We start from the raw sequence: 226,457 nt of genomic DNA, 5'->3' as shown, positions 1-226,457 counted from the left end.
GCGGCCGATCTTCCTGCTGGCCGTGGCGCTGGTGTTCGTGACGACGGCGGTGGTGGCGGCGGTCGCGCACGCGCTCGTGCCCGGCCTGCCGCTGGCCGCCGCCGTGGCGCTCGGGGCGCTGGTCGCGCCGCCCGACCCGGTGGCCGCGACGGCGGTGGCCGGGCGGCTCGGGCTGCCGCGGCGCATGGTGGCGCTGCTGGAGGGCGAGGGCCTGTTCAACGACGTGACCGCCATCGTGCTCTACCACGTGGCGATCGCGGCCGCGGTGACCGGCACCTTCTCCTGGCCTGGGGCGCTGGCCGAGTTCGCGCTGTCGGCGGTGGTGGCCGTGCTGGTGGGGCTCGGGCTCGGCTGGCTGAGCGCGAAGCTGATGGACCTGCTCGGCGACGCCACGCTGCAGGTGGGGCTGTCGCTGCTGGTGCCGTTCGTCAGCTACGCGGTGGCCGACGAGCTGCACGGATCCGGCGTGCTGGCCGTGCTGACCTGCGCCTTCTACCTCGCCGACCGGACCCTCGACGCCGACGACGTGATGGGCAGGTTCGCCGCCCGCACGTTCTGGCAGGTCGTGGAGACGCTGGTGACGGGCGTGGCGTTCGGGCTGATCGGGCTGGAGCTGCACGCCGTGCTCGGCGTCGAGGCGGACCGGGTCGGCCCGCTGCTGGGCTGGAGCGCCGCCGTCGTGGCGGCCGTGGTGCTGGTCCGGCTGCTGTGGCTGCTGCCGGCGGCCTGGGTGGCGAAGAAGACGGAAGGGCGGCGGCACGAGGACAGCGAGATCCCGCTGAGCTGGCGCGAGACCGTCGTCATGTGGTGGGCGGGCATGCGCGGGGTGGCGTCGGTGGCGCTCGCGCTGGCCATCCCGCTGACGCTGGCCGACGGCTCGCCGTTCCCCGAGCGGACGGCGATCGTGTTCATCGCGTTCGCGGTCATCCTGGTGACGCTCGTCGTGCAGGGGCTGACGCTGCCGTGGCTGGTGTCGCGGCTGGGCGTCCAGGCCGACACCGCGGCCGAGCGGGAGCTGGAGAAACGGCTGGCGCACGCCGCGGCCAAGGCCGCCAAGCGGCGGCTGCGGGAGATCGACGAGGCCGAGGACCTCCCGGAGGAGGTGCTGGAGCAGCTCAACCGGCGCATGCTGGGGCTCGGGCCGCGGCTCAGCCCGGAGGCGGGCGAGGAGGAGCGGCGGGAGGCGTACGAGGCGCGGGCGCGGCGCGCGGCGCTCGTCCGGCGGGTGCAGGGCGAGATGTTGTCGGCCGCCCGCCAGGAGGTGCTGGAGGCCCGCCGCGACCCGCGCGCCGACCCTGCCGTGGTGTCGCGGGTGCTGCGCAGGCTCGACGCCTGGAGCCTGCGCTAGCGAGTCACCGAGTGTCACCGGCGGTTCCGCAGGGTAGTCATCCCTCATGCTGCGCATCGGCACATGGAGGTCGGCCGGCACGGCCGACCTCGTCGCCTGCGGGTGGCGCGACAGCAGCCCGGGCCCGTCGGAGCCGGGCATCAAGCTCATCTTCTCGGTCGGCGGCCAGGTGCCGCACTTCCCGGGGCTGCGCGCCGGCAGCCGGGTGGCCCGGGGCGCCGAGGAGATCGCCGGGCAGCTCTTCCGCGGCATGGACGTCGTGCTCATCGAGCCCGGCTCCTGCCCGGCGGCGCCGGTGATGGCGGCCGGGATGTGGCACTACGGCTGGACCGGCGACGACGTCGGCGCCCTCGCCGGGGCGGCGGTGGCGGGGCTGGCGCTGGCCGCGCAGCCGGGCCCGTGCGCGGTCGAGATCGGCCGCGACGGCCGCGGCTCGCTCGACGGCCACGTGACGGCGGCGGCGGTGCGGGCCGCGCTCGCCGACCGCTTCGCCGGCGGCCGCTACCGCACGCCGCAGGTGACGGTGCCGCTCGACGCGGTCCGGCTCAGCCAGGAGGCCCCGCGCCGGGTCCGCATCGCGCCCATGGCGTAACGTCGCCCCTGCAAGCCCAGGTGGGCGGGTCCGCGCGGGAAGGGGCGGCTGCGGGTGTTCGAGGTCAGGGAGCTGCGGGAGATCGCGGAGTTCGAGCGGGTCGACGCGCTGTTCGAGACCATCTGGCGGTTCGGGCCCGCGGCTCCGCCGGTCACTGTGGAGCTGATGCGGGCGCTGACGCACGCCGGCGGGTACGCCGCCGGCGCGTTCGACGGCGACCGGCTGGTGGGCGCGTCGGTGGGGTTCCTCGCGGCGGGGGCCGCGCTGCACTCGCACGTCACCGGCACGATCGCGCCCGGCGCCGGGCACGCGCTCAAGCTGCACCAGCGGCGCTGGGCCGGGGAGCACGGGCTGGAGCGCGTCACCTGGACCTACGACCCGCTCGTGCGCCGCAACGCGCACTTCAACCTGGCCAAGCTGGGGGCGCGGCCGGTCGCGTACCTGCCCGACTTCTACGGCGTCATGGCCGACGCGATCAACCGCGGCGACGAGTCCGACCGGCTGCTGACCGAGTGGCCGGTCGGCGGGTCCCCCGCCCCGGCGCCGGAGCGGGCGGACGCCGTGGTGGCGCTGGCCGACGAGGGCGGGCGGCCCGTCCCCGGGCCCGTGGACGCCGATACGGTGCTGGTGGCGGTGCCGGCCGACATCGAGCGGCTGCGCGGCGCCGACCCGGGCGCCGCCAAGTCCTGGCGGCACGCGGTGCGCGACGTGCTCGGCGGGCTCATGGCCGAGGGCCGCGCCGTGACCGGGTTCCGCGGCAGGACCTACTACGTTGTGGAGAGAGCGTGAAGATCACTGGAGTCGAGCTGCGGCGCATCGCGATGCCGCTCGTGGCGCCGTTCCGTACCTCGTTCGGCACCGAGACCTCCCGCGACGTCCTGCTCGTGCGGGTCGTGACGCCCGAGGCCGAGGGCTGGGGCGAGTGCGTGGCCATGTCCGAGCCGCTCTACTCCCCCGAGTACGTCGACGGCGCCGCCGACGTGATCCGCCGCTTCCTGCTGCCCGCCCTGCCGGCGACCCTGGACGCCAACGCCGTCGGCCGCGCCCTGCAGCCGGTCAAGGGGCACCGCATGGCCAAGGCGGCCCTGGAGACCGCCGTGCTCGACGCGCAGCTCAGGGCGGCCGGCGAGTCGTTCGCCGGGTTCCTCGGCGCCGCCCGCACGCGGGTGCCGTGCGGGGTGTCGGTCGGCATCATGGACACGATCCCGCGGCTCCTCGACGCCGTCGCGGGCTACCTCGACGAGGGGTACGTCAGGATCAAGCTGAAGATCGAGCCGGGCTGGGACGTCGAGCCGGTGCGCGCGGTGCGCGAGCGCTTCGGCGACGACGTGCTGCTCCAGGTCGACGCCAACGCCGCCTACACCCTGGCCGACGCGCCCCGCCTGGCCCGGCTGGACGCCTTCGACCTGCTGCTCATCGAGCAGCCCCTCGCCAACGACGACCTGGTGCAGCACGCCCGGCTGGCCCGCCGGCTGCGCACGCCGATCTGCCTGGACGAGTCGATCGAGTCGGCCGAGCACGCCGCCGCCGCGATCGAGCTCGGCTCGTGCTCGATCGTCAACATCAAGCCCGGCCGGCTCGGCGGCTACCTGGAGGCGCGGCGGGTGCACGATCTGTGCCGGGCGCACGGGATCGCGGTGTGGTGCGGCGGCATGCTGGAGACCGGCCTCGGCCGGGCGGCGAACGTGGCGCTCGCCGCGCTGCCGGGCTTCACGCTGCCGGGCGACACCTCCGGGTCGCGGCGCTACTACGCGACCGACGTGACCGAGCCGTTCGAGCTGGCGGACGGGCACCTGGAGGTGCCTTCCGGGCCGGGGCTCGGCGTCGAGCCGCTGCCGGAGGTGCTGAAGGAGGTCACCACCTCCACCGAGTGGATCGCCCTCTGAGCGCTCAGGCAGTCCTGGGGGTGGCGCGGGCGCCGAGATGCACGTACGGGGAGCCGTCCGGCAGCTCGTAGAAGACGGCGGAGGTCCAGGCGGGGCCGCCGCGCGGCCGGCCGGCGAAGGTGACCTCGTCCACCGCCACCAGGTCGTACTCGTCGGGCTCCGCCAGGTCGGCCAGCGGGCCCGTGTTCTCGGTGCGCAGCCGCAGGCCGCCGTCGCGTACGGTGACCGTCAGGCGGGCGCCGGTCCGCTCGTACACGCCGGCGTGGCGGGCGGCGTCGACCTCGACCGGCGTGGCGGGCGGTTCGAGCGCGGGCGGCACGGTGAGGCCGTCGAGCGCCGCGAACAGCTCCGTCGCCACGGCCCGGGTGAAGGCGCCGGAGTGGCCGCCGTTGGCGGTGACGCACACGACGGTGCCGGTGGCGGGGACGGCCCAGAGCATGGCGTGCTGGCCGATCGTGTTGCCGCCGTGGGAGATCACCCGGTGGCCGTCCCACTCGTCGAGGGTCCAGCCGATCCCCCACTGGGGGCCCAGCGTGTGGGGGTTGGGGAGGTCCACCTGCGGCTCCCACATCGCGGCCGGGTCGGCGAGCAGGCCGCCCTCCAGGTGGGCGCGGGCGAAGGCGACGACGTCGGCGGGGCGGGCGCAGATGAGCCCCGCCGGGCCCATCGCCCGCATGAGGCCCCAGACCGGGGCGGGCGCGCCGCCGTCGAGGTGGCCGGTCGCGGCGCGGAAGCGGAGCACGTCCTCGGGCAGCGTCCAGGTGTGGGTGAGGCCGAGCGGGCCGGCGATCTCCTCCCTGACCAGGTCGTCCCAGCGTTTGCCCGCCAGCCGCTCCAGCATCAGGCCGGCGATCACGAACCCGGAGTTGCAGTAGGAGTGGGTGGCGCCGAGCGGGTGGTTCTGGGCGAGGCCGGCGCAGGCGGCGACGTACTTCTCCACGCAGTCGTCGCCGCGGCCGGTGTCGAGGAACAGGTCGCCGTCGATGCCGCTGGTGTGGGTGAGCAGGTGGCGGACGGTGACCGCCCGGCTGACCTCCTCGTCGGCGACCCGGAAGCCCGGCAGCACCTCGCGCACCGGCGTGTCCAGGGTGAGCCGGCCGCGCTCGGCCTGCTGCATGAGCAGGGTCGCGGTCCACACCTTGGTGATCGAGCCGATCTGGAAGAGCGAGTCGGGGGTCGCCTCGACGCCGGTGGCGGCGTTGAGGGTGCCGGCCGCCAGCTCGGTCAGCTCGCCGCGGTGCAGGCAGGCGAGCGCCGACCCGGGCACCTCGTACGCGGCGATGAGCTCGGCGAGTCTCCTGCGGTCCATGACGTCGGCCACGCGGGGTCCTCTCCTCGGGGGAATAATGCGTTGCGGTCTCGCGCTGATCACCGCACCATGGTCCTCATGTTCCCGCACGCTCGCCTCACGACGCCCGCACTGCCGGGCGCCTTCGAGCGTGCCCGCGGCGGCCTGGAGCGCTGACCTCTTCCCGTGAGTCCGAGGTGACCCGGCGGGGGGAGGTCGAGCCCCTGAGACGGGTCACACACCACACCGGGCAGCCGAGGAAGGAACCATGGCCAAGCAGGCCTACACCCGCAACAAGCCGCATCTCAACATCGGCACGATGGGACACGTCGACCACGGCAAGACCACGCTGACCGCGGCCATCACGAAGGTGCTGGCCGGGCGCGGGCAGGCGACGTACACGCCGTTCGACCGGATCGACCGCACCCCGGAGGAGGCCGCCAGGGGCATCACGATCAACATCTCGCACGTCGAGTACGAGACCGACACCCGCCACTACGCCCACGTGGACATGCCGGGCCACGCCGACTACGTGAAGAACATGATCACGGGGGCGGCGCAGCTCGACGGCGCGATCCTCGTCGTGTCCGCGCACGACGGCATCATGCCGCAGACCCGCGAGCACGTGCTGCTGGCCCGGCGGGTCGGCGTCGAGCACCTGGTCGTGGCCGTCAACAAGGCCGACGGCGCCGACCCGGAGCTGACCGACCTGGTCGAGCTGGAGCTGCAGGACCTGCTGGCCGCGCACGGCTACCGTGACGTGCCGATGGTCCGCGTGTCCGGGCTGCGGGCGCTGGAGGGCGACCCGGTCTGGACCGCGTCCGTGGAGGCGCTGCTGCGGGCCGTGGACGAGCACATCCCCGTGCCCGTCCGCTACGTGGACGCGCCGTTCCTCATGCCGGTCGAGAACGTGCTGACGGTCACCGGCCGCGGCACGGTCGTCACCGGCGCGATCGAGCGCGGCTCGGTACGGGTCGGCGACCAGGTCGAGGCCGTCGGGTTCGGCGCCGGGTTCACGGCGGTCGTGACCGGCGTCGAGACGTTCGGCAAGACGATGGAGCGGGGCGAGGCCGGCGACAACGCGGCCGTGCTGCTGCGCGGGGTCCGCCGCGAGCAGGTGCGGCGCGGCATGGTGCTGGCCGAGCCCGGCAGCCAGGGCGAGCGGACGTCGTTCCGCGCCCGCGTCTACCTCCTGACGCCGGAGGAGGGCGGGCGGCGGCGGCCGATCGCCTCCGGCTACCGGCCGCAGTTCTACCTGCGGACCACGGACGTGCCCGGCGAGCTGCTCCTGGACGGGCCCGCCGCGCCGGGCGAGACCGTCGAGGTCGCGGTCGAGCTGGGCCGGCCGGTCGCGCTGGAGCCGGGGCTCGGGTTCGCCGTCCGCGAGGGCGGGCTGACGGTCGGCGCGGGCACGATCCTCGCCGTCTGACTCCGGCCGGTCCCGGGGCCGGGTCCCGCCGTCATGGCGGGGCCCGGCCCTTTCCCTTCGCGGGCTCAGGACGGGGTGAAGCGGAGCGTGAACGTCGCGGGGCGGGCGTACAGGTCGTAGCGCGGCAGCGGGCCAGGGCCGCAGGTGGCCGTGCCGATGCCCTGGTGGGCGAGGTCCAGGTGCAGGTGGACGCGGTCGCCCGGCGTGAGGTCGGGGCGGTGCCTGGCGGCGGCCAGCTCGGCGGCGCTCCAGCGGCGGGCGGTCAGCCCGAAGACCGGCTCGCCGGAGACGCGGAACGGGCCGAGGCCGGCCCAGCGGACCTCGGCGCGGTGGCCGTTCTCCTGCGGGCGGACGTACGGGGTCTGCAGCTCCTCGACCGTGGCGCTCCAGCGGCCGACGCGGGCGGCGAGCCCGGTGTCGGGGTACGCCTCGCCGGGGCCGCGGCCGAACCAGGTGACCCGGTCCACGGCGTCGCCGGGCAGGGTCATGGTGAGGCCGAGACGCGGGATCGGGTCGCTCCAGTCGCCCTCGGGCTCGACGTCCACGCGCAGCAGCAGCCCGCCGTCTTCGGCTGCGGTCCACCGGTACGTCGCCCGCATCCCGAGGTCGGTGGCGGCGGGGGCGACGCGGGTGCGTACGGTGAGGGACGCGCCGTCCCGCTCGACGGCGTCCGTGCGATGGGTGAGGCGGTGCAGGCCGAGGGCGCGCCAGCGGGCTTCGAGACCGCTGTAGCGGTCGTTGTCGGTGGGCGCCCGCCACAGGTCGAGCCGCGGCCCCTCCACCTCCAGCCCGAACAGCCGCGTCAACCGCCCGCTCCGCCCCTCGAACTCGGCTCCGGAGAGGAGGGAAGCGCCGGAGAGGGCCGGCGGGGCGGAGCGGAGGGGTGGGTGGGGCGGGGTCGTGGGGAGGCGGGTCTGGGACCAGGCGACCTCGTGGCCCGCGGGGGCCCAGGGGTGGCCGTCGGCGAGCAGGGCGCGGACGGTCAGCCACCGCTCCCCCGCCCCCGCCGCGCCGGCGCCGGGCAGCCGCACCTCGCCGCCGTCCGGCGGCACCTCCAGCGGGTGCTCGGCGACGGTCTCCCCGTGCGCCTCCACGGTGGCGGTGAACCGCAGGTGGGACAGGTCGCGGAAACCGTGCCCGTTGACGATCCGCGCCACGTCGCCCGCCTCCGGGAAGGTGATCCTGACCGGCTCGAACACCTTCTTCAGGTCGAGCAGCCCCGGCGAGGGCGTCCGGTCGGGGAAGACGAGCCCGTCGATGACGAAGTTGCCGTCGTGCAGCGGCTCGCCGAAGTCGCCGCCGTAGGCGTACTCGTGGGCGGGATGCGCGATCCCGTGGTCGATCCACTCCCAGACGAACCCGCCCGCGAGGCGCGGGTAGCGCTCGAACAGCTCCTGGTACTCGGCCAGGCCGCCGGGCCCGTTGCCCATGGCGTGGGCGTACTCGCACTGCAGGAACGGCATCGCGCGCCGCCGCGCGTCGAGCTCAGGGTCGTCGAGGGGCTCCTCCTCGCGCCGGCCGATGGCCTCGACCTCGGCGTGGGTGGCGTACATGCGGGAGTACACGTCGGTGTGGGCGCACGAGCGGTCGCCCTCGTAGTGGAGGGGGCGGGACGGGTCGCGCTCGCGCGCCCAGCCGGCCATGACGGCGAGGTTGCGGCCGACGCCGGCCTCGTTGCCGAGCGACCACATGATGACGCTCGGGTGGTTCTTGTCCCGTTCGACCATGCGGCGCATGCGGTCGAGGAGGGCGGCCTCGTAGCGGGGGTCGTCGGTGGGGTTGCCGCGCCAGCCGACGCGTTCGAAGCCGTGCGTCTCCAGGTCGCACTCGTCGACGACCCACAGGCCCAGCTCGTCGCACAGGTCGAGGAAGGCGGGGTGGGGCGGGTAGTGGCTGGTGCGGACGGCGTTGACGTTGTGCCGCTTCATCAGCAGCACGTCCTCGCGCATGGTCTCCACCGTGACCGCGCGGCCCCGCACGGGGTCGAACTCGTGCCGGTTGACGCCCTTGAGCAGCAGCGGGCGGCCGTTGGCGAGGAGCACGCCGTCCTCGACGGAGACGGTGCGGAAGCCGACGCGCAGCCGTACGGTCTCCTCGGGGAAGGTGACGGTCGCGTCGTACAGGCGCGGGGTCTCGGCCGTCCACGGCTCGGCCGCGACCCGGACCTCGGCGCCCGGCTCCAGCCCGGCGACGCCGAGCTCGGGCAGGTCGAGCCGGCCGCCGGGGCCGTCGAAGCTCAGCCGGCCGTCGTGCGCGGCGTGCACGAACACGTCGGCCGCCGAGCGGGTGAGCGTGACGTCGCGGAAGATGCCGGGCAGCCACCACATGTCCTGGTCCTCCAGGTAGCCGGCGGCCGACCACTGGTGCACCCGCACGGCCAGCACGTTGCGGCCGGGACGCAGCCAGGGGCCCGCGTCGAACTCGGCGGGCAGCCGGCTGCCCGTCCAGAAGCCCAGCTCGTGCCCGTTGAGCCAGACCCGGGCGAAGGAGTCGGCCCCTTCGAACCGCAGCCGCCCGCCGCTCCAGCCCTCGGGCAGGTCGAAGACGCGGCGGTGGTCGCCGGTCGGGTTCTCGTCCGGCACGTACGGCGGATCGACGGGAAACGGGTAGACGACGTTGGTGTAGGCGGGGGCGCCGTGGCCGTGGAGCGGCCAGTGCGACGGCACCGGCAGCTCGGCCCAGCCGGAGTCGTCGTAGCCGGGGTCGGCGAAGTCCTCGGGGACGCCGGCCGCGGGCGACAGGCGGAAGCGCCAGGTGCCGTTGAGGTCGAGGGAGGGGGCGTCGGAGCGGAGGGCCGCGCGGGGGGCGAGCAGCCCGGAGCCGGGGGCGAAAGTCACGAGTTCCATCGCCGCGAGCCTAGAACGTCACGGACGTTCCTGGCAGTCGCCGATCTCCGGCGCGATCACGGGTCGAGCCCTCCACCGGCGGGGCGGAGGGCTCGACCGGAAGGTGCGGCGCGTCAGGCGGCGGCCCTGGCGGTGAGGGACACCTCGGCCTGGCGGGTGACGCCGTTGACGGTGACGGCGACCGTCACCTGCCCCTTGCGCAGCGCGGTCAGCGTCCCCGTGGCCGGGTCGAGGACGGCGACGTGCCACGGCTTGGCCGCGTTGCGCGCCCCGACGTGCAGGTTCGGCGAGCCGGACCACGACGCCGACGCCGGGTAGGCGGCGGGCACGGTCCGCGTCCCCTGCTCGACCACGGCGCTCACCCGCGCGGGCGTGCCGACCGCGACACTGGCGGGCGCGGTGAGGACGAGCTCGTCCACGTGCGGCCGGACCTGCGTGCCGATCCAGTCGGGCGCGTCGGCGAACCAGTTGCGCCGCACGTGCTCGGCCTCGGCCCCGGTGACCGGGTCCACGCCCCACAGCGACCAGCCGGTGAACCCGCCGTCGTCGGCGGAGGTGGCGGGGTTCTTGCCGGAGTTGCCGTTGATGAAGTACGGGACCGCATCCACGCGCGAGGCGTGGAAGGTGCCCACGTGCCCCCCGATGTAGGCGGCGCCCTTGCCGGTCTCGCGCTGGAAGTCGGCGAGCCAGCCCTCGACCAGCGCGGCCTCCTTGCGGTCGCCGAGCTGGCTGCCCTTGCCGGGCGTGGGGTCGCGCGGCGGCACGTGGAACAGCACCGCGACCGAGCCGATCGAGCCGTCCTCGGCGGCCTGGTCCAGCTCGGCGCGCAGCGCCGCCACCTGGTCGTAGCCGCCGCCCCGCAGGTTGAGCCGGGAGGTGTCCAGCGTGATGAACCGGGTGCCCTTGTGGTCGAACGTCCGGTACGTCGCCCCGAACGCGGTCCTGAAGTTGGCGATGTCGCCGCCCATGACCTCGTGGTTGCCGGGGACGTAGTAGTAGGGCAGCTCGCCGCCCAGCTCCTCGTCCAGCACCCGCTTGGCCAGCGCGAAGTCCGCCGGGGACGCCTCGTCAACCAGGTCGCCGTTGATGACGAGGAAGTCCGGCCGGGCGGCCTTGATCTCGCGCAGCGTGCGGCGGGCGTTCCTGACGATGTCGCTGTCGGGGTCCCTGGCGACGAACTGCGCGTCGGACATGACCGCGAAACGCCAGGGCATCTCCGCCACGGAAGCCTTGACCACGGGGTCGGCGACCTTGGGCGCGGCCGGCGCGGTCACCGCGGGAGGCACCTTGGCGACGAGCCCGTCGATGAGGATCTCGTTGCTGTACTTCGCGTCGGCCCTGGTCTCGGCGACGTAGAAGCGCCGCAGCTTGAGGGGGTAGTTGACGCCGGCGGGCACGGCGAACTCGACGTACTGCCAGCCGGTCCACGTCAGGTACGGCCCGCGCAGGATCTGCGACTGCCCGAGCGCGTCGTAGAACTCGAGGCTCGGCCACTCGCCCTTGCCGGTGGAGTGGATCCACATGCCGAACGCCTGCGGCTGCCCGTCCACCACGAGCTGCTGCGGCGGGCCGGCGTACGCGGCGCGGGTGGCGGTGGAGGTGGTGAAGTCGTAGGACAGCTTCAGCCCGCCCCCGCTCCGCCCCGGGGCGGCCGACAGCGAGCCGGTGGCGCGGGCCGCGGCGAACGTCCACGTGGCGGCGTCCTCGAAGTCGGCGACCGGCTTCTCCTCGAACCCGACGGTCACCGGCACGGCGGCGCCGATCTTGCCGGCCTTGGCGGTGATCAGGCCGGAGCCGGTGGCCTTCTTCGCCTTGACGGTGAAGAAGCCGTGCTCGGCCGGGGTGACCTCGAGCAGGGCGCGGTCGTAGTCGAGGGTGAGGTCGGCGGGCTCGACGGGGGCGGAGTTGCCGTTGCGGTCGTAGCCGACGACGCCGAACGTGGCGGTGCCGTCGGCGCCGGAGATGCCGAGCCGGTCGGCGGTGACGCCGAGCCGCCGCAGCGGCTGGAGCACGGTCAGCTCGATCGTGCCCTTGGCGGCGCCGCGCGAGGCGGTGACGGTGGTCCGGCCGGGCACGAGGGCGTGGAACCTGCCGTCGCGGACGACGCCGTGCACGGCCGGCTCGGCCCGCCAGGTCGGCGTGCCGGCGGCGGGGCCGTAGGTCTCGTCGTAGCCGGCGGCGGTGAGCTTCCTGGTGAGGCCGGGGAAGACGCGGTCGGGGCGGCCGCCGGCGACGGGGCCGACGCCGGGCGCCCTGGCCGGGTCGCTCGCGGTCTCCAGCCAGAAGCCCTTGAGCGTGCCGCTGCCCTCGGGCGCGTAGAGGGCCAGGCCGTTCGGCACGTGCCGCTCGCCGCCGTCGGAGGGGCTGTTCTCGACCTGCACCCCGGCGGCGCCGGGCTCGCGGGCGAGCAGGGTCGAGGAGCCGCCGCCGTCGAGGTTGAGCGCGTTCGCCGCGCCGAGGTCGGCCATCAGGGCGGCCAGCTCGTTGAGCGTGACGCCGCGGCTGTCGGCCTGGCGGCCGTCCACGGTGAGCAGGTGCATCGTGCGGCCGTCGGCGGAGAAGCCGACGGCGGTGCGCGGGTGGGCGGCCGGGTCGGTGGAGTTCTGCACGACGCCGTCCTTGACCAGCACCCAGTTGCCGCCGACGGCGGCCTGGACGGCGCCGCCGTCGTCCGGATTGGGGCGGTAGGTGACGTCCACGCGGTCGCCGGCCTTCAGCGCGGCCACGGCGGCGGCCCCGGCGTCGCGGCCGAGCAGGACGGTGGTGCCGGCGGGGATCGGCCCGGTGCCGGCGGCGTCGCGCACCTCGGTGACGACGCCGTCCACCAGGACGGCCTCGGCGACGGCGGTGGCGCCCTCGACGGCGCGGGCCCGCGTGTAGGAGCCCCACAGCGGCGTGAACAGCCCGACCCCGTCGCGCTGCACGAGCTGGTTGAACTGGGTGAGCTTGATCGGCGAGCCGCCCGCCGGGGTCGCGCTGCCCTCGAAGTACATCTTGAGCACGCGGCCGACGCCGTCGCCGGTGATCGCGACCGCGTTCTCGTGCCCGGCGACGGGCGACTGGACGAGCGTGCCGTTCTGGACGCCGATGCCCTGGGCGGCGCCGGAGTTGTTGATGTCGAAGAAGTCGCCGTTGACGGCGGCGACGGCGTGGGTCCGGTCGGCGGGGCCGGACAGCGGCTCGGTCTTGCTCACCTCGCCGGAGAAGACGTAGTCGGCCCGGTTGCCGCCGCTGCCGCCGAGTTCGGCGGTGAGGGCGTCGGCGCGCAGCCAGCCGAGCTCGTCGTAGGTGTCGAACGAGGTGAGCGAGATCCCGGGCGCGACCGGCCGGGTGCGCTTGGCGGTCTCCAGCCGCCGCTGCCCGGCGGCGGCCTTGGACAGCAGCGTGGACGGCGGCGGGTAGGACGACGCCTGGAGGGCGTCCTCTGCGGGTGGTGCGGGTTCGGCCTGCGCGGGCGCGGCGGTGAGGGCCAGGGGGCCTAACACGAGCGCGGCGGCGGCCAGCATTCGGAGGGTCTGCACGACCGAACTCAATCGCTCGCGGATATAACTTTCAAGACCGAAGGGTGAACTAAAAGAAAATTTCAGATCTTGGGAGGCCCGGTCAGGCGGGCGTCTTGACCCGGACCAGCCGGTCGAAGGCCACGTCGTAGGAGGGTTCGAGCCAGTAGTCGGAGTGCCAGCGGGCCTCGGGCAGCGGCTCGCCGAGCGCGGGCCGGCGCGGGTCCCAGCAGTAACGGTCCACCGGGTCGTCGCTCACCGGGCCGTGGCCGGCGGCGGCGAACGGGTCGAGCCGCCGGAAGACCGGCCCGCCGATCGGGTCGCTCAGCCGGTAGAGGTTGTGCCAGGGCACCGCGGCCCGCACCGCCGCCAGCCCTTCCGCGCCGAACCAGGCGGGGAAGAAGGCGGCGTACAGGCGGCGCAGCGGCGAGCCGTGCGTGAGCAGCGCGACCCGCCGCCGCAGCTCGGGCTTGAGCTGCAGCACCAGCGCGGCGGCGATGACGCTGCCCTGGCTGTGGCCGGAGACGATCACCTGGTCCTGGTCGGTGCGGGCCAGCCGGCCCACCCGCGCCACCAGCTCGGGGACGACCCGCTCGGCGTAGCAGGGCGGGCCGAGGGGATGGACGGCGCGCGGCCAGAACGTCGCGACGTCCCACAGGATGCCGACCGTCCTGCGCAGCCGGCTGTCGCGGTAGGTGCGCCGCCCGATCAGCACCAGCCCCAGCCCGACGGCGACCAGCGCCCAGCTCCCGGCCGACGACAGCGCGCCGGCGAGGCCGTTCACCGGCGGGAACAACCCGAGGTGGCCGGCCGCGGTCACCGCCGCGTACCCGGCCACGCCGACACCGGTCAGCACGCCCAGCACGAGCCCGGCGCGGTCGGTGAGCGCGGCGAAGCCCCAGACGGCGGCCACCGCCTGGGCGTTGCGCTCGCCGTAGTAGTGGGCCACGCGCGGCGCCAGCCGGGCGCTCTCGGCGCGGCGGGCCCGCCACAGGACGGCGGCGACGGCGAGCGCGCCGAGCGCGACCAGCGGCACCAGGGCGGCCGTCCACCAGATCGTGTCGTCGAGGAAGAGCGTGACCGGCAGCGGGCCGGGCGAGGCGGGCGCGCCGGGCTCGCCGAGGTAGCCGGCGGTCCAGAACAGCAGGCCGAGCGCCAGCACGTTGGCGGTGCCGGCGGCGAGCATGAGGGCGGCCCAGGCGGACAGCCCGCCGAGCGCGCGCCGCTCGACGGGGTCGTGGCCGCGCGGCCGGTCCATGACGGCGAGCGCGCCGACGGCGGCCAGCAGGAACAGGCCGAGCCCGAGGGTGAGCGCGTGCTGGAACGCGCCCGCGCCGATGCCGGGGAGCTGCCGCCCGGCCGCGCCGGGCCCGAGCCCGGCCAGGGCCGCGCAGCCGGTCGCGGCCAGCGCCAGCGCGGCCGCCGCCCGCAGCCCCTGGCACGACCAGGTGAGCCAGGCCGGCGCGGCGGCGCCGGTGTGCGGGTCGAGGCGGCGGGCGATCGGCGGCAGCACGACCAGCAGCGCGGCGGCGGCCTGGACGGCGGCGTTGGCGACGGTCAGCGCGAACCCGGCCCGGGTGGCGGCGAACGGCCCGCTCACCGCGAGCCCGACCGAGGCGGCCGCGAAGGAGACGTGCACCGCGCGCAGCCGCCACACCGGCGCGCCACCGTGCCACAGGCGCGGCCGGGCCAGGGGGACCCGGGCGTGCGGCCCGCCGCCCGGCGGGACGACGGTCTGCTCGTCGCGCCGCCAGGTGCGCCGTCCGAGCCACCACAGCAGCCCGACGACCAGCAGCGGCGCGAGCGCGGCGACGGCCAGCCGCCGCGACGGCTCCGCGGCCTGCGTCTCGGCCAGCCAGCGCGCGAAGGCGGGCGCGCCGTCGAGGGTGCAGGCGCGGCCCGGCGCGGTGCACTGCCAGCCGAACAGGTCGACGCTCGCCCGGGTGACCGCGCCGACCATCGTGCCGGTCAGCAGCAGCGCGAACAGCCGCAGCGCGGCCTCGGCCAGGCGGCGCAGCCACCTGCCGCGCGGCGGCCGGGGCAGCATGAAATAGGCCAGGTTGACCAGCGAGAACGGCAGCAGCGGCAGCCACAGCGCGAGCGCGCGGCCGCCGGAGGTGAGCCCGCCCCAGGCGTAGGCCTCCCGGCGGCGCGCGCCGGGCACGTCGGCGTCGCCGCCGGCCGGGCGGCCCTCGGGCCACCACCGGCGGTAGAAGCCCGTGACGGCGTCGCCGGCCACACGCCAGGGGTGGGGGTGGTGCAGGGTGGTCTGCGGCGGCGTGCCGGACACGCCGTGCACGCGCAGCTCGGTGAGTCCACCGCAGGTGTCGTCGAGGAAGCCGTCCATGGCACCAGCATCCTGTACTGGTGCTTTCACGTACAGCGACTATTCCATGACGTTATGCAAGGGGAGCCCTACGCCTTCGTGGCGCCGGCCGTGAGGCCGGTGACGAGGTGCCGCTGCACCAGCAGGAAGACCGCGCCGGCCGGGATGGCGATGAGCACCGCCGAGGCGGTCATCAGCCCCCAGTCCGACCAGTGCTGGCCGACGAACTGCTGCAGGCCCACGCCGAGCGTGCGCTTGTCCTCCTGCGACATGAACACCGTGGCGTAGCCGACCTCGCCCCAGGCGGTCATGAAGCAGTAGAAAGCGGTCACCGCGATGCCGGGCCTGGCCAGCGGCAGCACCACCCGGCGGAACACCCCGAACGGCGTCAGCCCGTCCACGAGCCCCGCCTGGTCGATCTCGATCGGCACGGTGTCGAAGTAGCTCTTCATCATCCAGGCGCAGAACGGCACCGCGATCGTCATGTACGCGATGACCAGCCCCGGGATCTGGTTGAGCAGCCCGAGCCCGGCCATCAGGTTGTACAGCGGGACGATGAGGATGGCGACGGGGAACATCTGGGTGACCAGCAGCAGCCACATCACGCCCCGGTGGCCGGGGAAGCGGAAGCGGCTGACCGCGTACCCGGTGGTGGCGGCCAGCAGGACGCCGGCCACCATGGTGAGGCCGGCGGTCAGCACGCTGTTGAGCAGCCAGCGCGGGAACTCGGTCGCGGTCAGCACGCGGGCGTAGTTGTCCAGCGAGGAGTCGTCGAACAGGCGCAGCTCGCTCGACAGCCAGCCGTCGCGCGGCTTGAGCGAGGTCAGCACCAGCCACACGACGGGGAACAGGCTGATCGCCACCGCGAGCAGCAGGCCCGCGTGCAGGCCGATCGAGGCGAGGGCGCCGCGCTCGCCGCGCGGCCGGCCCCCGGATCCGTACGTGGTCACCAGGGATCTCCTTGCGAGCGCAGCGTCCTTCTGTAGCCGACGGCGAGCACGACCAGCATGAGCAGGATGATCACGCCCCAGGCGGCCGAGCCGGAGTAGTCGCGGATCCCGGTGAACGCCTCGCGGAAGGCGTAGGTGACGAGGATCTCCGTCTCGCTGCCGGGACCGCCTCGGGTGACGAGGAAGATGATGGGGAACATGTTGAACGTCCAGATGGTCCCGAGCAGGATCACCGTGGACGACACCTGGCGCAGGCCGGGCAGCGTGATCGCGCGGAAGCGCTGCCAGGGCCCGGCGCCGTCCACCTCGGCGGCCTCGTACAGCTCCGCCGGGATCGACTGCAGGCCGCCGAGCAGGGCCACCATCATGAACGGCACGCCGATCCACACGTTCACGGCGATCACCGCGGCCTTCGCCGTGACCGGGTCGTCGAGCCAGCCGACCGGGCCGAGCCCGGCCAGCTTCAGCATGCCGTTGATCACGCCGTAGTCGCTGTTGTAGAGGTAGCGCCAGACGAAGGCGGCCACGAACGCCGGCACCGCCCACGGCAGGATCAGCAGCACCCGGTAGACGGACCGGAAGCGCAGCTTCCTGTTGAGCATGACGGCGAGGGCGAGGCCGACGCCGTAGTGCAGGGCGACGCAGGCGACCGTCCAGATCACCGTCCAGAGGAGCTTGTCCCAGAACAGCTCGCTGGTGAGGATCCGCAGGTAGTTGTCCAGGCCGACGAACTCGTACGTGGAGGGGATGACGTTGACGCCGATGGTGCGGCCGATGTTGGCCTCGGTGGCGTCGGTCAGCGACAGGTACACCCCGCGCGCCAGCGGCCAGCCGATCAGCACCAGCATCACGGCCAGCACCGGCGCGACCATCGCCCAGGCGTACCAGTGGGCGCCGAAGGAGCGCCGCAGCCGGCCGGGCCCGGCACGGCGGCGGCCGCGGGCGTCCGCGGCCGCCGCGTTCCTGGTGGAGACCGCCACGGGTCAGCTCCAGTCCTTCATGATCCCGTGGTACTGCTCGCTCACCTTCTTGAGCATGTCCGCGGGGGCCGACTTGCCGCCGACGAGGTCCTGGTAGCCCTCCAGCAGCGGCTGGAAGAGCTGGCCGCCCTCAGGGATCCACGGCCGCGGCATCGCGGTGTCCATGATCGGCTTGAACACCGCGACGTCCTGGTTGCCCTGGACGTCCGGGTCGGCGTAGGCCGAGGTACGGGTCGGCAGCAGGCTGATCTCCTTGGCGATCTTCGCCTGGGCCTTCGCCGTCGTCATGAAGCGGACGAACTCGTAGGCCGCCGGGATGTTCTTCGAGCCCGCGTAGATCGCCAGGTTCCAGCCGCCCGTGGGGGCCCCGGCCTTGACCGAGCCGGCCGGCACGGGGGCGATGCCGAGGTTGGCCTTGTCCTGGAACTCCTTGCCCTGGTAGATCTCCGACAGCGCCCACGGGCCGTTGTAGATCATCGCGGCCTTGCCCTCCTTCAGGGCGGTCATCGCGTTGGCGTAGCTCTCCGTGGTCGCGGGCTTGGGGGCGGCGCCCGAGCTGATGAGGTCGGCGACGGTCTCCATGGCCTTCACGTTCGCCGGGGAGTCGACGACGATCTTCTTGTTCTGGACGTCGAGCAGGTCGCCGCCCTCGCCGTACATGAAGGGGAGCAGGAAGTAGGAGTCGACGTTGAGGGCGAGCCCTTCCGCGCCCGTCTTGGCCTTGACGTCGAGCGCGGTCTGCTTCAGCTCGGCGACGGTCTTCGGCGGCTCCTCGTGGCCGGCCTCCTTGAGCAGCCGCTTGTTGTAGAGGAGCGCGAGGGTGTCGGTCACCTGGGGGACGGCATAGGTCTTGCCGTTGTACTTGGTGCTGCTCGACGGGCCCGGCAGGAAGTCGCCCGGCTGGTCCACCGCCCGGCTGCCGTCCAGCGGCTGCAGGTAGCCGAGCGAGGCGAACTGTGAGGTCCAGGCCACCTCGGAGCGGATCACGTCGGGGGCGCCGCTGCCCGCCTGGGCGGCGGTCTGGAACTGGTTCTGCGCCTGGTCCGACGGCACGTTCACATATTTGACCTTGATGCCGGGGTAGGCGGCCTCGAACTCCTTGATCAGGGCCTGGAACGTGGGGCCCTCGCTGTCGGGCCGGGTCGTGTCCCACCAGGTCACCTCGCCGGTGATCTTCATGGGGTCGGCGACGGACGTGGCGGGCGCGGCCGGCTCGCCCCCGCCTCCGCCGCAGGCGGCGGCCGCCAGTGTCAAGCTCACAAGGACGGTCACTGGAGATAAGAGTCGTCGCATGTCCTTCTCCTCAAGGTCGGCCGCAGGTGGAGTCAGCCGGAGGCTACGCCGACGCGCCGCGCTCGGGTAGGGGCGTTCGACAGGATTCTGCAAGTTGTTACATCCACCGGGCCCTACATTTCTGAAATTTCCCGAAAGATTTGCAGAGGGGGGGGTGAGGCGCCTGGCCGCCGGACCGGAAATCGCGTAAGCAAGAGAAGGATGAAGGACCTCCTGGTGGTGCACTACCGGCGCGCCGAACCCGACGGCTGGGGACTGCACGTGTGGGGCGACGTGGCCGAGCCGGTCGCCTGGGACGCGCCGGTCCCCCTGGACGGCGAGGACGCCTACGGACGATTCGCCTGGATCCCGCTGCGGGCGGGCGCCCGCCGGGTCGGCGTCCTCCCCCATCGCGGCGACACCGCCGACGGCGGCGGGCACCTGGTCGACCCGGCGTGGGCCCCCGAGATCTGGCTGGACGAGGGCCGGGACGAGGTGTTCCGCTCGCGGGCCGCCGCCGACGGGCACGCCGTGATCCACTACCGGCGGCCGGACGGCTCGTACGCCGGGTGGGGCCTGCACCTGTGGGGCGAGGCGGTCGCCGAAGCCGCGCTCACCGACTGGGCGGAGCCCCGGCCACCGGACGGCGTGGACTCCTTCGGGGCGTGGTGGCGGGTGCCACTGCGGGACCCGGCCGCCGCCCTGCACTTCGTCGTGCACGCCGGCCCCGTCAAGGATCCCGGGCCCGACCAGCGGATCGTCCCCGCGGAGCAGCCGGAGGCGTACGTGAACGCGGGCTCGCTCCTCCTCCACCCGACCCGGGCCGCCGCGGACGGCACGGTCGTGCTCCACTACCGCGGCCCCGACGACGACCACGCGGACCTGACCTTGCGCCCCGCGGACGGCACCCCCGTACCCACCTCCGGCCGCGACTCCTTCGGCGCCGTCTTCCACATCCCCCTCCCACCCCCCACCCGGACCCTCCGCTACACCCTCCACCCCTCTCCCGGTGAGGCCGCCCCAGGCGGCGGGGACGGGCCGGACGGTGGCCGGCGCCCTGCTGACCAGGGTGAGTGGCGGACCGTGGAGACGGGGCTGGTCGGGTATGAGGTGTGGCGGGTGGCGGGGGCCGTGGGGCATGTTCTGCCGCGGCCTCCCGAGCCGGACGCCGACCTGCGGCACTGCCGCGCGCACTGGATCGACCGTCACACCGTCCTCTGGCAGACGCCCGGCTCGCTCCGCCACGCCCTGGTGTTCAGTCCCGGCGCCACCCTCGGCTTCGACGGCCCCGGCGACCACGCCGGCGAGGCGGGGGTCCTGCGGCTCTCGCCGGGCGAGCTGACCGGTGAGCAGCGCCGCGCCTGGCCGCACCTGGCCGGGTACACCGCGCTCAAGGTGGACCCGCGCGACACGGCCCTGATCCCGGAGGCCCTGCGCGGCCAGGTCGCGGCGGTGTCCAGGGACGAGGAGGGCAGGCTGGTCGCGGCGACGGGCGTGCAGCTCCCCGGCGTCCTCGACGACGTGTACGCCGCGGCCGCCACCGCACCGCTCGGCCCTTCCGGCCGCCTGCGCCCGCGCCTGGCGCTGTGGGCCCCCACCGCCAGGAGGGTCGAGCTGGCCCTGTACGGCAGGGGCGGGCGCACCGTCCACCGCATGCGCCGCGACGACGCGACCGGCGTGTGGTCCGCGCACGGCCGGCCGTCGTGGATGGGCCGCGACTACACGTTCCTCGTCACCGCCTACTCCCCCGCCGCCGGCCGGATGGTGACCAGCGAGGTCACCGACCCGTACAGTCTGGCCACGGCGCCGGACGGCGTGCGGAGCCGCCTCGTCCGGCTCGACGCCGCCGCCTGCAAGCCGCCCGGCTGGGACGGCCTGGCCAAGCCCGCCCCCGTGCCGCCGCACCGGGCCGTGATCTACGAGCTGCACGTGCGCGACTTCTCCGCCTCCGACGCCACCGTCCCCGAGGAACTGCGCGGCACGTACGCGGCTTTCACCCGCGACTCGGACGGGACGCGGGAGCTGCGGGCCCTCGCCGCCGACGGCGTCACCCACGTGCACCTGCTGCCGGTCTTCGACCTGGCCACGGTGCCCGAACGCCGCGAGGACCGCGTCGAGCCGTCCGGCGACCTGGCGGCCATGCCGCCCGACTCGGAGCGGCAGCAGGAGTGCGTGGCCCGCACCGCGGCCACCGACTCCTTCAACTGGGGCTACGACCCGCTGCACTACACGGTGCCCGAGGGCTCGTACGCGACCGACCCCGACGACCGGATCCGGCAGTTCCGCGCCATGGTCGCCGCACTCAACCGGGCCGGGCTGCGCGTGGTCATGGACGTGGTCTACAACCACACGCACACGGAGTCGGTGCTCGGCCCGATCGTCCCCGGCTACTACCACCGCCTGCTCGCCGACGGCACGGTGGCCACCTCCACCTGCTGCGCCAACACCGCCCCCGAGCACCGGATGATGGGCCGGCTCGTGGTGGACTCCGTCGTCACCTGGGCGAGGCAGTACAAGATCGACGGGTTCCGCTTCGACCTCATGGGCCACCACCCGAAGGACAACATCCTGGCCGTGCGCCGCGCGCTCGACGCGCTGACGCCCGAGGCCGACGGCGTGGACGGCCGTTCGATCATCCTGTACGGCGAGGGCTGGAACTTCGGCGAGGTCGCCGACGGCGCCCGCTTCCCGCAGGCCACGAAGGAGGGCATGGCCGGCACCGGCGTCGCCACGTTCGCCGACGCCCCGCGGGACGCGGTGCGGGGCGGCGGGCCGTTCGACGCCGACCCGCGCGCTCAGGGCTTCGGCTCCGGGCTGGCCGGCGCGCCCAACGGCAGCGCCGCGGGCGGCGGCCCCGAGCAGCAGCGGGAGCGGCTCGCCCACTACACCGACCTCATCAGGATCGGCCTGACGGGCAGCCTGCGCGACTACGTGCTGCCCTCCGGCCGGACCGGCGGGGAGGTCCGCCACAACGGCGCCCCCGCCGGGTACGCCCGCGACCCCGGCGAGAGCGTCGTGTACGTGGACGCGCATGACAACGAGACGTTGTTCGACGCGCTCGCGTACAAGCTGGCGCCGGGGACGTCCATGGCGGACCGGGTGCGCATGCAGGTGCTGTCGCTGGCCGTGCCGCTGCTGTCGCAGGGGGCGGCGTTCGTGCACGCGGGCAGCGAACGGCTGCGTTCGAAGTCGTTCGACCGCAACTCCTACGACTCGGGCGACTGGTTCAACCGGCTGCTGTGGGACTGCTCGCTGGGCAACGGGTTCGGCGGCGGCCTGCCGCCGCGGGCCGACAACGAGGTCCGCTGGCCGTACGCCCGGCCGCTGCTGGCCGATCCGGCGCTGCGGCCGGGCTGCGAGGCGATCGGCGCGGCCCGCGGCCGGGTCGGGGAGCTGCTGCGGGTCCGCGCCTCGACGCCGGCGTTCGCGCTCGGGTCGGGAGAGGAGGTGCGGCGGCGGCTGTCGTTCCCCGCCGCGCCGGACGGCGTCATCGTCATGCACGTGGACACCGCCGGGATCGATCCGCGCTGGAGCGCGGTGACGGCGGTGCTCAACGCGACCCCGTACGAGCTCGCGCTGCCGGTGACGGCGCCGGCCGGGCAGGAGCCGGCGCTGCATCCGGTGCTGGCGGCCTCGGCGGACCCGGTGGTCCGCGGGTCGGTGTTCGACCGGGCGGGCGGGACGCTCATCGTGCCGGGACGCACGGTGGCCGTCTTCGTCACGCCGTGAGGACGTTTCGCCGTTCCGGCTCCGGGCAGCGGGCGCATGAACGGACGAAAGGTACACGTCCCGTACAGATCGCTGGAAATGCCGGGACTCACGGCGCAGACTGGATAGACGGCGATCGCGTGGAGCAGTGGAGCACCCGTGGACAATCACCTTGAGCACCTGCCGATCCTGTCCCGAGGCAGACATCGCAACCCGAAACGCGGTGCCTGCTTCATGGAACTGGCCTCCTACCTTGCCGGGGAACGCTGGAGCGACCATCCGGCCTGCACGCACCCGCTGCTGGCCGCACTCGCCCGCCTGGTCAACGACAACGTCGACGACGAGAACCGGGCCGCGCTGGTCCCCCTCGTCCCCTCGATCATCGGGCTGACCGGCGACGACCTGCGCGTGGACGCGCGGATCGCGCTGCGCTGCGCCACGACGGCGCTGCCGGTGGCCGCGGCCGAACGCCAGCTCGCGCTGGCCGTGTCGGTGCTGGCGGCCGAGGAGATGCTCGCCAGGCTGGACGGCGCGCCGCCCGGCCGGCTGAGCGAGGCGAGCCGGCGGGCCCTGGACGAGGTCCCGCACGCGAGGGAGCAGGCCAGGCGCTTCAGCCGGGCCGCCAAGATCACCGAGAAGGGCTTCCGCAGGTACGCCGCCCCGAACGCGGTCCAGCTCGCGGTCGTGGGCATCGTGCAGGCGTGCGTCAACGACCCGGACGCGCTGCTGCGGCGGCTGCTGGAGGAGACGATCGCGGACTGCGCGGCCATGCTGCGCGGCACCCCGCCGACCGGCGACACCCTCGCCGACCTGCCCACGGGGCCCGCAGGGGCCGCGGTCACTCCGGAGGCACCGGTTCGCGCCTGACCGGCCACCCGGTCCGATCGGCCACCGCGCCCGGTCGGCCGCCGAACCCTTCGATCACCATCCCTGCGGTCGCGCGCCGCAGGGATCTTCATGCATCCGCCCGGTCACCCGGCGTGACGGACCCCTGGCAGAACGGTTTTTTCGCAGGTCAGGCTAGCCTTTCCTTCGTTGCGGATCTTGTCGCAAAACCGTAGATTTTTGGACAAGAGCATCCGTAAGTGGAGGATTTCCATGACCATCGAGCTCGCCGAGCCACGCTCCCCCGAGCAGCACCACACGCACCGCGACGTGACCGGTGGCTGGCTGCGTCCGGCGGTGTTCGGAGCGATGGACGGGCTCGTGTCCAACTTCGCGCTGATCGCCGGCGTCGTGGGCGCGGCGGGCACCGGCGGGAAGGCCGCGGTGCTGGCCGGGTTCGCCGGGCTGGCCGCCGGGGCGTTCTCCATGGCGGCCGGGGAGTACACCTCCGTGAAGTCGCAGACCGAGCTCATGCGGGCGGAGATCGCCGTCGAGCGGCGCGAGCTGGCCCGCAACCCCGAGGGCGAGCGCGCCGAGCTGGCCGCGCTGTACGAGTCGCGCGGCCTGGACCCTGACCTCGCCCGCCAGGTGGCCGACAGGCTGTCGGCCGACCCCGAGCAGGCCCTGCGCGTGCACGTGCGCGAGGAGCTGGGCGTGGACCCCGACGACCTGCCCTCGCCGTACCTGGCGGCGGCCTCGTCGTTCCTCGCCTTCGCCCTGGGGGCGCTGGTGCCGCTGGCGCCGTTCCTGTTCGGGGCCTCGGGGCTGGCGGTGGCCGTGGTGCTGAGCGTGCTCGGGTTGTTCGGGTTCGGCTCGGCGGTGGCCGCCATGACGGCGCGGCCCTGGTGGCAGGGCGGCCTGCGGCAGCTCGCGCTCGGCGTGGGCGCGGCCACCGTGACCTTCGGCCTCGGCCACCTGCTGGGCGTCACCCTGGCCTGAACCCCGGCCGCCCTGAACGGCCCGAGGCCCGCCCTGAACCCGGGCCTGAACCCCGTCGTCCTGAACCCTGGCCTGAACCCCCGAGCCGTCACGCCGCTCGGCGCGGGGGTCAGCGCCGCCGGCGGCGGCGGAGGGGTTTGAGGATCGCGCGCACCGTCAGCAGCAGCACGACGGCCACGAACTGGCCGCCGAGGACGATCCGGTTGACGTCCACGGCGGGATGCCACTTCACCTCGCCGTCCTTGATGACGTAGACCCCGGCGGGCGCGGCCCCGTGGCCGAAGCCGAGGCCGCTCCCGCCGCCCTCCTCCTTGTCGTTCCTGCCCTGCCCCTGGCCGGCCCCGCCGCCCTGGACGACCCTGGCCACGGGGATGACGACGATGTCGCCGTGCTGGATCGGCTCACCGAAGACGCGCCCGACGGTGGCGGTGTCCTTGGTGCGTTCGACCAACTCCTTGATGTCCATGGGGACATCCTCGCCCAGAAGCCGCCGGCCGACTACGCGCGCCGGCCGCGCAGCTCGCGGTAGCGGCGGACCAGCCGCTCGGTCGAGGGGTCGGGGAAGGTGGTGGGCGGCTCGTCGGAAGTGAGGGCGGGGGCGAGGTCGGAGGCCATTTTCTTGCCCAGCTCGACACCCCACTGGTCGAAGGAGTCGATGCCCCAGACGGTGCCCTCGACGAACACGATGTGCTCGTAGAGGGCGACGAGCTGCCCCAGCGTGGACGGGGTGAGCTTCGGCGCGAGGATCGTGGAGGTGGGCCGGTTGCCGGGCATGACCTTGTGGGCGACGATGCCGGCCGGAGTGCCCTCGGCCGCGATCTCCTCGGCCGTCCTGCCGAACGCCAGCGCCGAGGTCTGCGCCAGCAGGTTGGCGGTGAGCTGGTCGTGCATGCCCTCGCGGTCCTCGTGCGGCTCGGCGAAGCCGATGAAGTCGGCGGGCACGAGCCGGGTGCCCTGGTGGAGGAGCTGGTAGAAGGCGTGCTGGCCGTTGGTGCCCGGCTCGCCCCAGAAGATCTCGCCGGTCTGCGCGGTGACCGGGGTGCCGTCGGCCTTCACCGACTTGCCGTTGGACTCCATGGTGAGCTGCTGGAGGTAGGCGGGGAAGCGGTGCAGGCGCTGGCTGTAGGGCAGGACGGCGCGGGTCTCGGCGTCGAAGAAGTCGGTGTACCAGATGCCGAGCATGCCCATGATCACCGGCATGTTCCGCTCGAACGGCGTGGTGCGGAAGTGCTCGTCCATGGCGCGGAACCCGGCGAGCATCTCGCGGAAGCGCCCGGGCCCGATCGCGATCATGAGCGACAGCCCGATGGCCCCGTCGTAGGAGTAGCGGCCGCCCACCCAGTCCCAGAAGCCGAACATGTTGGCGGTGTCGATGCCGAACTCGGCGACCTTGGCGGCGTTGGTGGAGACGGCGACGAAGTGCCTGGCGACCGCGTCGTCGCCGAGCGCGCCGGTCAGCCAGCTCCGGGCGACGCGGGCGTTGGTGAGGGTCTCCAGGGTGGTGAAGGTCTTGGAGCTGACCACGAACAGCGTGGTCTCGGGGTCGAGGTCGCGCAGGTTGCCGAGGATGTCGGCGGGGTCGATGTTGGAGACGAAGCGGGCGGTGACGCCGGCGTCGGCGTAGTCGCGCAGCGCCTCGTAGGCCATCGCGGGGCCGAGGTCGGAGCCGCCGATGCCGATGTTGACGACGGTCTCGATGGGCTTGCCGGTGGCGCCCCGCCACTCCTTGCCCCGCACCCGGTCGGCGAAGGCGCTCATCCTGTCGAGCACGGCGTGCACGTCGGCGGGCACGTCCTGGCCGTCGACCACCAGCTCGGCCTCGCGCGGCATCCGCAGCGCGACGTGCAGCACGGCGCGGTCCTCGCTGACGTTGATGTGCTCGCCGCCGAACATGGCCTCGACGCGGTCGCGCAGGCCCGCCCGCTCGGCCAGGGCCACCAGCAGCTCGACGGTCTCCTCGGTGGCGCGGTGCTTGGAGTAGTCGAGGTAGAGGTCGCCGGCGGTCACCGTCATACGCCCGGCCCGGCCGGGATCCTGCGCGAACAGCTCACGCAGATGCCTGCCGGCCAGCTCCTCCTGGTGCTTGCCCAGCGCCGCCCACTCCTGGCTCTGGGTGATGTCGCCGTCCACGTGTCTCCTCCTCGCACCGCAAAGCGCGTGCCACATCGATCAGATCCTGGTCCATCGTTCCGTAACCCCGTACCCGTCGAGGATGATTCCGCGCACGGCGGAGTCGTGTCTTTGCGTCCCCGGTGGGATCCACGGGCCCACTGAATGTCGAATTCGCCCCCTTCTGGGGGGTTCAGCACCGCTCTCAGAGGAATGGGCATGGGCATGAGGCATATCGACGCGTACTGGCGCGCGGCCAACTACCTGTCGGTCGGGCAGATCTACCTGCTGGACAACCCGCTGCTGACCGAGCCGCTGCGGCCGGAGCACATCAAGCCCCGCCTGCTCGGCCACTGGGGCACCACCCCCGGGCTGAACTTCTGCTTCGCCCACCTCAACCGGGTGATCAAGGAGCGGGACCAGGACATGATCTACATCGCGGGGCCGGGGCACGGCGGCCCCGCCGCGGTGGCCCACGCCTGGCTGGAGGGGACGTACACCGAGCGCTACCCCGACATCACCCAGGACGCGCAGGGGATGCGGGCGCTGTTCCGGCAGTTCTCCTTCCCCGGCGGCGTCCCCAGCCACGTGGCGCCCGAGACGCCGGGCTCGATCCACGAGGGCGGCGAGCTGGGTTACGCGCTGGCCCACGCCTACGGGGCCGCGTTCGACAACCCGGATCTGGTGGTGGCGTGCGTCATCGGCGACGGCGAGGCCGAGACCGGCCCCCTCGCCGCGAGCTGGCACTCCAACAAGTTCCTGGACCGCCGCCGCGACGGCGTCGTCCTGCCGATCCTGCACCTCAACGGCTACAAGATCGCCAACCCCACGGTGCTCGCCAGGATCCCCGAGACGGAGCTGCTGAAGCTCATGGAGGGCTACGGCTACCGCCCGCACATCGTCGGCCCCGACCACGAGCAGATGGCGGCCACGCTGGACGTCTGCTGGGAGCAGATGGCCGCCTACAAGGCCGGCGACGCCCCGCGGCTGCCGATGATCATCCTGCGCACGCCGAAGGGCTGGACCGGGCCGAAGGAGGTGGACGGCAAGCCCGTCGAGGGCACGTGGCGGGCCCACCAGGTGCCGCTCGCCAAGGTGCGCGACAACCCGGCGCACCTGGCGCTGCTGGAGGAGTGGATGCGCTCCTACCGGCCCGAGGAACTGTTCGACGCCGACGGCCGGCCGGTCCCGGAGGTCGTCGAGCTGGTCCCGGCCGGTCCGCTGCGGATGAGCGCCAACCCGCACGCCAACGGCGGGGAGCTGCTGCAGCCCCTGCGGCTGCCCGACTTCCGCCGGCACGCGGTCGAGGTCAAGTCGCCCGCCGCCCAGCAGAGCGAGCCCACCCGCGTGCTCGGCGGGCTGCTGCGCGACGTGATCGCCGCGAACCCGACCACGTTCCGGCTGATGGGCCCGGACGAGACCGCCTCCAACCGGCTGCAGGCCGTCTTCGAGGTCACCGACCGGGCCTGGGACGCCGAGCTGCTGCCCACCGACGAGGACCTGGGCGCCGGCGGCCGGGTCATGGAGGTGCTGTCGGAGCACCTGTGCCAGGGCTGGCTGGAGGGCTACCTGCTGACCGGCAGACACGGACTGTTCAACTGCTACGAGGCGTTCATCCACATCGTGGACGCGATGTTCAACCAGCACGCCAAGTGGCTGGAGACCGCGCACAAGATCCCGTGGCGGCGGCCGGTGGCGTCGCTGACGTATCTGCTGTCGTCGCACGTGTGGCGGCAGGACCACAACGGCTTCAGCCACCAGGACCCCGGCTTCCTCGACGTCGTCGTCAACAAGAAGGCGTCCGTGGTGCGGGTCTACCTGCCGCCGGACGCCAACACCCTGCTCTCCGTCGCCGACCACTGCCTGCGCTCGCGCGACTACGTCAACGTCATCGTGGCCGGCAAACAACCCGTGCTCGACCTGTTCACCATGGACGAGGCCATCGTCCACAACACCCGCGGCCTCGGCATCCTGCCCTGGGCCTCCACCGACGAGGGAACCGAGCCCGACGTGGTGCTCGCCTGCGCCGGCGACGTCCCCACCCTGGAGACCCTGGCCGCCGCCGCCCTGCTGCGCGAGCACCTGCCCCAGCTCAAGGTCCGCGTCATCAACGTCGTCGACCTCATGCGGCTCCAGCCCAGGTCCGAACACCCGCACGGCATGCCCGACACCGAGTTCGACACCCTGTTCACCGTGGACAAACCGATCATCTTCAACTTCCACGGCTACCCCTCGCTGATCCACCAGCTCACCTACCGCCGCCACGGCCACGCCAACCTCCACGTCCGCGGCTACAAGGAGGAAGGCACCACCACCACGCCCTTCGACATGGCCATGCTCAACGACATCGACCGCCACCACCTGGTCATCGACGTCATCGACCGCGTCCCAGGACTCGGCTCCAAGGCCGCCCACCTGCGCCAGCGCATGAGCGACGCCCGGCTGTACGCCCGTGCCTACACCCGCGAGCACGGCGAGGACCCCGGCGAAATAAGCTCCTGGACATGGCCGGCCACATTCTCGTCCTGAACACGGGATCCTCATCGATCAAGTACGAACTGGTGGACGTCCGGACCCACGATCGCCCGGCCCGAGGGCTGATCGAGCGCATCGGCGAGCGGTCCGGACGGCTCACCCACCACGCCGGGGACGGGCCGCCGTACGTGCGGGAGCGGCCCTTCCCCGACCACGGCGACGGCCTGGACGCGATGATGGAGGCCTTCGCCGCGGCCGGCCCGGAGCTGGACCCGGTCGCGGTCGGGCACCGCGTCGTGCACGGCGGCGCGCGCTTCGGCGGGCCGGTGCTCGTGGACGACGAGGTGGTGGCCGTGATCGAGGAGCTGGCGCCGCTCGCGCCGCTGCACAACCCGGTCAACCTGGCCGGGATCCGGCTGGCGCGCAAGGCGTTCCCCTCGGTGCCGCAGGTGGCGGTGTTCGACACGGCCTTCCACCGGACGTTGCCGCCGGAGGCGTACACGTACGCGGTGCCGCGCGACTGGCGCGAGGAGCTGGGCGTGCGGCGCTTCGGCTTCCACGGCACCTCCTGCGCCTACGTCTCGCGCCGGGCCGCCGCCATGCTCGGCCGCGACCTCACCGAGCTCAACCTGATCGTGCTGCACCTCGGCAACGGGGCCAGCGCGACCGCGATCTCCGGGGGGCGCAGCGTCGACACCTCCATGGGCCTGACCCCGCTGGAGGGGCTGGTGATGGGCACCCGCTCCGGCGACGTGGACCCGGGGCTCGCCGGCTACCTCGCCCGTGTGTCCGGCGCCGACCCGCAGCAGGTGGAGCAGGACCTCAGCCGCCGGTCCGGCCTGCTCGCGCTGGCCGGCACCCTCGACATGCGGGAGGTGCGCGCCCGCGACGACGACGAGGCCCGCCTGGCGCTGCGGATCTACACCCGGCGCATCCGCAAGTACGTCGGCGCCTACTACGCGCTGCTCGGCCGGGTGGACGCCGTCGTCTTCACCGGCGGGGTGGGCGAGCACGACGCCGCCACCCGCGCGGAGGCGCTGGCCGGGCTCGACCGGCTCGGCCTCGCCGTGGACCCCGCGCTCAACGCGGCCGGGGACGGCGAGCGCGCCGTCTCCGCCCCTGGCGCGGAGGTGCCGGTGCTGGTGGTCCCGACGGACGAGGAGTGGGAGATCGCCCACCAGGCGCTCACCCTGATCTCCGGCGGCGCCGAGGGCTGACCGGCGGCTCGGGAGGCGGGCCCGCCGATCACGGAAGCGCCGGCGCGAGTGGACAGCTCCGGCGCGTTCGTGATCACAATTGGCGGTCCGAACCCCCTATTCCCGGAGCACCCCCATGCCGAAACGCCGTCTGACCGCGCCGGTCGCCCTGGCCGCGCTGTTCCTCGCCCTCACCGCCCCCGCGTCGGCGGCCGCGGAGGGCAGGACGACCGACCCGACGCTGCCGGGCCCGGTCTTCAAGACGGTCACCGACAAGAACGCGCTGCTGTCCCTCCAGACGTTCGGCCGCCCCGACGGCAAGGACATGGTGTTCAGGATCTCCGGCAGCGTCTATGCCAACGTCGAGGGCAACGCCCTGGAGCCGGGGCTGCGGCACGGCCAGAAGCTGTTCGGCATCGAGGGCTACAACATCCGCCGCCTCTACCGGGTGCCCGGCACCACCAAGCTCTACCAGCTCTCCCGTGAGATCGTCTTCTACACCGACCCCGCCGATCCGACGAAGATCCTGCGGGAGTGGAAGAACCCGGTCGACCTCAAGACCTATCCGGTCGTCCCCATCAACAACGACACGGTGAACTTCGGCCCGTTCGACGTCACCCCGTCCTACGCCGGCCCGCCCACGCGCAGGCTGCACGACGAGACCGTCTGGACCAGCGACATCCCCGTGCGCACCGACCTCGGCACCGCGCTCGGCGAGCGGTTCGGGCTGGTGGGCGGCGTGTACGCGGCCCAGGAGATGTTCGACTTCTTCGTCGACGACCGCGAGGTGGCGGCCCGCGCCCAGCCGGGCAAGGTGCCCTCGGGCGCGATGAAGACGAAGATCGCCTGGAGCCGGACGAGCCCGTGGGCGCCGTTCATGTGCCTGGCCGAGAGCGAGGTGCGCGGCCAGCTCACCTACCACGCCAGGAGCTGGTCGCTGAACGCGTACGCCGACGTCGAGCCGTGGATCCGCGCCGAGGTCGAGCAGAACCACCCGCTCTACCGGAGCGCCCCGAGCGCGCCGGGCGCCAGCGAGAACTCCTGGACCTCCTTCCACGCCAAGCAGCTCAACAAGGGCGCCACCACGTGGGCCGCCTGGTGCGCCGCGAACGCCGGCTGATCCTTCCCGCGCTCAGGGCAGGCGGGGCACGGCGGGGACCCAGAACTCGACCGTCGTGCCCGCGCCCGGCTCGCCCTTGATGTCCCACCAGCCGCCGGCCGTCTCGGCGCGCTCGCGCATCTCGATCAGCCCGAAGTGCCCGCTCTGCCCGCCGGGCCGGTCCAGGCCCACGCCGTCGTCGCGCACCCGTACGTGCACGCCCCGGTCGAGCGAGACCAGCGACACCGTGACGGAGGCCGCGCCGGCGTGCCTGGCCACGTTGGTCAGCGCCTCCTGGCAGATGCGGAAGACGGTGACGGCGGCCTCGGCCGGCGGCTCGGCGTCGAGGTCGTACGCCAGCTCGCACCGCACGCCGGTGCCCGCCATGACCGTCTCGATGTACGCGCCCAGGCTCGCGACCAGGCCCTCCTCGGGCGGGCGCAGCCGGAAGGCGAGCTCGCGCAGCCGGTCCGCGGCGGCGTCGACCGTCTCGTCGATGCCGTGCACCGCGTCGGCGTACTCGCCGGGCAGCGCCGAGTCCCGCAGGCGGGACTCCAGCAGGCGCAGCCGCATGCCGACGGCGACCATGGACTGGATGGTGTCGCCGTGCACGTCGTTGGCGATGCGGCGGCGCTCCCGTTCCTGGGCCTCGATGAGCCGGGCCAGCAGCAGGCCGCGCTCGTCCAGGGCGCGGGCCATGCTGCGCCGCTCGGTGAGGTCGCGGGTGACCTTGCCGAAGCCGCGCAGGCCGCCGTGCTCGTCGTGCAGGGCGGTGATGACGACGCCGGCCCAGAAGCGGGTGCCGTCCTTGCGGACGCGCCAGCCCTCCTCCTCCCACTGGCCGTCGGCGGCGGCGACCGCGAGCTCCGTGGCCGGCCGGCCCGCCGCGACGTCCCCGGAGGGGTAGAAGACCGAGAAGTGCCTGCCGATGATCTCCTCGGCGGCGTAGCCCTTGATGCGCCGGGCGCCGGCGTTCCAGCTCACGACGCGGCCCAGCGGGTCGAGCATGAAGATGGCGCAGTCGCGGATGCTCTGGACGAGCAGCCGCATGTCCTCGGCGGGGCGGTCGCGCTCGGGCATGAGGAGGCAGCCTCTCACGGCCGGTCGGGGCTCAGGGGTCAGGCGCCGGCGGGGCGGGCCTCGCGGCGGGACGACGCCCGCTCGCACCACCCGACCTTACCGCCCCCGGGGGCACCTGGGCATGACGGGGCTGGGCGGCAGCGTCAGTCCAGCAGCCCTTCGCGGCGGGCGACGGCGACCGCCTCCAGCTTGGAGCGGGCGCCCAGCTTCGCCAGCACGTGCTGGACGTGGTTGCGGGCGGTGTTCCTGGTCACGCCGAGGCGTTCGCTGATCTCGCCGGTGCTGACGCCCTCGGCGAGGAGCAGCAGCGTCTCGCGCTCGCGGGCGGTGAGCCGCGCCCCCGGGTGGCCGGCCCGCCCGGTGAGCCGGTCGAGCACGCCGGGCAGCAGGCCGGGCGGGAACACCACCCCGCCGGCGGCGACCTCGCGGACCGCGGACTCCAGCTCGCCCAGCCGGGAGGACTTCACCAGCAGGCCGGCGCCGCCGGACTGCACCACGCGGGCGGCCACGGAGGCGGTGGCCTCGCCGGTCAGCACGAGCACCCGGGCCCCCGGCGCGGCGGCGGCGAGGCGGCCGATGGCCGCGATGCCGTCGCCGTCGGGCAGCCGGCGGTCGAGCACCACCACGTCGGGCTGCGCGCGGGCCGTCTCGGTCAGGGCGGCGGCGATCGTCCCGGCGCGGGCGGCGACGGCGATGCCGGGGGCGCGGGCCAGGGCGAGTTCGATGGCCTCCGCGACCATGGCGTGGTCCTCGACCAGCACCAGCCGGATCAGGGGTGAGGCGGTCGGCATGGGCGTGTCGGTTTCCCTCGGTTCCGTCGGCTCGGCCCCGCGCGACGCGATCACGCTGTTCGGACGGGTCCCCCAAGCCTTCCATGCCGTCCCGGCCTCCTGCCACCGGCGGGTGTACGGAGGGCTGTCGCAGGTGGACGGTGTCAAAACGCGGTAAATGCCAGGTACCGTGCCACTGGTAATGTTGTCCGGAAATTTACGCATTCGAACGGGTGGGACAGGTGGAGGTCGAGCAAACAGCGCTGCCGGGGATCGGGCTCAGACACGACTTCACCACCCGGACCGGGCAGCGCGTGGGAGTCGTCTCCCACCGCACCGGGCGCCGGGACCTGGTGATCTACGACAAGGACGATCCCGACCGCGCCTGCCAGACGGTCAAGCTGAACGACGAGGAAGCCGACGCCCTCGCCGAACTGCTCGGCGCCCCGCGCATCGTGCAGCGGCTCAACGCCCTGCACGAGCAGGTGGAGGGCCTGGTCAGCGTCCAGCTCCCGATCCCGGAGGGCTCCCCGTACGCGGGCCGGCCCATGGGAGAAGCCCGGGTGCGCACCAGGACCAGCGCCTCCATCGTGGCCGTGGTCCGCGGCGGACGGGTGTTCGCCAGCCCCGGGCCGGACTTCGTGTTCGGCACGGGCGACGTCGTGGTGGTCGTGGGCAGCGAGGACAGCACCGCCGAGGTGGCCGACATCCTGGCCCGAGGGTAGGGGCGCGGGTTGCACGAAACCGCGATCCTCTTTCTCGAGTTCGGAGCGGTCCTTCTCGGTCTCGGCGTCCTCGGCGCGCTGGCCCTGCGCGTCGGCATCTCCCCCATCCCCCTCTACCTGATCGCCGGTGTGGCGTTCGGCACCGGCGGCGTGCTGCCCCTCGCGACCAGCGAGGAGTTCATCTCCGTCGGCGCCGAGCTCGGCGTGGTGCTCCTGCTGCTCACGCTCGGGCTGGAGTACAACGCCGACGAGCTCATGACCAGCCTCACCGGCAACGCCCGCGCCGGCATCGTGGACCTGGTGCTCAACGCGGCGCCGGGCGCGATCTGCGCGCTGCTGCTCGGCTGGGGGCCGGTCGCCGCGGTGGCGATGGCGGGCGTCACCTACGCCACCTCCTCGGGCATCACCGCGAAGGTGCTGTCGGACCTCGGCTGGATCGGCAACCGCGAGACACCCACGGTGCTGTCGCTGCTGGTCTTCGAGGACCTGACGATGGCGATCTACCTGCCGGTGCTCACCACCATGCTGGCCGGTCTCAGCCTGCTGAACGGCGCCATCGCGGTGGGCATCGCGTTGATCACGGTCAGCGTGGTGCTGATCGTGGCGCTGAAGTTCGGGCGGCTCATCGAGGCGTTCGTCTCCAGCCCGAACTCCGAGGTGCTGCTGCTGAAGGTGGTCGGGCTGGCGCTGCTGGTGGCCGGCCTGGCCCAGCAGCTCCAGGTGTCGGCGGCGGTGGGCGCGTTCCTCGTCGGGATCGCGCTGTCGGGCGAGCTGGCCGAGGACGCGCAGGCGCTGCTGGCGCCGCTGCGCGACCTGTTCGCCGCGGTGTTCTTCGTCTTCTTCGGACTCCAGACCGATCCGGCGAAGATCCTGCCGGTGGCGGGGCTGGCCGCGCTGCTGGCGCTGGTCAGCATGGTCACCAAGCTGCTCACGGGCATCTACGCGGCCCGCAGGGCGGGCATCGGCAAGGCCGGTCAGGCGCGGGCCGGCATCGCGCTCATCCCGCGCGGTGAGTTCAACATCGTCATCGCCGGCCTCGCGGTCGGCGCGGGCGCGCACCCCGACCTGGGGGCGCTGGCGGCGGCGTACGTGCTCATCCTGGCGGCGTTCGGCCCGCTGGCGGCCAAGCTGGTGCAGCCGTTCATCACGGCGATCGCGAAACGCGCCTGATCCGCTAGCTTTGTCGGCATGGGCACCAGACGAGCGACGTTCCCCATCGAACGCACGATCGGCGCGGACGACTGGGACGCGCTGGAGATCACGAAAGCTGATTTCCGGCGCGTCCTGTTCCAGGACGTGGACCTGACGGAGCTGATCGACCACGGCTCCTCCTTCGAGGAGTGCACGTTCGGCAACGTGCGCTTCAACGTCTCCGAGCACACCGACGCGCGCTTCCTCACCTGCCTGTTCGCCGGGTGCTCGTTCTTCGACGCGACGTTCACCGGCTGCAAGCTGACCGGCAGCGTCTTCGACGGCTGCACCTTCGGGCTGCTGAAGGTCAGCGGCGGCGACTGGTCGTACGTGCGGCTCCAGGGCGCCGACCTGCGCGGCAGCACCATCGACGGCGTACGGCTGCGCGAGGCCGACCTCGGCGGCGCCCGGCTGGAGGGCGCGGAGCTGCGGCGCTGCGACCTGTCGGGGGCGTGGCTGCGCGGGGCCGACCTCACCAGGTGCGACCTGCGCGGCAGCGACCTCGGCGGGCTCGACCCTGCCGACGTCACGCTCAAGGGCGCGATCATCGACCCGGTGCAGGCGACGGCCGTGGCCACGGCGCTGGGCCTGGTCGTCCGCCCCTGACGGGCCGCCCCCCGGCCGTCACGAGCGCGCCGGGTCCCGGATCAGGGAGACGGCGGTCCGCCGCAGGGCGGGCAGCGCGGCGAGGACACGGTCCGCGCGGCGGCGGCGCTCGCCGGGCGTGCCCGCGCCCAGGTCGTCGAGCAGCTCCAGCAGCCCGTCCTCGTATCCGCCCAGCCCGGCCATGGCCCGCTTGGCCAGGCAGCGGGCGTAGGTGGCGGCCAGCCAGAAGACCGCCTCGCGGTGCAGGCCGCGGGCGACGAGCTCCCGTCCGCCGTCGACGGCCACCGGCCGGGCGGCGGGCGTGAGGTCGGAGGCGTACGGGTAGCCGGGGGCGTCGGCCTCCGTGGCCGCGTCGAAGACGGCCTCCAGCGCGGTCAGGTGCCGCGACACCCTCCCGGGGCTCATCTCGCCGCAGCCCAGCAGGTCCAGCAGCTCCTCGTGCCGGTCGAGGCGGCCGTGCGCGGCGAGCAGGTCGCGCACGGCGGCGTACCGCTTGCGGACGGTGGGGTTGCGCAGCGCGGCCACCAGCGGCACGTGCGCGGTCACCCCGGTGCCGAACAGCCACGCCATGACCTGGGCGGGCAGCGGCGCGGCGGCGTCGAGTGCGCCCAGCCGGTCGCGGATCCGGCCCAGGGCGTCCTCGCAGCGGGCGAGGATCCACCGGCGCTCGGCGAAGCCGCGGGCGACCAGCCGCTGCAGCCGTTCCAGCCGCCCGGTGGGGTCGGCCAGGACGCCGGGCAGGTGCAGGCTGCCGGCCAGGTGGTAGTCGCCGAGCACCTCGCGGGGGCCGCCGATCGCGGGGATGGCGGAGACCTCCAGCAGGACGCCCTCGTAGCGGAACTTGCCGATCCTGACGGGCGGATCGGCGATCACCATGACGTCCACGTCGGAGGTGGCGGGCAGCTCGTCGGACGGGTCCGCCCACAGCGCGGAGCCCGTCAGGAACGCGCCGCCGAACCCCGGCAGCGCGGCCCCCTCCTCGCGCACCCACCGGCGCGCCAGCCGCCTGGCCTCTTCGACCCGCATCCCCGTCCCCTCTCTCCGTCCCCGCCGGTCTCCCCCGATGATGACGGGGGAGCCACAACCCGCATTCTCGCGCGGGACACTCGCCTGTCCGCGCGTTCGCGGCCGGGCGGAGGGGGCAGCGCTTGCACATGGACGACGCCTCGAAGGCGGGCCCGGACCTGGAGCTCGTGGTCCGCCGGGAGCTGACGGAGGCTGGTTTCACCGTCGAGCCGTCCCTGCTGTCGGCGGACGGCGGGCTCGGCGTGTGGCACGATCCGGCGCGCGGGGTGATCGTGACGTGGGGCACCGCCGCCGACCGCCTGGTGAAGTACGCGACGGTGCGCTCGGCGGTCCGGCTCGCGCTGCGTACCGTCCTGGTGCGCGCCGGGCACGAGGTGCGCGAGGACTTCGACGGCACCGAGCTGGTCATCACCTCCTGACCCGGGACGGCGGCGGGCGTGACGACGCCCCCGCCGCCTGGGGTGATCGGGCTGCCCCGCGGAGGGACGGCCTTCATCGGTTGTGGGAATGGCGGACGGCGGGGGCGCGGCTCCGGACGTCAGATGAGCTGGAGCGCGGGCTCGGCGGCCTCGCCCCGGGTGTGCAGGTCCTCCCGGAAGGCGGCGAGATAGGCGTCGCGGTCGTGGAAGGTGGCGGCGAGGGCGTCGCCGTAGTCGATGAGCCGGCGGTGGGCGTTCCCGCGCGGCTCGTAGCGTTCGTGCATCAGCCGGTCCAGCAGGACGGGGTCGCCGCCGGCCGCGCAGATGACGTCGGCCAGGATCTCCGCGTCGCGCAGCGTGTAGCTCATCCCCATCCCCGTCATGGGGTGGCAGGCGAACGCGGCCGAGCCCAGCAGGGCGGCGTTGCCGCGGTGGTAGGCGGCGACCCGCATGGCCGAGACCTTGATCCGCTGCCACGCGGCGGTCTGGAGGCTGTCGAAGGCGTCGGAGCTCTCGGAGACGAACTTCTTCAGCTCGTCCACGAGGGCGGGGATGCCGTCCTGGAAGATCTCCTCGTCGCGCTCGGGCGGCAGGCCGACGAACACCCTGGTCTGCTCGGCGCCGAGCGGGTAGAAGTAGGCGAGCCAGCCGTCGGAGCTGAAGTAGAGCCGGTTGAGCCGGGCGGCGCTCTCGGTCAGCGGCACCGTGGCCACGCGCATGATCAGCCGCTCGTACGGCAGCGTGACCTGCTCGATGCCGAGCGCCTGGCGCACCAGGGATCTGGTGCCGTCCGCGCCCACGACGGCCCCGGCCCGCAGCCGGCGGCCGTCGGCGAGCGTCAGCTCCTCCACTCCTCCCTCGCCGACGGCGATGTCGCCGATCTCGGCGCCGAACCAGAACTCCACGCCCTCCACCGCGCAGCACGTGTAGATGAGCTCGACCAGCTCCCTGTAGGGGCGGATGAGGAAGCCGCCGTCGGGGAAGCGGCAGTCCTGGATCGGGTCGCCGTCGTGGTAGTAGCGGATGTGGTCGCGCCTGAGGCCATGGCGCCCGACGAGGTCCGCCAGCCCGTGCCGGGCCAGCACCCGCAGTCCGGGGGGCTTGAGGAAGTCCGCGCCCGCGCTGGGGATCGACGGTCCCTGTTCGATGACGACGACGTTCTGCCCGCGGCGGCGGAGGAGCATGGCGAGGAAACAGCCGCCGAGCCCGGCGCCGACGATGGCTACGTCGCACGATGTGGTTGCCATGACGAGGAGCCCTTTCGGTGGTTCTGGATCTAGTTCGGATTCCCGCGGCTGCTCGCGAACGGGCCTGAGTCGGCCGCGCGGGGCCGCGGGACGGCGTGGACGGGCGGGTTGGCGGGCGGGGTGGCGGGCGACCCGACGGGCGTGCCGACGGGCTGGTCCATGGGCAGGGCGCGGGTCTCGGCGGGCAGCAGCGCGTCGGCCTCCGCCGCCACGGTGGCGAGGGTCATGCGCAGCTCCAGCAGCATCCGGCGCGGCACCTTCACCATGACGTCGCCGGGGTCGGTCCGCACCCGGGTGATCTTGGTGAGGGCGAGCGCGCCGATGAGCACCGAGATGGCCACGCACATCGCGATCGCGCCGGCCAGGCCGCCGAAGCCGCCGATCAGCGCCGGGTGGTCGATGACGAGCGAGACGACGGCGACGCCGACGGCCCCGCCGACCATGCGGGCCATGGTGGCCGCGCCGACGGCGGAGGCGTACTGGTGGGGGCGGGCGGCCAGGGTGGTGGCCACCGACGTGCCGGGCGCGAGCGCGCCCACGCCCATGCCCACTATCACGCTGGCGATCAGGCCCCACACGGTCGGCCCTGCCTGGGTCAGGACGAGTACGCACGCGCCGCCGCACAGCAGCGACCCGGCGTAGATGAGCCCGTACGGGCCGATGTGCTTGACGAGCTTTCCGGCCAGGTAGCTCGTCACGACGACGGCGACGGACGTGGGCGTCAGCCACATGGCCACCTCCAGCATGGGGTAGCCGAGGTGGAGCAGGTAGAGCGGCTGCACGGTCAGCAGCCCGTACGACAGCGCGCCGAACCCCCAGGTCGCCAGCCAGCCCCAGACGAACCTGGGCCGGCGCCACAGCGCGAGGTCGATGGCGGGCAGCCGGTGGTGGCGGGCCTGGGCGAGCGCCCCGCCGATCAGGAGGAGGGCGGCCAGCCCCAGCCACGCCACGTCCGTGCCCCAGGCCATGGCCTTGGAGATGGCGAGGACGACGACCGCGATGCCGGCGGCGAGCAGCCACGCGCCGAGCACGTCAGGCAGGCCGCGCGCGCCGGCCCGCTTGCCGGGGGGCAGCGCGAGGCAGGCGACGAGGAGCACGACGCCGATGACGACGTCGGGGACGAACAGCATCCGCCAGTCCACGGCGGCGGCCAGCCAGCCGCCGCCCGCCTGCATGAGCAGGCAGCCCAGCCCGGAGGCTGAGCTCCACAGCGCGATCGCGCCGCGCCGCTCGCTCTCCGGCAGTTCGCCGAGCAGCAGCCCGAGGCTGGCCGGGATCATCGCGGCGGCGCCCGCCCCTTGGACGGCCCGCGCCGCGAGGACGTACGACCAGGAGTCGGCGGCCACCGTGGCGACGCCGCCCAGCACGAACACCACCAGACCGACGGCCAGCACCCGGCGGCGGCCGAACAGGTCGGCCCAGCGGCCGGCCGTGGCCAGCAGCGCCGCGATCGGGATGAACGCCGCGCTGGTCAGCCAGACGAGGTCGCCGAGGGGCATGCCGGCGCCGGCCGGCGTGTAGCGGAGCACCCCGACGGCCAGGGTGGTGGCCGTGGTGTCGGCCATCACGGTCAGCATGACGCCCGCGCCGACCAGGCGCAGCATGACGCCCTGGCGGCGGCTCAGGACGGCCGTGCTCGTCCCCCGTGCCGGTGACGAACGCACGTGGTCACCTCCAACTCACTATCAGTGGTCCTCGCCGGCCGCGCGGGCCGGCGGGATGGGCTGTTCCGTGGTACGGGAAGTGCGCGGGTCCGCGCGGTTCAGGCGCCGTAGCGGCCGGGCGAGAGCAGGCCGTCGGGGTCGAGCGCCGTCTTGAGCCGGTGGAGCATGCCGAGGCTGGCGGTGCTGGTCTCGGACCAGACGTCGGCCGCGGCGTGGTCGATGTCGGAGCGGTAGATGGCGCAGCCGTTGCCGCGCAGGACGCAGTTGCCGTCGTTGCGGAGCTGGTGGGCGCGGTGGGCGCCGTCCGGCCGGGAGCGGTCGAAGAAGATCTGGATGACGCCGTTGGCCATGTGCCGGCCGACGACGTTCCACTCGGCCATGAGGGCGGTGGAGTGGGCGTCCACGGCGCTCTGCAGGGCGTCCACGATGTACGCGGTCCTGCGGGCGTCGGTGGGCATCAGCGGCATCAGGGCGAGGAAGCCGAGCCCGGTGGCGTCGACCTGCTCGCAGGAGGCGACGCCGAGCGCCTTGCGCACGCCCGCGCACGTCGGGATGCCCTGCGACATGAGGGCCCGGGCGTAGAGCGGGTCGTCCGGCTTGACCTCGGTCGGGTCCACCACGAGCAGTTCCTCGGAGCCCTCGACCTCGGCGAGCGCCTTGCGCAGCAGCTCCTCGGCCAGCTCGACCGCGGCGGCGGTGCCGAGCAGCGGCCCCATGACGGCGAAGCGGTCCAGGTCGACGCCCGCGGGCAGCGTCCAGTCGCCGTGGGACGGGGTGAGCGCCAGCTCGCGCACGCGGAGCATGCCGTCGGCGGGGTTGCCGCGGCGGACGAACCCGGCGACCGCCTCCAGAGCGACCGCGGCCTGGTGGCGCGGCAGCCGGCCGTACACCATGCCGATGGACTCGGGGCGGGGCACCAGGGCGATCGCCATGGCGGTGACGATGCCGAGGTTGTGCTGGACGAACGCGGCGGTGAGGTCGGGCCCGGCAACCCTGCCGTGGTAGCGGCCGGCCGGGTCGAGCCCGCCGGTGGTGACGACGCTGCCGTCGGCGAGCACGGCTTCGAGGCCGGCCACGTCGTGGACGCGGGAGCGGAAGGTGCCGTCGCCGCGGTCGAGTGCGTTGCCCACCACGGAGGTGTCGGCACAGGAGTTGGTGACGTTCAGCATCCACGGGGTGTCGCGCAGCGCCTCGGCGAGCTGCCGCTGCGTCACGCCGGGCTCGATGACCGCGAAGCCGGTCTCGAGGTCGATGCCGCGGATGCGGTTCATGCCGCTGAGGTCGACGACGACGTTGTCGTCGGTGACCGGCATGGCCGAGCCCATGCCCCAGTTGCGGCCGGTGCTGATCGGGTACAGGCGGTGCCGGGTGGCGCCGGCGGCGCGGACGAGGGCGCGGACCTGGTCGAGGGTGCGCGGGGACTCGGTGCCGGTGATGGAGCGTGGCTGGTGACCTCCGACGTCACGCGGCATCAGCTCGACTCGCGTTAGCTCCTGCATGGTCGTCCTTCCGTTCCTCTCAGGCGGTGTGCTGGAGCAGGTCGTCGATGGAGCCGATGGCCTGGTGGGACATGTCCCTGATCTCGAGCAGGCGCTGCTCGGCGAACAGGTCGGGCGCGGGGATCATCTCGGGCTGCGGGGACTGCACGGGGAACTCGCGCAGCGCGTACGGGTGACGCCGGGGTCGCGGCGGGCTGTGACGGAGAGCGTCGCGGGAGTCGTCGCGGGTGTCGGGCCTGGCGGGTCCGGGCAGGTGCGGGGGGGTTCGCATGACGGGGCCTTTCCTACCGGATGTGGGGCGGGGTTTCTTCCGGGGTGGCCGCTCGCCCTTGAGCGGCGTCTGGGTCAGCCTGCGCCCTCCTCGTGGCCGGCGTATCCGGCCAGGGGAGCGGCGGCGACGGCCGCGGGGGTGGCCCGCGGGGCGCCGTGGTCGATGACGCTGTCGATGACGCTGTGGTTGATGACGCTCGCGGCGATGCGGCGTTCGGCGAGCCCCATGTGGGGGCGGCCGGCGGCGGGGGTGCCCGGACGGGCGGCCGAGCCGCGGATCATGGAGCTGGCGTGCACCCAGCGGCGGTTCTCGCCCAGCACGTCACGCTGGGCGCGGCGCAGGTCGCCGTGGCGGGAGTGGTGCTCGCACACCGCGCGGGCGAGCACCCGCGCCATGACGAGGTGCTCCTCGCAGGCGGCGGCGACCTTGGCCTCCAGGCCGATGACCTGGGCGAGCAGGAGCTGCAGGTGGGACAGGCCGGAGCTGCGCTCGTAGCCGTCGAGCTCGGCCAGCCGCTCCGGCCAGCGCAGCCGGCGTTCGATGGAGGCGCAGGTGGCGGCGACGATCTCGGCGGCGGGCGCGTCGCCGGGGTCCTGGCCTTCGAGCTGGACGGCCCGCTGGGCGGTCTGCTCGAAGCCGGTCAGGCGGCGCAGGCCGCTCTGCAGCAGGCGTACCCGGTTGTGCAGGCAGGCGGCGCTCCAGCCGAGCACCAGCAGCCGGTCCTGGTCGGCGTCGCAGTGCCAGCCGACCAGCGACACCTCGCGGGCCAGGCGGTGGTGCAGCACCCACGCCTCCTGCGGGGCGGGCGGCACGGGGGTGTCGATCCACACCTGCAGGCCGCCGGGTGGCAGTTCGCCGACGCCGATCTCCACGCCCTCGGGGGCGACCCGGGCGCAGATGCGGTGGACGACGCGTTGCTGGGCCGCCGTCTCGGGCGCCACCGGCGTCGCCGTGCCGTCCCAGAGAGGCGGCATTCGCTGTGGGGCCACTTCCGCCCTTGGCTCGACGCTCATCTGAGGCCACCTCCTGACCCGCGGGCCGAATCGGAGCTCTGTAAATTCACACTTAATAGTGCCGCTCTGATCGTGGGCATGACGAGCTTTTCTGTCAACTGGCACTTTACGCATCCAGTATGTTTGCGGCGGCGCAGACGCGGAAAGCGCGGCGCGACGGCGACTTCCCGCAGGTGAATCCCGGGTTGCCGGGGGTGAGTGATCTAGAGTCCGAACCGTCGGCCACGCGAGGACGACAGGACGAGGAGCGGAACGGTGCCGGTGCCCAGAGCCGTGGTCGCGGCCGTGGTCGCCGCCTCGGCGTTGCCCGCCGCGGCGGGCTCGCCGCAGGCGGGAGGCGGCTACTGCCTGCTGCCGGACCAGTCCCAGCTGCCCGTCCCTAACCTGATCGCCACTGCTTCCTCACTCGACTGGATTCATCCGCATCCGCCGCCCGCCGAGCGGGAGCCGGCCGACCTGGAGCGGCTGGACTTCGCGGGTTTCCCGAACGTGTCCGTCCTCGACGTCGCCGGGCGGGACGGCCGGCCCGAGCAGAAGGTGATCACCACGTTCACCACGAACGTCGACAAGGTCGTCACCCTCACCAGCGAGGCCGCCGTGTCCACCGACGGCGGCGTCACGTTCGGCCCGCCGGCGGCCACGCCGCTGCGCGAGTCGCCGGTCGAGCTGCTGGACGGGCGCTACTTCGCGACCGAGTACTACCCGGAGCGGACCGGGCCGCACACGGCGAGCCTGGGGGTGCTGACCTCGGACGTCGCCGACGACGGCGAGGACTGGCTGCGCTCGGTGGCGACCCTGGGCACGCCGGACGAGCTGCTGCCCGGCGGGGCCGCGCACGGCACGCCGGTGCAGCTCGCCGACGGGACGATCCTGATCACGGTCTACGCCCGCTACCTGGACACGGGGGCGTACCAGGCCGAGGTCTACGCCAGCTCCGACGGCGGCCGGACCTTCGAGCGGCGCGGCGTGATCGCCCGCCCGGAGGAGGCCGGGTACGGCTACACCGAGGCCGCGCTGGCGCAGGTCATGGACGGCACCCTGCTGGCGGTGATCCGCCGCGACGGCGGCGGGTACGCGACGCTGAGCCAGGCCCGCTCGGCCGACGGCGGCCGGACCTGGACGCGGCCGGCCGGGCTGCGCTTCGCCGGCATGGACTGCGTGGTGCGGGGCGTCGCGCCGCGCCTGCTGCTCATGCCGGACGGGATGCTCGTGCTGAGCGCGGGCCGCCCCGACAACTGGCTGGCCGTCTCCCGCAACGGCCTGGGCTACGAGTGGGGAGAGCCGCGCGTGACCTACCACAACCGGGACGGCGTGTGGGACACCCACGGCTCGTCCGGCTACACCGGCGTCGCGGCGGTCGGGCCGCACCGGCTGATCCAGGTGGTGGACAACTGCAAGCTGGCCGGGGTGCGGCCGGACCACTCGCTCGACGAGACGGCCTGCCCCGCGCACGGCCGTTTCGAGCAGGGCGGCCGGTACGCGATCAAGCGCCGCCTGTACGACCTCGCCCCGCCCGCGCCCGGCCGCCTGGACCTGGGCGCGATGCTCCGGCGCGGCGACCTGACGGTGTCCACGACCATGCGCTGGACCGGCCGCGGCCGGCCGCGCACCCGCCCGGCGGCCGCCCTGGACGGCAGCACCCGCTACTGGTCGAGCGCGGTCGCCGCGGGCGGTCCCGGCTCGTACGTGCTGCACCTGGACCGGCGGTACCGGTTCACCCTGGCCGGGCTGAGCCTGCGCCCGGGGCATCCGGCCGGGGCCCGCGTGTACGTCTCGCGTGACGGGCGCTCGTGGGGCGAGCCGGTGCTCACCATTGCCGGCCGCACGGATTACGCGCTGCGTTATGAGCCGATATCGGCGGACGGCCGGCACGTGAAAATCGTGGTCGAGCCTTCCGGCGATTGCGACGAGGAAATCGGCGCGTCGTGCGCGATGCTCAACGAGGTCGAGCTCTACGCCTCACCGTGACGTTTTCCGCCTGTCGGACATGGCTGTCAGGTGTCCAGGTCGAGCCGGTCGTGGCCGCCCGTTCGCGGCGCCGGGACGGCCGAGCCGATTCCGTAATGGCGATTGAGCCGAATTTCCTCCGCGACGGTCAGCAGGCCGTCCACGGCGACGTGCGGCGCGTCCCTGACTTTCTCCCCGTCGAAGGCGACGGTGATTTCTTCGCCTGTGCGGTGGCTGCCGGCGAGCGGCACGAAGGTCTGCCGCATACCGAGGAATCCGCCGCACACGGTCACCCATTCCGCGCGGCCGGTGTGGTCGTTGAGATAGACCTGTCCCACCCTGCCGAGCGGCTCGCCGTCGCAGCCGACGACGTGGCATTCCAGCAGCGTGCGGATCTCCGTCTGCGTGGCCACGAGCTACCCCCTGATGCGGTGACCCTTTGCGTCAAACTGGACAAGTACCCCAAATACCCACAAAACCACACCTCGTGGGGAGGAGTTTTCGTCCGGTACCGCACCGCCGCGGGCCGGGCGCGGCGCGCCCGGCCCGCGGCCCCGCCAGGAGCGCGGGCGGATCAGCCGCCGTGCGCCTTGCGCAGGGCCGCCAGGTGCTCCTTGAGCTGCGGCTCGGCCTCCTTCGCCAGCGCCACCACCTCCTGCGAGGTGCCCTTGTCGATCTGCTGCTTGGTGGCCCTGATCGCGGCGGTGTGAGCCTTCGTCATCCCGGCCACGAAGTCCTGGTCGAAGTCGGCGCCCGTGTCCTCGCGCAGCTTGGTCGACAGCTCCTTCTGGTCGGCGGTGGGCGAGGTCGGCAGGTCCACGCCGAGCCGGCCGGCGAGCTGGGTGACCTTCACGTCCAGCGCGGTGTGGTCGTCGACCAGCATCTTGCCGATCGACTTCACCTGCTTGGTGGTGCCCTTGGCCTCCGCCAGGCGGCCGGCCTGGACCTCGGCCATGTTGCCCTGGTGGATGGTACGCAGCCAGGTCTTGTCCAGGTCGGACGGCGGCGCGGTGGTCTGCGGAGCCACCCCCGCGGTGTTCGTCGGTACGGTCCCGCACCCCACGAGGGCGGCGGCGGCCAGCAAAAGGGTCAGGCGGCGAGTACGCATGAGCATTCCTATGACGATGGCGACACTGATCCACTACGCACAGTAACCGTCCTCGCCGTCACGTCCCCGCATTGCGCCGCCCGGCGCGTCCCCGCCCGGGGTCAGGCCCTCGGCAGGTCCCTGACGTACACGAGCCCGTCGATCAGGTCCAGATGGGCCGGGTCCAGCGGGAAGTAGCCGAAGTACGGCGACTCCCGGACCGCGGGCGGCGCGCCGCCGAGGACGGCGGCCAGGCCGCGCGCGTCCACCAGGAAGTGGTCCTCCGGCAGGGCGTGCAGCAGCCCCTCGACCGTGACCGCCGGCGGGGTGTCCACGCCGCGGTGGCGGATCGTGCCGACGGCGGTGGCGAGGAAGGCGTAGTCGGCGCCGAGGCGGGCCTCGACGAGCCCGCCGGCGCTCCACCACCGCACCGGGCCCGTGTCCATCCGCATCGTGCCCGGCGCCCGCGTGAGGTGCAGGTTGTGGGAGTAGACGAAGGTGGGGCGGCGCTCGGCGAAGGCGAGGAGGTTGGCGGCCATCATGGCGTCCCGCTGGGCCACCAGCCCCGTCATCCTGGCCGGGCCGGTGCCGGCCATGCGGGCGTGGTAGCGCAGCAGGCCGACGGCGGCCCGGCCGTACAGGCGGGCCCGGTCCCAGTCGTCCGGCGTGGTCGCGGCGAGCAGGTGCGGCGTCTGCGCGTCGAGCAGCGCCACCAGGTCGTCGGCGAGCAGCCGCAGCTCCGCGGCCTCGGCCGAGTGGCCCACGGACCGCGACGGGTCCCGCATCGCGGCCTGCTCGGTCCAGCGCTCGTCGGCGCCGATCAGCCGGTCGAGGGCATCGGCGGCGCACGGGAGCAGGGCGGCCTCCACGTGGGACGCGAGGTAGCCGTGCAGCCCCATGAGCGCCTGCCGGGGGCTCGCCGCGTGGGTGATCTCCGTCGGGCTGTCGAAGGCGGTGAAGCGCACCTGCTCGGCCGCCGGCCGGCCGGCGTTGTGCTCGCGCATCCAGCGGACGAGCGCGCGGTTGCCCTCCAGGGCGCCCCACTCGTGGCTGAAGCCGCGCTCCATGACCTCGTCGAGGGTGCCCACGCCCGAGGTGACGTAGTCGTCCACGACCAGGCCCATCAGGCAGTCGCTCTCCAGCGCGATCGCGCGGTAGCCCTCCTGCTCGACGAGCTGCCTGAACAGCTCGTTGCGCACGTCGAGGAGGGTGTCCTCCAGGTGGGTGGGCTCTCCGACGGCGAGCACGCGGGGGCGGCGTCCCAGCAGGGCCATGACGGAGGCCGCGTCGAGCGGACGGGTGACGTCCTTGATGCCAGTTGTCATGTCTTCAACGGTATCGTTGAACCTCTGGTTGAAACTTTGACCCGCTTTTCCCGCTTCGGCGGCGTTCCACCTTCAATCGGGAGGAACCACGCGGGGGTGTCACTTGACTCGCCTGGCTCGCGGCCCGCCGTCCGCGCCGCCGCACCGGGTTCCGGGTAAAGACGCGGGTCGCGAGGGTTGAGCCCCGATCGAGGGGGAAGGGTGGCTGACTCCTGAACGTCGACCGTGAGGAGGAGCCGTAGTGCTCACCCTGACAGCCAACGCAGCCCAGGCGATCCGCGATCTCACCGCGACCGCGCCGGAGCCCGCACAGAGCGGGATCCGCATCTCGTCGGAGGGTGAGGGCGCCAGCGCGCTCACCCTGTCCCTGGCCACCGCGCCGGAACCGGCGGACGCGGTCGTCGAGTCCGACGGCGCCCGCGTCTACCTCGATCCGGTGGCCGCGACCGTGCTGGACGACAAATCTCTCGACGCCGGAGCGGACGACCAGGGGAGCGTGTCCTTCCTGGTCACCGAACAGGGCATGTGAGGCGGGCCCCCGCCGGGCTCCTTGAGCCGCGGCCCGGCGGGGGGCGGCCCCACGCGCCGGCTCAGCCGGTGGTGAGCAGCTTGTGGAGGTAGCGCACCTGCTCCTCGCTCTGGTACCCGCCGCCGCCCTCGTGGTTGTTCCAGGGCCACACGACGATCTCCTTCGGCCCCTGCCAGTGGTTGTAGGCGGCGAACACCGTGGACGGCGGGCACACGTCGTCCATCAGCGCCACCGAGTAGAGCGCGGGCACCCGGCCCCGCGCGGCGAAGTTCATCCCGTCGAAGTACGCCAGCGTCCGGAAGACCTGCTCGGCGCTGTCCCTGCGGGTCGCCATGAAGCGGACCAGCTCCTGGTACGGATCCCGCCCGGTGATCTCGACCGCCCGCCGGAAGTGTGTCAGGAACGGCACGTCGACCAGCGCCGCCTTGACCGCCGGATGCAGCGCGGCCGTCGCCTGCGCGATGCCGCCGCCCTGGCTGCCGCCGGAGACGACGATCCTGCTCCCGTCCACCGCCGGGTGCTCCAGCACCGCGTCCACGGCCCGGACGGCGTCGGTGAACACGCGGCGGTAGTAGTAGTCCTCGGGGTCGAGGATGCCCCGGGTCATCATGCCGGGAGCCTGTGGGTTCGCGCCGCCGTGGGGGTCGGGCGTGGTGCCGGGGCTGCCGACGTTCGCACCGCCGTGGCCGCGGGTCTCCATGACGAACACCGCGTACCCGGCCGAGGGCCACAGCAGGTGGTCCTTGGGGAAGCCGCGACCGCCGCTGTAGCCGATGTAGTGCATGACGCACGGCACCGGGCCGTCGGCGCCGCGCGGCAGCAGGAACCAGCCGTTGATGCGGTGGCCGCCCCAGCCCGCGAACGACGCCTCGTACACCTCGACGGCGGCGAGGGGCAGGTCGTAGGGCGTGTAGGCGGCCGCCAGGTCGTGCTCCCTGGCCTCGGCCAGCGTGCGGGCCCAGAAGTCGTCGAAGTCGGCGGGCTCGTCGCGGTCGGGGCGGTAGGCGCGAAGCTCGTCGAGCGGCAGGTCGAACAGTGGCACGGATGCTCCCATAGCTGGTGGAACGATGGTGATATTTCACCCCATAAGCCAGGAAAGCGGTATCCCGCCACCGGTGACTGAGGCGTCTCGCCCCGGCCTGCCGGGGTAGTGGCTCTCCTCGTGAGCGAATACGCCAGCCAGTACGTCATCACGGTCCCCCACTCCCACCTGTCCCCCGGCCTCGTCCTGGACGCCCCCGCCGGCACCGACGACTTCCTCGTCGTCTTCGGCGGCGACACCGAGTCGCGGGCGCAGCTCCTGCACTGCACGGGGCGCGTGGGCGGCTACTTGACATCCTCCCCCTCCTGGAGGAGGGGGATTCCCACGGTCACCCGTGAGGGTTCCTGTTTCGCAGCCGGTCGCCCGCCCGAGAGGACTCTCGTTGAGGTCTTACACCAGCTCCACAGGCGTTTCAGCTCTCCGCCAGCCCGGCGGCGAGCACGTTCTTGGCCGCGTTCACGTCCCGGTCGTGGACCGCGCCGCAGGCGCACGTCCATGCGCGGATGTTCAGCGGCAACTTGTCTTGCAAGGCCCCGCACGCCGAGCACAGCTTGGAGGAGGGGAACCAGCGGTCCACCGCCACCAGCGTCCGCCCGTACCAGGCGGCCTTGTACTTCAGCATGGAGAGGAGTTCCCGCCAGGACGCGTCCGAGATGGCGCGGGCCAGGCTGTGGTTGCGGACCATGTTGCGGACGGTCAGGTCTTCCACGGCGATCGTTTGGTTCTCGCGAACAAGCCGTGTCGTGACCTTGTGCAGGTGATCTCTCCTGCGGTCGGTGATCCGGGCGTGGACCTTGGCGACCTTCAGCCTGGCCTTGGCCCGGTTGTTGCTGCCCTTCTCCTTACGGGCGAGAACCCGCTGAGCCTTGGCCATCCTGCGCCGGTCGCGGCGCTCGTGACGCGGGTTGACGACCTTCTCCCCGGTCGAGAGCGTGGCCAGAGCGGTGATGCCCGCGTCCACGCCCACGTTCTGCCTCACCGGCGGGAGAGGACTGATCTTCTCCTCCACCAGCAGGGACACGAACCAGCGGCCCGCCGAGTCCTTCGACACCGTCACCGTGGACGGCTCGGCACCCTCGGGAAGGGAGCGCGACCACACGATGTCCAGCGGCGCGCCCATCTTCGCCAGCGTCAAGGTTCCGTCCCGCCAGCGGAACGCCGAGCGGGTGTACTCCGCCGACAGGCGCGACTTCTTCTTGCTCTTGAACGTCGGGTACTCGGCGCGCTTGGCGAAGAAGTTCGCGAACCCGGCCTGAAGGTGGCGAAGCGCCTGCTGAAGAGGGACCGACGACACCTCGGACAGGAAGTCGTAGTCGCCGCTGCGCTTCCACGCTGTGAGCATCGCCGACGACTCCGCGTAGGAGATGCGACGCCCTTCCAGGGTGTAGGCGCGGGTCCGCTCCTCCAGAGCCTTGTTGTAGACGAGGCGGATGCAGCCGAACGTCCGGGCAAGCTCGCCGGCCTGCTCGGGGGTCGGGTAGAAGCGGTACTTGTAGGCCCGCTTCACGATCTGCGCCACATCTCACATTCTGCCGCGATCAGCTGAGCATCGTGTGCGTGTTCGAGACACCGGTTCGCCTTGTGGCGAATCAGCTGCCCCTGTCCTGCTCCGCAGGGGTCCGATTCCTCCCCCGCCTGAAGGCGGGGGTTTCCTCGGAGTTTTCCGATGACGGCCCAGGGAACGGTCGTCGACGAGCAGCTGTGGAGCGTGAGCGAGGCCGCCCGCCACGGCGACCGGCTCCGCCTCCGCATCGGCCGCTCCCTCCCCTGAGCGCGGGCCGCGGGGTTGGCGAGCTTCTGTAAGGAACCTTACGATTCACCGGTGATCAACATGGATGACCGGTGATCGAGATGGAGCGGCCCTCCTACGAGGAGCTCGTGGCCCGGCTCGGCACACCCGTCGCCGTCGAGGACGCGCGCGCCCGCTGGGGCGCGCTCGTCGACGCCGCCAGGAACGGCCGGGTCAGCCTGATCACCCGCGAACGCTGGGAGTGGGCGGCGCTGGTGCCGCTGTCGCGGGTGGCCGGAGTGCTGACCGGGCTGCCGGTCGTGTCGCTGTCCACGGCCCGCTCGAAGCTCGGCGACCTCGTCCGCCAGGTCGCCGGACCGTACGACGACGAGCCCGTGCTCCTCACCCGCCACCGCACCCCCGTCGCGGCGCTGATCGCGGCCCGCCTGCTGCTGGAGCCGCCCGCCGTGCCGCGCCGCCCGGACGCCGACGCGCTGCTCGCCGACGGCCACACGGTCACGCTGGGCCGCGACCCGGTGGGCGGGCTGATCGTCGCCATCGCCCGCGACCCCGGCGGCACCCAGGTCGCGGCCGGGTCGGGGCGCGACGCCGCGCAGGCGCTGCGTTCCCTCGCCGAGCCGCCGCCGGGTCAGCCGGACGGCTCCCCCGGCAGGACCACCGCGTCGGGGCCCGGGTAGACGAACTGCGTGTGGCCGTCGCCGAAGCGGACCACGTAGGGCGGCGCTCCGTCGGCGCCGCGTACCTCCACGATCACGGCCTTGCGGTCGGCCTGGCCGACGACGTTGCCGTGGACGAGCAAGATGTCACCGACGTTCGCCTGCATGAGCGGTTCCTTCCGGACGGGCTCGGACGAGTGCTGGTGCCTGCTCCCACAGTGCACCAGCCCGGCCGTCCAGGAAAGCCGGGCGACGCGGAGCACGCCCGGCGCGAAAAACCGGTCGAGAACGGGACACACAGGCGGCTACCGTGTGCCCGGTGGACGCTCCTCTGGAAACCGCGCGGCTGATCCTGCGCCCCTTCACCACCGCCGACGCCGACCACCTGGTCGCCCTGCACAACGACGCCGAGGTCATGCGCCACCTCAACGGCGGCAAGCCGGTGCCGCGCGAGCGGATCGTCGGGGAGACCCTGCCGCGGTTCGTCCGCGGCGACTTCCACGCGGCCGTCGAGAAGGCGTCGGGCGACTTCCTCGGCTGGTTCCACCTGCGCCCCGCCGAGGGCGGGCCGGCCGACGAGCTGGAGCTGGGCTACCGGCTGCACCGGGCGGCCTGGGGGAAGGGGTACGCGACGGAGGGCTCGCTGGCGCTCATCGACAGGGCGTTCGGGGAGCTGGGGGCGCGCCGGGTCTTCGCCCAGACGATGGCGGTCAACCTGCGGTCGCGGCGGGTCATGGAGAAGTGCGGCATGCGGCTCGTGCGCACCTTCCACGAGGACTGGCCCGACCCGATCGAGGGCTCGGACCAGGGCGAGGTCGAATACGAACTCCTCCCCAACCACCCACGCCCCGGCCACCCACACCCCGTCCCCGCCTGACCCCGCCCCGTCCCCCCTTGACCGCGTCTCCCCTTGACCGCGTCTCCCCTTGACCGCGTCTCCCCTTGAGCCGTCTCCTCTTGAGCCGTCTCCTCTTGACCCCGTGTCCGCCTGACCCGTCTCCCCCGGAACCGCCTCTCCTGGGCTCCGCCTTTTCCGGCGGCGGGGCCGCCTACGTCGGTGCTCTGGTCGCTGTCACGGCGTAGCGTTCGTCGGTGATCTCCTTGCCCCACAGGAGGGGGTCGGTGAGGGGGTCGACCTGGAGGTCCGTCAGCGGGACGGGGAGCCGGCGCAGCGCGGCCACCAGCTCGGTCGCGGTGACCCCGCCGTCCCAGGGCGTGCCCTCGCGGCGGGGGACATTGCTCCAGCGGCCCTCGACGAGGACGAGCCGGCCGCCGGAGCGCAGCAGCCCCGCCCAGCGGGCCAGCGCCTCCTCCGGCCGGGGCAGGGCCCAGACGAGATGGCGGGACAGCACCACGTCGAAGCGCCGCTCCCCCACCGGAGGCGCGGCGGCGTCGCCCACCGTCACGACGGCGCCGGTGCCGGCGAGCTTGGCCCGCGCCCGCTCCACCATGCGCGGCGCGAGATCGACCCCCGTCACCCGATGACCCGCCTCGGCCAGCAGCAGCGACAGCGAGCCCGTGCCGCAGCCGAGGTCGAGCGTGTCGAGCCGCCCGTCCCCGGGCGGCAGCCACGCGGCCAGGCGCGCGGCCCAGGCGGCGCGGACACGGGGGTCGCGCAGGCCGTGATCCGCCTCCTCGTCGAACGTGCCGGCGGCGGCGTCCCAGAAGGCCGCCGTGCCGGGGTGCGTGCCGGAGTGTGTCATGGCGTCATCCTTCCGGACGGCACCGACAGTTCCCGGCGGCGGCGGCATTCGGCCGCCGCGCAACCTGGTGCACTGGTCTGACCAGTCGCTAGGGTGCCCTCATGGGATATGACGGGCTGTTCCGCCTGGACGGGCGGCGTGCCGTGGTGATCGGGGCGGGCAGCGGCATCGGCAGGGAGGCGGCGCTGGCGCTGGCCGCGCACGGCGCGTCCGTCGTGTGCGCGGACCGGAACCTGGAGGCGGCCCAGGAGAGCGCCGACGCCTGCGGGGGCGCCGCGCGGCTGCTGGACGTGCTGGACCCCGACGCCGTACGGACGGCCGCCGCCGAGGAGCCGGCCGACGTGCTGGTGTTCACCGCCGCGACGAACGTGCGCAAGCGGCTGCTCGACTACACCGGCGAGGAGTTCGACCGGGTGGTGCGGCTCAACCTGCGGGCGTCGTTCGACGTCGTACGGGCGTTCGGCGCCGGCATGGTGGAACGGCGGCGCGGCTCGATCATCGGGTTCGCGTCCATCCGGGCGTCGGTGACGGAGCCGGGGCAGAGCGCGTACGCGGCCACGAAGGCGGGCCTGGTGCAGCTGCTGCGCACGGCCGCCGCCGAGTTCGGCCCGTACGGCGTGCGCGTCAACGCCGTCGCCCCCGGCGTCGTCGAGACGCCGCTGACCCGCCAGATCAAGGAGCATCCCGACTGGTACGCCGCCTACGCCGCCAAGTCCGCGCTCGGCCGGTGGGCGTCGGCGGAGGAGATGGCGGGCGCCGTGGTCTACCTGGCCGGCGACGCGGCCAGCTTCGTCACCGGCTCGGTGCTGTACGTGGACGGCGGCTGGACCGCCGTGGACGGCCGCTTCGACCCGCCCAACTGAGCCGCCCCGGGCGTCAGGGGCGGATGATCGCCATCCGGGTGACGGTCAGCTCCTCGATGGCGAAGCGCGGCCCCTCCCGTCCGGTCCCGGAGTCCTTGACGCCGCCGTACGGCATGTTGTCCGCCCGGAACCCCGGCACGTCGTTGACCACGACACCCCCGGCCTCGATCCGGTCGACGGCCGCGAACGCCGTCGCCAGCGACCGGGTGAACACCGCCGCGTGCAGGCCGTACCGGGAGCGGTTGACGGCGGCGAAGGCGGCCTCCAGGTCGGGCACCGGGCGTACGCACACCACCGGCCCGAAGATCTCCTCGTCCCACGCGGCGGCCCCGTCGGGGACGTCCGCGAGGACGGTGGGGACGATGGCCCGCCCGTCGCGGCGCCCGCCGGCCACGACGCGCGCGCCCGACGCGGCGATCCACTCCAGGACGCGCTCGGTGGCCGCCTCGCCGATGAGCGGGGCGACCCGCGTGCCGGGCAGGCGGGGGTCGCCGACGGCGACGTCCTCGACCCGCGCGGCCAGCAGGGACAGGAACTCCCCCGCGACCGGCTCCTCGACCAGCACCCGCTGCACCGAGATGCACGCCTGCCCCGAGGCGTAGTAGCCGCCGCGCACGACGGCGTCGGCGGCGGCCTCCAGGTCGGCGTCGGCGGCGACGAGCAGCGCCGCGTTCGAGCCGAGCTCCAGGAGGACCTTCGTGGGGGCGGCGGCGCGGGCGATGGCGTGCCCGGCGGCGGCCGAGCCGGTGAACGACACCGCGCCGATCCGCCGGTCCTCGACCAGCCGCCGGCCCACCTCGACGTCGCCGGTCACGAGCTGGACGGCGGCGGCGGGCAGCGCGCCGGTGGAGCGCAGCAGGTGGACCAGCCAGAGCGTGGCGAGCGGGGTGGCCGGGGCGGGCTTGACGATCACCGGGCAGCCCGCCGCCACGGCGGGCGCGATCTTGTGGGCGGCCAGCAGCAGCGGATAGTTGAAGCCGGTGATGCCGACGACGACGCCGATCGGCCGCCGCGTCCAGAACCCGATCAGTCCCTCGCCGGAGGGCAGCAGGTCGAGCGGGACGGTCTCGCCGTGCAGGCGGGCGACCTCCTCGGCGGCCGTCGTCAGGGTGACCAGCGTGCGCGCCACCTCGACCCTGCAGTCGGCGAGCGGCTTGCCGGTCTCCAGGACGAGCAGGCGCTCGAACTCCTCGCGGCGTTCCTCGACGGCGGCGCACGCCCCGGTGAGCGCGGCGCGGCGGGCGTGGGACGGGAGCGCCGCCATGGCGGGGGCCACGGCCAGTGCCTCGTCGAGGGCGCGGGCGGCGTGCTCGGGGGTGCCGAGGGGGGCGTCGGCGACGAGGCTGCCGTCGTACGGGAACGTGACGGGCGCGGTCGCGCCGGCGCCGGTCCAGCCGTCGCCGATGGGCAGCCCGCCGGGCCAGGCCGGGTCAAAGGTCATGGGGTCCCCCTGGTGATGGCGCTCGGAAACACGTCGAGGTAGGCGGGCGCGTCCTCGCGGCCGGTCGCGGCGAGCACGGCGTGCGCGACGGCGCGGGCGAAGGCGTCCGCGGCGGCGGCCAGGATCTCCTGGAACTCGTCGTGGCCGGGGGCGGGGCCGGCGCAGGTCGCCAGGGCGAAGATGGTGTCGCCGTCCGTCATGGTGTGGGCGGGGCGGATCGCCCGGGCCAGGCCGTCGTGGGCCACGGCGGCCAGCTTGCCGCACTGGGCCTTGGTGAGGGCGCGGTCGGTGGCGACGACGCCGATCGTGGTGTTGAACGAGGGCCGGTTCGGGGGCCGCCAGGCGGCGGCCTCGGCGCGGGCCGGGGGGTGGAGGTGGCCGAACTCGCCGGGCAGGCCGTAGCGGGCGCCGGCGAGGGTGCCGTCCACGGGGTCGAGCACGGATCCTGACGGGTTGGCCACGGTCAGGGCGGCCACGGTGGCGCCGCCGGGCAGGACGGCGCTCGCCGTGCCGACCCCGCCGGCCAGCCCGCCCGCCACCGCCCCGGCTCCCGCCCCGACGGACCCGCTGGCCGCCGGATGCGCACCACCGAACACCTCCGCCCCGCCGCCGTTCCCGGTCCCCCACGGGGCGCCGTACGGGCGAGGTGCCGGCGGGCCGTGCGGGTGGAGGGCGGCGGCGTGGGCGGCGGTGCCGAAGGTGGCGTCGGGGGTGGCGCGGAAGGTGCCGCCCCGGCCCAGGTCGAAGATGACGGCGGCGGGCACGATGGGCACGACGCCGCCCTCCACCGGGTATCCGATCCCGGCCTCCGCCAGCCGGTCCATCACGCCGCAGGCCGCGCTCAGCCCGTACGCGCTGCCGCCCGTGAGCACCACGGCGTGCACCCGCTCGACGAGGTTGCGCGGGTCGAGCAGCTCGGTCTCCCGGGTGCCGGGCGCGGCCCCGCGCACGTCCACGCCGGCGACCGCGCCGCCGGGCGGGGCGAGGACGACGGTGGTGCCGGTGCGGTAGCCGCCGCCGACGCGGTGGGCGTGCCCGACGCGCAGTCCGGCCACGTCCACCAGCGAGTTCGTGGCGCCTGGCCGCATCAGTGGCCGCCCGTGAGGAACCGGCGTGCCGCCTCGGCGAAGACGCGGGTACAGCGGACGATGTCGTCGATCTCCACGTACTCGTCGGCCTGGTGGGCGATCCACTTGCCGCCCGGCCCGTACACGACGGACGGGACGCCGCCCCAGTGCGTGAGCACGGTGCCGTCGGTCGAGCCGGGCACCCCGCCGTACACGGGCTCCTCCCCGGTGACCGCCCGGTGGGCGGCGGCCAGCGCGGCCACCACCGGGTCGGTCACGGGCACGTCCACGGGCGGCCGGTCCACCAGCACCGACACCTCGGCGGCGATCCCGTCGCGGGCGGCGCGGGAGGCGAGGGCGGACACCCGGTCGGCGACGTCCTTGTGCTCGACGCCGGGCACCGTCCGCACGTCCACGAAGACGGAGGCGGTGGCGGGGATGACGTTGACCTGCGCCGTCGAACCGGCTCGCAGCACGGTCGGCGTGACGTAGACCTCGCCGAGGTGCTCGTGGGCCGGATGCCGCCGCTGCAGCTCCTCCTGCAGCTCGGCGAGCCCCACGAGCAGCGGCCCCGCGGCGGCGATCGGGTTGCGGCCGTGCTGCGGCATGGCGCCGTGCGCCATCTTGCCGGTGAGGTCCACGCGCAGCCGCAGCGCGCCCTTGGCGACGGCGCAGATCTCGCCGGCCTCGGGCTCGGCGACGATGGCGCCGTCCACGTCGGCGGCGAGCCCTTCGGCGACGAAGTGGTGGGCGCCGATCATGAGCCCTTCCTCGTCGGCCAGGGCGCACACCTTGATCCGGCCGGGGAACGGGCCGGCGAGCTGCAGGGCGCGGGTGGCGTACAGGGTGGCGGCGAGGCCGGACTTCATGTCGGCGCTGCCCCTCCCCCACAGCCGGCCGTCGCGGATCTCGCCGCCGAACGGGTCGACGGTCCACTCCGCCAGGTCGCCCTCGGTGACGACGTCGGTGTGGCCCTCGAACATGAGCGTCGGCCCGTCGCCGCCGCCGCCCTCGACCACGGCGACCACGTTGGGCCGGTCGGGCTCCACCTCGTACCAGGCGGGCTCCCAGCCCCACGCGCGCATCCTGGCCGCCACGAGCTCGGCGGCGGCCCGTTCGCGCCGTCCGGGGTCGTTGGTGCTGGGGACGCGCACCAGCTCCCTCGTGAACTCCACCACTCCGGCGGCGTCGACCTCGATCACGTCCATTCCTCCAGCGTCGGTACGGCCTCCAGCAGCGCCCGGGTGTAGGGGTGTGCCGGGGCGGCCCACACCTCGTCCACCGGCCCGCTCTCGACGATCTCGCCTTGGTGCATGACGGCGACCGTCTCGCACACGTGCCGCACCACGGACAGGTCGTGCGAGACGAACACGAGCGTCAGCCCGAGCTCGTCGACGAGGTCGGCCAGCAGGTTGAGTATCTGCCCGCGTACGGAGACGTCCAGCGCGCTGACGGGCTCGTCGGCGACCAGCGCCTTCGGGCGGGGCGCGAGGGCGCGGGCGATGGCGATGCGCTGGCGCTGGCCGCCGGAGAACTGGTGCGGGTAGCGGTCGGCGGCCCCGGCGGGCAGGCCGACCGCGTCCAGCAGCTCGGCGACCCGCCCGCCGACGGGCAGGCCGAGGGCGACGAGCGGCTCGGCGACGAGGTCGCGCACCCGCATGCGGGGGTCGAGCGAGCTCATCGGGTCCTGGAAGACGATCTGCAGGTTCTCCCGCAGGAAGCGCAGGCTCCGCTCGGGCCGGCCGGTGACCGGCCGCCCGTCGAAGGCGATGGTGCCGGCGGTGGGCCGGTCGAGGGCGCACAGCAGGCGCAGCAGGGTGGACTTGCCGGAGCCCGACTCGCCGACGATGCCGTACCGCTCGCCCCTGCCGACCGTCAGCGAGACGTCGCGCAGCGCGTGGACGGCGGCGCCCGGCCGCAGCAGGGAGGTACGGGGGCGGCGGTAGACGCGGCTCAGCCCGCGCGCCTCGATGAGGGGCTCGGGCTCCGGGCGGTCAGCCGGCGGGGTGCCGGCACGCGTGGGCATGGCCTTCTCCTGTCAGCGCGGGGGCCGTCTCGCACTGCGCGTCGGCGTGCGGGCAGCGGTTCCTGAAGACGCAGCCGTCCGGGAAGTGCCCGGCCGCGGGGACGCCGCCGCTGATGGTGGGCAGGCGGGTGCCGCGCGGGGTGAGCCGGGAGGCGGCCAGCAGCCCTTCGGTGTAGCGGTGGCGGGGCCGGGTGAACACCTCGCGGATGGGGCCGGACTCGACGACGCGGCCGCCGTACATGACGAGGACCCGTTCGCAGACGGCGGCGACCACGGCGAGGTCGTGGGTGATGAACAGCAGCGCGGGCGCGACCTCGGCGATGAGGTCGAGCATCCGCTTCTGCACGGTGACGTCGAGCGCCGTGGTGGGCTCGTCGCAGATGAGCAGCTCGGGCTCGTTGGCGAGGGCGATGGCGAGCATGACGCGCTGGCGCTGGCCGCCGGAGAGCTGGTGGGGGTAGGCGCGGGCGAGGTGCTCGGGCTCGGGCAGCCGTACCCGTCCGAGCAGTTCGACGGCGCGGGCGCGGGCCTCGCGGCGGCCCCGGCCGTGCAGGGTCATGACCTCGGCGACCTGGGCGCCGATCCGCATGAGCGGGTTGAGCGCGGTCATGGGCTCCTGGAAGACCATCGACAGGTCCCGGCCGCGCAGCCGCTTGAGCCGCCTCTCGGGCACGCCGAGCAGGTCGCGGCCGGCGAGCGTGGCGCGCCCGGTGGCGGTGACGCCCTCGGGCAGCAGGCCCATGAGCGACAGCGCGGTCAGCGACTTGCCGGAGCCTGACTCGCCGATCAGCCCGACCCGCTCGCCCGGCCCGATCGCGAACGACACCTCGCGCACCAGCTCGGTGGAGCCGGCCCGGACGCCGAGCCCGTCAACCGTCAGCACGGATCCTCCTCAGCTTGGGGTCGAGGAAGTCGCGCAGGCCGTCGCCGAGCAGGTTGAAGCCGAGCACGGCGAGCGCGATGGCCAGGCCCGGCCACAGCGCGAGGCGCGGGGTGGAGAACAGCAGCTCCTGCGACTCCTGGAGCATCCGTCCCCAGGAGGGGGTGGGCGGGCGGGTGCCGAAGCCGAGGAACGACAGCGCCGCCTCGGCCAGGATGGCGATGGCGAACGACACCGACGCCTGGACGATGAGCACGGAGGAGATGTTCGGCAGCACGTGCCGCAGCGCGACGGCGCCGCCGCGGCGGCCGGCGGCGCGGGCGGCGAGGACGTAGTCGGTGACCATGACCTGGAGCGTGGCGGCGCGGGCCACCCGGGCGAAGGCGGGCACCGTGGCCACCCCGATGGCGATCATCGCGGTGAGCGTCCCCGCCCCGTAGACCGCGCCGAGCATGACGGCCAGCAGCAGCGCGGGGAAGGCGAAGACGAGGTCGTTGACCCGCATGACCAGCTCCGACAGCCAGCCGTGCGGCGTCATCCCGGCGAGCACGCCGAGCGGCGTGCCGAGCAGCGCGGCGATGCCGACGGCGACGATGCCGACGTAGAGGGTGGTGCGGGCGCCGACCATGAGCTGGCTGAGCGTGTCGCGGCCGAACTTGTCGGCGCCGAGCAGGTGGCCGCCGCCGGGCTCGTGGAGCTTGGCGGCGGCGTCGACGAGGGTGGGGTCGTACGGCGTCCACACGAACGACACCAGCGCGGCCAGCACCACGACGGCGACGAGCGCGCCGCCGGCGACGAGCCCCGCGTTGAGCCGGCCTCTCATCGCAGCCCTCTCATCGCAGCCTCGGGTCGAGCAGGCGGTAGGCGACGTCCACCACGAAGTTGATCAGCAGCACGGCCGCCACCAGCACCATCACCACGCCCTGGACGAGCAGCAGGTCGCGCCCGGCGACGCCGTTGAGCAGCAGGTCGCCGAGCCCGGGGATGACGAAGACCCGCTCGACCACGACCGCGCCGATGAGCAGCGTGGCCAGTTGCAGCCCGAGCACGGTGACGACGGGGATGGAGGCGTTGCGCAGGCCGTGCCGCCACAGCGCGCCGGTGCGGCCCCGGCCCTTGGCGCGGGCGGTGCGCAGGTAGTCCTCGCGCATGACGTCGAGGACGGCGCTGCGCACGTAGCGGGTCAGGACGGCGCCCTGCACGAGGCCGAGCGACAGCCACGGCAGCAGCAGGCTCCGCAGCCACTCGACCGGGTCCTCGGCGAGCGGGACGTAGCCGCCCGAGGGCAGCGCCTGGGCCCGTACGGCGAAGACGAACACCAGCAGGATGCCCGCGAGGAACGCGGGGACGGCGATGCCGACCTGGCTGAGGGCGCTGATGGCGGCGCCGAGCGGGTCGCGGTGGTGGACGGCCGCGTAGGTGCCGAGCGGGACGGCGACGGCCAGCGCGACGGCCATGCCGCCGAGCACGAGCACGGCGGTGACGCCGAGCCGGTCGGAGATCTGCGGGCCGATGGGGGCGCTGGAGACGTAGGAGGTGCCGAAGTCTCCCTGGGCGAGGCCGCCGAACCAGTCGAGGAACTGCGCGGCCGGGGGCCGGTCGGTGCCGAACCTGGCGCGCAGCTCGGCGACGGCCTCGGGGGTGGCGTTGACGCCGAGGGCGATCTCGGCCGGGTCGCCCGGCAGCAGCGCCATGAAGGCGAAGACGACGACCCCCGCCACGGCGGTGCTCGCCACCAGCACCGCCAGGCGTCTGACCAGGTAGAGGGTCATGCGGGGGTCACTGCTTGGCGAGCGCGGTGAAGTCGAAGGACTCGGCGATGGCGTTCTGCGGCAGGCCGGTGACGCCCTTCTTGGCCACGATCAGGTTGGGGAACAGGAAGAGCCAGTCGGCGGCGGCGTCGTCGGACAGCAGCTTGGCGGCCTGCTTGAGGTCGTCGGTCTGCTCCTGCTCGGTGCCCTCGTCGGCGGCGGCGAGGAGCTTGCCGAACTCGGGGTTGTCGTAGCGGAAGTAGTAGGACTTGTCGGCGAAGATGCCCATGTCGCGGGGCTCGACGTGGTTGATGATGGACAAGTCGTAGTCGCCCTTGGTGAACACCTGGTCGAGCCAGCGGGCGGGGAACTCCAGCGGCTCGATGTCGGCCGTGACGCCCACCTGCGCGAGCTGCGACTTGACGACCTGGGCGCTCGCCACCGCGTACGGCAGGTTGGGGATGCGCATCTTGACGGTGTAGGTCTTGCCGCCGAGCAGTTCCTTGGCCTTGGCCGGGTCGTAGGGGTAGTCGCCGGTGCGGTCCTCGTACCAGGGGTCGGTGGGGGGCGTCATCGAGCCGATGAGCTGGCCGCGCCCGGCCCAGGCGGTGTCGAGCAGCGCCTTGTGGTCGATCGCGTGCCGGACGGCCTGGCGCACGCTCTTGTCACTGAACGGCGGGCGGCCGTTGTTCATGGACAGCACGACCTCGCCGTTGGTGGTGCCCTCGATGACCTGGAAGCGGCCGGGGTCGGCGAACTGCTGCAGCGACTCGGGGGCCTGGACGCTGGAGATGACGTCGATGCCGCCGGTGAGCAGCGCGTTGTTCATCGCCGTGGCGTCCTTGAAGTACTTCAGCGTGACCGACGACAGGGCCGGCTTCGTCCCCCAGTAGGAGGGGTTGGCGTCGAGCCGGAGCGAGTCGCCGCGCCGCCACTCGCCGAGCACGTACGGGCCGGTGCCGACGGGCTTGTTGGGCAGGTCGGCGACGCCGGTGCGGCTGAACATCGCGCCGAGCCTGGTCGCCATCGCGTACAGGAAGCCGTTGCTGGGGCGCTTGAGGGTGACGACGACGGTCGCGTCGTCCTTCTTCTCTACCTTGTCGACGACGTCGAGCTGGGTCTTGATCTTGAGCTTCCAGTCGGTCCTGACCCGGTCGAGGGAGAAGACGACGTCGTCGGCGGTGAACGGGGCGCCGCTGCTGAACGTCACTCCGGGGCGGAGGGTGAAGGTGTAGGTCCTGCGGTCGGCGGAGACGTCCCACTTCTCGGCCAGCAGGGGGACGATCTTGCCGTCCTGGTCGAGCTTGACCAGGCCCTCGTAGACGTTGACGAGCAGCGCCTGCGGGATCGCGGCGCCCTCGGTGGAGGTGAAGTCCAGGTTCGCGGGCTCGGCGACGAAACCGACCGACAGCGACTGGGCCTTGGGCGTGCCCCCGGTGCCCGAGCCGCCTCCGGAGCCGCCGCCGCACGCGGCGGTGCTCAGCAGGAGACCGCCCACGGCGATCCAGATCCCGATGCGCCTCATGTCTTGCAGCCTCCTGGCTAGTGCACTGGTCTGACCAGTAGGCTACGCACACTGCCAGTGTGCGGCGGTTCGGGTCAAGGGGGCGTCTCCATGGGTGGTCCGCGGTTCGAGCCGGTGCGCACCGTGCGGGCGTACGAGCGGGTGGTGGAGCAGATCGAGGAGGCCGTGGAGAGCGGGGCGCTGACCCCGGGCGAGCGGCTGCCGAGCGAGCGGGAGCTGATGGTGCAGTTCTCGGTCAGCCGCTCCACGGTGCGCGAGGCGCTGCGGGTGCTGCAGGCGCGCGGCCTGGTCCGCTCGCGGCCCGGCGACCCCAACGGCGCGGAGGTGCTGCCGTTCTCCCCCGTCGCGCTGAAGAAGTCGATGACCACGCTGGCCCGGGTGTCGGAGCTGTCGCTGGGCGAGCTGGTGCAGTTCCGGATGGTGATGGACGCGGCGGCGGTGCTGCTCGCCGCGCACCGGCGCACCGAGGAGCACCTGGCGGAGATGGCGGCGGCCGTGGAGGCCATGAAGGCGGCCGACGGCGCCGGTTTCGGCGCGGCCGACGTGGCCTTCCACGACGCGGTGGCGCGGGCCGGCGGCAACAAGCTCGTCGAGGTCTGCACGGACGTGGTCCGCGCGGTCGTGGTCGGCCTCATCGAGGACAAGCTCGCGCAGACGCCGGACCAGGAGGCGCTGATGCGCAGGAGCGTCGCCCACCACGAGGACGTCATCGCCGCCCTGCGCGCCGGCGACGGCCCGCTGGCCGCCCGGCTGACCCGGCAGTCGATGTACGACTACTACGCGGGGCATCTTCCCGCAGAGGAACGCGCCGCCCTAAGGGCGCTTCTGGAGTGATTTGCCCCACAGGGTGTTATGTTTCCCCCGTGGCGCGCGTGGATGGGGACGGGCTGATCGAGGCGTTTCTGCGCGAGCCGCGCCGATACACCAGCCACCAGGTCGCCGAGATGGCGGGGGTCCCGGTCTATCGCGCGCGGCGGTTCTGGCGCGCCCTCGGCTTCGCGAACGTGGCCGACGACGCCGTGGAGTTCACCGACTCCGACGTCGAGGCGCTGAAGACCATGATCGGCATGGTCAGCTCCGGCCTCTACGACGAGGAGCACGTGCTGCTGCTGGCCCGCTCGCTCGGCCGGGCCACGGCGCGGCTCGCCGAGTCGCAGGCCGAGCTGGGCGTGGAGGAGCTGGACCAGGCCGGGGTGCCGCTCGCCGACCGGCCGAGGGCCTGGCGGCGGCGGGCCGGCAAGGTGGTGCCGGACCTGGCGCGGCTGCTGGTCTACGCCTGGCAGCGGCAGCTCGCCGCGGCCGCGGGCCGCATCGCCGAGCAGGACATGAGCGCCGTGCGGCTGTCGGTGGGCTTCGCCGACCTGGTGGCCTTCACCCGGCTGAGCAGGCAGATCACCGGCAGCGAGCTGGCCCGGCTGATCGACAGGTTCGAGGGCCGCTCGGCCGACATCGTCACCTCCAGCGGCGGCCGGGTGGTCAAGACGCTCGGCGACTCGGTGCTGTTCGTGGCCGACAAGGCGCACGTGGCGGCCGAGATCGCGCTGCGACTGGTGGAGCACCCGCGCTCGAAGGGCATGCCGGAGCTGCGGGTGGGGCTCGCCACCGGACCGGTGACCTGGCGGATGGGCGACGTGTTCGGCACCACGGTCAACCTGGCCAGCCGGCTGACCGCGCTGGCGCTCCCTGGAACGATCCTGGCCGGTCCGGAGATGGCCGAGGAGCTGGAGGGCGACGGGGCCTTCCGGCTGCGCGAGGTCAACCGGCTGTCGGTGCGGGGGCTGGGCGAGCTCGCGCCGTTCACCGTGACGCGGGGTTAGGATCACCGAACATCGTTCTGCTCTTTTGAGGGGTGCCCCTTGACCACTCGCCGGCATGCCATCGGTGACCTGCTGCGGCGCTCGGCCGCCCGTCACCCCGCCAAGACCGCCCTCGTCCACGGCGACCGGCGGCACAGCTACGCCGACCTCGACCGCGCCGTGAACCGGGTGGCCAACGCCCTGGCCGCGCGGGGCGTCGGCAAGGGCGACAGGTTCGCCGTGCTCAGCCACAACAACGACGCGTTCGTGATCGCGTACTTCGCGCTGGCCCGGCTGGGGGCCGTCTCCGTGCCGATCAACTTCATGCTGAAGTCCGACGAGGTCGGCTACATCCTGGAGCACTCCGGCGCGATCGGGCTGCTCGTGGAGGAGGCGCTGGCCCCGGTGGCCGCGGCGGCGGCCGGCGAGCGGGTGCGGGTGCGCGGGGTGATCGGCTCGTACGCGGGGTGGGAGCCCTTCGCCGCGTGGGAGGCGCACGACGACGACGGCGAGCCGTCCGCCGACATCGCCGACGACGACCCGATCCAGCTCATGTACACCAGCGGCACCGAGTCGCGGCCCAAGGGCGCGACGCTGTCCAGCCGCGGCCTCATCGCCCAGTACGTGACCTGCGTCGTGGACGGCGAGATGCGCCACGACGACGTCGAGGTGCACGCCCTGCCGCTCTACCACTGCGCCCAGCTCCACTGCTTCCTGACGCCCGGCATCTACCTCGGGGCGACCAACATCGTGCTGCCCGGCGCCGACCCCGGCGCGATCCTCGCCGCCGTGGAGGCCGAGCGGGCGACCAAGCTGTTCTGCCCGCCGACGGTCTGGATCGGCCTGCTGCGCCACCCCGACTTCGACCGGCGCGACCTGTCGTCGCTGCGCAAGGGCTACTACGGCGCCTCCATCATGCCGGTGGAGGTGCTGAAGGAGATCGCGGCGCGGCTGCCGCAGGTGCGGCTGTTCAACTTCTACGGCCAGACCGAGATGGCGCCCGTCGCCACCATCCTCGGGCCCGACGAGCAGCTCATCCGGCTCGGCTCGGCGGGCCGGCCCGCCCTGAACGTCGAGACGAGGATCGTCGACGACGAGGACCGGCCGGTGCCGCCCGGCGTGGTGGGCGAGATCGTGCACCGCAGCCCGCACGCCATGCTCGGCTACTGGAACGACCCCGAGAAGACCGCCGAGGCGTTCCGCGGCGGCTGGTTCCACAGCGGCGACCTCGGCGTCATGGACGCCGACGGCTACCTGTCCGTGGTCGACCGCAAGAAGGACATGATCAAGACCGGCGGCGAGAACGTGGCGAGCCGGGAGGTCGAGGAGGCCATCTACCAGCATCCGGCGGTGGCGGAGGCGGCCGTGTTCGGGGTGCCGGACGAGCGGTGGATCGAGGCGGTGACCGCCGCCGTGGTGGTGCGCGAGGGGGCCTCGCTCACCGAGGAGGAGCTGGTCGCGTTCCTGCGGGAGCGCCTGGCGCCGTTCAAGGCGCCGAAGCGGGTGGCGTTCGTGGCGGCCCTGCCGAAGAACGCCTCGGGGAAGGTGCTGAAGCGGGAGCTGCGCGACGGGTTCTGACGCCCGCCCCCGTCAGGGGCGGCGGTCGAGGGCCTGGGCCCACTTCACGGCGACGGCCGCGACCTGGACCAGCTCGGCCCGCAGCCGGGCGGGGTCGGTCTCGGCGAACGCCTCCAGCACCTCCTCGGCCAGGATGTGCCGCCAGGTGAGCGTGCCGGCGCGGCCGGGTCCCCGTCCTGCGAGCCCTGGGTGATGGCCGGGGTGTCGTCCGTCATGGGGTCAGTCTGCCGTGCCCTGGACGGTGGGCGGGCGGAACCCCGGGCCGAGGTCCAGGGTCGCGGCGCGGGCGTGGTCGCGGAAGGCTCGGGCGGCGGGCGTCAGGCGCTCGCCGGCCACCCAGCACACCCCGATCGTCCGGAACAGCGGCGGCGACAGGGGGACGTCCACGACCCCGGAGCCGCCCTGGCCGGGGTCGGTGCGCGGGAGGACGGCCACGCCGAGGCCGGCCGCCACCAGGCCGCGGACGGTCTCCGACTCCTGGCCCTCGAAGGCGATCCGCGGCTCGAACCCGGCCGCCGCGCACAGGTCGTCGGTGATCTGCCGGAGCCCGTACCCGTGTTCCATCGTCACCAGCTCCTCCCCCTCCAGCTCCGCGGCCCGCACCCGTGCCCGCCCGGCGAGGCGGTGCCCCGGCGGCACGGACAGCACCAGCTCCTGCTCGGCGAGCGGCCGCCCCGCGAGGTCAGGGTCGCCGGACGGCATGGGGGCGACGAAGACCAGGTCGATGTCCCCCTCCCGGAGGGCGCGCAGCATGTCCTGGCGGGAGCCCTGGGCCAGGCTGAAGCGCACACCGGGGTTGCGCTCGCGGAACCGCCGGATGAGCGACGGCACGAGCGTGCGGCCGAGCAGGTGCAGGAAGCCGAGGACGACGCGCCCGCTGGCCGGGTCGATCTCCTCCCGCACCTCGCGGGCGGCCGTGGCGACCGCGCCGAGCGCGCGGCCCGACGCGGCGGCCAGCGTGCGGCCCGCCCTGGTGAGCCGGATGCCGCGGCCGGACGGGAGCACCAGCGGCGCGCCGACCAGGTCGGACAGGGCGGCGAGGCGGCGGCTCGCGGTGGGCTGCGGGATGCCGAGCTGCTCGGCGGCGCGGGTCACGTGGCCGGTCTCGCCGACGGCGGCGAGGAGGGCGAGGGCGGGCGCCAGGCGGGCGGCCAGCCGGTCGTCGGCGGCCTCGGCCGATTCATACGTCACGGTATGAATTATCGCTTATCGCGGTATTGGACGCATTTATTAGCTTTGCTTAGCGTTGACGGCATGGTCCTCCATGCACGGCAGCAGGTTCGTGACGACGCGCAGGACGCCGGCGGAACCCGGCGGGTCAGCGCGGCCGTCGCGGCCGGCGGGCTGTCGTCGTTCGCGCTGCTCTACGCGCCTCAGCCGGTGCTGCCGCAGCTCGCCGAGGGGTTCCGGCTGGACCCCGGGAGCGCGTCCCTGGCCGTCGGCGTGGCCACCGGGGCGCTCGCCGTCGCCGTGCTGCCGGTCGCGGCGCTGGCCGAGCGGGCGGGGCGGCGGCGGGTGATCGTCTGGTCGGTGCTCGTGTCGGCGGTCATCGGGCTGCTGCTGCCGCTCGCGCCGACCTTCCCGGCGCTGCTCGGCATGCGGGCCGTGCAGGGGGTGGCGATCGCCGGGTTCGCGGGGGTGGCGGCGGCGTACCTGGCGGACGCGCTGGGGACGAAGCGGCTCGCGGCGGCGGTCGGCGCGATGATCGCCGGGAACTCGGTGGGCGGCATGCTGGGCCGGCTCGGCGCCGGTTTCGCCGCCGCGCCCCTGGGCTGGCACGGGTCCCTGGCGGTGGTGGCCGCGCTCGCGCTGGCGTGCGCCCTGTTCGCGGCCCTGACCCTCCCGAGGACGGGCACGACGGGCACAGCCCCGACAGGCACAGGCGCGACGGGGACACCCGCCACCCCGCCGGACCGGGTGGCGGGCGGGCGGCGGGAGCGGCTCCGGGCCGGGGTGTGGGTGCCGTGCGCGGTGGGGGCGCTCGCCATGGGGGCGTTCGTGGCGCTGTACAACGCGGCCGGGTTCCGGCTGGCGGCGCCGCCGCTGTCGCTCGCCCCCGCCGCGGCGTCCCTCGTGTTCCTGTCGTACGCCATGGGCACGATGTCGTCGGCGGCGGCCGGACGGCTGGCGGGGCGCCTCGGGCGGACGGCGGCGCTGGTGGCCGCGCTGCTCGTCACCGTCGCCGGGTCGGCCCTCACCCTGCACCCGGCGCTGCCGGTGGTCGCCGTGGGGTTCGCCGTGCTGACGGCCGGGTTCTTCGCGGCGCACGCCATCGCCAACGCCTGGGTGACCGCGCAGGCGTCACCCCGTACGCGGGGGCGGGCCGCCGGGCTCTACACCCTCTGCTACTACCTGGGCAGCGGCGCGGGCGGCACCGTGGGCAGCGTGGTGTACGGGCAGGCGGGGTGGCCCTGGCTCATCGCGTTGACCACGGCCTGGCTCCTGCTCGCCGCCCTCGCCGTCGTCCTCACGACCGGCCGGGCCCGCGCCACGGCCCTCGCGGACGGCGGCGGCCGGCTCTCCGCGGCGGCAGCACGCCGGTGACGGTCGTGCCCTCGCCCGGCACCGCGTGCACCGAGAGCGTGCCGCCCGCCGCGGCGAAGGCGGCCCGCATCGCCGTGACCTCAGGGCCGCTCCCGTCCACGGGCAGGCCCGCGCCGTTGTCGCTGACCGTCATGCGCAGGCCGCCGTCGCCGCCGGTCACCGCGACCGACACGAGCGAGACGGCCGCCCGCCCCCGCCCGGCGAGCGTCAGCGCCTCGCGGAGCGCGGCAAGCACGGCGTGCGCGGCCCGCGACGGGACCTCGCCGGCCGGCAGGGCCCACGTCTCGACGGCGATCCCCGCGCGCCGCGACCACTCCTCCAGGCAGCGCCGCACCCGCTCGGCGAGCCCGTCAGCGGGCCCGTCGGCCGGCGCGCCGGTGGTCCCGTCGGTGGGCCCGTCAGTGGGCCCGTCAGGGCGCCGGTCGCCGGGCCGGTCGGCCGGTTCGTCCGCGAGCGTGCCCCCGCGGGCGCTCGCCGGTCCGTTCGCGATCCTGCCGGTCATGGTGGCCTCCTCGACGCCGCTCCCCCGCTCCCGGCGGGGCTGGGGACAGCATGCGGGAACGGCGTTGAGCGGGTGTTGAGGCGCTGTTGAGGTGGCGCGCGGCTCAGACGGTCGCGAGCCGGGTGAGGGTGACCCTGACCTCCTGGCGGCTGCCGGCGGGACCCCGGTGGACGCCCTTGAGCGGCGGCACGTCGGAGTAGTCGCGGCCACGGGCGACCACGACGTGCGCCTCGCCGACGGAGGTGCGGCCGGCCGGGTCGAGCGGCAGCCACTCCCCCGCCCAGTACTCCACCCAGGCGTGGCTCCGCCCCTCCACGGGCTCGCCGACCTCGGCGGTGGGCCGCGGGTGCAGGTAGCCGGAGACGTAGCGGGCGGGCAGCCCGGCGGCGCGCAGCAGGCCCGCCGTGAGGTGCGCCATGTCCTGGCAGGCGCCCTTGCCGAGGTCCCACGCCTCCTGCGCGGAGGTCCGCACGCCCGGCGGGTCCGGCAGGCACGCCACCCGCGCGGCCACCATCTCGCAGATCGCCCCGGCCGTCTCGTGCGGGTCGCGTCCCAGCGTCTGGATCCTGGCCAGCTCCGCCAGCTCGGGGCCGACCGCGGTCATCGGGGTCCCGCGCAGCAGCTCCTGGTGCGACGGGTCCGGCCCGGTCGCGGCGCGGCGGGGCCGGGCGGGGCCGCTCGTCTCGACCCTGCTCACGGCCTCGACCGTCAGCGACGTGTGCGGCTCCATCACGTCGAACGAGGTCACCGTCGTCCCCCAGTAGTCCTCGAAGGTGAAGACGGGGACGGACGGGGTCACGGTGACCCGGCTGGAGAGCACGTTGTGCGCCGGAGTCATCCTGACCTCGTTGTAGGAGGAGTGCGCCTCGCCGTCGTACTCCACGTGCGTCACGTGGGAGACCTTCAAGCGCCAGCCCATGCCATCGCCTCTCTGTGCTTCCACCGCGCATGCGAAGATGCCTGCCTTGCGGCGGAATGTAGGAGAGGTATGTTTCGCCGGGCCGCACAGGATGTTACAACCGCGGCCTCCGGCCCGGCGGCGCGCTCCTCAGCCACCGAGGTAGCGCAGGACGGCGAGCACCCGGCGGCTGTATCCGGGGTCGCGGGGCAGGTCGAGCTTGTCCATGACGGCGTTGACGTGCTTCTCGACGGTGCTGAGCGAGACGTGCAGGCGCTCGGCGACGGCGGCGTTGGTGAGGCCCTGGGCGAGGTGGCGCAGCACCTCGGCCTCGCGCGGGCTGAGCCGGCTCAGCGGGTCGGCGCGGGTGGCGCGGGCCAGGAGGCTGCGGACGACCTCCGGGTCGAGGGCCGTGCCGCCCGCCCGGACCCGTTCCAGCGCGTCGAGGAACTCGGCCACCTCGGAGACCCGGTCCTTCAGCAGGTAGCCCAGCCCTTCCGCGGAGCCGGCGAGGAGCCGGGCGGCGTAGTGCTGCTCGACGTACTGGGACAGGACCAGCACGGCGATCTCCGGGCGGCGCTCGCGGATCTCCAGGGCGGCCCGCAGCCCTTCGTCGCGGTGGGTGGGCGGCATGCGCACGTCGATCACGGCCACGTCGGGACGGTGCCGTTCGACGGCGTCGAGCAGCGCGGGCGCGTCGGCGACGGCGGCGACCACCTCGTGGCCGGCCTCGTCGAGCAGCCGGGTCAGCCCTTCGCGCAGCAGCACGGAGTCGTCGGCGAGGATCACCCGCATGCGGGCGCCTTCGGCAGGGTGGCGGTGATCCTGGTGGGGCCGCCGGGCGGGCTGTGCACGGTCAGCTCGCCGTCGAGGGCCCGCACCCGCCGGGCCAGGCCGGACAGCCCGCCGCCCGCCGGGTCGGCGCCGCCCCTGCCGTCGTCCGAGATGGCCACGCTCACCGTCCGCTCGTCCTCGCTCAGCACCACCAGGATGTCATGGGCGGCCGCGTGCTTGACCGCGTTGGTGATCGCCTCACGGGCCACGAAGTACAGCGCGGTCTCGACCTCGGAGGCCGGCCGCCCGGCCAGCCCGTAGTGGACGGTGACCGGCACGCCGGCCCGCTCGGCGGCACCGTCGAGCGCGGCCCGCAGCCCCAGCTCGTCCAGCGCGGTCGGGTAGATGCGCCAGGCCACGCCGCGCAGCTCGTCGAGGAGCCGGCGCGACTCGGTGTAGGCCTGGTCGATCAGCTCGGCGGCGCGGGCCCGGCCGGCCTCGCCGGAGGCGGCCCCGTCCGAGGCGATCTGGTGGCGGGCGCGGCCGAGGAGCATGGCGAGGGCGACGCCGCGCTGCTGGACGCCGTCGTGCAGGTCCCGCTCGATGCGGCGGCGCTCGTCGTCCACCGCCCTGACGATGCCGGTCCGGGACGCGGTCAGCTCGGCGACGCGCCGGCGCAGCCGTTCCTGGCGGCCGGGGCCGAGGAAGCGGGCCGCGACGGCCCGGTCGAGCGCGGCGGCGGCCACGAACAGCAGGGCGGTCAGGGTCAGCGCGGCCAGCCCGGCGGTCAGGCCGAGCGCTCCGCTGCTGGTCACGACGCGGACGCCGGGCAGCGTGACCGGCACCGGCTCCGAGCCGCCCCGCACGAGGTCCCACAGCCCGCCGAGCAGCAGCAGGACGGCGAGGAACAGCGCGTTGAAGCAGGCGTACCCGGCGAGCGCGCCCACCGCGGCCCGCGCGGCGACGAATCCGAGCCCGCCCTCCCCTGTGCTCTCGTGGCCGTACCAGCGGGCGAGCCTGGCCCGTTCCAGCGCCGCCAGCCGGGCGACCGTCCGCCCGGCGGCGGGACGGGCCGCGGGGACGAGGAGCGCGGGCCAGCCCACGCAGATCAGCGCCAGCCCGGCGACGCCCGTGACCGTGCCGAGCAGCACCCCGAAGGGCGCCCGCACGGCGGAAGGGCGTCCGGTGGCGGTGCTCGCACCCCAGCTCACCTGCTCACTCCCTCACCGCGCGATCCAGCGTCGCAGTCTAGGCGTCGCGGCGGCGCAGGACCGCGTGACCGGCGGCGAGGACCACCGCCGTCCAGGCCACGAGCCAGGCCAGGCCCTCCCCCGCCGAATACGGGATCGGCCCCCCGGTCATGTTGTCCGTGCTGCCCATGAACGCCAGCCCCGCGAACAGCGGCATCCGCAGCGACAACGCCACCGCCGGCCCGCTGCCGGTCATCAGCAGCAGCAGCGGCAGCCCCATCAGCAGCATGAACACGACGGTCAGCGTCCCGGCGGCGCTGCGCAGCGCCGCCCCGGCCCCGAGGGTGAGCACCGCGATCAGCGCGAAGTACACCCCGATGCCGGCCAGGTCACGTACGACCTCGCCCACCGGCAGGACGACCAGGCCGCCGAACACGTCGATCGACAGCAGCGCGTACACGGCCCCGGTCGCCGCCGCGCCCGCCAGCACCCCCGTCGCGGCCATCACGGGCGCGAGCACCAGCGCCTTGGCGGCCAGCATCACCCCGCGCACGGGGACGGCCTGGAGGGTGACCCTGATCGAGCCCGAGGCGTACTCGGCGGTGATCGTCAGCATGGCGAGCGCGACCAGCGCGAACTGGGCGAACGACGTCGCCGACACGGCCGCCTCGCTCGCCACCACGGGCGCGGCGGACGGCCCGGCCGCGCGCAGGGCCTCGGTGGCGGACGCGCCGCCGAGGGTCACGGCGGCGAGCACCATGAGGACGAACGCCGCCGCCAGGCACCACCAGGTGGACCGCACCGACCACAGCTTCGCCCATTCGGCCCCGGCCGCCCGCCACAGGACGCGCCCGCCCCCCGCGTCCCGTCCCGCCGTCGCGCTCACGCGCCTCTCCTTCCCGCGCCGTACTCGACGTCGCCCTCGGTCAGCTCGTGGTAGGCCTGCTCCAGTGACGCCTCCCTGACCCGCAGCCCGTGCAGCCTGACGCCGGCCTCGTGCGCCAGGTCGCCGACACGTTCGACGGGCGCGCCGGTCGTGACCAGCTCGTTCTCGCCCGACCTGGTCACCGCGACGCCGGCGGCGCGCAGCCGGGCGGCCAGCTCCCTGGCGTGCGGGGTGCGGACGACCACGGCCGTCAGCGAGCTGCCCGCGATGACCTCCGCGAGCGGCGCGTCGGCGATGAGCCGGCCCCTGCCGATCACCACCAGGTGGTCGGCGGTGAGCTGCATCTCGCTCATGAGGTGGCTGGAGACGAACACCGTCCGGCCCTCGGCGGCGAGCGAGCGCATGAGCCCGCGCACCCACCGCACCCCGTCCGGGTCGAGCCCGTTGACGGGCTCGTCGAACAGCAGCACGGCGGGGTCGCCGAGCAGTGCCGCCGCGATGCCGAGCCGCTGGCTCATGCCCAGCGACAGCGCCCCGGCCCTGCGGTGGGCCGCGCCCGCCAGGCCGACGGCCTCCAGCACCTCGCCGACCCGCCTGCGCGGGATGCCGTTGCTGCGGGCCAGCGCCACCAGGTGGGCGTGACCGGTGCGGCCCGGATGCAGCGCCCGCGCGTCCAGCAGCGCGCCGACCGTGCGCAGAGGGTTCTTGATCCGCCGGTACGGGACGCCGCCGACGAGCGCGGTGCCCGCCGTGGGCCGGTCGAGGCCCAGGATCAGCCGCATGGTGGTCGACTTGCCCGCGCCGTTCGGCCCGAGGAAGCCGGTCACCGCGCCGGGCCGTACGTCGAGGGTCAGGTCGTCGAGGGCGAGGCGGTCGCCGTACCGTTTGCTCAGTCCCGTCAGTCTGATCACGCCGCACCACGCTAGGCGGGCGGGCGGACCGCGACCATGGTGGCGGACCGCCGACTTCGATGGCGGTAAACCCCCAGGGTGGGGATGCCGGGGAGCGGCGGCAGGCCCTACGATGCGCGGCAGCCGGAATTCTTCATCCCCTGAGTGAGGTCTTGTGTTCGGAATTCTCCGCCCGTGCGCCGCGCACGGCTGCCCGTCGTTGATGCAGGCGTGGCGGGCGCACCTGTGCGGGTTGTGCCTGACGTTGCGTGACGGGGAGGGGCACGGGGCGCGGCTGGCCACCAACTACGACACGCTGGTCGTGTCCGTGCTGACCGAGGCCCAGCTCCCGCCGGGCACGGGGCCGCGCCGGACGGCGGGGCCGTGCGCGTTGCGCGGGTTCCGCCCGGCGGAGGTGGTGGACGCGCAGGCGGGCGGCGCCCGGCTGGCGGCGGCGGTCTCGCTGGTGCTGGCGGCGGGGAAGCTGCGCGACCACGTGGCCGACGGCGAGGCCGCGTTCGGGACGGTCGCGGCCCGGCGGAGGCTGGCGGCCCGGTGGCAGGAGGGCGGGGCCAGGCTCGCGGCCGGGGTGGGCTTCGACGCAGCCGCGCTGGCCGCCACGGTGGACCGCCAGCTCGACGTGGAACGCTCCGCCGGGCCGGGAACGGGCATCCTCACGCTCACCGCGCCCACGGAGGAGGCGGTGGCGGCGGCGTTCGCGTACACCGCGGAGCTGGCCGGGCGGCCGGGCAACGCGGCCGCGCTGGCCGAGGCGGGCCGGTTCTTCGGCCGCCTCGCGCACCTGCTGGACGCGGTCGAGGACCGCGCGGACGACGAGGCGCGCGGCGCGTTCAACCCGCTGACCGTCACCGCCACCCCGGCGCGGGAGGCGCGGCGGCTGTGCGAGGACTCGGCCCACGGGCTGGAGCTGGCGCTGCGCGAGGCCGCGTTCGAGGACCGGCACCTGGTGGACGCGCTGCTGGTCACCGAGGTGCGGCGGGCCGTGGACCGCGCCTTCGCCGAGACCGCGTCCTACGAGCGGCCGGGCTGGATCAGGAAGTCGGCGGCGGGGGTCGCGACGTTCTTCACCTGCGGGCTGTGGCGTCCGCGCTGGAGCAGGCGCTCCGGCCGCCCCTGCGAGGACCGCTGCTACTTCCGCGACGGGAGCTGCTGCGAGGTGGGCAACTGCTGCAACTGCTGCAGTTGCTGCGACTGACGCCCGCTCAGCCGGGCATCCACTGGGGCGTCTCCTTGAGGAGCTCGTCCAGCTCCTCGACGGCCTCCCGTTCGACGGCCCCGGCCCGGGCCAGGTCCTCGACCCGCCGGCACAGCTCGGCCTCCCGGGTGGCGCCCACGGTCGCGCAGCTCCCCTTGAGCCGGTGCGCCAGTGCCTCCAGCCGCGCGTGGTCGCCGGCGTCGGCGGCGGCGCGCAGGTCCTCGAAGGTGCGCCGCGCCGTCGCCAGGTACGCCTGCGCCACCTCCGCGACCGCCTCCGGCGACAGCCCGGCCAGCTCGGGCGGCAGGCTGCCGTAGGAGGCCCACTCGGGGATCCTGGCCAGCACCCGGGGCCAGTCCACCGGCTTGGCCAGGTGGTCGTCCATGCCGGCCTCCAGGCAGCGGACGCGGTCGTCCGGCATGGCGGCGGCGGTCATCGCGATGATGGGGGTGCGGGTCTCCTCGCGCCGCCGGATCTCGGCCGTGGCGGCGAGGCCGTCGAGCACGGGGAGCTGGCAGTCCATGAACACCAGGTCGTACCCGCCGGTCAGGACGGCTCTGACGGCCTGCGCGCCGTCGTCCACGGTGTCCACCTCGTGCCCGGCCTGGCTGAGGACGAGCATCGCCACCTGGCGGCTGACCTCGTCGTCCTCGGCGACCAGGACGCGCACGCCGCCGGGCTCCCCCTCGGGGTCCTGGACGAGCTCGCGCGGCTCGCCCGGGTGGCCCTCGGCGACGCCGAGGGCGTTCTCGACGGCGGCGAGCAGGCGCCGGCGGCTGAGCGGCCGGGTGATCGACTGCACGGCCCGCTCGCCGGCGGCGGCCGGCCAGGCGAAGCGTGCCCGGCCGGGCGTGACGACCACGACCACGCTGGTGCCCTGGAGCAGCGGGTCGCTGAGGATGGCGTGCGCGAGCGAGCCGCTCCCGTCGGCGCCGAGGTCGAGGGCGACGACCGCCAGCTCGTACGGGCTGCCGCCGGCCGCCGCCGTGCGCAGCAGCACCAGCGCCGAGCGGGCGTCCCTGGTCTCCTCGACGGCGAGCCCGGCCTCGGACAGGTAGCGCCCGGCGAGCGCCCGGTCCTCGGGGCGGGCGTCGGCGACGAGGGCCCGCCGCCCCTGCAGCGCCCCGGCTCCCGGCTCGGACCAGGTGAGCACGTCCATCGGCAGCCGCACCCAGAACCGGCTGCCGACGCCCTCCACGCTGTCGAGCCCGATCTCGCCGCCCATCAGCTCGGTGAGCTGCCTGGCGATGGCGAGGCCGAGGCCGCTGCCGCCGGTGCGGCGGGTGATGGGCGAGTCGACCTGGCGGAAGACGCCGAAGACGCGCTCGCGGTCGTCGGGCGGGACGCCGACGCCGGTGTCGGAGACGGCGAAGCGCAGTGTCACCCGCGGCTCGCCCGGCCCGCCCTCCTCCAGGGAGACGTGCAGGTCGACGCCGCCCTGGACGGTGAACTTCAGCGCGTTGCCGACCAGGTTCACCAGGATCTGCCGCAGCCGCGCGGGGTCGCCGGCGACCTGGCGGGGCACGTTCTCGTCGAGGCGGAGCGTCAGCCAGAGGCCCTGCTCGTAGGCGAGGGGCGCGAGCGGCGCGACCACCTCGTCGCACAGGCGCGGCAGGTCGAAGGGGGCGTCCTCCACCTGGAGGTGTCCTGCCTCGATCCTGGACAGGTCGAGGAAGTCGTCGAGCAGGCGCAGCACGTTCTGCGCGGACTCCTGGGCGGTGCTGGCGTAGTGGCGCTGCTCCTCGTCCAGGCGGGTGCCCATGAGCAGGGAGTTCATGCCGAGCACGCCGTTGATCGGGGTGCGGATCTCGTGGCTGATCTTGGCGAGGAACTCGGACTTGGCGCTGGAGGCGCTGACCGCCTCGTCCCTGGCGGCGGCGAGCTCGGCGGCGTAGCGGGCGAGCGTGGCCTGGGCGCGGCGGCGGCCGCGGGTGGAGTGGATCTGGATGCCGAGTCCGATGAGGATGAGCAGGGCGAGCAGGCCGGCGACGGTGACGACGGTGCCGCGCAGCTGGTCGGCGGAGGCGAGCGCCTCGGACGCCGACACCTCGGCGGTCACCGTCCAGCCGATGCTGGGGATGGGCTCGGAGGCCGAAAGGACGGTGCCGTCGATGCCGCGGAAGCTGCCGTTCCAGGTGCGGCCGGCGAGCGCGGCGTCCACCCGCGGGTCCTCGCGCAGCGAGGTGAGGGCGTACAGCTTCCTGCCGGGGTCGGCGACGAGCACGCCGGCCCGGTCGGTGATGAGCAGCCGGATGTTCTGGGCCTCGGCGGCCTCCTCGGCGAAGCGCTGGATGGCGTCCAGGCTGTAGACGACGGTGAGGATGCCGAGCATGCGCTCGCCGTCGGCGCTGGGGATGGGCGCGGCGACGGCGACGGCGCGGGAGACGTCCCGCATGGTCGGCGTGTACGCCTGCGAGACGTGCGCCTGCCTGCGGTCGCGTACCGCGCGGTACCAGTCGGAGTTGCCGATGTCCTGGGGCAGCGCGCTCGGCGGCTCGGCGCCCAGCATCTCGCCCTCGGGCGAGGTGAGGATGAGGCCGCTGACGCCGTCGTCGCGGGTGCGCTTGAGCTCGGCGAGGTAGCCGCGCAGCGTCTCGGCGCCGGCGTGCTTGACCGCCTCGCGGACGCGGGGCTGCTCGGCGAAGGCGACGACGAGCTGCTTGAGCGAGCCCATCTGCTGCTCGACGACGACCCGGCTCACCGAGGCGGTGGTCTTGACCCGGTCGCTGACCTCGCTGCTCATCGCCTGCTCGGACAGGCTGATGCTGGAGGAGGTCAGCAGCGCCAAGGGCAGCAGCCCGAGCAGTGTCCACAGGGCCGTCACCGCGAGCAGCCATCTCACCGGCGTCCGTCTCCTCCCCTTACCCGGCTCCAGACTAGGAGGGATCACCCGCCGGTGGGAGGATCGACGTGAGCAGAATGCGCTAAAGTCGATCTTATCGAGCAAAAGCCACCTAAGCTGCACTGAACCTCTGTCAGATGGAGCGAGGAGCGTGCGGTGCCTCAGTCCAGGGACATCACCGTACTCATCGTGGACGACGACCCGGTCGTGACGGCCGCTTTGCAGGCGCAGGTCAACCGGGTGCTCGGGTTCAGAGTGGTGGGCATCGCCCACAGCGGCCACGCGGCGCTCGCCGCCGCCGCCCGGTTCGCGCCACGCCTGGTCCTGCTCGACCTGCACCTGCCGGACCTGCCGGGGCTGGAGGTGGCGCACCGGCTGAGACGCCCGGAGCAGCCGCCGGCCGACGTCATCGTGATCTCCGGCCGCAAGGAGTCGGCGACCGTGCGCGCCGCCATCCAGCGTGGCGCCCTGTACTACCTGGTCAAGCCCACCCGCACCGGCATCCTGGAGCAGACGCTGCTGCGCTACGCGGCCACCGCCGAGCAACTGGAGGCGAGCGGGCGCTTCGCCGAGCAGCAGGAGATCGACCGGATCTTCCGCTCCCTCCACACCGACCAGCCGTTCCGCCCGAAGAGCATCTCCGCGGCCACCGAGCAGGCGGTGCTGGACGCGCTGGCCGACGTCGCGGAGGACGTCTCGGCGCACGAGCTGGCCGCCAGCATCGGCGTCAGCCGCGCCACCGCCCGCCGCTACCTGGAGCACCTGGTCGACCGGGGGCTGGTGGAGACCCGGCCGAGGTACGGTCCCACCGGCCGGCCCCAGCACCGTTACCGAGCCAGATGACCGGTTCGAGGAATGCGCTCGCCGCGCTGCTGTGTCTCGTGCTGTGCCTGGTGCCGGCGGGCTGCGGCCAGGCCGGCCCGTTCCCCGAGGGCTCGACCATGGCCCGCATCAGGGACCGGGGCGTCCTGGTGGTGGGGATCAAGTTCGACCAGCCCATGTTCGGCTACAAGGACCCCGCCACCGGGCGGATCATCGGCTTCGACGCCGAGATCGCCCGGCTGGTGGCCCGCGACCTCACCGGCAGCGAACGCAACATCCGCTTCGTCGAGACCGTCACCCGCGAGCGGGAGAACTTCATCTCCCAGGGCATCGTGGACCTGGTCATCGCCACCTACTCGATCACCCCGGCCCGCGCCCGCCTGGTGACCTTCACCGACCCGTACTACTACGCGGGCCAGGACCTGCTCATCCGGGCGGGCGACACCCGCATCCGCGGCGTGGCGGACCTCGACGGCAGGACCGTCTGCACGGCGATCGGCTCCACCTCCGCGGACCGGCTGCGCGCCGAGGTGTCCGGGGCCCGCCTGGAGATCGTGGACACCTACAGCGTGTGCGTGCCGGCCCTGCTGTCCGGCCGCGTGGACGCGCTCAGCACCGACGACACGATCCTGCTCGGCCTCCAGGCGCAGCATCCCGACGCGCTGCGGCTGGTCGGCAAGCCGTTCGGGCGCGAGCCGTACGGGATCGGCGTCCGCAAGGACGACCTGGTCTTCCGCGACCACCTCAACGGCCTGATCGCCCGCTGGCTGGCCGGCGGCGAGTGGGAGCGCGCCTACCGGGACACGATCGGCGTGTCCGGGGCGACGTCGGAGAGCTCCAAGCCGTCGGCCCGCTGAGCGCGATCCGGCCCGATTCCTGAGCAGAAAGATCACAAGCCCTTCCTGGGAACACGCGGCTCCTACGGTTACGCCATCGCGGACCGAGACAAGGAGCGTGACGCATGACACAGGAGGCCCTGATCGTCCTGGACCGGGTCAACAAACGCTTCGGCGACCACCACGTGCTCAGGGACGTCGACCTGACCGTCTCCAAGGGCGAGGTCGTGGTGATCATCGGCCCGTCCGGGGCGGGCAAGTCCACCCTGTGCCGTGCCATCAACCGGCTGGAGACCATCGACTCGGGCACGATCAGCGTGGACGGCACGCCGCTGCCCGCCGAGGGCAAGGCCCTGGCCCGGCTGCGGGCCGAGGTCGGCATGGTCTTCCAGTCCTTCAACCTCTTCGCGCACAAGTCCGTCCTGGACAACGTCGTCCTGGGCCAGGTGCACGTGCTGAAGAGGCCGAAGGACGCCGCCGAGCGCAAGGCCCGCGAACTGCTCGACCGGGTGGGGATCGGCGGCCAGGCGGCCAAGTACCCCGCCCAGCTCTCCGGCGGCCAGCAGCAGCGGGTGGCGATCGCCCGCGCCCTGGCCATGGACCCGAAGGTGATCCTCTTCGACGAGCCCACCTCGGCGCTCGACCCCGAGATGGTCAACGAGGTCCTGGAGGTCATGACGGCGCTGGCCCGCGACGGCATGACCATGGTCGTCGTCACCCACGAGATGGGCTTCGCCCGGCGGGCCGCCGACCGGGTCGTCTTCATGGCCGACGGCGAGATCGTCGAGCAGGACAGCCCTGACGGATTCTTCACGGCGCCCGGCAGCGAGCGCGCCCAGTCCTTCCTCGCCAAGATCCTCACGCACTAAAGGAGCGCACGTCATGTTCGGAAGGTCCCTCTACGCGGTGTTCGCCGTCATGGTCCTCGCCACCGCCTGCGGCGGCGGCCAGGACAGCTACGACTCCGTGGTGGACAAGGCCAAGAACGAGAAGAAGCTGGTCATCGGGGTCAAGGCGGACCAGCCCGGGCTGGGGCTGCGCACTCCGGACGGCGCGTTCACCGGCTTCGACGTCGAGGTCGCCAAGTACGTCGCCAAGCAGCTCGGCGTCGAGCCCGACGGCATCACCTTCAAGGAGACGGTGTCGGCCAACCGGGAGGCGTTCATCGAGCAGGGCCAGGTGGACCTGGTCGTGGCCACGTACTCGATCACCGACGCCCGCAAGCAGAAGGTGTCCTTCGCCGGGCCGTACTTCGTGGCCGGGCAGGACCTGCTGGTCCGGGCCGACGACTCCTCGCTGACCGGGCCGGAGACATTGAACGGCAAGAAGCTGTGCTCGGTCGCCGGCTCCACCCCCGCCCAGAAGGTCAAGTCGGAGTACGCCAAGGAGGTGCAGCTCCAGGAGGAGCGGACGTACTCGGCGTGCGTGGACCGGGTGCTCGGCGGCCAGCTCGACGCCATCACCACCGACAACGTGATCCTGGCCGGCTACGCCGCGCAGCACAACGGCAAGCTCAAGGTGGTCGGCAAGCCGTTCAGCACCGAGAAGTACGGCATCGGCATGAAGAAGGACGACACGGCCGGCCGCAAGGCCGTCAACGACGCGCTGGAGAAGATGTTCGCCGACGGGAGCTGGACCAAGGCGCTGCAGGCCAGCGTCGGCGCCTCCGGCTTCGCCGTCCCGCAGGCGCCGCAGCTGGAGCGGTACTGACCGGCATGGAAGCCCTGCTGACCGAACGCGAGACGATCCTCGCCGCGTTCTGGATGACGATCAGGCTGACGGCGGTCAGCGCGCTCGGCTCCCTGCTGCTGGGGACGCTGCTGACCGCCCTGCGGGTCGCGCCGCTCGCCTCGCTGCGGGCGGCGGCGAGCACGTACGTGTCGGTGGCCCGCAACACCCCGCTCACGCTGGTGCTGCTGTTCACCGGCCTCGGCGTCGGCGCCAACCTGGGCGTGGAGCTGTCCGACGACATCGCGACCAACAACTTCTGGCTCGCCTGCATCGGGCTGACCGCCTACACCTCGGCGTTCGTGTGCGAGGCGCTGCGCTCCGGGCTGAACACCGTGCCCGTCGGGCAGGCCGAGGCGGCCCGCTCGCTCGGGCTCGGCTTCGTCCAGACGCTCCGGCTGGTCACGCTGCCGCAGGCGTTCCGCGCGGTGGTGGCGCCGCTCGGCAGCATCCTCATCGCGCTGACCAAGAACACCACCATCGCCCTGGTGGTGGGCGTGAGCGAGGCGTCGGTGCGGATGCGGGAGATGATCGAGACGTACGGGGACCAGGTCATCGAGATCTTCCTCGGCTTCGCCGCCGGGTTCGTGCTGCTGTGCCTGCCGATGGGCCTGCTGTTCGGCTGGCTGTCGCGGCGGACGGCGGTGGCCCGATGAGCTACGCCAACCTCTACGAGCCGCCCGGCCCGCGCGGCGTGCGCCGCAACCGGGCGCTGGCCGGGGCGGTCACGCTCGTCCTGCTCGCCCTCGCCTACGTCGTGTACGTGCGCTTCGACGAGAAGGACCAGTGGGCCGCCGACAAGTGGCTGCCGCTGCTGCGCGGCGACGTCTGGGCCACCTTCATCCTGCCCGGCCTGGCCGGGACGCTCGGCGCGGCCGTGGCCGGCGTGCTGCTGGCCGGGCTGTTCGGGCTGGTCTTCGCGGTGGCCAGGATGTCGGAGCACGCCTGGATCCGGGTGCCGGCGGCCGCCGTGGTGGAGTTCTTCCGGTCGGTGCCGCTGCTGCTGCTGATCTTCTTCGCGTTCTTCGGCTCGTACATGCTCATCGGGGTGAACATCTCGGCCTTCGCCGCGGTGGTCTTCGGGCTCACGCTCTACAACGGGTCGGTGATCGCGGAGATCGTCCGGGCCGGGGTGCTGAGCCTGCCGAAGGGGCAGCGCGAGGCGGCGTACGCGGTCGGCATGCGCAAGAACCAGGTCATGCGCCTGGTGCTGCTGCCGCAGGGGGTGCGGGTGATGCTGCCCGCGCTGGTCAGCCAGTTCATCGTGCTGCTGAAGGACTCGGCGCTCGGGCTCATCGTCGGCTACGACGAGCTGGTGGACCGCGGGCTGAACGGCATCGCCGCGAACTTCTCCAACGTCATCCCGGCCGCGATCCTCATCGCGGCGATCTTCATCGCCATCAACACCTCGCTGGACCGCCTCGCCCACCGGCTGGGCGCCTGACCTGGTCGTACGACAATGGCACCATGACGATCCCCTCTCCCGGCCCCTTCACCGGCCGCACCCTCGACGGCCTGGGGCGCGACCTGCGCTCCGGGCGCACCACCTCGGCCGAGCTGACCGCCCTCGCGCTCGACGCGATCGCCGGCGGCGCGGAGCTCAACGCCTTCGTCACCGTGGACGCCGCCGGGGCCGCGGAGGCGGCGCGGCGGGCCGACGAGGAGCTGGCCGCCGGGATCGACCGGGGGCCGCTGCACGGCATCCCGGCGGGCGTGAAGGACCTCATCATGATCGCCGGGATGCGGGTGACGATGGGGTCGCGGCACTTCGCCGGCCACGTGGCGGACGCCGACGCGGCCTGCGTGGCCCGGCTGCGGCGGGCCGGGGCGGTCGTCGTGGGCACGACCACCACCCACGAGTTCGCGTACGGGCCGACCGGCGACCGCTCCGCCGGCGGAGCCGCCCGCAACCCGTGGGACCCGTCCCGCATGACGGGCGGCTCCAGCGCGGGCAGCGGCGCGGCCGTGGGGGCGGGCCTGGTGCCGCTGGCGCTCGGCACCGACACCGGCGGCTCGGTCCGCATCCCGGCCGCCCTGTGCGGGGCGGCCGGCTTCAAGCCCGCCTACGGCGCCATCCCGGCGGACGGCGTCTTCCCGCTCTCCCGGACCCTCGACCACGTCGGCGTCCTCGCCGCCACCGCGTCCTGCTGCCTGCTCGCCTACCAGGCCCTGACCGGCGCCCGCCTCCCCGAGGACCCGGTGGGCGAGGTCCGGGTGGGGTGGCTGGAGCCGGGCAGCCTCTTCCCGGCGGACCCGCGGGTCGCCGCGGCCGCGCGGGCCGCCGCCGGGCAGGTCGAAGGCGAGACGCGGATGGCGCCGGAGGTCCTGGAGCTGTTCAGGGAGACGTACCTGGCCATCCAGAGCGGCGAGACGGCGGCCGTGCACGCCGGGCGGCTGGCGGCGGCCCCTGACCTGTTCGACCCGGAGGTGCTCGACCGTCTCCGCCAGGCCGCCGAACTGCCCGCCTGGCGCTACGTCCGGGCCCTGGACGCCCGGCGGGAGCTGGAGGAGCACGCCGAGGCCCTGTTCGGCCCGTACGACGTGCTGGCGACGCCGACCGTCCCGATCCTCGCCCCGCCGATCGGCGCGCGGGAGGCCGAGGCGGGCGGCGAGCGGATCCAGGTGCGCGCCGCGCTGCTGGGCATGACCAGCCCGTGGAACGTGCTCGGCCGTCCCGCGCTGACCGTCCCCGCCGGGCTCGTGGACGGCCTGCCGGTCGGCCTGCAGCTCGTGGCCCGCCCCGGCGGCGAGGCCCGCCTGTTCGCGGCGGCCCGGCGGACGGAGGCCGGGGGGCAGGGCTGAGGGCGTAGACCACGCCGGCGCAGGCCGGGGGTCAAGGCCGGGGGGCGGGGCTGAGGGCGTAGACGACGCCGGCGTCGAGACTCGTCAGGGAGCCGGCCCGGTAGGCGGCGCGGTAGGCGTCCTCGCCGGCGGCGGCCCGCGCCTGCCGCTCGGCGGCGTCCCTGGCGGCCACCCACGCGGAGATGCCGAGCTGCGCCTGCCCGATCTCGCGCCAGAGCCGCTGCCCCATGCCGAGCAGGCGGGCGGCGTGCTCGCCCTGCCCGGAGGCGGCGGCGGCGCGCGAGAGCACGTCGAGGGCGAGCGCGACGCCGAGGTTGTCGTGCAGCCGGTGCTTGACGCCGAGCGCGGCCCGCGCGTGCTCCTGGGCCCGGCCGGCGTGGCCGAGCTCCAGCTCCGCCATGCCGCGGAACAGGTCGGCGTAGGCGCGCATCCAGCGCTCGCCGTGCCGGTCGCACTCGGCGGACATCTCCTCCAGCGTCTTCAGCGCCTCCTCGGGCCGGCCGGCGGCGGTGTGGACGTGGCTCAGGGTCAGCCAGGCCAGCAGGGCGGGCAGCGTCAGGCCCTCCTCGGGCCGGTGGACCGCCAGCAGGGCATCGGCCAGCGCGGTCGCCAGCGCCAGGTCGCCGCGCAGGACGGCGGCGGCCATGATCATGGCGCGGGCGGCGACGGCGGCCTCGCCGTCGCCGAGCTGCCCGGCGGCCTCGTCGCACCGGGTGGCCCAGTCCACGCCGCCGGCCGCGTCGCCCTGGACGACGCGGGTCAGGGCGCACACCCACAGGGCGCGGTTGCGCACCCGGCCCGGCGTGCCGTCGAGGGCGAGGGCGCGCTCCAGGTACTGCTGGCCCTCCTTGAGGAAGCCGCAGGGGTACCAGAAGAACCAGAGCGCGGCGGCCAGCTCGACCGCGACGTGGTCGCCGGGGACGGCGAGGCTGTGCTCCAGCGCGGCGCGGAGGTTGTCGTGCTCGGCGGTGGTGCGGTCGTTCCAGGAGATCTGGTCGGGGCCGAACCAGGCGGCGTCGCCGCGGCGGGCGAGGGCGAGGTAGAAGTCGCGGTGGCGGGCGCGCACGTGGTCCTGCTCGCCGAGGTCGCGCAGCCAGAGGGCGCCGTACTCGCGGATGGTGTCGAGCATGCGGTAGCGCTCGCCGCCGCCGGTCGGGGCCCAGGTGAGCACGGACTTGGCGACCAGCGCGTCCAGCAGGGCGGGGACGTCCCCGGCGGGCAGCCGCTCGTCGGCGCAGACCCTGACGGCGGCCTCGTCGTCGAAGCTGCCGGAGAAGACCGAGGCGCGCGCCCACAGCAGCCGCTCGCCGGGCGCGCAGAGCTGGTGGCTCCAGCCGATCGCGGTCCGCAGCGCCCCATGCCACGGCGGCGCCCCGCCGGCTCCCGGCCCGGGCGGCTCGACGGTGTCCAGGGCGGTGAAGCGGTCGTCCAGGAGGTCGTGCAGCTCGGCCGCCGACAGCTCGCGCAGCCGGGCGGCGGCCAGCTCGATGGCCAGCGGCAGGCCCTCCAGCCTGCGGCACAGGCGGGCGACGTCGGCCCGGTTGCCGTCCGTGACGGCGAACCCGGGCACGACGGCGGCGGTGCGCTCGGCCAGCAGCAGCACGGCGTCCTGCGGGCCGCCGCCGCCGGGCTCGGGCACCGGCAGCGGCTCGACGACCAGCACCTGCTCCTCGGGCAGGCCGAGCGGGCGGCGGCTGGTGGCCAGCACGGTCAGCCCGGGGGCGGCGTCCAGCAGGGTCCTGACGACGGCGGCGCAGGAGTCGGCCAGGTGCTCGCAGGTGTCGAGCACGAGCAGCAGCCGCCGCCCGGCGAGGTACTCGGCCAGCACCTCGGCCATGGCCCGCGTGCTGCGGTCGGCGACCGGCAGCGCCTCGGCGATGGTGTGCGGCAGCAGGATCCCCTGGTCGAGCGCGGCCAGCTCGACGAACCAGGCGCCGTCGGCGAGGTCCGGCCGCAGCTCGGCGGCGGCCCGCAGGGCGAGCCTGGTCTTGCCGACCCCGCCGACGCCGGTCAGGGTGACCAGCCGGGAGCGCGCGCACTCCCTCCGGATGCTCGTCAGCTCGGCACGGCGCCCGACAAGGCTGGTCAGCTCCGGCGGCAGGTTGCCCACCTGCCTCAGCTTGCCGTACCCGAGACGCATCCGCCACGAAAAGTAAGAAACTGACTACTCAGGCGAAGAGCCGGGCGAGCTCAGCGGCTCCGGGAGGGGCCGTCACTTCTTGTCGGAGAACCGCGCACCCGTGTTTGCTGGGCAGGTGATCTCCCCCTACACCGGCTGGACCAGGGAGCACTGGGCCGCCCTCGCCGACCGCCTGGTCCTCGCCGCCCGCGCCCACGCCTCCCCGTCGCACGCGCGCATCGCCTTCCCCGGGCCGCCCGGCGGGTACGGCCCCGACGTCGACGCCCTGGAGGCTTCGCCCGCACGTTCCTCGCGGCCGGGTTCCGCGTCGCCGGCGAGGACGGGCGCGACCCGCTCGGCCTCATGGAGTGGTACGCCGAGGGCCTGGCCGCCGGCGTGGACCCGGCCTCGCCCGAGCGGTGGCCCCGGCTGGACGAGCACGACCAGGCCAAGGTGGAGGCCGCCTCCGTCGCGCTGGTGCTGCACCTGACCAGGCCGTGGCTGTGGGACCGGCTGCCGCCCCGGGTCCGGGAGCAGGTGGTGGACTGGCTGGCGCCCGCGGTCGGCGCCGCCTACCCGCCGATCAACTGGGTCTGGTTCCAGCTCGTCACCGAGCAGTTCCTGGCCTCCGTGGGCGGGCCGTACGCGGAGGAGGACATCGAGGCGGGGCTCGCCCTGGCCCGCACGTTCGAGCGCGACGGCGGCTGGTACGCCGACGGCGCCGAGCGCTCCTACGACCACTACAACGGCTGGGCGCTGCACCTGTACCCGCTGCTGTGGAGCGAGATGGCCGGCCGCGCCCCCGATCCCGCGTACCTGGCCCGGCTGGAGCGCTTCCTCGACGACGCCGTGCACCTGGTGGGGGCCGACGGCTCGCCGCTCGTCCAGGGGCGCGGCCTGACCTACCGGTTCGCCGCGGCGGCGCCGTTCTGGGCGGGGGCGCGGGCCGGGGTCGGCTCCCCCGGGCTGCTGCGCAGGGCCGCCTCGGGCATCGTGCGGCACTTCGCCGAGCGCGGCGCTCCTGACCGCGACGGGGTGCTCACCCTCGGCTGGCACGGGCCGTGGCGCGGGATCGCGCAGGACTACTCGGGGCCCGGCCCGCCGTACTGGGCGGCCAAGGGCCTGCTGGGGCTGTCGCTGCCGGCGGGTCATCCGGTGTGGACGGCCGTCGAGGAGCCGCTGCCGGTCGAGACCGGGGACTTCACGCGGGTGGTGCGCGCCCCCGGCTGGCTGGTCAGCGGGACGCGGGCGGACGGGATCGTCCGGGTCGTCAACCACGGCACCGACCACGCGCGGCCGGGCGCGCGCCTCGCCGACGCGCCGCTCTACGCCCGCCTCGGCTACTCGACGGCCACCTTCCCGCTGCTGTCCGGCGATCCGCTCGACCAGTCGGTGGCGGTGCTGGACGAGGACGGGCGGGCCTCCCACCGGACGGGCTTCACGGCGGGGCCGGTGTCGGCGCTGCCGTCAGGGACGCTGGTCGGCTCGTCGCGGTGGCGGGCCCGCTGGGGCGAGCAGGGCCCCGGCCCCGACCACGGGCACAGCAGGCCCGGCGGCGACCTGCGCGACGGGCCCGAGGTGGAGGTCGTGTCGGCGGTGCGCGGCGCATGGGAGCTCCGCTTCGCCCGCCTCCCCGTGGAGGCGGGCGGCACGCCCGTGGAGGCGGGCGGCCTGCGCTCCGAGCCGGACGCCCTGGGCCCGCCGCCGGCCGGGCGGCTGCGGCTCGGGGGGTGGCCCGCGCCGGAGGGCGGGCCCGTGACCCGGGTGGTGGGCGGCCCGGGGCTGACGGAGCGGGGCGTCGCGGTGGCGGCCACGCCGCTCGCCGCGCGCACCCTGGTCCCGTGGTGCGCGACCCCGGGCCCGGCCGAGCCCGGCCGCTGGTACACCGCCGCGATCCTGCTCGGCGAGGGCGGCGACCCCCCGGCGGTGAACGGGAACGCGATCACCTGGCCGGACGGCGCCGCCGACGAGATCCCCCTGCCCGGGCCCGCCGCCGGTCAGCGCGGGTAGGCGCCGCCGTCCACGCTCAGCACCTGACTGGTGACGTAGCCGTTGCGCAGCACCGCCAGCGCCAGGTCCGCGACCTCCTCCGGCCGCCCGAACCGCCGCACCGGCACGAGGCCGGGCCGGGCCGCGCCGGGCAGCATCGCGGTGCCCTCGATCAGCGCGGGCGCGACGGCGTTCACCGTCACGCCCCGCTCGGCCACCCGGGCCGCCAGGAAGTGCACCAGCCCGTGCAGCCCGGCCTTGGAGGCCGCGTAGTGCGGCCCCACGATCCCCCCGGTGAACCCCGCCACCGACGACGTGAACAGCACCCGCCCGAACCCCCGCCCCGCCATGCCGGGCAGCGCCCGCTGCGCGAGCAGGAACGGCGCCCGCAGGTTGACCGCCATCGTCCGGTCCCACGTCGCCGCGTCCACCTCGGCGCGCGAGCGGTAGGTGAAGGCCGTGCGCACCCCGGCGGCGATGAGCAGCCGCCCGACGGCCTGCCCGATGCCGCCGGACGCGCCCGTGAGCAGGGCCACGCGCCCGCGCAGATCGTCCATGACGTCGTTCCTGCCCCCGCGCGCCCGTCTTCCACCGGGCGGGCCGCGCGTCGCCCCTGGTCGTCACGTGGCGGTACGGTCGCCCTCGTGACCCAGACACCGCCCGCCGCGGCCGGACGCCGCGGCCACGAGCCCGTCGTGATCGGCCACCGGGGCGCGAGCGCCCACCGGCCCGAGCACACCCTCCTGTCGTACGAGACCGCCATCGCCCTCGGCGCCGACTACATCGAGCCCGACCTGGTCGCCACGAAGGACCACGTGCTGGTGGCCAGGCACGAGAACGAGATCTCCGGCACGACGGACGTGGCCGAGCGGCCCGAGTTCGCCGCCCGCCGCGTCACCAAGACCATCGACGGCCGGCCGGTCACCGGCTGGTTCACCGAGGACTTCACGCTGGCGGAGCTGCGGACGCTGCGCGCCAGGGAGCGGGTGCCGGGCCTGCGCCCGGGGAACACGGCGTTCGACGGGCTGGCGGAGATCCCGACGTTCGAGGAGGTCGTGCGGCTCGCGCTGCGGGCGGGCGTCGGTGTGTATCCGGAGACCAAGCATCCGACGTACTTCGCCTCGATCGGGCTGCCGCTGGAGGAGCCGCTGCTGGAGGTGCTCGGGCGGCACCGGGTGCGCGCGGCGTACATCCAGTCGTTCGAGACGGCGAACCTGCGCGAGCTGCGCGCCAGGACGGATCTGCCGCTGATCCAGCTCGTGCCGTACGGCGGCGCGCCCTACGACTGGACCGCCGCCGGCGACCCCCGCTCCTACGGCGACCTGGTGACGCCGGACGGCCTGCGCGAGGTCGCCGGGTACGCCGACGGCATCGGCGTCGACACCCGGCACGTGCTGCCGTGGGACGCCGACGGCCGGACGCTGCCGGCCACGGCGCTCGTCGGCGACGCCCACGGCCACGGCCTCGACGTGCACGTGTGGACCGTGCGCAACGAGAACTCCCAGCTCCCGGCCGACCACCGGGCGGGCGACCCGGCGAGCCCGGCTCACCCGCGGGCGACCGGCGACGTGACGGGCTGGCTGGCCAAGCTGCTGGACGCGGGGATCGACGGCGCGTTCTGCGACGACCCCGGCATGGCCCGCGCGGTGCTCGCCGGGCGGGCCCGCCGCCGGCCGGCCGGGGGCTGACCGGCTCACGTACGGCGCCAGCGGGCCTCGCCGAAGCAGTACGCGGCGAACAGCAGCAGCCCCAGCGCCACCACCACGAGCAGCCACGGCCCGGCGGGCGTGCCGGCGAACTCGCGCAGCGCCGCGTCGATGCCGCCCGCCTCGTCCGGGTCGAACGTGACCGCCGCCTTGCAGACGAGGATCCCGGCCAGCGCGGCGACCGCGCCCCGGGCGACGAACCCGCCGAGGCCGAGGTGGTCCATCACGGCGCGGGCGGGCTCGGGCATGCGCGCCCGGTCCAGCTCCTTCCTGAACCCCTTGGTGAGGCCCTGGCGCACCCAGTAGCCGCCGAGCACGACCAGCCCGAGCCCGATCGCGCCCACGAGCACCGGCCCGCCGGGCAGCCCGAGCAGCGTCGCGGTGAGGTCACGGGACTTCTCGTCGTCGGACGACGCCTTCCCCTTCGTCAGCACGCTGATCAGGCTGGCCACGACCAGCGCGTACACCGCGACCCTGGCGACCGCCTCGGCCCGCTCGATCGGCTCCCCGCCGCCGAACAGCGCCTCCGAGATCTGCCACAGCGCCAGCGCCACGAACCCGATCATCATGATCCACAGCAGTCCCGCGCCGAAGGGCAGCTCGGCGACCGTCTCGATGGCGCCCGCCTTGTCGGCCTCCTTCGACCGCTCGCCCAGGCCGATCTGCACCGCCACCGCGCCGACCAGCGCGTACAGGACGCCGCGGCAGGCCAGGCCGATCCGCGTCGCCACGTCCATGACGGGGTGGCGGGCCGCTCTCCGCGCCGCGCCGCGCACCTCTTGTCCCGCCGTGCTCATCATGCCTCCAGGGGGTGTCGGGAGACTTACGAAGTTCCCGGGAAACGGCGTTCCAGACCTCGGGGACGGGCGGCGCCGCCGGTTACGATGATCAGGTGAGGACCGACCAGCACGGACTCGCCATGAGCGGGGCGAGCGCCGCCGCGGCCCGCCACTACGACCGCGCGATCGACGAGCTGCTGCACTTCCGGGCCGAGGTCGACGCCGAGGCGAACGCGGCCCTGGAGGAGTCGCCCGACTTCCCCATGGGCAACGTCCTCGCCGCCTATCTCGGGCTGCTGACCACCGACGCCGAGGACGCGCGGACGGCGCGGGCGCGCTTCGGCGCCTTCCGCCGCCGCGTCGACGAGACGTCCCTGCCGCCGCGCGAGCGGGCCCACGTCGCGGCCGTGCGGGCGCTGCTCGACGGCGACTTCCTGACCTGCGGGGCGCTGCTCGGCGAGATCACCGTCGAGCATCCGCGCGACGCGCTGGCGCTCATCGCCGGCCACCAGATCGACTTCTTCACCGGCGACGCCCGCTCGCTGCGCGACCGCGTCGGCGGCGCGCTCACCGCCTGGGGCCCCGGCGACCCGCACTACGGGCACCTGCTCGGCATGTACGCCTTCGGGCTGGAGGAGGCCGGGCACTACGACCGGTCGGAGGAGGTCGGGCTGCGGGCGGTCGAGCTCGACCGGCGCGACGTGTGGGCGATCCACGCGGTGACGCACACGTACGAGATGCGCGGCCGCTTCGGCGACGGGCTGCGCTACCTCGACGCGCGGGTGCCCGACTGGTCCACCGGGACGTTCCTCAACGTGCACGCCTGGTGGCACTACTGCCTGTTCGCGCTGGAGGCGGGCGACGTGCCCCGGGTGCTGGCGATCTACGACGCGGCGCTCGCCGACGGGCAGTCCTGCATGGAGCTGCTGGACGCCGCCGCCCTGCTGTGGCGGCTCCACCTGGAGGGGTCGGAGCAGCCCGCGCGGTGGCGGGCGCTGGCCGACGCCTGGCCCCCGCGGATGGCGGAGCCGTTCTACGCCTTCAACGACATGCACGCGGTCATGGCGTACGTGGGCGCGGGGCGGGTGGGCGAGGCGGAGAAGCTGATCGCCTCGCGGGAGGCGTACGTGGCCGCCGGGCCGCGTCCTGGTGTCACCAATGTCGGCATGACGCTGCGGGTGGGGCTGCCGGTGTGCCGGGCGCTCGTCGCGTTCGGGCGGGGCGACCACCGGGCGGCGCTCGACCTGCTGTACCCGATCCGGCACCGGGTCGACGAGTTCGGCGGCAGCCACGCCCAGCGCGACGTGGTGCAGCGGACGTTGCTGGAGGCGGCGCTGCGGGCCGGGGCGCGGGACGTCGCGCGGACGCTCGTGAGCGAGCGGATCGGGGTGCGGCCGTGCAGCCCGTACAACTGGCTGAAGCAGGCGGCGGTGGCCGAGGCGTTCGGCGACCGGGCCGCGGCGGCGTCCGCCCGCGCGCGGGCCGGCGAGCTGGCCCGCGCCCTCTGACCGGCGGGATCGACTGACTCATGACTCAGCGGCAAGGGCTGTGACCGCCGATTCCCAGGAGACCTGTGGGCTGTCGAGGTCTTCTTGAGGCGGCGTTCGTGAGAAGATCGAGATCATGATCGGTCTGCCAGGCTCGGGTCGTCGCACTCGCCGTGCCGCCGCGACGGCCACCCCCGTGAACCTCGTGCCGTGCCCATGGACGCCCGCCGTCGCCGACGCCCCACCCGGCCGCGCCCTCCGCGGACGGACCCGCCCGGTGCCGATCACATGCTGACCATGCGCGAAGGCGACCCCCGCACCGGCCCCTCCCCCGCTCCCGCCGGCGGCCAGGACGTCCCGGTCCGCAGGGAGAGCGGCCTGCCCAGGCGGGAGACCGTACGCGGCTCCGCCCGCACCCCTGGCACGCCCGTTCCGCCGGTCACGCCGTCGCCGGACGCGGGCCCCGCGACGCCCGGCCATCGCTTACCGGCCTCCGCCGCCCGCCCCGCCCGCGCCGAGGGCGACGGGCCGGGGGACGCCGAGCAGGGAAGCATCGGGGAGATCCCCGGGCTCCGGCCGCGCCGCCGTCCCCGCGACGGGGGCGAGGTGCCGGGCTCCGACGTGGACCTGGTGGACGCCCTCGACCCGCTCGCCCGCCGTACGGTGTCCGCCTGGCTGCGCGGCAAGCCGTCCGCCGCCGCCCGTCAGGTGGCGTTCCAGGTGATGGCGTCGTTCCTGCGCTGGCTGCAGGCGGCCGAGCCGGGCGTCGAGCTCCTGGCCGTCACCGGCGCCCATCTGGAGGCGTACTGCGAGGCCGCCCGCACCGGCGGCGTCCCCCGCAGCCCGGGAAGGCCGCTCACCAGCAAGACGGTGAGCCGCAAGCGGGCCGCCCTGCTGTCGTTCTACACCTACGCCTGGCGCTGCGGCGTCGTCCGGCACAACCAGGTCGCCGGCTCCTCGCCGGCCCGCTCCGGCAACGGCGCCGCGGTGACTCCCGAGGAGCGGCGGCTGCTCCGCCAGGGCGTCGCCCGCCTCGCGGCGGACGGCCGCACCACGGAGGCGGCGGCCGTCGCGCTCCTGGAGCTGACCGGCGCCGCCGTCGAGGCCCTCGCCGGGCTGACCCGGCAGGACGTGCGCACCGTGCCCGACGGCACCACCGGCCAGCCGGCCGTCGTCACCGTCAACCACGGCCGGGACGACGTCGCCGCCTTCCTGGTCACGCCGCTGGCCCGGCCGCTGCTGCGCGTCCTGTGCGCCAGCCGCCCGGCGGGCGAGCCGCTGATCCGCCGCCCGGACGGCCGCGCGCTCGACACCGCCTGGCTCGGCACCGCGCTCACGGCCGCGGCCCGCGCCGGCGGCGTCCCCGAACACCGCGCCCGCCGCCTCACCCCGGCCATGCTCCGCGCCACCAACCTCACCGACCTGCTGAACCCCCGCTGACCAGCCCGCCCCCGCCCGGCCCCCGTGCCCCCCATGCCCGGCCCCGTCCCCTCCTCGCCTCAGACCGGTCTGAGGCGAACGGGCGTGGTCGGGGGGCGGGGCGGGGGTTGGAAGGGAATGTCGGCGGGGCCGGGTAGGGTTTCGCCCCATGGATCGGGAACTCACGCTCATGGTCGTCCACGCCCACCCCGACGACGAATGCCTCAGCACCGGCGGCATCCTGGCCCGCTACACCGAGGAGGGCGTCCGCACCGTGCTGGTCACCTGCACCAACGGCGAGCAGGGCGACGGCGAGGGCGGCGTCAAACCGGGCGAGGACGGCCACGACGACGCGGCGGTGGCCGCCCGCCGCCTGGCCGAGCTACGCGAATCGGTCACCCACCTGGGCATCGACCATCTGGAGCTGCTCGGCTACCGCGACTCCGGCATGGACGGATGGGCGGGCAACGGGCATCCCGACGCGTTCGCCAACGTCCCGGTGGAGGAGGCGGCGGGCCGGCTGGCCGCCCTGATCGAGCGCTACCGGCCGCAGGTCGTGGTGACGTACGACGAGACGGGCGGCGGCGGCTACGGCCACCCCGACCACGTGCAGACGCACCGGATCACCGCGGCGGCCGTCGAGTCGACCGGCATCCCCGACAAGTTCTACTACACCGCGATGCCGCGTTCGGCGATGCGGCAGATGTTCGAGCTGATGCGCGACAGCGGCGTCGACGTGGGCGACTTCGAGCTCCCCGACGACTTCGGCACCCCTGACGAGCGGGTCACCACGATCGTCGACGTGGCCCCCTACACCGAGCGCAAGCTCAAGGCGCTGCGGGCGCACGAGAGCCAGGGCGAGAACATCTTCCTGCTGCGCATGCCGGAGGAGACGCAGCAGCGGGCGTTCTCGCACGAGGCGTTCGAGCGGGTGCTGTCCAAGGTGAAGACCCCCGCCCACGAGGAGGACCTGTTCACGGGCCTGCGCCACTGACCACGCAGCGCCGGCGCCGGCGCCCCGGCCACGGCCACGGAAAGGCGGCGCGATGATCGCTGTCCTGGGTGAGTGCGTCGCGGACGCCTTCGCCACCCGGCCCTCGGCTTCCCCTGACGGCGGCGGGCTGGGGCTGCGGGTGCTGCCGGGCGGCGGCCCCGCCAACACGGCCGTGGCGCTGGCCCGCCTCGGCACCCCGGCGCGCTTCCTCGGCCGCGTCTCCCGGGATGTCTTCGGCGGCCTGTTCCGCGGGCATCTGACGTCCTCGGGCGTGGACCTGTCGGGGTGCGTCGAGGCCGCCGAGCCGAGCACGCTCGCCGTCGCCGCCCTCGACGCGGACGGACGGGCCGGCTACACCTTCTACGCCGAGGGCGCCGCCGACTGGCAGTGGAGCCGGGACGAGCTGGCCCCGGCCCGCCTCGGCGCCGCCGCGTGCCTGCACACCGGCTCCCTCGCCCTGGTCAGGGCGCCGGGGCGGGCGGCGATCGAGGAGTTCGCGCGGGCCGCGTCCGCGCACGCCACGATCTCGGTCGATCCGAACGTCCGCCCCAGCCTCGCCGCCAAGGACGACTACCAGGTGGCGCGCTGGTGCGCGTGGGCCGACATCCTCAGGCTCAGCGACGACGACCTGGATGTCCTGCTGCCGGGGGTGCCGCCGGAACACGCCTGCGACACCTGGCACGAGGCGGGGGCCCGTCTCGTGGTCGTCACGCGGGGGGCCGCGGGCGCGCTGGTCTCCCTGGACGGCGAGCGCGCCACCGTGCCCGCCCCCGAGGTCGAGGTCGTGGACACGGTCGGCGCGGGCGACTCCTTCACGGCCGGCCTCCTGCACCGCCTGCACGCCGGCGGCCTGCTCGGCGGGCGGCTGGACGGCCTGGACCTGGGGACGGCGGTGGAGGCGGCGACGTTCGCGGCCCGCGTGGCGGCCCTGACCTGCACGGTTCTCGGCGCCGACCCACCCTGGGCCGCCCAACTGGCCACCGGCTCCGACGACCCGGGCTGACCGCGCCGCCAGGTGACGGCTAGCCGGGATCGGTGGGGGCGGTGCGGTGGCCGTTCCAGACGAAGCGGGCCGTCGTCACGGCGTCGTCGCCGTCGCCGGTGATGAGCTGGTGGATGGCGATCCCGTCGAGCTCGCGATAGTCGCACCACTCGTGATCGGAGGTCAGCACGAGGTCCAGCCCCAGGTCCACCAGCAGCTCGAAGACCTGGCCGCGGTTCGTCCGGTCCACGCCCACGAACACCTCGTCCAGCAGGATGAACCGGGGGCATCCCGGATCGGCCTGATAGTGCGCGGCCACGGCGGCGAACAGCGGCAGGTGCAGCGCGATCGCCTTCTCCCCGCCCGACAGCGCGCCGTGCAGCTTCCTGGTGAGGTCCTGCCAGCCCTGGCCGTCGCCGCGGTCGAGCCGGACCGTGAACCGGTGCCAGGAGGTGTAGTCGAGCACCGCCGCGAGCTGGTCCTCCCAGCTCGCCGGGGAGTCGTCGGCCCGCGCCTCCTCCACCCGGTCGCGGAAGAAGGCGTACAGGGCCTCGCGGGCCGTCTCGTCCAGGCCGGACGGGTCGCGCAGCAGCAGGTCACGGGCGTGCCTGGTGCCCGCGGGCTGGGCCGGGTCCACCTGCCAGGCCAGCCGGACCGCGAGGCGGGAGGCGGTGCGGACCCGTTCCAGGCGCCGGTTCATGTCCTCGACCAGGGCGGTCGCCTGCCTGACGCGGTCGGCCAGGTGACGGCGGGTGGCGCCGCCCAGCATGCGGTCGAACAGGTCCCGCTCCGCCTGCGTGCCGCCCGACGTGCGCGCGTCCCGCTCCGCGCGCAGCGCCTCGGCGAGCGCGGCCACCCCGGTGCGCGCGCCGCCGGTGCTCGCGGTGAGCACCTGGACGTCGTCGTCGTGCGCCAGCTCCAGGGTCGCCCGGTGGGCGAGCGCCTCCCTGGCGTGATGGACGGCGTCCCGGAGACGGGTCTCGGCCTCGCGGAGGTGACGCGGCTCGTACGGCACCGCGCCGAGGTGGTCGGCCAGGCGCCGGGCCGCCTCCACCGGGCCCGCCGGCGCCTCGGCCGCTCCGGGGGGCAGTGCGGCGTCGGACGGGAGGTGGCCGGCGGTGAGGCGGTGGAAGCGGGCGCGGGCCGCGTCGTACGCGCGTTCCGCCCCGGCGTGCTTCTCCTCGGAGGCGGCGAGCTCGCCCTGCAGCCGGCCGAGGCGGGCGTTGAGGCGGGCCAGGTCCTCGTTGAGCGACTTGACGAGGCGGCGGGAGGCGCGGTGCGCGGCCTGGGCATCGTGAAGCCCTTCGAGCACCCGGAGCCGGTCGGCGTCGTCGCCGGGCCCGGCAACGGGCCCGGCTGCGGGCCCGGCTGCGGGCTCCACCGCTGCGGGCCCCGCAGCCGAGCCTGTGGCCGGCCCCACGGCGGCTGGCCCCATGGCGGCCGGTCCCACGGCTGACCCCATGGCGGGCCCTATGGCGGGCCGTGCCGGGGGGTCGTTCCTGGGCCTGGTGGTGGATCTCGCGGCCGGGCCCACGGCTGACTCGACGGCGGCGAGGCGTTCGGCCAGGGTGATGGCCGACGCCGCCGCTTCCTCGGCTCGTTCGACGGCGCGTACCGCCAGGTCCTCGTACTCACGGGCGGTCTCGGCGGCGTAGGCGGCCAGTTCCCGGGCGGCGCGGGCGTCGGCTCGGCGCTCGTGCCGTACGGCGGCGGCGGTCTCGGCGGCGCGCAGCGCCTCCTCCAGCCCGTCCAGGGCGGGCAGGGCCGTCGGCAGGGCGTGCGCGGCGGCCTGTTCGGTGACCCGGCGCAGCGCCAGGACGACCTCCGCCTCGCGCCCGCGCAGCCGTTCCTCGCCCGCGCGCAGCCGGTCCTCCAGCAGCGCGACCTTCGCGACGGCCGCGTCCAGGGCGCGGGCGGCGGCGTCGTACGGTCCGCGATCGGGTCGGCGCCGCAGCTCGGCGGCCAGGGCGTCGCGGTCGCCGGCGAGAACGGTGAGGAGGTGCCCGCACTCGGCGATGAGTCCCGCCACGTCGCTCAGCCGTTCGTCCAGCTCGGCGATCCGGCGGCGGCGGGCCCGCTCGCGGGCGGCGGCGCCGACGTACGAGGGCTCGGGCTTGGCCCACCGGCCGGCCGCGGGGCCGAGCCGCCAGGTGCCGTCCGCGCCGATGACGGCCGGATGATCGACGCCCGTGGCGGTGGGCGCGTACGCGACCGCCGCCAGCACGGCCTCCACCGGGGCCGGGGAGCCCGGCTCGGCGAGCAGCACGTCGGCGAGGCTCGGGCCGGGCGCGGGACACGACAGCGCGGCCACGGCGAACGCGTCGTGCCCGTCCGCACCGAACCCGCCGTGCCCGTCCGCGCCGAGCGCGTCGTGCCAGTCCGCGGCGAACCCGCCGTCCGGCAGCAGCCACAGGTCGAGCAGGCCCGACGCCTCCAGGGCGGCCTCCACGGCGGCCTGGACGCCGTGATCGACGCCCGGCCGGAACCCGACCGCCCGCCACAGCGGCGTACCCGGACGTCCCTCGCGAGCGGCCGGGGCGCGGGTGTGGGGAACGCGCGGCGGAAGGACGGCCCGCTCGTCGAGGCTGAGGCGTTCCGCGGCCAGCTCGGCCCGTTCCTTCGCCAGGTTGTCGCGCACGGTGGTGAGCTGGTGCTCACGGGCCGCCATCCGGACGGCGGCACCGATCCTGGCCTCCGCCACCGCCTCGTCGGCCGCGCCTGGATCGCCGGCGAGGGCGGCCAGGCGGCCGGGGTCGAGACGCAGGTGGAGGCAGCCGGCCGCCCATTCGGCGAGGGCGGCGGCCAGGTCCTTGAGACGTTCGTCGCACAGGCGGCCGGCGCGTTCCCTGGTCTCGCGGGCGGCGTCGAGGGCGTCCCTGGCCTGGTCGCGGTCCCGCTCGGCGGAGGCACGGCGGCCGGCCGCCTCCTCGTGCGCGAGCGCCGCGACCCTGACCTCCCGGATCTGCGCGGCCCTGCTGCTCACCGCGGCCCGTACCAGCTCGCGCGCCGCCCACGCCCCCTCTCTGGTGCTCGGGCCGGGCGCGGCGGCGGCCTCTTCGGGAGTGTCCTCGGCGAAGAGGTCGTGGGCGCTGAGGAGACCGGCTCGCCGGGCGGCGTCGCGGGCCTCGGCGCGGGCCCGGTCGGCGAGCGCCGCCGCGGCGCGGGCGGCCGCGGCGGCGCGGAGCGAGAGGCGTTCCCTGGCCGCCGCCGCCCGCGCCGCCGCGCCCGCCTGGTCGCGCAGCGCCGCCGCCGCCTCGTGGGCGCGCCGCGCCTCCTCGCGCAGCCGGTGCAGGCCGTTCCCGCCCCGGTACGCCTCGCTCTCCTTCAGCCCGTCGATCCGCGCCGCCAGCGCCAGCTCCCGCGCCTCCTCCTCCCCCAGCCGCAGGGTCGCCGCCCGCAGCTCCTCCTCGGCCTCCCGCAGCGCCGCGCGCCGGGCCGCGCTCTCCTCGGCCCGCGCGTCCAGCTCGGCGCGGGTCTCCAGGACGGCGGCGGCCGCCGCCCGCAGGACCCGCCGGGCGTAGTCGCGCTGCCGGGCGGCGAGCCGGTCGGTCTCCGCCACGTCCCTGTCGAGCAGCCGCAGTTCCTCGCGCTGCCGCTCCAGGCGTTCGAACCCGTCGGCGAGGTCGCGGAGCTCGTCCTCGCCGAGCGGCGGCAGCGCGCTGGACAGCAGGTCGGACAGCAGGCCGGGGTCGAGGCGTTCGGACAGCTTGGGGGTGCGGAGCTGGCGCAACGCGGTCAGGAGCGCGTCGTAGCGCTGCTCGTTCAGCCGCGGGTAGAGGGTCCGGCGCACCACGGCCCGGTACGCCTCGGCGGACTCGTGCACCGTGCCCGCCTCCCCCAGCTCCTCGGCGAGCTGGGCGCGGGTGAGCGGGTGGCCGCCGTCGCCGGTCAGCCGGATCCCGCCGGGCACGCCGATCCTGGCCCCGGTGAGGGTGAAGTAGGAGGCGGTGACGTTCGTGGTGTGGACGGTGGCCTGGAGCCGGGCGCCGCAGGTGAACCAGCGGCCGTCGGCGTGCCGGAACTCCAGCCAGACGAAGCCCGCCCGGGTGACGCCGGCCGCGCCGTCGCCCATGAGGTTCCAGTGCATGGTGCGCTCGGCGCCGCCGAACGTGGACAGCCGGCTCGGCTTGAGGCTCGCGTCCAGCACGTACGGCAGCAGCAGCTCCAGCACCTTGGACTTGCCGCTGCCGTTGGGGCCGCGCAGCAGCAGCCGGCCCCGGTGGAACTCGAACACCTCGTCGTAGTAGCGCCAGACGTTGAGTATCCCGGCGCGCTCCGGCGTCCAGCGGGCCTCCCCGCCGCGCGCGGCCCGCGCCCTGGTCAGCTCGGTGACGGTCACGCGTCCTCCACGAGGTCGGCGAGGTCCGCAGGATCGGTGAGGTCAGCGGGGCCGGTGAGGTCAGCGGGGCCGGCGGGCGTGACGCGGTAACGGGCGGCGGCGGGGAGAGCGGCGACCCGGTCACCCGTGCGGCGGGCCAGCCCGAAGCGCGCGAGCACCTCCAGCGCGTCGGCGGCCAGGCGGAAGGCCCCGTCCTCCGACCGGTAGGACCTGGCCCACCGGGGGAAGCGGCGCAGCAGCCCGGCGGCCTCGTCCGCCAGCCGCCCGGTGGTCAGGGGGCCGGCGGTGATCAGCGGGTCGAGCAGGAGCAGGGCGGCGACCTTGGCGGGGCTGCCGTCGTCGGGGAAGCGGCTGTCGGTGGCGATGGCGTCGGGGTCCACGAGGAGGAAGCCCTCGGCGCGTTCCTCCAGGACGAAGCCGGCTTCCTCGGCGGCGCGCCGGATCATGCGGCGGCCGGCGGGTGAGGCGGCGTAGGCGGACTCGTCGGGTGTGAGATCGTCGAGGTGGACGACCGGCTCGTCGAGCAGGCGGCGGACGAGGGAGTGGCGGGCCCACAGGGTGCGCTGGGTCGCGGTCGGCTCGTCCCCGCCGTAGCGGGGCTCGGCGGTGAGCGCGGCGAGGTCGGGGGCCTGGAGGGTGGAGGGCGGGACGGGGGTGGTGAGCAGGCGGGTCACCAGGGTGGTGTCGGCGCGGTAGAGCACATCGGCGCCATGACCGGCCTCCTCGTCGCCGTCGCCGGAGCCGGTGCCGGGGGGTTCGTGAAGGGGTGTGAGGGCGCCGTACTGCCGCAGGAGCGCGACCGCGTCGGCGAACGCCGCCCGCTCCTCCCCCCGTACCGGGTCGAAGGGCGGCACGCCGGGTTCCGCGGCGGCGGCCCGCGCCACCCGCCGGGCCAGCAGGCCGACCGTGGTGACGGGCGCGGCGAGCAGCTCGGCCGCGCACAGGCACAGCAGCGTGTAGCGGCGGCGGTCGAACGGGATCGCGGAGCCGTGCGTACGCCGGGCCGGGCGGGTGGCGTCGGCGCGCGGGCGGACCTTGGCGAGCCGGGCGTACCCCTGACGGGGCTCGACGACGAGCCGCCATCCGCAGAAGTAGTCGAACCACTGGACGAGCGGGCGGCGTCGCTTCCTGACCAGCTCGAACGCGGCCGGGTCGGCGTGCCGGGACACCAGGGGGCGGCCGAGCAGCGTCCTGACGGCCCGTGCGATCTCCTCCTTCTCGGCCCGTACGAGCTGGTTGGCGCGGCCGTTCACGCCCCCACCGCCCGGCTGTGGGGGGCCGGGGTCGTCTCGCACCCGTGGCCGCCGGCGGCGTGCAGGTCGATGAGGTAGTCGGGGCCCAGGAAAGAGCCCTCCGGGGTACGCAGCTCCGCCACCGCGCCGTCCTCCGGGTCGCGCAGCACGATCTCGATCCGGCCGTCGGCGGTGGCCGCGCGGCGGAACCCGGCGGCGTCGGGGCGTTCGGCCAGGGCGCGTCCGATGAGGTCGAGCAGGCGGGCGAGCCCGGCGTGGTCGAGCTCGCCCAGCCGCGACAACCGCATCGCACCGGTCCCGGACGCCGCCGGCTCGCCGGGGCCTGCTGACGTACGCCCGCCGCCGTGGGCCGGAGTGGCGCCGCTGATGGTCGTGGCCAGGGAGGACCAGGCGGTCTCCAGCGCGGCGCGTTCCCTCGCGGCGCGGGCGCGGCGCTCGGCGCGCAGGGCCGTCACGTCGCGGACCTTGCCGGTACGGCCCACCCGCTCGGTACGCCCCCGCGACCGCAGCAGCGCCGACACCTCGACCGGCTCCGCCCGCGCCCACGGCACCCCGGCGGGGACGAGTTCGGCGTCGGCGTGCCCGAGGTGCGCGTGCCGGGCGGGGGCCAGCCCGAACGCGGCGTCCCACAGCCGGTGGGCGTCATCCTCGGTGGGGGCGGTGGCGAACCAGCGCGCCAGGGCGCGGAAGTCGGCGGCGGCGCCCGCCGGTCGCCGCCGCGCGTCGGCGATCCGGTCGAGCGACTCCAGCAGCGCGACGACGGCCTCCCGCGCGACGTCATGCAGCCGCCGCGCCCCGCCGTCCTCCGCGAACCACGCCCTCAGCGCCTCCCAGCGCACCGCCCGCTCCTCCAGCCACGCAGCCACCGGGTCCTGCCCGGGGAGAGAGGGGGAAGGGGCCAGGCCGCCACGGGACGAGGACACCTCGGCCCGGGACGGGGGCAGGTTGGCGCCGGCGAGGGCGCGGGTGTGCAGGACGTTCACGCCGTGCCGGGCGACGGACTCCAGGGCCTGCTTGATGGCGTCCCACCGCTGGTCCAGGCCGGTGGCGTACTCCTGGAGGTACGTCACGGTCTCCTGGAGGTACGTCACCGCGGCGCCGGCAGGCGGCCCGTCGGGGGCGGGCGTGCCGGGGCGGAGGAGGCGGCGCAGTTCGGCGGTGAAGCGGCCGGCATCGGCCCGCAGGCCGTCGAAGTGGCACTCCAGCTCGCGCAGGGCGGTGAAGACGCGCCGGTCGTGTCCGGGGTCGGCGTCGCGGAGCAGGTCGTCGAGCTCGCGCAGGCGGTCGGCGACGGCGTCGAGGACGGCGGTGTGCAGGGCTCCTGACGGCGACCCCGAGAACGACTCTGAGGACGCCCCCGAGGACATCTCTGCCGTTCCCCCTGACGACGCCCCTGACGACGCCCCTGACGACGCCCCTGAGGACGTCTCCGAAGACATCCCTGACGACCTCTCTGAGGACGGCAGGGCTGCCGTGGCGTGGCGGAGTGCGGCGAGTGCGGCTTCGCCGCGCCGGGTCAGGGCGTACTGGGGGCTCTCGCGCCGGTACGCCTCGGCGGTGCCGAAGCCGCCCGTGTGGTCGAAGACGACGTCGAGCAGCCCCCAGGCGGTGAGCCTGCGGAGTGCGGCGGCGACGTCCCGCTCACCGCCGGCCTCGGGAGGCAGGAGGGCGCGCAGCGCGGCCGGGGTGAGCGCGGTCTCCAGGCGGCCGGCGGCCTCGGCGAAGGCGTGGAGCACCGCGATGTGCAGGTCCGCCCGTTCCGTCGTGGCGAACCGGAAAAGCTCCGGCGGCACTCTCGGCGGCTCAGCCATCGCCCCGCTCCCCTCGCGCGATTTCCGGACCACGCAACGGTAGCGGGGAACCGCCGCCGGAAGGTCGCGGTTTGCGCGCGGATCACCCGGGTACGGCGGCAGATTGGAAACAACCGGGGAACGAATATCGGAGGGTCGAAATGGCAGAATTCGAGGCATCTCGGGGCATGCCGGCCGAGAGCACGATCGTGTTCGGTGTGGCCTCCGACGTCGCCGTGATGGACCGCTGGCTGCCGCGCGGCCTGCACGTCTCCGACGCCGGCCCCGACCGGGTGGAGGCCGAGGGCGACCTGGTGCCCGGCGAGGGGACCCACGAAGGGCTGTTCCGCGCCCAGGAGGACCAGCTCCGGGTCGAGTGGGGCGGCCGTGACCACCCCGACTACGCCGGCTGGCTCCAGGTGTCCGACTCCGCGAGCGGGACTAGCGAGGTCACGGTGCACATCTCGCTGCTGGACCAGCCCGAGGGCGGGGCGCGGGCGGAGGAGGTCAGTGAGCTGCTCGACCGCTCGCTCGACCGGCTGGCCGACGAGGTGAGCCGCCGTGTCGAGGGCTCTGGCTGAGCGACCGGCCAACGGGGGCGACTGTCGATGGGGGCGACCGGTCAGCGGGGGCGACCGGCCAACAGGGCTACCGGCGATCGCGGTCGGCTGATCGGACTGACGGGCCGATCGGCGAAATCCCCTTTTCTGGCACTACGTCGGATTTTTCCGATCACTGCTCTTATTCTTGCAAATGATCTAATACAGCGCGATTAAAGGGCATCGCAAGCTTTCACGTTCAGCGTTTGAGCATGCGACGCTCGATCCTTGTCATTTCCGCGGCCATCGCCGCTTTGCTCGCCATGACCGGCCTCGCCAGTGCCGCCGGCGCCCCCACCTCCTACGGCCAGCGCCCGGCCTGGACGTCGTGCGGCGGCGGTTTCCAGTGCGCCACGCTGCGGGTCCCGCTCGACTACGCGAAGCCGGGCGGCCGGCAGATCAAGATCAGTATGATCCGGCTGCCCGCCACCGGGAGGCGGATCGGCTCCGTGGTCCTGAACTTCGGCGGCCCGGGCGCGTCCGGCGTGGACCTGCTCCGGGCCGACAGGACGGTCCTGTCGGCCGCGCTGCGGCAGCGTTTCGACGTGGTGTCGTTCGACCCGCGCGGCGTGGGCCGGTCGGCCCCGGTGCGCTGCCTCGGCACGCTCGGCATGGACGCCTACCACGCCGCCGACGAGACCCCCGACGACCGGCGCGAGCGCGCCACGCTCAAGGCGTGGGGCAAGGCGCTCGCCAAGTCCTGCGCCGCCGGCTCGGGCAAGGAACTGCTGCGGCACGTCGGCACCTACGAGGCCGCCCGCGACCTGGACGTGATGCGCTCGGCGCTCGGCGACGCCCGCCTGACGTACCTGGGCTGGTCCTACGGCACCTACCTGGGCGCCAGGTACGCCGACCTGTACCCGAGGCGGATCCGCGCCATGGTGCTGGACGGCGCCGAGGACCCGCGGCAGACGGGGGCCGAGTTCCAGCGCTCGCAGGCGCAGGGGTTCCAGGTGGCGATGAACGCGTTCCTGCGCGACTGCTTCACACGCGCGGACTGCCCCTTCAGGAAGCACACCCTGTCCGCGGCCGGGAAGCGTCTGGACGCGCTGCTGCGGCGGGCCGACCGCGCCCCGCTGCGCAACACGATGGACGGGCGGCAGGTCACCGAGTCGATCGTGCGCACCGGCGTCATGGCGGCCCTCTACTCGGCCGACTCGTGGAAGTACCTGCGGGGCGCGCTGGCGATGGCGTTCAAGGGCGACGGCACGGCCCTGCTGGTCCTCGCCGACTTCTACAACGGCCGCCGCCAGGACGGCACGTACACGAACGAGTCCATGGCCCGCCTGGCCATCTCCTGCGCCGACCACCCGGAGACGCCGTGCCCGTACTGGCCGGTGAAGGGCCGGCCGTTCACCAAGAAGGTGACGGCACCCGGCTCGCCGCCGATCGTGGTGGTGGGCACGACCCGGGACCCGGCGACGCCGTACGCGCTGGCCAGGTCGCTGGCCGCGCAGCTCGCCAACGGCGTGCTGCTGACCAACGACGGCGACGGCCACACGGCCTACCACGGCGGCTCGTCGTGCGTGGAACGCCAGGTCGACCGTTACCTGATCACCGTCCGTGCCCCGGCCCGCGGAGCCTGCCACGCTTCTGCCAAGGCCTGATGCCGCCAGCCCCTGCCGCTGGTGAGGGACTGGTCAACCCCGGCCGCGCCTGCGCGGCCGGGGTCACGGCGTGGGCGAGATTGGGCGGACGAGACCGGTATGCCCGCCCCCGCCCGAGGAGCCCATGGAGTCGCTGCTGATCCTGCACGCGGTGGCGGCGGCGTGCGCCCCCTGGCTGGCCCGCTGGATCGGCGGCCGCCGCGCGCTGCCGGTGCTGGCGCTGGCTCCCGCGGCGGGGTTCGGGTACACGGTGTGGCTGGGGCTGGGCGGGCGGGCGCCGGCGGAGGAGGTCACCCGGTGGGCGCCGGCGATGGGGCTGGAGCTGGCCTTCCGCGCCGACGCGCTGGCGATGCTCATGATGGCCCTGGTCACCGGCGTCGGCGTGCTGGTGCTGGTCTACAGCGCCCGCTACTTCTCCGCCGGCGACGAGGGGCTCGGCCGCTACGGCGGCGTCATGGTGGCCTTCGCCGGGTCGATGCTGGGCCTGGTGACGGCCGACGACCTGCTCCTGCTGTACGTCTTCTGGGAGCTGACCACGGTCTTCTCGTACCTGCTGATCGGGCACGAGCCGGAGAGCCGGACGAGCCGGCAGGCGGCGATGAAGGCGCTGACGGTCACCACGTTCGGCGGTCTCGCCATGCTGGCCGGGTTCGTGCTGGTGGGGCTGGAGGCGGGCACGTACCGGGTCTCGGAGCTCGGCCCCGGCGACGTCGGGCCGGCCGCGATCGTGCTGATCCTGGCCGGCGCCCTGGCGAAGTCGGCGATCTTCCCGTTCAGCTCGTGGCTGCCCGCGGCCATGGCCGCGCCGACGCCGGTCTCGGCGTACCTGCACGCGGCGGCGATGGTGAAGGCGGGCGTGTACCTGGTGGCGCGGCTCGGTCCCGCGGCCGGGGACCTGACCTGGTGGCGGGCGCCCACGGTGGTGCTGGGCCTGCTCACGATGGCGCTGGGCGGCTGGCGGGCGCTGCGCGAGAGCGACCTCAAGCGGCTGCTCGCCTACGGCACGGTCAGCCAGCTCGGCTTCCTGGTCGCGCTGTTCGGGTACGGCACGCGCGGGGCGGCGCTCGCGGGCACCGGCATGCTGCTCGCGCACGCGCTGTTCAAGGCGGCGCTGTTCCTGCTTGTGGGCGTGATCGACCACGCGGCGGGCAGCCGGGACGTGCGCGAGCTGAGCGGTCTCGGCAGTTCGATGCCGTGGGTGTGCGCGGCGGCGGTGCTGGCCGGGGCGTCGATGGCGGGGGTGCCGCCGCTGGCGGGGTTCGTCGGCAAGGAGGCGGCGCTGGAGGCGCTGCGCGGCACCCCGTGGGCGCTCGCGGGCGTGGTGGCGGGGTCGGCGCTGACGGCGGCGTACACGCTGCGCTTCCTGTGGGGGGCCTTCGCCGTGAAGCCCGGGGTGGCGGAGCGGGAGGTGGAGCGGCCGGCCGCGGCGACGTTCGTGCCCGCGGCGCTGCTGGCGGCGCTGGGGCTCGCCCTGGTGCCGTTCTCCTCCTGGTACGGCCACGCGATGGAGACCGGCTACACGGTCTTCTTCCGCGCCCCCGGGCATCCCGCCCATCTGGCGGTGTGGAGCGGGTTCGGCCTGCCGCTGCTGCTGTCGGCGGCGGCGCTGGCGGGCGGGGTGGCGCTGTTCCTGGCCAGGGAGCCGGTCGCGCGGATGGGCGCGCGGCTGCACCTGGTGGACTCGGGGCAGGCGTACTGGTCGCTGATCCGCCGGCTCGACCGGCTCGCCATCCAGGTCACCGGCATGATCCAGCGCGGCTCGGTGCCGGACTACCTGCTGCTCACGCTGCTGGCCATGATCGGCGTCGGCGTGTTCTCGGTCGTCTACGGCGGCGCCCCCCGCCTGGAGTCGCCGGTCGTGTGGTGGGATCGGCCGGAGCAGCTCGTCGTCGCGGTGCTGACGGTGGCGGCGGCGGTGGTGGCGCTGTTCGCCCGCGCGTCCATCTTCCTGGCCGTCATCGTGGGCTTCACCGGTTACGGCACGGCGCTGCTGTTCCTCGTGCACGGCTCGCCCGACCTGGCGCTCACCCAGTTCCTGGCCGAGACGCTCAGCCTGGTGATCTTCGCGCTGGTGCTGCGGCGGCTGCCGATCGACCCGGTCAGGGGGCGGCTGGCGCTGCCGCTGCGCGCCACGCTCGGCGTGGCCGTGGCCGTGGTGGCGACCGGCGCCGGCATGGAGGCGATGAGCGCCCGCACCGCCGAGCCGGTGGGCGGGCTCCTGGAGGCCGCGGCGCGGGAGGCGGGCATCGCCAACATCGTCAGCGCCGTCATCCTCGACATCCGCGCCTGGGACACCCTGGGCGAGAGCTCGGTGGTGGTCGTGCTCACGCTGGGCGTGACGAGCCTCGTGTTCCTGCGGCGGCGGTCGTACGCGATCGAGCGGGGCGAGCCGCCGCCCCCCGAGCGCACCCACTGGCTGACCTCGACGCGGCCGGCCGGCAAGCGGGTGGTGGCGTTCGAGATCGCGGCCAGGCTGACCTTCCACACGGTGCTGCTGCTGTCGGTGTTCCTGCTGTTCATCGGGCACAGCGGGGTGGGCGGCGGGTTCGCGGGCGGCATCGTGGCCGGGCTGGCGATCACCGTGCGCTACCTGGCGGGCGGGCGCAACGAGCTGGCCGTGGCGGTGCCGGTGCACGCGGGCGTGCTGATGGGGGCCGGGCTGACCCTCTCCGCGGCGACGGCGCTGATCGGGCTGCTGGCCGGGCGGGCGGCGCTCGACATGCTGGCGGCCGACGTGACGGTGCCGGTGCTCGGGCACGTGCACCTGTCCACGGGCCTGCTGTTCGACATCGGCGTCTACCTGTCGGTCATCGGGATGGTGCAGGACGTGCTGCGCGGCCTCGGCGCGGAGCTCGACCGGCAGATCGACGCCGGGGAGGGCGCGGAGCCGGACGCGCGCGCGGGCGCCGGGGAGGAAGGATGAACGCGCCGCTGCTGCCCTTCGCCGCCTCCGGCGCGCTGATCGCGGCCGGGGTCACGCTGCTGATGGAACGGAGCCTCGTCAGGGTGCTGGCCGGCGTGATCATGCTGGGCAACGGGGTGAACCTGCTCATCGTCACGGCCGGCGGCAACGCGGGCGTGCCCCCGTTCGTCGGGGCGGCGGGCATGGCCGACCCGCTGCCGCAGGCCATGGTCCTCACCGCGATCGTCATCACGCTGGGCGTGACCGCGTTCGTGCTGGCCATGGTGCACCGCTCGTGGCAGCTCACCGGCAGCGACGAGGTCCAGGACGACACCGAGGACCGGCGGGTGCGGCTGCGCGCCCGGCGCGGCGCGATGAGCCAGGCGCTGCGCCGCCGCAACGACGCCTACCGGCGGCTGATCGCCGAGCAGCGGGCCGAGCTGGCCCGGCTGGAGGCCGAGCAGGCCGAGCGGGAGCGGCTGGAGGAGGCGGACCTGGAGCGGCGCATCGACCGCGTCCACGTCGAGCTGGAGGAGTGGGCGCGGCGGCTGCGCGAGCGGGGCGGCACCGAGGAGGAGCTGCAGAGCCGCCTGGAGGAGACGGCCTTCCGCGAGCCCGCCGTGGACAACGCGCTGCGCATCGAGGAGCTGCGGGAGGAGCACGAGCGCCGCCGCGACGCGCAGGGGGCCAGGGAGCGCGAGATGCGCAGGCAGCTCAAGGCGCGGCAGCGGGAGGCCCGCCGCGAGCTGCGGGCCGCCATCCGCCGCGAGCTGGAACGGCAGGCGCTCGCCCAGGACCCGGAGCTGGAGGGCGAGGACTCGTGATCCCTCTCGACCGGGGCGTGCTGGAGGGGCTGGTGTGCGTGCCGGTGCTGCTGCCCCTGCTGGCCGCCGGGGTGAAGCTGGCCATCGGCGGGCGGCTGCGGCGGCTGCAGTCGCTGCTCAGCGTCGGCACGATGAGCGTGTCGCTGGCGGTGTCGGCGCTGCTGCTGATGGCGGCCGACACCGGCGGGCCGCTGGTGACCGAGCTCGGCGGCTGGCCCGCGCCCGCCGGGATCTGCCTGGTCGCCGACCGGCTCTCCACGCTGGTGCTGCTGGTGTCGTCGGCGGTGACGCTGTGCGTCATGGTGTACTCGATCGCCAACGCCTACGACGAGCAGGAGCACGACGCGCCGATGGCGATCTTCCATCCGGCGTTCCTGGTGATGGTGGCGGGGGTGGCCGACGCGTTCCTGTCGGGCGACCTGTTCAACCTGTTCGTGGGCTTCGAGCTGCTGCTCAGCGGCTCGTACGTGCTGCTGACCTTCGGCGGGACGGAGGCGCGGATCCGGGCCGGGGCGACGTACACGCTGGTGGCGCTGGCCTCGTCGATGTTGTTCCTGATCGCGCTGGCGATCACGTACGCGGCCACCGGCACCCTGTCGCTGGCCCAGCTCGCCACGCGCTTCGCCACGCTGCCCGAGCAGGTGAAGCTGCTGCTGGAGCTGACGCTGCTGCTGGTGTTCGCGATCAAGGCGGCGCTGTTCCCGATGTCGGCCTGGCTGCCCGACTCCTACCCGACCGCGCCGGCCCCGGCGACGGCGGTCTTCGCCGGCCTGCTCACCAAGGTCGGCGTGTACGCGATCATCCGCCTGGAGGCGCTGCTGTTCCCCGGAGGCCCGGTCTCGACGCTGCTCATGTGGGTGGCGCTGGCCACGATGCTCACCGGCGTGCTCGGCGCGGTGGCGCAGACCGACATCAAACGGATGTTGTCCTTCACGCTGGTCAGCCACATCGGGTACATGGTGTTCGGGGTGGCGCTGTCCACGGTCGCGGGCATGGCGGGCGCGATCTTCTACGTGGTGCACCACATCACCGTGCAGACCAGCCTGTTCCTGGTGACGGGGCTCATCGAGCGGCGGACCGGGACGACGTCGGTGAACCGGCTGGGCGGGCTCATGAAGGCGGCGCCGCTGATCGCCGTACTGTTCTTCGTGCCCGCGATGAACCTGTCCGGCATCCCGCCGATGTCGGGCTTCCTCGGCAAGCTCATGCTGGTGCAGGCGGGGCTGACGCACGGCGGGCCGCTGCCGGTGGCGCTCGTGGCGGCCGGGCTGGTGACGAGCCTGCTCACCCTCTACGCCGTCGCCAAGACCTGGGCGAAGGCGTTCTGGCGGGCGCCGAGGGAGGCGCGGGCGGGCACGGTCGTGGAGAGCGAGGAGGACACCGGCGAGGAGCCCACGGTCACCACGACCTCGCTGCCGGCGGCGCTGGTGGGGCCGGTGGCCGCGCTGGTGACGCTCGGGCTGGCGTACACGGTGCTGGCCGGGCCGCTGTCGGAGCTGACCTGGCGGACGGCAGGAGAGCTGATGGAGCGCGAGCCGTACGTCTCCGCGGTGCTGGGAGACCGGCGGTGAACGGGCGGCCGCCGGCCCCGCGCGTGCTGGGCCGCCGGGTGCCGCTGCCGCTGGTGGCCTGGCTGGCGCTGGTGTGGGTGACGCTGTGGGGCGACGTGTCGCCGGGCAACGTGCTGGGCGGGATCGCGGCGGGCGCGGTGGTGTCGTGGCTGCTGCCGCTGCCCGCCCTCGACCCCGGCATCAGGCTCCGGCCCCTCCCGCTGGCGCGCTTCCTGCTGTGCTTCGGGTGGGACCTGGTGATCTCGACGGTGCGGGTGGTGTTCTACGTGTTCCGGCCGGGGCCGCCGCCCGCGCAGCTCGTCCGGGTGCGGCTGCGCACGTCGTCGGAGCCCCTGACGGTGCTCATCATGACGGCGCTGGCGAACGTGCCCGGCAGCCTCGTGGTGGAGGCCTACCTCGCCGAGCGATGCCTGATGCTGCACGTCCTCGGCATCCCCGGCGACGCGACCGAGAAGGTGCGCGAGGACGTGACGGCGCTGGAGTCGCGGGTGGTGGCCGCGTTCGGCACCCGCGCGGACCGGGAGGAGCTGGGAACGGCATGACGGTGGTGTACGCGCTGACGCTGGCGCTGCTCGGGGTGGCCGCCGCGCTGACCCTGTACCGGGCGGCGCGCGGCCCGTCGATGCTGGACCGGGCGGTGGCGCTGGACGTGATGACGTCGCTGGCCATGTGCGGCGCGGGCGCGTTCGCGGTGGCCAGGGACGACTACTCCGACCTGCCGATCCTGCTGGTGCTGTCGCTGCTGGGGTTCGTGGGGTCGGTCTCGCTGGCCAGGTTCTTCGCCGCCAGGTCCGGCAGGAGGGCGCGGTGAGCGCGCTCGACCCGCTGGCCGGGGCCTGTCTCCTGCTGGGCGCGGTGCTGGCGCTGTCGGCCGGGGCGGGCCTGGTGAAGTTCCGTCACACGCTGGAGCGCATGCACGCGGGCACCAAGCCCCAGGTGGGCGGGGTGCTGCTGGTGCTGCTCGCCATGTGGCTGCACCGGCCCACCTGGGCGAACGCCGGGCCGCTCGCGCTGGTCGGGCTCTCGCAGGTGATCACCGTGGCGGTGGCCGCGTACACGATGGCGCGGGCCGCCTACGCCCGCGACTCCTCACGGGAGGACGAGGACGACGGGACGTCGCTGCCGTCGGAGGAGCCGCCCGGCTCCTCGCCGGAGTCCTGATCGTCGCCGCCCGCCCGGTCGATCGCCGCCTGGCCGAACCACGTCCACAGGGCCAGCACGGCGATCGCGCCGGCGACGGGCCAGGCCAGCCGGGGCCCGAACAGGTAGTCGATCACCAGTCCGGTGGCCGCCGTCATCGACACGATCAGCGCCAGGGCGCCCAGGATGCCGTAGAGGTTGGAGCGCCGTACCAGCAGCTCCTTGCGGCCCTGCCGGAACAGCACCCGGTGCTGCGCGGTGGGCGCGATGTAGCAGATCGAGGCCACCGCCGCGCCGACCAGCGCCGCGAAGAACAGCCACCGGTCGGCCTGGCCCAGCCTGTCGAACTGCTGCGAGAACGGCACCGTCAGCAGGAACGCGAACAGCACCTGCACGCCCGTGACCGCCACGCGGGCCCCTTGCAGGAGCTCCACGAAGTTGCGGTCCGCCCGCTCCTTCTCCGATTCCCGACTCACGCGCCCTCCCGTGCCGTCGCCGCGGACGCGGCGTGAAGAGCGCTCTCCTTCCACCCAAAAAAAGGTCAAAACCTGGTCATGACCATCTTTGCGGGAGTTATCGGCAGCTCACGTACGCGGTGGCCGGTCGCGTGGTGGACGGCGTTGCCGATGGCGGCCGCGGTGCCGACGATGCCGATCTCGCCGATGCCCTTGCTGCCCATCGGGTTGAGCCGCTCGTCCTCCTCCTCCAGCCACACCGCCTCGACGTCCGGGACGTCGGCGCAGGCCGGGATGTGGTACTGCGCGAGGTCGCGGCGCAGGAAGCCGCCGAACTCCTCGTCGGTCAGCGTCTCCTCCATGAGCGCCATGCCGAGGCCCATCGTCATGCCGCCGACGAACTGTGAGCGGGCGAGCCGCGCGTCCACGATGCGGCCCGCGGCGAACACGCCGAGCAGCCGCGACACCCGGACCTCGCCGGTGACGGCGCTGACCCGCACCTCGGCGAACTGCGCGCCGAAGGCGTGCCTGGCCAGCTCGGAGTCCTGCCCGACCTCCTCGGTGGTGTCCGCGCGGCCCTCCCTGCCGTCCTTCTTCAGCTCCTCGCAGGCCCGTACGACGGCCGACCCCCAGGAGGCGGTGCCCATCGAGCCGCCGGCCACCGGCGCGGCCGGCAGGTCGCTGTCGCCCAGCTCGACGTGCACCCGGCCGGGGGCGACGCCCAGCGTCTCGGCGGCGATCCTGGTGAGCGCGGTGCGCGCGCCGGTGCCGATGTCGGCCGCGGCCACCTGGACGAGGAAGCCGCCGTCGCGGACGCGCGCCACGGCCTGGCACGGGCTCCGCCTCGCCGGGTAGGTGGACGCGGCCACGCCCGTGCCGATCAGCCACTCCCCGTCGCGCCGGACGCCGGGCTCCGGGTCGCGCCGCTCCCAGCCGAAGCGGCGGGCCCCCTCGCGCAGGCAGCCGGCCAGGTTGCGGGAGCTGAACGGCAGGCCGCTGTCCGGCTCGGTCTCGGGCTCGTTGCGCAGCCGCAGCTCGACCGGGTCGATGCCGGCGGCGCAGGCCAGCTCGTCCATGGCCGACTCCAGGGCGTACATGCCGGGGCACTCGCCGGGGGCGCGCATCCAGGACGGCGTGGCGACGTCCAGCCTGACCAGGCGGTGCGCGGTGCGCAGGGCCGGGGTGGCGTACATGACGCGGGCCGGGACGGCGGTCTGCTCGGCGAACTCCTTCAGCGTCGAGCTCTGCTCGTAGGCGACGTGCTCCAGCGCGGTCAGCCGGCCCTCGCCGTCCGCGCCGAGACGCAGCCGCTGGATGGTGGGCGTGCGGTAGCCGGTCACGTCGAACATCTGCTGCCGGGTCAGCGCCACCTTGACCGGCCGGTCGGTGACGCGCGCGGCGAGGGCGGCCAGCACGGCCTGCGGCCGGGTGGTGCCTTTGGAGCCGAAGCCGCCGCCGACGTGCCTGGCGACCACCCTGACCCGGCCGGGCGGCAGGCCCAGCGTCTTCGCGATCATGTCGCGGTCCGTGGTGGCGCCCTGCGTGGAGTCGTACACCAGCAGGATGCCCTCGGCGTCCCACACGGCGAGCGCCGCGTGCGGCTCCATCGGGTTGTTGTGCAGGACGGGCGTCGTGTAGGTCACGTCCACGACGGTGGCCGCCCCCGCCAGCCCGCCCTCGAGGTCGCCCTGCTCGGTGTCGGAGGGGAAGCCCGGGTTGACGACCTCCGGGCGGTAGAGGCCCGGATGGTCGGCGCGCAGGCTGACGTCGTGGTCGGCGGTCTCGTACTCGACCCGGACCGCGTCCGCGGCGGCGCGCGCCTCGTCGTAGGTGCCGGCCACGGCGGCGGCGACGATCTGGCCCCGGTAGGCGACCTCGGGCCGCTGGAACAGGGCCAGCTCGGCGTCGGCGTCCTCGGCCAGCTCGGGCGGGTCGGCGACGGACAGCACGGCGAGCACGCCGGGCATGGCGAGCGCGGCGGCGGCGTCCACCCGGGCGACCCGGCCCTTGGCGATGAGCGACTGGACGGGGTAGGCGTACGCGACCCCCTCGACCGGGTACTCGGCCGCGTACGTGGCCAGCCCGGTGACCTTGACGCGACCCTCGACGCGATTCACGGTGCCAGCTCCTCCAGCGTGTTGACGATCAGGTCGCGGGCCATCGGCACCTTGTAGGCGTTGCGCGGCAGCGGCCTGGCCTGCTCCAGCTCGGCCTCGGCGGCGTCCAGGAACGTCCCGCCGGTCGCCGGGCGGCCGATCAGCTCCCGCTCGGCGCGTTCGGCGCGCCACGGCGCGTGGGCGAGGCCGCCGAGCGCGATGCGGCACCCGGCGACGGTCCCGTCGGCGGCGACGTCGAGGACGGCCGCGACGGACACGAGGGCGAAGGCGAACGAGGCCCGCTCGCGCACCTTGCGGTAGAGGGACGCGCCGGGCGGCGGCGGGGGCAGCTCGACGGCGGTGACGAGGTCGCCGGGCTCCAGCACGGTGTCCCGTTCCGGGGTGTCGCCGGGCAGGCGGTGCAGGCCGGGCATGGGGACGATGCGGTCGCCTCCCGGGCCGGTGACGTGCACCTCCGCCTCCAGCGCGGCCAGCGCCACCGCCATGTCGGACGGGTGGGTGGCCACGCACGCGCCGGAGTGGCCGAGCACGGCGAGGTTGGAGTGGTCGCCCTCGATGGCGGGGCAGCCGGAGCCGGGCCGGCGTTTGTTGCACGGCCTGCTCACGTCCTGGAAGTAGGCGCAGCGGGTGCGCTGCAGCAGGTTGCCCGCCACGGTCGCCATGTTGCGGATCTGGCCGGAGGCGCCGGTGAGCACCGCGCGGGCCAGCATCGGGTAGCGGGCCCGAACCAGGGGGTGGGCGGCGAGGTCGGTGTTGCGCACCGCCGCCCCGACGCGCAGCCGGCCCCTGACCTCCTCGACGGCGTCCAGCGGCAGCCGGCTGACGTCCAGCAGGTGCTCGGGACGGGCCACGCCGAGGCGCATGAGGTCGACGAGGTTGGTGCCGCCGCCCAGGTACATGGTGCCGGGGCGGTAGCGGCGCACGGCGTCGGCGGGGCTGGAGGCGCGGGCGTAGTCGAACGGCCTCATCGGGCGACCTCGGAGATGGCGCTGACGATGTTGACGTACGCGCCGCAGCGGCACAGGTTGCCGCTCATGCGCTCCCTGATCTCGGCCGGGGTCAGCTCGGGGTCGTCCATCAGGTTCTCGGTGACGGCGCTCGGGCCCGGCTCGCCGAGCATGCCGGCCGCCGAGCAGAGCTGGCCGGGGGTGCAGTAGCCGCACTGGAAGGCGTCGTGCTCGATGAAGGCGGCCTGCAGCGGGTGCAGCCGCTCGCCGTCGGCGAGGCCCTCGACGGTGGTGACGGAGCGGCCGTCCATCGCGACCGCCAGCGCCAGGCAGGAGTTGGCCCGCCTCCCCTCGACGAGGACGGTGCAGGCGCCGCACTGCCCGTGGTCGCACCCCTTCTTCGAGCCGATCAGCCCCAGCCGCTCGCGCAGCAGGTCGAGCAGCGACATGCGGGGGTCCACGTCGATCGTGTGCGGCCTGCCGTTCACCGTAAGGCGGATGTTCATGAGCGCACGCCTACCCGACCTGATCGCCGGGCAACCTCTGGGTGCGGTAAAGCGCCTTCGTCCCAAGCCGTCCGTTTTGCTCGCGTCCGTTTTGCGCGGGCGGTGGCGGGTAGCCGGGGGCGCATGGGCCTGGCGTTCGACGAGCGGATGAGCGAATCGGCGGCGGTGCTGACCGTGAACGCGGGCTCCTCCAGCCTCCGGCTCGACCTGGTGCAGGGCGGCTGCGTGCTGGACAGCGCGCGGTGCGGGCGGGCCGCCGGCCCGGAGACGGCGCGGGAGGAGCTGGCCCGCTTCCTCGGCGGGCACTTCGGCCGGGACGTACGGGCGGTGGCGCACCGCATCGTGCACGGCGGCGAGGTCGTGCGCGCCCCGGCGGTCGCCGACGACGAGACGGCGGCGGCGCTGCGCGGCGTGACGAGCCTCGCGCCGCTCCACCTGCCGCCCGCGCTGGCGCTGCTGGAGGCCGCCCGCGAGCAGCTTCCCGCGGTGCCGCACGTGCTCTGCCCGGACACCGCCTTCCACGCGGGGCTGCCGGAGGAGGCGGCGACGTACGCGCTGCCGCGCGAGTGGCGCGAGCGGCACGGCCTGCGCCGCTACGGCTTCCACGGCCTGTCCTACGCCTGGGCCGCCGACCGTACGGCGGAGCTGCTCGGCCGGCCGCTCGCCGAGCTGGAGCTGCTGATGGCGCACCTGGGCGGCGGGTGCTCGGCGTGCGCGCTGTCGGGCGGGCGCAGCGTGGACACCTCGATGGGGTTCACGCCGCTGGAGGGCATGCCCATGAGCAAGCGCTCGGGCAGCGTCGATCCCGGCATGCTGACCTGGCTGCTGGCCGAGGGCCGCCTCGGCCTGGACGAGCTGAGCGAAGGGCTGGAACGCCGCTCCGGGCTGCTCGGCCTGTCCGGACGCTCCGGCGACACCCGCGAACTGGTCGCCGCCGAGCGCGACGGCGACCGGGACGCCGGGCTGGCGCTGCGCGTGTTCGCCCACCGGGTGGCGCGGGAGATCGCCGCCGCGGCCACGTCGCTGCCGCGCGTCGACGCGCTCGTGTTCACCGGCGAGATCGGCTGGGACCAGCCCGAGGTGCGCGAGGCGGTCTGCCGGCGGCTCGGGCCGCTCGGGATCGAGCCGCCCGCGCTCGCCGCCCGCCACGACGACGGTCCGGTCAGCGCCGAGAGGGCGGCCGTCCCCGTCCTCGCCGTACGCCCGCGCGAGGAGCTGCAGCTCGCCCGCGAGTGCCTGCGGGTGCTCGGCGGTTAGCCCGCTGGGGGTTTGTCGGTACGGGATGGTTGGATCGTCCCTGTGGAGGCGTCGGTCGAGCAGCTCGTCTACGTCCGCGAGGACGCTTACACCGTCGCGCGCATGAGCGCCGACGGCGTGCCCGACTTCGTGGCGACCGGGCGGGCGCTGGCCGGCGTCCAGCCGGGCGAGACGCTGCGCCTGCACGGCGAGTGGGGCAGGCACGCCCGCCACGGGCGGCGCTTCGCGGTGTCCGGGTGCGAGCGCGTCACGCCGTCGTCGGTGCGGGCCATCCGCATCTACCTCGGCTCGGGCCTGGTCAGGGGCATCGGGCCGCGGCTGGCGCACGCGATCGTCGAGCACTTCGGCGAGGCCACGCTCAAGGTGATCGACGCCGAGCCCGAGCGGCTGACCGAGGTGGTCAACATCGGGCCGCTGCGGCAGGCGCAGATCGTGGAGGCGTGGCGGGAGCAGAAGGCGATCGCCGCGCTGATGGTGACGTTGCAGGGGCTCGGGGTGAGCCCGCTGCTGGCGGCCAAGATCTACCAGGCGTTCGGCGGGGACGCCGACGAGGTGCTGGCGACCGACCCCTACCGGCTGATCGGGCGGGTGCGGGGCATCGCGTTCCGGGTGGCCGACCGCATCGCGCTGCAGTCGGGGGTGCCCGAGCGCAGCCCGCAGCGGGTCAGGGCGGCGCTGCTCGACCGGCTGGAGGCGGCCGGGAGCCGCGACGGCCACTGCTACCTCCCGGTCGCCGCGCTGGTGCGGGAGACGGCCGAGCTGATCGAGCAGGACCAGGACCTGGTGCGCCCGCAGCTCGACGCGCTGGTCGCCGAGCGCCGCCTGGCGGTGGAGACCTCGCCCGCGCAGCCGGGTCAGCTCGTGGCCTACGCCAAGCACGTGCAGGCCCGCGAGCAGGCGCTGGCCACGCAGCTCGCCCGGCTGCTGCGGGCCCGCTCGACGCTGCCGCTGCGCGCCTTCCGCGAGGACGACTCGCTCCACGACGACCAGCGGGCGGCCGTCACCATGGCGCTGACCAGCACCGTCTCCGTGATCACCGGCGGGCCGGGGGTGGGCAAGAGCCACACGGTCCGGGCGATCGCGACCGCCGTGCGGCAGGCGGGCGGCACGGTCACGCTCACCGCGCCGACCGGCAAGGCGGCCAAGCGGCTGTCGGAGCTGACCCGGCTGCCGGCGATGACCGTCCACCGCATGCTGGCCCAGCAGCCCGACCCCGAGCCCGGCACGCTGTTCGACGAGCGGCCCTCGCGGGCCGACCTCATCGTGGTGGACGAGGCGTCCATGCTCGACCTGCACCTGGCCACCCGGCTGGTGGCGGCCGTCCCGTCCGGCAGCCACCTGCTGCTCATCGGCGACAGCGACCAGCTCCCCAGCATCGGCCCCGGCGACGTGCTGGCCGACCTGCTGCGGGTGCCCGCCGTCCCGCGCGTCCAGCTCACCCACGTCTTCCGGCAGGCGGGCGGCAGCGGCATCGTCGAGGCGGCCCACCGCATCCGCGCCGGCCGCATGCCGGTCACGCCGGGCCGCGGCGGCTTCTGGTTCGAGGAGCTCGACGACCCCGAGAAGGTCGCCCAGCGGGTCGCCCACCTCGCCATGGTCGCGATCCCCCGCAAGCAGGGCGTCGAGCCGGGCCAGGTGCAGGTGCTGTGCCCGATGCGCAAGGGCGAGACCGGCGCCACCGCGCTCGGCCGGCTCATCCAGGACCGGCTCAACCCGGCCGCCGACGACAAGCCCGAGCACTGGTCGGGGGCCACCGTGTTCCGGGTCGGCGACCGCGTCATGCCGATCCGCAACAACTACGACAAGGGCGTCTTCAACGGCGAGACCGGCACGGTGACGGCCGTGACCCCGGCCGAACGCACGGTCACCGTACGCACCGACGACGGCGAGAGCGTCGCCTACGGCTTCGACGAGCTCGACGACCTCACCCACGCCTACGCGATCAGCGTGCACCGCTCGCAGGGCAGCGAATACCCGTTCGTGGTGGCCCCGATCGTCGCCGAGTCCGGCGGCATCATGCTGCGCCGCAAACTCCTCTACACCCTGGTCACCCGGGCCAGGGCGTGGGTGGTGCTGGTGGGGCAGCGCGAGGCGCTGGAGCTGGCCGTCCACCGCGTCGGCTCCCGCCGCAACACCGGCCTCGCCCGCCGCCTCTCCCTGACCCTGGAGACCCCGGCGGCGGAGACCTGACCTAGCCGCGTACGAGGCGGTCGAGGTTCTTGGCCTCGGCGGGGGTCCTGGCGGCGAGGATCCGTCCGGCGGTCTCGCCGTCGCCGAACAGCCACGCCACGACGGGTCATCGGCAGGTCGGATTCGTCGGACATGAGGGCGACTGTGCCACAGATCTGTGCCACAGATCATGGTTGTTCCGCTGAGCGGTCGGCGGCGCGGTGGAGGCGGGCGGCGAGGGCGCGGAGGGTGGCCGCCAGTTCGGGCGGGTCGAGCACCTCGAAGTCGAAGCCCTTGGCGGCGACGTACGCGGCCAGCTCGTCCAGGGAGCCGGCGCCGGCCGTGAACAGGCAGCGCTCGCCGTCCACCGGCTCCAGCCGCCCCGCGCCCGCCGAGGTGTGGGGGGCGACGGCGGCGAACGGGGCGTGGAAGAGGATCCGGGCCTGGTGGCGGTAGGGGGCCGAGGTGATGCCGCGCGAGACGTACGCCGCCACGTCCTCCTCCGGCGGCGTGCGCGGCGTGAACCGGGCGCCGGGCAGGCCGGGCAGTTCCTCGACGCGGTCCATCCTGAACGTCCGCCAGTCGCCCCGGCCGAGGTCCCACGCCAGCAGGTACCAGCGGCGCGGCGTGTGGACCAGCCGGTGCGGCTCCACCTCCCGCTCGCTCGTCCCGTCGCGGCCCCGGTAGCGCAGCCGGAGCCGCCGGTGGTCGCGGCAGGCGGCGGCGACGGCGGTGAGCAGGTCCGCGCCGACCCCGGGGGCGGCGGCGCCGGCCAGCGGGACGGTCGCGGCCTCGAACGCCGACACCCGGTGCCGCAGCCGCGACGGCAGCACCTGCCGCAGCTTGGCCAGCGCCCGCAGCGCGGCCTCCTCCAGTCCGGCGACGCTGCCCGTGGCGGCGGTGCGCAGGCTGATCGCGACGGCCACCGCCTCCTCGTCGTCGAGCAGCAGCGGCGGCAGCGCGGCGCCCACGCCCAGCCGGTAGCCGCCGGCCACACCCGGGGTGGCGTCCACCGGGTAGCCGAGCTCGCGCAGGCGCTCGACGTCGCGCCGGACCGTGCGCAGTCCCACGCCGAGCCGGCCGGCCAGCTCGGCGCCGGTCCAGTCGGCCCTGGACTGGAGGAGGGACAGCAGGCGGAGCAGTCGGGCCGAGGTCTCCAGCATGGCCGCCATTCTGCCCCGCAATGGTGCCGGAACCTGTCACCTATTCCTCCTAGCGTGTTCGGCATGGAGACATCGCGCATCGCGCCGTACCGCATCGACATCCCCCAAGCCGCCCTCGACGACCTGCGCGAGCGCCTGCACCGCACCCGCTGGGCGCCCGAGCTGCCCGGCACCGGATGGGAGCGCGGCGTGCCGACCGGCTACCTGCGGGAGCTGGCCGCGTACTGGGCCGACGGCTTCGACTGGCGCGCCCAGGAGGCGGCGCTCAACGCCTTCCCACAGTTCACCACCACGATCGACGGCGCGAACGTGCACTTCCTGCACGTGCGCTCGGCCGTGCCGGGGGCCACGCCGCTGCTGCTCCTGCACGGCTGGCCGGGATCGGTGGTGGAGTTCCTGGACGTCATCGGGCCGCTCACCGACCCGGTCGCGCACGGGGGCGCCGCGGCCGACGCCTTCCACCTGGTGATCCCGTCGCTGCCCGGCTACGGGTTCTCCGGCCCGCTGCCGGGCACCGGGTGGACCGACGGCCGCACCGCCGCCGCGCTGGCCGCGCTCATGGACCGGCTCGGCTACGACCGCTACGGCGTGCAGGGCGGCGACGTCGGCGCCTTCATCGCGCCGCTGATCGGCCGGGCCGCGCCGGAGCGCGTCATCGGCGTGCACGTCAACGCGCTGCTCACGTTCCCGAACGGCGACCCCGCGATCATGGGCGCGCTCACCGATGCCGAGCGGGCCAGGCTGGCCGGGATGGAGGAGTGGCGGGAGAAGCTGGGCGCGTACATGAACCTGCAGGGAACCCGCCCCCAGACGATCGCGGCGGCGCTGCACGACTCCCCCGCCGGGCAGCTCGCCTGGATCGTGGAGAAGTTCAAGGACTGGACGGACCCGGCGGCCAAGCTGCCCGAGGACGCCGTGGACCGCGACCGCATCCTGACCGACGTGAGCGTCTACTGGTTCACCGAGACGGCGGGCCCGGCCGCGCACACCTACTACGAGCGCTTCAACGACGCCGCCGGGTGGGCGCCGCGGCCACGCGGGACGGTGCCGACGGGCGTGGCGGTCTTCCCGACCGACTTCTCGGTCCGGCCGCTGGCCGAGCCGGTGCACAACATCGTGCGCTGGTCGGAGTTCGACCGCGGCGGCCACTTCGCGGCGCTGGAGGCCCCGGACCTGCTCGTGGCCGAGCTGCGCGCGTTCCTCGGCGGGCGGAGCTAGCGAAGGGCGGCGCTGACCTGCGGTTATCCCTCCCGGGCCCGGGTAGCCGCAGGTGCATGCCGAAGAAGGACGACAAGAAGAAGGACCCGCTCGCCAAGGGCGACCAGGTGACCTGGCGCAGCCACGGCGGCACCGCCGAGGGCGAGGTGAAGAAGAAGATCACCAAACGGACGAAGGCCGCCGGCCGCACCGTCGCCGCCTCCCCCGAGGAGCCCCAGTACGTGGTCCGCAGCGACAAGAGCGGCGGCGAGGCCGTGCACAAGGCGTCGGCGCTGAAGAAGCGGAAGAAGAAGTGAGCGGCGACCGTCACGAGATCGCCGCCGAGTTCGGCCGGGCCGTGAACATGACGGCCCAGGAGCTGGAGCGCTGGCTCGCCACGGAGGAGTCGAGGTCGGTCGGGCAGAAGGAGGACGGCGCGGCCGAGTCGACCGGCCACGAGTCCGGCCGCCGCATCGTCGCGCTGCTGCGCCGCGGGAAGTCCGGCTGGGGCGACGACGACTACGCCCACATGAGGAAGGTCATCGGGTACGTGCACCGCCACCTCGCCCAGCGACCTTCGGGGGACGTCAGGGAGACGCGGTGGCGGTACTCGCTGATGAACTGGGGCCACGACCCCCTCAAGTGAGCGGGCTCTCCCAGGTGGTTGCGCCGGTCCGCGACACGCCCGCGCGCACGCGGGGTATGGTGGGGCGCGGTGAGCCGGGAAGTCTGGTCGGCTTTGGATCGGCGGCCGAGTGTCCCGGAGGGTGTTGCGCGATGCGCTGGAGTGATGGCGGCGATCGATGATGCTCGCGACATCGACGCTGTTAGCGCGGTTCCAGCACCCGGCCCAGGTCGTGGCCGCCGGCTTCGCCACGGCGATCGGGATCGGGACCCTGCTGCTGTCGCTGCCCGCCGCCACCGCCGAGGGCGTGTCCACCGGATGGCTGAACGCCCTGTTCACGGCCGCCTCGGCCGTCTGCGTGACGGGGCTGGTGCTGGTCGACACCGAGGCGCACTGGTCGGTGTTCGGCGAGGTGGTCATCGCCGGGCTGGCCCAGGTGGGCGGCCTCGGGATCATGACGATGGCCACGGTCTTCACCCTGCTCGTGTCGGGCCGCCTGGGGCTGCGCGCCAGGATCGCCGCCCAGACGGAGACCAAGTCGCTCAGCATGAGCGACGTGCGCAGGCTCGTGCTGAAGGTGGTGGTCTTCAGCCTCAGCTGCGAGGCGGTGGCCGCCGCCGTCCTCACCGGCCGGTTCGTGCTGGGCTACGGCGAGTCCTTCGGCCGTGCGCTCTACCTGGGCGTCTTCCACGGGGTCACGGCGTTCAACAGCGCCGGGTTCGCGCTGTGGCCCGACAGCCTCATGCGCTTCGTCGCCGACCCGTGGATCTGCATGACGATCGCGATCGCGGCCATCGTCGGCGGGCTGGGGTTCCCGGTGGTGTTCGAGCTGGCCCGCCTCTGGCGGCAGCCGAGCAAGTGGACGGTGCTGACCAGGATCACCGTCGGCACCAGCGTCATCCTGCTGACGTTCGGCACCCTCGTCTTCCTCGCCACCGAGTGGCGCAACCCCGCCACCCTCGGCGGGCTCGACGACGGCAACAAGCTGATGGCCGCCTTCTTCACCGCCGTCATGCCGCGCTCGGCCGGGTTCAACGTGCTGGACGTCGCGCAGATGTACCCGTCGAGCTGGCTGGCGACCGACCTGCTGATGTTCATCGGCGGCGGCAGCGCCGGCACTGCGGGCGGCATCAAGGTGACCACGTTCGGCATGCTGGCCTTCATCGTCTGGACCGAGATGCGGGGCGAGAGCCGGGTCAACATCGGCCGGCGGCGGCTGCCGGAGACCACGCAGCGCCAGGTCGTCACGATCACGGTGCTGGGGGTCACGCTGGTGGCGATCTCGACGTACGTGCTGCTCGCGCTCACCCCCTACGGGCTCGACCAGGTATTGTTCGAGGTCATCTCGGCCTTCGGCACGACCGGGCTGTCCACCGGCATCACCGCCGACCTCGGCACCGCCGGGCACACGCTGCTCGCCGTGCTGATGTTCATCGGCCGCATCGGGCCGCTCACCCTGGGCTCCGCGCTGGCGCTCAACCGGCGGACCCGCCGTTACGAGCTTCCGGAGGAGCGAGTCATCGTTGGCTGACAACAAGAGCAACCCCGTCGTGGTCATCGGGCTGGGCCGGTTCGGCACCGCGCTGGCGCTCGGGCTGACCAGGCGCGGCACCGAGGTCCTCGCCATCGACCACCGGCCCAAGATCACGCAAGCGCTGGCCGGGCAGATCACGCAGATCGCCACCGCCGACGCCACCGACATGGAGGCGCTGCGCCAGCTCGGCGTCCCCGACTTCTACCGGGCGGTGGTGGCGGTCGGCAGCGACATCGAGGCCAGCATCCTCACCACGTCGCTGCTGGTCGAGCTGGAGATCGACGACATCTGGGCCAAGGCCGTCAGCTCCCAGCACGGCCGCATCCTCGACCGGATCGGCGCCCACCACGTCGTCTTCCCCGAGCACGACATGGGCGAGCGGGTCGCTCACCTGGTCAGCGGCCGGATGCTGGACTTCATGCAGGTCGACGGGGACTTCGCGCTCGCCAAGATCAAGCCGCCGAAGGAGTACGTGGGCGTGCCGCTCGGCGAGTCCAACCTGCGGCGCAAGCGCGGCGTCACGATCGTCGCGGTCAAGCCGCCGGGCGAGGCGTTCACGTACGCGACCGCCGAGACCGAGCTGTCCTACGGCGACGTCATCCTCGTGTCGGGGCGGACCGAGGAGGTCGAGCGCTTCGCCGACCTGCCGTGACCGGCGCGCCGGCCAGGATCGGGTTGGCTAGGATTCGGGCGGAGGACACCGATGCGTGCACAGGATCTCGCCGTCGACTTCCCGACGGTCACCCCGGACACCCCGGCGCTGGAGGCGGCCAGGCTGCTGGCCGACCGCGACCTGCCGGGCCTCATCCTCACCGACGGCGACGGCAGGCCGATCAGCATCCTGCCCGGCACCCAGGTGCTGCGTCTGGCGGTGCCGCCGTACTGCCAGGACGACCCGGCGCTGGCGCGGGTGGTGGACGAGGCCCACGCCGACCTGTTCCTGCGCCGGCTGGGCGAGCGCACGGTCCGCGAGTGCCTGCCCGCGCAGCCCCGCGAGCTGCCCATCACCGACCAGAAGGCGACCGTGCTGGAGCTGGCCGCGCTGATGGCCCGTACGCACAGCCCGCTCGTGGCGGTCGTGGACGCCGACGGGCGGCTGACGGGCGCGGTCACCCTGCAGTGCCTGGTCGACCACGCCCTCCAGCTCTGACCCGCGCGAGCGTGTCGCCGGGCCGCGGGCGGGCGGCGTCGTAGGGTGGTGCGCATGGTGAGGACCGCGCCCCGACAGCCCGTGCCCGCCCGGCGGGCCGACGCCGAGCGCAACATCGCCGCCATCCTGGAGGCCGCCACCCGGCTGCTCAGCGCCGACCCGGCGGCGAGCGTCGCCGACATCGCGAAGGCGGCCGGGGTGGGCCGGGTGACGCTGTACGGGCACTTCCCGTCCCGCGAGGCGCTGGTGGACGCGGTGCTGGAGCACGCGGTCGGGCTGGCCGACGAGGTCCTCGACGACCCGGCGCTCGACGAGGCACCGGCGCCGGAGGCGATGGCGGCGCTGCTGCACTCGGCGTGGGAGATCCTCGACCGGCACCGGCGCCTGTTCGTGGCGGCCGACCGGGTCATGGCCACCGAGCGCATCCGCGAGCATCACGAGCGCCCGCTGCGGCGGGTGGAGCGGCTGATCGAGCGGGGCCGCGGGGACGGCGACTTCCGTACGGACCTGCCGCTGCCGTGGCTGGTGACCGCGTTCTTCTCGATCATCCACAGCGCCGCCCAGGAACGGGAGGCCGGACGGCTCCCGGCGGAGGACGTCGAGCGGGTGCTGACCACCACGATGCTGTCCCTCCTGACCTCCGGGCCCCCCGCCTCCTCCTGACCCGCCCGCACGCCCCTGGGGGTCGGCTCCGGCTTGCCCGAACCGTACCCCGGTATCGTTCCGCGTGCTAACTTGAACATCACTGTTCGAGTTAAGGAGTGGGAACGTATGGAAGCCGACCTCTCGCGCGGCCGGGTGCGCGCGCCCGGCGGGTGGGGCGTGCTGGCGCTGCTCTGCCTGGCCCAGCTCATGCTCATCGTGGACATCACGGTCGTGCAGGTCGCGCTGCCGTCCATCGGCGCGGACCTGGCGCTCGGCCGCGAGGCGCTGACCTGGGTGGTGGCCGCGTACACGCTGTGCTTCGGCGGGCTCATGGTCCTCGGCGGGCGGCTCGCCGACGTGTTCGGCGCCCGCCGGACGCTGCTGGCCGGGCTCGCCCTGTTCACCGCCGCCTCGCTGCTGTGCGGGCTGTCCGGGAGCGGCGCGGCGCTGATCGCGGGGCGGGCGCTGCAGGGCGTCGGCGCGGCGCTGCTCTCCCCCGCCGCGCTGGCCGTCGTCACCACCGTCTTCCCCGGCGAGCGGCGCGGGCGGGCGCTCGCCGTCTGGGCGGCCGTCGGCGGCAGCGGCGCCGCCCTCGGCGTGCTCCTCGGCGGGCTCATCACCGCGGGCCCCGGCTGGGCCTGGGTGTTCGTCGTGAACGCGCCGATCGGCCTGCTGGTGCTGGTCGCCGTACCCGCGGTGACGCCCGGCGTGCCCGGGCGGGCGGGGCGGGTGGACGTGCCGGGCGCGCTGCTCGTCACGGCGGCGACCGGCCTGCTCGTCTACGGGCTGGTCACCGCCGGCGAGGCCGGGTGGGGCACTGCCGCCACGCTGCTGCCGCTGGCCGCCGCCGTGCTGCTCTACGCGCTGTTCGCGGCGGTCGAGCGGACCGTACGGGCCCCGCTCATGCGGGCCGCGACCCTGGCCAGGCGGCCGGTGATCTCGGGGATGTTCCTGATGCTGACCGCCACCGGCCTCATGCTCGGCCTGTTCTTCATCGCCTCGCTCCACCTCCAGCACGCGCGGGGCCTCGGCGCCCTGGAGACCGGCCTGCTCTTCCTGCCCGTGGCGCTCGCGATCACGATCGGCGCGCACGCCGGCGGGCATCTCGTGCCCCGGCTCGGCGGGCGGCCGGTGGCGGTGGCGGCGTTCGCGCTGACCGCGGCCGGAGCGGCGTGGATGACCCGGATCTCCACGGACGCCGGCCCGTACGTCACGCTGCTGCCCGGGTTCACGCTGGCCGCGCTCGGGATCGGGCCCCTGTTCGTGACCGCCACCACGACCACCATGGCCAACGTGCCGCCCGGCGAGAACGGCGTGGCCTCCGGCGTCATCAACACCTTCCACGAGCTGGGCGGCTCGATCGGCGTGGCGGTGGCCTCCGCCGTCGTCGCGCCGAGCCTCGCGCCCGGCGCGGCGGGCGCCGGCGGCTTCGTCTCCGGGCTGACGGTGTGCGCCGTGACGGCCGGGGTGGCCGCGCTCGTCTCGCTCGGGCTGGTGCCGCCCGGCCGGCCCTCAGGAGCGTACGCCGGTCACGGGCACGGCCACGCGCCGAGGGAGTGACGCCAGGATTCGCGCACGGGATGTCGCGGACGGCTCCCGCCCACTATCCTTCATTGATGGTCGCGAACCGCCGGCGAGACCGGTGACGAGCTGGATGCCCTCTTTGACGCTGGCGCACGACGAGCGCCTGCCGGGGGTCACCGTGATCACGGTGAGCGGCGAGCTGGACGCCACCAACCGCGCGCAGCTCGACGCCTACGTCAAGGACCTGCCGGCCGGCCGGCTCGTGTTCGACCTGTCCGGGGTGCCGTTCATGGACAGCTCCGCCCTGCACGTCCTGCTGATGTGCGACGCCCGCTGCCGCCGCGAGGGCGGCTCGGTGCGCCTGGCCGCCGTGCAGTCGCTACCGGCCCGCCTGTTCGAGATCACGGGCGTGCTGGCCCACGTGCCGGTGCACGGCACGGTGGAGGATGCCGTGGCGGCGGCGCTCGGCCGCGCGGAACGTTCCGTCTGACCCCGCGGCCCTCCCCTGGCGCACGAGGATGACGACGTGCGGCCGGCGGACGGCTCGCCCGCGGAGGGCTAGTCTCAGCGTCACCTGAGCCATCGTCCCGGACGACTCACGGAGGAGCGGCCATGCTCGTCGCGCCCCTCCGGCGTGGGCCGCGTCCGTCGGCGGACTCGTGAGGAGGGTGAAGCCCGTGAACGACACACCGGCCCCCGCCGGGCAGCCCGCCGGGCAGCCCGCCGGCGACCTCACCGGGGAGCCTGTCGGGGACCTCGCCAGGCTTGCCGGGACCGTCGAGCGGCTGCGGCGCGAGCTGGCCGGCACGCGCCGCGCCGCCGACGACCGCGCCCTGGTCGAGCTGGCCAAGGGCGTGCTGGTCGAGCGGCTGCGGTGCGGACCCGCGCAGGCGGCCGAGCAGCTCGCCACGCTGGCGGGACGGAGCGGCGTGTCGCCGGTCGAGCTGGCCGCCGACGTGATCAACCAGGCCGCCGACGACCGCGTCAGCGCGGCCGCGCGGGCCGAACCGGCGGCGGCGGTGCCGCTGCGCGCCGCCGAGAGCGCCGCCCTCGACGCCCTCGACGCCGGCGACACGCAGGCCGTGGCCCGCTCCCTGCTGGAGCACGCGCTGCCGCCGCTCGGCGCGACGGCCGTGGCCGTGTGGGCGGCCGGGACGGACGGGTCGCTGTCGCTCGCCGGGTACGCGGGCTTCGGCCCTGAGGAGGCCAGGAGCTGGCAGCACGTGCCGCCCGGCGTCGACACCCCGGCCGGGCGGTCGCTCGCCGGGCGGCGCACGATCTGGCACGTCGGCGACCTCCCGTCGATCGGCCGCCGCCGCTCCGGGCCCGGCGGCCGGGTGACCACGCCGATGACCAGGGGCGGCCGGGTGCTCGGCGTCCTGGAGATCTGCTGGCCGCACGCGCCGGCGACCGGCTCCCCCCAGACCGAGCGGCAGGTCGAGCGGCAGGTCGAGGCGCTGGCTGAGGTGTGCGCGCACACGCTGGCCATGCCGGCCGCGCCCGCAGGACGGCCGGGTCCCGGGCCGGCGGAGCTGATCGGCCTGGCCGACGCGCTGCCCGATCCCGCGCTGGTGCTGGGGGCCAGCCTGGACGCGCGCGGCGCCGTGACCGACTTCCGGGTGCGGCACGTCAACCGGCGCCTGGAGGGGGCGGCGGCGCTGGAGGCGTACCCGTTCAAGGCCGGGGGGCTGCTGCTGGAGGCGTTCCCGCAGGCGGCGGGCGGGCTGTTCGGGCGGGTCGAGCGGGTGTACGCGACCGGCGAGCCGTTCCGGTCCGAACGCATGCCGCTCGCGCTCAGCGTGACGGGCGTGGCCGACGTCAGCCTCACCCGGCACGGCGAGAGCGTGCTGCTGGTGTGGCGCGACCACGACGAGGACGCCCGCCTCGCCGGGCTGCTGGAGCACGCCCAGCGGCTCGGCCGCATCGGCGGGTTCGAGGAGAACGCCCTGACCGGCGAGGTCACCTGGAACGCCCAGCTCTACGCGCTGTACGGCCTGTCGCCGGGCGAGCCGCCGGTGCCGCTGGAGCGGCTGCGCGACCACGCCCATCCCGACGACGAGGTCACCGTCGGCCGCTTCCTGCGTACCGTGCTGCACCAGCGGCGCGTCGCCGCAGCCGCGTTCCGGCTGCGGCGGGCGGACGGCGTGGCCCGGCACCTGCGGGTGGTGGCCGAGCCGGTCTTCGGGCCGGACGGGCGGCTCATGGCGGTGCGGGGGGCGTACCAGGACATCTCCTCTCAGCACTGGACGGAGGTGGCGCTCGCCGTCACCCGGGACCAGCTCGCCCACAGCGAGCAGGAGTCGGCCGAGCGCAACCGGCTGGCCCTGCAGCTCCAGCACGCGATCATGCCGCCGTCGCACGGCACGACGCGCTCCGACGGGCTGCACATCGCGGTGCGCTACCGGCCCGCGCAGAAGGAGCACCTGGTCGGGGGCGACTGGTACGACGTGGTCACGCTGCCGTCCCGGCGGATCCTGCTGTCGGTCGGGGACGTGGCCGGGCACGGGGTGGAGGCGGCCACCGGCATGGTGGTGCTGCGCAACGCCCTGCGCGGCCTGGCCGCCACGGGCGCCGGGCCCGCCCAGCTCATGTCGTGGCTCAACTCCGTCGCCCGCCATCTCGACGACCCCATGACCGCGACGGCGGTGTGCTGCGTGTACGACCCGACCGGCCGGACCCTGTCCTGGGCCAGGGCCGGTCACCTGCCGCCCATCCTGCTGCGGGGGCCGGAGGGCCGGGAACTGCCGATGATCAAGGGGCCGCTGCTGGGGGCGTTCGCCGACGCCGCGTACGAGGAGGGAGAGGCACGGCTGCGCGCCGGAGACACGCTGCTGCTCTACACCGACGGCCTCATCGAGCGGCGCGACCACAACCTCCGCCACACGCAGGACCGCCTGCTCGCCGTCGCCACCGGCGGCGCCACCACCCTGGACCGCCTCCTGGACGACCTGCTCATCCACTGCGACTCCGACACCGACGACGACACCTGCCTCATCGGCGTCCAGCTCACCTGAGACGATCTCCTTTGAGCCGGTGACATCGGACCCCCTGAGGAGAGTGTGACGCGCCCATGCACGCGGTCTTCGTCTTCGACCCGCCTTCGCAGGTCGGCCGTTTCTTCACCCCCGAGCTGCTGGCCGAGCTGCGGCGGCACGTGGAGCTCGATCCCGCGCTGGTCCTCACCCGGTACGAAGGGCCGGCGCTGGCCCGGGCCGAGGTGCTGATCACCGGCTGGGGCGCTCCCCCGCTGGACGCCCGCGCCCTGGAGAACGCGCCGCGCCTGCGGTACGTGGTGCACACCGCCGGGACGGTGAAGGGGCTGGCCGGGCCGGAGGTGTTCGCCCGCGGCATCCAGGTCAGCTCGCAGGCCGCGGCCAACGCCGTGCCGGTCGCGGAGTACACGCTGGCGATGATCCTGCTGGCGAACAAGCAGGTGTGGCAGCTCTCCCGCGCCTACACCGCGAGCCGCCGCCCGCCCGGCCTGGAGGCGATCTGGTCGGCGGGCGGCAACGCGGGCCGTACGGTGGGCGTGATCGGCGCCTCGGCGGTCGGGCGGCGCGTGCTGGAGCTGCTGCGCCCCTTCGACCTGCGCGCCCTGCTGTACGACCCGACCCTCGCCGGCGCCGGAGAGCTGGACGCCGAGCTGGTCGGGCTGCCGGAGCTGATGGAGCGCAGCGACGTCGTCACCGTGCACGCGCCCGCGCTTCCCGAGACCCGGCACCTGGTGGGTGCCGCCGAGCTGGCCCTGATGCGGCCCGGGGCGACGTTGATCAACACCGCCCGGCCGTCGCTGGTGGACCAGGAGGCGCTCGTCAAGGCGGTCGCCGAGGGCCGGATCCACGCGGTGCTGGACGTGATCGAGCCGGACGACGCGCTGTTCGACCTGCCGGGGGTGCTGCTCACGCCGCACGTGGCCGGGTCGGTGGGCACCGAGCTGCACCGGCTGGCGGCCGGGGCGGTCGCGGAGGTGGCCGCCGCGGCGGCGGGCCGGCCGCTGCGGCACGCGGTGGACCCGGCGACCCTGCACCTGCGGGCCTGACCCGAGGGGCCGGACGTCGCCCGCCGCCTCCACACGGCGGCACGGTAACGTGGCCGGTGAAACGATTCATCGCGATCACGCGGAAGGGTCACCTTGGACTACGAACGCCAGCCGTACCGCAGGTGCGGCCGCAGCGGGCTCCTGCTCCCCGCCGTCTCGCTGGGCCTGTGGCACAACTTCGGCGAGGGCAAGCCCGTCGAGAGCCAGCGAGCGATCCTGCACAAGGCCCTCGACCTGGGCATCACCCACTTCGACATCGCCGACCGCTACGGCCCGCCGATCGGCGCCGCCGAGGCCGCGTTCGGCCGCATCTTCCCCTCGTCGCTGCGGGACGAGGTGGTCGTCACCACCAAGGGCAGCAACCCCATGTGGGACGGCCCCTACGGCAAGGGCAACTCCCGCAAGCACCTGCTCGCCACCCTGGACCGCTCCCTCGCCCGGCTCGGCCTCGACCACGTCGACATCTTCTACCTGCACCGCGACGACGAGGACACGCCCCTGGAGGAGCAGGCGGCCACGCTCGACCACATGGTCCGCACCGGCCGCGTCCTCTACGCGGGGGTGTCCAACTTCTCGCCCGCTCGCACCGCCGAGATCGCCCGGCTGCTGCGCGGGCTCGGCACCCCGCTGCTGGTGCACCAGCCGCCGTACTCGCTGCTCAACCGGGGCATCGAGGACCGGCTGCTCGGGGTGCTCGAGGCCGAGGGCGTGGGCTGCGTGGTGTACTCGCCGCTGGCGCAGGGCCTGCTCACCGACCGCTACCTCGACGGCATCCCGGCCGGCTCGCGGGCGGCCGAAGGCCGGTTCCTGACGGCCGACCGGGTGACGCCCGAGGTCCTGGCGTTCGTACGGGCGCTCGCCGGGATCGCCGCCGGCCGGGGGCAGACGGTCGCGCAACTGGCGCTCGCGTGGGCGCTGCGCGACCCGCGCGTCACCTCGGTCCTGGTCGGCGCGTCCAGCCCCGAGCAGCTGGAGGCGAACGTGGCCGCCGTGGACAACCTCGTCTTCACCGACGACGAGCTGGCCGCGATCGACCGCGCCGCCAAGGAGGCCGGCGTCACGGCGTAGCGGCGGGGCGGCGCAGCGGGAGTGCGGCGCAAGGTAAAAGTCGGGCCGGGAAGTCCTCCGTTCAACGGCGAACGCGGGGCCCCGGCGCCTTCGCGGCTCTAGGTTTCGGGGCTCAGCCCACCCGCGAAGGAGCTGCCCCATGCCCGGAACCCCGGCCACGCCCGTCCCTCATGCGTCCATCCCTGAGGAGCCGGATCCGGATGGGGCGGGGGCGTTCGTCACCCGCCGGGAGGTGGCCCGGCTGCTCGCCGGGCTGGGGGCCGTCGTCGCGTGCGCCGGGCCCGCCTGGGCCGAGCCCGTGCCCGCGCGCGCGGGCGTACGGCGGTCCCGGGTGGACGCTCTCCTGCGTGAGCTGACCCTCCAGGAGAAGATCGCGCTGCTGCACGGGGCCGCCGACCCGGCGTCCAGGGGGCAGGCCGGGTACGTGCCCGGCGTGCCCCGCCTCGGCATCCCCGAGCTGCGCCTGACCGACGGCCCGGCCGGCATCCGCCACGCCCGGACCAACACGCAGACCGCCACGCAGACCGCCACGCAAACCACCGCGCGAGCCGAAGCGCAGACCGCTGGGCAGGCCGCCGCGCAGGCCGAAGGGCCGGCCGCCGCGCAGCACGAGGGGCGGGCCGAGGGGCGGGCCACGGCGTTGCCCGCGCCGGTCGCGCTCGCCGCCACCTTCGCCCCGGATCTGGCCCGCCGGTACGGCGCGACCCTCGGCCGCGAGGGCCGGGCCCTCGGCATGGACGTGATCCTGGCGCCGATGGTGAACGTCGTCCGCGCCCCGCAGGCGGGCCGGAACTTCGAGACCCTGGGCGAGGACCCGTTGCTCGCCGCCGCGCTGGCCGCCGCCGAGGTGCGCGGCATCCAGGGCGAGGGCGCGATCGCCACCGTCAAGCACTACGCGGCCAACAACTTCGAGAACGAGCGCCAGACCGTGGACGTGCGCGTGGACGAGCGGACGCTGCGCGAGATCTACCTGCCGGCGTTCGAGGCGGCGGTGGCGGCCGGCGCGGGCGCGGTCATGGCCGCGTACCCGCGCGTCAACGGCCGGTACTGCGCCGAGAACCGGCACCTGCTCACCGAGGTCCTGCGCGAGGACTGGCGCTTCTCCGGCTGGGTGATGTCCGACTGGGGCGGGACACGCAGCGGCGTGCCCTCGATCGAGGCCGGGCTGGACATGGAGATGCCCTCGGGAGCCCGCTTCGCCGGCCTGGCCGGGGCGGTGGCCTCGGGGCGGCTCGCCGAGTCCGTCGTGGACCGGTCGGTACGCAGGATCCTGCTCCAGCTCGACCGCTTCGGCCTGCTCGGCGAACCACGGAACGAGCTGACGAGCGAGCTGACGGACGGGCAGCCGGGCGCGCTGACGGATGGGCACCGGGGCGGGCTGACGGGTGGGCACCGGGGCGGGCTGGCGGGCGGGGGCCGGGCGCGGCCGGTGCTCGACGGGGCGGCCGGGGCGGCGGCGGCGCGGGAGGTCGCGCTGGCGGGGGCGGTGCTGCTGCGCAACGAGCGCGGCCTGCTGCCGCTCGCCCGCGCCGACCTGGCGGACCTGGCCGTCATCGGCCCCACCGCCGCCACGCCGCTGGCCGGCGGGGGCGGCAGCGCCCGGGTGCTGCGCGCAGGGACGGAGAGCCCGTTCGCCGCCCTGCGCCGCCGGGCGGGCGGGGACGCGCGGGTGCTTTTCGCCACCGGCGTGGACCTGGACGGCGTGCCGGTCCCGGCGAGCGCCCTGTCGCTGACCCGCACCGGCAGGGGCGGCGGCCAGGAGACCGTGACGCGGGTGGACCACACCGGCGCCGCCGCCCTGCCCGCCGGGTCGTCCTGGACGTGGACCGGCACGATCACCGCCCCCGTGACCGGCGACTACGACCTGCGCGTCCAGGGCGCGGGCGCGCCGCCGTCGGCCGGCGGCGCGATCACGCTCACCGTGGACGGGACCAGGATCGGCGCGGTCGAGGCGCTGCTCGGCGGCAACAGCAGCCTCATCGCGACCGCGGACGGCCTCACCAACGCGGGCGCGGTGGTCCGCCTGGAGGGCGGGCGGCCGACGCCGCTGCGGATCTCCGCCACCGGGGTCGCGGGGACGCCGCTGGAGGTCAGGCTGGCCTGGGTCACGCCGGCGCGGCGGCAGGAGGCGCGGGACGCGGCCGCGGATCTGGCGCGCGGCGCGCGGGCGGCCGTGGTGTTCGCCTTCGACGAGGGCACGGAGGGAGCCGACCGGACGAGCCTGGCGCTGCCGAAGGAGCAGGACGCGCTGATCGCCGCGGTGGCGGCGGCCAACCCGCGGACCGCCGTCGTGCTGAACACCGGGCACCCGGTGCTCATGCCGTGGCTGGCGGACGTGCCGGCGGTGCTGCAGATGTGGTACCCGGGGCAGGAGGGCGCGGACGCGACCGCCGCGCTGCTGCTCGGCGCGGCCTGCCCGGGCGGGAAACTGCCGGTGACGTTCCCTGCGCGGGCGGAGGACGGCCCGGCCACGGCGCCGGAGCGCCGTCCCGGCGGCACGGCGGTCTACGGCGAGGGCGTCTTCGTCGGCTACCGGCACTACGACGCGCGCCGGATCGAGCCGCTGTTCCCGTTCGGGCACGGGCTGTCGTACACGCGGTTCGCGTACGCGGGGCTGTCGGTGCGGCCGTCCGGGGACGGGCTGCGCGTGGCGTTCACCGTGGCCAACGTGGGGCGCCGGGAGGGCGTGGAGGTGGCGCAGGTGTACGTGACGCCGCCCGCGGACCCGCCCGTGCCGATGCCGCCGCGCGTGCTCGCGGCCTTCGCCCGGGTCCGGCTCGCCCCCGGCGAGCGGCGGCGGGTCACGGTGACGGTGCCCGGCCGGGTGCTGCGTCACTGGGACGGCGCAGGGTGGGCGCTCGCCGCGGGGAGGCGCGCGGTGCAGGTCGGCTCCTCGTCACGGGACCTGCGGCTGCGGCGGGAGGTGACGGTACGGTGAGGAGGGTATGAATCGTTTCAGTCCGTCCGGTGATCGCATAAGCTGGGCCCGCCCCGCAGGACGCGGTGGCGACTGACACTGGCGACTGACACTGAGGAACGATGTCGAGCATCAAAGAGGTCGCCCGCCTCGCCGGGGTCTCCGTCGGCACCGTGAGCAACGTGCTCAACCGTCCCGACCTGGTCGCCCCCGAGACCCGCGAGCGCGTGCAGGCCGCGATCACGCGGCTCGGCTACGTCCGCAACGGCTCGGCCAGGCAGCTGCGGGCCGGGCGCAGCCGGACGATCGCCGTCGTCGCGCTCGACCTGGCCAACCCGTTCTTCATCGACGTGCTCAGCGGCGTCGAGAGCGCCGCGCAGCGCGACCGGCTGACCGTGATGGTGTTCAACAGCAGCAAGGACGCCGAGCGGGAGGAGCGGCTGATCGAGGAGCTGGCGGAGCAGCGGCCGCTGGGCGTGCTCATCACGCCGGTCAACGACCGGGGGCAGCGGGAGCGGCTGGACCGGCTGGTGTCGCGGGGCATCCCGGTCGTGGTGTTCGACAACTCCTCCCGGCTCAGCCACGGCTGCGCGGTGGCGGTGGACGACGTGCTCGGCGGCCGGCTGGCCGGGCGGCACCTGCTGGAGCGCGGGCACCGGCACATCGCCTACGCCGGCGGGCCGTTCAGCGTGCGGCAGGTGGAGGACCGGCACGACGGGCTGGCCGGCGTGCTGGGCGGGCGGGGGCGGCTGACCGTCATCCGGCTGCCCGACCTCAACGTCGCGACCGGCCGCACGGCGGGCAGGGAGATCGCCGAACTGTCCCCCGAGGCGCGGCCGACGGCGGTGTTCTGCGGCAACGACCTGGTCGCGCTGGGTGTGCTGCAGGAGCTGACGCAGCGCGGGCTGCGGGTGCCCGGCGACGTGGCGATCCTCGGCTACGACGACATCGACTTCGCGGCGGCGGCCGCCGTGCCGCTGTCGTCGATCCGGCAGCCGCGCGAGCAGATCGGCGACACCGCCACGCTCATGCTGCTGGAGGAGTCGGGCCGGGTGCCGGGCCACCAGCACCGGCACGTGATCTTCCAGCCGGCGCTGGTGGAGCGGACGTCCACGGCGGCGCGCGCTCCGGTGGCCTCCTGACCAGGCCCGGCTTGAGCGTCAGGAGTCGCCGGCCCGGTCGAGCCGCTGGTCCTCGACGCGGGCGGCGTCGAGGTTGCGCATGCGATGCATCCAGGTGATCCCTTGTTCTTGATACGTTGTGCAAAGGTGTGCCGGGAAGTCTGGTCGGCGAGTCGTTCATCCGTTCTGAGTAAAGGATGGGTCCGTGCACCTTACTGACCGGTTTCCCGCGTGACGGCGCTTTCCTGGGCGAGCGTGGCGGTCTTCCTGGCCGCGTACGCGCTGATCGCCACCGAGAAGGTCCACCGGGTCGCGGCCGCGCTCGGCGGGGCGGGGATCATGCTGCTGATCCACGCGACCGGCGCCGAGGCGGCGTTCTTCTCCGAGCGCACCGGCGTCGACTGGAACGTCATCTTCCTGCTCCTCGGCATGATGATCATCGTCGGGGTGCTGAAGGAGACCGGGGTCTTCGAGTTCCTGGCGATCTGGGCGGCCAAACGGGCCCGCGGGCGGCCGTTCCGGCTCATGGTGCTGCTGGTGGTCATCACCGCGGCGGCCTCGGCGCTGCTCGACAACGTGACGACGGTGCTGCTCATCGCGCCGGTGACCTTCCTCGTGTGCGAGCGGCTGGCGCTGCCGGCCGCGCCGTTCCTCATCGCCGAGGCCATGGCCTCCAACATCGGCGGCGCGGCCACCCTGGTCGGCGACCCGCCGAACATCATCATCGCCAGCCGGGGCGGGCTGACGTTCAACGACTTCCTCGTGCACATGGCGCCGATGGTGATCGTGCTGATGGTGGTGTTCGTCGGCCTGTGCTGGCTGTTGTTCGGCCGGCGCTTCCGGCACGACCCCGGACGTGCCATGGAGATCATGGCGCTGGACGAGCGGGAGGCGCTCGGCGACCGCACCCTGCTGTGGCAGTCGCTGGGCGTGCTGGCGCTGGTCATGGCGGCGTTCGTGCTGCACCCGGTGCTGCACTACGAGCCCTCGATCGTCGCGCTGCTCGGCGCCGGAGTGCTGGTCGCGGTGACGAAGGTGACCACCGAGCAGGCCATCGCCGAGGTGGAGTGGCCCACGCTGGTGTTCTTCGCCGGGCTGTTCGTCATGGTGGGCTCCCTGGTGGAGACCGGGGTCATCGGCGAGCTGTCGAAGGCCGCCGTGGAGGCGACCGCCGGGCAGCCCGAGCTGACCACCCTGGGGCTGCTCGGGGTGTCCGGCGTCCTGTCGGCGATCGTGGACAACATCCCGTACGTCGCCACCATGAGCCCCATCGTCGAGCAGCTCGTCGAGGCGAACGGCGGCGACCAGGCGCTGTGGTGGGCGCTGGCCTTCGGCGCCGACCTGGGCGGCAACGCCACGGCCGTCGGCGCGGCGGCCAACGTGGTCGTGCTCGGCATCGCCGCCCGCAACGGCACCCCGATCAGCTTCTGGCAGTTCACCAAGTACGGCCTCGTCGTCACCGTCGTCACCGTCGGCCTGGTCGCCCCCTACCTGTGGCTGCGGTACCTCCTGTGAGCCGCGCCCCTGGCGGGGGCCCGAACCCCTGCCCGGGTCCGCCCGCCGCCGGCGGAACGCCACCCGGTAGTGTCGTCGGCGGTGTGCCGGGACGCCCGGCCGGTGATGCTTCCGTCCCGCCCTGGAGAGCCAGCGACAGATGACCCCGACCGCGCCCGCCGATCCCACGGACCCCTCCGCCGCCGGTGACTTCTCCCTGCGGGTCCGCGAACGCGGTGAGGTCCTGCTGATCGAGCTCGGCGGGCCGCTGTCCGGCGCGCCGGTGGACATCGTCCGGATGTACCTCGCCAGGACGCTCACCACGCTGGCGGTCCCGGCGCTCGTCGTGGACCTCTCCAGGCTGACCAGCCTCGACACGGCCGGGCGCGAGGTCCTGCGCGCGGCCACGCGCGAGGCCAGGGCGGCGGGCGGGCGCCTGGTGGTCACGGGCGGCCTGCCGCTGCTCGGCGCGGCCGGCGGCGACGGCCTGGACCTGCTCCCCACGATCGACGCGGCCCTCGCCGCACTCGACCCGCCCGCCGCCCCCTGACCCGTACGGCGGCGGCGAGGGTTTGGGTCCTCCCCTTCTTCCTCCCGGGGCCAAGGTGGAGGGTGGCATCCGTGTTCCTGGCGAACAAAAGAGATCACCATAGACACCCGCCACGCGACGCTCCAGCCCCCCGCGCCGCCGTCCGCCGCCGATGACCTGCCCGAACGGGTCGAGCGGGTGAGCGCGGACTTCGGCCCGGCCGCCGACCGGCCCGCGCGGGTCGCCGCCGTACGGCTGCGTGTCTCCGCGCCGGGGCTGCCCGCCGAGCGGCGGCCCGCGTTCCTGGCCGTGATCTCGCGCTGCCCTGTGCACAACTCGCTGCGCCGGCCGCCCGAGGTGGTCGTCGAGCTCGCCGGCGAGGCGTGAGCCGGCCCGCGACGCCCCTTCTGCCCGGAGCGGGACCTTCGGCAGGACCTCCGGCCCTACGTCCCTTGGGGCGGGTGGGCCAGCGTGGGGCTCAGGAGGTACGTCATGATCACGTCATATCCCACCGCGCGCCCCACCGACCTCGCCATCAGGCGGCTGATCGTGGCGGCCGGGCAGGCGGCCTCGGTGAACAACACGCAGCCGTGGCGGTTCAGGGTGCGGCACGGCGAGCTGGTCGAGCTGCTGGCGGACTGGGACCGCTGGCTGCGGGTGAGCGACCCGCGCGGCCGTTCGCTCCACGTGAGCTGCGGGGCCGCGCTGCTGAACCTGCGTGTGGCGGCGCGGGCGGCCGGGCGGTCGCCGGGCGTGCGGCTGCTGCCCGACCCGGACGGGCGGCCGGACCTGCTGGCCGTGACGCAGGTCGCGCTGCGCGGGCGGCCCTCGGCGGAGGCGCGGGAGCTGTACGACCTCATCCCGGTGCGGCGGACCTGCCGGATGCCCTTCGACGACCGGCCGGTCCCCGCGGCGGTGCTGGCGGAGCTGCGCGCGGCGGCGGCCCTGGAACGGGCCAGGCTGGTCCCGCTGGACCGGCGCGCGGCCATGGACGTGCTCGACCACGCCGCGATCGCCGAGGACGAGCTGGCCCGCGACGAGGAGTACCTGGCGGAGCTGGAGGCGTGGACGGGCGGGCGTGGCGTGCCGTCGTACGTGCAGGGGCCGAGGGCGGGCGGCCCGGTGGACCCGGTCCGCGACTTCGGCCGGCGCCGCGGTGAAGCGTGCTTCGAGCCGTACCCGCAGCTCGCGGTGCTGACCACGGCCGGGGACGGGCCGCTCGACTGGCTGCGCGCGGGGCAGGCGCTGCAGCGGGTGCTGCTCGTCGCGGCCGGGCACCAGGTGTCGGCGTCGTTCCTCAACCAGCCCCTCGACCTGCGGGACATGCGGCGGCGCGACGACCCGCGCACCCCGCACGGGCATCCGCAGATGATCCTCCGGCTGGGGTACGGGCCGGTGGTGGCCCGCGCGCCGCGGCGGCCGGTGGGCGACCTCGTCCTGGCGGAGACCTGACCCGGCGCCACGGCGGCGCGCCGTTCCCGCGGGTGTCGTCGGCCGGCCGTCACCCGCCGCCGGGGCGCGGCCTGACCACCGCGACCGGGCAGGTGAGGCGGTGCAGGACCGCGTGGCCGACGGACCCGAGCACGGCCGAGGCGAACCCGCCACGCCCGCGCGAGCCCACGACCACGAGGTCCGCCGCGCCGCCCGCCTCGATCAGGGCGTTCACCGGGTGCCCGTGCACCTGCGCGTCGGTGATCGGGACGTCGGGGTGGCCGTCCCGCCAGGCCGCCGCGCGGGCGGCGGCGGCCCGCGCCACGTACTCGTAGCCTTCCTGCGTCAGCGTCTCGTACGCCGCCGCGTACGGCGAGTACACCGGCGTCTGCCAGGCGCAGACCACGTGCAGGGTGACGCGGCGGGCCCTCGCCTGCTCGATCGCGTACGCGACGGCCGCCGCCGCCTGCTCCGAGCCGTCGTCGCCGACGACCACCCGGCCGTGCCGCACCGGGGACGTCCGGCGCACGATCACGACCGGCCCGGCGGCGTGCCCGGCCACGCCCATGCCGACCGAGCCGAGCAGCATCCCGGCGAACCCGCCGAGCCCCCGGCTGCCCAGCACCATGCTCTCGGCCGACGCCGACTCCGCGAGCAGGGCCTCGACGACGTTGCCGGTCAGCAGGGCGGCATCGACCTCGACGTCGCGGGTCAGGGCGAGCGCCCGGTCCCGCGCCACGGCCAGCGTCTCCTCGCAGGGCTCCAGGCCGCCCTGTTCGGGGGGCCGCCGCTCGCACACGTGCACGATCCGCAGCGCGAGCCCTCTTTGCTGGGCGTCGGCGGCGGCCCATTCGACGGCGGCGGCGGCCGGTGCGGAGCCGTCCACGGCGACCACGACGGGCCTGGTCATCCCGGGCCTCCTCCGCTTCCGTGCCGCCGCCCGCCCGCCGGCACGGCGCGCAGCGCCGGATCCGCCGGGCTCGCCCGGTCGATGCCCGCCCGGGTCACCGCGCCCCGGCGACGACCCGGGCGTCGGGGCCGGGGAACACCAGGGTCTCGTGCCCGTCCTCCAGCCAGCGCACGATGTAGGGCGGCGAGCCGTCGTCGTGCTCCACCCGGACGATCACGCCTTCCTTGCGGACCCCGCCGCCGTACGTGCCCTCGACCACCAGCCGGTCGCCCACACTCGCCCTCATCGCGGACCTCCTCGTCCCCCGGACTCGTACTCCTTCTCCCAGGTCAGATGCCCCGTAGAAGCTCCTGGTCACGGGAACGGCGGGCTCCGTTTCACGGGGCGTCCAGGGTCTCGGCCAGCTCGGCGATCCCGGCCCCCGTGAGCGCCACGGCCCGGCGGTCCCGGCGGGCCAGCTCAGCGGCGGCGATGGCGGCGCGGCGGCCTCCGGCGCAGGCGACGAGCACGGGCCGGTCCGGGTCGAGCTCGTCCGGGACGCCGCCGGAGAACAGCTCGGGCAGGAAACGCTCGACGGCCCCCTCGATCCTGACGCGCTCGCGCTCGGGGGCCGTCCGCACGTCGAGGAGCTGCGCCCCGGGTTGTCGCAGCCGTGCGGCGAAGGCGGGAAGCCGGGCCAGCTCGTACGCCTGCGCGCCCGCCGCCCCCGGCGGCCGGACGACTCCGCGCACGTCGTCGAAGCCGACCCGGGCGAGCTGGACGACCGCCTCGGTGACGTCCTGGCCGGGCTCGGCGACCAGCGTGACCGCCTCCCCGTACGGCAGCAGCCAGCCGGCCCAGACGCCGAAGTCGTCGTCCAGCTCGATGCCGTACGAGCCGGGCAGCATGCCCCTGGCCTGCACGTCCCGGGGGCGGACGTCCACGACGTGACCGGCGGGCCGGTCGAGTTCGGGCACGCGGACGGGCGGCATCGGGGGCACGCCGAGGAGGTTGACCGGGCTCATGTGCCGGTAGAAGGCCGGGATGGGCATCGGGGCGGCCAGCAGCGCGTCGGCGAACTTCTCCGGGTCGTCGACGGCCAGCAGAGGGTTGTCCTCCAGCTCCGTCCCGATCGTGGAGGTGTGGCGGCCCGCGCCGCTCACGGTGCAGAACGACCCCTGGCCGTGCGTCGGGTACAGCGCGGTCCCCGGCGGCAGCGCGGCCAGGCGGCGCAGCGAGGCGTGCTGGAGGCGGGCCAGGGAGCGGGCGCGTTCGGGGCCGAGCAGGTCGGTGCGGCCGGCGGTGGCCACGAGCAGGCTGCCGCCGGAGAAGACAGCGACCGGCTCGCCGTCGAGGAGCACGACGTAGCTGGTGTGCTCAGGGGTGTGGCCAGGCGTGTGGACGGGCCGGACGGTCAGGCCGCCGCCGGCGTCGAGGTCCTCCAGGTGGAAGGCGGGCGTGTGCGCGTAGGCGGGGGCGGCGCCGGCGGGCATCACCAGTTCGGCGCCGGTGCGGCGCGCGGCCTCGCCGGCGCCGGACAGGTAGTCGTTGTGCAGGTGGGTCTCCAGGACCAGGCGCAGGTCGACGTCGCGCTCGGCGGCGGCGTCCAGGAAGCGGCCGATGTCGCGCTGGGGGTCGACGAGGACGCCTCTGCCCTCGTGGGTCAGCAGGTAGGTCTGGTCGCCCAGGCCGGGGGTGCGGAAGGACAGGACATCCATGCGGAGCCCCTACCCGCGGCCCCGGCGGCGATGCCCGCCCCTCGCCGGGGCGGGCGGGTTTCGGCAGGGCCCTGTCCGGCGATGGGACGGGGGAAGGAGGGCCGGGAGGTGACTCAGAGCCGGGACGAGGTGCTGCGGCGGCTCGTACGCGAGGGCGTGCTCACGGCCGCGCAGGCGCTGGCCGTGCACGAGGCGCTCGACGAGGCGGAGCGGCCCGCGCGGGCGCGGTGGGCCGAGGTGGCCGGGTACGTCGGCGGCGCGCTGCTGCTGGCCGGCGCGGTGTCGCTGGCGGGGACGTCGTGGCCGGTCCTGTCCACGGCGGCCCGCGTTCTGATCCTCGTGTCCGCCACCGCCGCCCTCCTCGCGGCCGGCCTGCTCCTCGCCGACCTCGCCCCCCGCCTCCGTGCGTCCCGCCTCCGTCCGTCCCCGGGCGGGGGGCCGGGCGGGTCCGCTCCCCGCGTCCGCGCGGGCCCCGGGGAGTGGTGGCGGGCGTGGACGGCCGGGGCCGAGCGGGCCGGCGCGGTGCGGCGGCGCAGCGGGGGCGTGGCGCTGGCCCTGGCGTCCGTGACCGGGGCGCTGGCCGCCTCCGAGCTCTCCGCCGCCCTCACCGGCAGCCAGCTCGTGGCCGCCGCCGTGACCGGGCTGGTCCTGGCCGTCGCCGGGTACGTGGCGCTGCCGGGCGGCCCCTGCGCGGTGGCCGTCGCGGGGTTCGCGGCGCTGACCGCGGAAGCCGTCGCCGGCGAGCTGTCCGGCTGGAACCCCGTGGCCGTGGGCCTGACGCTGGTGGGCACGGGCGTCGCGTGGACGGCGCTGGTGCGGGCCGGCGTGATCGGGCAGCGGCGGCTCGGGCTGGGGCTCGGCGCGGCCGTGGCCCTGATCGGCGCGCAGCACGGCCTCGGGACCGGCGGCGATCTGGCCTGGTCGTACGTGGCCACGTTCGCCGTGGCGGTGGCCTGCCTCGTGCTCTACCGGTGGGAGCGGGCCTGGGTGCTGCTCGTGGCCGGCATCGCGGGGTTCACCCTGGCCGTGCCCGAGGCGGTGTGGGACTGGACGGACGGCGCGGTCGGCGGTTCGCTCGCGCTGATGATCGCGGGTCTGGTGCTGGTGGCGTCGTCGGTCCTCGGTCTGCGGCTGCACCGCGCCTCCCGCCAGGACCACTCCGCGTAGCCTTCCGGCCCCGCGCGGAACGCCCGGCTCCGGCGATCGGGCCGGCCGGGCGTTCCCGTGTGAGCGGTTTCATGCGGCCGCGGTCACGGCCCGCTCTCTGGACCCCGAGCGGCGTCACCGCACCCGCTCATCCGGGCGTGACGGTATGGATCACCTCCTTCGGGGAACGGGTTAACCGAGTCCATCACCGCGTGGCTGCAGCTCACTTGGATCTTCTTTGCGACCCAGTTGGAGACCCCGCGCCCACGACCGGGCGGGCGACATGCCCTTCATCCGACACAAAACGTGTCTGTTGTGATGGGAGCGCTCCCAATCCTCCCTTTGCGCGCTTCCTGCCCTTAAATCCTCTTTCACGGTCACAAATCACCCCATCGGTAACGGTTACGTTTCGGTGGATTGACGTGAACAGCGGGCAAGTGCACCCTTTGTGGGAGCGCTCCCAAAGACTCCCACCGCGGCAGAGCGCGTGCCGCGGTGCACTCCCCCAACATTCACCCGAGAAGGGGTCCACCATGATGATCAGCAAGCGTCGCGGCGGTCTGGCCGCGGCCTCGGTGCTGGCCGCGGCCGCGCTGACGGTCGCGTCCTGCGGCTCCGGCGGCGGAGCTTCGCAGTCCAGCGCTCCCGCCTCGTCCGGAGCGGCCGAGCCGGTCACGATCCGGGTCCAGACCTTCGGCGGCGGCACCAACTTCGGCTACAAGAACGCCATCACGAAGTGGAACGCCGAGCACAAGGACATCCAGATCAAGGAAGAGCACCTGACGGACCAGTTCGAGCAGCAGTACTGGCCGCAGATGATCCAGTGGCTCACGTCCGGCACGGGCGCGGGCGACGTGGTCGGCATCGACGAGGGCGGCATGGGCCTGGCCAAGGCGCACCCCGAGTGGTGGGCCGACCTGAAGGAGTTCGGCCTGGAGTCCCGCAAGGCCGACTTCCCCGCCTGGAAGTGGGAGAACGGCGTCAGCGCCGACGGCAAGCTGTTCGGCCTCGGCACCGACATCGGCGGCATGAGCATCTGCTACCGCGCGGACCTGTTCAAGAAGGCCGGGCTGCCGAGCGAGCGCGACAAGGTGAGCGCCCTGTGGCCGACGTGGGACGAGTTCATGAAGGTCGGCCAGCAGTTCCAGGGCAAGGTCAAGGACACCAAGTGGGCTGACGGCACCAACACGCTCTACCAGGTGTACCTCTACCAGGAGGCCGCGAAGAACGGCAACGTCACCTACTTCGACCAGCAGAACAACCTGATCGTCGACAAGAACCCGGCGGTCAAGAGCGCCTTCGACTTCGCCTCGACGATGAGCCAGCAGGGCCTGACCGCCAAGCTGCGCAACTTCACCGACGAGTGGGCGGCGGGCACCCAGAAGGGCGCCTTCGCCACGGTCGGCTGCCCGTCCTGGATGCTCGGCGTGGTCAGCGGCAACGCCGGCGACGGCGGCAAGGGCAAGTGGGACGTGGCCGCGGTGCCCGGCGGCGGCGGCAACTGGGGCGGCTCCTGGCTCGCCGTGCCCAAGCAGTCCAAGCACCCGAAGGAAGCGGCCATGGTGGCCGACTACCTGACCCAGGCGCAGACCGAGGCCAGCATCTTCACCGACTTCGGCAACATGCCGAGCAACACCAAGGCCCAGCAGGACCCGGCCGTCCAGGGCGCGAAGAACGAGTTCTTCAACGACGCCCCCATCGGTGAGATCTTCGCCAAGTCCGCCTCCTCCCTCCAGCCGGTCTTCCTCGGCGTGAAGCACGCGCAGGTGAAGAACGCCATCGAGTCCGTCATCCAGGGCATGGACGACGGTTCGGTCCCCTACGACAAGGCCTGGCAGCAGCTGGTCGACGACGCGGTCAAGGCCGCGGGCTGATCCTTCCGCCCGGCCCGCCACGAGCGGGCCGGGCACTCTGCCGCCGAAAGGTCTGCTATGAGCCTCGACACCCTCCCGCGGGCGACACGGAACAACCACCGCCGTGTCCGCCCGCCCGGCCGCCGCTGGGCGTCGCGCTTCGACGTCAAGGGGATGCCGTATGCCCTGGTGTCTCCGTACTTCATCCTGTTCGCCGCCTTCGGGCTCTTCCCGTTGGCCTTCACGCTCTACTACTCGCTCTACGACTACGACCTGGCCGGCACCACCGAGTGGATCGGCCTGGGCAACTACACCGCGCTCCTCGGTGACGACGACTTCTGGCGCGCCGTGATCAACACGGTCGGCATGTTCCTCCTCGCCACCGTGCCGCAGATGCTGCTCGCGCTGTTCCTGGCCAACGCGCTCAACAAGCGCTTCCGCTTCCGCCTGGCGATCCGGATGAGCGTGCTGCTGCCGCTGGTCACCTCGGTGGTGGCGGTCGCGGTCGTGTTCACCCAGCTCTTCGCCCGCGACTGGGGCCTGGTCAACTGGATCCTCGGCTGGTTCGGCGTGGATCCCTTCAACTGGCGGGCCGAGCGCATCCCGTCCTGGATCGCCATCGCGACCATGGTCGACTGGCGCTGGACCGGCTACAACGCGATCATCTTCCTGGCCGGCATGCAGACGATCCCGCGCGACCTGTACGAGGCCGCCGCGATCGACGGCGCCTCCCGCCGTCGCCAGTTCTGGCAGATCACGCTGCCGATGCTGCGCCCGACTCTGATCTTCGTGGTGCTGAACTCCACGATCGGCGGCCTGACGCTGTTCTCCGAGCCGACCACCTTCTACAACGGCAACGTGGACGGCGGCTCGCAGGGCCAGTTCCAGACGGTGGCCATGTTCATCGTCAAGGAGGGCTTCCGCGAGTTCGACTACGGCTACGCCGCCGCGGCCGCCTGGCTGCTGTTCCTGCTCATCCTCATCGGTGCCGCGATCAACTTCCTGTTCGTGCGCAGGATCGGAGGCACGAAATGACCAACTGGTCTCCGACCGTCTTCACGCGGGTCATGCTGGGGCTGGCCGTGTTCCTGTCGGCGTTCCCGCTGTACTGGATGGTGGTCATCGCCTCGCGCACGAACTCCGACGCGGTGTCCGTGCCGCCGCCGTTCCTGCCGGGCGGCAACCTCGGCGAGAACATCATCGCGGTGCTCAACAACGAGGACGCGAAGTTCCTGCTGGGCCTGACGAACTCGTTCATCGTCGCCGCCACGGTCACGGTGTCGGTCGTCATCATCTCCACGCTGGCCGGCTTCTCGTTCGCGAACCTGCAGTTCAAGGGCCGCAACGCGCTGCTGGTGCTGGTGCTGCTCACGATGGCGGTGCCGCTGCAGCAGATGGGCGTCGTCCCGCTCTACCGGCTCATGGTGAGCCTGGAGTGGACGGGCACCCTCAAGGCGGTCATCCTGCCGTACCTGCTGAACGGGTTCGGCGTGTTCCTGATGACGCAGTACACCCGCCAGGCCGTGCCGATGGAGCTGGTCGAGGCGGCCCGCGTGGACGGCGCGGCGACGCTGCGCATCTGGTGGAACGTCGTGCTGCCGGCCGTGCGGCCAGGCATGGCGGTGCTCGGCATCAACACGTTCATGCTCATGTGGAACGACTTCATGTGGCCGCTGATCGTGCTCACCCCGGACAACCCGACCGTGCAGATCGCGATCACCTCGCTCAACGCGAGGTTCTCCACGAACTACACGTTGATCTTCGCGGGCACGGCGTTGTCCATCATCCCGCTAGTCGCTGTATTCATCGCATTCGGCCGTCAGATCGTGGGCGGACTCATGGAAGGTGCGGTCAAGGCGTGACGACACAAGAGGAACAGACGCGTTCCGGGCTTCGCTTCCCCACGGGTTTCACCTTCGGCGCGGCGACCTCGGCGTACCAGATCGAAGGGGCCGTCGCCGAGGACGGGCGGGGCACCTCGATCTGGGACACCTTCGCCAGGACACCCGGCAAGATCCTCAACGGGCACAACGCGGACGTGGCCAACGACCACTACCACCGCTTCCGCGAGGACGTCGCGATCATGGCGGACCTGGGCCTGACCGCGTACCGGTTCTCGGTCTCCTGGCCGCGGATCCAGCCGACGGGCTCGGGCAAGGTCAACCAGAAGGGCCTGGACTTCTACAAGCGGCTGACGGACGAGCTGCGCGCGCACGACATCGACCCGTGGCTGACCCTCTACCACTGGGACCTGCCGCAGGAGCTGGAGGACAAGGGCGGCTGGCCCAACAGGGACATCGCCTACTGCTTCGCCGACTACGCGGCGACCGTCCACGAGGCGATGAAGGACCACGTCCACACCTTCAGCACGGTCAACGAGCCATGGTGCGCCGCGTTCCTCGGCTACGCCTCCGGGGAGCACGCCCCCGGCAGGCGCGAGCCGGAGAACGCGATCAGGGGCGCGCACCACCTCAACCTGGCTCACGGGCTGGCCGTCCAGGCCATGGGCGCGCGCCGGGTCGGCGGCTGCGTCAACCTGTACGCGATCTCCCCGGAGACCGACAGCCCCGAGGACCTGGACGCGGCCCGGCGCATCGACGGCCTGCAGAACCGCTTCTTCCTGGACGCGCTGCTGCTCGGCCGCTACCCGGAGGACGTGCTCGCCGACGTGCCCGGCGACACCGACTTCATCCAGCCGGGCGACCTGAAGATCATCAACGCGCCCATCGACGTGCTGCTCGTCAACTACTACAGCCGCTTCACGGTCTCGGGAGCACCAGGCGGCCGGCAGTCGGCGGCGGCGGCCCCCACGGACGCCGGTTCCCCGTGGGTCGGCAGCGAGCACGTGTCGTTCGCCAACGGGGGCCGCCCCGTGACGGCGATGGGCTGGGAGATCGACGAGGGCGGCCTCGTGGAGGTCCTGACCCGCGTCGCCCGCGACTACCCGCCGATCGCCATGGTGGTCTCCGAGAACGGCGCCGCGTTCGACGACGTCATCGAGGACGGCCGGGTGCACGACGGGCAGCGGCAGGCGTACGTGGAGGCGCACCTCGGCGCGTGCAAGGCGGCCATCGAGGCCGGCGTGCCCCTGGAGGGGTATTTCGCCTGGTCGCTGATGGACAACTTCGAGTGGGCGTGGGGCTACGGCAAGCGCTTCGGCCTGGTGCACGTGGACTTCGACACCCAGGAGCGGCTGCTGAAGGACAGCGCGCTCTGGTACTCGGAGATCATCCGGCAGAATAGGACCCATGAACCGACCGACTCTTGAGGCCGTCGCCGCCCGCGCGGGTGTGGGCCGGGGCACGGTGTCGAGAGTCATCAACGGCTCGCCCAACGTCAGCGCCAAGGCCCGCGAGGCCGTGGAGCTGGCCATCCGCGAGCTGGGCTACGTGCCCAACCGTGCGGCGCGCGCCCTGGTGACGCGCCGCACGGACACGGTGGCGCTGGTGGTGTCGGAGTCGCAGCTCCGGGTCTTCGACGAGCCCTACTTCGCCGGCACCATCCGCGGCATCGGGTCGGCGCTGGCGGAGACCGGGCTGCAGCTCATCCTGGCAATGGCGCGCACCCCGGAGGAGCACGCGCGGCTTGAGCACTACCTGACGGGGCAGCACGTCGACGGCGTGCTGCTCCTGTCGCTGCACGGCGCCGACCCGCTGCCGGGGCGGCTGGAGGCGATGGGCGTGCCGACCGTTCTCGGCGGCCGCCCCGTCGGCCTCGACCCCTACAGCTACGTCGACATGGACAACAGGGCCGGGGCCCGGCAGGCGGTCAAACACCTGCTGAGCCTCGGCCGCGGCGCGATCGCGGCCATCGCCGGCCCCCAGGACATGGGCGTGGGCGTCGACCGTCTGGCCGGCTACCGCGACGCGCTGCTGCCCTCCGGCCTGCCGGAGCTGGTGGCCTTCGGCGACTTCTCCGAGCAGAGCGGCGCGGCGGCGATGAGCGAGCTGCTGGAGCGCCACCCCGAGCTCGACGCGGTCTTCGCCGCCTCCGACCCGATGGCGCTCGGCGCGATGCGGGTGCTCAAGGCCGAGGGGCGCGCCATCCCCCGCGACGTCGCGGTGATCGGCTTCGACGACTCCAAGGCCGCGCTGCACGCCGATCCGCCGCTGACCACCGTCCACCAGCCGACGGAGGCCATGGGCCGGCAGATGGCGCAGCTCCTGGTGGCCCGCATCAACGGCGAGGAGCTGCGGCAGCCCGTCGTCATCCTCGACACCCACCTCGTCCGGCGGGAGTCGGCCTGAGAGGAGCCCTCGTGGACAGCAGGACCAAACGCCGCTTATCGGCGGCAGAGCTCGACGCGCTGGCCCGGCGGGCCCTGGGCGCGGGGGTCACGGCGTCCGCCGAGCTGACCGACGGGTTCGCCAACGCCGTGTGGCGGCTGTCCCTCGACGACGGCCGCGAGGTGGTGCTGAAGCTGGCGCCGCCGCCCGAGCTGGAGCAGCTCAGCTACGAGCGCGACCTGCTGCGCATGGAGGCCGCCGCCATCGGGCTGGCCGCCGCGGCGGGCGTGCCGGTGGCCGGGCTGCTGCACGCCGGGTTCGACGATCCGGTGCTGGGCGGCGACTACCTCATGCTGGCCGCGCTCGACGGGGTCTCGTGGAACGCCTGCAAGGACGCGCTCCCGCCGGGCCACGGCGACGAGCTGCGCCGCGAGCTGGGCCGCCACCTCGCCAGGCTCAACGGGGTGACCGGCGAGGTGTTCGGCTATCCGCACGCCGGCATCACCGGCGCGACCTGGCGGGAGGCGTTCCTCGCGATGGTGCGGGCGCTGCTGGGCGACACCGAGCGCTACCCGACGCCGCTGCCGCGCCCGGCCGGGGAGATCCTGGCGGTGTTCGAGGCCGCCGCGCCCGTGCTCGACGAGGTGACGACCCCCCGCCTGGTGCACTTCGACGTGTGGGTGGGCAACGTCTTCCTGGATCTGCGCGGCACGCCGCGCATCCAGGCCCTCATCGACCACGAACGGGCGTTCTGGGGCGATCCGGTCGCCGAGTTCGTCACGCCGACGATCTTCGGCGAGCTGCGGGAGGACGATCCGCTGCTGGCGGGCTACCGCGAGGTGACGCCGCTGGAGCTCACGCCCGCCGCGCTGACCCGGCTCGACCTCTACCGCGCCTACCTGTCGCTGATCCTGCTGGTGGAGAACGGACCCCGGCAGTACCCCGAGGAGGAGTACGCCGGGCTCCGCGACGCGGCCTACTCCTCACTCGCCGGGGTGCTGGACCGCCTCGTACGCGCCTCCCTGGACGCCGTGGGCTAGCTTCGCGCACTGCCCCGCCCCGGCTCCGACGATCACCAGCTCCTTCGCGCCGACGACGGTCACCGCGCCCTGGACGCCGGTGCCGAGCAGGTGGACCGGCCAGGTTCGCGGCTGACAGTGCGCCAGCCAACCTGGTCGTAGTATTGACGCGCTCCCCGGCCTGAAGGCCGGAGAATCAGCCCGTACCGCGTGTGCGGCACCTCTGTGGCTTCCTGTTTCACCGGGTCCTGCCCTCCGCTAGGCGGCGGGTCTTACGGTCCCTCCGCAGGCGTTTGGCCTCTCCGCCCGTCCGGCGGCCAGAATATTGATCGCCGCATTGACGTCCCGGTCGTGGACCGCGCCACACCGGCAGGTCCACATCCGGACGTCGAGCGGCATGGACTCGGTGACCGTCCCGCAGGCCGAGCACATCTTCGATGACGGGAACCAGCGGTCGATCCGCACGAAGAGGCGGCCGTGGCGGGCGGCCTTGTAGGCGAGCATCCCGACGAACTGCGACCACCCCGCGTCGTAAACGGACTTGGCCAGCTTCGTACGGGCCAGGCCCTTCACGCACAGGTCCTCCACGACCACCGTTTGGTTCTCACGGATGATCTGAGTGGACAGCTTGTGCGCGAAGTCCCGGCGCGCATCGGCCACCCTCGCGTGCGCGCGGGCGACCCTGACGACGGCCTTCTCGCGATTGCTCGACCCCTTCGCCTTGCGCGACAAGGCCCGCTGCGCCTTCTTCAACCGGCGCTCCGAGTGACCCGAACTGGTTCGCCACCACTACCGGGTCCACGAGCTGTGGCCGGGCTCCTCCTTCGCCAGGTCGGTGGGCGGGGCACCCCAAGGCGGCTCTCAGGCTGCGGGGAGGTCGGCGAGGAGGATCGGGTCGGTGGTCGGGCGGGGCGAGCCGCGCGCCGGCTCGAGCGTGAGGGCCACCCGCTCGTCGCCGCGCAGGGGCGTCACCACGACGGGCGCGGTGACGCCGTCCCCGGCGCGGCCCAGCAGCCCGGCGGGGCGCGGGCCGTCCGGGCCCATCAGCCACAGCTCGTACGCCCGGGACTCCGGCAGCGCCGGCAGCCCGGACGAGGTGAACAGCAGGCGGGCCGCCGACCGGGACACCACCAGCGTGGCGGTCCCGCCGGAGGCGACGGGCCGGCGTACGGTCCGGACGTCGGGCGCGGCCAGCAGCACGGCCACCTGCCGGTTGACGTCCGCGGCCTCCCGGTTGGCGTCCGCGAGCCGCCGACTGGTGTCCGCGGCCTCCCGGTTCGCGTCCGCGAGCCGCTGGTTGGCCCCGGCGAGCCGGCGGTTCTCGGCCGTCAGGGCGGCGGAGTCGCGGCGCGCGTCCACGGCCACCGCGCCGAGCCCGACCGCGACCGCCGCACACCCGGCGGCCCCCCCGGCCAGCACCCGCGCCACCCACCCCCGCCCCTGCGCCCGCCCCTGCGCCCGCCCCGCCCAGGGCCTCGCGGCGGCCAGTGACGCGAGGCCGCCGCCCAGGGGCGTGGGGCGGCGGCCGGTGGCGGCGGCGAGCAGGCGGGGGCGCAGGCCGGGCGGCGGGGTCACCGCCACGGCCTCGGCCAGCAGGGCGGCCGTCTCCCGCAGCCGCCGCACCTCCGTCCCGCACCTGGCGCAGCCGCGCAGGTGCTCCTCGAACAGCACCCAGTCCGCGTACGGCAGCGCGTCCACGACGTAGGCGCCGGAGAGGGCGTGGAGGTCGTCGTCCATGGTCCCCCTTCCGAGCGAGAGGCGGCTCACGCATGTACTTCGGCCGCTCGGGCACGCCGGATGGCTCAGGCCCTTGCTTCTTTCCGCGGACGTGAGACAATCTCATCAGGTGATGAATTATGACATGTGTGATCGCGGGCGGCGGCCCGGCGGGCGCGATGCTCGCCCTGCTGCTGGCCAGAGCGGGCGTGGAGGTCACGCTCCTGGAGAAGCACGCCGACTTCCTGCGTGACTTCCGGGGCGACACCATCCACCCCTCGACCCTCCAGGTGCTGGACGAGCTGGGCCTGGCGGACGAACTACTCAAACTGCCCCACCAGGAGGTGCGCGAGGTCGGCCTGGTCACCGACGCCGGCGCGGTCCGGCTGGCGTCACTGCGCCGGCTGCCCCGCCCGTACGACTACATCGCGTTCGTCCCCCAGTGGGACTTCCTCACGATCCTCACCTCGGCCGCCCGCCGCTACCCCGGCTTCCGGCTGCTGATGCGGGCGGAGGCGTACGACCTGATCCGTGAGGGCGGAGCGGTGCGCGGGCTGCGCTACCGCGACGAGTCCGGCGAGCACGAGCTGCGGGCGGACCTGACCGTCGCGGCCGACGGCCGGCGCTCGGCGCTGCGCGGACGGGCGGGCCTGGTGCCGCGTGAGCTGGGCGCGCCGATGGACGTGCTGTGGTTCCGGCTGCCCTGGCGGGACGGCGACCCGGAGAGCACGTTCCTGCGCGTCTCGCGCGGCCACATGATGGTGGGCATCAACCGGGTGAGCTACTGGCAGCTCGCCTACCTCATCCCGAAGGGCGGCCACGACCGGCTGACCGGCCAGGGCATCGAGGCGCTGCGCCGGCCGGTCGCACGGCTGCTGCCGTTCCTCGCCGACCGGGTCACGGAGATCGAGGGCTACGACGACGTAAGCGTGCTCACCGTCGCGGTCAACCGGCTGCGCCGCTGGCACCGGCCCGGCTTCCTGTGCATCGGCGACGCCGCGCACGCGATGTCGCCGGTGTTCGGCGTGGGCATCAACCTGGCCGTGCAGGACGCGGTGGCCGCCGCGAACGTCCTCGCCGCCCCGCTGCGGTCGGGCGGGCCGGTCCCCGAGTCGCTGCTGCGCCGGATCCAGCGGCGGCGCATGCCGCCCACCGTGATCACGCAGACGGCCCAGCGCGTGGCCCAGAACCTGCTCATCCGCCGGGCCCTGAGCGGGAGCTTCGACCCCGGCTCGCTGCCGCGCGACCTGACGCGGGTGCCGGTGTTCAACCGGATGGCTCCGCGCCTGGTCGGGATGGGAATCCGGCCCGAGCACGTGGAGACGGAAGAGGTCCACCGAGGGGCTACCGACGGGTAATGGCCAAAACGTGGACAACGGGGTCGGTAGGCACCGGCTCCGTGGAATACCCTCGTATCTCGTGAGCAGCAATCTACTGGATCTCGATTCCTGGCGAGCCCTCCCCGCGGCCCAGCAGCCCGACTGGCCCGATCGCAGCGAGCTCGACAAGGTCGTCGCCGAGCTCGGCGGCCTGCCCCCCTTGGTGTTCGCGGGCGAGTGCGACCAGCTGAAGGACCAGCTGGCCGCCGTGGCCCGCGGTGAGGCGTTCGTCCTGCAGGGCGGCGACTGCGCCGAGACCTTCTCCGGCGCGACCGCCGACAACGTCCGCAACAAGCTCAAGACGTTGCTGCAGATGGCGATCGTGCTGACCTACGCGGGCAAGGTGCCGGTCGTCAAGATCGGCCGGGTGGCCGGCCAGTTCGCCAAGCCGCGCTCCAAGCCCACCGAGGTGCGCGACGGCGTCGAGCTGCCCGCCTACCGGGGCGACATGGTCAACGGGTTCGAGTTCACCGCCGAGTCGCGCACGCCGGACCCGTGGCGGCTGCTCAAGGCGTACCACTCCTCGGCCGTGACGCTCAACCTGGCGCGCGCCTTCACCAAGGGCGGCTACGCCGACCTGCGGCAGGTGCACGCCTGGAACCAGGACTTCGTGTCCGGCTCGCCGGCCGGCCGCCGCTACGAGCAGCTCGCCAGGGAGATCGACCAGGCGCTCGCGTTCATGCGGGCCTGCGGGGCCGACCCGGAGGAGTTCCACACGGTCGAGTTCTACTCCTCGCACGAGGCGCTGATCCTCGACTACGACCGGGCGCTCACCCGCATCGACTCGCGGACCGGCCTGCCCTACGACGTGTCGGCGCACATGGTCTGGATCGGCGAGCGCACCCGTCAACTCGACGGCGCGCACGTCGACTTCTTCGCCCGCATCCGCAACCCCATCGGCGTCAAGCTCGGCCCGACGACCACGCCGCAGGAGGCCCTGGACCTGGTCGAGCGGCTCAACCCGGCCAACGAGGCGGGGCGGCTCACGTTCATCACCCGCATGGGCGCCACCAAGATCCGCGAGCACCTGCCCGCGCTGGTCAAGGAGGTCACCGCGGCCGGCGCGCAGGTGGCGTGGATCTGCGACCCGATGCACGGCAACACCTTCGAGGCGCCCAGCGGGCACAAGACGCGCCGCCTGGACGACGTCCTCGACGAGGTGGCCGGCTTCTTCGAGGTGCACCGCTCGCTCGGCACGCACCCGGGCGGCATCCACATCGAGTTCACCGGCGACGACGTGACCGAATGCGTGGGCGGCGGGCACGGCATCGTCGAGACCGACCTCGCCACCCGCTACGAGACGGCCTGTGACCCCCGTCTCAACCGCAGCCAGTCTCTTGACCTGGCCTTCCGCGTGGCCGAGCTCTACCGCGGCTGACCCTGCGCTCACTCCCCCGGGCGGCGGGCCGTTCCCCGGCCCGCCGCCCGGGGGTGTCTCCGCACTCCCCTAGCACGAGTGATCTGCGTCTCAGTGCCGCATGATGCCGAACGGAATTCACGTTGTATGTGAGGTTTCGCGGCTATGATCACCCCGAAAGAGGGCGAAGACTTGGAGCCAATCGTGGACAGTGGTGCCCCGGAAGGGGTCGACCCCAACGTCCCCAACGTCGCGCGGATGTATGACTACTACCTCGACGGCAAGGACAATTTCGCGGCCGACCGGGCGGCGGCGGAGCAGATCCTGAAGAACTTCCCCCACACCAAGGAGGGGGCCCGCGCCAACCGCGAGTTCCTGCGCCGCGCGGTGCGCTACCTCGTGGACCAGGGTGTGCGGCAGATCGTGGACCTGGGCGCGGGGCTGCCGACCCAGGGCAACACCCACGAGATCGCTCCCGAGGCGCGCGTCGTCTACGTCGACTACGACTCCGTCGTGTGCGTGCACGGGCGGGCGCTGCTGGCCAGGAAGGACAACGTCGACTTCCTCCAGGCCGACGTGCGCGAGGCCGACGCGCTGCTGGACAAGCTGGCCGGGCTGGTCGACTTCAAGCAGCCGGTCGCGTTCCTGGCGCTGGCGCTGCTGCACTTCATCCCGGACGAGGTCGCCTACGACGTGGTGGCCAAGCTGCGCGAGGTGAGCGCCCCCGGCAGCTACCTGGTGATCAGCCACGCCGTGGACCCCACGCCGGACATCACCGGGCAGGCGCTGGAGGTCTACCGCAAGGCCACCGCCGCGCTCAACCTGCGCGACCGCGAGGGCGTCCTGCGCTTCTTCGACGGCTACGAGCTGGCCGAGCCGGGGCTGACGTACCCGGCGGGGTGGCGTCCCGACGACCCGCTGGCGCCGGGCAACAGCGTCGACTTCGGTTACGTGGGCGTCGGCCGCAAGGCGTGACCCCGCACGAGAAAAGCCCCGCCGCCGGCGGGGCTTTTTCTACGGCCGGCTAGTTCTGCTCGGCCTGCTTCAGCTCCTCGCTGAGCTCCTGCCTGATGGCGTCCATGTCGAGCGCCCTGACCTGCCGGATGAGGTCCTCCAGCGCGGGGGCGGGAATGGCGCCGGCCTGCGCGAAGACCACGATCCCGTCACGGATGGCCATGAGGGTGGGGATCGAGGTGATGTCGAAGCCCTGCGCGAGCGCCTGCTCCGCGTCGGTGTCGATCTTGCCGAACGTGATGTCGGCGTGCTGCTCCGACGCCTTCTCGAAGATCGGCCCGAACTGCCGGCACGGCGGGCACCAGGTCGCCCAGAAGTCGAGCAGCACGATGCCCTTGTCGGCGATGTCGTTGAAGTTCTTCTCGGTTACTTCGATGGTCGCCACAAGTGGCTCCTCGCTTGTCGGCGTCATTGTCGTGAGGTAGAACCCATACCCCGTCCGCCGCATTCCAGCTCCGGTCAGGGGCGGACCCGGCGCGGGCGCGTCCAGGGGAAGGGGGTTTTCGACTGCACATATCCGCTTAAATGCGGATAGAACATTTAAACACCGATCCTTGACGTCGGCGTACGCGGGTATGAGCAGTCCATGGACTGGGTCACCTGCGCGTATTCGGCTGCCTGCACCGGAGTCGCCACCCGGCCGTCCGGCCTCTGCCTCGCCCACCTCTCACCGGACCAGCTCCTCGACACGCTCGCGGGCGTGGCCCCTGGCCGCCTGCTCGACCTGCGCGGCACGACACTCACCGGCGACCTGCTCGGCAGGGTGCTGGAGGCGACCGGCGGCCGGTTCGGGCGCGCGCGGCTGGAGCGGGCCAGGTTCACCGGCGACGTACGCCTGTCGGGCGTCACCTTCGGCGGCGACGTCTCGCTCGACGACGCCCGCTTCGACCGGCTGGCCTCGTTCTTCGGCGCCCGCTTCGAGGGCAACGTCTCGCTGGCCGGCGCCCGCTTCGCACGGGAGCTGTCCTTCCACGGCGTCGCGGTACGCGGGCACGTCTCGCTCGACCGGGCCGTCATGGCGCGCGACGCCCTGTTCAGCCAGGCCGACTTCGGGCACGGGCTGTCGTGCGAGCGGGCCAGGTTCGACGGCTACGCCACCTTCGACGGCGCCCGCCTCGGCGACGGGGCCGCCTTCCGCGGCGCGCGCTTCGGCCGCACCCTGTCCTTCCGCAAGGTCAGCGGCAACGCCGGGTTCGAGGCGGCGCACTTCGCGGCGGACGCCTACCTGTCGGCCACCGGGCGGCTGTCGCTGGCCCGCGCCCGCGCCGACGCGACGCTCGACGTCACGGTGACGCGCTGCGGCCTCGACCTGCGCGGCGTGGAGGTGGCCGGCGCGACCGCGGTCAAGCTGACCGACTCCTCCGCCGACCTGGAGGGCGCGGTGCTGCGCGGCCCGGCCGTGGTGAGCGGCCGGGGCCGGTCGGGGGTGAGCTCGCTGCGCCAGGTCCAGGCGGCCGACCTGACGCTGCACGGGCTGGACCTGTCGGCCTGCCGGTTCGCCGGGCTCGCCCATCCCGCGGGGGTGCGGGTCAAGGACTGCGCGTTCGCGCTCACGCCGCGCGGGGTGCAGGTGAGCCTGCGCTGGCCGGTGCTGCGCTGGTTCTCCCGGCGCAGCGTCCTCGCCGACGAGCGCGGCGCGGGCGGCGAGGCGGCGTCCGGCGAGCCCGGCGTCTCCCCCGACACCCTGGCCGCGCTCTACGCCGGGCTGCGGCCGAGCGACCGCGCCACGGCCGCCGACTTCGCCTTCGCCGCGATGGAGATGCGCCGCCGGGCCGGTCACCACTGGTGGTTACCGGTGTCGTGGCTGCTGTTCGGCTACGGTCTGCGCCTCGGACGGACGGCGGGGTGGTTGACCGCCCTGGTCACGGTCGCCGTGGTGGCCGTGCTGTGGGGGTCGGCGGGTCACGCCTCCACCGTCCACCCCTGACTCCCTCCTAGAGCGTGGCGACGATCTCGGCGATGCGCCGGTAGTGCGCCGAGCGCCAGCCGCCGCCCATGATCCGGCGTGACATCTGCTGCAGCTCGTCATCGGGGTCGAAGCCCTCGTGGTCGAGGAACATCCGGGTGCCGCGGCCCTCGGGCTCCAGTCGCCAGGTGACGGTCCAGTCGGCGCTCTTGCCGTCGCGCCAGCTCAGCTTCAGCAGGCGTTCCGGCTCCAGCTCCAGCACCTCGCAGTGGACCACGCCGTCGAAGCCGACGGACTTCTTCGGCGCGGTGCGGAAGGTGAAGCGGTGCCCGACCACCGGCTTGAAGTCGCCGGGCATGAGCCATCGGGCGATCAGGTCGGGCTCGGTCAGCGCGCGCCACACCTTCGCGGGCGGATGCGGGATGAACTGGTCGAGCCGGATCGCGGTACGGTCCTCATCGGTGGCCGGCATCGCCGTCCTCCTCCATCTCGTCGAGCATCGTGGTCAGGGCGGCGAGCTTCTCGCGCCAGAAGCGTTCGTACGGGCTGAGCCAGTCACGGATCTCCATGAGCGGTTCCGGCTCCAGCCGGTAGAGCCGTTCCCTGCCCTTGCGCGTCTCGGCGACCAGCCCGGCGTCCCTGAGCACCTTCAGGTGCTCGGACACGCTGGGCCGGCTCATGGCGAACCGCTCGGCGAGCCGCCCGGCGGGCTGGCCGCCCTCCTCCAGCAGCAGGCGCAGCAGCTCGCGCCGGGCGGGGCTGGCGAGGGCTGCGAAGACGTGGTCGGCGCTCACGCCTGGCTGACGACGAAGCCGTTGCCGAAGGGGTCGTGGAACAGCAGTTGCCGGCCCCAGGGCTGCTCGCTCGGGCCCTCGGCCTCGACGCCGTGCTCACGCAGCCGTGCGGCGAGCTCGTCGACGTCGGGTGCGGCCACGACGAGGCCGCCGATCGGGGCCATGCCGGGGAACCAGGTGGCGAGCAGGAGCGTGGTCTCGCCGCCCTTGGGGGCGACGGTGAGCCAGCGGCCCATGGGGAACGGGTTGTCGGTGCGCACCTCGAAGCCGAGGACGCCGGCGTAGAACTCGAGCGCCCGCTCCTGGTCGGCGACGGGCACGGTGACGGTCTGGATCGCGGAGATCAGCATGCCGGCCACTATATGTAGGATTTTTCCTACATGACAAGCCCGTGCGGCGAGATATCAGGGAATTCCCGGATCGACCGGCGGCGGTGGCCCTCCGTACAATCGGGATCATGCGCATCGACGACTACGTGGCCGAGCTGAACCGCGTGCTCGCCGGCCCGCCCGGCCCCAAGCGGGACCTGGTCGTCGAGGCGCGCGACAGTCTCACCGACGCCGCCGACGCGCTGGAGGCCGAGGGCCTGGACCGGGCGGCGGCGGAGCGGGCGGCCGTGGCCGGGTTCGGGCCGGTCGAGGAGATCGCCCCGGGCTACCAGGCGGAGCTGACCTGCGCCGCGGGGCGGCGGCTCGGCATCCTGCTGGTCGTCGGCGTGCCGGTCACCGTGCTCATGTGGTCGGTGCTGTGGCGGCTCTACCCCGCGACCGAGACCGCCTGGCTGGCCAAGCCCGGCTGGTACGCCACGGTCTCGCGGCTGCTCGACGCCGCGCAGCTCGCCGTCGGCCTGTACGGCGGGCTGGTGCTGTTCGCGCTGAACCGGGGCGCGCGGTGGATCCGCCGGCCCCGCCTGCTCACCAGGTCGCTCGCGGTGACGGTGTGGATCTCGCTGCCGGTCACGGGCGGGCTGGGCCTGCTGCTGACGTACGGGGCGGACCAGCCCAACACGCTCGCGGCGCTGCCGGCGCTGCTGGCCAACCTGGTGACCGCCGCGCTGTGGGGACTGCAGGTCTACGGGGCGTCGCGCTGCCTGCGCCTCACCCGCCCCGTCGTGACGCCCTGCCCGTCAGCCTGAGCCCGTCAGCCTGAGCCCGTCAACCTGAGCCCGTCAGCATGAGCCCGCTCGCCTGAGCCCGCCTGAGCCCGTCAGCCTGACGCCGGGGCCTCGGGGCGCAGCACGCCGCCGATGACGCTGGCGAACTCGCGCCAGGCCGAGCGCTCCCCTTCGAGCCGTTTCCTGCCCGAGGCCGTCAGCCGGTAGGTGCGCCGCTTGCGCCCGCCCACGGTGGCCCACTCGCTGGACAGGTGGCCGATGCGCTCCAGCCGGCGCAGCGCGGGGTAGACCGTGCCCGTCGGCACGCTCAGCGCACCCCCGCTGCGCTCCTGCAACGCCTCGATGATGGCGTAGCCGTGCAGCGGCTCGCGCTCCAGCACGGCGAGCAGCAGCGCGTCCAGGTGCCCGCGCAGCGCGTCCGGATTCATGTCTCAGATCTTAGGCAACCGATCGGCATAGAGACAGCCTACATGTAGGCAATCTATATGTAGGCTGTCTATGTGTAGGCAGACACAACTATCGATCGGACCGGAGCCGGAATGGACGTACTCGACCTGGCACGCACCCAGTTCGCCGTGACCGGCGGGCTGCACTTCCTGTTCGTCGTGCTCACGCTGGGGATGGCGCCGCTGGTGGCGCTCATGCACACCCGCTGGGCCATGACGGGCCGGCCGCTCCACGAGGCGATGACCCGCTTCTGGGGGCAGATCTACGTCGTCAACTACGCGCTCGGCATCGTGACCGGACTGGTGATGGAGTTCCAGTTCGGCCTGGCGTGGAGCGGGCTGTCCCACTACGCCGGGGATGTCTTCGGCGCGCCGCTCGCCATGGAGACCCTGCTGGCCTTCTTCCTGGAGTCCACGTTCCTCGGGCTGTGGATCTTCGGGTGGGGGCGGCTGCCCCGGTGGCTGCACCTGGCGTGCATCTGGCTCGTGACGCTCACCGCGTACGCGAGCGCGTTCTTCATCATGCTGGCCAACTCGTTCCTGCAGAACCCGGCCGGGACGGTGGCCCGCGACGGCCGGCTGGAGCTGGTCGACTTCGGCGCGCTGGTCGCCAACAAGGCGCTGGTGTTCTCGTTCCCGCACGTCGTGGCGGCCGGGCTGTTCACCGGCGGCATGGTGCTGGTCGGGGCGAGCGCGTACATGCTGCGGCGGCGCACCGAGCAGGCCGAGTTCTTCACCCGCTCGATGCGCCTCGGCGTGGTGACGGCCGCGATCGGCATCACGTTCACGATGGGCTTCGGCTACGCGCAGTTCGCCGGGGTGCAGGACGGCAAGTGGGACAACATCGGAGCGGCGCTCGGGCTGGCCCTCATGATGGAGGTCGGGCAGCTCCTCGGGCTGGTCGTGCTGCTCGTCATGCTGCCGCTGATCCGCTTCCTGCCGCGGTGGCGGTGGGCGCATCCGCTGCTCGTGGCGATGACGCCGCTGCCGTTCGTGCTGTCCATCGCCGGCTGGGTGGCCAGGGAGGTCGGGCGGCAGCCGTGGATGATCTGGGGCAAGCTGACCGTGGCCGACGCCATGACGCCCGGCCTCACGGCGGGCATGGTCACCGCCTCGCTCACCGGCTTCGCGGGCGTGCTGGGGCTGCTCGCGGTCGTCGACTACGTGCTCATCGCGCGGATCGTCCGGCGCGGGCCGCGTGAACCCGACCTAGGCGCGGGCGTGCCCCGCGAGACGCGCACCCCCGCGCTGAGCTTCTAGGGAGGACTGCATGGACGTGATCTGGTTCGCCTTCTTCGCGGTGCTGCTGGCCGGCTACTTCGCGCTGGAGGGCTTCGACCTCGGGGTCGGGGTGCTGCTGCCGGTGCTCGGGCGCACCCGGGAGGGGCGCGACCGCATGGTGGCGGCGATGGCGCCGTACGTGCTGGCCAACGAGGTGTGGCTGGTGGCCGTGGCGGGGACGCTGTTCGGGGTCTATCCGGCGCTGGAGGGCGAGGTGCTGTTCGCGCTCTACCCGGTCGTGGTGGCCATGCTGCTGAGCTGGGTGCTGCGCGACGCCGGGCTGTGGTTCCGGCGGCGCGCGGACGGGCGCGGGTGGCGCGGCTTCTGGGACGCGATGATCGCCTTCGGGTCGCTCGGGCTGTCCTTCGGATGGGGCATGGCGCTGTACGCGGCGGCCACCGGGTTCTCCGCCTCGCCGGTGCACCCGCTGGGGCTGATGCTGGGCGTGGTGGTGACGCTGCTGTTCGCCTGGCACGGGTGGACGTTCCTGGCCTGGCGGGCGCCGGGCGACTTCGGCGCGGCCCGGCCGGGGCGGGCGCTGGTCCTGTCGGGGGCCGTGGCGGCGCTGCCGGCGGCGGGGGTGCTGGCCGGGGCGATGCCGTACCTGATCGAGCACAGCGCGTCGCCCGATACCTTGAATGTGCTCAGTCTCATGGTCCTGCCGTTCGCACCCATCATGCTGGGCGCGCAAGTATGGGTATGGCGCACTTTCCGCCCAGGAAAGGACGCCTTCCGGCTCCCGTCGTTCTTCTGAGGGCACGTGCACAAGGATCTTCTGCGGCTCATGCGGGCCGAGCGGGCGGTGCGGCTCCACCTGGCCGTCACGCTGGTGGCGGCCGTGCTCGCCGGGCTGCTCGTGCTGGTGCAGGCCGAGCTGCTGGCCGGCGTGCTGTCCGGCCGCTTCACCGCCGCCGCGCTCGGCGCGCTGGCCGCCGTCGTCGGGGTGCGGGCGCTGCTCGCCTGGACCCAGGGCGTCTTCGCCGGGCGCACCGCGACCGGCGTGAAGTCGGCGCTGCGCCGCCGGCTGCTGTCCCGGCTGCGCGAGCTGGGGCCGGGAGGGCTGGCCGCGCACCGCTCGGGCGAGCTGGTCACGCTGACCGGGCGCGGCCTCGACGGCCTGGACGCCTACCTCACCGGCTACCTGCCGTCGATCGCGGTGGCCGCGGTGGTGCCGGTCGCCGTGCTGGTCCGGCTGTTCGCCGCCGACCTCGCCAGCGCGGTCATCGTGCTCGCCACGCTGCCGCTCATCCCGATCTTCGGGGCGCTCGTCGGCATGACGACCAAGGCGGTCACCGAGCGGCAGTACCTCGCGCTGTCGCGGCTCGGCGGGCACTTCCTCGACGTCGTACGCGGCCTGCCCACGCTGCGCGCCTTCGGCCGGGCCCGCTACCAGGCCGGCGTCATCCGGCAGGTGGCCGAGGCCCACCGGAGCGCCACGATGCGGACGCTGCGGGTGGCGTTCCTGTCGTCGCTGGTGCTGGAGCTGTGCGCGTCGCTGTCGCTGGCGCTGGTGGCGGTGCCGATCGGGCTGCGGCTGCTCGGCGGCTCCCTGGACCTCACGACGGGGCTGCTGGTGCTGCTGCTGGCGCCGGAGGCGTACCTGCCGTTGCGGGCCATGGGGACGCGCTTCCACGCCTCCATGGAGGGGGTGGCGGCGGCCGACGCGGCCTTCGCCGTCCTGGACACGGCAGGGGACACGCGGCGCGAGGGCTCCGGCCAGGCCGCGCCGCCGTCGGCGGGCCCGCCGGAGATCCGGCTGGAGAACGTCACCGTACGCTATCCAGGGCGCGAGGCCGCCGCCCTGGAGGACGTCACGCTCACCATCAGGCCCGGGGAGCGGGTGGCGCTGGTGGGCGAGAGCGGCGGCGGCAAGAGCACGCTGCTGCACCTGCTGCTCGGGTTCGTGGAGCCGGCCGCGGGCCGGGTGCTCGTGGACGGCGCCGACCTGCGGGAGCTGGACCCGGCGGGGTGGCGGGCGCGGCTGGCGTTCGTGGCGCAGCGGCCGCACCTGTTCGCGACGTCGGTCGCGGACAACATCCGCCTCGGCGCGCCTGGGGCCTCCGACGACGACGTGCGCCGGGCCGCCGAGGCCGCGAGCGCCGACTTCGTGGCCGCGCTCCCTCAGGGCTTCGCGACCGTGGTCGGCGAGCGGGGCGCGAACCTGTCGGCCGGGCAGCGCCAGCGGGTCGCGCTGGCCCGCGCCTTCTGCCGGCCGGAGGCGTCCGTGCTGCTCCTGGACGAGCCCACGGCCCGCCTGGACGGGCGGAGCGAGGCGGCGGTGGTGGCGGGCACGGCCGAGCTGGCCCAGGGCCGCACGGCCGTCGTCGTCGCCCACCGGCCGGCGATGATCGACCTGGCCGACCGCATCGTCCGCCTGCACGCCGGCCGCGTCGTCGCCGACAGCGGCGCACCCGCAGAACCCGGCGGGCCCGGCGGACCCGGCGAGCCGGGCGAGCCGGGTGCCGGGCGGCAGGGTGAGCGGGTGGCGGCCGTTCAGGGCGAGAGCGGGGTCGAGGCATGAGGCGGGTCATGGGCAAGCGGCTGCTGTGGGCCGTGCTGGCCGGGGCGGCGGCGGATCTGGCCGGGCTCGGGCTGATCGCGGCGGCGGCCTGGCTGATCACCAGGGCCGCCCAGCAGCCGCCGCTGGCCGCGCTGAGCGTGGCGATCGTGGCGACCAGGGCGTTCGCGACGGGCAAGGGCGTCTTCCGCTACGTCGAGCGCCTCACCGGCCACGACGTGGCCCTGCGCGCCCAGGCCGGCACCCGCGAGGACCTCTACGACGCGCTGATCCCGCCGCAGCGGCCCCGCCACGGCGGCGCCGACCTGCTGAGCCGCATGGTGGACGACACCGAGGCGGTGCAGGACCTGCTGGTGCGCTGCCTGCTGCCGGCCGCCGCGGCGGCGGTGGCCGGGCTGGCGGCCGTGGTCATCGGACTGACCGTCCTGCCTCTGGCGGCGCTGGTGCTGGTGGCCGGGCTGGCGCTGGCCGGGCTCGCGCTGCCCGCGGGCACGGCGGCGGCCGCCCGCGCTGGGCGGCCAGGATCGCGCCCGCCCGCGCGGAGCTGGCGGGCCGGGTGGCGGACCTGGTGCACGGGTCGGCGGACCTGGCCGCGTACGGCGCCGACGAGGCGGCCCTGCGCCGGGCGGAGGCCGCCGACGAGGCGCTGGCCGCCCTCGAACGCCGCCAGGCCCGCGTGCACGCCGCCGCCCTCGCCGGGGGCACCCTGGTGCAGGGCCTGACCGTCGCCGCCGTCGTGCTGCTCGCCCAGGGCGCGCAGGTGGGCTCGGTCGGAACGGCGGTGCTCGCGCTGACCGCGCTGGTGGCGTTCGAGCCGGTGCTGCCGCTCGCGGCGGCGGGCGAGCGGATGGCGGGCATCACGGCGGCGCTGCGCCGGCTGCGCGAGGTCCGCGCCGCGGCCCCGGCCGTCGCCGAGCCGGCCGCCCCCGCGCCGCGGCCGGAGTCCCCGCTGACCGTCGAGGTCGAGGACCTGGTCGTCCGCCACTCCCCCGCCCCCCGCGGGCGGGAGACCCGGCCCGCGCTGGACGGCGTCTCGCTGCGGCTCACGCCCGGCAGGCGGGTCGCGATCGTCGGGCCGAGCGGCGCGGGCAAGAGCACCCTGCTGTCGGCGCTGATGCGGCTGGTGGAGCCGGAGTCCGGGCGCATCAGGGTCAACGACGCGGACGTCCGCGACCTGGCCGGCGACGACGTGCGCGCGCTCATGACCGGCCTCACCCAGGACCCGTACATCTTCCGCACGACGCTGCGCGACAACCTCCGCCTGGCCGGTCCCGACGCCGACGACGAGCGGCTGCGCCGCGCCGTGGACGACGCCCGCCTCGGCGACTGGGTGGAGCGCACCGGCTGGGACGCCGAGCTGGGCGAGGACGGCAGGACCGTCTCGGGCGGCCAGCTCCAGCGCCTGGCGCTGGCGCGGGCCCTGCTGTACGACCCTCCGGTGCTGCTGCTGGACGAGCCCGCCGAGGCCCTGGACGAGGAGACCGCGGACCGGCTGATGGCCGACCTGCTCGACGTCACCAGGGACCGCACGACGTTGCTGGTCACCCACCGCCTCAAGGGCCTGGAGTCGGTGGACGAGGTCGTGGTGCTGGAGGAGGGCCGGGTCACCCAGCGCGGCCGGCACGACGAGCTGGTGGCCGTACCCGGCTACTACCGCGACCTGTGGAAGTCCGAGGTCCTCACCCGGCGTTGACCGGCCCCGTACGGCCGGACGTTGTGTTTTCGGCGCCATCAGGTTTATGATTCAAACCAGTTTGGCTGACCGAGGAGTTTGGATGCTTGACGACGACGAGCGGGCGCCCACCCCCGAGGAGACACTGCGCGTCATCGAGGCGCAGCAGGCCGCCGCGGCCCGGCACATCTACATCGACCCGCTGCTGCTCTACCTCCCCTGGGGGGTCGCCTGGCTGATCGGCTTCACCGCCCTGTTCCTGCACCTCGGGCTCGACGGGCGGTCCTACGCGCCGATCAGCCAGGGCGCGGCGGTCGTCCTGCTGACCGCCGCCCAGCTCGTGGCGGGCGCGGTGGCCGGCTACGGCATCACCCGCGCCAACCGGCAGGTCCGCGGCACGACCAGGGACCGGGGCACGATGTACGGCTGGTCATGGTTCGCCGGGATCGCGTTGACGGCCGTGCTCGACATCCGGCTCGCGCCCCTGGTGCCGCCGGCGGAGAGCCAGCTGCTCTGGGGCGGCTCGATGCTGACCATCGTGGCGGTGCTCTACATGGTGGGCGGCGCCGTGTGGTTCAGCCGTCAGATGTTCTCCGTCGGCGTCTGGACCGCGGCCGTCAACCTCCTGGGGATCCTGCTCGGCCCCGGCTGGCACGCGCTGCTGACGGCGGTGCTGCTGGGCGGCGGGTTCATCGTGGCGGGCCTGTGGTGGAGGCGCCGCTCATGACGGCGGACAAGGCGCCGCCCGAGCTGGACCCGGTGATCCACGCGCAGGCGAGGCTGCGGGTGGTCGCCGCGCTCAACGTCCTCGGCGACGGCGACGAGATGACCTTCGGCTCGCTCAAGGACCTGCTCGGCATGACGGCCGGCAACCTCTCGGTCCACCTGACGAAGCTGGAGGAGGCGGAGTACGTCCGCATCACCAAGACCCACAAGGGCCGCACCCCGGTCACGTACGTCGCGCTGACCAGGCGCGGGCGGCTGGCCTTCGAGGACTACACCAGGGCGATCCGCGCCCTGCTCGACCCCGCTGGAGGAACTCCGTGACGATCCTCGCCAGGGCCGTCGAGGCCGGCCGCCGCTACGGCGACGTGCCGGCGCTCGACCGCGTCTCGCTGGACATCAGGGCCGGTGAGCTCGTCGGCCTGCTCGGCCCGAACGGCGCGGGCAAGTCCACCCTGATCAACCTGTTCGTCGGCCTGCGCCGCCCGTCCTCGGGCACGGTCGAGCTGTTCGGCGGCTCGCCGCTGGACCCGGCACGGCGGCGCGAGATCGGCGTGACCCCGCAGGAGACCGGCCTGCCCGAGTCGCTGAGGGTCGGCGAGATCGTCGACTTCGTCTCGGCGCACTTCCCCGACCGGGTGGAGCGGGGCGAACTGCTCGCCAGGTTCGGCCTGGAGGACCTGGCGCGGCGGCAGGTCGGCGGCCTGTCGGGCGGGCAGCGGCGGCGGCTGGCCGTGGCGCTCGCCTTCGCCGGCCGCCCGCGCCTGGTCTTCCTCGACGAGCCCACGACCGGCCTCGACGTCGAGGCCAGGCGGACGCTGTGGGACGGCATCAGGTCCTTCCACCAGGAGGGCGGCACGGTCCTGGTGACCAGCCACTACCTGGAGGAGATCGAGGCCCTGGCCGAGCGGGTCGTGGTCGTCGGCCATGGACGGGTGCTGGCCGACGACACGGTGGCGGCCGTGCGCGACGTCGTGGGCGTCCGCAAGGTGTCGCTCACCGCCGCGGACCTGCCCGAGCTGCCCGGCGTCCTCGGTTCCGAGCACCGGGACGGCCGGGTCGAGCTGCTCACCACCGACCCCGACCGGCTGGTGGTCGAGCTGGTGCGCAGCGGGGCTCCGTTCTCGGGGCTGGAGATCCGGCCCACCACCCTGGAGGAGGCCTTCCTGGCCCTCACCGCCACGTCCGGTCAGAAGGAGAGCGCCCATGTCTAGCCTGGTCGTCGCACACACCCGCTATCTTCTGCTGGAGCAGATCAGGGTCCCGATCGGGCTGCTGGCCAGCTCGTTGTTCCCGGCCGTGTCGATGGTGGCGTTCGTGGTGCCGTTCGCCGGCCAGGACCCGGTGGCCGCGACCACCGCGACCGGCTCCCTGATGTTCTTCGGCGCGATGTCGGCGGCGCTGATCGGGCTCGCCATCTCGGTGTCGCAGGACCGCGAGCTGCCGTGGAACCCCTACCTGCGCACCCTGCCCGCCGGGCCGTTCCCGCGCTTCGCCGGGCGGATGCTCTCGACGCTCGCCGTGATGATGGTGTCGGTGGTCCCCGTGGTCCTGGTGGCCGCGCTGTTCACCGAGGCGACGATCACGCCGGGGCGGCTGCTGCTCGGGCTGGGCGCGCTGGTCGCGGGGAGCGTGCCGTTCATGCTGATGGGGCTGCTCGTCGGGCTGCTGCTGTCGTCGAAGGCCGCGATGGCGGTGGCGCAGGTGCTGTTCTTCCCGATGGCGATCGTGGGCGGGCTGCTGCTGCCGCCGCAGATCCTGCCGGGCTTCGTCCAGGCCGTCTCGCCGTACGTGCCGACGAGGGGCGCGGCCGAGCTGATCTGGTGGGCGGTCGCCGGGACCCCTCCTGGCGTCGTGCCGCTGGTGATGCTGGGGGTCTGGACGGTCGCGACGGCGGCGGCGGCCGCCTGGGCGTACCGGCGGGACGAGGGGCGGCGCTTCTCCTGATCCCGGCACGAATGGGGGGGTGTGCCGCCGAGTCCGCAGCGATCTCGACGGCACACCCGTCCAAGAGGGGGTCCTGTTATTTCTTCTCGACGAGGGTGACGGTGGCGTCGTGGGCCTGCCCGTCCCTCATATATGTGATCTTGACCGCTTGACCGGGTTTGAAACCTCTGACCTGTCCGACAACCGTATCGCCACCGTCAACCGCCTTGTCGTTGATTTTGGTGATGAGGTCGCCCTGCCGCAGACCCGCCTTCTCCGCGGGGCTTCCGGCGGTGATCTCCCTGACCAGCGCGCCGGGAACGTCGCCTGTGGCATCCGTCACACTCACGCCGAGGAAGGCGTGGGTGACCTTGCCGGAGCTGATGAGCTGGTCGGCGACCTGCTTGGCGGTGTTGACCGGGATGGCGAAGCCGACGCCGCCGCCGGCCGCCTCCGAGGCGATGGCCGTGTTGATGCCGATCAGCTCGCCGGCCGCGTTGACCAGCGCGCCGCCGGAGTTGCCCGGGTTGATCGAGGCGTCGGTCTGGATGGCGCCGCCGATCGTGGTCGGCTCCCCGGTCTGGCCCTGCTGCTCCTGGCCCCAGCCGGGCGGAAGCTGCTGACGCTGCTCGCCGCCGACCGTCAGGGTGCGGTCGAGGGCGCTGACGATGCCCCTGGTGACGGAGCCGTCGAGGCCGAGCGGGCTGCCGATGGCGAGCACGTCGTCGCCGACCTTGAGCTGGTCACTGTCGCCGAGCGTGGCCTTGGTCAGCCCGGAGGCCCCCTCGGCGCGGATGACGGCGAGGTCGGTGGCGGGGTCGGTGCCGACCACACTGGCCTTGGCCGTCCTGCCGTCGCTGAACTTGACCGTCATCTGCCCGCCGCCCTGGGCGGCCCCGACGACGACGTGGTTGTTGGTCAGGATGAGGCCGTCCTCCGACAGCACCACGCCGGAGCCCTCGCCGCTCTGACCCTGGATCATCACCACGCTGGGCTGCACCTTGGCCGCCACCTCGGCGACCGTCAGGTCGCTGGAGGCGGTCCTGAAGACCGGGCTCGGCGCGCCGGTGTTGGAGGTGGTGGTGACGGAGACGGGGTCGGGCTGGAACGCGTTGGCGACGACACCGCCGACGATCCCGCCGCCGACGGCCGCTGCCGCCAGCGCGAGCCCGGCGACGGCCTTGCCGCCGTAGAAGGGCTTCTTCGGGGGCGCGGGAGGCGGCGGGGGCGGCTGCTCCATGATGATCGTGTCCCGCCGGGGAAAGCCCCCGGCGGCCGGCGGGGTGGCGCCGAACTGGCTCCAGCCGGTGCCCTGCTCGCGAGGCTCGTTCGCGTCCATCTGTCATCTCCTCGAGGATTCTCTGACTCAAGGGTGCCAAGGGCCGCGTAAGACCTGGTTAAGCCGCTGATCAGAACTCCATGAGAAGCGGCGGCAGAACGCCGTGGCCGCGCAGGACCACCACCAGCGCGATGACGGCAGGGCGGGGCGGCCCGGGGAACGGGCCGCCCCTCGCGAGCTCAGGAGCGGGCGGGCCAGTACTCGTCGCGCAGCAGGCGCTTGTAGAGCTTGCCCGTCGGGTGGCGGGGCAGCTCACTGCGGAAGTCGATCGACTTCGGGCACTTGTAGTGGGCCAGGCGCTCGCGGCAGTACGCGATCAGCTCCGCCTCCAGCCCAGGCCCCGCCTCGTCCATGGAGACCGGCTCGACCACGGCCTTGACCTGCTCGCCCATCTCCTCGTCGGGGACGCCGAAGACGGCCACGTCGGCGACCTTGGGGTGCACCGACAGCACGTTCTCGGCCTCCTGCGGGTAGATGTTCACGCCGCCGGAGATGATCATGTACGAGCGGCGGTCGGTGAGGTAGAGGAAGCCGTCCTCGTCGAGGTAGCCGATGTCGCCGAGAGTCGTCCAGCCGCGTCCCTTCGGGTCCTGCGCGGAGCGGGTCTTGGCCGGGTCGCCGTGATACTCGAAACGGCCGCCGTTCTCGAAGAAGATGGTGCCGTGCGTGCCCGCGGGCACGTCCTCGCCCTCCTCGTCGCAGATGTGCACGACGCCGAGCAGGGAGCGGCCGACGGTGCCCTTGTGCTTGAGCCAGTCCTCGGGGCCGACGTAGAGGAAGCCGTTGCCCTCGGTGCCCGCGTAGTACTCGTGGATGATCGGCCCCCACCACTCCATCATCTGCTCCTTGACGGGCACGGGGCAGGGCGCGGCGGCGTGGATGGCGTACCTGAGCGAGGACAGGTCGTAGCGGGCCCGGGTCTCCTCGGGCAGCTTCAGCATCTTGATGAACATGGTCGGCACGAGCTGCGAGTGCGTGACCTTGTGGCGCTCCACCAGCGCGAGGTACTGCTCGGGGTCGAAGCGTTCCATGACCACGACCGTGGCGCCGAGGCGCTGGAACGTCATGCAGTAGCGCAGCGGGGCGGCGTGGTAGAGGGGCGCGGGCGAGAGGTAGACGCTGTCGGCGGAGGGCGCGAACAGCGCCGAGATGAGCTGGAGCAGCGTCCCGGGCTCCTCCAGGGGGCCGTGCGGCGCGGGCACCTTGACGCCCTTGGGGCGGCCGGTGGTGCCCGAGGAGTAGAGCATGTCGGCGCCGGTGCACTCGTCCTCGACCGGCGTCACCGGCTGCCCGGCGACGGCCTCCTCGTACGAGCCGAAGCCCTCGGCGACGCCGTCGATCATCAGGCGCAGCTCGACCTTGGGCGTGGCGTCGGTGATGGAGGCGGCCACGTCGGCCAGGTCGGCGCTGGAGATGAAGACCCGCGCGCCGCAGTTGTCCACGATGTACGCCAGCTCGTCGGTCTGCAGCCGGGAGCTGATGGGCGTGTAGTACAGGCCCGACCGGTGCGCCGCCCAGGCGACGGACAGGAAGAGCGGATGGTTGGTGAGCATGAACGCGATGTGGTCGCCCGGCCGTAGCCCGGCGGCGCGGAACAGGTGCGCCAGCCGGTTCGACTCCTCGTCCAGCTCGCGATAGGTGACGATCCGTCCGGAGCCCGCCATGACCACAGCGGGCTTGTCGGGGGTGACTGCTGCGATGGCTCCCGGATGCATGACCAGAACAGTATTCGGTAGGCGGGCGGGCGCGCCAGCACGCGGACGCCGCCCGCCCGTCATCCTTCCCGGTCAAGCCAGGAGGACTTACTCAGCCGGGATGACCGAGCCCTCGTACTTCTGCTGGATGAACTCCTTGGTCTTCGGGTCCTGCAGCAGCTTGCCGAGGGTCACGATGCCGGCGTCCTTCTCGTGGCCGGCCTGCACGACCAGGCCGTTGACGTACGGGTTGCCCTCGGTCTTCTCCAGCGCGAGCGCCTGCGAGGCGGGCTTGAGCCCGGCTTCGAGGGCGTAGTTGCCGTTGATCACGGCGGCGTCCACGTCGTCCAGCGAGCGCGGGAGCTGGGCCGCCTCCAGCGCCTTGAAGGTCAGGTTCTTCGGGTTGGCGGCGACGTCACGCTCGGTGGCCGCGGTGCCGGCGCCCTCCTTGAGGGTGACCACGCCGTTGTCGGCGAGCAGCTTGAGCGCGCGGCCGAGGTTGGTGGCGTCGTTCGGCAGGGCGACGGTGGCGCCGGACGGCAGCGCCGACAGCTCGGTGACCTTCTTGGAGTAGAGACCCAGCGGCTCCAGGTGCACCGGGGCGGCGAAGGCCAGCTTGGTGCCCTTGGAGGCGTTGAAGTCGTCCAGGTACGGCTTGTGCTGGAAGAAGTTGGCGGTGAGCTGCCCCTCGTCGAGCTGCACGTTCGGCTGGACGTAGTCGGTGAACTCCACGATCTCCAGCTTGAGCCCGGCGGCGGGGGCCAGGTTGTCCTTGACGAAGGTCAGGATCTCCGCGTGCGGGACGGGGCTCGCGCCCACCTTGAGCACGGTGTCTGCGGACTCGGCGGTCTTGCCGCCGGCCTCCGGCGCGGCGTCCGTCGCGGACTGCGACGTACCGCATGCGGCGAGCGACAACGACAGGGCGACGGCACCCAGGACACGACGGATGTTCATGATCTCTTCCTTACTTGTGCGATAGACGCCGGGCGACCCAGTCGCCCAGGCTCTGCAGGAGTTGCACGATGACGATGAGCAGCACGACGGTGACGATCATCAGCAGCGTCTCGAAGCGCTGGTAGCCGTAGCGGACGGCGAGGTCGCCGAGCCCGCCGCCGCCGAGCGTGCCGGCCATGGCGGAGTAGCCGATGAGCGCGACGACGGTCACCGTCAGCCCGGCGACCAGGCCGGGCATGGCCTCGGGCAGCAGGACCTTGCGCACGACCGTGGCCCGGCTCGCGCCCATGGCCTGGGCGGCCTGGACGACGTCCGTGCCGACCTCGCGCAGCGCGGTCTCCACCAGCCGGGCGAAGAACGGCACCGCCCCGACGGTGAGCGGCACGACGAACGCGGCGGTCCCGATGGTGGTGCCGACGACCAGCCGGGTGAACGGGATGATCGCGATCATCAGCACGATGAACGGCAGCGACCGCCCGATGTTGACCACGAACCCGAGCGCCGCCCTGAGCGCGGGCGCCGGCCGCAGCCCGCCCCGGTCGAGCACGACGAGCGCCACGCCGATCGGCAGCCCGAACAGCACGGTGAACAGCGTGGACCAGCCCACCATCTGGGCCGTCTCCACCGTCGCCGGCCACAGCAGCGGCAGCATCTCTTCCCAGGTCACGCGGCCTCCTCCACGATCAGCCCGGACGCGCGCAGGTACGCGAGCGCCGCCCCGGCGTCCTCGCCCTCCAGCGCGACGCGCAGCCGCCCGACCGAGTCGCCGGCCAGTTCCTCGATCGAGCCGCCCAGGATGCTGAGGTCGACGTCGAACTTGCGCACGACCTCCGACACCACCGGCCGGCCCGCCTGCCCGGCGAACGTGAGCGTCACGGAGCCGGCGGGCGCCGGCTCGGGCAGCGGGAAGATCTCCCTGGTCAGGCGGGATCCGGGGGTGCGGACGAGATCAGCGATGGTCCCGGACTCCTCGACGCGCCCGCCGGCCATGATGGCGACGGAGTCGCAGACGGTCTTGACCACGTTCATCTCGTGGGTGATGAGCAGGATCGTCAGGCCCAGCTCGGTGTTGAGCCGCTTGAGCAGGGCCAGGATCTGCTGCGTGGTGGCCGGGTCGAGCGCGGACGTGGCCTCGTCCGACAGCAGCACCGACGGGTTGCCGGCGAGCGCGCGGGCGATGCCGACGCGCTGCTTCTGCCCGCCGGAGAGCTGGTGCGGGCGGTGCCCGCCGCGGCCCTCCAGCCCGACCAGCTCCAGCAGCTCGCCGACGCGGCGCTCGCGCTCGGCCCTGGGCACGCCCATGATCTCCAGCGGGAACGCCACGTTGCCCGCGACCGTGCGCGAGGACAGCAGCGCGAAGTGCTGGTGGATCATGCCGATGCGGCGGCGGGCGCGGTTGAGGTCGGACTCGCGCAGCGCGGTCAGGTCCTGGCCGGCGACGGTGACGGTGCCGGCGTCGGGACGTTCGAGCAGGTTGACGCAGCGCAGCAGCGTGCTCTTGCCCGCGCCGCTCTGGCCGAGCACGCCGAAGATCTCGCCTTCGCGCACGGTCAGGTCGACGCCGTCGAGCGCGACGACGTCGCCGTACTGCTTGCGCAGGCCGGAAGCCTGGATCACGGAAGAACTACCCCACGACTGAGAGCGGCCGGGGCCGCGGAGACGGACGACAACGGGCGGAGGAACCGGCCGGCGTCAGCGGGTGCCCGGGGGGAACGGCAGGTGGCTCAGCCTGCGCAGCACGAACACGGGGGCGATCATGAGGACCTTCGGGGAGAACGGGCGGGGCGGTCGGGGCTAGCGGGCCGGCATGCGTCCCATGCGCGGGCGACAACACAGGACTGCACTGAGGGTGCCCTGGTCGGTCGCGGATGCCTCGTTCACGCCCATGCAAACGGCCGGTGCGCATGGCGCTATTCCGGCATGCCCTCGTGATTCACCTCACACCAGTCATATCGGTGGAGATGTATCGGTAGAGATGTAATATGCGGCCCATGAACATCGCGAGGATGCGCAGACTCGGACGGCGGCTGGTGGAGCTCGCCAAGGCCACGGAGAGCGAGACGGGCGGGCCGGTGCTCACCCCCGGCGAGGAGGCCGTCTTCGTGGACGTCCTGCGCCATCCGGACAGCGCGGTGCGCGAGATCCAGGCCCGCACCGGCTTCGCGCAGAGCCACGTGTCGGCGTCCGTGGCGCGCATGCGCGAGCGCGGCGTCCTGGAGACCCGGCCGGACCCGGCCGACGGCCGGCGTACGCAGGTGCGGGTGGCCGACGCGACCGTGCACGCGCTGTTCCGGCGGGCGACCAGCCCGGTGGACGAGGTGGTCGGGGCCGCGCTGCGCGACCCCGCCGACACCGCGCGGGCCGTCGCGCTGCTCACGGAGCTGGAGACGTTGCTGATCACCGACGAGTCCCACGGCGCGGGGTGAGACCGACAACGCCCGCCGCCCCTCGGTGAGGGACGGCGGGCGTGCCCCCGCGGGGCGGTCAGGCCGCGACGGTGGTCCCTACCTGGGCCGGCGTCAGCGCGATGTCCAGCACCTCGCGCACGTCGCTGACCGCGTGGATGGTCAGCTCGCCACGGACCTCCTCAGGCACGTCGTCCAGGTCCGGCTCGTTGCGGGCCGGGATCAGGACGGTGGTGATGCCCGCCCGGTGCGCGGCCAGCAGCTTCTGCTTGACGCCGCCGATCGGCAGGACCCGCCCGGTCAGCGAGATCTCACCGGTCATGGCCACGTCGCCGCGGACCTGACGGCCGGACAGGAGCGAGGCCAGCGCGGTCGTCAGCGTCACGCCCGCCGAGGGACCGTCCTTGGGGACGGCGCCCGCCGGGAAGTGCACGTGCACCGACCGGTCCTTCAGCGCGGTGACCGGCAGCTCCAGCTCCGCGCCGTGCGAGCGCAGGTAGGACAGCGCGATCCGCGCCGACTCCTTCATCACGTCGCCGAGCTGGCCGGTGAGGGTGAGCCCGGTCTCGCCGGTCTCCGGGTCGGCCAGCGACGCCTCCACGTAGAGGACGTCTCCCCCGGCCCCGGTGACGGCCAGGCCCGTCGCGACGCCCGGCACCGAGGTGCGCTGCGCGGTCTCCGGCAGCGACGACTCCGGCACGAACCGCGGCCGGCCGAGGTAGTCGACCAGGTCGGCCTCGCCGACGGTGACCGGCAGCTCGTCCTTGGCGGCCACCTTGCGCAGCACCCTGCCGACCGCCCGCTCCAGCGAGCGCACGCCCGCCTCGCGGGTGTACTCGGCGGCCAGCCTGCGCAGCGCGGCCTCCTCGACGACGACCTCCTCGGCGCTCAGCCCCGCCAGCTCCCGCTGCCTGGGCAGCAGGTGGTCGCGGGCGATGGCGACCTTCTCGTCCTCGGTGTAGCCGTCGAGGGTGACGACCTCCATGCGGTCGAGCAGCGGGCCGGGGATGGCCTCCAGGACGTTCGCCGTCGCCAGGAAGAGCACGTCGGACAGGTCGAGCTCGACCTCCAGGTAGTGGTCGCGGAAGGTGTGGTTCTGCGCCGGGTCGAGCACCTCCAGCAGCGCGGCCGTCGGGTCGCCGCGGTAGTCGGCGCCGACCTTGTCGACCTCGTCGAGCAGGACGACCGGGTTCATCGAGCCGGCCTCACGGATGGCGCGGACCACGCGACCGGGCAGCGCGCCGACGTACGTGCGCCGGTGGCCGCGGATCTCCGCCTCGTCGCGGACGCCGCCGAGCGCCACCCGGACGAACTTGCGGCCCATCGCGCGGGCCACGGACTCACCCAGCGAGGTCTTGCCGACCCCGGGAGGGCCCGCCAGGGCGAGCACCGCGCCGCTGCGGCGGCCGCCGACGACGCCGAGGCCGCGCTCCTGGCGGCGCTTGCGCACGGCCAGGTGCTCGATGATGCGGTCCTTGACCTCCTTCAGCCCGGTGTGGTCGGCGTCGAGCACGGCGCGTGCGCCGGTGATGTCGTAGTTGTCCTCGGTGCGGACGTTCCACGGCATGTCGAGGACGGTGTCGAGCCAGGTGCGGATCCAGCCGGTCTCGGGCGACTGGTCGGGCGTGCGCTCAAGCTTGTCGACCTCCTTGAGCGCGGCCTCGCGTACCTTCTCGGGCAGGTCGGCGGCCTCGACGCGGGAGCGGTAGTCCTCCTCCTCGGTCTCGGCGTCGCCGTTGAGCTCCTTGAGCTCCTTGCGTACGGCGGCGAGCTGCTGGCGCAGCAGGAACTCCCGCTGCTGCTTCTCCATGCCCTCCTGGACGTCCTTGCGGATCGTCTCGGCGACGTCGAGCTCGGCGAGGTGGTCGCGGGACCACTCGATCAGCCTGGCCAGCCGGTCGGCGGGGTCGGCCGCCTCCAGCAGCTCGACCTTCTGCGCCGTGGAGAGCCAAGGGGTGTAGCCGGAGCTGTCGGCGAGCACCGACGGGTCGTCGATCTGGTTGACCTGGTCGACCACCTGCCAGGCGCCGCGCTTCTGCAGGATCGTGGTGGCCAGGGCCTTGTACTCCTTGGCCAGCTCGTGCGCGCGCTCGCTCGACGGGACGGCGTCGATCGTGTGCGCCTCCACCCACAGGGCCGCGCCGGGGCCGGTCGTGCCCGTGCCCACGCGGACGCGGTCCACGCCGCGGACGACCGCCGCGGGCTCGCCGCCGGGGAGCCTCCCGACCTGCTCCACCACGGCGCGGACGCCGGTGGCGCCGTAACGGCCGTCGATGCGGGGAACGAGGAGCACCCGGGGCTTGTTGCCACCGGATGCACGGGCCGCGTCGATCGCCGCGCGCACCTCGGAGTCGGACAGGTCCAGCGGGACCACCATGCCCGGCAGGACCACCTCGTCGTCCAGCGGCAGGACCGGGAGGGTCAAGCTCTCACTCATGCGAACTCCAAAGGGTTGAGTTATACCGACTCAATCCATTGGAGCCGCCTGATGTTCCCTTTCTTGGTGATGTTCGCTCAGGGCGATCGTAATCATGTAAGCGGTACCTGGGGTTGAGGCAGGATCAGACCTCGGGGGGACGCGAGTGGGGCGGCGAGTTCCGTAGCCTTGACCACGTGATCCACCTTCGGCGGCACCCCCGCCGCCCCGGACAGGCGGACGACGAGATCCACGACTCCCCGCCCTCGTCCCAGCCCTCGTCTCCGCCCTCGTCCCAGCCCTCGGAGGGCGCGACCCACGACCCCGGCAGGGGTCGGGACGGGCGGCCCCCGGCGGGGGAACGAGCCGGGGCTCCACGGTGGCGTGAGCTGGGTGCGGCGGCTGTGCAGCCGTTCGCACTCGCCCTGTTCCAGGGCGACGCCGACCCTCCGCCCCGGTCACGCCGCCTGTCCCTCCCCGTCCCGCGCGGGCTCCGGGTGCTGGTCCCGGTCGAACGGATCAGCCTGGTGCGCGCGGCGGAGTTCCTGATGGCCGTCGTCTTCTTCCTCACCACCGAGAACATGGTGAGGGACTGGGCGTTCCAGGCCGCCGCGGGCGGCCGGATCTTGGTGCCGACCCCGGGGACGTTCTCGTTCCTGTGCGGCGTCGCGGTCGCCCTGCCGGTGGTGCTCCGCGACCGGTGGCCGCTCGCGGCCTGGCGCACGGCCTTCGTGCTGCTGCCGATCTCCCTGTGGACGAGCCTGCGCGTCGGCGGCGGCGAGCCGCCGTATCCGGCGACCACCGTGCTGTCCTACCTGCTGGTGCTCTACTCCGTCGCCGTGCGCTGCGACCGGCGGATCACCCTCGCCGTGTGGGTCGTCACGGTGCTGACCGCGTGGATCGTACACCCCAACTCGATGGCCCTCGTCACGGTCGTGGTGACCGTGGTCGTGCTGTTCGGCTACAACGTACGGGTGCGGCGCACCGCGACGTCCCGGCTGGCGGAGGAGGAGCGGCGCAGCCGGCTCGCGGAGGACGCGCAGGCGGTGCTGGAGGAGCGCGCCCGCATCGCCCGCGAGCTGCACGACGTGGTCGCCCACCACATGTCGGTGATCGCGATCCAGGCCGAGGCGGTGCCGATCAGGGCGGCCGGGGATCCGGTGCAGCTGGAGGCGGGGCTGGCGGAGATCCGGCACCTGTCGCTGGAGGCCATCGCGGAGCTGCGGCAGGTGCTGGGGGTGCTGCGCGACCAGGACGGCCGCACCGAGACCGCGCCGCAACCGGGCCTCGACCGGGTGGAGGAGCTGGTGGCCAACGCCCGCTCCGCCGGGCTCGCGGTGCTGGTCAAACGGTCCGGGCCGATGGACGGTCTGGGGCCGGCCGTGGAGCTGTCGGCGTACCGGATCGTGCAGGAGTCGCTGAGCAACGCCATGCGGCACGCTCCCGGATCCGCCGTGGGCGTGGAGCTCGTGCGCGAGGGCGAGGAGTTACGGCTCCGCGTGGCCAACAGCCGGGGCACGGGCGACGGCGGGCCGCCGGGGGCCGGTCAGGGGCTGGTGGGCATGAGGGAGCGGGCGTCGCTGCTGGGCGGCACGCTGGAGGCGGGCCCGACGCCCAGCGGCGGCTTCGAGGTGGCGGCGGCCCTGCCGATCACGAGGGCCGGCGCGAACGAGACGCACGACAGGTGAGCGGGAAGACGGCCTCGGCGCGCGGAAGCGGGCGGCCGGCGGGCAGGCGGGGAACACTGGCGGGCAGGCAGGGAAGGGGTGACGGGTGATCCGGGTTCTGATCGCCGACGACCAGGGGATGGTGCGCACCGGGTTCACGGTGTTCCTGAGCGCGCAGCCGGACATCCAGGTCGTGGGCGAGGCGGGCGACGGCCGGGAGGCGGTCAGGAGGGCGGCCGAGCTGGCCCCCGACGTGGTGCTCATGGACGTCCGCATGCCGGTCATGAACGGCCTGGAGGCGACCAGGGAGCTGCTGTCCGGGGGCGGCAGGCAGCCGAAGGTGCTGATCCTGACGACGTTCGACCTCGACGACTACGTGTACGAGGCCCTGCGCGCCGGGGCCAGCGGGTTCCTGCTGAAGGACGCCTCGGCCGCGCAGCTCGCCGAGGCGGTGCGGGTGGTGGCGGCCGGGGACGCGCTGCTGGCCCCGCAGGTCACCCGCCGGCTGATCCACGAGTTCGCCCGGCTGGGCGTGCCCCGGCCCGCGGCGGCCGGGCGGCGGCTGGCCGAGCTGACCGAGCGCGAGACCGAGGTGCTGACGCTCGTCGCGCAGGCGCTGTCCAACCAGGAGATCGCCGGCAAGCTGTTCGTGGCCGAGCAGACGGTCAAGACGCACGTCGGGCGGGTGCTCATGAAGCTGGGGCTGCGCGACCGGGCCCAGGCCATCGTCTGGGCCTACGAGAACGGCCTGGTCCGCCCCGGCGAGTGACCGCCCGGGGAGGGCGGCCGGGAAGGGCGGCCGGGGATGACGGCAGGTGGTGCGCGGGGAGGCGGGGGGCCGTACATTCGGCTGATGGAACCGGTTGAGCTCTTCCAGCGGGTCGCGGCGACCGTCCCCGCCTACGGCGCCTTCCTCGCCGAGCACGGCGTCGATCCGGCCCGCGTCCGGACCCTCGAGGACTTCCGGCGGCTGCCGATGACCACGAAGGACGGCTACGTCCGCCGTCATCCGCTGCCCGACCTGTGCCGCGACGGGGTCATCGGCGACATGATCGCGGTGTCGTCGGGCTCGACCGGCATGCCGTCGTTCTGGCCGCGTTCGGCCTCCGACGAGCGGGCCGTCGCCGCCCGCTTCGAGGAGGTGTTCCGTGACTCCTTCGCGGCCGGGGAGCGCCGTACGCTGGCCGTGGTCTGTTTCGCGCTCGGCACCTGGGTGGGTGGCCTGTTCACCGTCAACTGCTGCCGTCACCTGGCCGAGCGCGGCTTTCCCATCACGGTCGTCGCCCCCGGCACCGACCGCAGGGAGATCGCGCGGGTGCTGCCGGAGCTGGCCCCGCACTTCGACCAGGTCGTGCTGCTGGGCTATCCGCCGTTCCTGAAGAACGTCATCGACGGCGAGGACCTGCCCTGGCACGAGTGGGACCTCAAGCTGGTCACGGCGGGCGAGGTCTTCAGCGAGGAGTGGCGGGCGCTGGTGTGCGAGCGGGCCGGGATCGCCGATCCGCTGCGCGGCGTCGCCTCGCTGTACGGCACCGCCGACGCGGGCGTCCTGGCGAACGAGACGCCGCTCTCGGTCGAGCTGCGCCGCTTCCTCGCGGCCCGCCCGGCGGCGGCCAGGGAGCTGTTCGGCGCGTCGCGGCTGCCCTCGCTCCTGCAGTACGACCCGAGCACGCGCTTCTTCGAGGAGGACGCCGGGACCCTGCTGTTCTCCGGCGACAACGGCATCCCGCTGGTCCGCTACCACATCGCCGACGAGGGCGGCGTACTCCCCTACGACCGGCTGCTCGGCTTCGCCCGCGACCACGGTTTCGTGCCGTCCGCGCCCGGCCCCGAGCGGCCCTTCGTGTACGTCTTCGGCCGCAGCCACTTCACCGTCTCCTACTACGGCGCGAACGTGTACCCGGAGAACGTCGCGATCGGCCTGGAACAGCCGGAGATCAGCGGGTTCGTCACCGGCAGGTTCGTCCTGGAGGCCGTCGAGGACGAGCGCCGCGACCGCCGCCTGACCGTCACCGTCGAGCTGGCTCCCGGGGTCTCCCCCTCCGCCGGCATCGCCGAGGTCGCCGGCGAGTCGATCCTGACCCACCTGCTCCGCATCAACAGCGAGTTCGCCGCCTATGTCCCGCGGCACCGCCGGCGGCCGGACATCCAGCTCCGCGAGACCGGCGACCCCGACTACTTCCCGCCCGGCGCCAAACACCGCTACACGCGCGGCTGACGGTCAGCCGAGCGGCTCGAAGGGGTTGACCACGGACACGCCGGTGCCCGCGAAATCCTTCACGTTCCTGCTCACCAGCGTCCACCCGTGCACCCTGGCCGTCGCCGCGATCAACCCGTCCGTCGTCGGAAGCGGGCGGACGGCGTTCATCCGTCCCCATTCCTCCGCGACCTCCGGTGTGACAGGGACGATGCGGTCGCCGAACTGCCGGTGGAGATTGTGCAGCCAGCGTTCGAGGAGGGTCGCCTGGGCTGGATCCTTGGGTCTGCGGAGCTCGACTCCACAGCGGATCTCTCCGACGGTCAGAGCGCTGAGGTAGAGCGTGGGCCCATGGGCTCCGCCGATCCAGTCCCGGACGTACGGGCTGCCGTTTCGTTTGCGGACCTCGGAGACCACGTTCGTGTCGAGGAGGTAGCCGACCATCAGTCGAAGTCCACCTCTCGGGGGAGATCACGGTTGCGGGGAAGATCGAGATCGTCGTCCCAGTCGGGTTCTTCCAGGAGAAATTTCCGGAAGTCGGGAGTCTCTCCTCGCAGGCGGCGATATTCGGCGATGTCGATGACCACGGCCACCTCCTCCCCGTGCCGGGTCACCACTTGAGGGCCTTCACTCACCGCTCGCCGCACGACCTCACTGAAGCGCTGCTTCGCCTCCTGCACCTGCCAGCCGCTCATGAACCCTCCCGTCCAGTCTGTCTAGACCGAGAATAGATGCCGCTGACGCCGGCCGTCGAGGCGCTGCCGTGGGCGACTCGTGGGCACGTTAGCGGGTACATGAGGAGAGAGCCCGGCTTTGCTGACATAGTGTCATCAAAGGATTGACGGAGACTCGGAGTGTTTGTGACACTTCGTCATGAAAGTACCGTGCGATTGAGGTGGGCCGTGACGACGTCGTTCTCCGAGACCTTGAGGAACGCCACCTGGGGCGACCACCAGTCCGCCGAGGCCGAAGGCTACCTCACCGAGCTCATGGCGGGACGCCTGACCGAGCACGAGTACGGCGAGATGGTGGCCCAGCACTACTTCGCGTACGTGGCCCTCGACGGCGTCTCCCGCGCCCTGGCCGGCCACCCGGTCGCCGGCGCCTTCGTCTTCCCCGAGCTGTACCGCGAGGCGGCGCTCGAACGCGACCTGGCGACGATCTACGGCCCGTCGTGGCGCGACCGCATCACCCCGTCGAGGTCCACGACCGCCCTGGTCGACCGCATCCGCGAGGTGGCCGACTGGCCGTGCGGCTACATCGCCCACCACTACACCCGCTACCTCGGCGACCTGTCCGGCGGCCAGTTCATCCGCATGGAGCTGCAGAAGATCTACGGCTACGACAGGGGCGGCGGCGTCGACTTCTACTTCTTCGACGAGCTGGGCAGCCTGCCCCGCTTCAAGAACGACTACCGCTCCCGCCTGGACGCCCTCGACCTGGACGAGCGCGAGCGCCGTCGGATGATCGAGGAGGTACGGCTGGCGTACCGGCTCAACACGGACGTCCTCACCGAGCTGCTCGACGTCGTCAGGACCGCGGCCTGACGCCTCCGGGCGTCATCTCGCCGCGGGGCTGCGGCCGCCGCGACCACGCCCAGCACGGAGTGATCCGGTCGCGGCCGAGAACGAAGGGCTGCAGGGCACGCGACATGCGGCCCGGCGTCGGGGCCCTCGTCAACGACCTCACGGGCGACGGAGACCCGGATGCGGAAGGCACCGAACCGGGGGTCGTGGTGGCCGTGGATGATCTGTGGTTTTGTCGCCGGGCATCGGACAAGAGGAGCTGCGGCAGAGGGCGCGGGCCTACGATGGCCCTATGCCCAGGATCTCGGCCGCCACCATAGGTGAGCATCGTGCTCAGACGCGCGACCGCATCCTCCAGGCCGTCTCGCGCCTGTCGAGGACGCAGGGCATCGACGCGATCTCGATGACCGACGTGGCGAGCGAGGCCGGCATCACCCGCACGGTGCTCTACAACTACTTCCCGGACAAGGCGGCGCTGCTGCTGGCGTTCACCGAGCGGGTGACGAGCTACTTCATCGACAGCTACGAGCGGGAGCTGCCTGTCGGCGCCTCGCCGGCCGACCGGCTGCGGGCGTTCGTGCGGCTGCAGCTCGAGGGGCTGCTGGCGCATCCGCACCCGGGGGCGGGCGATCTCGGTGCGGCGCTCGGGCCGGACGCCTACCAGCAGCTCGCCGAGCATGTCGCGCCCATGCAGCGGGTGCTGGCCGGCATCCTGGAGAGCGGGGCCGCCGCGGGTGACTTCCGGGTGGTGGACGTCGCGGCGACGGCGCGGATGATCCTGGCGGTGATCGGCGCCGAGCGGGTGCCGCTGATCAGCGGGAGCGTCACCGTCGAGGCGGCGGCGGCGCTGGTGTGCGACTTCATCCTGCGGGCGCTGAGCAATCCGGCCGCGCCAGGCAATCCAGCCGCGCCAGGCAATCCGGCGGAGCCAGGCAATCCGGCGGAGTTGGGCGGGCCGGCGGAGCGGTGAGCGATGCGTCGTCCCCCGCCGGCGGGCATCTGGAGCTGAGGTCCGCGCGCGGCCGGTGGGTGCTGCTCGCGACCGTCCTCGGCTCCGGGCTGGCCCTGCTGGACAGCACGATCGTCAACGTCGCGCTGCCGTTCCTGGGGCGCGAGCTGAACGCGGGCATGGCCGGGCTGCAGTGGACGGTCAACGCCTACACGCTGACGCTGGCGGGGCTGATCCTGCTGGGCGGCTCGCTCGGCGACCGGTACGGCCGGCGGACCGTCTTCGTCATCGGCACGATCTGGTTCGCGGTGGCGTCGGCGCTGTGCGGGCTGTCGCCGAACATCGAGTTCCTGGTCGCCGCCCGCGCGCTCCAGGGCGTCGGCGGCGCGCTGCTGACGCCGGGCGCGCTGGCGATCATCCAGGCGTCGTTCGCCCGCGCGGACCGGCCGCGCGCGGTCGGGGCGTGGTCCGGGCTCGGCGGCGTGGCCAGCGCGGCCGGGCCGCTGCTCGGCGGCTGGCTGGTGCAGACCGCGGGATGGCGGTGGGCGTTCCTGGTCAACCTGCCGTTCGCGCTGCTCGTGGTGCTGGTGGCGGTGCGGCACGTGCCGGAGACCAGGGACGAGCAGGCGGCCGGGCGGTTCGACGTGCTGGGCGCGGCGCTGGCGGCGCTGGCGCTGGCCGGGATCACGTACGGGCTGATCCAGGAGGCCGCGCCGCTGCCGCTGGTCGTGGGGCTGCTGCTGGCGGCGGCGTTCGTCGTGGTCGAGGTGCGCAGGTCGCCGGAGGCGCTGGTGCCGGTGGGGCTGTTCAGGAACCACGTGTTCACGGCGGTGAACGTCGTGACGCTGGTCATGTACGCCGCCATGGGCGTGGCGTTCTTCCTGCTGGTCGTGCAGTTGCAGGTGGTGTCGGGGTTCTCGCCGATCGCGGCGGGCCTGGCGATGCTGCCGACGACGATCCTCATGCTGCTGCTGTCGGCCAAGGCCGGCGACGTCGCCAAGCGTTACGGCCCCCGCTGGCCGATGACGATCGGCATCCTGCTGGCGGGCGCCGGGTTCGTGGCGATGAGCACGATCGGGTTCGGGGCGTCGTACCCGCTGCGGGTGCTGCCGGCGGTGACGTTGTTCGGGCTGGGCCTGTCGGCGGCGGTCGCGCCGCTGACCGCGACCGTGCTGGCCACGGTGGACGAGCGCTACGCGGGCACCGCGAGCGGCGTCAACAACGCGGTGGCCCGCACCGGGGGCCTGCTGGCGGTGGCCGCCGTGCCGCCCCTGGTGGGGCTGGTGGGCGAGGCGTTCAGGAACCCCGCGGTGTTCGACGCGGGGTTCCGGGCCGCGATGCTGGTCAGCGCCGCGATGATGGGGGTGTCGGCGCTGGTCACGTTCGTGACCATCCGGACGAACGTCCTCGCCCCGGAATGACCGGCGATCAGAACGTGAAGGGCTGGCTGCGGACGCTGTTGTCGAAGTTGGACAGCAGCAGCTCGGGCTCGCCGGTCGCGCGGAGGCCGGGCAGGCGGGTCAGCAGCTCGCGGTACATCGTGCGGATCTCCTGACGGGCGAGGTTGGCGCCGAGGCAGAAGTGCGGCCCCGGCCCGCCGAAGCCGACGTGCGGCTTGGTCTCGCGGGTGATGTCGAAGGTGTCCGGGTTGGGGAAGACGGTCTCGTCGCGGTTGGCGGAGCCGTAGAAGAGCACGACCTTGTCGCCCTTCTTCAGCTCCAGCCCGCGCAGCGAGTAGTCCTCGGTGACGGTGCGGCGGAACTGCATGATCGGCGAGACGTAGCGGACCATCTCCTCGATGGCGTTGCCGATGTGCTTGTCGAAGTCGCTCATCAGCAGCTCGCGCTGCGCCGGGTTGTCGGTGAGGATCTTGAGGCCGTGGGCCATGGTGTTGCGCGCGGTCTCGTTGCCCGCCACCAGCAGCAGCGAGAAGAACGAGCCGAGCTCCTTGTCGGTCAGCTTCTCGCCGTCGACGTTGGCGGTGACCAGCAGCGAGACGAGGTCGCCCTTGGGGTCGGCGGCGCGCTCGTGGCCGAGCTTGATGACCATGCGCTGGAGCGCGAGCAGGGCCAGCATGTTCTGGCCGGCCATCTGGACGCTGCGGGCCAGGCTGGGCCGTACGCCGGTGTAGGCGGTGGAGATGTCGACGTGCTGGTGCACCTTGTCCCGCAGCTCCTGCGGGATGTCCAGCATGTCGCAGATGACGTGGATCGGCAGGCGGGCGGCGACCTGCGACACGAAGTCGCGGGGGCCCTCGGCGACGAGGTCGTCCACGATGCGGGTGCAGGCGGCCTCGATGTCGCTCTGCAGGCCGGCCAGCATCTTGGGGCTGAACGAGCGGGTGACGATGCGGCGCAGCCGGGCGTGGCGGGGATCGTCCATGTTGACCATGGACTCGCCGAACACCTGCTTGATCCAGCCGGGCGGCTCGGGGTTGGTGACCGCGGGCTCGCTGGAGAAGATCTTGGCGTTGCGGCTGGCCTCGACCACGTCCGCGTGCCGGACGAGGGCGTAGAAGCCCTTGCCCGAGCGCAGGAGGGGCACCTTCTTCTCCGGGAAGAACACCGGATGCTCCAGCTCACGGAGCCGGGCGAATGCCTCATGCCGCTCTTTCAGTGGTTTGCGCCAGAAATCCAAGTCCGCGAGATCGATGTGCACGCGACCATCCTGGCACGTTCCCATCGCGTTAAGACCGGGTTCGCACCGAGGGGACATCACTGGTCGTATGAACGCGCTGCTCGCCGCCCTCCTGGTGCTTCCGCTCGCCTCCGGCACGGGCCCCGCCGCCCGCCCGTGCGGCGGCCACCCGCTCGACTTCGACGGCGACGGCCGCCCCGACCTCGCCGTCGCCGCCCCCTACGACCGCGACCGGGCCGGCTCGGTGGCCGTGCTGTACGGCTCCGGCACGAAGGTCACCCTCACCCAGGGCGACGGGGCCGAGCCGGGCGACTCGTTCGGCTCGGCGCTGGCCGTGGGCGACTTCGACGGCGACGGGTGCGCGGACCTGGCGGTCGGGGTGTCGGAGGAGTTCACCGGCGAGCGGGTGCCCGGCGGCGACGGCAACGGGGTCGTGCAGCTCTTCAACGGCTCCCCCGCCGGGCTGGTCAGGGGCGAGGAGCTGGCCCTGCCCGAGCCGTCCAGCGACCGGTTCGGGGCCGCGCTCGCCGCCGGGGACCTCGACGGGGACGGCGTGGACGAGCTGGCCGTCGGCGCGCCCGGTCACCGCTCGGGCGGCGCCGTCGCCGTGTACGGGCTGAAGGGCCGCGAGCCGTACCTGGTCACCCAGCGGACGACGTGGGTGCGGCAGGGCGCGCAGGTCACCGACCAGTGGGGCGCGGCGCTCGCCACCGGCGACTTCGACGGCGACGGCCGCGACGACCTGGCGATCGGCGCGCCCGCCGACAGCGTCACCCACGACGGCCAGGGCTCGGTCACGGTCGTCGACGTACGCCGCGAGCGGGCCCGGCTGCTCACCCAGAGCACGCCCGGCATCGCCGGCGCCGCCGAGAAGTGGGACGCCTTCGGCGCGGCGCTCGCCACCGGCGACTTCGACGGCGACGGGCACGACGACCTGGCGATCGGCGTGCCGGGCGAGGGACTCAGCGCGAACCAGCGGGCCATGGACTACGGCGACGGCACGGTGGACGTCCTCTACGGCTCGCGCGGCGGCCTGAGCACCGCCCGCGCCGAGGCGTGGTCGCAGAACAGCCTGGAGGGCCGGCCCCGCTACTACGACCGGTTCGGCGCGGCGCTCGCCACCGGCGACTTCAACGGCGACGGCCGCGACGAGCTGGCCGTCGGCGTCCCCGGTGAGCGGGCGGTGCAGGTGCTGGCCGGCGGCGCGGGCGGCGGGCTGACCCGGAAGGGCAACCTGCTCGTCAAGGGCGAGGGACACGACTTCGGGGCCGCGCTGGCGGCGCTGCCGGGCGGCGGGCGCTTCCGTACGCTGGAGCGGGGCGCGCCGCCGCAGGGGCTCGTGGTGTCCGCGCCCGGCCAGGGCCTGGTCCTGTACGCGCCCGGCTCGCGCGCGCCGGGCCTGCGGCTGGGCAAGGTCCGCGAGATCGCCAGGGGCCCCGGCCTGTACGGCTACGCCTTCGGCTGAGCCGGGCCCTCCCCCTGGCCGGTGCGTCACGCCTTCGGCTGAGCCGGCCCTTCGGCGGGCCGGTGGAGCGGCAGGATCACCCGGAACAACGCCCCCTTGCCCGGCTCGCTCTCCGCCACGATCACGCCGCCGTGCGCCTCCACCAGCGTCGCCGCGATCGACAGCCCGAGCCCCGACCCGCCCGTGCTGCGCGCCGGATCGGCCCGGTAGAACCGCTCGAACACCCGCTCGGCCACCTCGGGCGGGAACCCCGGCCCTTCGTCGGCCACCTCGACCACGGCGTGGTCGCCGTCCGCGCCCACCCGCACCTGGAACGGCGTGCCCCCGGGCGTGTGGGCGAGCGCGTTGCCGACGAGGTTGCCCAGCACCTGCGCCAGCCGCGGCTCGTCACCGGTCACCAGCACCTCGCCGTCGCCGTCGAAGAGGCGTACGAGCTCGATGCGCCGGTCGGGGGCCAGCGTCTGCGCGTCGATCACCGCCGTGGCGGCCAGGCTGAGCAGGTCGACCGGCCGGGTGTCGAGCGCGCGCCGCTGGTCGAGCCGGGCCAGCAGCAGCATGTCCTCCACCAGCAGCCCCATGCGGGCGGCCTGCCCCTCGATGCGGCCGAGGAGCCGGACGGCCTCGTCCAGGTCCCTCTCCTCCCCCAGCCGGTACAGCTCGGCGAACCCCCGGATCGAGGTGAGCGGCGTACGCAGCTCGTGCGAGGCGTCGGCCATGAAGCGGCGCATCAGCTCCTCCGAGCGCCGGGCCGCGGTGGCGGAGCGGCGGGCCGACTCGGCGGCCTCCTCCCGCTCGCGCACGGCGTCCTCGATGCGGGCGAGCATGGTGTTGAGCGAGCGGCCGAGCTTGCCGACCTCGGTGGTGCCGGACCAGAGGGGGACGCGGCGCGACAGGTCGCCGCCCGCGATGTCGTTGGCGGTGCGGGAGATCTCCTGGAGCGGGCGCAGGCTGCGGCGTACCAGCCAGTGGCAGGCGAAGCCGAGCACGACCACCGTGCCGCCGCCGCCCACCGCGACGATGAGGCCGAGCTGGGAGACCGTGTCGTCCACGTCGCCCAGGTTGATGGCGATCACCCGGCTCTGGTCGTCGCGTCCCGGCACGGCGACGACCCGCCAGGTGGGGCCTCCGGGGTCGGCGGACTCGACGGTGAAGGGCCGGGCCCGCAGCTCGGCGACGTCGGCGGCGGTCAGGCGGGGCAGGCTCGGCGTGTGCGCGGCGGTGGACTCGCTGAGCGTGCGGACCGGCGCGCCGCTCGCGTCCAGCACCACCACGTGGAACAGGCCGAGGAAGCGCAGCGGCCGGGTGCCGGCGGGCCGCGGCTCGAGCGGCGGGAGCACGTCGCGCGGGGCGGCGGCGGCAGCGCGGAGTTGCTGGTCCACCCGCTCCACGAGGTAGCCGCGCAGCAGCCGCACGGCGAACAGGCCGGTCAGCGTGATCGCCAGCGTGACCAGCAGCAGGGTCGCCGACACCAGCCGGAGCCACAGCGGCGTCCTGGCCAGGTGCTTGCGGAGCCGGCGCGGCATCGCGTTCACAGGCCCCGGGGCGGGCGCAGGATGTAGCCGACCCCGCGCAGGGTGTGCAGGTATTTGGGCTCGCCGGTGTCGATCTTGCGGCGCAGGTAGGAGACGTACGACTCGACGAGGCCGACGTCGGTGCGCCAGTCGCCGTTCCAGACGTGGTCGAGGATCTGCGTCTTCGACAGCACCCGGCCCGTGTTGAGCATGAAGTACCGCAGCAGCCGGAACTCCGTCGGCGACAGCTTCACCGCGAGGCCGTCGCGCCACACCTCGTGGGTCTCCTCGTCCAGCTCCAGCTCGGCGACGCGCAGCCGGTTGGGCGGCGGGGTGCCGCGCCGGGTGCGGCGCAGCACGGCCCGGATGCGCGCGATGACCTCCTCCAGGCTGAACGGCTTGGTCACATAGTCCTCGCCGAGTCCGAGCCCGGCGATGCGGTCCTCGGAGGTGTCCTTGGCGGTCACGAACAGGACGGGGACCCGCCGGCCGCGTGAGCGCAGCCGGCCCGCGACCGTCATGCCGTCGAGGTCGGGCAGCATGATGTCGAGCATCACCAGGTCGGGGGCGCTCTCCTCGGCCACCCGCAGCGCCTCGCGGCCGTCGGCGGCGGTCAGGACCTCGAACCCGGCCATGCGCAGGCTCGCCGAGAACAACTCCCTGATGTTGGGCTCGTCGTCGACCACCAGCAGCCTGGCCTCGGGCTCGGGGCTCATCGCGGGCCGCCTCCGGGGAACTGCCAGCCGCCCTGGGTGATGGCGGAGGCCGTGACCGAGCCGTCGGCGCCCTGCTCGCCGCGTACGGTGACGTCGCTGCCCCGCTCCAGGTCGGTGACCTTGCCGGGCTTGGCGATCTGGACCGTGGTCCGGTCGGTGGTGGTGACGGTGACCGTCTTCCCGTCCATGGTCTTGACGTACACCTTGCCGTCCTCGACCTTCTCGACGGTGCCGAACGTGCCGCCGCCCATGCGCTGGCCGCCGCCGAAGCCGCCGTTGCGCTGCTGGCCGTAGCCGGGAGGGCCGCCGCCCTGCTGCTGGCCGTAGCCGGGAGGGCCGCCGCCCTGCTGCTGGCCGGTGCCGCCCGCCTGGCGCTGCCCGCCGGCGGCGGCGGGCGTCTCGTCGCCGGAGAGCTTGCCGGCCTGGATGCCGATGAGGATCCCGGCCACCAGCACCACGCCGGCGGCCAGCGCCAGCGTGACCTTCGACATGCCCTGTCGCGGCTCGGCGGCGAGCTCCTCCCCCAGGTCGTCGGGGAACGGCGAGGAGTCGAGCTTCGACATGTGACTCTCCTTACTCGTGGCGCAGGGCCTGGATCGGCCGGAGCTTGGCCGCCCGGTTTGCCGGATAACTGCCGAAGAACAGGCCGATGCCGACCGACACGCCCAGGGCCAGCGCCACCGACGACGGCACGAGGACCGGCTCGATGCCGGCGATGGTGAACCTCGTGCCGACGAAGGCCACCAGCACGCCCGACAACCCGCCCACCAGGCTCAGCAGGGTGGCCTCCATCAGGAACTGCCCCAGGATCGCGCCGCGCGGCGCGCCGATCGCCTTGCGGATGCCGATCTCGCGGGTGCGCTCGGTGACCGTCACCAGCATGATGTTGGTGATGCCGATGCCGCCCACCAGCAGCGAGATCGCGGCGACCGCGCCGAGCAGCACGGTGAAGGTGCCGGTCGCCGCACTGACGGTCTCCTGCAACGTGGCCTGGTTGAGCACGCGGTAGTCGGGGTTGTTGCCGGTGATGCCATGTCGTTGGTCGAGAATAGCGGTGACCTCGGACTGCGCCGTCGCGGTGGTGTCCGCGCCGGTCGCCTGGACGACGATCTGGCTGAGCGAGCCGAACCCGCTCAGGCTCTGCTGCACGGCCGTCAGCGGCGCGATCGCGACGTCGTCGGCGTCCTGCATGCCGGTGGACCCGGCCTCCTTGAGCACCCCGACCACGGTGAACGGCACCCCGGACACGCTGATCTGCCTGCCGATCGGGTCCGCCGTGCCGAACAGCTCCTCGGCGACGGTCCGGCCGAGCACCACGACCTTCCGCGCGGCCAGCACGTCGTCGTTGAAGAAGTAGGTGCCCTGGGCGACGGGCTTGTTCATCGCCTCGAAGTAGCTCGGGTGGGTGCCGACGAACTGGGGGATCGCGTGGCTGGCCGGCCCGTACGCGGCCGTGGCCGAGGAGGCGTTCACGACCGGCGAGACGCTCTTGACCGACGGCGCGAGCGTCCTGTCGGTCAGCGCTTTCGCGTCGGCCAGGCTGAGCTGCCGGGCCTGGGTGCGCGGGCCGGTGTTGCCGCCCCCGCCCGTCCCCGCGCGGAAACCGCCGCCGCCCCCTCCAGCGCCGCCGCCCGAGAACGACGGGGAGATCGTGAGCGTGTTCGCGCCGAGGCGCTGGATGTTCTGCTGGATGGCGCGGGAGGAGCCCTCGCCGACCGCGACCAGCAGGATGACCGCCGCCACGCCGATCAGGATGCCGAGCGTGGTCAGCGCGCTGCGCATCTTGTTGGCCAGCAGGCCGCGCAGCGCGAAGCGGAGGATCTCGAACTGGTTCATCCGGCGGCCGTCCTCGGGGGCGGGCCGTCCACCGGCGCCTGCCTGCGGTCCTCGACGATCTCGCCGTCCACCAGGCGGACCACCCGCTTGGCGTGCGCGGCGACGTCGTCCTCGTGGGTGATGCAGACGATCGTGCGGCCGGCCTCGCTGAGCCGGTCCAGGATCTGGAGCACGTCGTGCGTGGAGGCGGTGTCCAGGTTGCCGGTCGGCTCGTCGGCCAGCAGCAGCGCCGGCGCCGTGACCAGCGCCCGCGCCACGGCGACCCGCTGCTGCTGGCCGCCGGAGAGCTGGTTCGGCTCGTGGTGCACGCGGTCGCGCAGGCCGACCTGCTCCAGCGCGTCCAGCGCGCGGGCGCGCCGCTCGGCCTGGGGGACGCCGCCGTACACGAGCGGCAGCTCGACGTTGGCCAGCGCGCTCATGCGCGGGATCAGGTTGAAGGACTGGAAGACGAACCCGACCCGCCGGTTGCGCAGGATCGCGAGCTGCCGCTCGTCCAGGCGGCCCACGTCGGCGCCGTCGATCAGGTACGTCCCGGAGGTCGGCACGTCCAGGCAGCCGAGGATGTTCATGAGCGTGGACTTGCCGGAGCCGGAGGCGCCCATGACGGCCACGTAGTCGCCCTGCCGGACGTCCAGGCTGACGCCGCGCAGGGCGCGGACCCTGGTGTCGCCCTCGCCGTACTCCTTGACCAGGTTCCGCACCCGGAGGACCGGCGTGGTCTCCACGACGCGCGGCCCGGCGGTCATCGCCCGCCTCCCGGCAGGCCGCCGCCGCCAGGGAAGCCCCCGCCGCCGCCGAAGCGGCCGTTGCCGCCCTGCGTGGCGCCGGTCGAGGAGGCCGGGGGCACGAGCTGGTCGCCCTCCGAGACGCCCGACCTGATCTCGGTCAGGGTCGTGCCCCGCACGCCGACCTCCACCGGGGTCCTGGTCTGGCGGCCCTGCCTGAGCACGGTGACGGTGGCCTGGCCGCCGCTGGTGGAGATCACGGTGGACGGGACGGCGACGACGTTCTCCGCCCGGCCGGTGACGACCTCGACGGTGGCGGTCTGGCCCAGCCGGACCTCGTCCGGCACCTCCGTGAACGTCACCGTGACCGGGTACTGGACGACGTTGTTGCTGGTGGAGGCGACCGGCTCGATCTGGGTGACCTTGCCGGTGGCGCTCACGCCCGGCAGCGCGTCGAACGTGACCGTGGCGCTCTGACCCTTCTTCAGCTTGCCGACGTCGGACTCGGTGAAGGTGCCGACGAGCTGCAGCTTGGTGGTGTCGGCGAGCTCCACGAAGCCGGAGCCGGCCGTGGAGGTGGAGGTGGAAGCGCTGGTGCCCTGTCCTCCGCCGCTCTGCCCCCCGCTGCCCTGGCCGCTGGAGTTCGCGCCGACCGAGCCGTTGACGGCCGTGACCGTACCGCCGAAGGGGGCCTTCAGCACGGTGGCGGCGACCGTCCGCCGCGCCTCGCGGTAGGAGTTGCGGGCCTTGACGTAGGCGGCGTACAGCTGCGCCGTGTCCGTGCCGTCGGCCAGGGCGCTGTCGTGGGCGGCCTTGGCCGCCGACAGGTTCTCCTGGGCGGCGGCGTCGTCCAGGCGGGCCAGGATCTGGCCCTTGCTCACCTTGTCGCCGGCCTTGACGTAGATCTTCTCGACGGTGCCGGACGTGCCGAAGGACAGGGCGCGGAACCTGGCGCTCTCGACCGCGCCCGTGGCCGACACGGCCGCCACGACCGTTCCGCGGCCGGCTGTCACCGTCCGTACGGCGCTCTCGCTCGCCGCCTCCTCCGTACCGAGCCGGGAGTACGCGAACGCGGCCCCGCCCAGCAGGAGCACCGCCAGCGCTCCGTTGGTCATCAGCGCTCCGCGGCTCCTGCGCGATCCGCGCCTGTTCGACACCTTCACGAGCGGTGACCCTTGCACACCAGGCTGCGCCGCAGCCGCGAGCAAGCTGAACGTTCGCTGACAGCGGGCCCGCCGCAGTGGGCACACAGAGAACCCGCAGGCTGCTCGCAGGCTGCCGCGAACCTGCTTCGCCAGGATGATCCGTCATGAGACGGACTTTCGCGCTGGGCGGGCTCGCCCTGGCCGTGCTCGCCGCCGGGTCGGGCGTGGCCGTGCTCGCGTTGCGCGACGACTCCCCCGCCGCCGTCCAGGTACGGCTCGCCGCGGCGCAGCGCGGGCAGGTCACGGCGGTGGTGAGCGCCGCGGGCAGCACGGTGGACGGCTCCCGCCGCGACCTGGCCTTCGGCGCCTCCGGCACCGTCACCAAGGTGTACGTCAAGACGGGGACGAAGGTGAAGAAGGGCCAGGTCCTGGCCCGGATCGACGGGCGGGAGGCGCGGGAGGCGTACGAGGCGGCCAAGGCCGACCTGGCGGCGTCCGAGGAGGCCCTGGACAAAGCGTCCACCGCCACGGCGACCGACCCGCCCCAGGGCACGACCACGAGCACGAGCACGTCCACCGGCACCTCCACGACGCGCGGCGGCACGAACTGCACCCCCGCCGGCGGCAAGCCCTCCACCACGGTCGGCACCACCGCCTCAGACCGCCCTGCCGGAGCTCCCTCGGCCACCCCGACCACCGGCCGGACCGGCGGCGGCACCGCGACGAGGGCTGCTGATCCCGACGTCACCCCGGGCGCCGAAGGCCCGGCAGGGGGTGGGTTGCTCGGTCCCGTCCGGTCCCCCGGAGCCGATCATGACGGGACGAGTTCGCCTGCGCCCGAGCCGACCCGCACCTCGCGTCCCACCGTCACCCCGACCACCAGCCCGACAGGAGAGCCGACCGGGCCCGAGCCTCAGCCCACGGTGACCGTCACCGCCACCGTCACGGCCACGGTGACGGTCACCGCGACCGCCACCGCCCAGCCCCAGCCCCAGCCCCAGCCCCAGGACGGCGGCACGCGGGAGACCGACGGGCCGGCGGCCTCCGGCTCCCCCCCGGCCAAGCCGTCCGCCACGAAGAAGCAGACCGCGACCGGAAAGCCCTCGGCCCGCCCGAGCACCGGCTCCTGCCTCCCGTCCACCGGCCGGTCGGCCGGCCCGTCCACCGGCGGCACGGCGAGGACCGGCGCCGGCGACGCCCGACGCACCAGCGAGGATCAGGCCGCCGCGAACGTCGACCGGGCCGAGGCGGCCCTGGAGGAGGCCGCCGACGCCGTACGGGCCACCCGCATCGTCGCCCCGGCGGCGGGCACGGTCCTCTCGGTGGCGGGCGCGCCCGGCGACCGGTCCGGCACCGGCACCTTCATCAGCCTCGGCGATCTGGACGAACTGCAGGTCCAGGCCATGGCCACCGAGTCCGACGTGAACCGGCTGAAGCTCGGCCAGCGGGCCGGGATCACGCTGGCGACCCGTCCCGGCGAGCGCTACCCGGGCACGGTGACGGCGATCGCGCCGACCGCGACGAGGGACGGCCGGCTTGTCCGTTACCCGGTCACCCTCGCCTTCGACGAGCCCCCGACCGGCCTGATGCTGGGGCAGACCGCCTCGGTGACGGTCACCACGGACACGGCGGCGGACGCGATCTACGTGCCGGCGGCGGCGGTGCGCGGCAGGCCGGACGGCGCGCAGGTGGTCACCGTCCGCTCCGGCGGCCGGGACGTGGCCAAGGTGGTGGAGACGGGCGTGCGCGGCGACCAGTACGTCGAGGTCACCTCGGGCCTGACGGAGCGCGACCAGGTGGTGATCTCGGACGGCACGACGGGCGAGTTCCCCGACGGCTCCTGGCCGGACGCCTGAAAAGCCCGGCGCCTGAAAAGCCCGGCGCCTGAAAAGCCCGGCGCCCGCCGCCTGACGCGCCCGAGCGTCCGCCTCTCCGGTCCCCGGGCCGAGCCCCGGTCTCCGTACCGGAGGACGACGGATTGAGCCGATCCTCAGGTCGCTCTCAGCGGGCGTTCAGGGAACCGGCCGGCAGGGTGAGCCGGTGCGAGGTCCTGGCCGGGGCGCCCCGCCGGGAGACGCGGTCGAGCGTACGGAAGTCGACCGACAGCTCGTCCCCGGTGAGCCGGGCCATGAGGTAGCCGCGGCGCTGGTCGATGTAGGAGAAGTGCGGGTTCTCCCGCAGCGCGGCCGAGATCCATTCCCGGTCGCGGTAGCCGTCGCCGTCGCTGGCGATGGACGAGGTGACCAGTTCCCTGGCGACGACCGGCGAGTCCGGGTCGTCGAAGTCGGGCTTGAGCTCGGCCAGGTGGTGCATGTGGGCGTCGCCGGTCAGCACCACGGGGTTCGAGGTACGGGACAGCGTGCCGAGGAGGCGGGTGCGCTCGGCGGCGTACCCGTCCCAGGAGTCCAGGTTGACCTCACGGCCGGGGCCGGTCCTGAAGTCGCGCTGGGCCATCATGATCTGCTGGCCGAGCAGGTTCCAGCGGGCCGTGGAGCCGTGCAGCCCGTCCTCCAGCCAGCGCCACTGGCCGCCGCCGAGCAGGGTGCGCCCGCCGGACAGCCGCTCGTCGCAGCCCGCCCGTACGCCGTCCAGGCATGCCTGGTCGTCGCGGAACTGCCGGGTGTCGAGCAGGTGGAAGCGGGCCAGCGTGCCCCAGGAGACGCGCCGGTTCACCCGCAGCGAGGTGCCGCGGAGGCTGGCGCGGCGCAGCGGCATGTTCTCGTAGTAGGCGCGGAACGCCTGCGCCCGGCGGGCGGCGAAGCCGGCCGCGCCGGTGCTGGAGACCTCGCCGGCCCAGTTGTTCTCCACCTCGTGGTCGTCGAAGGCGACCAGCCACGGCGCGGCCGCGTGCGCCCGCCGCAGGTCAGGGTCGCTCTTGTACTGGGCGTGGCGGAGCCGGTAGTCGGCCAGGGTGCGGCACTTGCCGGGCGTGTGGGTACGGACGCGGCCGGCCAGGGCGGTGTAGCCGCTGGGGCCGTACTCGTACATGTAGTCGCCGAGGAACACGACGAGGTCGGGCTCCTGCTCGGCGAGGCGGCGGTAGGCGGTGTAGTAGCCGTGCTCGTAGTGGGCGCACGCGGCGACGGCGAACGTGAGCGGCGTCGTCCCGCCGGTCGGCGTGGTACGGGTGCGGCCGGCCGGGGACAGCCGGCCCGCGCAGCGGAAGCGGTAGAAGTACTCGCGGCCCGGCTCCAGGCCGGACAGCTCGACGTGCACGCTGTGGGCGTCGCGGGCGCGGGCGGTGGCGGTGCCCGACCGGACGATCCTGGAGAAACGTTCGTCGGCCGCGACCTGCCAGTCCACCTCGACGTCGCGGGAGGGCATGCCGCCGCGGCCGTCGCCGCCGAGCGGTTCGGCGGCGAGCCGGGTCCACAGCACGAAGCCGTCGGCCGAGGGGTCGCCGGAGGCCACGCCGAGGGTGAACGGGTCGGAGCGAAGGGTTCTGGAGGTTCTGGAGGTTCTGGAGGTTCTGGAGGTTCTGGACGGGGTGGCCGAGGCGGGGGCGGCCCACGCCGGTGAGGTGACGAGGCCGGCCGCCGCCGCGGTCAGGAAGGCTCTGCGGTCCACGTACCAGGTATGTCCCGCCGTTCTGACTCGCCCATGGCCGGGGAGTCAAGGCCCGGTGAACAGCAACGGTCGTCCTCAGGCGGCCAGGACGCCCCGCAGGCCGGCGCGGAGATCGGCGGAGCCGGTGAAGAGCAGGCCGGTCATGCCCGCGCGTTCGGCGCCCTCGACGTTCTCGGGGCGGTCGTCGATGAAGACGACGTCCGCCGGGTCGGCGTCGAGCTCGCGGGCCACCTCGTCGTAGATCTTCCTGTCCGGTTTCACCAGGCCCATCCTGCCGCTGTAGAACCGGCGTCCGATGGCGGCGATCCACGGCAGCTCGTCCAGGCCGTCGCTGAGGCAGACGGGCGCGTTGGACAGCAGCGCCACGTCGCGGCCGTCGGCCAGCAGCTCGCCGAGCAGCGCGACGGTGCCCTCGTCGGGGTGGGCCCAGCCGGCGAGGTCCATGGCGACCAGGCGGGCGACCTCACTGTGGGTGACGGACCGGCCGAGCACGGCCGCCCAGTAGGCGTGCGGGGTCAGGCCGGCCCGGTCGAAGTCCAGCCGGTGCCGCCAGTAGCCGGTCAGGAACGCCTCGGGCTCGGCGCCCATCGCGCGGGCCATCTCCAGCGCGTCGGACTCGGGCTGGGGCAGCGACAGCACGCCGCCGTAGTCGAACACGATCCAGGTCATGCGAGGAATGGTCGCAGATGCGGGTCGAGCGCGGGGCAGCCCAGGTATTTCTCGGCCGTGTGGAAGTCGATCCAGTCGAGGTTGACCAGTTCCTCGACGTCCACGCCGGTGAAGCAGCCGCCCAGGCCGGGCGGGATGGCGGCGATGTCGTCCTTGTCGGCGATGTTCACCCAGCGGGCGACGCCGGGCGGCCGCTCGCCGCGGCCGTTGATGGGGGCGGGCAGCAGGCGTTCGAAGACGACGTTGCGCATGCCGAGCGGGCTGCCGAGGGTGATCAGCAGCTCGATCCGCAGGCCGGGGTCGGCCCAGAGGGCCTCGTACGCGACGACGCTCCCGAGCGAGTGCGCGATGACCACTTTGGGACGGTTGCGGCGGACCGCCTCGGCCACGGCCAGGCGGCACCGCTCGCGCTTGGCCGCGTCGGTGAGGTAGGCCGCCACCTCGGGCGCGAAGAGCTCGGCGAACGCGGCCGACCGGGTGTCGAGCCTGGTGAGCAGCCATCCGGTGAACGACTTGAGCGCGCCCGTGAGCTGCTCGCCCAGCCCTCGGTTGCGCGCCCATTCCACCAGGACCTGCTGGGCGGAGGCGTCCATGGCGGACAGGGAGCGCGCTCGCGCCCCGCCGTCGTGGAGCAGGTGGGAGAAGTACGCGATCTCGCTGAAGTAGTGTCCCGCCCCCTTGCCGCCGAGGGCCGCGTGCAGGTAGCGGTTCCATTTGAGCCGCATGGCCTCCGCCGCTCCGGCGGCCGAGCCCGCCTCCTGGAAGTAGTCGTACTTGCCGATGCCGTGCACGCCGACGATGACCGCCACCCTTGCCTCCCTCTTGCCCGCGTTCCTCGCGAGATGCTGGCTTACGCCCCTTGCGGGCCGCCGTCAAGCGGCGTGCGGGTTTAGCCTTGCCTAAAGGTTTAGGTAGAGCTAAAGTGGAGGCATCTGACGACATAGGTGTCCCGAGAGCGAGGCCGGCATGGCCCCACGCCACAGCAGCCGCGACGAGGTGGGCGCCTTCGCCCAGCAGGTCGTCGACGAGATCACGTGGTACATGCGCGAGCACAAGATCTCCCGAGCGGACCTCGCGGCGGCGATGGGCGTGTCCGCGGGACGGGTGAGCCAGATCCTGTCCGGCGACGAGAACCTCACGCTCCGCACCCTCGGGGCCGTGACCGACGCGCTGGGGGCGCGCCTGGAGTTCACGCTGGGCGACGCCGAGGGCGCGGCCGACGCCTTCCCCGACACGTGACACCAGCCGACCACACCACCCGGGTCACCCGGCACGCCGGGTGACCCCGCACGCCGGACAACCCCGCCCCGGACCACCGCACGCCGGACCACCGCACGCCGGGCCGCCTTCGGCGCCGGGTCACAGCGCCGGCCGGGCCGTCTCCGACCCGCGGACGCGCGACGGCGGCGCGAACACCGGCAGCGACCGGTACCCACCCCGGTAGGCGGCGGCCAGCAGGCGCAGCAGCTCGCTCTCCGCGTCGTGCTTGAGCACCCCGTGCAGCCTGCGCAGGTCGGAGACATAGCGCTCGTAGCGGGCCGTCCGGGTGTGCCGGGAGCCGTTGAGCGCGGTGACCACCTTCGAGCGCACCGCCCCGTCCTCGATCAGCGCGGCCACGTCCAGCCGCCGCTCGATGGCGTCCAGGCGCGCGTGCACGCGTTCGCGGCGGCGTTCCTCGGGCGTGAGACGTTCCGTGATCCGCTCGTGGTAGCGGTGGGCGGCCAGGCTGAGCTCGTAGAGGTTCCAGGAGTCGTCCACCCGCCGCTCGCACCACCTCCACTGGTCCTCGGCCATCGCCTGGTCCAGCTTGGCCAGCAGCGACGCCAGCCAGAACGTCGCCGCCTCGCGCGCCAGCGACCGCCGCTCGTCGTCCTTGCCGCGCATCTGGCTCAGCCACAGCCCGCTCGGCCCGGCGGCGGCCAGCGCCGTGGCCAGGAAGTCGTCCAGCAGCAAGTCGCCGATCAGCGCCACCCCCGCCGACAGCATCCCGGTCAGCAGGGTGATCGCGACCGCCAGCCGCCGGCCCGCGGGCCCGAACGGCCGCCCCTTGCCCTGGCACCGCAGCAGCAGGAACGCGACGGCGGACGCGACGGCCAGCACCACCGTGAGGCCCGCCTGGGCGACAGGCTGCATGGAAATACCGCCCCTCCTCCGCGCTGTTGGTTTCATAGTCGCAGCGGGGACGAAGATTGAAAATGCCGTTGCGATCCGCATATGTCATCCGGATACGGTGACACTCGTTCTCAAGGACGTACGCTCCCCTCCCGACAGGAGTTCCGCTCATGCCCGGCCCGCTGGTCGTCAACGACGCCGTCGTCATCCCCGACGCCGAGCTCGTCTGGCGCTTCTCGCGTTCGTCGGGGCCGGGTGGCCAGGGCGTCAACACCACCGACAGCCGGGTGGAGCTGACCTTCGACGTGGCGGCGAGCACCGCGCTGCCACCCGCGCTCAAGCAGCGGGCGCTCGACCGGCTGGGGTCGGCCACCGTCACGATCGCCGCCTCCGAGTACCGTTCGCAGCTCAGGAACCGGGAGGCCGCCACGCAACGGCTGGCCCAGCGGCTGCGCGAGGCCATCGCCCCGCCGCCGAAGCGGCGGCGGCCCACCAAGCCCAGCCGGGGCTCGGTCGAGCGGCGCATCGCCGCCAAGAAGCAGCGCTCCGACGTCAAACGGCTGCGCCGCAGCCCCTGAACCGGCGCTCACCGGGAGAGGGATCCAGCCCGGGGGCCGAGCGGGGCTCAGCGGGAGAGGACCGGCTCGCGCGCCTCCGCGTCCAGCGCCCCCAGCGCCACCCCGCGCAGGTCGAGGGCGGGCTCACCGCGCAGGTCGAGGGCCGGCTCCATGACCTCGTTCAGGCGGGACCGCTCCATCAGCTCGGCCGGGCACAGACCACCGATCACGTCACGTACCTGCTGGCGCAGAACGGGGTCGGCCAGGCGGCCGTCCTCGTCGAAGTGCCGGCAGCCGGGCAGGATCACCAGCTCGGCGCCCGTCACCACCGCCCCCGCGCTCTGCAGCCTCTTGAACAGCTCCGCCTGCGCCCACATCGCCCCGCACGCCCGCGCGCTCGCGCTCATCACCGCGACCAGCCTGCCCGCCAGCACCCCGCGCGCCGACAGCCAGTCGAGGGTGTCGATCAGCTCGTCCGGCAGCAGGCTGTGCTCGGGCGCCGTCACGACCACCGCGTCCGCCGCCAGGATCATCCGGGTGAGCTCCCGCACGGGTGCGGGCACCGGCCCCGGCTCGTACGGCGGCATCTCCCCCAACCCGGACCACACCTCGAAGTCGACACCCTCGGGCAGCTCACCGCCCGCCGCCCCCAGCAACCTGTTGACGAACGATCCGGTGTGCAGGCCGGCGGCGATTCCGATGATTTTCACCCTCTGCTCCCAAGGGGTTCCGGTGTTACCGGGAAACCTGCCCGATGCGTGGGATGTCCAAGACCATGCCCCGGTCAAGAGTGGTTTCCGCGCCCCGGCTCTACCCCTGGTGCGGAAGTTATTCCTCGGTTCCCGGATGCCGCCGGAAGATCGGCGCGAGCACCCGCAGCGTGAGGATCGCCGAGATCATCAGCAGGTTGTAGCCGATGAGGTGGAACAGCGACGCCCCCGGGATGATCTGCGGCCCCCCGTCGGTGCCGAGCAGCATGACCCCCATGACGCCCGCCGTGGCGCCGAGCACCGTCAGCAGCACCTGGTGCAGCAGCCCGGTCACGTAGCGGCGGTCGCGCTCGTCAGCCAGCAGCCGCACATTGAACGCCAGCCGGCCGTGCTCGGCGGCGCTGGCGATGCGCTCGACCCGGCGCGGGAGGCGGCGCAGCATCGGCAGCAGCGCGGCCAGCTCCTGCGTGAGCGTCTCCCTCACCGCGGCCGGCTCGGCCCGCTCGGCGATGTGGCGGCCGGCGAACGCGCGGGCCTCGCCGATGAGGTCGAAGCCGGGCGACAGCCGCACCAGCGTGCCCTCCAGCGTGGCCAGCGCCCGGAAGACGGCCGCCACCTCCGGCGGCACCGACAGCCCGTACGCCGCGACGATCCTGAACAGGTCGGTGAACATCTGGACGCTGTCCATGCCGGGCCCCAGGTGGCGGGCCATGAACTGGCCGAGCGCGCGTTCCAGCGCGGCCTCGTCGATGTCCTCGGGGCGGGGCACCACCTCCAGCAGGGCGTCGGTGACGCCGAGCGGGTCCTGCCGGTCCATGGCGAGCAGGAAGCGTTGCAGGGCGGAGCGGACCGCGGCGTCCAGACGGCCGACCGAGCCGAAGTCGAGCAGGCCCAGGGCGCCGTCGTCGAGCAGCATGAGGTTGCCAGGGTGCGGGTCGGCGTGGAAGACCCCGTCCACGAGGATCTGACGGAGCAGGCAGTCGAGCAGGTCGCGGGCCAGGCGCGGGCCGTCCTCGGGCGCGGCCTCGGTGACCGGCCGCCCGGACAGCCGCCGCATGACCAGCACCTGCTCGGTGCAGAGCGCGGCCATCGGCGCCGGGTACCGGACGCGCGGGCCGCCCTCCGCGCCGCCGGGCTGCGGCGGCGCGCTGACGGCGGCCATGTTCGCGGCCTCCACGCGGAAGTCCAGCTCCTCGCGGATGGCCGCCGCGAACCCCTCCGCGAGGTCGCGCAGCCCCAGCGACCGCCCCCATCGGGTACGGGACTCCAGGGTGGCCGCGAGCCTCCTGACGATGTCGAGGTCCTGGGCCACCACGGCGCCGATGCCGGGCCTGCGTACCTTGACGACGACGTCCTCGCCGCCGGGCAGCCGGGCGGCGTGGACCTGCCCGATCGAGGCGGCGGCCAGCGGCGTACGGTCGAAGGCGGCGAAGACCTCCTCCACCGGCGCGCCCAGCTCCGCCACCAGCACCGGCTCCACCTGCGCCCACGGCGCGGGGACCACCTGGTCCTGCAGCCGCCCCAGCTCCTCGACGAACTCGGCGGGCAGCAGGTCACGCCGCGTGGACAGCACCTGGCCGAGCTTGACGAACGTCACGCCGCCCTCGTCCAGCGCCTCCCGCAGCGACCTGGCCAGGCGCACCTTGCCGGTGCGGTCCTCCAGCCGCTCGCCCCGGCCGCGCAGGTAGGGGCCGAGGCCGTGCTTGATCGCGATGCGGGTGATCTGCGAGTAGCGGCGGGCCCGCGAGACCCGTCCCCGCAGCGAGCGCAGCAGCTCCACGGGCCCCGGCAGCGAGCCGGGCGGGACCAGCGCCTCGGCCAGCACCAGCAGCACCATGGGGATGAGCACCATGGCCATCGTGGCGAGCAGCAGGACGCCCAGCGCGCCCGCGTCCGGCAGCTGCCCGTCGGCCGGGATGTCCAGCGCCGTCAGCAGCGGCCCGAGCACCGGCTGCGCCAGCAGGAACGCGGCCAGCGCGGCCACCAGCGTGCGGACCGTGCCGAACCTGACGCCCAGCAGCCGCTGCGCCGCCATGGCGAGCAGGACGATCGTCAGTAACGCGAACAGGGCGATGAGCAACTGGGCCAGGACGTCCATGACGCAGGATCATGGCACGTCCGGTTCACGCACCTCACCACGGGTGGACCGTCCCGGGACCGCCGTGGCCGGGCTCGGGACCGCCGCGGCCGGGCCGTCAGCCGAGGCGGGCGGCGGCGCGGGCGCGGCGCTCCTCACGGCGCTCGACGAACCTGGCGGCCGTCGCCTCGGCCCTGGTCAGGAACGCGGCCAGCTCGTCGCGGGCCGCCTCGCCCTCGGGGCCGAGCCCGGTCTTGTCGAACACCGCCCACTGCCGCAGCACCGGCATGAGCACGTCGTCGAGGTGGAGGCGCAGGTCGTAGATGCCCTCGTTGGCGATGATCAGGGCCTTGCGGGTGAAGCCCTCCATGCCCTGGCCGGGCATCTGGAACGTCGTGACGACGTCGGTCACCGCGCGCATGGTCTGGCCCGGGTCGAGCTCGAAGGCCGCCTTGAGCAGGTTGCGGTAGAAGAGCATGTGGAGGTTCTCGTCGGCGGCGATGCGGGCGAGCAGGCGCTCACAGCCCTCGTCGCCGGAGGCCCTGCCGGTGTTGCGGTGCGCGATGCGGGTCGCGAGCTCCTGGAAGGAGACGTAGGCGAGCTGCTGGAGCATGGTGCCGTATTCGGTGGTGAAGCCCTGCTCCATGTGGTGCATGCGGGCCCGCTCCAGCGCGACGGGGTCGACCGCGCGGGTCACGGTGAGGTAGTCGCGGATGGCGGTGCCGTGCCGGTCCTCCTCGGCCGTCCAGCGGTGCACCCAGGTGCCCCACGCGCCGTCGCGGCCGAACGTGGTGGCGATCTCGTGGTGGTAGCTGGGCAGGTTGTCCTCGGTCAGGAGGTTGACGATGAGGGAGACGCGGGCCGCCTCGGGGATCTTGGAGTCGCTCTCCTGCCACGCCTCGCCCCCGTAGACGCCGTCGAAGTCGCGGCCTTCGCTCCACGGGATGTACTCGTGCGGGAACCACTCCTTGGCCATCTTCTCGTGGCGGTCCAGCTCACCGGCGACCACGGGCTCGAGCTCGTGCAGCAGCTCCGTCTGAGTCATCGCCATATATGATCTCTCCTTCAGGTTACGGTACCGTAGGTTAGGCTACCTGAAGGACCTGGCGGTCAAAGAGTGTGGGCGTCTAGGACACGGTGCGACTTTTTGTCCGTCATGCACATTGCAGTCCGATTAGGTCAGTCGTTCTCGCGGGCCAGCAACCGATCGAGCTTGATGTTGAGGTCGACCATCTCCGACCGTACGGACTCGAACTCCTGGGCCATCTCGGCCCGCACCCCGGCGAAGCCCTCGGCCATCTCGATCCGCAGCTCAGCCTCACCGCCCCCGCCGCCCCTGGACATCCGGACGGACGGCGGGCCGACCGCGCGGCGGACGCCCTCGACCTCGGTCTGCAGAGCCGCGAGGTCCTGACCCATCTCCAGGCAGACCTCGCCGATGCGGCCACGCAGGGCGGCCATCTCCTTCTGGAGGTGCCGGGTCCGTTCGTTGATCTCGCGCAGCAGCTCCGCCTGCCGGGCCGCCGCCGGGCCACCTGACATGTCGCGGTCCGCCTCCAGATCCTCAACGCGGAGCTTCAAGTCGAGAATCTCCGTCCGCACATCCACACAAGCCCGCTTTCTCCCTGCGTCTCCGTGTCCGGCTGATCGCTTTCTGCGACGATCGTAGCCAGTGCGACCGCTTCCCGAGACCGGCTTTGCCCACATCAGGGGCGTACTGCCGAACATGCTGGAGCCCCGGCCTCCTCCGGCCAGGGCTCCCCCACCCTCAGGCGCTCAGCTTCTCAAGGATCAGATCCACCTTGGAGTCCAGCTTCGTGACCTTCGAGTCCAGATCCGTGACCTTGGAGTCCAGATCCGTGACCTTCGAGTCCAGATCCGTGACCTTGGAGTCCAGGTCAGTGACCTTCGAGTCCAGCTTCGTGACCTTCGAGTCCAGATCGGTGACCTTCGAGTCCAGATCGGTGACCTTCGAGTCCAGATCGGTGACCTTCGAGTCCAGATCGGTGACCTTCGAGTCCAGATCGGTGACCTTCGAGTCCAGATCGGTGACCCTCGTATCAAGCCGCGTGACGGTGGTCCGCAGCTCGGACACCTCACCCTTGATCTCAGTGATGTCGCCCTGCATGGTCGTGACATCGACCTGGAGGTGGGCGACGTCAGCCTGAAGGTGCGTGATGTCGCCCTGCATCGTCGTGACGTCCGTACGGAGATGCGTGATGTCACCCTGCATCGTCGTGACGTCCGTACGGAGATGCGTGATGTCACCCTGCATCGTCGTGACGTCCGTACGGAGATGCGTGATGTCACCCTGCATCGTCGTGACGTCCGTACGGAGATGCGTGATGTCCTTCTGCATCTTCTCGGTGCGGGTGTCGACGCGTTCGAAGAGCTTGAGGTGTCGGTCGAGTTCCTTGGTGTGGTCGGTCACGATGCCTCCCGTTTTCAGGAACTTCTCGATGTCGCCCACCCGGCGCTTCAGGCCGTCGATCTCGAATTCCATGTACACGAGCCCCTCCAGTTTAGCCAGGTCCCTCTTTATGCCAGGCGATGATTGCACAGAGTGGGCGGGTCGCGACGCTTGGTGAGAAGATTCTCATCTTCGGTCCTCGATCTCCCAGAGGTGGTCGAGGACGTGCCAGGCGACGCGCCGCAGGGCGTAGCGGGGTGGCCAGGCGGTGGTGAGGGGTGGCTGCCAGGGGTGGGAGAGAGTGGCCGCGAGTTCCTGGCGGAGGGCGTCGCGGTCGGCGACCGACTTGTACGGCTTGTGCCGGATCCCGATCTTGCGGGCGAAGGCGCGTTCGGACTCCTCCACGTGGCTCACGATCCGGTCGCGGTCGCGCCCGCCGCCGCGCGGCCCCTTGCGCAGCTCCTCGGGGGCGTCCCCGGCGACCTCGTCGAACAGGTCCCAGGCGGCGCGCATCAGCGCGACGCGGCGTCCGGCGTCGGCGGCGGGCAGCGGCTCCAGGTCCAGGTCGGGGAGGACGATCGCGGGGACGCCGAAGTCGGTGGAGGTGTCGCCGGTCACCCGGGCCACCACCTCCGGCTCCCCCGGCGCGAAGGGGACGCCGGCCCGTTCGGCGACGACGCGGTAGCGGGTCTCGTAGTCCATCAGGCTGCTCAGGGCCGCCTCCTCGCTCTTGCCGGCGCGGTCCCAGCCGGGCCAGTCGAGCGAGCAGGCGAACACCTTCTTCCGACCGATCTCCAGGTGTACGCGGGTCATGGCGCCCAAGCCTGCCAGGCGTACCTGTCGGGAACGGTCAGGTTCAGATGAGGTCGATGAGGTCGGCGACCGAGTCGACGATGAGGGAGGGCCGGTAGGGGTAGCGGTCGATCTGGTCGCGCTGCATGACGCCGGTGAGGACGAGGATCGTGTAGAGGCCGGCCTCCATGCCGGAGACGATGTCGGTGTCCATGCGGTCGCCGATCATCGCGGTGGTCTCGCTGTGGGCCTCGATGTCGTTGAGCGCGCTGCGCATCATGCGGGGGTTGGGCTTGCCGACGAAGTAGGGGGCGACGCCGGTGGCCTTGGTGATGAGGGCGGCGACGGCGCCGCAGGCCGGGAGCGAGCCCTCGGTGGACGGCCCGACGGGGTCGGGGTTGGTGGCGATGAAGCGGGCGCCGTTCTCGACGAGCCGGATGGCGCGGGTGATCTGGGTGAAGCTGTAGGTGCGGGTCTCGCCGAGCACGACGTAGTCGGGGTCGAGGTCGGTGAGGACGTAGCCGACCTCGTGCAGGGCGGTGGTGAGCCCGGCCTCGCCGATGACGTACGCCGACCCGCCCGGCCGCTGGTCGTCGAGGAACTGGGCGGTGGCGAGGGCGGAGGTCCAGATGGACTCGGCGGGCACGGTCAGCCCGGCGCCGGCCAGGCGTACGGACAGGTCGCGCTGCGTGTAGATCGAGTTGTTGGTGAGCACCCGGAACTTCTTGCCGGATTCGCTGAGCCGCTTGATGAATTCGGCGGCCCCGGGGACCGGCCGTCCCTCGTGGACGAGGACGCCGTCCATGTCGGAGAGCCAGGAGTCGATCCGCTTACGCTGAGTCACCCGGCCATCGTACCGACGCATCTTGTCGACTTCCGTGCCGGTACGTGAACAATGTCGTCATGTCGTTCATGGAATCCGCACGGGACATGCGGGACGAACTCGTACAGCTCAGGCACTCCCTGCACACCACGCCGGAGCTCGGCCTCCACCTCCCCCGCACCCAGGAGAAGGTGCTGGCGGCGCTGGACGGGCTGCCGCTGGAGATCAGGACCGGCACGGCGCTCAGCTCGGTGACGGCCGTGCTGCGCGGCGGCAGGCCGGGCCCCGCGGTGCTGCTGCGGGGCGACATGGACGCGCTGCCGGTGACGGAGAGGAACGACCTGCCGTTCGTCTCCCGGCTGCCCGGCCAGATGCACGCCTGCGGCCACGACCTGCACACGGCGATGCTGGCGGGCGCGGCGCACCTGCTGAGCGCGCGGCGCGAGGAGCTGGCCGGCGACGTGATCTTCATGTTCCAGCCGGGCGAGGAGGGCCACGAGGGCGCCAAGTACATGATCGAGGAGGGCGTGCTCGACGCGGCGGGCGAGCGGCCGGTGGCCGCGTACGGGATGCACGTGGTGTCGTCGATGCTGCCGAACGGGCTGTTCGCCTCCCGGCCGGGGCCGATCATGGCGGCCGCGGACGTGTTCTGCGTGACGGTCAAGGGCCGCGGCGGTCACGGGTCGAGCCCGCACCGGGCGCTGGACCCGATCCAGGCGGGCTGCGAGATGGTGACGGCGCTGCAGACGATGGTGACGCGGACGTTCGACGTGTTCGACCCGGTGGTGGTGACGGTGGGCAGCTTCCACGGCGGCTCGGCCGACAACGTCATCCCCGACGAGGCCCGCTTCGAGGCGACGGTGCGCACGTTCAGCAAGGAGAACCGGGCGCTCATCAAGCGGCGGCTGGTGGAGCTGGTCGAGGGCATCGCGGCGGCGCACGGGATGACGGCCGAGACGTCGTTCGGGATGGGCTACCCGGTGACGGTCAACGACGGGGACGAGGCCGGGTTCGTGGGCAGGACGGCCGACGAGCTGTTCGGTCCCGGTCGCTACTTCGTCTCCCCGCAGCCGGTGATGGGGTCGGAGGACTTCTCGTACGTGCTGGAGCGGGTGCCGGGGGCGTTCGTGTTCCTGGGGGCGTGCCCGCCGGGGATGGACCCGGCCACCGCCCCCTACAACCACTCCCCCGAGGCGCGGTTCGACGACGCGGTGCTCCCCGACGGGGCCGCGCTCTACGCCACCCTCGCGGCGGCGCGGCTCGACGCCGCCTGAGTCCCGGCGTGAAAGCGCGAGTGAACGCCGCCTGAGGAGGTAACACCGCAGGAGGAGGTGACGCGGGATGCGAGCGTGGGTGGTGCGCGAGCCGGGGCCGATGGCGTCCGGGCCCTTGGAGCTGGTCGAGCGTGAGGTTCCCGAGCCGGGCCCCGGCGAGGTGCTGGTGCGGGTGGAGGCCTGCGGCGTGTGCCGGACCGACCTGCACCTGGCCGAGGGCGACCTGCCGCCCCGCCGCCCGCGCACCACGCCGGGCCACCAGGTGGTGGGCAGGGTGGAGGGGGGCGGCGGGCGCCGGGTGGGCGTGGCCTGGCTCCGCTCCACCTGCGGCACGTGCCGCTACTGCCTGCGCGGCATGGAGAACCTGTGTCCCTCCTCCACCTACACGGGCTGGGACGCCGACGGCGGCTTCGCCGAGTACGTGGTGGCGCCCGAGGACTACGTCTACGACCTGCCGGACGACGTGCCCGCCGAGCGGCTGGCGCCGCTGCTGTGCGCGGGGATCATCGGCTACCGGGCGCTGGCCCGCTGCGACCTGCCGCCGGGCGGCCGGCTCGGCATCTACGGCTTCGGCGCCTCGGCGCACCTGACGGCGCAGGCGGCGATCGCGCGGGGCGCGACCGTGCACGCGGTGACCAGGTCGGCGGCCTCGCGCCGGCTGGCGCTGGAGCTGGGCGCGGCCTCGGCGGGCGACCGGCCGCCGGAGCCGCTGGACGCGGCCATCCTGTTCGCGCCGGTGGGCGAGCTGGTGCCGCCGGCGCTGGAGGCGCTGGACCGGGGCGGCACCCTGGCGATCGCCGGGATCCACCTGACCGACATCCCGCCGCTGAACTACGAGCGGCACCTGTTCCAGGAGCGGACGGTGCGCAGCGTGACGGCCAACACGCGGGCCGACGGGCGGGCGTATCTGGAGCTGGCGCTGGCGCACCCGCCGCGTGTCTCGACGGTGCCCTACCCCCTTGAGGCGGCCGGGCGGGCGCTGGCGGATCTGGCGAACGACCAGGTCAACGGCGCGGCGGTGCTGGTCGTCGGTTGAAGCTTTACTTGATGGCGCTTAGCGTCACTGCGTACACTCATGAAGGAAAGTTACATTAACCTCACAGTCTCTGGAGATTATTGACGCCTTCCGGAGGCGACCGTAGGGTCCGGTCAATCCCTTGAGACATCCCCCGGAGCGGCAAATGAAGCGACTGGCAGCGGTAGTGACGTTGCTGGGCCTTGCCGCCGCGACAGCGGCGTGCAGCGGTGGTTCGACCAACAAGTCCGGCGACGCGGCGGGCGGTGGCGGTGGCCTGTTCACCACCATCGACGTCAACCGGCCGGGCCTGGAGGCATCCGCCCCGGCCAACCCGTACAACCCCAAAGGCAACTCCTTCCCGGGCTACAGCTCCATGAAGCTCGGCTGGGTCAAGAACCACCTCACCGATCCCAACCAGGCACTCCCCGGCATCGCGGCCAGCTGGGAGATCGCCCCCGACAACTCCGCGATCACGCTGAAGCTGCAGCCGAACGCCAAGTGGTCCGACGGCAAGCCCGTCACCGCCGACGACGTGAAGCTGTCCATCGGCATCGCCTACACGCAGGGCAGCACGGCCTTCTCCATCACGCCCGGCGCCGCGGGCGCGGCCGCCGAGGTCACCGTCGTGGACCCGCAGACCGTCAAGGTCACGCAGGACATGGCCAACCCGAGCCCGAAGTTCGCGCGTGGCGTCCTCGACACCACCGTACTTCCCGCCCACGTGTGGAACAGCGTGCTGCCGGCCGACTTCTGGGACAAGCTGAAGGCCGCCCGCGGTGAGGGCGCCGACGCCGAGAAGGCCCGCGAGGAGGTCACCGGCCTGGGCGAGAAGGTCATCGCCTTCGCCCCGCCGAAGGACGTCTCCGCCGGCCCGTTCGTGCTGGAGCGGGTGAACCCGTCCGAGGCGCTGCTGGTCAAGAACAAGTACTTCTTCAACGCCGCGAACGTGGCTCCGGCGCAGGTGAAGTTCCTCAACTACACCGGCAACGAGCAGATCTGGAACTACCTCATCGCCGGCAAGCTCGACCACGCCGGCTTCACCGCCGCGCCGACCGACGTGATGAACCGGATCAAGCAGGCCAACGGCAACGAGGTCATCAAGGGCTACTCGCCGGTCGCGGTGGGCATGGCCTTCAACCAGTCCAAGAAGCCGTACGACAACGTGCACGTGCGCCGCGGCCTGGCCTACCTCATCGACCGCGAGCAGGTCACGCAGGTCGCCTCGCCCGAGGGCGGCACCGCCGCCGCCACCACGAGCGGGATCCACCAGAAGGCCGCCCAGGCCTGGATCCCGGACACGCTGCCGTCGCTGGAGCCGTACAAGGTGGACGTGGCCAAGGCCGAGGAGGAGTTCAAGAAGGCCGGCCTGGTCAAGAAGGACGGCAAGTGGGCGCTGGCCGACGGCTCGGCGTGGAAGGTCTCCATGCACGCGCCCGCCGGCTTCTCCGACTGGCTGTCGGCGCAGGAGAACATCAAGAGCCAGCTCGTCAAGGCCGGCGTGGACGCCGAGGTCGTGACGACCGCCGACTACCCGCTCTACCTGGAGGAGCTGAACGCCGGCAAGTACGACGTCGGCTTCTGGCTGATGGCGCTCGGCCCCGCGCCGTACGACATCTTCCAGCGCCTCTACGGCGCCTCCAACGGCTGGGCCAACGTGGCCGGCAAGGTGCAGCACTCGGCGCCCGGCAAGAACGGCAACTGGATGGGCGGCCCCGAGGAGATCGAGGTCGGCGGCGAGAAGATCAACCCCGGTGAGCTGACCGCCAAGCTGAACTCCTCCGACGAGGAGGCGGCCAAGCCGATCATGGCCCAGCTCGCCAAGGCCGCCAACCAGGACCTCCCGGTCATCCAGCTCTGGGACTACGTCAACACCCAGTTCGTCAACAACAGCCGCTTCACCGGCTGGCCGCACGACGACTCCATCCTGCGGATGGGCACCGGTGTCCTGCCCTCGGGCGTGTGGATCCAGCAAGGTCTGATCAAGGCGAAGCAGTAGCCTATGACGCTCATCGCACGGCGACTCGCGGGCCACCTGGCCCGCGGGTTCGTCATGATCCTCGTAGTCGCGACGATCAGCTTCTTCATCGTCAACAACATCCCGGGCGACCCGATGGCCGCCCGCTACGAGAAGCTGATCGAGGGCGGCATGGCCCCTGAGGCCGCCCGGCAGGCCGTCAAGGTGCTCTACGGCTTCCAGCCGGACGGCAGCCTGTGGCAGCAGTACACCGACTTCATGGCCGGGCTGTTCCGGCTCGACCTCGGCGTCTCGGTCACCAGGCCGGGCACCCCGGTGCTCGACGTGCTGACCGACGCGGCCAAGTGGACCGTTCTACCGGTGCTGGCCGGCACCCTGCTGAGCTTCCTCGTCGGGATCATCCTCGGCGTGTACGCCGCCGTCAAGCGCAGCGGCAAGCTCGGCGACGCCCTGTCCATCTCGGGCTCGCTGCTGCACGGCGTCCCGCAGTACGTGCTGGCGCTGCTGGTCGTGATGATCTTCTCGACGCTCCTCGGGGTCCTGCCCGCGGACGGCTCGGTGGACATCCTGTACGAGCCCGGCTGGAACGCCGGCTACCTCGGCTCGCTCGTCGAGCACGCCCTGCTGCCGGTGCTCACCTACGCCCTGTCCGCGTACGGCGGCTGGATCCTGGCGATGAAGTCGTCGGTGGTCACCGTGCTCGGCGACGACTTCATCCTGGCCGCCGAGCTGCGCGGGATGAAGCGCTCGATCGTGTTCCGCTACATCGCGCGCAACGCGATCCTGCCGCTGTTCACCATGCTGGCCCTGTCGCTGGGCCTGCTGCTCGGCGGCGCGGTCTTCATCGAGAAGATCTTCAACTATCCCGGGCTCGGCTGGCTGCTCATCGGCGCCGTCAACGACCGGGACTACGCTCTGATGGGCGGCGCGTTCCTGCTCATCACCGTCGGCACCATCCTCGCCAACATCGTCGCCGACCTGTTCTACACGGTCATCGACCCGCGGGTGCGCAGCGGGGAGGAGGTTTCGTGAGCGCGACGCTCATCCCCGAGACCGGATCGGCCGCCTCGACCCTGCGCCGCAACTTCTGGCAGGGCGTGTGGCGGGTGATGCGGCGCAAGCCGAGCCGCCTGGTCGGCGTGGTCATCCTGGCCGGGTTCGTCGTCATGGCGGTCCTCGGGCCGATGCTGCTGCCCGACCCGCTGCCCAACGACCCGACGGCGATCACCAGGCCGCCGAGCTGGGAGCACTGGCTCGGCACCGACCCGCAGGGCCGCGACGTGCTCGCGCTGGTCGTCACCGGCTCCCGGTACGTGCTGCTGACCGCCGCGATCACCGCGGTCATCACGGTCGTCGTCGGCACCTCGATCGGCCTGTTCTCGGGCTTCAAGCGGGGCCGCTGGGACACCGTGCTCATGCGGCTGACCGACATGAAGCTCACCATCCCCGGCCTGCCGCTGCTGCTGGTGCTGGCCACCGTGTGGCGCTTCGGCAGCCCGTGGCAGATGGGCCTGGTGCTCGGCCTGCTCGGCTGGGGCGGCGTGGCGCGGGCGGTGCGCTCGCAGACGCTGTCGCTGCGCGAGCGCGGCTTCATCGAGGCGGCGCGCGGGCTCGGGCTGTCCACGACGCACATCATCGGCAAGGAGCTGCTGCCGAGCATGGCGCCGTACATCGCGATGAACATGCTCATCTCGGTGACCGGCGCGGTCTACTCGCAGGTGGGCCTGTTCTTCCTGGGCGTGCTGCCGTACGAGTCGGACAACTGGGGCGTGATGCTCAACCTGGCCGTGTTCCAGGCGGGCGCGCTCATCACCCCGAACGCGCTCGGCTACCTGCTGGGGCCGCTGCTGGCGATCCTGCTGCTGACGCTGGCCATCGTGCTCGTCGTGGACGCGATGGACGAGATCTTCAACCCCCGGCTGCGCGAGGAGTAGTGAGCGTGAGCAACCAAGCGCCGGGAGTGCGCATCGACGGACTGACCGTCGTCTACAAGACCCCCGCCGGAGAGCTGCCCGCGGTCAGGGGCGTGACGCTGACGCTGGAGCCCGGCTCGATCACCGGCATCGTCGGCGAGTCCGGCTCCGGCAAGTCCACGCTGGCGCTGTCGCTGCTGAACGCGGTGCAGCCGCCCGGCAGGATCGCGGGCGGCAGTGTCGAGATCGACGGGCTCGGCGACGTCGTCGGGCTGCGCGGCGAGGAGCTGCGCAAGGCCCGCGGCAAGCACATCGGTTACGTCTTCCAGGCCGCCCAGAACTCCCTCAACCCGCTCAAGACGGTCGGCAAGCAACTGCTCGACCTGGGCCGCTCGCACGGCGTGGACGACCTCCGCGGCCTCGTGCGCGAGGCCAAGGAGCTGCTGGGCCGCATGGGCCTGGACGGCGCCCGGGTGCTCGACTCGCACCAGCACGAGCTGTCGGGCGGCATGCGCCAGCGCGTCGGCATCATGCTCGCGCTGGTGCTCAACGCCCACCTGGTGGTGCTGGACGAGCCGACGACCGCCCTCGACATGATCACGCAGGCCAACATCCTGCGGATCGTGCGCGAGGTGCACGCGGAGCGCGGGCTGACCACGCTGGTCATCACGCACGACATCGGCGTGGTGGCGGAGGTGGCCGACCGGCTGGCCGTCATGTACGGCGGCCGGCTGGTCGAGCAGGGGCCGACGCGGGAGGTGCTGGGGGCGCCGCGGCATCCGTACACGCGGGGGCTGATCCAGGCCATCCCCCGGCTGACCGGCGACATCGGCGAGGCGCGGGCGCTGCCCGGCCGGCCGCCGACGCTGGCGACCGTGCCGAAGGAGGGCTGCGTGTTCAGGGAGCGCTGCCCGCTGCGGATGGACGTGTGCGACACCGTGGACCCGGAGACCGTCGCCGACGGCCCGCGCCTGGTGGCCTGCCACGCCGTGGCCGGCGCGCCCACGACCGCACCCCCCTCTGGGGACCTCGCGACGAAGGAGCACGCGTGATCACGGGGACCGGCGTCGTCAAGACGTTCAAGCAGCGCGGCAAGGTGCTCGGCGCCCGCGAGGTGCGGGCGCTGCGCGGCGTGGACTTCGCGATCCCGAAGGGCGGGGCGGCCTCGTTCATCGGGGAGTCCGGCTGCGGCAAGACCACGCTGGGGCGCATCATCGCGGGGCTGGAGAGCTACGACGAGGGCGAGATCGTCATCGGCGACGTGCCGATGACGCCGCTGCGGCCCAAGCAGCGCCAGCCGCACTTCCGCAAGATCCAGATGATCCACCAGGACCCGTACTCGGCGCTCAACCCGACCCGGACCATCCACCAGACGCTGTACGCGCCGCTGAGCCTGCGCGCCAAGCAGACGGGCCGGTCGGCGGCGTGGATCGAGGAGCGGGCGGCCGAGGTGCTGTCGCTGGTCGGCCTGGACCCGGGCACGGTGCTGGCCCGCTACCCGCACCAGCTCTCGGGCGGCATGCGGCAGCGGGTGGTCATCGCGCGGGCCCTCACGGTGGACCCGGAGATGCTGGTGGCCGACGAGGCGGTGTCGATGATCGACGTCTCGCTCCGGCTCGGCATCCTGGCGCTGCTGAAGGACCTGCGCGAGCGGCTCGGCGTCAGCGTGCTGTTCATCACGCACGACGTGGCCACCGCCCGCTACATCGGCGACGACGGCGAGCTGTACGTGATCTACCGCGGGCAGGTCGTCGAGCGCGGCCCCGTGGACACGGTGATCGCCGATCCGGTGCATCCGTACACGCAGTCGCTGCTGTCGGCCATCCCGGTGCTGCACGGCCTGGAGCGGCCGGGCGAGGAGCCGGTGACGCCGCTGTCGTCACTGGACGAGAGCCAGTCCGACGAGGGCTGCCTGTTCGCCCGCCGGTGCCCGTTCCAGGGTGAGCGGTGCGCCGGTGAGCGGCCGCTGCTGCGGATCACCGAGGGGATCCCGCAGGAGCACGCCTGCTTCTACCCCGAGCGGCGCAGCGTCATCGCGCGCCCGATGAGTGAGGTGTGATGACCTTCGAGGCGCGGCCGGTCGCGGGCGCGGCGGAGCTGGCGGAGGCGGCCGGGATCGCCGGGGAGGCGCTGACCTGCGACCCCGGGGAGGGGGCCGCGCTGGTCCGGCGGCTCGCCGCGCCGCCGCCGGGCCGCACGTGGACCGCGCTCGCCGTGGACGGCGGCGTGGTGATGGCGTCGCTGTCGGAGAGGGACCCGGAGGCCGGGCATCTCGACCTGCTCGCCGTGCACCCGTCGGCGCGCGGCGAGGGGCGCGGCCGGGCGCTGGTGCGGGCGGCCGAGGAGTGGCTGCGCGAGCGGGGGGCGCGGGAGGCTCGCTGGGCCGGCAACCCGCCCTGCTACGCCTGGCCCGGCGTCGACGTGCGCTACACCGCCGCCGCCTGCCTGGCCGAGAGCCTCGGCTACGAGCGCTACCACGTGGCCTGGAACATGACGGCCGACCTGGGCGCCGGCGACCTGTCGGTCGAGGACGACCTGGTCCGGCTGGAGAAGGCCGGGGTGGCCGTGCGCGCGGCCGGCGGTGACGAGCGGGAGCGGGTGGCGGCGTTCGTCGGCCGGCACTGGAACGAGCGGTGGGCCTGGGAGGCGGCCAACGCCACCGGGCTGCACTTCGCCGAGCGCGACGGGGAGGTCCTGGCGTTCGCCGCGTGGGGGGCGCGGCCGTCCTGGTTCGGGCCGATGGGCACGGCGGAGGCCGCGCGGGGGCTCGGCCTCGGCCGGGTGCTGCTCCGCAGGTGCCTGGCCGAGCAGCGGGCGGCCGGGCAGGCCGAGGCCCAGATCGGGTGGGTCGGGCCGTTGCGGTTCTACTCGCGGGCCGTGGGCGCGCGGGCGGAGCGGGTCTTCTGGCTCTACCGGCGCGCCCTGGCGTGATGTCATCCGTAGAGCAGCGGTCCCGAGGGGGTTCCCGGCGGCGGGCACAACTCGCGCGGGTCCTCGCCGGCCTCCAGTCGCCGGGCCAGCTCGCCGGATCCCCACAGGTGGTCCAGTCCCGGCAGCAGGCGCAGGTCGTCCGGGTAGAGGGTGCGGGCCACGTGCAGCATCGACACGCCGGTCAGCACCGGGCGGAACGCCTCGCGGTCGTGCACGTGAAGCTGGACGCCGCGCACGGGAGTGCCCGCGTGCTTGTGGAAGGTGGGGGTGAAGCGGACGTCGCGGAAGCGCACGCCGGGCAGGCCGAGCGCGTCGAGCGCGGGGGCGAACCGGCCGTCCGCGTAGGGGGCGCCGACCAGCTCGAAGGGCCGGGTGGTGCCGCGGCCCTCGGAGAAGTTCGTGCCCTCGAACAGGCAGGTGCCCGGGTAGACGAGGGCGGTGTCGGGGGTCGGCATGTTGACCGAGGGCATCACCCAGGGCAGCCCGGTCGCCTCCCACGGCGTGTCGCGCCGCCAGCCGGTCATCTCCACGACGGTCAGGTCCACGTCGAAGCCGAACCGCCCGGCCAGCTCGCCCGCCGTCAGCGCGTGCCGCACCGGGATCGGGTGGCGGCCGACGAAGCTGGCGTACGCGGGGTCGAGCAGCGGGCCTTCGGCGACCGTGCCGCCGAGGGGGTTGGGCCGGTCCAGCACCACGAACCGCAGGCCCAGCCGGGACGCCGAGGCGAGCAGGTCGTACATCGTCCAGACGTAGGTGTAGAAGCGGCTGCCCACGTCGGCGATGTCGAAGACGAGCGTGTCCACGCCGGCGGCGGCGACCGCCGCGTCCAGCTCCTCACCTGCCAGCTTGTACGTGTTGTGCACCGGCAGCCCGGTCCGCTCGTCCACGCCGTCGGCCTCGGCGCCGTCGGCCTGGGCGGTGCCGTGCAGGCCGTGCTCGGGGCCGAACAGGGCGGTCACCGGCGCCCCGGCGGCCAGCAGCGCCTCCGCCGTGGGGGTCAGGTCGGACAGCACGCCGGTGGGGTTGGTGACGAGGCCGAGGCGGGTACCTCCCGCGAGCGCGGGATCGTCGGCCAGCCGTTCGGCTCCGGTACGCACAAGAGTCATGGAGCCATTGTGCTGAAAGATATTTACAAGAGGGAAGATAAGGGTGGAAATTAGCGTCATGATTGATCCGCTACCCGAGCTGTCCACCGAGCAGAGCGACCCCCGCTACAGCCAGATCGACCGGCTGCCGACGGAGCAGATCGCCCGACTGATGAACCAGGCCGACGCCGCCGTGCCCGCGGCCGTCGCGGTGGCCATCCCGGCGATCTCGGGAGCCATCGACGCGATCTCCGCCCGCATGTCGGAGGGCGGCCGGCTCCTCTACGTCGGCGCGGGCACGTCGGGCCGCCTGGCCGTGCTGGACGCCAGCGAGTGCCCGCCCACGTTCGGCACCGACCCGTCGCTGGTCCAGGGCGTCATCGCCGGCGGACTCGACGCGCTGACCCGGTCCGTCGAGGGGGCGGAGGACGACGCCGAGGCGGGCGCCGCCGCCATGAAGAACCTCGGCGTGGGCCCGCTGGACTCGGTGGTCGGCGTGTCCGCGAGCGGGCGGGCCCCTTTCGTGCTGGGCGCCCTGGCGGAGGCGGCCGGTCGCGGCGCGCTCACGGTGGGGCTGTCGTGCAACGAGGGCGCGCCGCTGTCGGCCGCCGCCCAGCACGGCATCGAGGTGGTCGTGGGTCCTGAGGTGGTGACCGGCTCGACGCGGCTGAAGGCGGGCACGGCGCAGAAGCTCGTGCTCAACATGATCTCGACGATCAGCATGGTGAAGCTCGGCCGGACGTACGGCAACAAGATGGTCGAGATGTCGGCGATGAACGCCAAGCTGGCGGACCGGGCGCTGCGCATGGTCCGCGACATCACCGGCACCGACCGGGAGACGGCGGGCGCGGCCCTCGACGCGGCGGGCGGGCGCACGAAGGTCGCGGTGCTCATGATCCAGCACGGCATCGACGCCGACGCGGCCCGCACCCTGCTCGCCTCGCACGGCGAGCGGCTCAGCGACGCGCTGAGCGGCTGATCACGGGGTGGAGGGGGCGGAGATGACGGACGGGCTGGCGGCGATCCTCGCGGGGGCGGTGCCGACGGTCTGCCCGGCGGCGGTGGCGATGATCGCCGTGGACGGCGACGTCGCCGCCACGGCCGCCACGGGCGAGCTGGTCCGCTACGCCGGCGCGGACGGCACGCCGGCGAAGGAACGCCCGCCCGCGCGCCACGACTCGATCTTCGACCTGGCCTCGGTCAGCAAGCTCTTCACCACGGTCGTGCTGCTCTCCCTGGCCGAGGAGGGGCGGCTGGCGCTGGACGAGCCGGCCGCCGCGCTGGTCCCCGGCCTCGACGCCAGGATCACCGTGCGCCGGCTGCTCACGCACACCGCGGGCCTGCCGCCCACCCGCCGGATCGACCTGGAGCTGCCGGACGCCACCGCCGCCGAGCGCATGGCGGCGATCTGGCGCACACCGCCCGCCCACCCGGTCGGCGGGCCCTACCTCTACAGCGACATCGGCATGATCATGGCGGGCGGGCTCGCCGAGCTGGCCGGGGGCGCGCCGCTCGACGTGCTCGTCCGCGAGCGCGTCACCGGCGTGCTCGGCCTGGCCGACACCGGTTACCGGCCCCGCGACCCCGCCCGCGTCGCCGCCACCGAGTGCAAAGCCGGGCGCCCCGGCCCCGGCTGCGTACGCGGCGAGGTGCACGACGAGACCTCCTGGGCCCTCGGCGGCGTCACGGGCCACGCCGGGCTGTTCGGCACCGCCGCCGACGTGCTGGCCTTCGGCGAGACGCTGCGCCGCGGCGGCGGCCCCGTGCTGTCGCCGGAGAGCGTGGCCGAGCTGACCCGCGACCAGGGCGCGACGGGCGCGCCCTTCCGTCAGGGGCTCGGCGTGCGCCTCGGCGACCCGGCCATCGTCGGGCCGCTCACCGGCGCGTACGGCCACTCCGGCTTCACCGGCACCTCCCTCGTCGTCGACCCCGCCCGCCGCCTCACCGTGGTGCTGCTCACCAACGCCGTCCACCCCGTACGGGGCCGCGGCGGCATCCGCGAGCTGCGCCACGCCGTCGCCGCCGAGGCCCTGCGCCTGGCCACCTGAACGGCCGCCCTGCTGACGCAAGGGCCGCTTCTGCGCATAGCGTGGAAGACATGGCAGTGCAGCTGAACCACACCATCGTCGCGGCCCGCGACCGGGACGCGACCGCCACCTTCCTCACCGAGGTCCTCGGCCTGGAGCCCGCGCCCGTCTACGGCCCCTTCCGGGTCGTCTCGCTGGGCAACGGCGTCTCCCTGGACGTGGCCCAGGCCGACGGGCCGGTGACCGCCCAGCATTACGCGTTCCTGGTGAGCGAGGAGGAGTTCGACCAGATCTGGGAGCGCATCAAGGAGCGGGGGCTGACGTACTGGGCCGATCCGTACCACCGGCGGCCCGGCGAGATCAACACCAACGACGGCGGGCGCGGACTCTACTGGTCCGATCCCGACGGCCACAACCTGGAGATCATCACCGTGCCGTACGGCGGAGGCTAGGGAGCCAGCGCCTCCAGGGCCTCCTCGGCGCGGCGCACGGCCTCCCCGGCGTCGAGGCCGACGAAGTCCTGGTCGAAGTTGAGGTCGTGGAAGACGTCGGTCACGCCGGCCTCGGCCAGCGCGGCCACGTCCGCGCGGATCTTGTCGTAGGGGCCGGTCAGGGGCCGCCCGCCGGGCTCGTCCCTGACCCGCGTGACACCACGGCAGACGAACCGGAACCCGGCCACGTCCCGGCCCGACGCGGCCAGTTCCGCCTTGATCAGCTCGATCCGCCCCGCGATGGCCGTCAGGTCCTCCCTGCTGGAGCTCACCCATCCGTCCGCCAGCCGGGCGGCCCTGCGCAGCGCCACCTCGGCGGTGCCGCCGAGCAGGATCGGCGGCGGCCCCGGCGCCGGCTTGGGGTCGAGGTGCGACGGCGGCACCCGGTAGAAGACGCCCTCGTGCTCGACCGGGTCGTCGTTCCACACCTTGCGCAGCACCTCGACGAACTCCTCGCCCCGCCGCCCGCGCCCCTCGAACGCCACGCCGGCCGCCGCGAACTCCTCCGGCAGCCACCCGAGGCCGATCCCCGCCGTGAGCCGCCCGCCCGACAGCGTCTGCAGCGTGGCGAGCTGCCTGGCCAGCACCACGGGCTGCACGTACGCGTTGAGCACGGCGACGCCGAGCCCGATCCGCGCGGTCATCCCCGACAGGTGCGCCAGCGTCACCACGGGGTCGTGCACGCTCCGGTACGTCGGCCCCATCTCGTGTCCCACGGGGTAGAGCAGGCGCTGGAACGTCCAGAGGTCGTGGTAGCCGAGCTCCTCGGCCCGGACGGCGACCCGGCGCAGGTTGTCCGGTGTGGCCCAGGGGCCCGACTGCGGTACGGCGAAACCTATTCTCATGCCTCCAGTCTGGCCGACCGGTATGCCGCCAATAGTCTTTACCCTGTGGGTCTCAAGGAGGAGCTGGCCGAGGTCGCCGCCGCCTACGGCGGCACGGGTGCGCCCGTGTTACATCCGACGCGCACGGACGTGGTGGTGCTGCGCAGGGGCGAGGTGGTGGTCAAGGCCCATTCGGCCCGGGACGACGCGGAGGAGCTGCGCGTCCGGCTGCGGGCCGCCGCCTCCCCCGCCGTGAGCGCCGTCATGCTGGCTCCGCTCGACCCCGAGGTGCTGACGGTCGCCGGGCGCGCGGTCACCGTGTGGCCCGCCGGGCGGCCCGTACGCCAGGACGACCTCGACCACGCGCCCTGGGAGGAGGGGGCCAGGCTGCTGGCCGCGCTGCACGCCGTGCCGCTCACACTGATGCCCGCGCTGCCCGACGCGGGAGGGCCCGCGCGGGCCGCCCGCGCCGTCGCCAGGATGAGCGGCGACGGGCCGGTGGAGGCGCTGGTCCGGCGGGCGTTCAAGGAGCTGCCCGCGCCCGCGCCCTCCCCCGGGCTGCTCACGCACGGCGACTGGCACCTCGGGCAGCTCGTCCGCCGCGACCGCTGGCTGCTCATCGACGTGGACGACCTGGGCGTCGGCGACCCGGCCTGGGACCTCGCCCGGCCGGCCGCCTGGTACGCCGCCGGCCTGCTCGACCCGGACGTGTGGCAGCGGTTCTCAGGCGCCTACCTGGCGGCGGGCGGGCCCGCGCTGGGCCGCGGCGACGACCCGTGGGCGCGGCTGGACGTCCCGGCGCGGGCGCTGACCGTGCAGCTCGCCGCCGTGGCCGTGGTCAACGCCGGGCGCGAGGGCCGGGAACTCGACGACGTCGAACATTCGTTGGTCGAGTCGTGCAACAGAATCGTCAGAGCGTAGGCGGGTTGCGCGCGGTAGGTTTCGTCCTGAGACCTGACAGCCAAGGAGAGCGACTTCGATGCAGTGCCCCAAGTGCCGCGGGAACATGCGGACCTATGAGCGCAACGGCGTCCACATCGAGCAGTGCGACAACTGCCGAGGGATCTTCCTCGACTACGGCGAGCTGGAGACCCTGACCAGGATGGAGACGCAGTACCACGCGGCTCCCCCGCCTCCGCCCGCCCCCGGGCCGGCCTGGGGCGCGCCGCACGGCGGCTACCACCACGGCCACCACCGCCAGCGCAGCTGGGTGGGCATGCTGTTCTCCACCTGATCGCGCACGGGCCGCGCCCCCGCCGGGGCGCGGCCTCCGGCCGCTCAGCCGGGGAAGGATCCGGGGTCGACCGGGGCGGTGCGGGCGTTGCCGCCCGTGATGGCGTGCAGCGTGACGCGCCAGTCGTGCCAGCGGATCTGCGTGGCCGTGACCGTCGTCCTGAACGTCACCGACTTCTGGAACCGCTCGAAGCTGCACTCCCGGGTGAACGCCTTGCTCCGGCCGTCCCAGTCCACGCCGTGCGTGAAGTAGATCTTGTACGAGCCGTCGCGCACGCCCTTCACCTTGAACGTGGCCTTGCGCCGCACGTACACGCTGAACGCCTTGCTCCTGCCGCGCATCACCGTCACCACCGCGTCCCGCGGGGCGCCGTTGTCGATCTCCAGCGAGCTGCGCCCGCCGAACGATCCCTTGCGGACGAACGAGCCGTTGCCGAGCCGCCTGGTCTGCTTGCGTACCGCCTTCACGTCCACCACGTCGGCCGGGTAGCCGCCCGCCTTCTGCAGCGCCTCCCCCGCCTCGTCCAGCGCCTTGAGCTTGGCGTTGAGGTCGGCGAGCACGGCCGATGAGGTGCACAGGGCGCGCGCGCCGACCTTGCCGCTCGTGGTGCCGAGCGCGGTGACGAAGTCCTGGAGGCTGGTGACGTACGCGTCGTGCTGCGTGCGGACCTCCGCCGGCGGGGCCAGCGCGGCCAGTGACTCGGCCGCGCCGGCCAGCGCCTCCTCCGCCTTGGTGACCCGCTGGTCGAGCGCCTTGACCCCGCGCGCGCCCGCGAGCGCGCTGATCGCGGCGGCCATCGGCTTGTGCCTGCCGTCGAGCTCGGCCTTGTACGCCTCGGGGGTGAGCGCGCTCGCGCCCGGCGAGGCGGAGGCCGTGCCGGGGTCGCCGCCGGTGCCGCCGGCGACGCCGGAGACCGAGGACGAGCCGCCTTCGGGGGTCGGCGCGGGGGAGGAGCAGGCGCCAAGTGTGAGGGTCGCGAGAGCGAGAACACACGACATCAAACGGGGTGAAGCCACCTGCCACACTATCGCCGGGTTGCTCCCCGCCCGTCAATCGGAGCCCTCTCCGGTCAGCCCTCCGTCAGCCCCCTCTCCCGGTCCTGGACCAGCCGGCGGGTGATGCCGATCAGCTCCAGGAACGGCAGGTCGTGGCTCGCCACGATCAGCGCGCCCCGGTAGGCCGCCAGGGCCTCGGCGAGCCGGCGGACGCTGGCCAGATCGAGGTTGTTGGTCGGCTCGTCCAGCAGGAGGAGCTGCGGCGGCGGCTCGGCCGACAGCAGCGCGGCCAGCGTGGCGCGGAAACGCTCGCCGCCCGACAGCGTGCCGACGGCCTGGGCGGCCCGCTCGCCGCGGAACAGGAAGCGGGCGAGCCTGGCGCGTACCTCGTTGACCGACGCCGAGGGCGCGACGGCCCGGACGTTGTCGATGATGCTCAGCGTGTCGTCGAGCAGGTCGAGCCGCTGCGGCAGGTAGCGGACCGGCACGTGCGCGCCTTCGCCCGCGGCGATGCGCTTGAGCAGGGTCGTCTTGCCCGAGCCGTTGCGGCCGAGCAGCGCGATCCGCTCGGGCCCCCGGACCACCAGCGTCTCCAGCGGCACGGCACCGCCTTCCCCCGCCTCCCCTTCCGTCGCCGCCCGGTGCGCGGGCGGGGGCGGGGTGAGCGGGAGCGTCAGGACCGTGCGGCCGGCCGGCACCTCGGTGCCCGGCAGCTCGATCCTGATCTCCGCCTCGTCCCGCACCGCCTGCTCGGCCTCGCCGAGCCGCTCGCGCGCCTCCTCCAGCTTCTCCAGGTGCAGGGCCCGCTGCTTGCCCGCGGTGACCTGCGCCTTGCGCTTGAGCCCGTTGGCGACGATCTTCGGCGCCCGGTTGTTCGCGGCGGCCTTCTTGCCGGCCCGGATGTCCCTGTCGATCCTGATCCGCGCCTCGGCGAGCTCGCGCCGCTGCCGCCGCACCTCCCCCTCGGCGGCCCGTACGGTACGCAGCGCGACCTCCTGTTCGGCGGCGGCCTGCTCCTCGTAGTCGGCGAGGTTGCCGCCGTAGAAGCGCACGCCGCCGTCGCGCAGCTCGGCGATCTGGTCGACCAGCTCCAGCAGCGCCCGGTCGTGGCTGACCACGACGAGCACCCCCGGCCAGGCGGACACGGCGGCGTGCAGCCGCTCGCGGGCCTCCAGGTCGAGGTTGTTGGTGGGCTCGTCGAGCAGCAGCACGTCGGGCCGCTTGAGCAGCTGGGCGGCGAGCGCGACCATGACGGTCTCGCCGCCGGACAGCGTGCCGACCGTGCGGTCCAGCCCGAGGTGGGCCAGGCCGAGCCGGTCGAGCTCGGCCCGCGCCCGCTCCTCGACGTCCCAGTCGTCGCCGATGGTGGTGAAATGTTCCTCGGCGACGTCGCCGCTCTCGACGGCGTGCAACGCGGCCCGCTTCCCGCTGATCTCCAGCAGGTCGGAGACGGTACGGGCGGCGGCGAGCGGCACGTTCTGCGGCAGGTATCCCACCTCTCCCGAGACGGTGACCGAGCCGGACCGTGGGGCCAGCTCGCGGGCGATGATCTTCAGCAGGGTGGACTTGCCCGACCCGTTGACCCCGATCAGGCCGGTACGGCCCGCGGGGAAGGCGGCGTCGAGCCCGTCGAGCACCCGGGTGCCGTCCGGCCAGGCGAAGCTGACCCGGTCGACGACGATGGACATAGGCATGAGGCGGCTCCCAGCACAGAAGTCGAAACGTTGCGACAGATTCGTGACAGGCGGGGAAACACCGCAGAGATGCGCGACACGTGGAAGCCGGGGCCGAACCCGCGACGGAGGGGCGAGAAGATCGCCGAGAGGTCCAGGTGAGCGCGCGTCAGGCCCGTGACAGGGCGGAACGGCGCGGTGCCCGCGACCTCAGATCCTCACGTCAGCTGCCCCCGTAGGTCGGCGATGAGACCGTTCCAGCGTAGGGGATCACCCGGAGCAGGGGCAACATCGGTCAGTGGAGGGAGCCGCCGGTCTCCTTCAGGTCCTCGGTGGTGGCGACCGCGGCGGACACGATCGCGGTCAGCGCGTCGGCGACGGCCCGGGCGGGCATCGACGGTTCGCCGCCGTCCGGGACCTGCTCGGGCAGGTAGGGCACGTGCACGAAGCCGCCACGCGCCCCTGGCCTGCCCGACTCCAGGAAGTGCATCAGCCCGTAGAAGACGTGGTTGCAGACGAACGTGCCCGCCGTGTGCGAGACGGACGCCGGCAGGCCGGCGTCCCGGACGGCGGCCACGCACGCCTTCACCGGGAGGGTGGAGAAGTACGCCGCCGGGCCGTCCGCGACGATGGGCTCGTCGACGGGCTGGGCGCCCTTGTTGTCCGGGATGCGGGCGTCGTCGAGGTTGACGGCGACGCGCTCGACCGTCATGCCCGCCCGCCCGCCCGCCTGCCCGACGCAGATGACGACGTCCGCCCGGGACTCCTCGACGGCCGCGCGCAGCCGGGTGACGGCGTCGTGGAAGACGACCGGCAGCAGCGCCGTGCTCAGCGACACCCCTTCCGGCGGCGTGGCCGCGGCCAGTCGCACCGCCTGCCACGACGGGTTGACGGCGGAGCCGCCGAACGGCTCGAATCCGGTGAGCAGCACGCGCATCGGGGGTTTCCTCTCGGGTGCGGGGGAAGGGGCGGGGAGGCCAGGAAGGCGGACATCCATGATCGCCCATGTGCGGGTCGCCGCCGGCGAAGCAGGCTGTAAGTGTTGAACTGAACAAGGTCCTTACCTCAGGTTGGAAGCATGCACCCCGGACACCGGCACGACCCCCTCGCCCTGACCGTCGTCTCCTCCCACCGCACCTCCGACGGCCTGGTCTCCTACCTCCGCTGCGCCTGCGGCGCGTGGGAGGTCCGCACCCCGGGAACGGTCGCCGCGATCCAGCCGCGCGGCCGGACCGTCGACTGATCGAGGTCTCCCGTCCTAGAGTCGGCACAAAAGCACCTCTGGAGGCCAGGCATGTCGAGCATCCCCGCCCTGCTACGTGATCGGATCGCGGCCACTCCCGACGCCGAGGCGTACCGCGTGCCCACCGACGACGGCTGGCAGTCGTTGTCGTGGCGCGAGGTGGGCGAGCGCGTACGCGGGCTGGCCCTCGGCCTGGCGGCGCTGGGAGCCGGCCCGGGCAAGCGGGTGTCCATCCTGTGCTCGACCCGGCTGGAGTGGATCCTCACCGACCTCGCGGTGCTGGCGACCGGCGCCGCCACGACGACGATCTACCCGTCCAACACGGCCGCCGAGGCGGCGTTCGTCATCACCGACTCCGGCAGCACGATCGTCGTGGCCGAGAACGACGACCAGGTGGCCAAGCTGCGCTCGGTCCGGCAGGAGCTGCCCGGCGTCACGAAAGTGATCGTCATCGACGGCTCCCCCGGCGACGACGACTGGGTGATGCCGTTCGACGCCGTCACCGGCGAGGGCGACTACGACGCCATGGTGGACGCCATCGCCGAGGACCACCTGGCCACCCTCATCTACACCTCCGGCACCACCGGCCGGCCCAAGGGCGTGGAGCTCACCCACGACAACTGGCTGTACGCCGCCGACGCGGTCCGGCAGCTCGGCCTCATCTCCCCCGCCGACCTGCACTTCCTCTGGCTGCCGCTGTCGCACTCGTTCGGCAAGCTGCTGGAGGTCGTGATGATCGGCATCGGCGTGCCGACCGCGATCGACGGCCGGCTCGACAAGATCGCCGACAACCTGGGCGTGGTGCGGCCGACCATCATGGCCGCCGCGCCGCGCATCTTCGAGAAGATCCACAACACCGTGGTCGCGTCCATGCGGCGCGAGGGCGGCGCGAAGCTGCGCATCTTCGAGTGGGCGAAGAAGACCGGCATCCGGGTCAGCCGGGCCCGCCAGCGCGGCGCGAGCCTGCCGCTCACCACCCGCGCCGAGTACGCGCTGGCCGACCGGCTCGTCTTCGCCAAGCTGAGGGAGCGCTTCGGCGGCCGGGTCCGCTACTTCATCTCGGGCGCCGCCCCGCTCAACACCGACATCGCCGAGTTCTTCGACGCGGCCGGCCTGACGATCCTCGAAGGCTACGGGCTGACCGAGTCGTCGGCGGGCAGCTTCCTCAACCGGCCCGACTCGCCGCGTTTCGGCACGGTGGGCCCGCCCCTGCCCGGCACCGAGGTGCGCATCGCCGACGACGGCGAGATCCTCATCGGCGGGCGCGGCGTGATGCGCGGCTACCACGGGCTTCCCGAGGAGACGGCGGCGGCGCTGGAGGACGGCTGGCTGCGCACGGGGGACATCGGCGAGCTGGACGAGGCCGGCCGGCTGCGCATCACCGACCGCAAGAAGGAGCTGATCAAGACCTCGGGCGGCAAGTACGTCGCGCCCACCCACCTGGAGGGCTCGATCAAGGCGGCCTGCCCGTACGTGTCGCACGTGTTCGTCCACGGCGACCGGCGCAACTACGTCACCGCCCTGGTCACGCTCGACATGGACGTGGTCGCCCCGT

The 226,457-nt window shown here is 73.7% G+C and carries 203 protein-coding genes and 2 pseudogenes (2 of these 205 cut by a window edge); 113 read left to right on the top strand and 92 right to left on the bottom strand.

Features of this window, described 5'->3' with window-relative positions:
- The 4 genes in view from Nocox_RS18375 to menC are tightly spaced (at most 54 nt apart) and all read left to right on the top strand, a layout consistent with a single transcriptional unit that may run on beyond the window.
- A protein-coding gene (locus tag Nocox_RS18375) for a Na+/H+ antiporter (protein ID WP_020539942.1) crosses the window boundary here: on the top strand, window positions 1-1,348 show its 3' portion. Its footprint begins 245 nt before the window's first position; the window shows 1,348 of its 1,593 coding nt (coding positions 246-1,593); its start codon lies off the left edge, out of view; the stop codon is at window positions 1,346-1,348.
- A 46-nt stretch (window positions 1,349-1,394) separates the two neighbouring features.
- The gene (locus Nocox_RS18370) at window positions 1,395-1,940 is read left to right on the top strand and encodes an acyclic terpene utilization AtuA family protein (protein WP_020539943.1); all 546 of its coding nucleotides are present in this window, start codon (window positions 1,395-1,397) and stop codon (window positions 1,938-1,940) included.
- A 54-nt stretch (window positions 1,941-1,994) separates the two neighbouring features.
- Window positions 1,995-2,729, top strand: a complete 735-nt coding sequence (locus tag Nocox_RS18365; RefSeq protein ID WP_020539944.1) for a hypothetical protein — start codon at window positions 1,995-1,997, stop codon at window positions 2,727-2,729.
- Window positions 2,726-3,826 carry an o-succinylbenzoate synthase gene (gene menC, locus Nocox_RS18360; RefSeq protein WP_020539945.1) on the top strand — a complete coding sequence of 367 codons (1,101 nt, stop codon included), beginning with the start codon at window positions 2,726-2,728 and terminating at the stop codon, window positions 3,824-3,826. Before Nocox_RS18365 ends, menC begins: the two co-directional genes overlap by 4 nt.
- 4 nt (window positions 3,827-3,830) lie before the next feature.
- Here menC and Nocox_RS18355 read toward each other — a convergent pair whose 3' ends face one another.
- Window positions 3,831-5,147 carry a serine hydrolase domain-containing protein gene (locus tag Nocox_RS18355; protein ID WP_020539946.1) on the bottom strand — a complete coding sequence of 439 codons (1,317 nt, stop codon included), beginning with the start codon at window positions 5,145-5,147 and terminating at the stop codon, window positions 3,831-3,833.
- A gap of 235 nt (window positions 5,148-5,382) precedes the next feature.
- On the opposite strand from Nocox_RS18355, the gene tuf reads away from it, so the two are divergent.
- Window positions 5,383-6,543: an elongation factor Tu gene (gene tuf / locus Nocox_RS18350; RefSeq protein ID WP_020539947.1), complete on the top strand. Its 1,161-nt coding sequence runs from the start codon at window positions 5,383-5,385 to the stop codon at window positions 6,541-6,543.
- Window positions 6,544-6,608: 65 nt separating this feature from the next.
- Here tuf and Nocox_RS18345 read toward each other — a convergent pair whose 3' ends face one another.
- From Nocox_RS18345 to Nocox_RS18320, 6 genes are all read right to left on the bottom strand, one after another.
- A complete protein-coding gene (locus Nocox_RS18345; RefSeq protein ID WP_020539948.1) occupies window positions 6,609-9,389 on the bottom strand; it encodes a glycoside hydrolase family 2 TIM barrel-domain containing protein in 2,781 nt (926 codons plus the stop codon).
- A 113-nt stretch (window positions 9,390-9,502) separates the two neighbouring features.
- Complete coding sequence (locus Nocox_RS18340; RefSeq protein WP_246649812.1) at window positions 9,503-12,910, bottom strand: phosphodiester glycosidase family protein; 3,408 nt, start codon at window positions 12,908-12,910, stop codon at window positions 9,503-9,505.
- Window positions 12,911-12,992: 82 nt separating this feature from the next.
- Window positions 12,993-15,236 carry a hypothetical protein gene (locus Nocox_RS18335; RefSeq protein ID WP_020539950.1) on the bottom strand — a complete coding sequence of 748 codons (2,244 nt, stop codon included), beginning with the start codon at window positions 15,234-15,236 and terminating at the stop codon, window positions 12,993-12,995.
- 68 nt (window positions 15,237-15,304) lie between these two features.
- Window positions 15,305-16,165: a sugar ABC transporter permease gene (locus tag Nocox_RS18330; protein ID WP_020539951.1), complete on the bottom strand. Its 861-nt coding sequence runs from the start codon at window positions 16,163-16,165 to the stop codon at window positions 15,305-15,307.
- The gene (locus Nocox_RS18325; protein ID WP_020539952.1) at window positions 16,162-17,145 is read right to left on the bottom strand and encodes a carbohydrate ABC transporter permease; all 984 of its coding nucleotides are present in this window, start codon (window positions 17,143-17,145) and stop codon (window positions 16,162-16,164) included. The genes Nocox_RS18330 and Nocox_RS18325 overlap by 4 nt, the downstream gene beginning before the upstream one ends.
- Before the next feature lie 3 nt (window positions 17,146-17,148).
- Window positions 17,149-18,405, bottom strand: a complete 1,257-nt coding sequence (locus Nocox_RS18320) for an extracellular solute-binding protein (RefSeq protein WP_246649811.1) — start codon at window positions 18,403-18,405, stop codon at window positions 17,149-17,151.
- A gap of 234 nt (window positions 18,406-18,639) precedes the next feature.
- Here Nocox_RS18320 and pulA point away from each other — a divergent pair, with 234 nt between their 5' ends.
- From pulA to Nocox_RS18305, 3 genes are all read left to right on the top strand, one after another.
- On the top strand, window positions 18,640-22,146 hold the full coding sequence (gene pulA, locus Nocox_RS18315; protein ID WP_020539954.1) for a pullulanase-type alpha-1,6-glucosidase: 3,507 nt from the start codon (window positions 18,640-18,642) through the stop codon (window positions 22,144-22,146).
- A 138-nt stretch (window positions 22,147-22,284) separates the two neighbouring features.
- Entirely contained in the window at window positions 22,285-22,992 is a 708-nt protein-coding gene (locus tag Nocox_RS18310) for a hypothetical protein (protein WP_211212473.1), read from the top strand.
- 231 nt (window positions 22,993-23,223) lie between these two features.
- Window positions 23,224-23,949: a VIT1/CCC1 transporter family protein gene (locus Nocox_RS18305; RefSeq protein WP_020539956.1), complete on the top strand. Its 726-nt coding sequence runs from the start codon at window positions 23,224-23,226 to the stop codon at window positions 23,947-23,949.
- A gap of 109 nt (window positions 23,950-24,058) precedes the next feature.
- Here the strand turns inward: Nocox_RS18305 and Nocox_RS18300 are convergent, their stop codons facing one another.
- On the bottom strand, window positions 24,059-24,415 hold the full coding sequence (locus Nocox_RS18300; protein WP_020539957.1) for a spore germination protein GerW family protein: 357 nt from the start codon (window positions 24,413-24,415) through the stop codon (window positions 24,059-24,061).
- Window positions 24,416-24,447: 32 nt separating this feature from the next.
- Window positions 24,448-26,115 (bottom strand): glucose-6-phosphate isomerase, encoded by a 1,668-nt coding sequence (pgi, locus tag Nocox_RS18295; RefSeq protein WP_051112374.1) that lies wholly within the window; start codon window positions 26,113-26,115, stop codon window positions 24,448-24,450.
- A 162-nt stretch (window positions 26,116-26,277) separates the two neighbouring features.
- Between pgi and Nocox_RS18290 the strand changes: the two genes are divergently transcribed.
- From Nocox_RS18290 to Nocox_RS18280, 3 genes are all read left to right on the top strand, one after another.
- Window positions 26,278-28,587, top strand: a complete 2,310-nt coding sequence (locus Nocox_RS18290) for a phosphoketolase family protein (protein ID WP_020539959.1) — start codon at window positions 26,278-26,280, stop codon at window positions 28,585-28,587.
- Window positions 28,563-29,750: an acetate/propionate family kinase gene (locus tag Nocox_RS18285; protein WP_020539960.1), complete on the top strand. Its 1,188-nt coding sequence runs from the start codon at window positions 28,563-28,565 to the stop codon at window positions 29,748-29,750. Before Nocox_RS18290 ends, Nocox_RS18285 begins: the two co-directional genes overlap by 25 nt.
- Window positions 29,751-29,865: 115 nt before the next feature.
- Complete coding sequence (locus tag Nocox_RS18280) at window positions 29,866-30,849, top strand: DUF1838 family protein (RefSeq protein WP_020539961.1); 984 nt, start codon at window positions 29,866-29,868, stop codon at window positions 30,847-30,849.
- Window positions 30,850-30,861: 12 nt separating this feature from the next.
- Here Nocox_RS18280 and Nocox_RS18275 read toward each other — a convergent pair whose 3' ends face one another.
- Entirely contained in the window at window positions 30,862-31,908 is a 1,047-nt protein-coding gene (locus tag Nocox_RS18275) for a PAS domain-containing sensor histidine kinase (RefSeq protein ID WP_020539962.1), read from the bottom strand.
- A gap of 143 nt (window positions 31,909-32,051) precedes the next feature.
- Entirely contained in the window at window positions 32,052-32,699 is a 648-nt protein-coding gene (locus Nocox_RS18270; RefSeq protein ID WP_020539963.1) for a response regulator transcription factor, read from the bottom strand.
- Window positions 32,700-32,920: 221 nt separating this feature from the next.
- On the opposite strand from Nocox_RS18270, the gene Nocox_RS18265 reads away from it, so the two are divergent.
- The 3 genes from Nocox_RS18265 to Nocox_RS18255 are packed head-to-tail and all read left to right on the top strand — an operon-like array spanning window position 32,921 to window position 35,200.
- Entirely contained in the window at window positions 32,921-33,403 is a 483-nt protein-coding gene (locus tag Nocox_RS18265; RefSeq protein WP_020539965.1) for a cation:proton antiporter regulatory subunit, read from the top strand.
- A gap of 9 nt (window positions 33,404-33,412) precedes the next feature.
- Complete coding sequence (locus tag Nocox_RS18260) at window positions 33,413-34,573, top strand: cation:proton antiporter (RefSeq protein ID WP_020539966.1); 1,161 nt, start codon at window positions 33,413-33,415, stop codon at window positions 34,571-34,573.
- An 18-nt stretch (window positions 34,574-34,591) separates the two neighbouring features.
- Window positions 34,592-35,200: a pentapeptide repeat-containing protein gene (locus tag Nocox_RS18255; protein ID WP_020539967.1), complete on the top strand. Its 609-nt coding sequence runs from the start codon at window positions 34,592-34,594 to the stop codon at window positions 35,198-35,200.
- An 18-nt stretch (window positions 35,201-35,218) separates the two neighbouring features.
- Here the strand turns inward: Nocox_RS18255 and Nocox_RS18250 are convergent, their stop codons facing one another.
- The gene (locus tag Nocox_RS18250) at window positions 35,219-36,226 is read right to left on the bottom strand and encodes a hypothetical protein (protein WP_020539968.1); all 1,008 of its coding nucleotides are present in this window, start codon (window positions 36,224-36,226) and stop codon (window positions 35,219-35,221) included.
- A gap of 128 nt (window positions 36,227-36,354) precedes the next feature.
- On the opposite strand from Nocox_RS18250, the gene Nocox_RS18245 reads away from it, so the two are divergent.
- Window positions 36,355-36,645 carry a hypothetical protein gene (locus tag Nocox_RS18245; RefSeq protein WP_020539969.1) on the top strand — a complete coding sequence of 97 codons (291 nt, stop codon included), beginning with the start codon at window positions 36,355-36,357 and terminating at the stop codon, window positions 36,643-36,645.
- Window positions 36,646-36,764: 119 nt separating this feature from the next.
- Here the strand turns inward: Nocox_RS18245 and Nocox_RS18240 are convergent, their stop codons facing one another.
- From Nocox_RS18240 to Nocox_RS18220, 5 genes are all read right to left on the bottom strand, one after another.
- Window positions 36,765-37,892 carry an FAD-dependent monooxygenase gene (locus Nocox_RS18240; RefSeq protein ID WP_020539970.1) on the bottom strand — a complete coding sequence of 376 codons (1,128 nt, stop codon included), beginning with the start codon at window positions 37,890-37,892 and terminating at the stop codon, window positions 36,765-36,767.
- A gap of 29 nt (window positions 37,893-37,921) precedes the next feature.
- On the bottom strand, window positions 37,922-39,556 hold the full coding sequence (locus tag Nocox_RS18235) for an MFS transporter (RefSeq protein ID WP_157382704.1): 1,635 nt from the start codon (window positions 39,554-39,556) through the stop codon (window positions 37,922-37,924).
- A 98-nt stretch (window positions 39,557-39,654) separates the two neighbouring features.
- On the bottom strand, window positions 39,655-41,055 hold the full coding sequence (locus Nocox_RS18230; protein WP_084685158.1) for an FAD-binding oxidoreductase: 1,401 nt from the start codon (window positions 41,053-41,055) through the stop codon (window positions 39,655-39,657).
- A 19-nt stretch (window positions 41,056-41,074) separates the two neighbouring features.
- Window positions 41,075-41,326 (bottom strand): hypothetical protein, encoded by a 252-nt coding sequence (locus Nocox_RS18225; RefSeq protein ID WP_020539973.1) that lies wholly within the window; start codon window positions 41,324-41,326, stop codon window positions 41,075-41,077.
- A 74-nt stretch (window positions 41,327-41,400) separates the two neighbouring features.
- Complete coding sequence (locus Nocox_RS18220; protein ID WP_020539974.1) at window positions 41,401-42,300, bottom strand: hypothetical protein; 900 nt, start codon at window positions 42,298-42,300, stop codon at window positions 41,401-41,403.
- A 294-nt stretch (window positions 42,301-42,594) separates the two neighbouring features.
- On the opposite strand from Nocox_RS18220, the gene Nocox_RS18215 reads away from it, so the two are divergent.
- Window positions 42,595-44,307, top strand: coding sequence for an exo-alpha-sialidase (locus Nocox_RS18215; RefSeq protein WP_084685159.1), 1,713 nt, complete (start codon window positions 42,595-42,597; stop codon window positions 44,305-44,307).
- 26 nt (window positions 44,308-44,333) lie between these two features.
- Here Nocox_RS18215 and Nocox_RS18210 read toward each other — a convergent pair whose 3' ends face one another.
- From Nocox_RS18210 to Nocox_RS18200, 3 genes are all read right to left on the bottom strand, one after another.
- Entirely contained in the window at window positions 44,334-44,699 is a 366-nt protein-coding gene (locus Nocox_RS18210; protein WP_020539976.1) for a PRC-barrel domain-containing protein, read from the bottom strand.
- A gap of 161 nt (window positions 44,700-44,860) precedes the next feature.
- On the bottom strand, window positions 44,861-45,394 hold the full coding sequence (locus Nocox_RS18205; protein WP_157382705.1) for a DUF4142 domain-containing protein: 534 nt from the start codon (window positions 45,392-45,394) through the stop codon (window positions 44,861-44,863).
- A gap of 101 nt (window positions 45,395-45,495) precedes the next feature.
- Window positions 45,496-46,698: an erythromycin esterase family protein gene (locus Nocox_RS18200; RefSeq protein WP_020539978.1), complete on the bottom strand. Its 1,203-nt coding sequence runs from the start codon at window positions 46,696-46,698 to the stop codon at window positions 45,496-45,498.
- A gap of 241 nt (window positions 46,699-46,939) precedes the next feature.
- Between Nocox_RS18200 and Nocox_RS18195 the strand changes: the two genes are divergently transcribed.
- Window positions 46,940-47,227: a HesB/IscA family protein gene (locus tag Nocox_RS18195; protein WP_020539979.1), complete on the top strand. Its 288-nt coding sequence runs from the start codon at window positions 46,940-46,942 to the stop codon at window positions 47,225-47,227.
- A gap of 61 nt (window positions 47,228-47,288) precedes the next feature.
- On the opposite strand, the gene Nocox_RS18190 is transcribed toward Nocox_RS18195, so the two are convergent.
- Window positions 47,289-48,269: an acetylxylan esterase gene (locus Nocox_RS18190; protein ID WP_020539980.1), complete on the bottom strand. Its 981-nt coding sequence runs from the start codon at window positions 48,267-48,269 to the stop codon at window positions 47,289-47,291.
- Between the two features lie 284 nt (window positions 48,270-48,553).
- A pseudogene (locus Nocox_RS18185) lies at window positions 48,554-49,788 on the bottom strand (RNA-guided endonuclease InsQ/TnpB family protein).
- A gap of 332 nt (window positions 49,789-50,120) precedes the next feature.
- On the opposite strand from Nocox_RS18185, the gene Nocox_RS18180 reads away from it, so the two are divergent.
- A complete protein-coding gene (locus Nocox_RS18180) occupies window positions 50,121-50,696 on the top strand; it encodes a type II toxin-antitoxin system prevent-host-death family antitoxin (protein WP_246649874.1) in 576 nt (191 codons plus the stop codon).
- Here the strand turns inward: Nocox_RS18180 and Nocox_RS18175 are convergent.
- A complete protein-coding gene (locus tag Nocox_RS18175) occupies window positions 50,648-50,842 on the bottom strand; it encodes a DUF1918 domain-containing protein (protein WP_020539984.1) in 195 nt (64 codons plus the stop codon). The genes Nocox_RS18180 and Nocox_RS18175 overlap by 49 nt on opposite strands.
- Before the next feature lie 152 nt (window positions 50,843-50,994).
- On the opposite strand from Nocox_RS18175, the gene Nocox_RS18170 reads away from it, so the two are divergent.
- Window positions 50,995-51,552, top strand: a complete 558-nt coding sequence (locus Nocox_RS18170) for a GNAT family N-acetyltransferase (protein WP_020539985.1) — start codon at window positions 50,995-50,997, stop codon at window positions 51,550-51,552.
- A 172-nt stretch (window positions 51,553-51,724) separates the two neighbouring features.
- Here the strand turns inward: Nocox_RS18170 and Nocox_RS18165 are convergent, their stop codons facing one another.
- Window positions 51,725-52,378: a class I SAM-dependent methyltransferase gene (locus Nocox_RS18165; RefSeq protein WP_020539986.1), complete on the bottom strand. Its 654-nt coding sequence runs from the start codon at window positions 52,376-52,378 to the stop codon at window positions 51,725-51,727.
- Between the two features lie 101 nt (window positions 52,379-52,479).
- Here Nocox_RS18165 and Nocox_RS18160 point away from each other — a divergent pair, with 101 nt between their 5' ends.
- Entirely contained in the window at window positions 52,480-53,241 is a 762-nt protein-coding gene (locus tag Nocox_RS18160) for an SDR family NAD(P)-dependent oxidoreductase (RefSeq protein WP_020539987.1), read from the top strand.
- 13 nt (window positions 53,242-53,254) lie between these two features.
- Here the strand turns inward: Nocox_RS18160 and Nocox_RS18155 are convergent, their stop codons facing one another.
- Genes Nocox_RS18155 through Nocox_RS18120 form a run of 8 tightly spaced genes read right to left on the bottom strand, consistent with a single transcriptional unit; the run spans window position 53,255 to window position 61,931 of the window.
- On the bottom strand, window positions 53,255-54,682 hold the full coding sequence (locus tag Nocox_RS18155; protein ID WP_020539988.1) for an aldehyde dehydrogenase family protein: 1,428 nt from the start codon (window positions 54,680-54,682) through the stop codon (window positions 53,255-53,257).
- Window positions 54,679-55,770, bottom strand: a complete 1,092-nt coding sequence (locus Nocox_RS18150) for a P1 family peptidase (protein WP_026213699.1) — start codon at window positions 55,768-55,770, stop codon at window positions 54,679-54,681. The genes Nocox_RS18155 and Nocox_RS18150 overlap by 4 nt, the downstream gene beginning before the upstream one ends.
- Entirely contained in the window at window positions 55,770-56,957 is a 1,188-nt protein-coding gene (locus tag Nocox_RS18145) for a M20 family metallopeptidase (RefSeq protein ID WP_020539990.1), read from the bottom strand. The genes Nocox_RS18150 and Nocox_RS18145 overlap by 1 nt, the downstream gene beginning before the upstream one ends.
- The gene (locus tag Nocox_RS18140) at window positions 56,948-57,775 is read right to left on the bottom strand and encodes an ATP-binding cassette domain-containing protein (protein WP_020539991.1); all 828 of its coding nucleotides are present in this window, start codon (window positions 57,773-57,775) and stop codon (window positions 56,948-56,950) included. The genes Nocox_RS18145 and Nocox_RS18140 overlap by 10 nt, the downstream gene beginning before the upstream one ends.
- A complete protein-coding gene (locus Nocox_RS18135) occupies window positions 57,744-58,658 on the bottom strand; it encodes an ABC transporter ATP-binding protein (protein ID WP_020539992.1) in 915 nt (304 codons plus the stop codon). The genes Nocox_RS18140 and Nocox_RS18135 overlap by 32 nt, the downstream gene beginning before the upstream one ends.
- The gene (locus Nocox_RS18130) at window positions 58,645-59,478 is read right to left on the bottom strand and encodes an ABC transporter permease (RefSeq protein WP_020539993.1); all 834 of its coding nucleotides are present in this window, start codon (window positions 59,476-59,478) and stop codon (window positions 58,645-58,647) included. The genes Nocox_RS18135 and Nocox_RS18130 overlap by 14 nt, the downstream gene beginning before the upstream one ends.
- 10 nt (window positions 59,479-59,488) lie before the next feature.
- On the bottom strand, window positions 59,489-60,427 hold the full coding sequence (locus Nocox_RS18125) for an ABC transporter permease (RefSeq protein ID WP_020539994.1): 939 nt from the start codon (window positions 60,425-60,427) through the stop codon (window positions 59,489-59,491).
- Window positions 60,428-60,434: 7 nt separating this feature from the next.
- On the bottom strand, window positions 60,435-61,931 hold the full coding sequence (locus Nocox_RS18120) for an ABC transporter substrate-binding protein (protein WP_020539995.1): 1,497 nt from the start codon (window positions 61,929-61,931) through the stop codon (window positions 60,435-60,437).
- Between the two features lie 90 nt (window positions 61,932-62,021).
- Between Nocox_RS18120 and Nocox_RS18115 the strand changes: the two genes are divergently transcribed.
- From Nocox_RS18115 to Nocox_RS18105, 3 genes are read left to right on the top strand one after another with little or no spacing between them, the layout of a single operon-like run.
- Window positions 62,022-62,765 carry a FadR/GntR family transcriptional regulator gene (locus Nocox_RS18115; protein WP_020539996.1) on the top strand — a complete coding sequence of 248 codons (744 nt, stop codon included), beginning with the start codon at window positions 62,022-62,024 and terminating at the stop codon, window positions 62,763-62,765.
- Window positions 62,766-62,794: 29 nt separating this feature from the next.
- Window positions 62,795-63,748, top strand: coding sequence for an adenylate/guanylate cyclase domain-containing protein (locus Nocox_RS18110; RefSeq protein WP_020539997.1), 954 nt, complete (start codon window positions 62,795-62,797; stop codon window positions 63,746-63,748).
- Between the two features lie 39 nt (window positions 63,749-63,787).
- Complete coding sequence (locus tag Nocox_RS18105; protein WP_020539998.1) at window positions 63,788-65,305, top strand: acyl-CoA synthetase; 1,518 nt, start codon at window positions 63,788-63,790, stop codon at window positions 65,303-65,305.
- 219 nt (window positions 65,306-65,524) lie between these two features.
- On the opposite strand, the gene Nocox_RS18100 is transcribed toward Nocox_RS18105, so the two are convergent.
- Window positions 65,525-66,496 (bottom strand): LysR family transcriptional regulator, encoded by a 972-nt coding sequence (locus tag Nocox_RS18100; protein ID WP_020540000.1) that lies wholly within the window; start codon window positions 66,494-66,496, stop codon window positions 65,525-65,527.
- 63 nt (window positions 66,497-66,559) lie between these two features.
- On the opposite strand from Nocox_RS18100, the gene Nocox_RS18095 reads away from it, so the two are divergent.
- A complete protein-coding gene (locus Nocox_RS18095; RefSeq protein ID WP_020540001.1) occupies window positions 66,560-67,849 on the top strand; it encodes an MFS transporter in 1,290 nt (429 codons plus the stop codon).
- Here Nocox_RS18095 and Nocox_RS18090 read toward each other — a convergent pair.
- The 6 genes from Nocox_RS18090 to Nocox_RS18065 all read right to left on the bottom strand — a co-directional run bounded on the left by Nocox_RS18090 (window position 67,773) and on the right by Nocox_RS18065 (window position 73,010).
- On the bottom strand, window positions 67,773-68,351 hold the full coding sequence (locus Nocox_RS18090; protein ID WP_020540002.1) for a sensor histidine kinase: 579 nt from the start codon (window positions 68,349-68,351) through the stop codon (window positions 67,773-67,775). The genes Nocox_RS18095 and Nocox_RS18090 overlap by 77 nt on opposite strands.
- Before the next feature lie 103 nt (window positions 68,352-68,454).
- Window positions 68,455-69,270 carry a transglutaminase family protein gene (locus Nocox_RS18085; RefSeq protein ID WP_020540003.1) on the bottom strand — a complete coding sequence of 272 codons (816 nt, stop codon included), beginning with the start codon at window positions 69,268-69,270 and terminating at the stop codon, window positions 68,455-68,457.
- A gap of 129 nt (window positions 69,271-69,399) precedes the next feature.
- Window positions 69,400-70,044 (bottom strand): response regulator, encoded by a 645-nt coding sequence (locus tag Nocox_RS18080; RefSeq protein ID WP_020540004.1) that lies wholly within the window; start codon window positions 70,042-70,044, stop codon window positions 69,400-69,402.
- A complete protein-coding gene (locus Nocox_RS18075; RefSeq protein ID WP_020540005.1) occupies window positions 70,035-71,234 on the bottom strand; it encodes a sensor histidine kinase in 1,200 nt (399 codons plus the stop codon). The genes Nocox_RS18080 and Nocox_RS18075 overlap by 10 nt, the downstream gene beginning before the upstream one ends.
- Window positions 71,235-71,271: 37 nt before the next feature.
- Window positions 71,272-72,099: an ABC transporter permease gene (locus Nocox_RS18070; RefSeq protein WP_020540006.1), complete on the bottom strand. Its 828-nt coding sequence runs from the start codon at window positions 72,097-72,099 to the stop codon at window positions 71,272-71,274.
- A complete protein-coding gene (locus tag Nocox_RS18065; RefSeq protein WP_020540007.1) occupies window positions 72,096-73,010 on the bottom strand; it encodes an ATP-binding cassette domain-containing protein in 915 nt (304 codons plus the stop codon). The genes Nocox_RS18070 and Nocox_RS18065 overlap by 4 nt, the downstream gene beginning before the upstream one ends.
- A 154-nt stretch (window positions 73,011-73,164) precedes the next feature.
- Between Nocox_RS18065 and Nocox_RS18060 the strand changes: the two genes are divergently transcribed.
- The gene (locus Nocox_RS18060; protein WP_033407487.1) at window positions 73,165-74,205 is read left to right on the top strand and encodes a DUF5685 family protein; all 1,041 of its coding nucleotides are present in this window, start codon (window positions 73,165-73,167) and stop codon (window positions 74,203-74,205) included.
- Between the two features lie 7 nt (window positions 74,206-74,212).
- Here Nocox_RS18060 and Nocox_RS18055 read toward each other — a convergent pair whose 3' ends face one another.
- On the bottom strand, window positions 74,213-77,047 hold the full coding sequence (locus Nocox_RS18055) for a hybrid sensor histidine kinase/response regulator (RefSeq protein ID WP_020540009.1): 2,835 nt from the start codon (window positions 77,045-77,047) through the stop codon (window positions 74,213-74,215).
- A 156-nt stretch (window positions 77,048-77,203) separates the two neighbouring features.
- Here Nocox_RS18055 and Nocox_RS18050 point away from each other — a divergent pair, with 156 nt between their 5' ends.
- The 7 genes from Nocox_RS18050 to Nocox_RS18020 all read left to right on the top strand — a co-directional run bounded on the left by Nocox_RS18050 (window position 77,204) and on the right by Nocox_RS18020 (window position 83,235).
- Complete coding sequence (locus tag Nocox_RS18050; RefSeq protein ID WP_020540010.1) at window positions 77,204-77,890, top strand: response regulator; 687 nt, start codon at window positions 77,204-77,206, stop codon at window positions 77,888-77,890.
- On the top strand, window positions 77,887-78,726 hold the full coding sequence (locus Nocox_RS18045) for a glutamate ABC transporter substrate-binding protein (RefSeq protein WP_026213701.1): 840 nt from the start codon (window positions 77,887-77,889) through the stop codon (window positions 78,724-78,726). The genes Nocox_RS18050 and Nocox_RS18045 overlap by 4 nt, the downstream gene beginning before the upstream one ends.
- Before the next feature lie 104 nt (window positions 78,727-78,830).
- Window positions 78,831-79,574, top strand: a complete 744-nt coding sequence (locus Nocox_RS18040) for an amino acid ABC transporter ATP-binding protein (RefSeq protein ID WP_020540012.1) — start codon at window positions 78,831-78,833, stop codon at window positions 79,572-79,574.
- A gap of 13 nt (window positions 79,575-79,587) precedes the next feature.
- On the top strand, window positions 79,588-80,415 hold the full coding sequence (locus Nocox_RS18035) for a glutamate ABC transporter substrate-binding protein (RefSeq protein ID WP_020540013.1): 828 nt from the start codon (window positions 79,588-79,590) through the stop codon (window positions 80,413-80,415).
- Between the two features lie 5 nt (window positions 80,416-80,420).
- Window positions 80,421-81,089, top strand: a complete 669-nt coding sequence (locus Nocox_RS18030) for an amino acid ABC transporter permease (RefSeq protein ID WP_020540014.1) — start codon at window positions 80,421-80,423, stop codon at window positions 81,087-81,089.
- Entirely contained in the window at window positions 81,086-81,877 is a 792-nt protein-coding gene (locus Nocox_RS18025; RefSeq protein WP_020540015.1) for an amino acid ABC transporter permease, read from the top strand. The genes Nocox_RS18030 and Nocox_RS18025 overlap by 4 nt, the downstream gene beginning before the upstream one ends.
- Before the next feature lie 23 nt (window positions 81,878-81,900).
- On the top strand, window positions 81,901-83,235 hold the full coding sequence (locus Nocox_RS18020) for an amidase (protein WP_020540016.1): 1,335 nt from the start codon (window positions 81,901-81,903) through the stop codon (window positions 83,233-83,235).
- A gap of 31 nt (window positions 83,236-83,266) precedes the next feature.
- Here Nocox_RS18020 and Nocox_RS18015 read toward each other — a convergent pair whose 3' ends face one another.
- Window positions 83,267-85,375: an ATP-binding protein gene (locus Nocox_RS18015; protein WP_020540017.1), complete on the bottom strand. Its 2,109-nt coding sequence runs from the start codon at window positions 85,373-85,375 to the stop codon at window positions 83,267-83,269.
- Between the two features lie 135 nt (window positions 85,376-85,510).
- On the opposite strand from Nocox_RS18015, the gene Nocox_RS18010 reads away from it, so the two are divergent.
- Window positions 85,511-87,364 (top strand): DUF2264 domain-containing protein, encoded by a 1,854-nt coding sequence (locus tag Nocox_RS18010; protein WP_211212479.1) that lies wholly within the window; start codon window positions 85,511-85,513, stop codon window positions 87,362-87,364.
- Here the strand turns inward: Nocox_RS18010 and Nocox_RS18005 are convergent.
- Complete coding sequence (locus Nocox_RS18005; protein ID WP_020540020.1) at window positions 87,352-87,900, bottom strand: SDR family NAD(P)-dependent oxidoreductase; 549 nt, start codon at window positions 87,898-87,900, stop codon at window positions 87,352-87,354. The genes Nocox_RS18010 and Nocox_RS18005 overlap by 13 nt on opposite strands.
- Window positions 87,901-87,987: 87 nt before the next feature.
- On the opposite strand from Nocox_RS18005, the gene Nocox_RS18000 reads away from it, so the two are divergent.
- A complete protein-coding gene (locus Nocox_RS18000; protein ID WP_063711571.1) occupies window positions 87,988-89,031 on the top strand; it encodes a glycerophosphodiester phosphodiesterase in 1,044 nt (347 codons plus the stop codon).
- 5 nt (window positions 89,032-89,036) lie between these two features.
- Here the strand turns inward: Nocox_RS18000 and Nocox_RS17995 are convergent, their stop codons facing one another.
- Window positions 89,037-89,849, bottom strand: a complete 813-nt coding sequence (locus tag Nocox_RS17995) for a DUF1206 domain-containing protein (protein WP_246649809.1) — start codon at window positions 89,847-89,849, stop codon at window positions 89,037-89,039.
- Window positions 89,850-89,941: 92 nt separating this feature from the next.
- Here Nocox_RS17995 and Nocox_RS17990 point away from each other — a divergent pair, with 92 nt between their 5' ends.
- The 4 genes from Nocox_RS17990 to Nocox_RS17975 all read left to right on the top strand — a co-directional run bounded on the left by Nocox_RS17990 (window position 89,942) and on the right by Nocox_RS17975 (window position 94,731).
- A complete protein-coding gene (locus tag Nocox_RS17990; protein ID WP_020540023.1) occupies window positions 89,942-91,336 on the top strand; it encodes a tetratricopeptide repeat protein in 1,395 nt (464 codons plus the stop codon).
- 276 nt (window positions 91,337-91,612) lie between these two features.
- The gene (locus tag Nocox_RS17985; protein ID WP_157382706.1) at window positions 91,613-92,755 is read left to right on the top strand and encodes a site-specific integrase; all 1,143 of its coding nucleotides are present in this window, start codon (window positions 91,613-91,615) and stop codon (window positions 92,753-92,755) included.
- Between the two features lie 148 nt (window positions 92,756-92,903).
- A complete protein-coding gene (locus Nocox_RS17980) occupies window positions 92,904-93,728 on the top strand; it encodes a PIG-L family deacetylase (RefSeq protein WP_020540024.1) in 825 nt (274 codons plus the stop codon).
- Window positions 93,729-93,780: 52 nt separating this feature from the next.
- Window positions 93,781-94,731, top strand: coding sequence for a carbohydrate kinase family protein (locus Nocox_RS17975; protein ID WP_020540025.1), 951 nt, complete (start codon window positions 93,781-93,783; stop codon window positions 94,729-94,731).
- 19 nt (window positions 94,732-94,750) lie between these two features.
- Here the strand turns inward: Nocox_RS17975 and Nocox_RS17970 are convergent, their stop codons facing one another.
- From Nocox_RS17970 to Nocox_RS17960, 3 genes are read right to left on the bottom strand one after another with little or no spacing between them, the layout of a single operon-like run.
- The gene (locus Nocox_RS17970) at window positions 94,751-99,049 is read right to left on the bottom strand and encodes a TIGR02680 family protein (RefSeq protein ID WP_020540026.1); all 4,299 of its coding nucleotides are present in this window, start codon (window positions 99,047-99,049) and stop codon (window positions 94,751-94,753) included.
- Window positions 99,046-100,302: a TIGR02678 family protein gene (locus Nocox_RS17965; protein WP_020540027.1), complete on the bottom strand. Its 1,257-nt coding sequence runs from the start codon at window positions 100,300-100,302 to the stop codon at window positions 99,046-99,048. The genes Nocox_RS17970 and Nocox_RS17965 overlap by 4 nt, the downstream gene beginning before the upstream one ends.
- Complete coding sequence (locus Nocox_RS17960; protein ID WP_169576985.1) at window positions 100,299-102,113, bottom strand: TIGR02677 family protein; 1,815 nt, start codon at window positions 102,111-102,113, stop codon at window positions 100,299-100,301. Before Nocox_RS17960 ends, Nocox_RS17965 begins: the two co-directional genes overlap by 4 nt.
- Before the next feature lie 140 nt (window positions 102,114-102,253).
- On the opposite strand from Nocox_RS17960, the gene Nocox_RS17955 reads away from it, so the two are divergent.
- From Nocox_RS17955 to Nocox_RS17920, 8 genes are all read left to right on the top strand, one after another.
- Window positions 102,254-102,673 carry an SRPBCC family protein gene (locus Nocox_RS17955; protein ID WP_026213703.1) on the top strand — a complete coding sequence of 140 codons (420 nt, stop codon included), beginning with the start codon at window positions 102,254-102,256 and terminating at the stop codon, window positions 102,671-102,673.
- 230 nt (window positions 102,674-102,903) lie between these two features.
- Complete coding sequence (locus Nocox_RS17950) at window positions 102,904-104,298, top strand: alpha/beta hydrolase (RefSeq protein ID WP_033407491.1); 1,395 nt, start codon at window positions 102,904-102,906, stop codon at window positions 104,296-104,298.
- Window positions 104,299-104,422: 124 nt separating this feature from the next.
- Window positions 104,423-107,221, top strand: a complete 2,799-nt coding sequence (locus Nocox_RS17945) for a Na+/H+ antiporter subunit A (RefSeq protein WP_020540031.1) — start codon at window positions 104,423-104,425, stop codon at window positions 107,219-107,221.
- Window positions 107,218-108,024, top strand: a complete 807-nt coding sequence (locus Nocox_RS17940; protein WP_020540032.1) for a Na(+)/H(+) antiporter subunit C — start codon at window positions 107,218-107,220, stop codon at window positions 108,022-108,024. Before Nocox_RS17945 ends, Nocox_RS17940 begins: the two co-directional genes overlap by 4 nt.
- A complete protein-coding gene (locus Nocox_RS17935; protein ID WP_020540033.1) occupies window positions 108,021-109,595 on the top strand; it encodes a Na+/H+ antiporter subunit D in 1,575 nt (524 codons plus the stop codon). Before Nocox_RS17940 ends, Nocox_RS17935 begins: the two co-directional genes overlap by 4 nt.
- Window positions 109,592-110,137 carry a Na+/H+ antiporter subunit E gene (locus Nocox_RS17930; protein WP_020540034.1) on the top strand — a complete coding sequence of 182 codons (546 nt, stop codon included), beginning with the start codon at window positions 109,592-109,594 and terminating at the stop codon, window positions 110,135-110,137. Before Nocox_RS17935 ends, Nocox_RS17930 begins: the two co-directional genes overlap by 4 nt.
- The gene (locus Nocox_RS17925; protein WP_020540035.1) at window positions 110,134-110,406 is read left to right on the top strand and encodes an MrpF/PhaF family protein; all 273 of its coding nucleotides are present in this window, start codon (window positions 110,134-110,136) and stop codon (window positions 110,404-110,406) included. Before Nocox_RS17930 ends, Nocox_RS17925 begins: the two co-directional genes overlap by 4 nt.
- Entirely contained in the window at window positions 110,403-110,756 is a 354-nt protein-coding gene (locus Nocox_RS17920; protein WP_020540036.1) for a cation:proton antiporter, read from the top strand. Before Nocox_RS17925 ends, Nocox_RS17920 begins: the two co-directional genes overlap by 4 nt.
- Here the strand turns inward: Nocox_RS17920 and Nocox_RS17915 are convergent.
- From Nocox_RS17915 to Nocox_RS17900, 4 genes are all read right to left on the bottom strand, one after another.
- A complete protein-coding gene (locus Nocox_RS17915) occupies window positions 110,669-111,211 on the bottom strand; it encodes a DUF6328 family protein (RefSeq protein WP_020540037.1) in 543 nt (180 codons plus the stop codon). The two genes, Nocox_RS17920 and Nocox_RS17915, sit on opposite strands and share 88 nt — an antisense overlap.
- Window positions 111,212-111,276: 65 nt before the next feature.
- Window positions 111,277-113,307: a xanthine dehydrogenase family protein molybdopterin-binding subunit gene (locus Nocox_RS17910; RefSeq protein WP_020540038.1), complete on the bottom strand. Its 2,031-nt coding sequence runs from the start codon at window positions 113,305-113,307 to the stop codon at window positions 111,277-111,279.
- Complete coding sequence (locus tag Nocox_RS17905; protein ID WP_020540039.1) at window positions 113,304-114,275, bottom strand: FAD binding domain-containing protein; 972 nt, start codon at window positions 114,273-114,275, stop codon at window positions 113,304-113,306. The genes Nocox_RS17910 and Nocox_RS17905 overlap by 4 nt, the downstream gene beginning before the upstream one ends.
- Window positions 114,272-114,760 carry a (2Fe-2S)-binding protein gene (locus Nocox_RS17900; RefSeq protein WP_033407494.1) on the bottom strand — a complete coding sequence of 163 codons (489 nt, stop codon included), beginning with the start codon at window positions 114,758-114,760 and terminating at the stop codon, window positions 114,272-114,274. Before Nocox_RS17900 ends, Nocox_RS17905 begins: the two co-directional genes overlap by 4 nt.
- A 123-nt stretch (window positions 114,761-114,883) precedes the next feature.
- Here Nocox_RS17900 and Nocox_RS17895 point away from each other — a divergent pair, with 123 nt between their 5' ends.
- Window positions 114,884-116,017: an acetate/propionate family kinase gene (locus Nocox_RS17895; RefSeq protein ID WP_020540041.1), complete on the top strand. Its 1,134-nt coding sequence runs from the start codon at window positions 114,884-114,886 to the stop codon at window positions 116,015-116,017.
- A 42-nt stretch (window positions 116,018-116,059) separates the two neighbouring features.
- The gene (gene recD2, locus Nocox_RS17890) at window positions 116,060-118,207 is read left to right on the top strand and encodes an SF1B family DNA helicase RecD2 (protein ID WP_020540042.1); all 2,148 of its coding nucleotides are present in this window, start codon (window positions 116,060-116,062) and stop codon (window positions 118,205-118,207) included.
- Between the two features lie 167 nt (window positions 118,208-118,374).
- Here the strand turns inward: recD2 and Nocox_RS17880 are convergent, their stop codons facing one another.
- On the bottom strand, window positions 118,375-119,349 hold the full coding sequence (locus tag Nocox_RS17880) for a helix-turn-helix transcriptional regulator (RefSeq protein WP_033407661.1): 975 nt from the start codon (window positions 119,347-119,349) through the stop codon (window positions 118,375-118,377).
- A gap of 63 nt (window positions 119,350-119,412) precedes the next feature.
- Here Nocox_RS17880 and Nocox_RS17875 point away from each other — a divergent pair, with 63 nt between their 5' ends.
- The 18 genes from Nocox_RS17875 (at window position 119,413) to Nocox_RS17790 (ending at window position 138,644) form a co-directional block, all read left to right on the top strand.
- Window positions 119,413-120,567: an epoxide hydrolase family protein gene (locus tag Nocox_RS17875; protein WP_026213708.1), complete on the top strand. Its 1,155-nt coding sequence runs from the start codon at window positions 119,413-119,415 to the stop codon at window positions 120,565-120,567.
- A gap of 56 nt (window positions 120,568-120,623) precedes the next feature.
- The gene (locus Nocox_RS17870) at window positions 120,624-120,863 is read left to right on the top strand and encodes a hypervirulence associated TUDOR domain-containing protein (RefSeq protein WP_020540046.1); all 240 of its coding nucleotides are present in this window, start codon (window positions 120,624-120,626) and stop codon (window positions 120,861-120,863) included.
- Window positions 120,860-121,192, top strand: coding sequence for a DUF3140 domain-containing protein (locus tag Nocox_RS17865; RefSeq protein ID WP_020540047.1), 333 nt, complete (start codon window positions 120,860-120,862; stop codon window positions 121,190-121,192). The genes Nocox_RS17870 and Nocox_RS17865 overlap by 4 nt, the downstream gene beginning before the upstream one ends.
- Before the next feature lie 157 nt (window positions 121,193-121,349).
- Window positions 121,350-122,702, top strand: coding sequence for a TrkH family potassium uptake protein (locus tag Nocox_RS17860; protein ID WP_020540048.1), 1,353 nt, complete (start codon window positions 121,350-121,352; stop codon window positions 122,700-122,702).
- Window positions 122,695-123,357 (top strand): potassium channel family protein, encoded by a 663-nt coding sequence (locus Nocox_RS17855; protein WP_020540049.1) that lies wholly within the window; start codon window positions 122,695-122,697, stop codon window positions 123,355-123,357. Before Nocox_RS17860 ends, Nocox_RS17855 begins: the two co-directional genes overlap by 8 nt.
- Before the next feature lie 51 nt (window positions 123,358-123,408).
- Complete coding sequence (locus Nocox_RS17850) at window positions 123,409-123,855, top strand: CBS domain-containing protein (protein WP_020540050.1); 447 nt, start codon at window positions 123,409-123,411, stop codon at window positions 123,853-123,855.
- 54 nt (window positions 123,856-123,909) lie between these two features.
- Window positions 123,910-124,518, top strand: coding sequence for a TetR/AcrR family transcriptional regulator (locus Nocox_RS17845; RefSeq protein ID WP_026213710.1), 609 nt, complete (start codon window positions 123,910-123,912; stop codon window positions 124,516-124,518).
- Window positions 124,519-124,626: 108 nt separating this feature from the next.
- Window positions 124,627-126,060, top strand: coding sequence for an MFS transporter (locus Nocox_RS17840; protein WP_020540052.1), 1,434 nt, complete (start codon window positions 124,627-124,629; stop codon window positions 126,058-126,060).
- 94 nt (window positions 126,061-126,154) lie between these two features.
- Window positions 126,155-126,514, top strand: a complete 360-nt coding sequence (locus tag Nocox_RS17835; protein ID WP_026213711.1) for an STAS domain-containing protein — start codon at window positions 126,155-126,157, stop codon at window positions 126,512-126,514.
- Window positions 126,515-126,701: 187 nt separating this feature from the next.
- Window positions 126,702-129,038 carry a SpoIIE family protein phosphatase gene (locus Nocox_RS17830; protein ID WP_020540054.1) on the top strand — a complete coding sequence of 779 codons (2,337 nt, stop codon included), beginning with the start codon at window positions 126,702-126,704 and terminating at the stop codon, window positions 129,036-129,038.
- Between the two features lie 56 nt (window positions 129,039-129,094).
- Entirely contained in the window at window positions 129,095-130,063 is a 969-nt protein-coding gene (locus Nocox_RS17825; protein ID WP_020540055.1) for a hydroxyacid dehydrogenase, read from the top strand.
- 93 nt (window positions 130,064-130,156) lie between these two features.
- Window positions 130,157-131,131, top strand: a complete 975-nt coding sequence (locus Nocox_RS17820) for an aldo/keto reductase (RefSeq protein ID WP_020540056.1) — start codon at window positions 130,157-130,159, stop codon at window positions 131,129-131,131.
- A gap of 139 nt (window positions 131,132-131,270) precedes the next feature.
- A complete protein-coding gene (locus tag Nocox_RS17815) occupies window positions 131,271-134,069 on the top strand; it encodes a beta-glucosidase family protein (RefSeq protein ID WP_051112376.1) in 2,799 nt (932 codons plus the stop codon).
- A 101-nt stretch (window positions 134,070-134,170) separates the two neighbouring features.
- Window positions 134,171-135,190 (top strand): LacI family DNA-binding transcriptional regulator, encoded by a 1,020-nt coding sequence (locus tag Nocox_RS17810; protein ID WP_020540058.1) that lies wholly within the window; start codon window positions 134,171-134,173, stop codon window positions 135,188-135,190.
- Between the two features lie 210 nt (window positions 135,191-135,400).
- The gene (locus Nocox_RS17805) at window positions 135,401-136,684 is read left to right on the top strand and encodes an ArsB/NhaD family transporter (RefSeq protein WP_020540059.1); all 1,284 of its coding nucleotides are present in this window, start codon (window positions 135,401-135,403) and stop codon (window positions 136,682-136,684) included.
- 139 nt (window positions 136,685-136,823) lie between these two features.
- The gene (locus Nocox_RS17800; RefSeq protein ID WP_020540060.1) at window positions 136,824-137,213 is read left to right on the top strand and encodes an STAS domain-containing protein; all 390 of its coding nucleotides are present in this window, start codon (window positions 136,824-136,826) and stop codon (window positions 137,211-137,213) included.
- Window positions 137,214-137,390: 177 nt separating this feature from the next.
- A complete protein-coding gene (locus Nocox_RS17795) occupies window positions 137,391-137,579 on the top strand; it encodes an OsmC family protein (protein WP_020540061.1) in 189 nt (62 codons plus the stop codon).
- A gap of 105 nt (window positions 137,580-137,684) precedes the next feature.
- Window positions 137,685-138,644: an Acg family FMN-binding oxidoreductase gene (locus tag Nocox_RS17790; RefSeq protein WP_020540062.1), complete on the top strand. Its 960-nt coding sequence runs from the start codon at window positions 137,685-137,687 to the stop codon at window positions 138,642-138,644.
- Between the two features lie 49 nt (window positions 138,645-138,693).
- On the opposite strand, the gene Nocox_RS17785 is transcribed toward Nocox_RS17790, so the two are convergent.
- From Nocox_RS17785 to Nocox_RS17775, 3 genes are all read right to left on the bottom strand, one after another.
- A complete protein-coding gene (locus tag Nocox_RS17785; protein ID WP_020540063.1) occupies window positions 138,694-139,533 on the bottom strand; it encodes a universal stress protein in 840 nt (279 codons plus the stop codon).
- A gap of 94 nt (window positions 139,534-139,627) precedes the next feature.
- Window positions 139,628-139,819, bottom strand: coding sequence for a DUF1918 domain-containing protein (locus Nocox_RS17780; protein ID WP_026213713.1), 192 nt, complete (start codon window positions 139,817-139,819; stop codon window positions 139,628-139,630).
- Window positions 139,820-139,910: 91 nt separating this feature from the next.
- Window positions 139,911-141,230, bottom strand: coding sequence for an MBL fold metallo-hydrolase (locus tag Nocox_RS17775; RefSeq protein WP_020540065.1), 1,320 nt, complete (start codon window positions 141,228-141,230; stop codon window positions 139,911-139,913).
- 108 nt (window positions 141,231-141,338) lie between these two features.
- Between Nocox_RS17775 and Nocox_RS17770 the strand changes: the two genes are divergently transcribed.
- The 7 genes from Nocox_RS17770 (at window position 141,339) to Nocox_RS17740 (ending at window position 149,495) form a co-directional block, all read left to right on the top strand.
- Window positions 141,339-142,397, top strand: coding sequence for a DUF2157 domain-containing protein (locus Nocox_RS17770; protein WP_020540066.1), 1,059 nt, complete (start codon window positions 141,339-141,341; stop codon window positions 142,395-142,397).
- A 512-nt stretch (window positions 142,398-142,909) separates the two neighbouring features.
- Window positions 142,910-144,250, top strand: coding sequence for an extracellular solute-binding protein (locus Nocox_RS17765; RefSeq protein ID WP_020540067.1), 1,341 nt, complete (start codon window positions 142,910-142,912; stop codon window positions 144,248-144,250).
- A gap of 57 nt (window positions 144,251-144,307) precedes the next feature.
- Window positions 144,308-145,264 (top strand): carbohydrate ABC transporter permease, encoded by a 957-nt coding sequence (locus tag Nocox_RS17760; protein WP_020540068.1) that lies wholly within the window; start codon window positions 144,308-144,310, stop codon window positions 145,262-145,264.
- Window positions 145,261-146,091 carry a carbohydrate ABC transporter permease gene (locus tag Nocox_RS17755; protein ID WP_020540069.1) on the top strand — a complete coding sequence of 277 codons (831 nt, stop codon included), beginning with the start codon at window positions 145,261-145,263 and terminating at the stop codon, window positions 146,089-146,091. The genes Nocox_RS17760 and Nocox_RS17755 overlap by 4 nt, the downstream gene beginning before the upstream one ends.
- Entirely contained in the window at window positions 146,088-147,497 is a 1,410-nt protein-coding gene (locus tag Nocox_RS17750; protein ID WP_020540070.1) for a GH1 family beta-glucosidase, read from the top strand. The genes Nocox_RS17755 and Nocox_RS17750 overlap by 4 nt, the downstream gene beginning before the upstream one ends.
- Window positions 147,478-148,476 (top strand): LacI family DNA-binding transcriptional regulator, encoded by a 999-nt coding sequence (locus Nocox_RS17745; RefSeq protein ID WP_026213714.1) that lies wholly within the window; start codon window positions 147,478-147,480, stop codon window positions 148,474-148,476. The genes Nocox_RS17750 and Nocox_RS17745 overlap by 20 nt, the downstream gene beginning before the upstream one ends.
- An 11-nt stretch (window positions 148,477-148,487) precedes the next feature.
- Entirely contained in the window at window positions 148,488-149,495 is a 1,008-nt protein-coding gene (locus Nocox_RS17740) for a phosphotransferase family protein (protein ID WP_020540072.1), read from the top strand.
- Window positions 149,496-149,732: 237 nt separating this feature from the next.
- Here Nocox_RS17740 and Nocox_RS17735 read toward each other — a convergent pair.
- A pseudogene (locus tag Nocox_RS17735) lies at window positions 149,733-150,236 on the bottom strand (RNA-guided endonuclease InsQ/TnpB family protein); the annotation flags it as partial.
- 99 nt (window positions 150,237-150,335) lie between these two features.
- Complete coding sequence (locus Nocox_RS17730) at window positions 150,336-151,211, bottom strand: anti-sigma factor (protein ID WP_020540074.1); 876 nt, start codon at window positions 151,209-151,211, stop codon at window positions 150,336-150,338.
- 119 nt (window positions 151,212-151,330) lie between these two features.
- Here Nocox_RS17730 and Nocox_RS17725 point away from each other — a divergent pair, with 119 nt between their 5' ends.
- From Nocox_RS17725 to Nocox_RS17715, 3 genes are all read left to right on the top strand, one after another.
- Window positions 151,331-152,548, top strand: coding sequence for an FAD-dependent oxidoreductase (locus Nocox_RS17725; RefSeq protein ID WP_026213715.1), 1,218 nt, complete (start codon window positions 151,331-151,333; stop codon window positions 152,546-152,548).
- A gap of 61 nt (window positions 152,549-152,609) precedes the next feature.
- Window positions 152,610-153,947 (top strand): class II 3-deoxy-7-phosphoheptulonate synthase, encoded by a 1,338-nt coding sequence (locus Nocox_RS17720; RefSeq protein ID WP_020540076.1) that lies wholly within the window; start codon window positions 152,610-152,612, stop codon window positions 153,945-153,947.
- A gap of 183 nt (window positions 153,948-154,130) precedes the next feature.
- Window positions 154,131-154,901: an SAM-dependent methyltransferase gene (locus tag Nocox_RS17715; protein ID WP_026213716.1), complete on the top strand. Its 771-nt coding sequence runs from the start codon at window positions 154,131-154,133 to the stop codon at window positions 154,899-154,901.
- 49 nt (window positions 154,902-154,950) lie between these two features.
- Here the strand turns inward: Nocox_RS17715 and trxA are convergent, their stop codons facing one another.
- Window positions 154,951-155,325 carry a thioredoxin gene (gene trxA, locus Nocox_RS17710; RefSeq protein ID WP_020540078.1) on the bottom strand — a complete coding sequence of 125 codons (375 nt, stop codon included), beginning with the start codon at window positions 155,323-155,325 and terminating at the stop codon, window positions 154,951-154,953.
- Window positions 155,326-155,526: 201 nt separating this feature from the next.
- On the opposite strand from trxA, the gene Nocox_RS17705 reads away from it, so the two are divergent.
- Window positions 155,527-156,867, top strand: coding sequence for a pentapeptide repeat-containing protein (locus Nocox_RS17705; RefSeq protein WP_020540079.1), 1,341 nt, complete (start codon window positions 155,527-155,529; stop codon window positions 156,865-156,867).
- A gap of 7 nt (window positions 156,868-156,874) precedes the next feature.
- Here the strand turns inward: Nocox_RS17705 and Nocox_RS17700 are convergent, their stop codons facing one another.
- From Nocox_RS17700 to Nocox_RS17690, 3 genes are read right to left on the bottom strand one after another with little or no spacing between them, the layout of a single operon-like run.
- Window positions 156,875-157,318, bottom strand: a complete 444-nt coding sequence (locus tag Nocox_RS17700) for an SRPBCC family protein (RefSeq protein ID WP_020540080.1) — start codon at window positions 157,316-157,318, stop codon at window positions 156,875-156,877.
- The gene (locus Nocox_RS17695; protein ID WP_020540081.1) at window positions 157,302-157,640 is read right to left on the bottom strand and encodes an ArsR/SmtB family transcription factor; all 339 of its coding nucleotides are present in this window, start codon (window positions 157,638-157,640) and stop codon (window positions 157,302-157,304) included. The genes Nocox_RS17700 and Nocox_RS17695 overlap by 17 nt, the downstream gene beginning before the upstream one ends.
- Window positions 157,637-157,990 carry a VOC family protein gene (locus Nocox_RS17690; protein ID WP_026213717.1) on the bottom strand — a complete coding sequence of 118 codons (354 nt, stop codon included), beginning with the start codon at window positions 157,988-157,990 and terminating at the stop codon, window positions 157,637-157,639. Before Nocox_RS17690 ends, Nocox_RS17695 begins: the two co-directional genes overlap by 4 nt.
- A 107-nt stretch (window positions 157,991-158,097) precedes the next feature.
- On the opposite strand from Nocox_RS17690, the gene Nocox_RS17685 reads away from it, so the two are divergent.
- Window positions 158,098-158,775, top strand: coding sequence for a permease prefix domain 1-containing protein (locus tag Nocox_RS17685; protein WP_020540083.1), 678 nt, complete (start codon window positions 158,098-158,100; stop codon window positions 158,773-158,775).
- Between the two features lie 71 nt (window positions 158,776-158,846).
- Here the strand turns inward: Nocox_RS17685 and Nocox_RS17680 are convergent, their stop codons facing one another.
- Complete coding sequence (locus Nocox_RS17680; RefSeq protein WP_020540084.1) at window positions 158,847-159,182, bottom strand: PadR family transcriptional regulator; 336 nt, start codon at window positions 159,180-159,182, stop codon at window positions 158,847-158,849.
- 111 nt (window positions 159,183-159,293) lie between these two features.
- On the opposite strand from Nocox_RS17680, the gene Nocox_RS17675 reads away from it, so the two are divergent.
- From Nocox_RS17675 to Nocox_RS17640, 9 genes are all read left to right on the top strand, one after another.
- On the top strand, window positions 159,294-160,460 hold the full coding sequence (locus tag Nocox_RS17675) for a cytochrome ubiquinol oxidase subunit I (protein ID WP_020540085.1): 1,167 nt from the start codon (window positions 159,294-159,296) through the stop codon (window positions 160,458-160,460).
- 10 nt (window positions 160,461-160,470) lie between these two features.
- Window positions 160,471-161,235 (top strand): cytochrome d ubiquinol oxidase subunit II, encoded by a 765-nt coding sequence (locus tag Nocox_RS17670; protein WP_020540086.1) that lies wholly within the window; start codon window positions 160,471-160,473, stop codon window positions 161,233-161,235.
- Window positions 161,236-161,241: 6 nt separating this feature from the next.
- On the top strand, window positions 161,242-163,002 hold the full coding sequence (gene cydD, locus Nocox_RS17665) for a thiol reductant ABC exporter subunit CydD (RefSeq protein ID WP_020540087.1): 1,761 nt from the start codon (window positions 161,242-161,244) through the stop codon (window positions 163,000-163,002).
- Window positions 162,999-163,721 (top strand): hypothetical protein, encoded by a 723-nt coding sequence (locus tag Nocox_RS43085; protein WP_246649808.1) that lies wholly within the window; start codon window positions 162,999-163,001, stop codon window positions 163,719-163,721. The genes cydD and Nocox_RS43085 overlap by 4 nt, the downstream gene beginning before the upstream one ends.
- A 125-nt stretch (window positions 163,722-163,846) precedes the next feature.
- Window positions 163,847-164,692 (top strand): amino acid ABC transporter ATP-binding/permease protein, encoded by an 846-nt coding sequence (locus Nocox_RS43080; protein WP_246649873.1) that lies wholly within the window; start codon window positions 163,847-163,849, stop codon window positions 164,690-164,692.
- Window positions 164,693-164,774: 82 nt separating this feature from the next.
- Window positions 164,775-165,398: a hypothetical protein gene (locus Nocox_RS17655; protein WP_020540089.1), complete on the top strand. Its 624-nt coding sequence runs from the start codon at window positions 164,775-164,777 to the stop codon at window positions 165,396-165,398.
- A complete protein-coding gene (locus Nocox_RS17650) occupies window positions 165,395-165,718 on the top strand; it encodes a winged helix-turn-helix domain-containing protein (protein ID WP_026213719.1) in 324 nt (107 codons plus the stop codon). The genes Nocox_RS17655 and Nocox_RS17650 overlap by 4 nt, the downstream gene beginning before the upstream one ends.
- Window positions 165,715-166,608, top strand: a complete 894-nt coding sequence (locus Nocox_RS17645) for an ABC transporter ATP-binding protein (RefSeq protein WP_020540091.1) — start codon at window positions 165,715-165,717, stop codon at window positions 166,606-166,608. Before Nocox_RS17650 ends, Nocox_RS17645 begins: the two co-directional genes overlap by 4 nt.
- On the top strand, window positions 166,601-167,341 hold the full coding sequence (locus Nocox_RS17640) for an ABC transporter permease (RefSeq protein ID WP_020540092.1): 741 nt from the start codon (window positions 166,601-166,603) through the stop codon (window positions 167,339-167,341). Before Nocox_RS17645 ends, Nocox_RS17640 begins: the two co-directional genes overlap by 8 nt.
- Window positions 167,342-167,417: 76 nt before the next feature.
- Here the strand turns inward: Nocox_RS17640 and Nocox_RS17635 are convergent, their stop codons facing one another.
- From Nocox_RS17635 to Nocox_RS17615, 5 genes are all read right to left on the bottom strand, one after another.
- Window positions 167,418-168,659 (bottom strand): S1C family serine protease, encoded by a 1,242-nt coding sequence (locus tag Nocox_RS17635; RefSeq protein WP_020540093.1) that lies wholly within the window; start codon window positions 168,657-168,659, stop codon window positions 167,418-167,420.
- Window positions 168,660-168,838: 179 nt separating this feature from the next.
- Complete coding sequence (locus Nocox_RS17630; RefSeq protein ID WP_026213720.1) at window positions 168,839-170,374, bottom strand: acyl-CoA synthetase; 1,536 nt, start codon at window positions 170,372-170,374, stop codon at window positions 168,839-168,841.
- 87 nt (window positions 170,375-170,461) lie between these two features.
- Window positions 170,462-171,307, bottom strand: a complete 846-nt coding sequence (locus Nocox_RS17625; protein WP_020540095.1) for a MetQ/NlpA family ABC transporter substrate-binding protein — start codon at window positions 171,305-171,307, stop codon at window positions 170,462-170,464.
- A 10-nt stretch (window positions 171,308-171,317) separates the two neighbouring features.
- Window positions 171,318-171,974 carry a methionine ABC transporter permease gene (locus Nocox_RS17620; protein WP_020540096.1) on the bottom strand — a complete coding sequence of 219 codons (657 nt, stop codon included), beginning with the start codon at window positions 171,972-171,974 and terminating at the stop codon, window positions 171,318-171,320.
- Complete coding sequence (locus tag Nocox_RS17615; protein WP_020540097.1) at window positions 171,971-172,924, bottom strand: methionine ABC transporter ATP-binding protein; 954 nt, start codon at window positions 172,922-172,924, stop codon at window positions 171,971-171,973. The genes Nocox_RS17620 and Nocox_RS17615 overlap by 4 nt, the downstream gene beginning before the upstream one ends.
- 374 nt (window positions 172,925-173,298) lie before the next feature.
- Between Nocox_RS17615 and Nocox_RS17610 the strand changes: the two genes are divergently transcribed.
- Complete coding sequence (locus Nocox_RS17610; RefSeq protein ID WP_020540098.1) at window positions 173,299-173,733, top strand: MarR family winged helix-turn-helix transcriptional regulator; 435 nt, start codon at window positions 173,299-173,301, stop codon at window positions 173,731-173,733.
- 58 nt (window positions 173,734-173,791) lie between these two features.
- On the opposite strand, the gene lon is transcribed toward Nocox_RS17610, so the two are convergent.
- Window positions 173,792-176,149 carry an endopeptidase La gene (lon, locus tag Nocox_RS17605; RefSeq protein ID WP_026213723.1) on the bottom strand — a complete coding sequence of 786 codons (2,358 nt, stop codon included), beginning with the start codon at window positions 176,147-176,149 and terminating at the stop codon, window positions 173,792-173,794.
- Between the two features lie 383 nt (window positions 176,150-176,532).
- Between lon and Nocox_RS17600 the strand changes: the two genes are divergently transcribed.
- The 3 genes from Nocox_RS17600 (at window position 176,533) to Nocox_RS17590 (ending at window position 180,013) form a co-directional block, all read left to right on the top strand.
- On the top strand, window positions 176,533-177,816 hold the full coding sequence (locus Nocox_RS17600; protein WP_020540100.1) for a sensor histidine kinase: 1,284 nt from the start codon (window positions 176,533-176,535) through the stop codon (window positions 177,814-177,816).
- A gap of 85 nt (window positions 177,817-177,901) precedes the next feature.
- A complete protein-coding gene (locus tag Nocox_RS17595; protein ID WP_020540101.1) occupies window positions 177,902-178,564 on the top strand; it encodes a response regulator in 663 nt (220 codons plus the stop codon).
- Between the two features lie 84 nt (window positions 178,565-178,648).
- Window positions 178,649-180,013, top strand: coding sequence for a phenylacetate--CoA ligase family protein (locus Nocox_RS17590; protein WP_020540102.1), 1,365 nt, complete (start codon window positions 178,649-178,651; stop codon window positions 180,011-180,013).
- Window positions 180,014-180,016: 3 nt separating this feature from the next.
- Here the strand turns inward: Nocox_RS17590 and Nocox_RS17585 are convergent, their stop codons facing one another.
- Together Nocox_RS17585 and Nocox_RS17580 are read right to left on the bottom strand one after the other, a co-directional pair.
- Window positions 180,017-180,436 (bottom strand): type II toxin-antitoxin system VapC family toxin, encoded by a 420-nt coding sequence (locus Nocox_RS17585; RefSeq protein WP_020540103.1) that lies wholly within the window; start codon window positions 180,434-180,436, stop codon window positions 180,017-180,019.
- Window positions 180,436-180,687: a type II toxin-antitoxin system Phd/YefM family antitoxin gene (locus Nocox_RS17580; protein ID WP_020540104.1), complete on the bottom strand. Its 252-nt coding sequence runs from the start codon at window positions 180,685-180,687 to the stop codon at window positions 180,436-180,438. Before Nocox_RS17580 ends, Nocox_RS17585 begins: the two co-directional genes overlap by 1 nt.
- Before the next feature lie 207 nt (window positions 180,688-180,894).
- Between Nocox_RS17580 and Nocox_RS17575 the strand changes: the two genes are divergently transcribed.
- From Nocox_RS17575 to Nocox_RS17565, 3 genes are all read left to right on the top strand, one after another.
- A complete protein-coding gene (locus Nocox_RS17575) occupies window positions 180,895-181,539 on the top strand; it encodes a biliverdin-producing heme oxygenase (protein WP_020540105.1) in 645 nt (214 codons plus the stop codon).
- A 271-nt stretch (window positions 181,540-181,810) separates the two neighbouring features.
- Window positions 181,811-182,488, top strand: coding sequence for a TetR/AcrR family transcriptional regulator (locus tag Nocox_RS17570; protein WP_020540106.1), 678 nt, complete (start codon window positions 181,811-181,813; stop codon window positions 182,486-182,488).
- Window positions 182,485-183,888, top strand: coding sequence for an MFS transporter (locus Nocox_RS17565; protein WP_020540107.1), 1,404 nt, complete (start codon window positions 182,485-182,487; stop codon window positions 183,886-183,888). The genes Nocox_RS17570 and Nocox_RS17565 overlap by 4 nt, the downstream gene beginning before the upstream one ends.
- 7 nt (window positions 183,889-183,895) lie before the next feature.
- Here Nocox_RS17565 and Nocox_RS17560 read toward each other — a convergent pair whose 3' ends face one another.
- Complete coding sequence (locus Nocox_RS17560) at window positions 183,896-185,125, bottom strand: cytochrome P450 (protein WP_020540108.1); 1,230 nt, start codon at window positions 185,123-185,125, stop codon at window positions 183,896-183,898.
- Between the two features lie 67 nt (window positions 185,126-185,192).
- Between Nocox_RS17560 and Nocox_RS17555 the strand changes: the two genes are divergently transcribed.
- On the top strand, window positions 185,193-186,569 hold the full coding sequence (locus tag Nocox_RS17555) for an FG-GAP and VCBS repeat-containing protein (RefSeq protein ID WP_020540109.1): 1,377 nt from the start codon (window positions 185,193-185,195) through the stop codon (window positions 186,567-186,569).
- 26 nt (window positions 186,570-186,595) lie between these two features.
- On the opposite strand, the gene Nocox_RS17550 is transcribed toward Nocox_RS17555, so the two are convergent.
- Genes Nocox_RS17550 through Nocox_RS17525 form a run of 6 tightly spaced genes read right to left on the bottom strand, consistent with a single transcriptional unit; the run spans window position 186,596 to window position 192,472 of the window.
- Window positions 186,596-188,092, bottom strand: coding sequence for a sensor histidine kinase (locus Nocox_RS17550; protein WP_020540110.1), 1,497 nt, complete (start codon window positions 188,090-188,092; stop codon window positions 186,596-186,598).
- 5 nt (window positions 188,093-188,097) lie between these two features.
- The gene (locus Nocox_RS17545) at window positions 188,098-188,796 is read right to left on the bottom strand and encodes a response regulator transcription factor (RefSeq protein ID WP_020540111.1); all 699 of its coding nucleotides are present in this window, start codon (window positions 188,794-188,796) and stop codon (window positions 188,098-188,100) included.
- Entirely contained in the window at window positions 188,793-189,359 is a 567-nt protein-coding gene (locus Nocox_RS17540; RefSeq protein ID WP_020540112.1) for a hypothetical protein, read from the bottom strand. The genes Nocox_RS17545 and Nocox_RS17540 overlap by 4 nt, the downstream gene beginning before the upstream one ends.
- 10 nt (window positions 189,360-189,369) lie before the next feature.
- Entirely contained in the window at window positions 189,370-190,632 is a 1,263-nt protein-coding gene (locus tag Nocox_RS17535; RefSeq protein ID WP_020540113.1) for an ABC transporter permease, read from the bottom strand.
- Window positions 190,629-191,378 (bottom strand): ABC transporter ATP-binding protein, encoded by a 750-nt coding sequence (locus Nocox_RS17530; RefSeq protein ID WP_020540114.1) that lies wholly within the window; start codon window positions 191,376-191,378, stop codon window positions 190,629-190,631. The genes Nocox_RS17535 and Nocox_RS17530 overlap by 4 nt, the downstream gene beginning before the upstream one ends.
- Window positions 191,375-192,472 carry an efflux RND transporter periplasmic adaptor subunit gene (locus Nocox_RS17525; RefSeq protein WP_020540115.1) on the bottom strand — a complete coding sequence of 366 codons (1,098 nt, stop codon included), beginning with the start codon at window positions 192,470-192,472 and terminating at the stop codon, window positions 191,375-191,377. The genes Nocox_RS17530 and Nocox_RS17525 overlap by 4 nt, the downstream gene beginning before the upstream one ends.
- A 194-nt stretch (window positions 192,473-192,666) precedes the next feature.
- On the opposite strand from Nocox_RS17525, the gene Nocox_RS17520 reads away from it, so the two are divergent.
- Window positions 192,667-194,358, top strand: a complete 1,692-nt coding sequence (locus tag Nocox_RS17520; protein WP_020540116.1) for an efflux RND transporter periplasmic adaptor subunit — start codon at window positions 192,667-192,669, stop codon at window positions 194,356-194,358.
- A 145-nt stretch (window positions 194,359-194,503) separates the two neighbouring features.
- Here Nocox_RS17520 and Nocox_RS17515 read toward each other — a convergent pair whose 3' ends face one another.
- The 3 genes from Nocox_RS17515 to Nocox_RS17505 form a co-directional block, all read right to left on the bottom strand.
- The gene (locus tag Nocox_RS17515) at window positions 194,504-196,069 is read right to left on the bottom strand and encodes an alkaline phosphatase D family protein (protein ID WP_020540117.1); all 1,566 of its coding nucleotides are present in this window, start codon (window positions 196,067-196,069) and stop codon (window positions 194,504-194,506) included.
- Window positions 196,070-196,144: 75 nt separating this feature from the next.
- Window positions 196,145-196,738: an HAD family hydrolase gene (locus tag Nocox_RS17510; protein ID WP_020540118.1), complete on the bottom strand. Its 594-nt coding sequence runs from the start codon at window positions 196,736-196,738 to the stop codon at window positions 196,145-196,147.
- Window positions 196,735-197,547, bottom strand: coding sequence for an alpha/beta hydrolase (locus Nocox_RS17505; protein ID WP_020540119.1), 813 nt, complete (start codon window positions 197,545-197,547; stop codon window positions 196,735-196,737). Before Nocox_RS17505 ends, Nocox_RS17510 begins: the two co-directional genes overlap by 4 nt.
- Before the next feature lie 157 nt (window positions 197,548-197,704).
- Between Nocox_RS17505 and Nocox_RS17500 the strand changes: the two genes are divergently transcribed.
- Window positions 197,705-197,977 carry a helix-turn-helix domain-containing protein gene (locus Nocox_RS17500; RefSeq protein ID WP_020540120.1) on the top strand — a complete coding sequence of 91 codons (273 nt, stop codon included), beginning with the start codon at window positions 197,705-197,707 and terminating at the stop codon, window positions 197,975-197,977.
- 120 nt (window positions 197,978-198,097) lie between these two features.
- Here the strand turns inward: Nocox_RS17500 and Nocox_RS17495 are convergent, their stop codons facing one another.
- Window positions 198,098-198,871 carry a hypothetical protein gene (locus tag Nocox_RS17495; RefSeq protein WP_020540121.1) on the bottom strand — a complete coding sequence of 258 codons (774 nt, stop codon included), beginning with the start codon at window positions 198,869-198,871 and terminating at the stop codon, window positions 198,098-198,100.
- Between the two features lie 149 nt (window positions 198,872-199,020).
- Between Nocox_RS17495 and arfB the strand changes: the two genes are divergently transcribed.
- The gene (gene arfB, locus Nocox_RS17490; RefSeq protein WP_020540122.1) at window positions 199,021-199,428 is read left to right on the top strand and encodes an alternative ribosome rescue aminoacyl-tRNA hydrolase ArfB; all 408 of its coding nucleotides are present in this window, start codon (window positions 199,021-199,023) and stop codon (window positions 199,426-199,428) included.
- Between the two features lie 47 nt (window positions 199,429-199,475).
- Here arfB and Nocox_RS17485 read toward each other — a convergent pair whose 3' ends face one another.
- From Nocox_RS17485 to Nocox_RS17455, 7 genes are all read right to left on the bottom strand, one after another.
- Complete coding sequence (locus Nocox_RS17485) at window positions 199,476-200,117, bottom strand: NADPH-dependent FMN reductase (protein WP_020540123.1); 642 nt, start codon at window positions 200,115-200,117, stop codon at window positions 199,476-199,478.
- A gap of 118 nt (window positions 200,118-200,235) precedes the next feature.
- Window positions 200,236-202,215 (bottom strand): ABC1 kinase family protein, encoded by a 1,980-nt coding sequence (locus Nocox_RS17480; RefSeq protein WP_020540124.1) that lies wholly within the window; start codon window positions 202,213-202,215, stop codon window positions 200,236-200,238.
- Between the two features lie 97 nt (window positions 202,216-202,312).
- Complete coding sequence (locus Nocox_RS17475; RefSeq protein WP_246649807.1) at window positions 202,313-203,239, bottom strand: acyl-ACP desaturase; 927 nt, start codon at window positions 203,237-203,239, stop codon at window positions 202,313-202,315.
- 134 nt (window positions 203,240-203,373) lie between these two features.
- On the bottom strand, window positions 203,374-203,775 hold the full coding sequence (locus Nocox_RS17470) for a hypothetical protein (protein WP_026213727.1): 402 nt from the start codon (window positions 203,773-203,775) through the stop codon (window positions 203,374-203,376).
- Window positions 203,776-203,962: 187 nt separating this feature from the next.
- Entirely contained in the window at window positions 203,963-204,697 is a 735-nt protein-coding gene (locus Nocox_RS17465; protein ID WP_219495631.1) for a coiled-coil domain-containing protein, read from the bottom strand.
- Between the two features lie 93 nt (window positions 204,698-204,790).
- Window positions 204,791-205,417: a hypothetical protein gene (locus tag Nocox_RS17460; RefSeq protein ID WP_157383442.1), complete on the bottom strand. Its 627-nt coding sequence runs from the start codon at window positions 205,415-205,417 to the stop codon at window positions 204,791-204,793.
- Window positions 205,418-205,460: 43 nt separating this feature from the next.
- On the bottom strand, window positions 205,461-206,240 hold the full coding sequence (locus Nocox_RS17455) for an HAD-IIA family hydrolase (protein WP_020547006.1): 780 nt from the start codon (window positions 206,238-206,240) through the stop codon (window positions 205,461-205,463).
- Between the two features lie 59 nt (window positions 206,241-206,299).
- Here Nocox_RS17455 and Nocox_RS17450 point away from each other — a divergent pair, with 59 nt between their 5' ends.
- The 8 genes from Nocox_RS17450 (at window position 206,300) to Nocox_RS17415 (ending at window position 215,330) form a co-directional block, all read left to right on the top strand.
- Window positions 206,300-207,493: a M20 metallopeptidase family protein gene (locus tag Nocox_RS17450; protein WP_020547005.1), complete on the top strand. Its 1,194-nt coding sequence runs from the start codon at window positions 206,300-206,302 to the stop codon at window positions 207,491-207,493.
- 67 nt (window positions 207,494-207,560) lie between these two features.
- Window positions 207,561-208,529, top strand: a complete 969-nt coding sequence (locus tag Nocox_RS17445) for a zinc-binding alcohol dehydrogenase family protein (RefSeq protein ID WP_026215129.1) — start codon at window positions 207,561-207,563, stop codon at window positions 208,527-208,529.
- A 145-nt stretch (window positions 208,530-208,674) separates the two neighbouring features.
- Entirely contained in the window at window positions 208,675-210,507 is a 1,833-nt protein-coding gene (locus tag Nocox_RS17440; protein ID WP_033411147.1) for an ABC transporter substrate-binding protein, read from the top strand.
- A gap of 3 nt (window positions 210,508-210,510) precedes the next feature.
- Entirely contained in the window at window positions 210,511-211,518 is a 1,008-nt protein-coding gene (locus Nocox_RS17435) for an ABC transporter permease (RefSeq protein ID WP_020547002.1), read from the top strand.
- Window positions 211,515-212,420, top strand: coding sequence for an ABC transporter permease (locus Nocox_RS17430; protein ID WP_020547001.1), 906 nt, complete (start codon window positions 211,515-211,517; stop codon window positions 212,418-212,420). Before Nocox_RS17435 ends, Nocox_RS17430 begins: the two co-directional genes overlap by 4 nt.
- Window positions 212,421-212,425: 5 nt before the next feature.
- The gene (locus tag Nocox_RS17425; RefSeq protein WP_246649806.1) at window positions 212,426-213,451 is read left to right on the top strand and encodes an ABC transporter ATP-binding protein; all 1,026 of its coding nucleotides are present in this window, start codon (window positions 212,426-212,428) and stop codon (window positions 213,449-213,451) included.
- A complete protein-coding gene (locus Nocox_RS17420) occupies window positions 213,448-214,458 on the top strand; it encodes an ABC transporter ATP-binding protein (RefSeq protein WP_020546999.1) in 1,011 nt (336 codons plus the stop codon). Before Nocox_RS17425 ends, Nocox_RS17420 begins: the two co-directional genes overlap by 4 nt.
- Window positions 214,458-215,330 carry a GNAT family N-acetyltransferase gene (locus Nocox_RS17415; RefSeq protein ID WP_020546998.1) on the top strand — a complete coding sequence of 291 codons (873 nt, stop codon included), beginning with the start codon at window positions 214,458-214,460 and terminating at the stop codon, window positions 215,328-215,330. Before Nocox_RS17420 ends, Nocox_RS17415 begins: the two co-directional genes overlap by 1 nt.
- Before the next feature lie 2 nt (window positions 215,331-215,332).
- On the opposite strand, the gene Nocox_RS17410 is transcribed toward Nocox_RS17415, so the two are convergent.
- Entirely contained in the window at window positions 215,333-216,436 is a 1,104-nt protein-coding gene (locus Nocox_RS17410) for an exo-beta-N-acetylmuramidase NamZ family protein (protein ID WP_026215128.1), read from the bottom strand.
- A gap of 58 nt (window positions 216,437-216,494) precedes the next feature.
- Here Nocox_RS17410 and murQ point away from each other — a divergent pair, with 58 nt between their 5' ends.
- The 3 genes from murQ to Nocox_RS17395 are packed head-to-tail and all read left to right on the top strand — an operon-like array spanning window position 216,495 to window position 218,894.
- On the top strand, window positions 216,495-217,394 hold the full coding sequence (murQ, locus tag Nocox_RS17405; RefSeq protein ID WP_020546996.1) for an N-acetylmuramic acid 6-phosphate etherase: 900 nt from the start codon (window positions 216,495-216,497) through the stop codon (window positions 217,392-217,394).
- 22 nt (window positions 217,395-217,416) lie between these two features.
- On the top strand, window positions 217,417-218,463 hold the full coding sequence (locus Nocox_RS17400; RefSeq protein WP_157383440.1) for a serine hydrolase domain-containing protein: 1,047 nt from the start codon (window positions 217,417-217,419) through the stop codon (window positions 218,461-218,463).
- A 50-nt stretch (window positions 218,464-218,513) separates the two neighbouring features.
- Window positions 218,514-218,894, top strand: a complete 381-nt coding sequence (locus tag Nocox_RS17395; RefSeq protein ID WP_026215127.1) for a VOC family protein — start codon at window positions 218,514-218,516, stop codon at window positions 218,892-218,894.
- Here Nocox_RS17395 and Nocox_RS17390 read toward each other — a convergent pair.
- Complete coding sequence (locus tag Nocox_RS17390; RefSeq protein ID WP_020546992.1) at window positions 218,891-219,778, bottom strand: TIGR03619 family F420-dependent LLM class oxidoreductase; 888 nt, start codon at window positions 219,776-219,778, stop codon at window positions 218,891-218,893. The genes Nocox_RS17395 and Nocox_RS17390 overlap by 4 nt on opposite strands.
- 45 nt (window positions 219,779-219,823) lie before the next feature.
- Here Nocox_RS17390 and Nocox_RS17385 point away from each other — a divergent pair, with 45 nt between their 5' ends.
- Window positions 219,824-220,678: a phosphotransferase gene (locus Nocox_RS17385; RefSeq protein ID WP_020546991.1), complete on the top strand. Its 855-nt coding sequence runs from the start codon at window positions 219,824-219,826 to the stop codon at window positions 220,676-220,678.
- A 58-nt stretch (window positions 220,679-220,736) separates the two neighbouring features.
- Window positions 220,737-220,991, top strand: a complete 255-nt coding sequence (locus Nocox_RS17380) for a TFIIB-type zinc ribbon-containing protein (RefSeq protein ID WP_020546990.1) — start codon at window positions 220,737-220,739, stop codon at window positions 220,989-220,991.
- Window positions 220,992-221,035: 44 nt separating this feature from the next.
- On the opposite strand, the gene Nocox_RS17375 is transcribed toward Nocox_RS17380, so the two are convergent.
- The 3 genes from Nocox_RS17375 to pcp form a co-directional block, all read right to left on the bottom strand.
- Window positions 221,036-222,007: a hypothetical protein gene (locus tag Nocox_RS17375; RefSeq protein ID WP_169577089.1), complete on the bottom strand. Its 972-nt coding sequence runs from the start codon at window positions 222,005-222,007 to the stop codon at window positions 221,036-221,038.
- 53 nt (window positions 222,008-222,060) lie between these two features.
- Window positions 222,061-223,680 (bottom strand): ABC-F family ATP-binding cassette domain-containing protein, encoded by a 1,620-nt coding sequence (locus Nocox_RS17370; protein ID WP_026215126.1) that lies wholly within the window; start codon window positions 223,678-223,680, stop codon window positions 222,061-222,063.
- A gap of 274 nt (window positions 223,681-223,954) precedes the next feature.
- Complete coding sequence (pcp, locus tag Nocox_RS17365) at window positions 223,955-224,596, bottom strand: pyroglutamyl-peptidase I (RefSeq protein WP_020546987.1); 642 nt, start codon at window positions 224,594-224,596, stop codon at window positions 223,955-223,957.
- A 141-nt stretch (window positions 224,597-224,737) separates the two neighbouring features.
- Between pcp and Nocox_RS17360 the strand changes: the two genes are divergently transcribed.
- On the top strand, window positions 224,738-224,902 hold the full coding sequence (locus Nocox_RS17360; protein ID WP_020546986.1) for a hypothetical protein: 165 nt from the start codon (window positions 224,738-224,740) through the stop codon (window positions 224,900-224,902).
- Window positions 224,903-224,953: 51 nt separating this feature from the next.
- Window positions 224,954-226,457, top strand: the 5' portion of a protein-coding gene (locus Nocox_RS17355; RefSeq protein ID WP_020546985.1) for an AMP-dependent synthetase/ligase. 251 nt of this gene lie beyond the right edge of the window; the window shows 1,504 of its 1,755 coding nt (coding positions 1-1,504); the start codon lies at window positions 224,954-224,956; its stop codon lies off the right edge, out of view.

This window comes from Nonomuraea coxensis DSM 45129 (genome assembly GCF_019397265.1).
GTDB classification, from domain to species: domain Bacteria; phylum Actinomycetota; class Actinomycetes; order Streptosporangiales; family Streptosporangiaceae; genus Nonomuraea; species Nonomuraea coxensis.
Note: the sequence above shows the minus strand (reverse complement) of the source record. Positions and strands in the feature narration are given on the sequence as shown.

What these genes read in the sequence shown, in the direction of transcription:
- Nocox_RS17705 (WP_020540079.1), top strand. Translation starts at nt 155,527, where the DNA reads ATGGACTGGGTCACCTGCGCGTATTCGGCTGCCTGCACCGGAGTCGCC.
- Nocox_RS18200 (WP_020539978.1), bottom strand. Translation starts at nt 46,698, where the DNA reads ATGACAACTGGCATCAAGGACGTCACCCGTCCGCTCGACGCGGCCTCC.
- Nocox_RS17550 (WP_020540110.1), bottom strand. Translation starts at nt 188,092, where the DNA reads ATGCCGCGCCGGCTCCGCAAGCACCTGGCCAGGACGCCGCTGTGGCTC.
- Nocox_RS18085 (WP_020540003.1), bottom strand. Translation starts at nt 69,270, where the DNA reads ATGGGCTGGCGCTTGAAGGTCTCCCACGTGACGCACGTGGAGTACGAC.
- Nocox_RS17360 (WP_020546986.1), top strand. Translation starts at nt 224,738, where the DNA reads ATGCACCCCGGACACCGGCACGACCCCCTCGCCCTGACCGTCGTCTCC.
- Nocox_RS17555 (WP_020540109.1), top strand. Translation starts at nt 185,193, where the DNA reads ATGAACGCGCTGCTCGCCGCCCTCCTGGTGCTTCCGCTCGCCTCCGGC.
- Nocox_RS17395 (WP_026215127.1), top strand. Translation starts at nt 218,514, where the DNA reads ATGGCAGTGCAGCTGAACCACACCATCGTCGCGGCCCGCGACCGGGAC.
- Nocox_RS18130 (WP_020539993.1), bottom strand. Translation starts at nt 59,478, where the DNA reads ATGAGAGGCCGGCTCAACGCGGGGCTCGTCGCCGGCGGCGCGCTCGTC.
- Nocox_RS18180 (WP_246649874.1), top strand. Translation starts at nt 50,121, where the DNA reads ATGGAGCGGCCCTCCTACGAGGAGCTCGTGGCCCGGCTCGGCACACCC.
- Nocox_RS17530 (WP_020540114.1), bottom strand. Translation starts at nt 191,378, where the DNA reads ATGACCGCCGGGCCGCGCGTCGTGGAGACCACGCCGGTCCTCCGGGTG.
- Nocox_RS17780 (WP_026213713.1), bottom strand. Translation starts at nt 139,819, where the DNA reads ATGAGGGCGAGTGTGGGCGACCGGCTGGTGGTCGAGGGCACGTACGGC.
- murQ (WP_020546996.1), top strand. Translation starts at nt 216,495, where the DNA reads ATGATTGATCCGCTACCCGAGCTGTCCACCGAGCAGAGCGACCCCCGC.
- Nocox_RS17625 (WP_020540095.1), bottom strand. Translation starts at nt 171,307, where the DNA reads ATGAACATCCGTCGTGTCCTGGGTGCCGTCGCCCTGTCGTTGTCGCTC.
- Nocox_RS17860 (WP_020540048.1), top strand. Translation starts at nt 121,350, where the DNA reads ATGATGCTCGCGACATCGACGCTGTTAGCGCGGTTCCAGCACCCGGCC.
- Nocox_RS18220 (WP_020539974.1), bottom strand. Translation starts at nt 42,300, where the DNA reads ATGCCGCCTCTCTGGGACGGCACGGCGACGCCGGTGGCGCCCGAGACG.
- Nocox_RS17590 (WP_020540102.1), top strand. Translation starts at nt 178,649, where the DNA reads ATGGAACCGGTTGAGCTCTTCCAGCGGGTCGCGGCGACCGTCCCCGCC.
- Nocox_RS17380 (WP_020546990.1), top strand. Translation starts at nt 220,737, where the DNA reads ATGCAGTGCCCCAAGTGCCGCGGGAACATGCGGACCTATGAGCGCAAC.
- Nocox_RS17655 (WP_020540089.1), top strand. Translation starts at nt 164,775, where the DNA reads ATGCTTGACGACGACGAGCGGGCGCCCACCCCCGAGGAGACACTGCGC.
- Nocox_RS17950 (WP_033407491.1), top strand. Translation starts at nt 102,904, where the DNA reads ATGCGACGCTCGATCCTTGTCATTTCCGCGGCCATCGCCGCTTTGCTC.
- Nocox_RS18020 (WP_020540016.1), top strand. Translation starts at nt 81,901, where the DNA reads ATGACGATCCCCTCTCCCGGCCCCTTCACCGGCCGCACCCTCGACGGC.
- Nocox_RS18035 (WP_020540013.1), top strand. Translation starts at nt 79,588, where the DNA reads ATGTTCGGAAGGTCCCTCTACGCGGTGTTCGCCGTCATGGTCCTCGCC.
- Nocox_RS18280 (WP_020539961.1), top strand. Translation starts at nt 29,866, where the DNA reads ATGCCGAAACGCCGTCTGACCGCGCCGGTCGCCCTGGCCGCGCTGTTC.
- Nocox_RS17510 (WP_020540118.1), bottom strand. Translation starts at nt 196,738, where the DNA reads ATGACCTGGATCGTGTTCGACTACGGCGGCGTGCTGTCGCTGCCCCAG.
- Nocox_RS18165 (WP_020539986.1), bottom strand. Translation starts at nt 52,378, where the DNA reads ATGACACACTCCGGCACGCACCCCGGCACGGCGGCCTTCTGGGACGCC.
- Nocox_RS18285 (WP_020539960.1), top strand. Translation starts at nt 28,563, where the DNA reads ATGGCCGGCCACATTCTCGTCCTGAACACGGGATCCTCATCGATCAAG.
- Nocox_RS17465 (WP_219495631.1), bottom strand. Translation starts at nt 204,697, where the DNA reads ATGGAATTCGAGATCGACGGCCTGAAGCGCCGGGTGGGCGACATCGAG.
- arfB (WP_020540122.1), top strand. Translation starts at nt 199,021, where the DNA reads ATGCCCGGCCCGCTGGTCGTCAACGACGCCGTCGTCATCCCCGACGCC.
- pgi (WP_051112374.1), bottom strand. Translation starts at nt 26,115, where the DNA reads ATGTGGCACGCGCTTTGCGGTGCGAGGAGGAGACACGTGGACGGCGAC.
- Nocox_RS17370 (WP_026215126.1), bottom strand. Translation starts at nt 223,680, where the DNA reads ATGCCTATGTCCATCGTCGTCGACCGGGTCAGCTTCGCCTGGCCGGAC.
- Nocox_RS17940 (WP_020540032.1), top strand. Translation starts at nt 107,218, where the DNA reads ATGAACGCGCCGCTGCTGCCCTTCGCCGCCTCCGGCGCGCTGATCGCG.
- Nocox_RS17730 (WP_020540074.1), bottom strand. Translation starts at nt 151,211, where the DNA reads ATGGACGACGACCTCCACGCCCTCTCCGGCGCCTACGTCGTGGACGCG.
- Nocox_RS17765 (WP_020540067.1), top strand. Translation starts at nt 142,910, where the DNA reads ATGATGATCAGCAAGCGTCGCGGCGGTCTGGCCGCGGCCTCGGTGCTG.
- Nocox_RS17650 (WP_026213719.1), top strand. Translation starts at nt 165,395, where the DNA reads ATGACGGCGGACAAGGCGCCGCCCGAGCTGGACCCGGTGATCCACGCG.
- Nocox_RS17815 (WP_051112376.1), top strand. Translation starts at nt 131,271, where the DNA reads ATGCCCGGAACCCCGGCCACGCCCGTCCCTCATGCGTCCATCCCTGAG.
- Nocox_RS17475 (WP_246649807.1), bottom strand. Translation starts at nt 203,239, where the DNA reads ATGACTCAGACGGAGCTGCTGCACGAGCTCGAGCCCGTGGTCGCCGGT.
- Nocox_RS18225 (WP_020539973.1), bottom strand. Translation starts at nt 41,326, where the DNA reads ATGCGAACCCCCCCGCACCTGCCCGGACCCGCCAGGCCCGACACCCGC.
- Nocox_RS18150 (WP_026213699.1), bottom strand. Translation starts at nt 55,770, where the DNA reads ATGCGGCCAGGCGCCACGAACTCGCTGGTGGACGTGGCCGGACTGCGC.
- Nocox_RS18080 (WP_020540004.1), bottom strand. Translation starts at nt 70,044, where the DNA reads ATGCGGGTGATCCTCGCCGACGACTCCGTGCTGCTGCGCGAAGGGCTG.
- Nocox_RS18270 (WP_020539963.1), bottom strand. Translation starts at nt 32,699, where the DNA reads ATGCCGACCGCCTCACCCCTGATCCGGCTGGTGCTGGTCGAGGACCAC.
- Nocox_RS17800 (WP_020540060.1), top strand. Translation starts at nt 136,824, where the DNA reads ATGACCCCGACCGCGCCCGCCGATCCCACGGACCCCTCCGCCGCCGGT.
- Nocox_RS17850 (WP_020540050.1), top strand. Translation starts at nt 123,409, where the DNA reads ATGCGTGCACAGGATCTCGCCGTCGACTTCCCGACGGTCACCCCGGAC.
- Nocox_RS18175 (WP_020539984.1), bottom strand. Translation starts at nt 50,842, where the DNA reads ATGCAGGCGAACGTCGGTGACATCTTGCTCGTCCACGGCAACGTCGTC.
- Nocox_RS17760 (WP_020540068.1), top strand. Translation starts at nt 144,308, where the DNA reads ATGAGCCTCGACACCCTCCCGCGGGCGACACGGAACAACCACCGCCGT.
- Nocox_RS18090 (WP_020540002.1), bottom strand. Translation starts at nt 68,351, where the DNA reads ATGACCGGCAGGATCGCGAACGGACCGGCGAGCGCCCGCGGGGGCACG.
- Nocox_RS18250 (WP_020539968.1), bottom strand. Translation starts at nt 36,226, where the DNA reads ATGCGGGTCGAAGAGGCCAGGCGGCTGGCGCGCCGGTGGGTGCGCGAG.
- Nocox_RS17825 (WP_020540055.1), top strand. Translation starts at nt 129,095, where the DNA reads ATGCACGCGGTCTTCGTCTTCGACCCGCCTTCGCAGGTCGGCCGTTTC.
- Nocox_RS18245 (WP_020539969.1), top strand. Translation starts at nt 36,355, where the DNA reads ATGGACGACGCCTCGAAGGCGGGCCCGGACCTGGAGCTCGTGGTCCGC.
- lon (WP_026213723.1), bottom strand. Translation starts at nt 176,149, where the DNA reads ATGAGTGAGAGCTTGACCCTCCCGGTCCTGCCGCTGGACGACGAGGTG.
- Nocox_RS17540 (WP_020540112.1), bottom strand. Translation starts at nt 189,359, where the DNA reads ATGTCGAAGCTCGACTCCTCGCCGTTCCCCGACGACCTGGGGGAGGAG.
- Nocox_RS18045 (WP_026213701.1), top strand. Translation starts at nt 77,887, where the DNA reads ATGACCGGTTCGAGGAATGCGCTCGCCGCGCTGCTGTGTCTCGTGCTG.
- Nocox_RS17675 (WP_020540085.1), top strand. Translation starts at nt 159,294, where the DNA reads ATGGACGTACTCGACCTGGCACGCACCCAGTTCGCCGTGACCGGCGGG.
- Nocox_RS18230 (WP_084685158.1), bottom strand. Translation starts at nt 41,055, where the DNA reads ATGCAGGAGCTAACGCGAGTCGAGCTGATGCCGCGTGACGTCGGAGGT.
- Nocox_RS17440 (WP_033411147.1), top strand. Translation starts at nt 208,675, where the DNA reads ATGAAGCGACTGGCAGCGGTAGTGACGTTGCTGGGCCTTGCCGCCGCG.
- Nocox_RS43085 (WP_246649808.1), top strand. Translation starts at nt 162,999, where the DNA reads ATGAGGCGGGTCATGGGCAAGCGGCTGCTGTGGGCCGTGCTGGCCGGG.
- Nocox_RS18345 (WP_020539948.1), bottom strand. Translation starts at nt 9,389, where the DNA reads ATGGAACTCGTGACTTTCGCCCCCGGCTCCGGGCTGCTCGCCCCCCGC.
- Nocox_RS17635 (WP_020540093.1), bottom strand. Translation starts at nt 168,659, where the DNA reads ATGGACGCGAACGAGCCTCGCGAGCAGGGCACCGGCTGGAGCCAGTTC.
- Nocox_RS18205 (WP_157382705.1), bottom strand. Translation starts at nt 45,394, where the DNA reads ATGCGTACTCGCCGCCTGACCCTTTTGCTGGCCGCCGCCGCCCTCGTG.
- Nocox_RS17450 (WP_020547005.1), top strand. Translation starts at nt 206,300, where the DNA reads ATGTCGTTCATGGAATCCGCACGGGACATGCGGGACGAACTCGTACAG.
- Nocox_RS18120 (WP_020539995.1), bottom strand. Translation starts at nt 61,931, where the DNA reads ATGAGGCGCATCGGGATCTGGATCGCCGTGGGCGGTCTCCTGCTGAGC.
- Nocox_RS17895 (WP_020540041.1), top strand. Translation starts at nt 114,884, where the DNA reads ATGGGCCTGGCGTTCGACGAGCGGATGAGCGAATCGGCGGCGGTGCTG.
- Nocox_RS17690 (WP_026213717.1), bottom strand. Translation starts at nt 157,990, where the DNA reads ATGCTGATCTCCGCGATCCAGACCGTCACCGTGCCCGTCGCCGACCAG.
- Nocox_RS17610 (WP_020540098.1), top strand. Translation starts at nt 173,299, where the DNA reads ATGAACATCGCGAGGATGCGCAGACTCGGACGGCGGCTGGTGGAGCTC.
- Nocox_RS18240 (WP_020539970.1), bottom strand. Translation starts at nt 37,892, where the DNA reads ATGGCAACCACATCGTGCGACGTAGCCATCGTCGGCGCCGGGCTCGGC.
- Nocox_RS18155 (WP_020539988.1), bottom strand. Translation starts at nt 54,682, where the DNA reads ATGACCTTTGACCCGGCCTGGCCCGGCGGGCTGCCCATCGGCGACGGC.
- Nocox_RS17745 (WP_026213714.1), top strand. Translation starts at nt 147,478, where the DNA reads ATGAACCGACCGACTCTTGAGGCCGTCGCCGCCCGCGCGGGTGTGGGC.
- tuf (WP_020539947.1), top strand. Translation starts at nt 5,383, where the DNA reads ATGGCCAAGCAGGCCTACACCCGCAACAAGCCGCATCTCAACATCGGC.
- Nocox_RS18145 (WP_020539990.1), bottom strand. Translation starts at nt 56,957, where the DNA reads ATGGACGTGATCGAGGTCGACGCCGCCGGAGTGGTGGAGTTCACGAGG.
- Nocox_RS17525 (WP_020540115.1), bottom strand. Translation starts at nt 192,472, where the DNA reads ATGACCAACGGAGCGCTGGCGGTGCTCCTGCTGGGCGGGGCCGCGTTC.
- Nocox_RS17570 (WP_020540106.1), top strand. Translation starts at nt 181,811, where the DNA reads ATGCCCAGGATCTCGGCCGCCACCATAGGTGAGCATCGTGCTCAGACG.
- Nocox_RS17460 (WP_157383442.1), bottom strand. Translation starts at nt 205,417, where the DNA reads ATGACCCGCGTACACCTGGAGATCGGTCGGAAGAAGGTGTTCGCCTGC.
- Nocox_RS17700 (WP_020540080.1), bottom strand. Translation starts at nt 157,318, where the DNA reads ATGCCGGCCACCGATGAGGACCGTACCGCGATCCGGCTCGACCAGTTC.
- Nocox_RS17400 (WP_157383440.1), top strand. Translation starts at nt 217,417, where the DNA reads ATGACGGACGGGCTGGCGGCGATCCTCGCGGGGGCGGTGCCGACGGTC.
- Nocox_RS18305 (WP_020539956.1), top strand. Translation starts at nt 23,224, where the DNA reads ATGACCATCGAGCTCGCCGAGCCACGCTCCCCCGAGCAGCACCACACG.
- Nocox_RS18115 (WP_020539996.1), top strand. Translation starts at nt 62,022, where the DNA reads ATGGGTGGTCCGCGGTTCGAGCCGGTGCGCACCGTGCGGGCGTACGAG.
- Nocox_RS17905 (WP_020540039.1), bottom strand. Translation starts at nt 114,275, where the DNA reads ATGAGGCCGTTCGACTACGCCCGCGCCTCCAGCCCCGCCGACGCCGTG.
- Nocox_RS17480 (WP_020540124.1), bottom strand. Translation starts at nt 202,215, where the DNA reads ATGGACGTCCTGGCCCAGTTGCTCATCGCCCTGTTCGCGTTACTGACG.
- Nocox_RS17390 (WP_020546992.1), bottom strand. Translation starts at nt 219,778, where the DNA reads ATGAGAATAGGTTTCGCCGTACCGCAGTCGGGCCCCTGGGCCACACCG.
- Nocox_RS17900 (WP_033407494.1), bottom strand. Translation starts at nt 114,760, where the DNA reads ATGAACATCCGCCTTACGGTGAACGGCAGGCCGCACACGATCGACGTG.
- Nocox_RS17810 (WP_020540058.1), top strand. Translation starts at nt 134,171, where the DNA reads ATGTCGAGCATCAAAGAGGTCGCCCGCCTCGCCGGGGTCTCCGTCGGC.
- Nocox_RS18275 (WP_020539962.1), bottom strand. Translation starts at nt 31,908, where the DNA reads ATGCCCGAGCGCGACCGCCCCGCCGAGGACATGCGGCTGCTCGTCCAG.
- Nocox_RS17520 (WP_020540116.1), top strand. Translation starts at nt 192,667, where the DNA reads ATGAGACGGACTTTCGCGCTGGGCGGGCTCGCCCTGGCCGTGCTCGCC.
- Nocox_RS17875 (WP_026213708.1), top strand. Translation starts at nt 119,413, where the DNA reads ATGGAGACATCGCGCATCGCGCCGTACCGCATCGACATCCCCCAAGCC.
- Nocox_RS17985 (WP_157382706.1), top strand. Translation starts at nt 91,613, where the DNA reads ATGCGCGAAGGCGACCCCCGCACCGGCCCCTCCCCCGCTCCCGCCGGC.
- Nocox_RS17755 (WP_020540069.1), top strand. Translation starts at nt 145,261, where the DNA reads ATGACCAACTGGTCTCCGACCGTCTTCACGCGGGTCATGCTGGGGCTG.
- Nocox_RS18255 (WP_020539967.1), top strand. Translation starts at nt 34,592, where the DNA reads ATGGGCACCAGACGAGCGACGTTCCCCATCGAACGCACGATCGGCGCG.
- Nocox_RS43080 (WP_246649873.1), top strand. Translation starts at nt 163,847, where the DNA reads ATGGCGGGCATCACGGCGGCGCTGCGCCGGCTGCGCGAGGTCCGCGCC.
- Nocox_RS17775 (WP_020540065.1), bottom strand. Translation starts at nt 141,230, where the DNA reads ATGGATGTCCTGTCCTTCCGCACCCCCGGCCTGGGCGACCAGACCTAC.
- pcp (WP_020546987.1), bottom strand. Translation starts at nt 224,596, where the DNA reads ATGCGCGTGCTGCTCACCGGATTCGAGCCGTTCGGCGGCTCCGCCGTC.
- Nocox_RS17725 (WP_026213715.1), top strand. Translation starts at nt 151,331, where the DNA reads ATGACATGTGTGATCGCGGGCGGCGGCCCGGCGGGCGCGATGCTCGCC.
- Nocox_RS17960 (WP_169576985.1), bottom strand. Translation starts at nt 102,113, where the DNA reads ATGGCTGAGCCGCCGAGAGTGCCGCCGGAGCTTTTCCGGTTCGCCACG.
- Nocox_RS18140 (WP_020539991.1), bottom strand. Translation starts at nt 57,775, where the DNA reads ATGCCCACGCGTGCCGGCACCCCGCCGGCTGACCGCCCGGAGCCCGAG.
- Nocox_RS18030 (WP_020540014.1), top strand. Translation starts at nt 80,421, where the DNA reads ATGGAAGCCCTGCTGACCGAACGCGAGACGATCCTCGCCGCGTTCTGG.
- Nocox_RS17415 (WP_020546998.1), top strand. Translation starts at nt 214,458, where the DNA reads ATGACCTTCGAGGCGCGGCCGGTCGCGGGCGCGGCGGAGCTGGCGGAG.
- Nocox_RS18025 (WP_020540015.1), top strand. Translation starts at nt 81,086, where the DNA reads ATGAGCTACGCCAACCTCTACGAGCCGCCCGGCCCGCGCGGCGTGCGC.
- Nocox_RS17870 (WP_020540046.1), top strand. Translation starts at nt 120,624, where the DNA reads ATGCCGAAGAAGGACGACAAGAAGAAGGACCCGCTCGCCAAGGGCGAC.
- Nocox_RS17640 (WP_020540092.1), top strand. Translation starts at nt 166,601, where the DNA reads ATGTCTAGCCTGGTCGTCGCACACACCCGCTATCTTCTGCTGGAGCAG.
- Nocox_RS18040 (WP_020540012.1), top strand. Translation starts at nt 78,831, where the DNA reads ATGACACAGGAGGCCCTGATCGTCCTGGACCGGGTCAACAAACGCTTC.
- Nocox_RS18125 (WP_020539994.1), bottom strand. Translation starts at nt 60,427, where the DNA reads ATGACCCTCTACCTGGTCAGACGCCTGGCGGTGCTGGTGGCGAGCACC.
- Nocox_RS18370 (WP_020539943.1), top strand. Translation starts at nt 1,395, where the DNA reads ATGCTGCGCATCGGCACATGGAGGTCGGCCGGCACGGCCGACCTCGTC.
- Nocox_RS17785 (WP_020540063.1), bottom strand. Translation starts at nt 139,533, where the DNA reads ATGACCAGGCCCGTCGTGGTCGCCGTGGACGGCTCCGCACCGGCCGCC.
- Nocox_RS17670 (WP_020540086.1), top strand. Translation starts at nt 160,471, where the DNA reads ATGGACGTGATCTGGTTCGCCTTCTTCGCGGTGCTGCTGGCCGGCTAC.
- Nocox_RS17630 (WP_026213720.1), bottom strand. Translation starts at nt 170,374, where the DNA reads ATGCATCCGGGAGCCATCGCAGCAGTCACCCCCGACAAGCCCGCTGTG.
- Nocox_RS17680 (WP_020540084.1), bottom strand. Translation starts at nt 159,182, where the DNA reads ATGAATCCGGACGCGCTGCGCGGGCACCTGGACGCGCTGCTGCTCGCC.
- Nocox_RS18005 (WP_020540020.1), bottom strand. Translation starts at nt 87,900, where the DNA reads ATGGACGATCTGCGCGGGCGCGTGGCCCTGCTCACGGGCGCGTCCGGC.
- Nocox_RS17685 (WP_020540083.1), top strand. Translation starts at nt 158,098, where the DNA reads ATGCGCATCGACGACTACGTGGCCGAGCTGAACCGCGTGCTCGCCGGC.
- Nocox_RS17945 (WP_020540031.1), top strand. Translation starts at nt 104,423, where the DNA reads ATGGAGTCGCTGCTGATCCTGCACGCGGTGGCGGCGGCGTGCGCCCCC.
- Nocox_RS17980 (WP_020540024.1), top strand. Translation starts at nt 92,904, where the DNA reads ATGGATCGGGAACTCACGCTCATGGTCGTCCACGCCCACCCCGACGAC.
- Nocox_RS17880 (WP_033407661.1), bottom strand. Translation starts at nt 119,349, where the DNA reads ATGCTGGAGACCTCGGCCCGACTGCTCCGCCTGCTGTCCCTCCTCCAG.
- Nocox_RS17435 (WP_020547002.1), top strand. Translation starts at nt 210,511, where the DNA reads ATGACGCTCATCGCACGGCGACTCGCGGGCCACCTGGCCCGCGGGTTC.
- Nocox_RS18290 (WP_020539959.1), top strand. Translation starts at nt 26,278, where the DNA reads ATGGGCATGAGGCATATCGACGCGTACTGGCGCGCGGCCAACTACCTG.
- Nocox_RS17585 (WP_020540103.1), bottom strand. Translation starts at nt 180,436, where the DNA reads ATGGTCGGCTACCTCCTCGACACGAACGTGGTCTCCGAGGTCCGCAAA.
- Nocox_RS17445 (WP_026215129.1), top strand. Translation starts at nt 207,561, where the DNA reads ATGCGAGCGTGGGTGGTGCGCGAGCCGGGGCCGATGGCGTCCGGGCCC.
- Nocox_RS17995 (WP_246649809.1), bottom strand. Translation starts at nt 89,849, where the DNA reads ATGATGAGCACGGCGGGACAAGAGGTGCGCGGCGCGGCGCGGAGAGCG.
- Nocox_RS18300 (WP_020539957.1), bottom strand. Translation starts at nt 24,415, where the DNA reads ATGGACATCAAGGAGTTGGTCGAACGCACCAAGGACACCGCCACCGTC.
- Nocox_RS17840 (WP_020540052.1), top strand. Translation starts at nt 124,627, where the DNA reads ATGGAAGCCGACCTCTCGCGCGGCCGGGTGCGCGCGCCCGGCGGGTGG.
- Nocox_RS17410 (WP_026215128.1), bottom strand. Translation starts at nt 216,436, where the DNA reads ATGACTCTTGTGCGTACCGGAGCCGAACGGCTGGCCGACGATCCCGCG.
- Nocox_RS18015 (WP_020540017.1), bottom strand. Translation starts at nt 85,375, where the DNA reads ATGCGTCTCGGGTACGGCAAGCTGAGGCAGGTGGGCAACCTGCCGCCG.
- Nocox_RS18095 (WP_020540001.1), top strand. Translation starts at nt 66,560, where the DNA reads ATGGTCCTCCATGCACGGCAGCAGGTTCGTGACGACGCGCAGGACGCC.
- Nocox_RS17500 (WP_020540120.1), top strand. Translation starts at nt 197,705, where the DNA reads ATGGCCCCACGCCACAGCAGCCGCGACGAGGTGGGCGCCTTCGCCCAG.
- Nocox_RS17835 (WP_026213711.1), top strand. Translation starts at nt 126,155, where the DNA reads ATGCCCTCTTTGACGCTGGCGCACGACGAGCGCCTGCCGGGGGTCACC.
- Nocox_RS17845 (WP_026213710.1), top strand. Translation starts at nt 123,910, where the DNA reads ATGGTGAGGACCGCGCCCCGACAGCCCGTGCCCGCCCGGCGGGCCGAC.
- Nocox_RS17580 (WP_020540104.1), bottom strand. Translation starts at nt 180,687, where the DNA reads ATGAGCGGCTGGCAGGTGCAGGAGGCGAAGCAGCGCTTCAGTGAGGTC.
- Nocox_RS17545 (WP_020540111.1), bottom strand. Translation starts at nt 188,796, where the DNA reads ATGAGCCCCGAGCCCGAGGCCAGGCTGCTGGTGGTCGACGACGAGCCC.
- pulA (WP_020539954.1), top strand. Translation starts at nt 18,640, where the DNA reads ATGAAGGACCTCCTGGTGGTGCACTACCGGCGCGCCGAACCCGACGGC.
- Nocox_RS18335 (WP_020539950.1), bottom strand. Translation starts at nt 15,236, where the DNA reads ATGGACGGCTTCCTCGACGACACCTGCGGTGGACTCACCGAGCTGCGC.
- Nocox_RS17495 (WP_020540121.1), bottom strand. Translation starts at nt 198,871, where the DNA reads ATGCAGCCTGTCGCCCAGGCGGGCCTCACGGTGGTGCTGGCCGTCGCG.
- Nocox_RS18160 (WP_020539987.1), top strand. Translation starts at nt 52,480, where the DNA reads ATGGGATATGACGGGCTGTTCCGCCTGGACGGGCGGCGTGCCGTGGTG.
- Nocox_RS17955 (WP_026213703.1), top strand. Translation starts at nt 102,254, where the DNA reads ATGGCAGAATTCGAGGCATCTCGGGGCATGCCGGCCGAGAGCACGATC.
- Nocox_RS17925 (WP_020540035.1), top strand. Translation starts at nt 110,134, where the DNA reads ATGACGGTGGTGTACGCGCTGACGCTGGCGCTGCTCGGGGTGGCCGCC.
- Nocox_RS17975 (WP_020540025.1), top strand. Translation starts at nt 93,781, where the DNA reads ATGATCGCTGTCCTGGGTGAGTGCGTCGCGGACGCCTTCGCCACCCGG.
- Nocox_RS17790 (WP_020540062.1), top strand. Translation starts at nt 137,685, where the DNA reads ATGATCACGTCATATCCCACCGCGCGCCCCACCGACCTCGCCATCAGG.
- Nocox_RS17535 (WP_020540113.1), bottom strand. Translation starts at nt 190,632, where the DNA reads ATGAACCAGTTCGAGATCCTCCGCTTCGCGCTGCGCGGCCTGCTGGCC.